The 230,686-nt window shown below is 41.2% G+C and carries 207 protein-coding genes and 2 tRNA genes (2 of these 209 running past the window's edge); 94 read left to right on the top strand and 115 right to left on the bottom strand.

The annotated features are described in order from the left end of the window. The 3 genes in view from BLU33_RS22765 to BLU33_RS22755 are tightly spaced (at most 53 nt apart) and all read right to left on the bottom strand, a layout consistent with a single transcriptional unit that may run on beyond the window. Positions 1–214, bottom strand: the 5' portion of a protein-coding gene (locus tag BLU33_RS22765) for a MarR family winged helix-turn-helix transcriptional regulator (RefSeq protein ID WP_091378857.1). Its footprint begins 290 nt before the window's first position; 214 of the gene's 504 nt are visible here — the first part of the coding sequence; it begins with the start codon at positions 212–214; its stop codon lies beyond the left edge, outside the window. Then, positions 211–720: a GNAT family N-acetyltransferase gene (locus BLU33_RS22760; protein WP_091378853.1), complete on the bottom strand. Its 510-nt coding sequence runs from the start codon at positions 718–720 to the stop codon at positions 211–213. Before BLU33_RS22760 ends, BLU33_RS22765 begins: the two co-directional genes overlap by 4 nt. Before the next feature lie 53 nt (positions 721–773). Continuing rightward, positions 774–1,436 (bottom strand): hypothetical protein, encoded by a 663-nt coding sequence (locus tag BLU33_RS22755; protein ID WP_091378849.1) that lies wholly within the window; start codon positions 1,434–1,436, stop codon positions 774–776. 132 nt (positions 1,437–1,568) lie between these two features. Here BLU33_RS22755 and BLU33_RS22750 point away from each other — a divergent pair, with 132 nt between their 5' ends. The 3 genes from BLU33_RS22750 (at position 1,569) to BLU33_RS22740 (ending at position 4,050) form a co-directional block, all read left to right on the top strand. Further along, positions 1,569–2,783: a serine hydrolase domain-containing protein gene (locus BLU33_RS22750; RefSeq protein ID WP_091378846.1), complete on the top strand. Its 1,215-nt coding sequence runs from the start codon at positions 1,569–1,571 to the stop codon at positions 2,781–2,783. Between the two features lie 133 nt (positions 2,784–2,916). Next, entirely contained in the window at positions 2,917–3,222 is a 306-nt protein-coding gene (locus tag BLU33_RS22745) for a YbaB/EbfC family nucleoid-associated protein (protein WP_091378843.1), read from the top strand. A 150-nt stretch (positions 3,223–3,372) separates the two neighbouring features. Next, positions 3,373–4,050 (top strand): metal-dependent hydrolase, encoded by a 678-nt coding sequence (locus BLU33_RS22740; protein WP_091378839.1) that lies wholly within the window; start codon positions 3,373–3,375, stop codon positions 4,048–4,050. A 41-nt stretch (positions 4,051–4,091) separates the two neighbouring features. Here BLU33_RS22740 and BLU33_RS22735 read toward each other — a convergent pair whose 3' ends face one another. From BLU33_RS22735 to BLU33_RS22705, 7 genes are all read right to left on the bottom strand, one after another. Further along, entirely contained in the window at positions 4,092–4,280 is a 189-nt protein-coding gene (locus BLU33_RS22735) for a hypothetical protein (RefSeq protein ID WP_091378836.1), read from the bottom strand. 77 nt (positions 4,281–4,357) lie between these two features. After that, positions 4,358–5,620 (bottom strand): glucose-1-phosphate adenylyltransferase, encoded by a 1,263-nt coding sequence (locus BLU33_RS22730; RefSeq protein WP_091378833.1) that lies wholly within the window; start codon positions 5,618–5,620, stop codon positions 4,358–4,360. Then, positions 5,617–7,041 (bottom strand): glycogen synthase, encoded by a 1,425-nt coding sequence (locus BLU33_RS22725; protein WP_091378830.1) that lies wholly within the window; start codon positions 7,039–7,041, stop codon positions 5,617–5,619. The genes BLU33_RS22730 and BLU33_RS22725 overlap by 4 nt, the downstream gene beginning before the upstream one ends. Before the next feature lie 474 nt (positions 7,042–7,515). Further along, on the bottom strand, positions 7,516–10,332 hold the full coding sequence (polA, locus tag BLU33_RS22720) for a DNA polymerase I (RefSeq protein WP_091378827.1): 2,817 nt from the start codon (positions 10,330–10,332) through the stop codon (positions 7,516–7,518). A gap of 228 nt (positions 10,333–10,560) precedes the next feature. Then, positions 10,561–11,136, bottom strand: a complete 576-nt coding sequence (locus BLU33_RS22715; protein WP_091378825.1) for a DNA-3-methyladenine glycosylase I — start codon at positions 11,134–11,136, stop codon at positions 10,561–10,563. 1 nt (position 11,137) lies between these two features. Continuing rightward, positions 11,138–11,500 (bottom strand): four helix bundle protein, encoded by a 363-nt coding sequence (locus BLU33_RS22710; RefSeq protein WP_091378822.1) that lies wholly within the window; start codon positions 11,498–11,500, stop codon positions 11,138–11,140. Between the two features lie 21 nt (positions 11,501–11,521). Next, complete coding sequence (locus tag BLU33_RS22705; RefSeq protein ID WP_091378819.1) at positions 11,522–11,875, bottom strand: carboxymuconolactone decarboxylase family protein; 354 nt, start codon at positions 11,873–11,875, stop codon at positions 11,522–11,524. Positions 11,876–11,997: 122 nt separating this feature from the next. On the opposite strand from BLU33_RS22705, the gene BLU33_RS22700 reads away from it, so the two are divergent. After that, on the top strand, positions 11,998–12,375 hold the full coding sequence (locus tag BLU33_RS22700; RefSeq protein WP_091378817.1) for a VOC family protein: 378 nt from the start codon (positions 11,998–12,000) through the stop codon (positions 12,373–12,375). Further along, positions 12,375–12,737 (top strand): VOC family protein, encoded by a 363-nt coding sequence (locus BLU33_RS22695; RefSeq protein ID WP_091378813.1) that lies wholly within the window; start codon positions 12,375–12,377, stop codon positions 12,735–12,737. Before BLU33_RS22700 ends, BLU33_RS22695 begins: the two co-directional genes overlap by 1 nt. Here BLU33_RS22695 and BLU33_RS22690 read toward each other — a convergent pair. The 13 genes from BLU33_RS22690 to BLU33_RS22630 form a co-directional block, all read right to left on the bottom strand. Continuing rightward, positions 12,726–14,249, bottom strand: a complete 1,524-nt coding sequence (locus BLU33_RS22690) for a TlpA family protein disulfide reductase (protein ID WP_091378810.1) — start codon at positions 14,247–14,249, stop codon at positions 12,726–12,728. The genes BLU33_RS22695 and BLU33_RS22690 overlap by 12 nt on opposite strands. 31 nt (positions 14,250–14,280) lie before the next feature. Continuing rightward, positions 14,281–14,613 carry an MGMT family protein gene (locus BLU33_RS22685; RefSeq protein WP_091378806.1) on the bottom strand — a complete coding sequence of 111 codons (333 nt, stop codon included), beginning with the start codon at positions 14,611–14,613 and terminating at the stop codon, positions 14,281–14,283. A 39-nt stretch (positions 14,614–14,652) separates the two neighbouring features. Further along, positions 14,653–15,312, bottom strand: coding sequence for a tRNA (guanosine(46)-N7)-methyltransferase TrmB (trmB, locus tag BLU33_RS22680; protein ID WP_091378803.1), 660 nt, complete (start codon positions 15,310–15,312; stop codon positions 14,653–14,655). A gap of 87 nt (positions 15,313–15,399) precedes the next feature. Beyond that, positions 15,400–15,810: a hypothetical protein gene (locus BLU33_RS22675; protein ID WP_091378800.1), complete on the bottom strand. Its 411-nt coding sequence runs from the start codon at positions 15,808–15,810 to the stop codon at positions 15,400–15,402. A 5-nt stretch (positions 15,811–15,815) separates the two neighbouring features. Next, positions 15,816–16,154 (bottom strand): phage holin family protein, encoded by a 339-nt coding sequence (locus BLU33_RS22670; protein WP_091378796.1) that lies wholly within the window; start codon positions 16,152–16,154, stop codon positions 15,816–15,818. A gap of 55 nt (positions 16,155–16,209) precedes the next feature. Further along, positions 16,210–16,476, bottom strand: coding sequence for a YtxH domain-containing protein (locus BLU33_RS22665; protein ID WP_091378794.1), 267 nt, complete (start codon positions 16,474–16,476; stop codon positions 16,210–16,212). 162 nt (positions 16,477–16,638) lie between these two features. Then, positions 16,639–17,682: an AI-2E family transporter gene (locus BLU33_RS22660; RefSeq protein ID WP_091378791.1), complete on the bottom strand. Its 1,044-nt coding sequence runs from the start codon at positions 17,680–17,682 to the stop codon at positions 16,639–16,641. A 70-nt stretch (positions 17,683–17,752) separates the two neighbouring features. Then, on the bottom strand, positions 17,753–17,977 hold the full coding sequence (locus BLU33_RS22655; protein WP_091378788.1) for a hypothetical protein: 225 nt from the start codon (positions 17,975–17,977) through the stop codon (positions 17,753–17,755). Beyond that, positions 17,978–19,399 (bottom strand): sigma-54-dependent transcriptional regulator, encoded by a 1,422-nt coding sequence (locus tag BLU33_RS22650; protein ID WP_091378785.1) that lies wholly within the window; start codon positions 19,397–19,399, stop codon positions 17,978–17,980. 95 nt (positions 19,400–19,494) lie between these two features. After that, on the bottom strand, positions 19,495–20,070 hold the full coding sequence (locus tag BLU33_RS22645) for a hypothetical protein (RefSeq protein WP_157682323.1): 576 nt from the start codon (positions 20,068–20,070) through the stop codon (positions 19,495–19,497). A gap of 275 nt (positions 20,071–20,345) precedes the next feature. Beyond that, positions 20,346–20,939 carry an outer membrane beta-barrel protein gene (locus BLU33_RS22640; RefSeq protein ID WP_091378778.1) on the bottom strand — a complete coding sequence of 198 codons (594 nt, stop codon included), beginning with the start codon at positions 20,937–20,939 and terminating at the stop codon, positions 20,346–20,348. Between the two features lie 170 nt (positions 20,940–21,109). Continuing rightward, entirely contained in the window at positions 21,110–21,892 is a 783-nt protein-coding gene (locus BLU33_RS22635) for an enoyl-CoA hydratase/isomerase family protein (RefSeq protein WP_091378776.1), read from the bottom strand. Positions 21,893–21,896: 4 nt separating this feature from the next. Continuing rightward, positions 21,897–22,316: a cobalamin B12-binding domain-containing protein gene (locus BLU33_RS22630; protein ID WP_091378773.1), complete on the bottom strand. Its 420-nt coding sequence runs from the start codon at positions 22,314–22,316 to the stop codon at positions 21,897–21,899. Between the two features lie 340 nt (positions 22,317–22,656). Between BLU33_RS22630 and BLU33_RS22625 the strand changes: the two genes are divergently transcribed. Beyond that, positions 22,657–24,315 carry a glutamine--tRNA ligase/YqeY domain fusion protein gene (locus BLU33_RS22625; protein ID WP_091378769.1) on the top strand — a complete coding sequence of 553 codons (1,659 nt, stop codon included), beginning with the start codon at positions 22,657–22,659 and terminating at the stop codon, positions 24,313–24,315. Positions 24,316–24,390: 75 nt separating this feature from the next. On the opposite strand, the gene BLU33_RS22620 is transcribed toward BLU33_RS22625, so the two are convergent. The 3 genes from BLU33_RS22620 to BLU33_RS22610 all read right to left on the bottom strand — a co-directional run bounded on the left by BLU33_RS22620 (position 24,391) and on the right by BLU33_RS22610 (position 28,162). Then, positions 24,391–25,365 carry a glycosyl transferase family 90 gene (locus tag BLU33_RS22620; protein WP_091378767.1) on the bottom strand — a complete coding sequence of 325 codons (975 nt, stop codon included), beginning with the start codon at positions 25,363–25,365 and terminating at the stop codon, positions 24,391–24,393. Between the two features lie 107 nt (positions 25,366–25,472). Beyond that, positions 25,473–26,624 carry a glycosyltransferase family 4 protein gene (locus BLU33_RS22615; protein WP_091378763.1) on the bottom strand — a complete coding sequence of 384 codons (1,152 nt, stop codon included), beginning with the start codon at positions 26,622–26,624 and terminating at the stop codon, positions 25,473–25,475. Positions 26,625–26,854: 230 nt separating this feature from the next. Next, positions 26,855–28,162 carry an amidohydrolase gene (locus BLU33_RS22610; RefSeq protein WP_091378760.1) on the bottom strand — a complete coding sequence of 436 codons (1,308 nt, stop codon included), beginning with the start codon at positions 28,160–28,162 and terminating at the stop codon, positions 26,855–26,857. Positions 28,163–28,301: 139 nt separating this feature from the next. On the opposite strand from BLU33_RS22610, the gene BLU33_RS22605 reads away from it, so the two are divergent. Both BLU33_RS22605 and BLU33_RS22600 read left to right on the top strand, forming a co-directional pair. Then, positions 28,302–28,736 (top strand): VOC family protein, encoded by a 435-nt coding sequence (locus BLU33_RS22605; RefSeq protein ID WP_091380921.1) that lies wholly within the window; start codon positions 28,302–28,304, stop codon positions 28,734–28,736. A gap of 242 nt (positions 28,737–28,978) precedes the next feature. Continuing rightward, the gene (locus tag BLU33_RS22600; protein WP_091378757.1) at positions 28,979–29,836 is read left to right on the top strand and encodes a hypothetical protein; all 858 of its coding nucleotides are present in this window, start codon (positions 28,979–28,981) and stop codon (positions 29,834–29,836) included. A gap of 88 nt (positions 29,837–29,924) precedes the next feature. Here the strand turns inward: BLU33_RS22600 and BLU33_RS22595 are convergent, their stop codons facing one another. From BLU33_RS22595 to ruvX, 12 genes are all read right to left on the bottom strand, one after another. Further along, the gene (locus BLU33_RS22595) at positions 29,925–31,463 is read right to left on the bottom strand and encodes a YifB family Mg chelatase-like AAA ATPase (protein WP_091378754.1); all 1,539 of its coding nucleotides are present in this window, start codon (positions 31,461–31,463) and stop codon (positions 29,925–29,927) included. An 80-nt stretch (positions 31,464–31,543) separates the two neighbouring features. Then, positions 31,544–31,942 carry a protease inhibitor I42 family protein gene (locus BLU33_RS22590; RefSeq protein ID WP_091378751.1) on the bottom strand — a complete coding sequence of 133 codons (399 nt, stop codon included), beginning with the start codon at positions 31,940–31,942 and terminating at the stop codon, positions 31,544–31,546. A 387-nt stretch (positions 31,943–32,329) separates the two neighbouring features. Then, a complete protein-coding gene (locus BLU33_RS22580) occupies positions 32,330–33,907 on the bottom strand; it encodes a M1 family metallopeptidase (RefSeq protein WP_091378746.1) in 1,578 nt (525 codons plus the stop codon). Positions 33,908–34,011: 104 nt separating this feature from the next. After that, positions 34,012–35,340, bottom strand: coding sequence for a signal recognition particle protein (ffh, locus tag BLU33_RS22575; protein ID WP_091378743.1), 1,329 nt, complete (start codon positions 35,338–35,340; stop codon positions 34,012–34,014). Positions 35,341–35,446: 106 nt separating this feature from the next. Next, positions 35,447–36,613 carry a hypothetical protein gene (locus tag BLU33_RS22570; RefSeq protein ID WP_091378740.1) on the bottom strand — a complete coding sequence of 389 codons (1,167 nt, stop codon included), beginning with the start codon at positions 36,611–36,613 and terminating at the stop codon, positions 35,447–35,449. Positions 36,614–36,642: 29 nt separating this feature from the next. Then, positions 36,643–37,653, bottom strand: a complete 1,011-nt coding sequence (locus BLU33_RS22565; RefSeq protein ID WP_091378739.1) for a DUF3078 domain-containing protein — start codon at positions 37,651–37,653, stop codon at positions 36,643–36,645. A 57-nt stretch (positions 37,654–37,710) separates the two neighbouring features. After that, positions 37,711–38,448 (bottom strand): peptidase associated/transthyretin-like domain-containing protein, encoded by a 738-nt coding sequence (locus BLU33_RS22560; protein WP_091378736.1) that lies wholly within the window; start codon positions 38,446–38,448, stop codon positions 37,711–37,713. Between the two features lie 61 nt (positions 38,449–38,509). After that, positions 38,510–39,340, bottom strand: a complete 831-nt coding sequence (locus tag BLU33_RS22555; protein ID WP_091378733.1) for a glucosaminidase domain-containing protein — start codon at positions 39,338–39,340, stop codon at positions 38,510–38,512. 59 nt (positions 39,341–39,399) lie between these two features. Further along, positions 39,400–39,933, bottom strand: coding sequence for a glucosaminidase domain-containing protein (locus BLU33_RS22550; RefSeq protein WP_091378731.1), 534 nt, complete (start codon positions 39,931–39,933; stop codon positions 39,400–39,402). Between the two features lie 3 nt (positions 39,934–39,936). Next, positions 39,937–40,575: an O-methyltransferase gene (locus BLU33_RS22545; RefSeq protein WP_091378728.1), complete on the bottom strand. Its 639-nt coding sequence runs from the start codon at positions 40,573–40,575 to the stop codon at positions 39,937–39,939. Between the two features lie 44 nt (positions 40,576–40,619). Beyond that, the gene (gene dinD / locus BLU33_RS22540; RefSeq protein WP_091378725.1) at positions 40,620–41,420 is read right to left on the bottom strand and encodes a DNA damage-inducible protein D; all 801 of its coding nucleotides are present in this window, start codon (positions 41,418–41,420) and stop codon (positions 40,620–40,622) included. 18 nt (positions 41,421–41,438) lie between these two features. Beyond that, positions 41,439–41,852, bottom strand: coding sequence for a Holliday junction resolvase RuvX (ruvX, locus tag BLU33_RS22535; RefSeq protein ID WP_091378723.1), 414 nt, complete (start codon positions 41,850–41,852; stop codon positions 41,439–41,441). A gap of 413 nt (positions 41,853–42,265) precedes the next feature. Here ruvX and BLU33_RS22530 point away from each other — a divergent pair, with 413 nt between their 5' ends. The 4 genes from BLU33_RS22530 to rmuC all read left to right on the top strand — a co-directional run bounded on the left by BLU33_RS22530 (position 42,266) and on the right by rmuC (position 46,839). Continuing rightward, the gene (locus BLU33_RS22530; protein ID WP_091378720.1) at positions 42,266–43,411 is read left to right on the top strand and encodes a DNA polymerase III subunit; all 1,146 of its coding nucleotides are present in this window, start codon (positions 42,266–42,268) and stop codon (positions 43,409–43,411) included. Positions 43,412–43,413: 2 nt separating this feature from the next. Continuing rightward, positions 43,414–44,814 carry a regulatory iron-sulfur-containing complex subunit RicT gene (gene ricT / locus BLU33_RS22525; RefSeq protein WP_091378717.1) on the top strand — a complete coding sequence of 467 codons (1,401 nt, stop codon included), beginning with the start codon at positions 43,414–43,416 and terminating at the stop codon, positions 44,812–44,814. A gap of 3 nt (positions 44,815–44,817) precedes the next feature. After that, on the top strand, positions 44,818–45,309 hold the full coding sequence (locus tag BLU33_RS22520; protein ID WP_232009344.1) for a gliding motility lipoprotein GldH: 492 nt from the start codon (positions 44,818–44,820) through the stop codon (positions 45,307–45,309). Positions 45,310–45,438: 129 nt separating this feature from the next. Then, positions 45,439–46,839: a DNA recombination protein RmuC gene (gene rmuC, locus BLU33_RS22515; RefSeq protein ID WP_091378711.1), complete on the top strand. Its 1,401-nt coding sequence runs from the start codon at positions 45,439–45,441 to the stop codon at positions 46,837–46,839. A gap of 592 nt (positions 46,840–47,431) precedes the next feature. Here the strand turns inward: rmuC and thiL are convergent. Both thiL and nadA read right to left on the bottom strand, forming a co-directional pair. Next, entirely contained in the window at positions 47,432–48,478 is a 1,047-nt protein-coding gene (gene thiL / locus BLU33_RS22510; RefSeq protein ID WP_091378708.1) for a thiamine-phosphate kinase, read from the bottom strand. A gap of 6 nt (positions 48,479–48,484) precedes the next feature. Beyond that, positions 48,485–49,477 (bottom strand): quinolinate synthase NadA, encoded by a 993-nt coding sequence (nadA, locus tag BLU33_RS22505; RefSeq protein WP_091378705.1) that lies wholly within the window; start codon positions 49,475–49,477, stop codon positions 48,485–48,487. A 408-nt stretch (positions 49,478–49,885) separates the two neighbouring features. On the opposite strand from nadA, the gene nadB reads away from it, so the two are divergent. Both nadB and BLU33_RS22495 read left to right on the top strand, forming a co-directional pair. Continuing rightward, positions 49,886–51,478 (top strand): L-aspartate oxidase, encoded by a 1,593-nt coding sequence (gene nadB, locus BLU33_RS22500; protein ID WP_091378702.1) that lies wholly within the window; start codon positions 49,886–49,888, stop codon positions 51,476–51,478. Positions 51,479–51,489: 11 nt separating this feature from the next. Next, on the top strand, positions 51,490–51,963 hold the full coding sequence (locus tag BLU33_RS22495; RefSeq protein WP_091378699.1) for a hypothetical protein: 474 nt from the start codon (positions 51,490–51,492) through the stop codon (positions 51,961–51,963). 15 nt (positions 51,964–51,978) lie between these two features. Here the strand turns inward: BLU33_RS22495 and BLU33_RS22490 are convergent. Continuing rightward, a tRNA-Gly gene (locus tag BLU33_RS22490) sits at positions 51,979–52,051 on the bottom strand. A 70-nt stretch (positions 52,052–52,121) separates the two neighbouring features. On the opposite strand from BLU33_RS22490, the gene BLU33_RS22485 reads away from it, so the two are divergent. Further along, entirely contained in the window at positions 52,122–52,634 is a 513-nt protein-coding gene (locus BLU33_RS22485; RefSeq protein ID WP_091378696.1) for a gamma carbonic anhydrase family protein, read from the top strand. Positions 52,635–52,755: 121 nt separating this feature from the next. Here the strand turns inward: BLU33_RS22485 and BLU33_RS22480 are convergent, their stop codons facing one another. The 5 genes from BLU33_RS22480 to BLU33_RS22460 all read right to left on the bottom strand — a co-directional run bounded on the left by BLU33_RS22480 (position 52,756) and on the right by BLU33_RS22460 (position 59,285). Beyond that, positions 52,756–54,246 (bottom strand): Ig-like domain-containing protein, encoded by a 1,491-nt coding sequence (locus BLU33_RS22480; protein ID WP_232009343.1) that lies wholly within the window; start codon positions 54,244–54,246, stop codon positions 52,756–52,758. Between the two features lie 267 nt (positions 54,247–54,513). Beyond that, positions 54,514–56,376, bottom strand: coding sequence for a tRNA uridine-5-carboxymethylaminomethyl(34) synthesis enzyme MnmG (mnmG, locus tag BLU33_RS22475; RefSeq protein WP_091378690.1), 1,863 nt, complete (start codon positions 56,374–56,376; stop codon positions 54,514–54,516). A gap of 138 nt (positions 56,377–56,514) precedes the next feature. Then, the gene (locus BLU33_RS22470) at positions 56,515–56,769 is read right to left on the bottom strand and encodes a CBU_0592 family membrane protein (RefSeq protein ID WP_197684534.1); all 255 of its coding nucleotides are present in this window, start codon (positions 56,767–56,769) and stop codon (positions 56,515–56,517) included. Beyond that, complete coding sequence (locus tag BLU33_RS22465) at positions 56,770–58,632, bottom strand: ABC-F family ATP-binding cassette domain-containing protein (RefSeq protein ID WP_091378687.1); 1,863 nt, start codon at positions 58,630–58,632, stop codon at positions 56,770–56,772. Further along, positions 58,629–59,285 (bottom strand): NAD(P)H-binding protein, encoded by a 657-nt coding sequence (locus tag BLU33_RS22460; protein ID WP_091378684.1) that lies wholly within the window; start codon positions 59,283–59,285, stop codon positions 58,629–58,631. Before BLU33_RS22460 ends, BLU33_RS22465 begins: the two co-directional genes overlap by 4 nt. A gap of 84 nt (positions 59,286–59,369) precedes the next feature. Here BLU33_RS22460 and BLU33_RS22455 point away from each other — a divergent pair, with 84 nt between their 5' ends. The 4 genes from BLU33_RS22455 to BLU33_RS22440 all read left to right on the top strand — a co-directional run bounded on the left by BLU33_RS22455 (position 59,370) and on the right by BLU33_RS22440 (position 62,535). After that, the gene (locus tag BLU33_RS22455) at positions 59,370–60,077 is read left to right on the top strand and encodes a pirin family protein (RefSeq protein WP_091380915.1); all 708 of its coding nucleotides are present in this window, start codon (positions 59,370–59,372) and stop codon (positions 60,075–60,077) included. 94 nt (positions 60,078–60,171) lie between these two features. Continuing rightward, positions 60,172–60,957 (top strand): MlaE family ABC transporter permease, encoded by a 786-nt coding sequence (locus BLU33_RS22450; protein WP_091378680.1) that lies wholly within the window; start codon positions 60,172–60,174, stop codon positions 60,955–60,957. A gap of 1 nt (position 60,958) precedes the next feature. Next, positions 60,959–61,741 carry an ABC transporter ATP-binding protein gene (locus BLU33_RS22445; protein WP_091378678.1) on the top strand — a complete coding sequence of 261 codons (783 nt, stop codon included), beginning with the start codon at positions 60,959–60,961 and terminating at the stop codon, positions 61,739–61,741. Beyond that, positions 61,738–62,535, top strand: a complete 798-nt coding sequence (locus BLU33_RS22440; protein ID WP_091378674.1) for an MlaD family protein — start codon at positions 61,738–61,740, stop codon at positions 62,533–62,535. Before BLU33_RS22445 ends, BLU33_RS22440 begins: the two co-directional genes overlap by 4 nt. A 66-nt stretch (positions 62,536–62,601) precedes the next feature. On the opposite strand, the gene BLU33_RS22435 is transcribed toward BLU33_RS22440, so the two are convergent. The 4 genes from BLU33_RS22435 to BLU33_RS22420 are packed head-to-tail and all read right to left on the bottom strand — an operon-like array spanning position 62,602 to position 67,374. Next, positions 62,602–63,114 carry a glutathione peroxidase gene (locus BLU33_RS22435; RefSeq protein ID WP_091378670.1) on the bottom strand — a complete coding sequence of 171 codons (513 nt, stop codon included), beginning with the start codon at positions 63,112–63,114 and terminating at the stop codon, positions 62,602–62,604. Between the two features lie 39 nt (positions 63,115–63,153). Then, positions 63,154–63,585: an rRNA maturation RNase YbeY gene (gene ybeY / locus BLU33_RS22430; protein ID WP_091378666.1), complete on the bottom strand. Its 432-nt coding sequence runs from the start codon at positions 63,583–63,585 to the stop codon at positions 63,154–63,156. Beyond that, complete coding sequence (locus BLU33_RS22425; RefSeq protein WP_091378663.1) at positions 63,585–64,007, bottom strand: ATP-binding protein; 423 nt, start codon at positions 64,005–64,007, stop codon at positions 63,585–63,587. Before BLU33_RS22425 ends, ybeY begins: the two co-directional genes overlap by 1 nt. Position 64,008: 1 nt before the next feature. Then, complete coding sequence (locus tag BLU33_RS22420; RefSeq protein WP_091378660.1) at positions 64,009–67,374, bottom strand: DUF4175 family protein; 3,366 nt, start codon at positions 67,372–67,374, stop codon at positions 64,009–64,011. A 202-nt stretch (positions 67,375–67,576) separates the two neighbouring features. On the opposite strand from BLU33_RS22420, the gene BLU33_RS22415 reads away from it, so the two are divergent. Together BLU33_RS22415 and BLU33_RS22410 are read left to right on the top strand one after the other, a co-directional pair. Continuing rightward, positions 67,577–68,014: a MarR family winged helix-turn-helix transcriptional regulator gene (locus BLU33_RS22415; protein WP_091378657.1), complete on the top strand. Its 438-nt coding sequence runs from the start codon at positions 67,577–67,579 to the stop codon at positions 68,012–68,014. A gap of 41 nt (positions 68,015–68,055) precedes the next feature. Beyond that, positions 68,056–69,312, top strand: a complete 1,257-nt coding sequence (locus tag BLU33_RS22410; RefSeq protein WP_091378654.1) for an MFS transporter — start codon at positions 68,056–68,058, stop codon at positions 69,310–69,312. An 86-nt stretch (positions 69,313–69,398) separates the two neighbouring features. On the opposite strand, the gene BLU33_RS22405 is transcribed toward BLU33_RS22410, so the two are convergent. After that, positions 69,399–69,914, bottom strand: a complete 516-nt coding sequence (locus tag BLU33_RS22405; RefSeq protein WP_091378651.1) for a hypothetical protein — start codon at positions 69,912–69,914, stop codon at positions 69,399–69,401. Between the two features lie 157 nt (positions 69,915–70,071). On the opposite strand from BLU33_RS22405, the gene BLU33_RS22400 reads away from it, so the two are divergent. Both BLU33_RS22400 and BLU33_RS22395 read left to right on the top strand, forming a co-directional pair. After that, on the top strand, positions 70,072–70,992 hold the full coding sequence (locus BLU33_RS22400) for a hypothetical protein (protein WP_091378647.1): 921 nt from the start codon (positions 70,072–70,074) through the stop codon (positions 70,990–70,992). Between the two features lie 86 nt (positions 70,993–71,078). Next, on the top strand, positions 71,079–71,453 hold the full coding sequence (locus BLU33_RS22395) for a response regulator (protein WP_091378644.1): 375 nt from the start codon (positions 71,079–71,081) through the stop codon (positions 71,451–71,453). A gap of 93 nt (positions 71,454–71,546) precedes the next feature. On the opposite strand, the gene BLU33_RS22390 is transcribed toward BLU33_RS22395, so the two are convergent. After that, positions 71,547–74,498, bottom strand: coding sequence for an outer membrane beta-barrel protein (locus BLU33_RS22390; protein WP_172829286.1), 2,952 nt, complete (start codon positions 74,496–74,498; stop codon positions 71,547–71,549). Between the two features lie 274 nt (positions 74,499–74,772). Between BLU33_RS22390 and BLU33_RS22385 the strand changes: the two genes are divergently transcribed. Continuing rightward, complete coding sequence (locus tag BLU33_RS22385; protein WP_091378639.1) at positions 74,773–75,045, top strand: hypothetical protein; 273 nt, start codon at positions 74,773–74,775, stop codon at positions 75,043–75,045. Positions 75,046–75,063: 18 nt separating this feature from the next. On the opposite strand, the gene BLU33_RS22380 is transcribed toward BLU33_RS22385, so the two are convergent. From BLU33_RS22380 to BLU33_RS22350, 7 genes are all read right to left on the bottom strand, one after another. Then, a complete protein-coding gene (locus BLU33_RS22380) occupies positions 75,064–76,284 on the bottom strand; it encodes an aspartyl protease family protein (RefSeq protein WP_091378638.1) in 1,221 nt (406 codons plus the stop codon). Between the two features lie 135 nt (positions 76,285–76,419). After that, a complete protein-coding gene (locus BLU33_RS22375; protein WP_091378636.1) occupies positions 76,420–78,861 on the bottom strand; it encodes an ABC transporter permease in 2,442 nt (813 codons plus the stop codon). 199 nt (positions 78,862–79,060) lie between these two features. Continuing rightward, positions 79,061–80,080 carry an asparaginase gene (locus tag BLU33_RS22370; protein WP_091378634.1) on the bottom strand — a complete coding sequence of 340 codons (1,020 nt, stop codon included), beginning with the start codon at positions 80,078–80,080 and terminating at the stop codon, positions 79,061–79,063. Positions 80,081–80,121: 41 nt separating this feature from the next. Next, complete coding sequence (locus BLU33_RS22365) at positions 80,122–80,889, bottom strand: TatD family hydrolase (RefSeq protein ID WP_091378632.1); 768 nt, start codon at positions 80,887–80,889, stop codon at positions 80,122–80,124. 46 nt (positions 80,890–80,935) lie between these two features. Continuing rightward, on the bottom strand, positions 80,936–81,907 hold the full coding sequence (locus BLU33_RS22360) for an FKBP-type peptidyl-prolyl cis-trans isomerase (RefSeq protein WP_091378630.1): 972 nt from the start codon (positions 81,905–81,907) through the stop codon (positions 80,936–80,938). Positions 81,908–81,955: 48 nt separating this feature from the next. Next, entirely contained in the window at positions 81,956–82,936 is a 981-nt protein-coding gene (locus BLU33_RS22355) for an FKBP-type peptidyl-prolyl cis-trans isomerase (RefSeq protein ID WP_091378628.1), read from the bottom strand. A gap of 7 nt (positions 82,937–82,943) precedes the next feature. Next, entirely contained in the window at positions 82,944–83,954 is a 1,011-nt protein-coding gene (locus tag BLU33_RS22350; protein ID WP_091378625.1) for a DHH family phosphoesterase, read from the bottom strand. A 198-nt stretch (positions 83,955–84,152) separates the two neighbouring features. On the opposite strand from BLU33_RS22350, the gene BLU33_RS22345 reads away from it, so the two are divergent. After that, entirely contained in the window at positions 84,153–84,572 is a 420-nt protein-coding gene (locus tag BLU33_RS22345) for a nucleoside-diphosphate kinase (RefSeq protein ID WP_091378623.1), read from the top strand. A gap of 90 nt (positions 84,573–84,662) precedes the next feature. Here the strand turns inward: BLU33_RS22345 and BLU33_RS22340 are convergent, their stop codons facing one another. Together BLU33_RS22340 and recF are read right to left on the bottom strand one after the other, a co-directional pair. Further along, positions 84,663–84,953, bottom strand: coding sequence for a DUF721 domain-containing protein (locus BLU33_RS22340; protein WP_091378620.1), 291 nt, complete (start codon positions 84,951–84,953; stop codon positions 84,663–84,665). Beyond that, positions 84,946–86,046, bottom strand: a complete 1,101-nt coding sequence (recF, locus tag BLU33_RS22335) for a DNA replication/repair protein RecF (RefSeq protein WP_091378616.1) — start codon at positions 86,044–86,046, stop codon at positions 84,946–84,948. The genes BLU33_RS22340 and recF overlap by 8 nt, the downstream gene beginning before the upstream one ends. 212 nt (positions 86,047–86,258) lie before the next feature. On the opposite strand from recF, the gene BLU33_RS22330 reads away from it, so the two are divergent. The 3 genes from BLU33_RS22330 (at position 86,259) to ytxJ (ending at position 88,082) form a co-directional block, all read left to right on the top strand. Continuing rightward, positions 86,259–86,942, top strand: a complete 684-nt coding sequence (locus tag BLU33_RS22330; RefSeq protein ID WP_091378613.1) for a tetratricopeptide repeat protein — start codon at positions 86,259–86,261, stop codon at positions 86,940–86,942. Positions 86,943–87,025: 83 nt separating this feature from the next. Beyond that, positions 87,026–87,520, top strand: coding sequence for a 6,7-dimethyl-8-ribityllumazine synthase (ribH, locus tag BLU33_RS22325; protein ID WP_091378610.1), 495 nt, complete (start codon positions 87,026–87,028; stop codon positions 87,518–87,520). Between the two features lie 229 nt (positions 87,521–87,749). Next, positions 87,750–88,082, top strand: coding sequence for a bacillithiol system redox-active protein YtxJ (gene ytxJ, locus BLU33_RS22320; protein WP_091378607.1), 333 nt, complete (start codon positions 87,750–87,752; stop codon positions 88,080–88,082). A 92-nt stretch (positions 88,083–88,174) separates the two neighbouring features. Here ytxJ and BLU33_RS22315 read toward each other — a convergent pair whose 3' ends face one another. Beyond that, complete coding sequence (locus tag BLU33_RS22315) at positions 88,175–88,576, bottom strand: OsmC family protein (RefSeq protein ID WP_091378604.1); 402 nt, start codon at positions 88,574–88,576, stop codon at positions 88,175–88,177. A gap of 165 nt (positions 88,577–88,741) precedes the next feature. Here BLU33_RS22315 and lipA point away from each other — a divergent pair, with 165 nt between their 5' ends. The 3 genes from lipA to BLU33_RS22300 are packed head-to-tail and all read left to right on the top strand — an operon-like array spanning position 88,742 to position 91,033. Further along, a complete protein-coding gene (gene lipA / locus BLU33_RS22310) occupies positions 88,742–89,620 on the top strand; it encodes a lipoyl synthase (protein ID WP_091378601.1) in 879 nt (292 codons plus the stop codon). 23 nt (positions 89,621–89,643) lie between these two features. Next, the gene (locus BLU33_RS22305) at positions 89,644–90,195 is read left to right on the top strand and encodes an RNA polymerase sigma factor (RefSeq protein ID WP_091378598.1); all 552 of its coding nucleotides are present in this window, start codon (positions 89,644–89,646) and stop codon (positions 90,193–90,195) included. Positions 90,196–90,205: 10 nt separating this feature from the next. Next, on the top strand, positions 90,206–91,033 hold the full coding sequence (locus tag BLU33_RS22300) for an anti-sigma factor (protein ID WP_091378594.1): 828 nt from the start codon (positions 90,206–90,208) through the stop codon (positions 91,031–91,033). A gap of 218 nt (positions 91,034–91,251) precedes the next feature. Here the strand turns inward: BLU33_RS22300 and BLU33_RS22295 are convergent, their stop codons facing one another. The 5 genes from BLU33_RS22295 to BLU33_RS22275 form a co-directional block, all read right to left on the bottom strand. Continuing rightward, entirely contained in the window at positions 91,252–92,754 is a 1,503-nt protein-coding gene (locus tag BLU33_RS22295; RefSeq protein WP_091378590.1) for an NAD(P)H-hydrate dehydratase, read from the bottom strand. Between the two features lie 41 nt (positions 92,755–92,795). Continuing rightward, a complete protein-coding gene (locus BLU33_RS22290; RefSeq protein ID WP_091378586.1) occupies positions 92,796–93,203 on the bottom strand; it encodes a putative toxin-antitoxin system toxin component, PIN family in 408 nt (135 codons plus the stop codon). Continuing rightward, positions 93,203–93,439: a hypothetical protein gene (locus BLU33_RS22285; protein WP_091378582.1), complete on the bottom strand. Its 237-nt coding sequence runs from the start codon at positions 93,437–93,439 to the stop codon at positions 93,203–93,205. The genes BLU33_RS22290 and BLU33_RS22285 overlap by 1 nt, the downstream gene beginning before the upstream one ends. Positions 93,440–93,493: 54 nt before the next feature. Next, entirely contained in the window at positions 93,494–96,340 is a 2,847-nt protein-coding gene (uvrA, locus tag BLU33_RS22280) for an excinuclease ABC subunit UvrA (protein WP_091378566.1), read from the bottom strand. A gap of 208 nt (positions 96,341–96,548) precedes the next feature. Continuing rightward, a complete protein-coding gene (locus BLU33_RS22275) occupies positions 96,549–97,331 on the bottom strand; it encodes a lytic transglycosylase domain-containing protein (protein WP_232009342.1) in 783 nt (260 codons plus the stop codon). A gap of 221 nt (positions 97,332–97,552) precedes the next feature. Between BLU33_RS22275 and BLU33_RS22270 the strand changes: the two genes are divergently transcribed. Together BLU33_RS22270 and BLU33_RS22265 are read left to right on the top strand one after the other, a co-directional pair. Continuing rightward, positions 97,553–99,007, top strand: a complete 1,455-nt coding sequence (locus BLU33_RS22270) for a pseudouridine synthase (RefSeq protein WP_091378564.1) — start codon at positions 97,553–97,555, stop codon at positions 99,005–99,007. 122 nt (positions 99,008–99,129) lie between these two features. After that, positions 99,130–100,278, top strand: coding sequence for a lactonase family protein (locus tag BLU33_RS22265; protein WP_091380910.1), 1,149 nt, complete (start codon positions 99,130–99,132; stop codon positions 100,276–100,278). A 359-nt stretch (positions 100,279–100,637) separates the two neighbouring features. Here the strand turns inward: BLU33_RS22265 and BLU33_RS25620 are convergent, their stop codons facing one another. Together BLU33_RS25620 and BLU33_RS22255 are read right to left on the bottom strand one after the other, a co-directional pair. After that, positions 100,638–103,175: a TonB-dependent receptor gene (locus BLU33_RS25620; protein ID WP_091378561.1), complete on the bottom strand. Its 2,538-nt coding sequence runs from the start codon at positions 103,173–103,175 to the stop codon at positions 100,638–100,640. Positions 103,176–103,305: 130 nt separating this feature from the next. Continuing rightward, positions 103,306–103,632 carry a hypothetical protein gene (locus tag BLU33_RS22255; RefSeq protein ID WP_091378560.1) on the bottom strand — a complete coding sequence of 109 codons (327 nt, stop codon included), beginning with the start codon at positions 103,630–103,632 and terminating at the stop codon, positions 103,306–103,308. Between the two features lie 222 nt (positions 103,633–103,854). On the opposite strand from BLU33_RS22255, the gene BLU33_RS22250 reads away from it, so the two are divergent. The 3 genes from BLU33_RS22250 to BLU33_RS22240 all read left to right on the top strand — a co-directional run bounded on the left by BLU33_RS22250 (position 103,855) and on the right by BLU33_RS22240 (position 105,748). Then, positions 103,855–104,199, top strand: coding sequence for a hypothetical protein (locus BLU33_RS22250; protein ID WP_091378557.1), 345 nt, complete (start codon positions 103,855–103,857; stop codon positions 104,197–104,199). Positions 104,200–104,211: 12 nt separating this feature from the next. Next, positions 104,212–104,904, top strand: a complete 693-nt coding sequence (locus BLU33_RS22245) for a peptidylprolyl isomerase (RefSeq protein ID WP_091378555.1) — start codon at positions 104,212–104,214, stop codon at positions 104,902–104,904. A 76-nt stretch (positions 104,905–104,980) separates the two neighbouring features. After that, on the top strand, positions 104,981–105,748 hold the full coding sequence (locus BLU33_RS22240; RefSeq protein WP_091378552.1) for an exodeoxyribonuclease III: 768 nt from the start codon (positions 104,981–104,983) through the stop codon (positions 105,746–105,748). Positions 105,749–105,947: 199 nt separating this feature from the next. Here BLU33_RS22240 and efp read toward each other — a convergent pair whose 3' ends face one another. The 8 genes from efp to BLU33_RS22200 form a co-directional block, all read right to left on the bottom strand. Continuing rightward, the gene (efp, locus tag BLU33_RS22235; RefSeq protein WP_091378551.1) at positions 105,948–106,511 is read right to left on the bottom strand and encodes an elongation factor P; all 564 of its coding nucleotides are present in this window, start codon (positions 106,509–106,511) and stop codon (positions 105,948–105,950) included. 134 nt (positions 106,512–106,645) lie between these two features. Further along, positions 106,646–107,689, bottom strand: coding sequence for an NAD(P)-dependent alcohol dehydrogenase (locus BLU33_RS22230; RefSeq protein ID WP_091378548.1), 1,044 nt, complete (start codon positions 107,687–107,689; stop codon positions 106,646–106,648). 213 nt (positions 107,690–107,902) lie between these two features. Continuing rightward, positions 107,903–108,523, bottom strand: coding sequence for an ABC transporter ATP-binding protein (locus BLU33_RS22225; RefSeq protein ID WP_091378546.1), 621 nt, complete (start codon positions 108,521–108,523; stop codon positions 107,903–107,905). Positions 108,524–108,612: 89 nt separating this feature from the next. Beyond that, the gene (gene lpxA, locus BLU33_RS22220) at positions 108,613–109,398 is read right to left on the bottom strand and encodes an acyl-ACP--UDP-N-acetylglucosamine O-acyltransferase (RefSeq protein WP_091378538.1); all 786 of its coding nucleotides are present in this window, start codon (positions 109,396–109,398) and stop codon (positions 108,613–108,615) included. Then, entirely contained in the window at positions 109,395–110,801 is a 1,407-nt protein-coding gene (locus BLU33_RS22215) for a bifunctional UDP-3-O-[3-hydroxymyristoyl] N-acetylglucosamine deacetylase/3-hydroxyacyl-ACP dehydratase (protein WP_091378535.1), read from the bottom strand. Before BLU33_RS22215 ends, lpxA begins: the two co-directional genes overlap by 4 nt. 145 nt (positions 110,802–110,946) lie before the next feature. Further along, on the bottom strand, positions 110,947–111,987 hold the full coding sequence (lpxD, locus tag BLU33_RS22210) for a UDP-3-O-(3-hydroxymyristoyl)glucosamine N-acyltransferase (RefSeq protein WP_091378532.1): 1,041 nt from the start codon (positions 111,985–111,987) through the stop codon (positions 110,947–110,949). An 87-nt stretch (positions 111,988–112,074) separates the two neighbouring features. Next, positions 112,075–112,725 (bottom strand): hypothetical protein, encoded by a 651-nt coding sequence (locus BLU33_RS22205; RefSeq protein WP_091378529.1) that lies wholly within the window; start codon positions 112,723–112,725, stop codon positions 112,075–112,077. Between the two features lie 38 nt (positions 112,726–112,763). Next, on the bottom strand, positions 112,764–113,993 hold the full coding sequence (locus BLU33_RS22200; protein ID WP_091378525.1) for an HD domain-containing protein: 1,230 nt from the start codon (positions 113,991–113,993) through the stop codon (positions 112,764–112,766). Between the two features lie 208 nt (positions 113,994–114,201). Here BLU33_RS22200 and porX point away from each other — a divergent pair, with 208 nt between their 5' ends. The 8 genes from porX (at position 114,202) to BLU33_RS22160 (ending at position 123,952) form a co-directional block, all read left to right on the top strand. Continuing rightward, the gene (gene porX / locus BLU33_RS22195) at positions 114,202–115,755 is read left to right on the top strand and encodes a T9SS response regulator signal transducer PorX (protein ID WP_091378521.1); all 1,554 of its coding nucleotides are present in this window, start codon (positions 114,202–114,204) and stop codon (positions 115,753–115,755) included. Positions 115,756–115,915: 160 nt separating this feature from the next. Next, a complete protein-coding gene (locus BLU33_RS22190) occupies positions 115,916–116,140 on the top strand; it encodes an addiction module protein (protein WP_091378517.1) in 225 nt (74 codons plus the stop codon). 3 nt (positions 116,141–116,143) lie between these two features. After that, on the top strand, positions 116,144–116,455 hold the full coding sequence (locus BLU33_RS22185; protein ID WP_091378515.1) for a type II toxin-antitoxin system RelE/ParE family toxin: 312 nt from the start codon (positions 116,144–116,146) through the stop codon (positions 116,453–116,455). A 120-nt stretch (positions 116,456–116,575) separates the two neighbouring features. Continuing rightward, positions 116,576–116,992 (top strand): tRNA (adenosine(37)-N6)-threonylcarbamoyltransferase complex ATPase subunit type 1 TsaE, encoded by a 417-nt coding sequence (gene tsaE, locus BLU33_RS22180; RefSeq protein WP_091378512.1) that lies wholly within the window; start codon positions 116,576–116,578, stop codon positions 116,990–116,992. A gap of 51 nt (positions 116,993–117,043) precedes the next feature. Next, a complete protein-coding gene (locus BLU33_RS22175) occupies positions 117,044–118,270 on the top strand; it encodes an alanine dehydrogenase (RefSeq protein ID WP_091378509.1) in 1,227 nt (408 codons plus the stop codon). Between the two features lie 16 nt (positions 118,271–118,286). Further along, a complete protein-coding gene (locus BLU33_RS22170) occupies positions 118,287–122,036 on the top strand; it encodes a DUF3857 domain-containing protein (protein WP_091378506.1) in 3,750 nt (1,249 codons plus the stop codon). Then, positions 122,036–122,722, top strand: coding sequence for a M15 family metallopeptidase (locus tag BLU33_RS22165; protein ID WP_091378503.1), 687 nt, complete (start codon positions 122,036–122,038; stop codon positions 122,720–122,722). The genes BLU33_RS22170 and BLU33_RS22165 overlap by 1 nt, the downstream gene beginning before the upstream one ends. Positions 122,723–122,950: 228 nt before the next feature. Next, positions 122,951–123,952: a YihY/virulence factor BrkB family protein gene (locus BLU33_RS22160; RefSeq protein ID WP_091378499.1), complete on the top strand. Its 1,002-nt coding sequence runs from the start codon at positions 122,951–122,953 to the stop codon at positions 123,950–123,952. Positions 123,953–124,287: 335 nt separating this feature from the next. Here the strand turns inward: BLU33_RS22160 and BLU33_RS22155 are convergent, their stop codons facing one another. The 6 genes from BLU33_RS22155 to BLU33_RS22130 all read right to left on the bottom strand — a co-directional run bounded on the left by BLU33_RS22155 (position 124,288) and on the right by BLU33_RS22130 (position 132,847). After that, positions 124,288–127,419, bottom strand: coding sequence for an efflux RND transporter permease subunit (locus BLU33_RS22155; RefSeq protein WP_091378497.1), 3,132 nt, complete (start codon positions 127,417–127,419; stop codon positions 124,288–124,290). 108 nt (positions 127,420–127,527) lie between these two features. Further along, positions 127,528–128,625, bottom strand: a complete 1,098-nt coding sequence (locus BLU33_RS22150; RefSeq protein WP_091378494.1) for an efflux RND transporter periplasmic adaptor subunit — start codon at positions 128,623–128,625, stop codon at positions 127,528–127,530. A 2-nt stretch (positions 128,626–128,627) separates the two neighbouring features. Next, entirely contained in the window at positions 128,628–129,914 is a 1,287-nt protein-coding gene (locus tag BLU33_RS22145) for a TolC family protein (RefSeq protein ID WP_091378491.1), read from the bottom strand. A 74-nt stretch (positions 129,915–129,988) separates the two neighbouring features. After that, positions 129,989–131,347 (bottom strand): HAMP domain-containing sensor histidine kinase, encoded by a 1,359-nt coding sequence (locus tag BLU33_RS22140; RefSeq protein WP_091378488.1) that lies wholly within the window; start codon positions 131,345–131,347, stop codon positions 129,989–129,991. 3 nt (positions 131,348–131,350) lie between these two features. Further along, positions 131,351–132,034: a response regulator transcription factor gene (locus BLU33_RS22135; protein WP_091378485.1), complete on the bottom strand. Its 684-nt coding sequence runs from the start codon at positions 132,032–132,034 to the stop codon at positions 131,351–131,353. 87 nt (positions 132,035–132,121) lie between these two features. Beyond that, positions 132,122–132,847, bottom strand: a complete 726-nt coding sequence (locus BLU33_RS22130) for a glycosyltransferase family 2 protein (RefSeq protein ID WP_091378481.1) — start codon at positions 132,845–132,847, stop codon at positions 132,122–132,124. A gap of 408 nt (positions 132,848–133,255) precedes the next feature. Here BLU33_RS22130 and BLU33_RS22120 point away from each other — a divergent pair, with 408 nt between their 5' ends. The 6 genes from BLU33_RS22120 (at position 133,256) to BLU33_RS22095 (ending at position 144,937) form a co-directional block, all read left to right on the top strand. Then, positions 133,256–134,260 (top strand): LacI family DNA-binding transcriptional regulator, encoded by a 1,005-nt coding sequence (locus tag BLU33_RS22120; protein ID WP_091378476.1) that lies wholly within the window; start codon positions 133,256–133,258, stop codon positions 134,258–134,260. Positions 134,261–134,666: 406 nt separating this feature from the next. Continuing rightward, the gene (locus BLU33_RS22115) at positions 134,667–137,741 is read left to right on the top strand and encodes a SusC/RagA family TonB-linked outer membrane protein (protein ID WP_091378473.1); all 3,075 of its coding nucleotides are present in this window, start codon (positions 134,667–134,669) and stop codon (positions 137,739–137,741) included. A gap of 33 nt (positions 137,742–137,774) precedes the next feature. Next, positions 137,775–139,409, top strand: a complete 1,635-nt coding sequence (locus tag BLU33_RS22110) for a RagB/SusD family nutrient uptake outer membrane protein (RefSeq protein WP_091378470.1) — start codon at positions 137,775–137,777, stop codon at positions 139,407–139,409. Positions 139,410–139,473: 64 nt separating this feature from the next. Continuing rightward, complete coding sequence (locus BLU33_RS22105) at positions 139,474–140,544, top strand: SusE domain-containing protein (protein WP_091378464.1); 1,071 nt, start codon at positions 139,474–139,476, stop codon at positions 140,542–140,544. 92 nt (positions 140,545–140,636) lie between these two features. Further along, a complete protein-coding gene (locus tag BLU33_RS22100; RefSeq protein ID WP_091378461.1) occupies positions 140,637–142,544 on the top strand; it encodes a glycoside hydrolase family 13 protein in 1,908 nt (635 codons plus the stop codon). A 71-nt stretch (positions 142,545–142,615) separates the two neighbouring features. Further along, positions 142,616–144,937 carry a glycoside hydrolase family 65 protein gene (locus BLU33_RS22095; protein ID WP_091378458.1) on the top strand — a complete coding sequence of 774 codons (2,322 nt, stop codon included), beginning with the start codon at positions 142,616–142,618 and terminating at the stop codon, positions 144,935–144,937. Between the two features lie 146 nt (positions 144,938–145,083). On the opposite strand, the gene BLU33_RS22090 is transcribed toward BLU33_RS22095, so the two are convergent. Both BLU33_RS22090 and BLU33_RS22085 read right to left on the bottom strand, forming a co-directional pair. Further along, entirely contained in the window at positions 145,084–146,859 is a 1,776-nt protein-coding gene (locus tag BLU33_RS22090) for an outer membrane beta-barrel protein (protein WP_091378455.1), read from the bottom strand. After that, positions 146,856–147,434, bottom strand: coding sequence for an RNA polymerase sigma factor (locus tag BLU33_RS22085; protein ID WP_091378452.1), 579 nt, complete (start codon positions 147,432–147,434; stop codon positions 146,856–146,858). Before BLU33_RS22085 ends, BLU33_RS22090 begins: the two co-directional genes overlap by 4 nt. A 215-nt stretch (positions 147,435–147,649) precedes the next feature. On the opposite strand from BLU33_RS22085, the gene BLU33_RS22080 reads away from it, so the two are divergent. Next, on the top strand, positions 147,650–148,597 hold the full coding sequence (locus tag BLU33_RS22080) for an NHL repeat-containing protein (RefSeq protein WP_157682319.1): 948 nt from the start codon (positions 147,650–147,652) through the stop codon (positions 148,595–148,597). A 98-nt stretch (positions 148,598–148,695) separates the two neighbouring features. Here the strand turns inward: BLU33_RS22080 and BLU33_RS22075 are convergent, their stop codons facing one another. Beyond that, complete coding sequence (locus BLU33_RS22075; protein ID WP_091378445.1) at positions 148,696–149,121, bottom strand: ankyrin repeat domain-containing protein; 426 nt, start codon at positions 149,119–149,121, stop codon at positions 148,696–148,698. Positions 149,122–149,668: 547 nt separating this feature from the next. Between BLU33_RS22075 and BLU33_RS22065 the strand changes: the two genes are divergently transcribed. Next, complete coding sequence (locus BLU33_RS22065; protein WP_091378436.1) at positions 149,669–150,118, top strand: KTSC domain-containing protein; 450 nt, start codon at positions 149,669–149,671, stop codon at positions 150,116–150,118. A 119-nt stretch (positions 150,119–150,237) separates the two neighbouring features. After that, a complete protein-coding gene (locus tag BLU33_RS22060) occupies positions 150,238–150,966 on the top strand; it encodes a carbonic anhydrase family protein (RefSeq protein ID WP_091378433.1) in 729 nt (242 codons plus the stop codon). A 234-nt stretch (positions 150,967–151,200) separates the two neighbouring features. On the opposite strand, the gene BLU33_RS22055 is transcribed toward BLU33_RS22060, so the two are convergent. The 4 genes from BLU33_RS22055 to BLU33_RS22040 all read right to left on the bottom strand — a co-directional run bounded on the left by BLU33_RS22055 (position 151,201) and on the right by BLU33_RS22040 (position 157,508). Then, on the bottom strand, positions 151,201–151,581 hold the full coding sequence (locus BLU33_RS22055) for a hypothetical protein (protein ID WP_091378430.1): 381 nt from the start codon (positions 151,579–151,581) through the stop codon (positions 151,201–151,203). Between the two features lie 82 nt (positions 151,582–151,663). After that, positions 151,664–152,527: an ankyrin repeat domain-containing protein gene (locus BLU33_RS22050; RefSeq protein ID WP_091378427.1), complete on the bottom strand. Its 864-nt coding sequence runs from the start codon at positions 152,525–152,527 to the stop codon at positions 151,664–151,666. A gap of 342 nt (positions 152,528–152,869) precedes the next feature. Then, positions 152,870–154,195, bottom strand: a complete 1,326-nt coding sequence (locus BLU33_RS22045) for a vanadium-dependent haloperoxidase (protein WP_091378423.1) — start codon at positions 154,193–154,195, stop codon at positions 152,870–152,872. A gap of 10 nt (positions 154,196–154,205) precedes the next feature. Then, positions 154,206–157,508, bottom strand: a complete 3,303-nt coding sequence (locus BLU33_RS22040) for a VCBS repeat-containing protein (RefSeq protein ID WP_172829285.1) — start codon at positions 157,506–157,508, stop codon at positions 154,206–154,208. A 305-nt stretch (positions 157,509–157,813) separates the two neighbouring features. Here BLU33_RS22040 and BLU33_RS22035 point away from each other — a divergent pair, with 305 nt between their 5' ends. Beyond that, positions 157,814–160,045 (top strand): CRTAC1 family protein, encoded by a 2,232-nt coding sequence (locus BLU33_RS22035; protein ID WP_172829284.1) that lies wholly within the window; start codon positions 157,814–157,816, stop codon positions 160,043–160,045. A 143-nt stretch (positions 160,046–160,188) separates the two neighbouring features. Here BLU33_RS22035 and BLU33_RS22030 read toward each other — a convergent pair whose 3' ends face one another. Beyond that, a complete protein-coding gene (locus BLU33_RS22030; RefSeq protein ID WP_091380904.1) occupies positions 160,189–160,635 on the bottom strand; it encodes a DUF1569 domain-containing protein in 447 nt (148 codons plus the stop codon). 521 nt (positions 160,636–161,156) lie between these two features. Between BLU33_RS22030 and BLU33_RS22025 the strand changes: the two genes are divergently transcribed. The 6 genes from BLU33_RS22025 to BLU33_RS22000 all read left to right on the top strand — a co-directional run bounded on the left by BLU33_RS22025 (position 161,157) and on the right by BLU33_RS22000 (position 166,364). Continuing rightward, positions 161,157–161,585, top strand: coding sequence for a PepSY-like domain-containing protein (locus tag BLU33_RS22025; protein ID WP_091378416.1), 429 nt, complete (start codon positions 161,157–161,159; stop codon positions 161,583–161,585). A 353-nt stretch (positions 161,586–161,938) separates the two neighbouring features. Then, positions 161,939–163,162, top strand: coding sequence for a di-heme oxidoredictase family protein (locus tag BLU33_RS22020; protein WP_091380901.1), 1,224 nt, complete (start codon positions 161,939–161,941; stop codon positions 163,160–163,162). Positions 163,163–163,165: 3 nt separating this feature from the next. Further along, the gene (locus BLU33_RS22015; RefSeq protein WP_091378413.1) at positions 163,166–163,597 is read left to right on the top strand and encodes a Rieske (2Fe-2S) protein; all 432 of its coding nucleotides are present in this window, start codon (positions 163,166–163,168) and stop codon (positions 163,595–163,597) included. Next, positions 163,594–164,874: a hypothetical protein gene (locus tag BLU33_RS22010; RefSeq protein WP_197684533.1), complete on the top strand. Its 1,281-nt coding sequence runs from the start codon at positions 163,594–163,596 to the stop codon at positions 164,872–164,874. The genes BLU33_RS22015 and BLU33_RS22010 overlap by 4 nt, the downstream gene beginning before the upstream one ends. 213 nt (positions 164,875–165,087) lie before the next feature. Further along, positions 165,088–165,972 (top strand): pirin family protein, encoded by an 885-nt coding sequence (locus BLU33_RS22005; protein ID WP_091378409.1) that lies wholly within the window; start codon positions 165,088–165,090, stop codon positions 165,970–165,972. Between the two features lie 2 nt (positions 165,973–165,974). Next, on the top strand, positions 165,975–166,364 hold the full coding sequence (locus BLU33_RS22000; protein ID WP_091378406.1) for an OsmC family protein: 390 nt from the start codon (positions 165,975–165,977) through the stop codon (positions 166,362–166,364). 13 nt (positions 166,365–166,377) lie between these two features. On the opposite strand, the gene BLU33_RS21995 is transcribed toward BLU33_RS22000, so the two are convergent. Continuing rightward, a complete protein-coding gene (locus BLU33_RS21995) occupies positions 166,378–168,117 on the bottom strand; it encodes a thiamine pyrophosphate-dependent enzyme (RefSeq protein ID WP_091378403.1) in 1,740 nt (579 codons plus the stop codon). A gap of 87 nt (positions 168,118–168,204) precedes the next feature. Between BLU33_RS21995 and BLU33_RS25615 the strand changes: the two genes are divergently transcribed. Next, positions 168,205–168,333 (top strand): hypothetical protein, encoded by a 129-nt coding sequence (locus tag BLU33_RS25615; RefSeq protein WP_262493822.1) that lies wholly within the window; start codon positions 168,205–168,207, stop codon positions 168,331–168,333. Between the two features lie 123 nt (positions 168,334–168,456). Further along, positions 168,457–170,232 carry an eCIS core domain-containing protein gene (locus BLU33_RS21990; protein WP_091378400.1) on the top strand — a complete coding sequence of 592 codons (1,776 nt, stop codon included), beginning with the start codon at positions 168,457–168,459 and terminating at the stop codon, positions 170,230–170,232. Between the two features lie 177 nt (positions 170,233–170,409). Here the strand turns inward: BLU33_RS21990 and BLU33_RS21985 are convergent, their stop codons facing one another. Both BLU33_RS21985 and BLU33_RS21980 read right to left on the bottom strand, forming a co-directional pair. After that, entirely contained in the window at positions 170,410–171,333 is a 924-nt protein-coding gene (locus tag BLU33_RS21985) for a helix-turn-helix domain-containing protein (protein ID WP_091378397.1), read from the bottom strand. Between the two features lie 71 nt (positions 171,334–171,404). After that, a complete protein-coding gene (locus tag BLU33_RS21980; RefSeq protein WP_091378394.1) occupies positions 171,405–172,259 on the bottom strand; it encodes an SDR family NAD(P)-dependent oxidoreductase in 855 nt (284 codons plus the stop codon). Positions 172,260–172,575: 316 nt separating this feature from the next. Between BLU33_RS21980 and BLU33_RS21975 the strand changes: the two genes are divergently transcribed. The 8 genes from BLU33_RS21975 to BLU33_RS21940 all read left to right on the top strand — a co-directional run bounded on the left by BLU33_RS21975 (position 172,576) and on the right by BLU33_RS21940 (position 186,380). Further along, the gene (locus BLU33_RS21975) at positions 172,576–173,130 is read left to right on the top strand and encodes a hypothetical protein (protein WP_091378391.1); all 555 of its coding nucleotides are present in this window, start codon (positions 172,576–172,578) and stop codon (positions 173,128–173,130) included. 135 nt (positions 173,131–173,265) lie between these two features. Further along, positions 173,266–173,838: an RNA polymerase sigma-70 factor gene (locus BLU33_RS21970; protein ID WP_091378388.1), complete on the top strand. Its 573-nt coding sequence runs from the start codon at positions 173,266–173,268 to the stop codon at positions 173,836–173,838. 346 nt (positions 173,839–174,184) lie between these two features. Then, positions 174,185–176,629 (top strand): ABC transporter permease, encoded by a 2,445-nt coding sequence (locus BLU33_RS21965; RefSeq protein WP_091378384.1) that lies wholly within the window; start codon positions 174,185–174,187, stop codon positions 176,627–176,629. A gap of 172 nt (positions 176,630–176,801) precedes the next feature. After that, entirely contained in the window at positions 176,802–177,950 is a 1,149-nt protein-coding gene (locus tag BLU33_RS21960) for a FecR family protein (RefSeq protein ID WP_091378381.1), read from the top strand. A gap of 264 nt (positions 177,951–178,214) precedes the next feature. Next, positions 178,215–181,598 carry a TonB-dependent receptor gene (locus tag BLU33_RS21955; protein ID WP_172829283.1) on the top strand — a complete coding sequence of 1,128 codons (3,384 nt, stop codon included), beginning with the start codon at positions 178,215–178,217 and terminating at the stop codon, positions 181,596–181,598. A gap of 59 nt (positions 181,599–181,657) precedes the next feature. Continuing rightward, positions 181,658–183,382: a RagB/SusD family nutrient uptake outer membrane protein gene (locus BLU33_RS21950; RefSeq protein ID WP_091378375.1), complete on the top strand. Its 1,725-nt coding sequence runs from the start codon at positions 181,658–181,660 to the stop codon at positions 183,380–183,382. Between the two features lie 181 nt (positions 183,383–183,563). Continuing rightward, positions 183,564–184,424 (top strand): metallophosphoesterase family protein, encoded by an 861-nt coding sequence (locus BLU33_RS21945; protein WP_091378372.1) that lies wholly within the window; start codon positions 183,564–183,566, stop codon positions 184,422–184,424. A 201-nt stretch (positions 184,425–184,625) separates the two neighbouring features. Next, complete coding sequence (locus tag BLU33_RS21940; RefSeq protein ID WP_172829282.1) at positions 184,626–186,380, top strand: glycoside hydrolase family 97 protein; 1,755 nt, start codon at positions 184,626–184,628, stop codon at positions 186,378–186,380. 13 nt (positions 186,381–186,393) lie between these two features. On the opposite strand, the gene BLU33_RS21935 is transcribed toward BLU33_RS21940, so the two are convergent. From BLU33_RS21935 to BLU33_RS21925, 3 genes are all read right to left on the bottom strand, one after another. Continuing rightward, entirely contained in the window at positions 186,394–186,996 is a 603-nt protein-coding gene (locus tag BLU33_RS21935) for a TetR/AcrR family transcriptional regulator (RefSeq protein ID WP_091378363.1), read from the bottom strand. 130 nt (positions 186,997–187,126) lie between these two features. After that, a complete protein-coding gene (locus BLU33_RS21930; protein ID WP_091378358.1) occupies positions 187,127–187,849 on the bottom strand; it encodes a LytR/AlgR family response regulator transcription factor in 723 nt (240 codons plus the stop codon). Next, the gene (locus BLU33_RS21925) at positions 187,846–188,691 is read right to left on the bottom strand and encodes a sensor histidine kinase (RefSeq protein ID WP_197684532.1); all 846 of its coding nucleotides are present in this window, start codon (positions 188,689–188,691) and stop codon (positions 187,846–187,848) included. Before BLU33_RS21925 ends, BLU33_RS21930 begins: the two co-directional genes overlap by 4 nt. Before the next feature lie 478 nt (positions 188,692–189,169). Between BLU33_RS21925 and BLU33_RS21920 the strand changes: the two genes are divergently transcribed. Both BLU33_RS21920 and BLU33_RS21915 read left to right on the top strand, forming a co-directional pair. Further along, complete coding sequence (locus BLU33_RS21920; protein WP_091378348.1) at positions 189,170–191,491, top strand: TonB-dependent receptor; 2,322 nt, start codon at positions 189,170–189,172, stop codon at positions 191,489–191,491. Between the two features lie 6 nt (positions 191,492–191,497). Then, complete coding sequence (locus BLU33_RS21915) at positions 191,498–192,307, top strand: DUF4249 domain-containing protein (protein ID WP_091378343.1); 810 nt, start codon at positions 191,498–191,500, stop codon at positions 192,305–192,307. 66 nt (positions 192,308–192,373) lie between these two features. On the opposite strand, the gene BLU33_RS21910 is transcribed toward BLU33_RS21915, so the two are convergent. Next, positions 192,374–193,789, bottom strand: coding sequence for an aminotransferase-like domain-containing protein (locus BLU33_RS21910; RefSeq protein WP_091378339.1), 1,416 nt, complete (start codon positions 193,787–193,789; stop codon positions 192,374–192,376). Positions 193,790–193,883: 94 nt separating this feature from the next. On the opposite strand from BLU33_RS21910, the gene BLU33_RS21905 reads away from it, so the two are divergent. The 4 genes from BLU33_RS21905 (at position 193,884) to BLU33_RS21885 (ending at position 198,003) form a co-directional block, all read left to right on the top strand. Further along, the gene (locus BLU33_RS21905; RefSeq protein ID WP_091378334.1) at positions 193,884–194,321 is read left to right on the top strand and encodes a GNAT family N-acetyltransferase; all 438 of its coding nucleotides are present in this window, start codon (positions 193,884–193,886) and stop codon (positions 194,319–194,321) included. A 164-nt stretch (positions 194,322–194,485) separates the two neighbouring features. After that, the gene (gene arr, locus BLU33_RS21900; RefSeq protein WP_091378331.1) at positions 194,486–194,932 is read left to right on the top strand and encodes an NAD(+)--rifampin ADP-ribosyltransferase; all 447 of its coding nucleotides are present in this window, start codon (positions 194,486–194,488) and stop codon (positions 194,930–194,932) included. Between the two features lie 450 nt (positions 194,933–195,382). Further along, positions 195,383–196,381: a sterol desaturase family protein gene (locus tag BLU33_RS21890; protein WP_091380898.1), complete on the top strand. Its 999-nt coding sequence runs from the start codon at positions 195,383–195,385 to the stop codon at positions 196,379–196,381. 95 nt (positions 196,382–196,476) lie between these two features. Next, a complete protein-coding gene (locus tag BLU33_RS21885; RefSeq protein ID WP_091378325.1) occupies positions 196,477–198,003 on the top strand; it encodes a hypothetical protein in 1,527 nt (508 codons plus the stop codon). A gap of 161 nt (positions 198,004–198,164) precedes the next feature. Here the strand turns inward: BLU33_RS21885 and BLU33_RS21880 are convergent, their stop codons facing one another. Continuing rightward, positions 198,165–198,374, bottom strand: coding sequence for a hypervirulence associated TUDOR domain-containing protein (locus BLU33_RS21880; protein WP_091378323.1), 210 nt, complete (start codon positions 198,372–198,374; stop codon positions 198,165–198,167). A 118-nt stretch (positions 198,375–198,492) separates the two neighbouring features. On the opposite strand from BLU33_RS21880, the gene BLU33_RS21875 reads away from it, so the two are divergent. Then, positions 198,493–200,163: a molybdopterin-dependent oxidoreductase gene (locus BLU33_RS21875; RefSeq protein WP_197684531.1), complete on the top strand. Its 1,671-nt coding sequence runs from the start codon at positions 198,493–198,495 to the stop codon at positions 200,161–200,163. Positions 200,164–200,267: 104 nt separating this feature from the next. Here the strand turns inward: BLU33_RS21875 and BLU33_RS21870 are convergent. Next, positions 200,268–200,355, bottom strand: a tRNA-Ser gene (locus tag BLU33_RS21870). Between the two features lie 420 nt (positions 200,356–200,775). Between BLU33_RS21870 and BLU33_RS21865 the strand changes: the two genes are divergently transcribed. From BLU33_RS21865 to BLU33_RS25425, 6 genes are all read left to right on the top strand, one after another. Next, positions 200,776–201,747, top strand: coding sequence for a polyprenyl synthetase family protein (locus BLU33_RS21865; RefSeq protein WP_091378320.1), 972 nt, complete (start codon positions 200,776–200,778; stop codon positions 201,745–201,747). A 2-nt stretch (positions 201,748–201,749) separates the two neighbouring features. Next, positions 201,750–202,799 carry a TerC/Alx family metal homeostasis membrane protein gene (locus BLU33_RS21860; RefSeq protein ID WP_091378317.1) on the top strand — a complete coding sequence of 350 codons (1,050 nt, stop codon included), beginning with the start codon at positions 201,750–201,752 and terminating at the stop codon, positions 202,797–202,799. A 70-nt stretch (positions 202,800–202,869) separates the two neighbouring features. Continuing rightward, on the top strand, positions 202,870–203,223 hold the full coding sequence (locus BLU33_RS21855) for a hypothetical protein (RefSeq protein ID WP_157682318.1): 354 nt from the start codon (positions 202,870–202,872) through the stop codon (positions 203,221–203,223). Between the two features lie 90 nt (positions 203,224–203,313). Further along, positions 203,314–205,482, top strand: coding sequence for a TonB-dependent receptor (locus BLU33_RS21850; protein ID WP_091378312.1), 2,169 nt, complete (start codon positions 203,314–203,316; stop codon positions 205,480–205,482). Positions 205,483–205,624: 142 nt separating this feature from the next. Further along, entirely contained in the window at positions 205,625–205,882 is a 258-nt protein-coding gene (locus BLU33_RS25430; protein WP_197684530.1) for a globin domain-containing protein, read from the top strand. 23 nt (positions 205,883–205,905) lie between these two features. Further along, positions 205,906–206,103, top strand: a complete 198-nt coding sequence (locus tag BLU33_RS25425; protein WP_197684529.1) for a globin family protein — start codon at positions 205,906–205,908, stop codon at positions 206,101–206,103. A 415-nt stretch (positions 206,104–206,518) separates the two neighbouring features. Here the strand turns inward: BLU33_RS25425 and BLU33_RS21840 are convergent, their stop codons facing one another. Continuing rightward, positions 206,519–207,070 (bottom strand): hypothetical protein, encoded by a 552-nt coding sequence (locus BLU33_RS21840; RefSeq protein WP_157682316.1) that lies wholly within the window; start codon positions 207,068–207,070, stop codon positions 206,519–206,521. Positions 207,071–207,273: 203 nt separating this feature from the next. Between BLU33_RS21840 and cdaA the strand changes: the two genes are divergently transcribed. Continuing rightward, on the top strand, positions 207,274–208,065 hold the full coding sequence (cdaA, locus tag BLU33_RS21835; protein WP_091378306.1) for a diadenylate cyclase CdaA: 792 nt from the start codon (positions 207,274–207,276) through the stop codon (positions 208,063–208,065). Between the two features lie 10 nt (positions 208,066–208,075). Here cdaA and BLU33_RS21830 read toward each other — a convergent pair whose 3' ends face one another. Further along, positions 208,076–208,441, bottom strand: coding sequence for a hypothetical protein (locus BLU33_RS21830; protein WP_157682314.1), 366 nt, complete (start codon positions 208,439–208,441; stop codon positions 208,076–208,078). Positions 208,442–208,588: 147 nt separating this feature from the next. After that, a complete protein-coding gene (locus BLU33_RS21825) occupies positions 208,589–208,999 on the bottom strand; it encodes a BrxA/BrxB family bacilliredoxin (protein WP_091378301.1) in 411 nt (136 codons plus the stop codon). A 240-nt stretch (positions 209,000–209,239) separates the two neighbouring features. Here BLU33_RS21825 and BLU33_RS21820 point away from each other — a divergent pair, with 240 nt between their 5' ends. Together BLU33_RS21820 and BLU33_RS21815 are read left to right on the top strand one after the other, a co-directional pair. Continuing rightward, the gene (locus BLU33_RS21820; RefSeq protein ID WP_091378298.1) at positions 209,240–210,106 is read left to right on the top strand and encodes a M23 family metallopeptidase; all 867 of its coding nucleotides are present in this window, start codon (positions 209,240–209,242) and stop codon (positions 210,104–210,106) included. A 24-nt stretch (positions 210,107–210,130) separates the two neighbouring features. After that, positions 210,131–210,559: a bactofilin family protein gene (locus BLU33_RS21815; protein WP_091378295.1), complete on the top strand. Its 429-nt coding sequence runs from the start codon at positions 210,131–210,133 to the stop codon at positions 210,557–210,559. Between the two features lie 66 nt (positions 210,560–210,625). Here the strand turns inward: BLU33_RS21815 and BLU33_RS21810 are convergent, their stop codons facing one another. After that, a complete protein-coding gene (locus BLU33_RS21810) occupies positions 210,626–210,922 on the bottom strand; it encodes a hypothetical protein (protein WP_091378292.1) in 297 nt (98 codons plus the stop codon). Between the two features lie 264 nt (positions 210,923–211,186). Between BLU33_RS21810 and BLU33_RS21805 the strand changes: the two genes are divergently transcribed. From BLU33_RS21805 to BLU33_RS21790, 4 genes are all read left to right on the top strand, one after another. Continuing rightward, positions 211,187–211,765 carry a LemA family protein gene (locus BLU33_RS21805; protein ID WP_091378289.1) on the top strand — a complete coding sequence of 193 codons (579 nt, stop codon included), beginning with the start codon at positions 211,187–211,189 and terminating at the stop codon, positions 211,763–211,765. A 115-nt stretch (positions 211,766–211,880) separates the two neighbouring features. Then, positions 211,881–212,315, top strand: coding sequence for a TPM domain-containing protein (locus BLU33_RS21800; protein WP_091378286.1), 435 nt, complete (start codon positions 211,881–211,883; stop codon positions 212,313–212,315). A gap of 40 nt (positions 212,316–212,355) precedes the next feature. Beyond that, complete coding sequence (locus tag BLU33_RS21795; protein WP_091378283.1) at positions 212,356–213,150, top strand: TPM domain-containing protein; 795 nt, start codon at positions 212,356–212,358, stop codon at positions 213,148–213,150. Positions 213,151–213,272: 122 nt separating this feature from the next. Beyond that, positions 213,273–213,818 carry an NUDIX hydrolase gene (locus BLU33_RS21790; protein ID WP_091378280.1) on the top strand — a complete coding sequence of 182 codons (546 nt, stop codon included), beginning with the start codon at positions 213,273–213,275 and terminating at the stop codon, positions 213,816–213,818. A gap of 343 nt (positions 213,819–214,161) precedes the next feature. Here BLU33_RS21790 and dnaA read toward each other — a convergent pair whose 3' ends face one another. The 3 genes from dnaA to BLU33_RS21775 form a co-directional block, all read right to left on the bottom strand. Further along, a complete protein-coding gene (gene dnaA / locus BLU33_RS21785) occupies positions 214,162–215,586 on the bottom strand; it encodes a chromosomal replication initiator protein DnaA (RefSeq protein ID WP_091378278.1) in 1,425 nt (474 codons plus the stop codon). 299 nt (positions 215,587–215,885) lie between these two features. Beyond that, complete coding sequence (locus BLU33_RS21780; protein WP_091378276.1) at positions 215,886–217,433, bottom strand: acyl-CoA mutase large subunit family protein; 1,548 nt, start codon at positions 217,431–217,433, stop codon at positions 215,886–215,888. A gap of 6 nt (positions 217,434–217,439) precedes the next feature. Then, on the bottom strand, positions 217,440–217,970 hold the full coding sequence (locus BLU33_RS21775) for a DUF7935 family protein (protein WP_091378271.1): 531 nt from the start codon (positions 217,968–217,970) through the stop codon (positions 217,440–217,442). A 90-nt stretch (positions 217,971–218,060) separates the two neighbouring features. Here BLU33_RS21775 and BLU33_RS21770 point away from each other — a divergent pair, with 90 nt between their 5' ends. Both BLU33_RS21770 and BLU33_RS21765 read left to right on the top strand, forming a co-directional pair. Continuing rightward, the gene (locus BLU33_RS21770; RefSeq protein WP_091378268.1) at positions 218,061–218,408 is read left to right on the top strand and encodes a HesB/IscA family protein; all 348 of its coding nucleotides are present in this window, start codon (positions 218,061–218,063) and stop codon (positions 218,406–218,408) included. A gap of 368 nt (positions 218,409–218,776) precedes the next feature. Further along, positions 218,777–219,823, top strand: coding sequence for a hypothetical protein (locus BLU33_RS21765; RefSeq protein ID WP_091378266.1), 1,047 nt, complete (start codon positions 218,777–218,779; stop codon positions 219,821–219,823). Positions 219,824–219,832: 9 nt separating this feature from the next. Here BLU33_RS21765 and BLU33_RS21760 read toward each other — a convergent pair whose 3' ends face one another. The 4 genes from BLU33_RS21760 to BLU33_RS21745 form a co-directional block, all read right to left on the bottom strand. Continuing rightward, the gene (locus BLU33_RS21760; RefSeq protein WP_091378263.1) at positions 219,833–223,567 is read right to left on the bottom strand and encodes a sensor histidine kinase; all 3,735 of its coding nucleotides are present in this window, start codon (positions 223,565–223,567) and stop codon (positions 219,833–219,835) included. Between the two features lie 64 nt (positions 223,568–223,631). Then, a complete protein-coding gene (gene fabD, locus BLU33_RS21755) occupies positions 223,632–224,519 on the bottom strand; it encodes an ACP S-malonyltransferase (RefSeq protein ID WP_091378260.1) in 888 nt (295 codons plus the stop codon). A gap of 89 nt (positions 224,520–224,608) precedes the next feature. After that, positions 224,609–225,253: a GTP cyclohydrolase I FolE gene (gene folE, locus BLU33_RS21750; protein WP_091378256.1), complete on the bottom strand. Its 645-nt coding sequence runs from the start codon at positions 225,251–225,253 to the stop codon at positions 224,609–224,611. 9 nt (positions 225,254–225,262) lie between these two features. Continuing rightward, a complete protein-coding gene (locus BLU33_RS21745; RefSeq protein ID WP_091380893.1) occupies positions 225,263–225,679 on the bottom strand; it encodes a 6-pyruvoyl trahydropterin synthase family protein in 417 nt (138 codons plus the stop codon). Positions 225,680–225,758: 79 nt separating this feature from the next. Here BLU33_RS21745 and mqnB point away from each other — a divergent pair, with 79 nt between their 5' ends. Next, complete coding sequence (gene mqnB, locus BLU33_RS21740; RefSeq protein WP_091378253.1) at positions 225,759–226,415, top strand: futalosine hydrolase; 657 nt, start codon at positions 225,759–225,761, stop codon at positions 226,413–226,415. Positions 226,416–226,477: 62 nt separating this feature from the next. Further along, entirely contained in the window at positions 226,478–227,344 is an 867-nt protein-coding gene (locus BLU33_RS21735; RefSeq protein ID WP_091378250.1) for a menaquinone biosynthesis family protein, read from the top strand. Between the two features lie 156 nt (positions 227,345–227,500). Here BLU33_RS21735 and hflX read toward each other — a convergent pair whose 3' ends face one another. The 4 genes from hflX to BLU33_RS21715 form a co-directional block, all read right to left on the bottom strand. Beyond that, the gene (gene hflX, locus BLU33_RS21730) at positions 227,501–228,685 is read right to left on the bottom strand and encodes a GTPase HflX (RefSeq protein WP_091378247.1); all 1,185 of its coding nucleotides are present in this window, start codon (positions 228,683–228,685) and stop codon (positions 227,501–227,503) included. Between the two features lie 266 nt (positions 228,686–228,951). Next, complete coding sequence (trpC, locus tag BLU33_RS21725; protein WP_091378244.1) at positions 228,952–229,779, bottom strand: indole-3-glycerol phosphate synthase TrpC; 828 nt, start codon at positions 229,777–229,779, stop codon at positions 228,952–228,954. Positions 229,780–229,812: 33 nt separating this feature from the next. After that, positions 229,813–230,439: an anthranilate synthase component II gene (locus tag BLU33_RS21720; protein ID WP_091378241.1), complete on the bottom strand. Its 627-nt coding sequence runs from the start codon at positions 230,437–230,439 to the stop codon at positions 229,813–229,815. Positions 230,440–230,511: 72 nt separating this feature from the next. Further along, positions 230,512–230,686, bottom strand: partial view of an anthranilate synthase component I family protein gene (locus BLU33_RS21715; protein WP_091378237.1) — the 3' portion only. Its footprint extends 1,235 nt past the window's final position; only the last 175 of its 1,410 coding nucleotides appear in the window; the start codon falls outside the window, past its right edge; its stop codon occupies positions 230,512–230,514.

The following is a 230,686-nucleotide window of genomic DNA, read 5'->3' as shown; positions in this document are numbered from 1 at the left end:
TGGTGGAAGGATGCGAGTACCCGATCTCGGCAGACAACTCAACCACGCTCAAAATTGGCTTAACATGCAGCGTATAAATTACCGGGAACCACTTAGGTTCGAAATCTACGCCATGAGCTTTATAGATCAGCAGGCCATCCTTGCGCATCTGCTCGGCGAGGCGCTGTAAACGGGTGGCAATGGCCAGTATGCCCAATTCGTTGATAACATTCATAGCGCGGTTTGTTTATCCAAATGTAATTGATAAAACATATTGTCAGTAATCATGAGGGGGAAATAAGGCGGCAGATCGGCAGCGGCTATCGGCGTAAAACTATTGCGCTCATAAAACCGGTGCGCGGCTTTTAGCTGGTGAACCGTACCTAAATATATAGCTGTGATTTCCTTCTCGCTGCAATATTGCAGCAATGTATTGAGCAATTGTTGCGCAGTGCCCAGTTCCTTACCCCGATATTCCTTTTTAACAAACATCTTACGGATACAAGCCGAATTATGCCCACAATTGATCAATGCGATAGTGCCAATCAGCTTGTCGCCCAGAAAAGCGCCCCAGAAATTCCCGCCGCCCTGATGGTAATTGGTCTCCACATCCAGCAGATCAAGTTGCTGGTTAATAGTGATGGTTAGTCCAAATTCTTTTTGCTGGATGGATAAGATCAGGTCTATGATCTTATCGCAATAATCGTTGTAAATGGGTTTGATGGTTAGTGTATTTTCCATACTGAATTATTTATGTCCAAATATATGTAGTTAACTACATATATTTGGACATTTTATTTAATTTTTTTTATCTCATTCAATTCTACTACCTTATAAGTAATATCAAATCTTGTGGCATTCTGCTCAACCGTAAGGTCAAATCCGGCTTTCTTGCGGCGTTCATTTACTGTTGAAGCATCCTTTATTGGCCACACAAACCACTCTGTATGCCCGTTTTTTAGTGTACGGTAGGCGGCCTGTGTTCCATAAACTTGTTCTTTGCCCTCATCCATCAGGTCGCGGTCGAGCATCATGGCATATAAATGGAACGGCAGTTCATTATTATCAGCGGCTTTTTTAATCACATCAATATACTGATGTATTTTGCCGGTGTGCTGTATAACATACCAGGCTGCCTCATTAGCTGGTGAATCAACAAGTGTTTTGCCCGGATAACCGTATTTTTTGATCACTCCTTCAACAAATATCAGGTCGAGCGAATCCAACCTGTTTTGCAGTGCCCAGTAATGCCCGGTGGCTTGTTGCGCGGTAAGCGACAGATTTTTAGCCACTGAATCACTCTTTTTAGGATCCATCAATAACGACAGGGTGTCCCGGTATTTTTGATCGAGTACTATTACACTGTCCAATTGCTTTTTTAAAGCAATGTTAATTTTATGCTGCCCGCATGCAGCCAATGAAATAAAAACCAATATTGCCAAAATAGCTCTTTTCATTTTAACAGTCTTATAATCAACTAAATTTATAAATAGTGCAGAATAATATGGATATGTTTAAAACTTTAGTTTATCACTACTATATAATTTTGGACTTTTGTAGCTTCCTATAAAGTGAAAGTTTTTTTATCTATGACTGTATCCTGTAAAAACATCCTATCCATAACTTTTTCCCTGGTTCTTTTAGCCTCCTGCTCTCAAAGTAAAAATAAGCAAGTTTCTTCCACACCCGATCTGGGCAAGCCTTTTAACCCGGCCCAATATTCAGCATACGACCCTAAAAAGGCCGATAAACAAATTGATGCTTTTATGAAGCACCTGCACCAGGTAGCCGGATTTAACGGTAACGTTTTGGTGGCAAAAAAAGGCAAGATCATTTATGAAAACAGTTTTGGCTGGGCCGATTACCCACGTTTGGACAGTCTGCATATCAATTCAAAATTTCAGCTGGCATCGGTTACAAAAACTATAACATCAACGGCTATATTGCAATTAATGGAGCGCGGCAAACTAAAGCTTAACCAGGATGTGCGCGATTTCTTCCCTAATTTCCCATACGAAGGTGTTACTATCCGCCTGCTGCTTACGCACCGTTCAGGAATGATGAACTATGTATATTTTGTGGATGATGTATACCGCGCCGAGCACCGCGACCAGCGCAAGGGTATCACCAACCAGCAAACTATGGATATGATTGCGCAGTACAAACCCGCGCCATTCAACAAGCCCGATAAACGCTTTTTATATAACAACTCCAACTTTATGGTGCTGGGCTCCATTGTTGAAAAAGTGAGCGGCATGAGCTACGCGCAATATGTAAAGGAAAATATATTCGACCCTGCCGGGATGAAAAACACCGCAGCTTACTCAAAAGCTGTATATGACAAAATACCAACCAATGTGCTCGGCCACGATCGTAACAGCTGGAAATATTCTGTTGCGCCTAACTTTTTAGATGGCCCGCTGGGCGCTTACGGTGTTTATAGTACCGTTGGCGATCTGTTTTTGTTCGACCGCGCGCTCAGGGCCGGTTATTTACTAAAACCTGCAACCCAGGATTCCGCCTATACTGATCGCAACCCGATGATCCGCGGGCATTTTAACTATGGCTACGGCTGGCGCTTATTTGAGGCGCCGGGCCAGAAAGTGGTTTACCACACCGGCTGGTGGCATGGTTTCAGGCATATATTCTTACGTGATATGAAAAATGACGTAACAATTGTATTGCTTGGCAACATGGTAAACGGAAGCTTGCTACATTTGGATGATCTTTTTAAAATGACGGGCATGCCTGTAGTGCGCAAAAGCGCCTATACGGGTAATGGCGCAACAGAAGAAGATCAATAAATTGGGTGAGTGGTTGATTGGGTTGATTGGGTTGATTGAGTGAGTAGTTTTAGCTATTTACTTATCTTATTATTAAAAATAATAAAAACTAAATCAACCAAATCCAACTTAATCAAAAATAAACTATACAGCCATGTTTGATAAAATAATGGAAGCCCAGCAAAAGGCGGGTGAGGTAAAAAAACGTTTGGATGCCATTAGCGTAAGCGGCTCAGCCGAAGGCGGTAAGATCACCGTTGTTGCCAATGCAAACAAGGTGGTACAATCCGTTAATATCAATCCTGATTTCTTTAAGGATGCTGATAAAGAGGAACTGGAAGAATTACTTTTAGTAGCCATAAACAAGGCCCTGGAACAGGCTGATAACGTTAGTCAGAGTGAAATGGCTGCCATGACACAGCAGATGTTTGGCGGTTTGGGTGGCCTTTTCGGTAAATAAACCCCAACCACCCCAATTGTCATCCTGAGCGATAGCGAAGGACCTTTCCGCATTCCATACCAAGCGGTCGGTTTCCAGTCGCTTTAATAATAGATCCTTCGCTATCGCTCAGGATGACAAGGAAAAAAAAGACACTAAAAAACTACACATATGAAATTTACATTTTACGGCCATTCTTCCGGAGATCTGGAAACAGGTGGCAAAACACTATTATTTGATCCTTTCATATCGCCGAACCCATTGGCAAAGAATATTGATGTAAACAGCCTTAAGCCTGATTATATCCTGCTATCACACGGTCATGGCGATCATATTGCCGATGCTGTTCCTATCCAGAAAAACAGCGGCGCTAAAGTTATCTGTATTGCAGATATAGCAGGATGGCTTGCTAAACAAGGTGTTGAAAATGTACACGGTATGAATTTTGGCGGCGGCTTTGATTTTGATTTCGGTCGTGTTAAAATGGTCGCAGCATTACATTCCAGTTCAATGCCTGATGGCAGCTATGGAGGTAACCCTGCAGGCTTTGTGATCTACTCCGAAGGTAAAAAGATCTATTTCGCTGGCGATACTGCACTTACCTATGATATGAAATTATTGGCTGATGAAAACCTGGATTGGGCTATTTTACCAATCGGCGATAATTACACCATGGGTGCCGATGATGCTATTAAATGCTGCTCTTTCATCAACTGTAAAAATGTGATCGGTGTACATTATGATACCTTCCCTCAAATAAAGATCAACAAAGAGGAAGTGATGGAGAAATTCATTAAAGCGGGCCTCAACTTAAAACTGCCTGCAATAGGCGAAACTATTACCCTGTAAATAAAAAAGCCCTCCGTGCTCCGGAGGGCTTTTTTGTGATACTACATTTTCTTCGTTGTATCCTTCTTCATCTTTGTAGTATCCTTCATTTTTACTTTAGTCTTATCCTTCTTCTTTTTCACTTTGGTAGTATCCACTTGCATAGCTTTAACCGGTGCTGGCACTGCCGCCGCATAAACACTTCCAAATGATATTGCTGCTAAGGCAATCATACAACATAACTTTCTCATAGTTTTCAATTTTATAGTGTGTGTATACTATAAAAAGAAATTTAACTCCAGATTGTTTTAAATTATCTTATAATTAATTAAATTATAGTTCCGTGTGGTATAATTGCGCGTTTCTTTATAACCACTATACCATCCTGTACGGTATGTGTGCCATAATCACCGTCTTCCAGCTTTTCGCCACAGTTTATCTGTACATCGTTACCGATGTAAGTATTTTTATCAATAATGGCATTTTTAATGGTACACCTGTCGCCAATACCCATTATAGGCGTATTTGCCACCTTTGATTCTTCTATTTGCTCCAGGGTTTGGTAATTATCGCTACCCATTACATAGCAGTTCTCAATAGTGGTATCAAAACCAATGCGGGTTCGTATGCCAATTATGGAGCGGGTAATATGGCTGGCATTTATAATACAGCCATCAGCTATAATACCCTTATCAACGTGGGTACCACTCATTTTTGATGGCGGCAGCATACGTGCACGGGTAAATATATAGTTCTTATCAAACAGGTTAAACTGCGGAATATCATCTGTTAAGCCTAAGTTGGCATCAAAAAACGATGGTATAGTACCAATATCTGTCCAGTAACCCTCGTACTGATAGCTTAATACTTTATGACTGTCAATAGATTGCGGGATGATCTCCTTACCAAAATCCGTACGCTCATTACCTTGCAGCAACGTGTATAAAACAGAGCGGTTAAAGATGTATATACCCATTGATGCCAGGTAATACCTGCCCTGGCTGGCCATCTCGTCACTTACTTCTGATGCCCAGTTTTCAAAATTCGTTTTAGGCTTTTCAACAAAAGCGGTAACCAGGTTATCTGCATCGGTTTTTAATATACCGAAGCCGGGTACATCATTGGCATGTACAGGTATAGTGGCAATTGATATTTCTGCATCAGCTTTAATGTGATTTTCTATCATCTGCTCAAAATCCATCTGGTATAGCTGGTCGCCCGATAGGATCAGCACATAATCAAATTCATGCACGGCTAAATGGTGCAAGCTCTGGCGCACTGCATCGGCCGTACCCTGGTACCATGAGCCGCTGGTTGGCGTTTGCTCCGCCGCCAGTATATCAACAAAAGCTTCGCTGAAACTGCTGAAATGGTATGTATTTTTAATGTGCTTATTTAACGAAGCTGAGTTAAATTGCGTTAACACATAAATACGCGTTATACCCGAATGCAGGCAGTTTGAGATAGGGATATCAACTAAACGGTATTTACCGGCAATTGGCACTGCCGGTTTTGAACGTGTTGCGGTAAGCGGGGATAGGCGGCTTCCCTGGCCACCGCCAAGTACAATGCAAATTACTTTTGAGGTCATATTACTGGTTTTAAACTTTCATAAAGGGTAATGTATTCTTTGGCCGATCTGTCCCATGAAAAATCAAGGTCCATCATACGTTTGCGCAACAACTGCATGTGCTTTTTATTCTGATATAAAGCTACCGCGCGACTAACCGAATAGCAAATATCACTAACTGTTATATCATTAAAACGGATGCCGTAACCGCCTTCGTCGCCAAAATCAATTACGGTATCTTTTAATCCGCCGGTACTCCTTACTATTGGCACGGTGCCATAGCGTAGTGCGTATAGCTGGTTCAGGCCACAGGGTTCCACACGCGATGGCATCAACAAAAAGTCGGCACCTGCATATATTAAATGTGCCAGCGCTTCATCATAGCCAATAAAGACCCCAACTTTGCCAGGGAACAGTTCCCAGAGCGCCAAAAAGTCCTTTTCCAGATCCGGGTCACCTGCTCCTAACAGCACAAAATTAACACCATCAGGATACTCGGCCAGGCTTCTTTTAACCGAGTCGTAGATCAGATCGGCGCCCTTTTCAAGTACCAGCCTGCCTATAAATGATATGATAGGCTTATCAGGCGATAAACCGAACTTTTCGCAGATCACTTCTTTATTTTTTTCCTTACCCTGCGCCAGCTTTGCCGAAGTAAAATTTATCGGGATCATGGGGTCCGTCTTAGGGTTCCATACTTCTGTATCTATCCCGTTTATAATTCCCGATCCCTTGGCTTTTTCGGTATAGAACAAGTATTCCAACCCGTTTGAGTTGATGGTTAGCTCATGCAAATAGCTTGGGGATACGGTAGTGTATTTCCAGCAGCATTTTACCGCAGCGGCAAGCGGATTAATAGCACCGGCCCAATCCAGCAAACCAATTTGCGTCCTATCAATCTCGGGCAGGTATGAAAGTTTATCCCAACCTAATACGCCATGATATTGACCGTTATGTATGGTAAATACCGTTGGTATATGTGCAAGGCGGGTGTATAATTTAGAGTGATATAATAAAAACGGAACAAGCCCATTATGATGATCGTGACAATGTATAATATCCGGCGATTGCTGTGAATAACTTATCCAATCCAAAAACGCCAGCTGAAAGGCCATAAACTGATCCCTTTCATCCGGGTACATGTAAACTTCTTCGCGGTCGAGCAAGCCGGGGATCCTGATCAGGTAAAGATCGAAGCCCAGCTTATTGGTGCTTTCCTTTAATACCTCAAAATAAAGGCGGCGCGTATCCAATAAGGTTACAGCGCTAAATACCACATCAAATTTGTTTTCGCGGGTAAATTTACGGTCGTAAAAAGGCATTACAACAGCAGCGTCAATACCTAACAATTTCTGATATTTTGGCAACGCGCCAACCACATCAGCAAGGCCTCCAACTTTGGCCACGGGGTAACATTCGGCACTTAGGTGATAAACTCTCATTCAGGATTATATTGGCTCAATTTAAGCAAAGATTACTAAAAGAGAAACCTGTAATGATTAATATAGTTTTTGAAATTTAGCGGAACGATTGTAAAAATGTTAATAAGATTTTCGGTTTCTTTTTGAAAGATTTACACCAAAAAGCTATCGTAACTTTTGATGTCCACTTTTAATTTATATCGACTTTTTAAAAGATTAGATGGGTTATTCTTAAAAAGCAGCTTAAAAACTCCTAATTAATTGCACTTCTAATAATCCCGCTGCTTTTTTATGCAAGGCGCTACTAAAAATTAATGAGGTGTAATGGCAATTTGTGGCTAAAGCCGGATTTTGGTATTTATCTATCCGCCCCATAAATGGGACGGCAATGAATATGGTATCGATTTAATATTTCTTCCCGAATTCATTGCCGTTGGCTTAAGCCAATGGATAAAGAGTCACACAGGTCTGGCTTTAGCCAAACTATCAAACAAATCAATGCGCTTCCAGCCAATTCAATCCAGTGCCGATCTCCACCATAATAGGCACCTCGGTTTTAATGGCGTTTTTCATGTTGTGCATAATGATGGGTTTTACAATTTCCACTTCATCATGCGGCACATCAAAAACCAACTCATCATGCACCTGCATGGTCATGCGGGCATCCAGTTTCTGGGCTAAAAATTCACGGTGAATGTTGATCATCGCTATCTTGATCATATCAGCCGCTGAGCCTTGTATCGGCGCGTTAATGGCATTTCGCTCAGCAAAGCCACGCACGGTAGCATTGGCCGAGTTAATATCACGCAGGTACCTGCGCCTGCCCATCAGCGTGCATACATAACCATTTTCGCGGGCAAAGTTCATGGTATCGGTCATGTATCTTTTAATGCCGGGGTATTGGGCAAAATAGTTTTCAATGATCTCGGCAGCTTCCTTACGTGGGATGCCTAAATTCTGTGACAATCCAAATGCCGACTGCCCATAGATAATACCAAAGTTTACCGCTTTAGCATTGCGGCGCTGTGTACTGGTCACTTCGTCCAAAGCAATACCATACACGTTGGCAGCGGTTGCGGTGTGGATATCAAGATTTTTTACAAAAGCCTCCATCATGTTTTCATCGCGGCTGATCTCAGCAATAATACGCAGCTCTATCTGCGAATAATCCGCAGAAACAATGGTATGCCCGGCATCACGCGGGATGAATGCTTTACGTACCTCACGGCCACGTTCAGTGCGAATAGGGATATTTTGCAGATTAGGGTTAGTTGAGCTTAAACGCCCGGTTGCAGCCACCGCCTGGTTGTAGGAGGTATGCACACGCCCGGTTTTAGGATTAACCATTTGCGGTAAGGCATCAACATAGGTCGATTTTAATTTTTGCAGCTGACGGTAATCCAATATATCACGCACGATATCGCTTTTGGCTGCAAGGTTTAATAAAACATCTTCACCTGTTTGGTATTGGCCTGTTTTGGTTTTCTTAGCTTTAGGGTCGAGCATTAGTTTTTCAAAAAGCACCTCGCCCAATTGCTTTGGCGATGCAATGTTGAAACGAACACCTGCCTTTTCATAAACCGTTTTTTCCAGCTTGCCTATATCCGTTTCCAGGTCTTTTGAAAAATCCTGGAGCGTGAAATGGTCTATCTTAACACCCTCAAATTCAATATCAGCCAATACATATATCAAAGGGTTCTCAATTTCGTGGACCAGCTTTTCTGCTTCCACCTCCTTCAGTTTCGGTTCAAAAACAGTTTTCAGTTGCAGGGTAATATCGGCATCCTCAGCGGCGTATTCCTTGATTTTTTCTATTTCCACATCGCGCATATTACCCTGGTTTTTGCCCTTTGCACCAATAAGCGTGGTGATGGAAACAGGAGAGTAGCCCAAGTAATTTTCCGACAGGATATCCATGCCATGGCGGGTATCCGGATCGATCACATAATGCGCCATCATGGTATCAAAAAGGTCGCCTTTTACCTGTACATCGTACCACTTCAATATCAGTATATCAAATTTTATATTCTGTCCGGTTTTGCCAATGGCGGCATCTTCAAAAACCCCCTTAAATTCTTTTACTATAACTTTTGTTTGCTCCTGGTCGACAGGGACCGGCACGTACCAGGCTTCGCCCGCTTTTACTGCGAATGATAAGCCCACAAGTTCACAATTATTAGCATCAGTACCGGTAGTTTCGGTATCAAAACAAATACTTTTTTGCTGTTTAAGTATGGCGATCAGCTCGCTACGTTTTTCAACGGTATCCGCTAAATGATAGGTATGCGGTACGTTATCAATATTTTTGGATGGCGAAAACAATGATGGTACGGGCTCGGCAATATCTTCCACATCAACCGTCATAGTGGTGCGGCCGCTGGCAACCGGGTTACCAAACAGATCGGTTTGGATGGATACCGATTTCATTTCGGTAATGCTGAAATCATCGCCAAATACACGTTTACCCAAAGTACGGAACTCCAGCTCAGCAAACAACGGCTCCAGCAGATCCTTACTTGGCGCGCACATTTCCAGTCCTGCCTCATCCAGCTCAACCGGTACATTCAGATTGATGGTTGCCAGCCGTTTCGACATTAAGCCCTGCTCAGCAAAGTTCTCTACGTTTTCGCGCAGCTTACCTTTTAACTCATGACTATGATTAATGATCTCCTCAACCGAGCCATATTGTTTGATCAGCAGCTTAGCGGTTTTTTCACCAACACCGGGGATCCCTGGGATACCATCCACAGCATCACCCCATAAACCCAGGATATCTATAACCTGCTCAACGCGCTCAATTTCCCATTTGGCCAGCACTTCCTTTACACCCAGTATTTCCATCTCGTTACCCATACGCGCGGGTTTGTAAATATGGATATTGGGCGATACCAGTTGTGCAAAATCCTTATCGGGGGTCATGCAATAAACCTGGTAGCCCTCTTTCTCTGCTTTTTTGGCAAGGGTGCCGATGATATCATCAGCCTCATAACCATCGGAGGTGATAAGCGGTATATTAAAGCCCAGCACTACTTTAAAAATGTAGGGAAGGGCTTTTGACAGGTCCTCGGGCATAGATTCCCGGTGAGCCTTATATTTTTCGTATTCGGTATGGCGCTCAGTAGGGGCTTCGGTATCAAATACCACGGCCATATGTGTTGGCTTTTCTTTTTTCAGTACCTCAAGCAGGGTATTGGTGAAACCCATAACCGCCGATGTATTTAACCCGGCCGAAGTAAAGCGCGGAGTTTTACTCAATGCAAAATGCGCCCGGTAAATAAGGGCCATGCCATCCAAAAGAAATAGTTTTTTCATGATATATAATTACACCGATTTTAAAAATGATTTCACCGATTTATAGGGTGCTTACATTCAAAAGCTGTGTTTCAAAAATACGATTTATGTTGATTAACAGTAATTATCAATTCACCGATTTGTCATTCTGAGCGATAGCGAAGAACCTTCCCGCATTCCATACCAAGAAGTCTGTTTTCCTGGCGCTTTTATAATAGATCCTTCGCTATCGCTCAGGATGACAATGGGCTATTTAAATGAGCATCCCGGTATATGGTCATTCACCATACCTGTAGCCTGCATATGCGCGTAGCAAATGGTAGTACCGAAAAATTTGAAACCCCGTTTTTTCATGTCCTTGCTGATGGCATCAGAAATAGGTGTGCTTGCCGGAAGCGAACCTGATGTATTATTAATCGGCTTGCCATCGGGCATAAAACTGTACAGGTATTTATCAAATGAACCGAATTCTTTCTGAATATCTATAAATAGCTTGGCGTTGCTGATGGATGATGCGACTTTTAACCGGTTGCGGATAATGCCCTCATCATTTAGCAAACGCGCTACATCTTCATCATTAAAAGCGGCTACTTTTTGCACATCAAAATCAGCATATGCCTTACGGTAGTTTTCGCGGCGGCGCAAAATGGTTATCCAGCTTAACCCTGCCTGTGCTGATTCCAGCGTTAAAAACTCGAATAGTATTTTGTCATCATGGGTTGTTTTACCCCATTCTTCGTCGTGGTACTTGATGTATAATTCATCATTTCCGGGCCAGTGGCAGCGAACCAAGTCGGGAGTCTTTAGTCTAGAGTCTTTAGTCATCTTATTTAAATTTATCAGGATTATTAATCATATAATTGAGTAGACGGGATACTTCTTCGCTTTGCTGATTTAACTCCATATATTTTTCATTTGTAATATAAGCACATGCTAAAGAAGCATCAAGCCATGCCTGGGTTTCTCCATTTTCCATATCTGCATCAGTGAGTTTACTTATAAAATGGTTAGGGTATTTTCTTTTTTTATAAGATTCTGCGACAGATGCAAATACAGATCTCGATGATCTTCTTATCTGATCAACCAAACTATACGTTTCTTCTTTCGGAAAAGCTTTAGTAAGAAAAAATATTTCCATCGACAATGAAAATGCTTTCTTATAAACTATCAGATCTCTAAATGAACTCATTTTTGACTTGAGACTAAGGGCTTAAGACTTTGGACTAAAATTCAATTCATCCCAATACTCCACAGCCCTTCTATAATGCGGTATCACAATTGACCCGCCTACCAGGTTGGCTATCATAAATATCTCGTTCATTTCATCGTGGTTTACGCCTGCATCGTGGCATTTGCCCAGGTGATATTTTATGCAATCATCACAGCGCAAAACCATTGAAGCTACCAGGCCCAGCATTTCTTTGGTTTTTACATCAAGGGCGCCATCAGCATAGCTGGTGGTATCCAAAGCAAAAAAACGTTTGATATTGGTGTTTGATGATTCCATTATCCTATCGTTCATCCGGGTACGATAGGCTTCAAAATCGTCTACTAATTTTCCCATAGGTGGTATAATTATTGAGTTAGTGAATTACTGAAATATTGATTTATTTGATTTTTTAAAATTAGAAATCTTTACTTTTATAATTCTAAATTGCTAAAAATTTTATCAAAAATTACAAAGCTATGGAAAGTTTATCGCCCAACATTTTTGTGAAGGATATTAATGAAACCATTGCGTTTTATAAACAATTAGGTTTCCAACTGGTAATGAGCGTGCCCGAGGATGGTAGTCCGCTGGTTTGGGCAATGGTGATGAGCGGCAATGTAAACTTCATGTTCCAGACTTTTGCCAGTTTGGGCGATGAACTACCCACGGTAAACCGGAAAGACGGCGGCTCACTTTTGTTTTATATCAAACTAAAAAACATCCTTTCATTTTTTGATGCGATAAAAGACAAGGTAACGGTAGTAAAAGAGCTTGAAAAAACATTTTACGGTGCAACCGAGTTCTCCATCCTTGATAATAACAACTACCTGTTAACCTTTGCGGAGGATATTTAATGATAACTTTTAAACGGGTAGACCATATCCACATTACCGTTGCTCCTGAACGGCTGGAGGAAGCAAGGGCATTTTATACCACTATTATAGGGTTAGAATTGATTGACCGGCCAAATCACCTGTTTTCAACAAAGGGTTATTGGTTTAATATTGGGAATGTGCAATTACATATTGGCGTTGAGCCGCAACTGCCCATATCAACCCGCCATACCGCTTTTGAGGTGACCGATGTTGATGCCGCGCTCGATTATTTAAAAGATAAAGTTGAGATATTACCCGAACCGGAGATTCCTGGGCGCATGCGCTTTGCTTTTTTGGATCCTTTTGGTAACAGGATTGAGTTATTGCAATTATTGAGCTAACGCTGCCTCCAATTGTTTGATCAGTACATCACGGTTCATTGGATAACCTGACTTTGATAGTTCGTAAGTCCCATCTTTTTTTATGATGATATAGGTTGGGAAACCACCACTCTTTACTTTAGTCATAATATCATTTGAAAGGGCATCATTTGCTAAAATATGAGTGCCTTTCATATCAAAATAAGCAATCAGCTTTTTCCATTCCACCTCATGTTCCAGATCGCGATTAGCCACGTAAAAATAATCAAGCCCTTTACCTTTAAAATATGCTTTAATGGCTGGCCCATTATCATGGATTTCATTACGGCAAGGCCCGCACCATGTTCCCCACATGTCCAGCAATACAGTTTTGCCTTTTGCTAATGCAAGCAGCTCTTCCATTGTATTCAGTCTTGTGCCATTATTAGCTACAAAAACCATATCTGCACTAAGAACCCGCTTCTCAATTTGCCTGATGGTATCAATTGCCGGCCCAAACCAATTGATGTATTTACTTTGCGGATATTTTTGTTTAAAGCCATCAAATATGGCAACAATGTTTTTAGGATTATGCTCACCCAAGGCCTTATCAAACAATAAAGCATATAAGTATTCTGCTGATCTGTTGGTGAAATAATGGTTGATGACCTTTTCCTGCAACAAATTTTGCTCATCATCATCAAATAGTTTTTTGCCTGTTGTTACATCTGTATTATACCATTGTTTGTAAAAGGTCTCTGGGTTTTCATAACACTCTCTCCAAAGCCTTTCTTTTTCACGCCCCAAAAATGTTCTTAACAGCATAGCATAACTAATGGAGGTTAAGGCATCATCGTTATTTAGTTTTATGGTGTTGAATAAGCTATCCTGTATGGCTTTCCATTTACTTTCATTACGGGCATATGCTGGCTGTATGTCGTATTTATTATTTTCTTTAAAGTCAAAATACCGGTAAACGGCATCATATTTTATATTGATCTTTTCGTTCTTTATAAAATCATCACTTGGTTTATATAGCGCTACATATTTATCCAGGGACGTTTTAAAATTAGCCTCATAACTATTGACAAAAGCTATGATCCTATTGGGCAAAGTATCACCATATAAAGATTGTACATTTCCCTCGTCGAGTGCCGATAGCAATGGCTGGTTATTTTTGCTGCCTTTGCCGGTAACTGTTATGCCATTATCTTTGCCTTTAAAGTCGGCTTTAAAACTGATATTATCGCCAGGCGATAAATACATTATATAATTAATTCTTTTTGCATTATTAGCATCGCTATTGTTGCACATAATATAAGCAAACTGCGGCCCGGTAAGTTTAAAAACATATAATACCGGCTTACTGCCACTTAGTGGTACATCAAAGGTCCCTTTTTTAAGATAATCATAATTGAGTGCTACATCAGGCAACCATATATGATAGCTTGTAGCAGTTGAATTGGTTAACGTAACCTGTAAAGTCGCATTTTGGGCGGATGCTGTTTTGAAGATTAATAGAAGTACGGTAAAAACAAGTGCAAACTTTTTCATGATTTAGGATTGATAAAGCTTAAATATAACATTATAAAGCCAACTCAATAGCCGGGTCCCAAAATACAGTTTTAAAGTCCTGCACCAGGTCGTTCTCAACCTTAACACCTTCGCTTTCTAATAATTGAGCCATCAGGTCGCCACCAAAATGAAACTTTGCGGTAAGTAAACCTTGCCTGTTCACTACCCTGTGTGCAGGCACCGGCGGTTTGGCGCTGCCTGCCGCCTGCATAGCATAACCCACCATGCGCGATGACCCTTTTGTGCCGAGGTAACTGGCAATAGCACCGTAAGAAGTAACCCTGCCTTTTGGTATCAGCCGGGCTACCTGGTAAACCTTATCAAAAAAGTTAATATCTTCCATATTATCTTAGCAAAGTGGGAGACGCAAAGTATTCCGTCTCTACAATGGATTTGTAAATGAGAACTTAAGGTAATTAATATTCTTATTATCCTTTAAATATTTTTTCTCGTAATATGTTTTTATCGATAGCACTTCATCGGCAAATTCGGAGTGATACAGGTCTTCTGTTTTTATGTGCAGCTCCAATTTCAGCTCGTCAATTTTTTCGGCAGTGTAGGCGTGCAGGGGATCATTATCTGTTTTCAGGTTGATGTAGCCGCCCGGCCTTACTATATGCTTATATTTATCTAAAAAGCGGGGAGAGGTAAGCCGTTTCTTTTCACGGCTCAACTGCGGTTGTGGGTCGGGGAACGTGATCCAGATCTCGTCAACCTCTTCAGGGGCAAAGTAATCCAGTATATTTTCTATCTGTATGCGTAAAAAGGCTACGTTATTAACACCTTCCTCCAACGCTGTTTTAGCGCCGCGCCAAATGCGGTTACCTTTATAATCAATTCCAATAAAATTTTTATTGGGAAACAGGCGGGCCAGGTTTACAGTGTATTCGCCTTTACCACAGGCCAGTTCCAGTACTACAGGGTTGTTGTTTTTAAATTGAGTAATGCCCCATTGGCCTTTTAGTTCCTTGCCTGCATCCAGCTGCAAAACATTACTAAACGTATCTATTTCGGCAAATCGCCGTAATTTATCTTTTCCCACTTGCAAAAATTAAGGCACAAAAATAGTTTTATGCCATTTATAAAAGCGAAAATTTATAGAAGAAATAATAATGAAATTAACAGAGGACTATAAACTGTAAGGATAGTGTTCCTTGGCATAGGTACGTTTTTTGGTAAAAAGTGCTTTTACCTTATCAAAAATGCCTACTACCGACTCTTCATTAACATACCCTGATGCCTTTTGAGAAACCAGGCCAACCAGCGCCTTTATTAAGAAACCAGAGTGTTTGAATATCGTTTTGTTTAGCGTGATAGGGATTAAAAAGCGCGATAATATGCTTACAAAATCCTGGTTAAAAATACTGGATTTATTTTCGCCAGTATTGGGTGATTTTGGAAATAATGAAAACAGGGTTGAAAATATAGCCGCCGGACTATTAAAACGCTCTGCAATAGCCTCGCCCTGCACTTTTTCCACTCCCTTAAGCCTGATTATCTCCTGCCTTAAATCCCAGCTGTTTTTAATAGGTTCGTCCATTATAATTATTTAAATATCTTTTGAATAATAGCGTTAATAACCGGCCGTTCAAGGCTTTTTCTGTTATACTTAACAACAAGGGCGATAATCAAATACATTAGTGCAACGCATCCGAAGCCTTCCCAGTCTGAATTAAATAAATAGGCCAAAAAAAAGGCCAAAGTTATACTGGCAAATATGAAAGCCAATAGCATACAAAATATTACCACAACATCAGCTATAATACTGGCTGCTACAGATGTACCTCCCTCAATTGCCCTGTATTTAGCCAGTTTAACATAGGTTTCGGCATATTCCTTCAGCTGATCAATAATAGGTGGCTGAGCTTCTTTTTTGTCTTCCATATAATTTATTTATTATCCCGGGTTAAAATAATATTTAACCCGGGATATGTAAAATTTATGCGTGTTCAAGGTCGTCCTGATACTCTAACTCGGCACCCTTTAACTTTGTTTTTATATTTTCAACAACCTTATCTTTTAACCCAACAAGATTATCAATTTCAGCAGCTGCGGTATCTTTTATGGAATCACCAAGATTTTTTAATGATTCGGTAAGCTTGTCACGGGTTTCACTGCCTTTTTCGGGTGCAAATAACAGCCCCAATGCTGCCCCTGCTGCCAGCCCGGCAAGCAGTGCAATTACTACTTTTGAGTTATCGTTCATAATTATTATAATTTTTATGTTGACTAATTGTTTGTATAACGACTAAATATGTTGCCAAGTATTATTTATAAGACAATTTGTCTTACGCTTGCTACTATATTTTTGTTTCCTTCAATTTACTTTATTTATCGTGTACAAACAAACATTTATTCTTTTTTACAGCTATGTGTCAGTAGTTGTTCTCATACGTTCCAGTCTGTCAGCTGCTAATCTGTTAGTTTCATAAATTTCGAGCAGCAACAAAAAGTACGATAACAATACAGGCCCAAAAACCAGGCCTAAAATTCCAAAAAGGGGTAAACCTATAAAAACACCTATAACAGATATAATGGGGTGGGTATTGCCAACACGCTTGTTAATAATTACCCTCAGCACATTATCAACATTGCCAATAAACAGCAAGCCGTAGGCTAATAACAATATCCCCTTAAATGTATGTCCCTCTGCCATTATAATAATCCCGGCAGGTATACAAAGGGTAGGCGCGCCCACAACAGGTAAAAATGACATGAACGAACCGATAACGCCCCAAAATATTGGGTCGGGTATTTCAAAGGCGTAAAAGCCCAGTGCAAGTAATGACCCTTGTGTAATTGCTATTAAACCTTGCCCCAGCACATTTGAATAGGTTGAATTACGCATAGCAGTAGCAAACTTTAAGGTATGCTGCTCGCGAAATGGCGCGTATTTTAGTAGCCCGGCTTCAAACTCTATTCTTTGAGTAAGCATAAAATACAGCAGAAAGTACAATACCAGCAATGTTAATATAATACCGGCCGCGCTGCCCAATATGGACGGGAACAGATCCGCAGCATAGGTGCCGAGTTTTTGTAAAGATGTTTCGGCAAAATGCGGCTGACTTAAATTTCTTGCTGCAAAATCATCAACCTGGGCAGTCCATTCATGTATAGGGAAAGTGCTCTTATTAATACTGGCTATTTTGCCGATCACCATGAAGCTTAGTGAAAGGAAAGGAATAACGATAACTATTATTGAACTGACGATGATGAGCAATGCAACCATTGTTTTATTCCACTTCTTTTTTTCGGCAAAGTATATATAACCGGGCCTGAAAATGGTGAACAGTACAATAGCGCCAAGTATTGCACTAAAAAGGCTACTCAATGCATAAAGTAGAAAACAGCCCAGCGCTATTATGGTTGCTAATATTATATTATTACGTTGCTTATAATTGAAGATTGACATTTAGGATTTATAGCTATATCGATAAACAAAAAAAAAGTAAAAAGTTTTTAGCAAAACTCAATAAACCCCTTTACTTTTTGCCGTCAAGATCATCTTTTAGCAGCGAGGTCATTTTTTCACAGCTTGTAGCTATCGTATCCATATAAAATTTGCAATCGGCGTTTGCAATATCCTGGATTTCAAAGCGTAATTGTTCAATAGCCAGCTGAATGTTTGATAGCTGATTTCTTATATCGTGCTTTAACGCTTTTATGTTATCGGGCCGGGAATCCGTAACTTTCGGTATCTGTTTCATTTATTTAAGATTGATGGCCTTCATTTTATTGTATAAGGTTTTCCGGTCAATCTTTAATATCTCGGCGGCTTTGGTTTTGTTAAAATTAACTTCCTTTAGTACTCTTAAAATAGTTTCAAACTCAGCCTCAAGCGCTGCATTTTTAAGGTCGTGCCTGTTTTCTTTTATTTCAGGCACTTCGGAAGTATGGGTATTAATATGGTTGTTATAGTCAAAAGACATCATCCTGTTTGATATTTCAAGCGGGAGTGCTTTCATGGTTATTTCATTTCCCTCGGCAAGTAAAGTTGCTCTTCTGATAACATTCTTCAGCTCGCGAATGTTTCCCGGCCAGCGGTAATTCATAAAGCAATCTATAACCTCGGGTGCGAAGGTCGTTACATTGCGGCTTAGCTCCTGGTTGGCTATTATTAAAAAATGATTAGCAAGTAATATAATATCATTCCCACGATCGCGCAGGGGCGGCATGTATATGCTAAACTCATTAAAGCGATGGTAAAGATCTTCCCTGAACCTGCCTTTTTGTATGCTTTCCTGCAGGTTTTCGTTGGTTGCAACAATTATGCGTACATCCAGATCAATCTCTTTGGTGCTGCCTATCCTTTTTACTTTTCTTTCCTGTACGGTACGCAACAAGGCGGCCTGTATATCATAGGATAGATTGCCCACCTCATCCAGAAACAAGGTGCCGCCGTTTGCCATTTCAAAGTGGCCAATTTTGGTATATAAGGCTCCTGTAAATGATCCTTTTTCGTGGCCAAAAAACTCACTCGCGGCAAGCTCCTTGGTAAGCGAGCCACAGTCCATAGCTATAAAAGGGTGGTTATGCCGCGGACTGTTCTGGTGGATGCTTTTTGCAACGGCTTCCTTTCCGGTACCGCTATCGCCAATTATAATTACGCTGTAATTAGTGGGTGCTACCAGGTCAATCTGGCGTATTATTTCTTTTGATGCCCTGCTGGTACCAAATACAAACTCGCCTGTTGAAGTATTTTTTTTATGTTCTTTTGATTTAGATGCGATAATGGGTTCATTATCCTGCTCATCATCAAGCAAGGCATATTGGGTTTCAATAGCCTTGTTTATTGTATTTAATATTTCATCGGGATATAACGGCTTGGTGATATAATCATAGGCGCCCATTTTTATGAGCTCCACAGCCATTTTAATATCAGAATAACCTGTAATAATTATTACCCCTGTTTTTGGGTATTGATTCTTAATGTTTTTAAGCATTTCACGGCCATCCGTATCTTCCAGCCTAAAATCGCATAGCACCAGGGTGAAATCCTCATTTTTGAGGTATTCCATAGCAGTAGTGCCATTTGATGCTGTTTTTACTTCAAACCCATTACGCGTTAAAAACTTTGACAGCAACAGCGCAATGTTTACTTCATCATCAATGATGAGGATCTTCTTCATACCAGCAAACTGTTAACAGGGTAAATGTATTAAACTGTTAAGATACACAAATTTGCTAAATACAATAGATTTTTTACGAAAATCAATAAACTATATTATAGATTAAGCGAGTAGGCTACGCGTACGGCAAACATATTGTTGTATGCACCATCGCCATAAAAACTCTGGGTGCGCTCATATCTTACGCCGCCATCAATATAATTATGATGATGTAACTTAAATACTATACCCATTTGCGGTGCATAAGTAAATGCGTTAGTGTTTAGCGCATAAATAGCCGATTTGTTTATTAAAAGACTTTCACCTGCTTCAGCCTGTATATAAAATCCCCTGATCAAAAAGTATTTAAGACCAATTTTTACAGGTAACAGGTTCATATTGGCCACTTTCACATTTAATATTGCTTCGGGGTTTGAGCCGATATTATTGTTATTAGGGAAAAAAGAAAGATAACCAAGATTACCAGTAAAATACAGCTTTTCCGTTAATGGCACATCAACCTGTAAAGAGGCACCTACACCGAAATTATACGAGTTGCTTAAATTACCATTAGGGAAACCGCCATCAATACCAAGGCTTATGCGGGTAGTATCAGGAATGGCAACGTTTTGGGCTTTTGCACCTAATGTAAAACCTATAAATGCTATTAATAAGTAAATGCTTTTTTTCAAAGTGATCTTCATTTTATGTGTGAATTGACTGTGTTAGAACGTACAATAAATTAACAACGTATATGGGTGTAAAAATTTATTCGTACAGTTTTTGTGCAAAGCTAATATCCGTTTTGATTTTTAATTGCTTTGAAGCCATAAATATTGTAAAATATTTGAGGCATAAAGTGTTAATTAACGTTAATTGTTAAAAATATGGCTTGTAGAACCCTGTAAAACAAAAAAGGACACTGGTAAACCAGTGTCCTTTTTCAAAAATTAAATCAAGTTATGTATTAAAAACCATAGGCTACACGCAGGCCAAAGAAATTAACTTTGCTGTTATCAACATCACTATTGAATTTAGTGCTTGCTTCATAACGTACGCCTGCATCAATGTAATTTTTACCACCTAACTGGAACTGGTAACCAACCTGAGGTGCATAAACAAAAGCTGCTGTTTTATTGAAACCAACATCTGATTTGTTTAAAGCGAATGCTGCACCTGCTTCACCTTGTATGTAGAAATTACTTACAGGGAAGAATTTTAAACCAGCTTTAACCGGTAATAACTGAATGTTAGTTGGTGAAAAAGTTGCACCATCAACGATAACATTGTTTTTACCCTGGATGCTGTTATAACCAGCGTTAACTGTTACAAATAATTGATTTGCAACCGGGATATCGGCTTGTACCGAACCACCAATGTTAAAGTTATAGCTGTCTGATAATTTACCGGTAGGAATACCTGCATCAACACCGATGCTAAAGCGAACACCGTTTGCTGTTGTAGTTGAGGTAGAAGTAGGGGTAGTAGTTTGAGCTTTTGCGCTGAATGTAAATGCTGCGAAAGCTAATGCAATTGCTGAAATTTTTAATGAATTTTTCATGACTATATGTATTATTTAGTATATGTGTTTTGTTAAACACAGAACAAAGTAACGCATGAAATCATATACAATTTTTCATCCGAATGTCACGATTATTCAATCGATTGATTAACAGCAAGATAAAATCTGACTAAACGAGTACTTTAGTCAGTTAACTGGTTTAGCAAGGTCTAATTACCCTTAAATTCGGGCTTTCTTTTTTGCAGGAATGCTGAAACGCCCTCCTGAAGATCATTTGTACCGAAGCATTTCCCAAATTCATCTATCTCAGTATCAAAGCCATTTACTGCCGGATCAGTGGCTGCATTTATTGCTTTTATGGCCGATGCAATGGCCAGTGGAGCGCGTAATAATATCTTGTTTAATATTTCTTCTGCTTTGGTTAACAGACTATCCTGACTTACCGTATGGTTTACCAAACCGAACTCATAGGCTTCTGGAGCGGTTATCATATCGGCAGTCATGATCATTTCAAGTGCTTTGCCTTTACCCACTAAACGAGTTAGCCTTTGCGTACCGCCATAACCAGGGATAAGCCCCAAAGTAACTTCGGGCAAACCCATTTTAGCACTATCTGATGCAATACGGATATGACAGGCCATAGCCAATTCCAAGCCGCCACCTAAAGCAAACCCGTTAACCGCTGCAATAACAGGTTTGTTGCCATGCTCTATCAGGTTAAAAACTTTGGTCTGGCCTTCGCGGGCTAGTTCTGTTCCTTTGTCTACACCCAGTGAGGCAAATTCAGAAATATCGGCTCCTGCTACAAATGCCTTTTGGCCGGCTCCGGTTATAATTATACCGCCAACCTGTATATTGGCAAACGCTTCGGTAATAGCCGTATGCAGTTCGGCAAGGGTTGCCTTATTTAAAGCGTTTAGCTTGCTTTCGCGGTTAATGATTATATATTGAATACGCTCTTTGTATTCAATCAACAGATTTTCAAATGCCATATGCTTAGAAATTGCGGTGCTTATGCACCCATCCGGTAATATATTCAACAATATCGTGTGTGTTGGTGCCCGGCGGGAAAAGCTCGCCTACGCCCAAACCTTTTAAGGTGTCCATATCCTCTGATGGAATGATCCCACCACCGGTAACCAGCACATCATCCATGCCTTTTTCCTTTATCAGGTTGATGATCTTGGGGAAAACGGTCATGTGTGCACCTGAGAGTATAGAAATGCCGATAGCGTCCACATCTTCCTGCAGGGCGGTATTCACCACCATTTCGGGAGTTTGGCGCAGGCCGGTGTAAATCACTTCCATACCTGCATCACGCAGGGAGGTGGCTATAATACGTGCGCCGCGGTCATGCCCATCGAGCCCAACCTTAGCAACCAAAACACGAATAGGGCGATTAAAGGTATTACTCATGTAAAACCGTGGTTTATTTAGGGGTAAAAGTAGGAAGAATTATTGAGGTTAGTACAAGTGACAAAACAGGAGGGTCATGCTGAGGCACTCGAAGCATGCGGGCAAAGGCCTTTACGCTTACCCTTCGAGTGCCTCAGGGTGACCCCACGCACTGAAGTTCCGCGTTAGGGATGGCAGCGCCCTTCGAATACGCTCAGGGTGACACGCACATTTATGCAATATGATCCGCTATCCAGCGGGCCGGGTCCGCTGAACAGCAGGAACGCCCATAATATCCCGGGCGTAAACCTTTCCGCTTTAGCCTTTCGCCTTTAAGCTTATTTCCCTATTTTTGCACCTTATGAGCGAAGAAAGATCATTAAATTTTCTGGAAGAAATAGTTGAAGAAGATATACGTAACGGCAAGAACGGCGGCAGGGTATTAACCCGTTTCCCGCCGGAGCCTAACGGGTACCTGCATATAGGCCACGCCAAATCCATTTGCTTAAATTTTGGCCTTGCGCTAAAATACAATGGCCAAACTAACCTGCGTTTTGATGACACCAACCCCGCTAAAGAAGAAGTGGAATATGTTGACAGCATTAAAACCGATGTTAAATGGCTGGGCTTTGAATGGGCCAATGAACTGTATGCATCTGATTATTTCGACCGGATCTATAACTTCGCTGTAACGCTGATCAAGAAAGGTTTGGCTTATGTTGATGATAGTTCGCCTGAAGAAATATCGGCACAAAAGGGTACGCCAACCGAACCGGGCACGCCTAATGCTTACCGTAGTCGCACTATAGAGGAGAATTTGCTTTTGTTTGAAGAGATGAAAGCCGGCAAATATCCCGATGGGGCTAAAGTATTACGTGCTAAGATTGATCTGGCTTCGCCGAATATGCATTTGCGCGACCCGCTGATGTACCGTATCAAGCATACGCACCACCACCGTACCGGTAACGACTGGTGCATATATCCAATGTATGACTTCGCGCATGGTGAATCAGATGCTATTGAAGAAATAACCCACTCTATCTGTACCCTGGAGTTTATACCGCACAGGCCATTGTACGAGTGGTTTATTGAGCAACTGGAGCTATTCCCATCAAAACAATACGAATTTGCCCGTTTAAACATGACCTATACCGTTATGAGCAAGCGGAAGCTGCTGCAACTGGTTGAGGAAGGCCATGTAGAAGATTGGGATGATCCACGCATGCCTACCATCAGCGGTTTACGCCGCCGTGGGTATACACCGCATTCCATTCGTGAGTTTTGTGAGCGCATTGGCGTGGCCAAGCGCGAGAACATGATAGATGTAAGTTTGCTGGAGTTCTGTATCCGTGAGGATCTGAACAAAACCGCGTGGCGTCGTATGGCAGTTCTTGACCCGATAAAGTTAGTGCTTACCGATTACCCGGCAGATAAAACCGAGATCATGTTCGGTGAAAACAATCCTGAGGTTGAAGGTGGCGATGGGGGCAGAGAGTTCCCGTTCAGCAACGAGCTGTGGATAGAACGCGAGGATTTTATGGAAGAGCCGCCTAAAAAGTTCTTCCGCCTTGGTGTTGGCCTGATGGTACGCCTAAAAAACGCTTACATTGTTAAATGCGAGAGCTTTGTAAAGGATGCCAACGGTAATGTAACCGAAATACATTGCACACATATTGCCAATTCAAAATCAGGTGGCGATACCAGCGGCATTAACGTAAAGGGTACTATTCACTGGGTGAGTGTACCGCATGCTAAAACTGCTGAGGTTCGTTTATACGATCGCTTGTTCCAGGTGGAAGACCCATCAAACGAGGATGGTGATTTTAAGGATTACCTGAACCCTAACAGTCTGCACGTTATAAAAACAGCCTACATTGAACCCGAGCTGGCCAAAGCTGAATTAGGTGTTGGCTACCAGTTTATGCGCAAAGGATATTTTACTTTAGATAAACACTCTACCGCCGATAAGCTGGTATTTAACCGCACTGTTACTTTAAAGGACGGCTGGGTTAAGAAATAAGATTTATTTATAATTTATAAACCAGAAAAGCCATGCACGTTGCATGGCTTTTCTGGTTTTAGGCGTTCAATGTTTCTATATCGAAATCCTGTCTATCTGCCCTGTACTATAAAAGTATTTTTCTAAAACAAGCAACGACACCAGGTCTTCTTTACGCTTATTAATAAACTGTTTTACATAGGCATTTGCATTATCTACGATCTGCTGCGCCTGCTGCGGGTTGTTGATGTAATAATTAAGCTTTTCTTCAAGGTCGGTATAATCATCATTGATCTGTATATAATGATGATCCCCTATAAGCCGCCCCTCCATAAACCAGGTTTCATATTTAGGCTTGGGCATTACAGCTATAGAATTTGACGACATGATCCATTTTAAATTAGTTGCTACATCATTCCCTTCCAGGCTAAGGATAAACTTATAGTCGAGGTGGGCGACAATAGATATTTTTGACTTAAGCCACTGGGGCCGGTCGGTCTTTTTATTTACCTCGCCCAGGTCGCATAGCGGGTTATTAAAATACATATCCATAAACCGTATGCGGTGCGGCTGCCGGATAATACCCCGGCCTATTAGCAGGTCCTTTTTATCGGCGAAAGGTTTCCTATCTTTTATAAAAAGGAAATGTCGCTTTTTATCCAGTTTTAGCAATATCGCGTTAGCGTTATCACCATCTATGGGCCTGCTTTTTTGTATGGATGGCAAATTGGCTGAATAAGTAATGTCGCCGAAAAGGAGATTTACTTTCAGCCTTTCGTTAAAATAACGGGAGTATTCGTACGTATCAAAATTGTATGCCTTTGGATGTTTGAATATTTGTATATTTTGTAACTCAATGGCGCCTTCGCCAATACTTACCGGCTTTCCCAGTTTATTATAATAATTCACCCTGTCGGCTAGTTCAGTTATATCATAATTGTTTATAGCGGCAAGTTTGCTTTTGAGTGCGCTTTTATAGAATCTGCCAGGAATAGCTTGCCGTAAGAAGCTATGGGTATAATAAAGAATTTTATTTTTTCGGATGATTAGCTTTAAATTCTGGAATCCCATTATCAAGGCTTTGTAGGTGTATTACAAACTGCTAAATTAAGACTATAAGCACAATAACCTGTAAATGTAAAGAAATTGTGAGAAAGAATACTTTATGGCGTTTAACCTTACCTGTTTAACAGTATGCAGGTAACGTATTTCTTTGCTATTTTATTCCAGTTGAATGTTTGGGGCGACTGGGTATAGGCATTTTCGGAGAACTCGTTTAACTTTTCTTTATTATTACAAACATCAGCTATAACCGTTGCAATACCTGCTGGCGTTAGTTCATCTATTACCCAGCCAAATTGCTCTTTTTTAACAATTTCAGCAAGGTTCGTTCCTTTTGAAATCAGTACAGGCATACCATAGCTCAAAGCTTCAATTACGCCGGTTGGCATCCCTTCCCACCGGGAGGTATGTACAAATAACTGATGTGCTGTGTATAGCTCTTCTTTTTCTGTTTGTTTATAAACCGGGGCCTTAATGGTCACGCTTGCTGTTAGGTTAAGCTTGGTTATCAGCTGATGCAAATACCTTTGCGCTTCCTCCGTAAATTGGGGGCCAATCAATGTTAATTCTACTTCAGCATCTTTAAGGTATGTCATGCTTTTTATTAACAGATCAAGGCCTTTATGCAAAGGATCCAATCTGCCCATGAACAACAATTTCAACTTTTGATGCGGACCGGCATTTTGATGATCATATATTGAGCTGCTGATCTTTCCTTCCGGAAAGCCGTTTAAGAGTGTATAACATGGTTTTGATGAATACTTTTTAATAAAGTTTTCTTCCTGGCTACCATGAATAAAAAAATAATCTATCTGCTTTAAGTAAGCCTTTTCATAAAGAAAAAGGAATATCTTTTTTTTTAGATAGTTCCGCTTAAATGTGTAATCATGATAACCGCCCTGAGGGGTTACACACAGCTGGATATTTAATGCTTTTACCAATTTGCTGAGGCCAATATTTATCGGCGTAAAAACACTGTGCAGATTAACGCAAATGATGGAATCCCTATCCCAAATTAATTTATTTTTCAAATCCTCCGGAACTGTAAAGTGATGCAGGTTTGCTTTAAAATGAACGTAAAAGGGATAATTGTTCTGATCAAGTTCGGTACTTAATCCCCAGAGCTCACAGCTGTAACCTAGCTTATTGGTGTAAACGGCAATGTTTTCGATGACGTTGTATGCCCCGTTCACCCTGTCAGTAGCGAAATTGGCAATGATTACAATTTTCTTTGTATCACAAGTATTTCTTAAGCTTTCATCCACCATATGTTATGTAGTAGTAATGGCTATGGATTTTATTACCAAATCACCTAATGTAAAAACAAATATGTAGGTATTCAAAAACAGATCACTGTAAGACAACAGTTAAAATGAAAATGATAGGGCATACTTTCAATCTTTTTATGGTTTGGGTTAAATGGTGGTGGACTTGGCCATTGAATGCACAAGTCAGTCTTGCACTGTCTATCGCACAAGACTTGCGCTAAAAGAAGCGCTTATTTGCTATTCATGGTCATATAATCCAGTGTTAAATTGCACATAGCCTTAACACCCAGTGGGAACGCGCTTTCATCTATAAAAAAATCAGGAGAATGGTTTACTGGTACGGTTGCCGCATCGCCACCTTTTGGCATCCCGCCTAAAAATATAAAAAGACCGGGGGCCTTATTGGCAAAAAAGCTAAAATCTTCCGAACCCGTTAAGGCAGGGCCAGCAATTACATTATCTGTACCGGCAACCCCTTGCAGCGTAGGCAACATTTGCGCGGTAAGCTGCGGGTTATTATACGTAACGGGGTAATGCGACTCATATGGAATAGTTGCCTCCGCAGTAGCGCCTTCAGCCTCAGCGGTTTTGGTTACAATTTGTTTTACCCTGCTAATGAGCAACTGTTCGTCCTTAGCGCTAAAGGTGCGCAACGTGCCCAGCATTTCCACTTTTTCGGGGATGATATTAGAGCGGTTGCCGCCCTTTATAGCACCTATGGTTACCACAGCAGGGTTTTGCGTAAGATTTACGTTTCGGCTTACAATGGTTTGCAGGTTGTTAATTATTTGTGCCGAAACTACAATCGGATCAACACCAGCCCAAGGCTGCGAGCCATGAGATGATTTACCTGTCACCACGATCTTCATATCGTTTACACCCGCCATTGCCCCGCCAGAGTGGTAGGTGATAGTACCCACCGGCATAAATGAAAAAATATGCATCCCAAACACCACATCAACCTTGGGGTTTTCCATCACGCCCTCCTTTACCATTTCTTCGGCACCGCCAACTTCACCCGTCGGCACACCTTCTTCGGCTGGTTGAAAAATGAATTTTACCGTTCCATGCAGTTCGCTTTTCATGGATGATAATATTTTGGCCACCCCCATCAGCATAGCCATGTGCGAATCATGTCCGCAGGCGTGCATTACACCAACTTGCTCCCCTTTATACATAGTTGTTACTTTTGACGCAAAAGGCACTGGTGTACGTTCGGTTACCGGCAAGGCATCCATGTCAGATCGCAGTGCTATTACCGGACCGGGTTTGCCGCCCTTTAAAATGCCTACTACGCCTGTGGTTGCTATTCCTGTTTTAACTTCCAATCCCAGCGAGCGCAGGTAATCAGCAACAATGCCCGAGGTGCGTACTTCGCGGTTACCCAATTCAGGATGTTCATGAAAATCCCGCCGCCAGGCAACTACCTGGCTTTGCAGCGAATCGGCTTTTTTGTTAACTATATCCTTAAAGGGATTGGTTTGTGCAAAAACCGGCAGGGTAACGGCACAACAAAGCGTGAGCAACAGGTTTTTCATGTTGAGGGATTTTTTACTAAATATAAAAATAATGGATGGTTTTATATAGTTTCATAACTACATGCTTAGCTGGTCCGTAGACAGGAGTTTATGGACAGCGGGGGGAATAAGAAAAATCAACAATGTAAAAATAGAAATTATGAGAACAATTAATCCCTGGATCAACTTCAACGGCAATGCCGAGGAAGCATTCACTTTTTACAAATCTGTTTTTGGCGGAGAGTTCACAAAGATCATTCGTTTCAAGGACCTATCAAGCGCTGAATTTCCTATAGCAGAAGATGATGCAAACAAAATAATGCACATTGCTTTGCCTATTGGCAAACACAATGTATTAATAGCCAATGATGTTCCCGGATTTATGGGACGAGTAAGTGAAAACGAAAACAGGTCGAAAATATATATTAGTACAGAAAGCCGTGAAGAAGCAGACAAAATATTTAACGGATTATCAGCAGGCGGAGATCTCGAAGGGCCGATTGGCGACAGTCCCTGGGGTACATACGGTGGAATGTTTAGAGATAAATATGGTATTGAATGGATTGTGGAATTTGACCCCAATTATAACGGGTAAATTTATCGAAGAAAAACGAACGCCTCTATGGTCTACTATGCCTGTAACTACGGGCATAGTTTTTTTATCTAACATTTACTGTAGTTGGCTGAATAGAAACTGTTAACTATCTAACCTACAGCAACATTGCGCAGCGGTATGTAGTTACAAACTACATGTTTAGCTAATCCGTGGACAGGCGTCTACGGACAGCGTGAGAATATTAATTTTTATATGTTATTTTTAATATCTTAAATCACAAAATGAATATTTTCGGTGGAATTGTAGTTTATGTCGGTTCTTGGGCTACCTTGATCGCTGGAATATGGACTCTCTTTGACAAAATATCAAATGTTACGTCGCCAGACTTTAATGCAAAAGTTACATTATGGATTCAGAATATAAATTTTAACACTGGAAATATTCATACAAACCAAGTGTTATTTGGTTTTTTTACAAGGTTTTTTGGGGAAAAGCAATTTTCTTTGAAATCTGTTTACAGAAGTGCTTTATATACTATTTTCACGTTTTTACTTTGTGTTTTAAATTATTATTTCCAAAGTATCATTTGGAATCGCCATGAAGAAAAAGTTGATTTTTATTCCGGAAGCATCTATTTTTTTTACATGTTGTTTCAAGATTATTTCGCTTTGTTTAAAACTCGAGCAATTTTAAAACTTTCTAAAAAGAGTAGAAACATTTTTTTTATTATAGCACTTGATCTGTTTTCAACCATTATTATATTGTTGATTTCCATATTTTTCATGTCCTTATTCGTTACATATCTCGACGACAGGCCTTTAACAAATGTTAAGTTTAGTTATATTGAACAGGATTTTTGGCTCAATTACATCATATTTATAAAAGGAGGGATATTGACGTTTGATCGTTCATTCTTATTTTTTTATACAATATTTCTCGGAACATTGTGGGTTATTTTTATTCAATTAACAGGATTATTTACAAAAATATTTTCCCAAATTTTCAAATATTTCAATTTATTTAAGTCAATAATTGACATCCAGCAACAACCTATAAAATCTTTAGGGGCTATATCAATTTTAGGAATAACATTTATGTATGCTTTGGGCTTACCAATATATCTTTTAATCCATAAATAAGCGAGCCGTTTGTTATACATTATAAGGTGCAACCCTACCGCTGTTCGTCGTTTCCAACTACGAACTACTATATTCAGAGAATCAGTCTCTACCCGGCCCAGCCTTCCCGATCCAAACTTCTGAAATGTATAGCCTCGGCCAGATGTTCCAGTTTTATTTCCTCACTACCGGCAAGATCGGCTATGGTACGTGATACTTTCAAAATCCTGTCATATGCCCGGGCAGATAAACCCAATTTTTCCATCGCTTTTTTTAACAGTGTTTGCCCGGCGAGATCTATTTTACAGATATCCCTTACCATTTGCGGGCTCATTTGTGAGTTGGCATGCAGATCGGGTTTATCACCAAAGCGTTCTATCTGTATATTCCGGGCAGCAATTACCCGCTCGCGGATCAGCTCGCTTTTTTCAGCAAGGCGATCTGATGCTAATTCATTAAAGTTAACCGGTGTAACCTCCACATGCAGGTCGATACGATCCAACAGCGGACCGGATATTTTACTCATATATTTCTGCACAGCTCCGGGCGGGCAGGTACATTCCTTTTCAGGGTGATTGTAATAACCGCAAGGGCAGGGGTTCATACTGGTTACCAGCATAAAGCTGCAGGGGTAATCCACCGAGAAACGGGCTCGGGAAATGGTTACCTTCCGTTCTTCCAATGGCTGGCGCATAACCTCCAATACGCTGCGTTTAAATTCAGGCAGTTCATCCAGGAACAATACGCCGTTATGTGCCAATGATATCTCACCCGGTTGCGGATTACTACCTCCGCCCACCAAAGCAACATCTGATATGGTATGATGCGGAGAACGGAATGGGCGAACGGTCACCAATGCATCTGCGGCGGCCAGTTTACCTGCAACAGAATGGATCTTGGTGGTTTCTAATGATTCATACAAACTCAGCGGCGGTAAAATGGATGGCAGCCTTCGCGCCAGCATAGTTTTACCGGCTCCCGGCGGACCGATCAGGATCACATTATGCCCGCCTGCGGCAGCTATTTCCAGCGCGCGTTTTATATTTTCCTGGCCTTTTACTTCGCTAAAGTCGCTGTCGTAATTGCAAAGGCTGTCGTAAAACTCTTCGCGGGTATTTACAATTTCACGGGTAAGCTGCATATCGCCATTAAAAAAGCCTGCTACCTCTTTTATGCTTTCAACACCATACACCTCCAGATCGTTTACAATGGCTGCTTCGCGCGCATTTTGTTTGGGGAGTATAAAACCCTTAAAGCCATCCTTTCGTGCCTGTATGGCTATGGGAAGCGCTCCTTTTATGGGTTGTAGACCGCCATCAAGAGACAGCTCGCCCATTATTAAATACTTGTCGAGGTTTTCTGTTTCTATTTGGCCCGATGCAGCCAGTACGCCGGTTACAATGGTAAGGTCATAGGCTGAGCCTTCCTTGCGGATATCGGCAGGGGCCATGTTTACTACTACCTGCTGCCGGGGCATCCGGAAACCACAGTTACGCAATGCCGATTCAATACGGAAATAGCTTTCCTTAATGGCATTATCGGGCAGGCCCACAATAAAAAATTTTGTGCCGGCAGCAATGTTCACTTCAACTGTAATGGTTATTGCCTCGATGCCAAAAACCGCGCTGCCAAATGTTTTAACTAACACTAATGATAAAGTTTATTCGAAGCGTAAGTTATATATTTTTTTTGAGGGACGAAATAAAACATGAGGCTGCTACATGCCCGCTACTTTACTACAATATTATCGTTGAACATGGTTACCGTGTAGCTTTGCGTGGCGGTAAGCTTTAAAATGCTTGTGCCACTTTGCAGCGAGGTAAATTGCCACGTATCGGTACCAAAATCACCGATAGCCTGTGAGTTAGCAGGAGCCGTGTGCGTATGGCTATCCAAATGCAGAACGGTGGAATTATATTGCCATGCATTATATGTAAACCCTCCATCGCCAGGATTTGATACGGTTATCGCTATAGTTTGTCCTTTTACTACCGACAATGTTTTGCCGGTATCTGCAACTGAAAGCCTTAGGGCAGGCTGTTGAGAATTATTATCTTTTTTGCATGATGCCAGCGAAATTGTGGCTATCGTAAATAAAAATAATGCTGTTTTGTAAAGGTTCTTCATGGTTTAGTGGTTGTTTTAACCATATAACGAACCTGTAGAACTAAACGCTACAAAAAACAAGTCTATTTTGGCTTTCCCTTCAATAGCCACTTATTTTTCATGCATTTATGGCATCTGTACCTTTTAAAAGGAAGGCCTAATAAAAAGGCCTTTACCAAACGCCCTCTCGGTATTCGTTCCAGGTCAGCCATTTCTCCCTTGCCGCAGGGGCACGACGGCTCTTTATATAGTTTTTGGATATTATCGGATATCATATATCACCTGTTCAATGTAAAACAAAGAGGTTAACATCTCACAAAATGATTTATAACTGGTAGTTAAACAAATATAGCTATAAAGCTGAATATCAATATTAAGTTTTTGCTAAATTATACAGGTTAAACACACTTAATTTTGTTCATTTACCTCAAATCCTGCCAATAAATCCACATCCGGGTCCATTTTAATGGTTTTGGGCTTTACATGGGCTGCAATAGTGATCGTTGTATCCTTATTTCTTATATAGATAGTATAAGTTTCTTTCCCGATGACATATGTTAACGGAAACTCAAACAGCTTATCCTGCTTTTGAGTTATCTGAATACTTATAGCTTTTTTATCAGCATCATATTTCCAATTAACGCTCAGTTCCGGGTGACCGGATGTATATAGCCACTGTTTAAAGAATGGCTCCAGGTTTTGCCCGCTAACCTGTTCCATTACCAGCCTCAGATCTGTTGTATTAGCATTAACGCCTTCTTCTTTTGCATAATAAGCACGTATACCTTTCCAAAACAGGGTATCGCCTAATTTTCTGCGCAGCATATGCAGTACCCAACCACCTTTTTCATAGCTGTTGGCATTCAGTAGCTGCACATAATTATCCTTAACCGCGCTATCAATAACAGGCGTGAGCCTTTCGCGCTCAAATTTTATTACTTTTCGGCGGTCGGCCATTTCGCGTTTTTTAAGCGTATCAATTCCGTATTTATGTTCGAGGTAGCAATTGGTCATATAGGTGGCAAAACCTTCACTCAGCCATAAATTTTGCCAGCTTTTTTCGGTAACCGCGTCGCCAAACCATTGGTGGGCAATTTCATGCGCCATTAGCTCCTCATCATATCTTAGTCCTATCAGCTTTTCATCATAAAATATAGCACTGGAGTTTTCCATGCCGCCATATATGGTTTTTGATTGTACGTTAGCCAGCTTTTTAAATTCATACGGACCAATTTTGCCGATGTAATACGCTAATATCTCAGGTGCGTAAGCATAGCTTTTAAAACCCACCTCTTTATTCTCGGGGAAAACATAGCTATAAACGGGGATGCCGTTAACTGTGCCCGATTGCTCAATGGCAAAATCAGCAACGCCTATTACCATAACTTTTGTTGGCAGGGGAACAGTTTCTTTCCAGTGTGTAAGTTTAGTATGATTAGCCAGCTGCTTTTCTTCAATCTTTAAGCCGTTTGATACCACCTGGTAATGATCGGGGGCGGTAACCATAAAATCGAGCGAGGCCTTGTCCGACAGATAATCGGCACATGGTAGCCAGTTATGCGCGCGATTGGGCCAGTTATCCCCAAAAAATGTCCGTTTACCAAATTTATTGGTTGATATGATCAATCCATCAACCGGTACGCCCTGGTAATTGATAGTATAGGTATGCGTAGTATTTATTTTTGCAGATGAGAATATACTTACGATATCACTATCCTGTGCAAAACTTAAATTCTTGCCACTTTCAGTAACCGAGGATACCAGCATGCCTTTGCCCGTATTATTTTTCTTAACCAGGTTTAACTGCACCTGCGACACATTCTTCAAAAATTTAATGGTAACAGCAGCCTGCCCTTTTATAGTATCGTTATCATCATTTAGTTTTATGGAGAAGCTGTAATGCTGTACATCAATGCCGGGGAAGGTTGTTTGTGCAAAAACAGATGTCGCAATAAACACACAGCTAATTATTAAAGTAATTCTCATGAGCTAATATAATAATGTTGGTCAGTACTCTTGTTATACACAGGAGCCCTCAATTCAAGAATCAAGGGCTCCAATTTTATAATTCCCCTTTAGGGGTTAGGGGCTTACATCTTCGGCATACGGCGCATCATGCTGGCCATGGCTGCCGGGTTGCTCATTTGTTTCATTACCTTACGCATATCATCAAACTGCTTTATCAGGCGGTTCACTTCGGCAAGGTCGGTACCTGAACCTTTGGCTATACGGTTACGCCTGCTTTGGTTAATGGTATCAGGATTTTCCTTTTCGTGTGGTGTCATGGATTGTATGATGGCCTCAATTGCTTTAAAGGCATCGTCATCCACCTCCACGTTCTTCATCATTTTGCCTACGCCCGGTATCATGCCCATCAGATCTTTCATGTTACCCATTTTTTTGATCTGCTGTATCTGGCTGTAAAAATCATTGAAGTCGAATTTATTTTTGCGGATCTTTTTCTGTAGTTCCGCGGCTTCTTTTTCATCAAACTGCTGTTGCGCACGTTCAACCAAGGATACCACGTCACCCATGCCCAATATCCTTGATGCCATACGATCAGGGTGGAAAACGTCAAGCGCTTCCATCTTTTCGCCGGTACCAATAAATTTGATCGGCTTGTTAACAACCGATTTTATAGATAAAGCGGCACCACCACGGGTATCACCATCCAATTTGGTTAAAACAACGCCGGTAAAGTCCAAACGGTCATTGAAAACTTTAGCTGTATTAACCGCATCCTGACCGGTCATGGAATCAACCACGAACAAGATCTCATGTGGTTTAACAGCATCCTTTACCTGCTCAATCTCGAGCATCATGGCCTCATCAATTGATAAACGGCCGGCGGTATCAATGATCACCACATTGTGGCCATTTTGTTTGGCTAAAGCAATACCTTCTTTTGCTATCGCGATAGGGTCTTTTGATTCACGGTTTGAGTAAACCGGTACGCCTATCTGCTCACCTAATACTTCCAGCTGATCAATAGCCGCGGGGCGGTAAATATCATCAGCAACCAGTAATGGCTTTTTATTTTTTTGTGTTTTAAGGAAATTGGCCAGCTTACCGGTAAAGGTTGTTTTACCAGCACCGTTCAAACCTGCAATTAATATGATGGTTGGTGTTGAGGGGAAATTAAGCTCGGCGGTGCTGCCACCCATTAACTGGGTAAGCTCATCATTCATGATCTTGGTGAGCAACTGGCCCGGCGAAATGGAGGTTAATACATTTTCGCCCATTGCCTTTTGGCGCACCTCATCAGTAAATGCTTTGGCTGTTTTATAGTTTACGTCGGCATCCAGAAGGGCTTTGCGTATTTCCTTCATGGTTTCAGCCACGTTTATTTCAGTAATTGTACCCTGACCCTTCAGTACTTTAAATGCCCTGTCGAGTTTATCCGAAAGATTTTCAAACATTATTATAACCCTCTTTAATCCTTATTTTGAGGTTACAAAGTTATGATTTTGAAACGAAACGCCCCAACCCATTAAAGATGTGTTTTTGATGGTTAAAAATACCTGTTCATGAGGCCTTTATCAGTGCCCACATAGCAGTATTAAAGTTAACTTCAGTAATACCCGTTAACTTCTCAAGGGCTTTAAAATAATTAGCATCGCCTTTTTCTCGCGAGCCGCAGCTTAGCAGTTCCAAAACAGCAGGGAAGCCCTTTTCGTGTTCAATTTTTTTCACTATCAGGGCATTTAGCACATAGGCTGTTATTAACGGCTTGTCGCCAGGGTCATATGCGGTCGTTTCTGTATATAGCTTATGCCAGTCGGCATTAGGGTTATCCTCGGCATATTTTTTAAACTTGGTTAGTGCCTCATCCCATGTATAACTCCAGCTGCCGCCGTATAAATAAGCGCAGCCTTCATCAACAGAGCGGTTAATAATGGCTCTGTTCATTACCGCATGCAGCCTTTCGTGCCAAAGATCGTGCGCGTTAAAGCGGTGATTATCCTTGGTAGAGCCGTTTACCATCAGGCTCATGTTATCCTCATTTGATGTGAGGTTGTTATCTGTTGCCCCATTATAATCAGCCTTATACTCAATACCGAGTACCTGCTGAACTTCGGTAAAATTATCGCAGTAATAAAAAAGGATGGGCAAAATGGGCTGCTTTAGCTTTTTGTTGTAAAAATCAAGCTTGCTTTGGTAAGACTTAACATCAGCCGAGTTCATCGTATCTTTATAATAGCAGGTAAGGGTGTTGTATTTTTTAATTTTCCAGGCAATGGTATTTTGTTTTAATGGCGAGTAAAAATGAAACTCTTGCCCAACACGTTTTGCCCGTAATTTAAAGCTGGCCCGCAAGCGTGGTGTATTATCATCTATTCCGATATAGGAAAATTGCACTATATAGTTATCGGCATCAACCTTAATAATATTGGTAAGGTAACATTTGTAAAAGTCCTTATCCTGCTTTTTAGCATTTTGCTCCATGCCCTTTATCTCATCCAAAAGGTCGGAGGTTTCAAGCAGGCATTCCTTCAGCACATAAGTGTTATCCTTGTTGGGCTTCTCCTTTTGACCGAGAAAACCATTCAATGAATTGATGAGCTGATTTTTGATTATTGTATCCTGTGGCAGATTTACCCAGTTTGGTACAATGATGGATTGCGCATGCAAGTTGCATGCAATACCTACCAGTACAAATAGTATGGCAAGCCTTATTGATTTAACAGGCATTAGGTTGATTTTGATTAGTTTATGCTAATCTACGGAAACTTATAGAGAATACCCAACCCTAAGGTTTCAGTACCCTGTGCCTGTGGCCCTACCGTTTTATCATACAGGAAAGTTCCGTTTATGGTGACGGCTACCAATGAGTTTACCTTTGCAGTAAGTACGGCATCAACACGGTGGCTTACGAAAGCGAGCGGCTGCGTATATGGGATAAATAGGGTGTATCGCATATTTAAATGCAGGTTTTTCATCACATCCTTATCAAACGTGGCAACCGACTGGAATGCCATTTGATTAACAAAGGTATGACGGGGTAGTACACCATAATAACCAACGGCGGTATGAGCAATAGAGGTATCTAAAACAAAGGTTTGTTTTGCTGTAGCAGCACCCAGGCGCCAATCGAAAAATTTTGAAGGCTTATACTCCAAACCCACCGATTCTGTTAAATAACCCGGGGCCATAAAACGAGATATTAATGTTGGGGGCGATGGATCATTGTACGTATAGCCATCGGAAAACTGCGATGTAAAGTTTAATGAACCGAAAAACAACCATTTCTTTGATAGCTGGGTTGCTATTTTATTATCAAAGTATATATAGTCGTTTGTTTTTCTAAAACCTTGCCCTTTATTTTTTGATGCGCCGTAAATAAAGTTAAGCTCATTAGTATAATCGAGCGGGGCTTTGTTATATTCTGATTTAAAATCAAAGTTGGCTCCCAGTGCTACGGAGTTTACACCACCACCGCTCCAGTTATTGGTAAAGCCGGCCTGGTTAAAATTAAGGTTGAAAAGTATTAATTTATGCCAGTAGCTAAAAGTATAATCGGGCAGGGTTACAGGGATTAACTCGGGGGTGATCAGTACTGGCCTTACCCGTACAGGTAATGCATTTTTACGCGAATCAGCACGGAACTTATTTAACATGCCCGTATCAACTTTAATACTATCTATTTTGGATGTATCTGATACCTGCGCCACAGCGGGCATTGCGCATGAAAAAACTATTCCTAAAAATAAACTCCAGCCTTTATTTATCATTCGGACACAAATAAAGCTAAAATCTGCTTTTCAAATAAATTTAAAGCAAAATAAATGTTATTTAACCAATGGCGGCAGTGTATATAGCTTGGGGCGCCGTAGGTATCTGCGCAAATTTGTCTTTATATAGGTTATAAACTCATAATCGCTGGCTGTTATTACGGTGTAATAGCCGGGGCGGTATTTTTGCATAAAGTCAGCCAACTGGGCATCCTTTAAACCGGTTATGCGCCCAACCAGTGTTTTGTTAAAACGGTAGTCGATCACGTTTTGGTAATAATCCTGTTGAATATTTTCACGTAAATGTGCCGCGTTTCGCCCACTGCGACTAAACATATTATACAGGCCGTCAATACTTAACCCCGCACCGCCGCCATCAGCGCCAATGCTCAACAGGTCGGTATTGGCAATGGAGCCATAAATATTAGGGTAATTTCGTTTGGTAGCCTCAAGCATTTGTTCAGGGGTGGCAAGCGAGTCATGTATGGTAACTTCCTTTAGCTGGATAGATAACGGCTGAATATATACAGCAAGCGCGGTGTAATTTTGCACAGTAACTGTATCCGGGCGATAATTTAGTTTGGTAAATATCAATTTATCGCCAATTCGGGCATCAATGGCAAACTCCGCTTTCAAATTAACATAAACAGACTTTCCGGTAGCGGTATTCAGTACGTTTACCTGTGCAATGCGTTCTTTTGAATTCTTATCGAACACAATACCTGTGAGCGACTTTTCCTGAGCAAAAACATCAACCGATACAAAAAAAAATAAAAATAACAGCCCTAATCTCATAGCAACTCCAAAAGTAAACCATCGCAAAAGCTTCGTTGTATAATTAACAGTATTTAACATGTTACTTACTCACCACCAGCTTTTGCCCGATCTTTATATTATTATCAGCCATGTTATTAAGGGCCTTTAAATCATCAACCGTAAGGCCAAAACGTTTTGATATGTTATATAGTGTATCGCCCTGCTGTACGGTGTACAATTTATCGGTGGGAGTGCTTTGAATAACTGAATCTTTTGCCGCTGTTCCTATATTTTGGTTGATCTGGGTAAGCACCCTGTCTTCGCGTTTAATTTTTTGCACATCGCCTTCGGGGCGGTCATATTGATCGAGGTGATATTTTTGAATAACGTTGATGAGCAATTGCGGATAATTGGGGTTGGTAGCATAACCTGCTTTTTTTAATCCGTAAGCCCAGCCCTGGTAATCGTCCTTATCCAGCTCAAATAATGGCGCGTAATTTTTACGCTGTAAAAATTTAGAGTGGTCGCGGAATGATTCTTCCGGCGTATCATAAACCCGGAAACAATCATTCTTGTTATCGTCATCCTTGTAATAGCCTTTCCCGGTCCAGTCGCTGGTACATTTTATGCCGAAATGGTTGTTGGCAACCCTGGCCAGTTCGCCATTTCCACTGCCCGATTCAAACAAACCCTGGGCCAGTGTAATACTCGCGGGTATGCCATAAAGGTTCATTTCCTGTATGGCTATTCCTTTAAATCGATCGATATATTGTAAGGAGGTATAAGGGGTATAACCGGCGATTGACGCACTATTGGCTTTTTGAACGCTTTGATTGTTTCTGTAAGCCTGGTGATTGCTGATGGTGTTACGGTGAGCCGAGCACGAGCCCAAAAAAGCAACGGATATCAATAAATAAGCTGTTTTACGCATTATAGCTAAACCTTTATAGGGTAAATTTAGTTCAGCCAAAATAAGATATAATAATGTATTTATTTCGCGTTTTGTGGTAATTGCGTTGGATCAGCCGGTTTTTCGTCGAGCGAATTAAGCTGGTATTTCTGGATAATACCCAATACTTGTGCTGCCCATTTGCGGCTGCTGCAATAACCGCTATGCTGTATACCCTTTGCCCAGCCCAAATAATCATAATGCGAAAGTTGCTCGGCCAGGTGACTGAATTGCTTTCTTTCCGTCATGATGCGGGCAAAATCCTGGAACGAATCCATTACCGAATCATATTGTTTATAGGGCGAGCGTACTTTTTTATTGTTTTTGTAATAAACGGATGTTCCGCCGCCTTTTACACCAAACTGGTTATTTAAATTACGGGCAATGTTGCTGTTGCCGCAACCCGACTCATGCATTGCTACACCTAAAATAATGCTGGCAGGCACACCTGTTTCATGCATAATGCGAATGGCATCATCCTTGAACTTATCAATATACGATTCTGAGGTATTTTTTTGTGCTGAAGCAGCAAGTGTAGATATTAACAGTGTTGTAATCAGTAAGAATTTCTTCATAATCTATTTTTTTCTGATGAGCAGGATACCATCTCGCACCGGGAGGATTAGTTTTTCAACTCTCGTGTCTGCGGTTATCATGTCATTAAGTTTGCGGATTCCTTGCGTATCGGCATCATTTTCTTCGCCGTATACCTTTCCTTTCCACAAAACATTGTCAATTATTATTAATCCACCGGACCTGACTTTGTCAAATATTAACTGAAAGTAGGAATAATTATTCTTTTTATCAGCATCAATAAACACAATGTCGAAGTTTTTTTCATCTAAATCGGCGATAACCGCCTCTGCGGCGCCAAAATGCAGCCTGATTTTGTTTTCCACATTTGTTGATTTAAAATGTGAATTGAGCATTTCCTCCATCTCGCGGTTAACTTCAATGGTATGTATAATACCATCTTCGGTTAGGCCCTCGGCCAGGCAAATAGTGGCGTAACCTGTAAAGGTGCCTATCTCTAAAATGCGTTTTGGCTGCATCATTTTGCTCAAAAAGCTCAGCAACCGGCCCTGATAATGGCCCGATAGCATGTGCGGTTTCAGCACCTTGAGATAGGTGTCCCGGTTGATCTTTTGCAACGCTTCCGGTTCCGGATCGCAATGATCATCCAGGTATTCCTGAAGGTCATGGGGGAGAATTTCCATGGGGCAAACTTAAGAAATTTGAAATAAATGGAAATTTTAAGTGATTAATTACCCGTATCCAGCTTTTTTATACTGTTTTCGGCAGGCAATTCTTCCGGCATTGTACCACCTAATTCTTTAATTGTTTGCCTTACTTTCTTCCCAACTTCATAATGCGCTTTGTTCGCATTCGCTTTTCCTTTAATCTTTTCTCTTTTTAATTTCTCTTCTGTTTGTGTGGCACGGAATAGGTTTGCAGCTAACTCAGTACTACCCATATGATCGAGTATATTTTGATTTTTCTTTAGGCTTTTCTTAGCATGAATTTCTTTCGCTCCTAATCCATTATACAAGCCCATGTAACCGTGGTTTTGAAATACGGCATATTCCCAGGGTTGTATTACGCCAGCATCTTTGGCTGCATCTGCCAAATGTTTATTATGCTCAGCCATTTCTTTTCTTAAATACAATCTCTTTTCTTCTTCACTACGCAGTTGTTCAAAGGATTGCTCCATAATCTCCTGCTTTCTTGTTTGTATTGCAAAATATGTTTGTCCCAAAGCAACAACTTCTTTTGAAGGGTCGGCATTTTGAATAATTAGATAGCAAGCATATCTTGAAAGATGCAAATCACCAATATCACGCTTAGCCCCAGAGCCGAGTTCTACCATTTTCTCCACCCGGGGAAAATGGTCGTCCACCTCTTGCGCTGAATTTTTACACGCTTCTTTTGCTTTATCAATTACATTCAGAAACTTTTCCCATTTTATGTAATTTAATACTTTGTACAATTCTCGCCCACTCCAATATTCTTGCCCTATACTATTCAGATGTTTTATTCCTTCAAAAACACTTTTTTCTTCCATAATATAAATATACAAAAACTACGTTATTTTTCTTTCCATCCATGACTGCAAAAGTATCACCGCCGAGATCGTATCCACCAACTCTTTATTCTGCCTGTGTTTTTTGTTCATGCCGCTTTGGGCTATGGTTGCCGACGCCATTTTTGAGGTGAAGCGTTCATCCAGCATTTCAACGGATATTTCAGGGAAGTTTTTTTTGAGGATCGTAACAAACCCCTTCACATGCACCGCTGATTGCGATGGCGTATTATCCATTTGTTTAGGTTCGCCAACAATAAAGCGCTCCACCTGCTCGGTTTGTAAATAGTTTTTCAGGTAGTCAACAATATACTGCGGATGGATGGTATCCAACCCGGTAGCGATGATCTGCAAGGGATCGGTAACCGCTATGCCGATACGCTTTGTACCGAAATCAAAGGCCATTATTCTCATGATATATGTGAGATTTTAGATGTGAGACAGGAGATGATCAGCATAGATCAAAGATAGGGCTTATTTAGTTAGGTTGATATTGATCCAATGAGTTAAACGGATCGCGTAGAATTTTTGCGTTATGGATGGCAGCGTCCTTCGACTACGCTCAGGATGACAAGCTCGTGTAGTATGAGCGAACAGCCCGGCCCGCTGGATAGCGGGAACGCCCATATTTAATGAGTAGAGATTGGTTGATACCATTCCCCAAAATCAAGATTAAAACTTCATGCTTGCATAACACATCCCTAACCCCTCTCAAGAGGGGAACTGATTGGTAATAGTTTGTTTCTCTTATACCATCTTTCCCACGAAAGCATCCTTGTTGCAAATCAAATATTCAAGTTTTCAAATCTAATTCTTATTTTGCACCAATGCAGTTTAAAGAGATAGTAGGGCAGGAAGCCATAAAACAACGATTGATGAACACGGTGGATGAGAACCGGGTGAGTCATGCGCAGTTATTTTTGGGTCCGGAGGGATCGGGCAGTCTGGCGCTCGCGGTTGCTTATGCCCAGTATTTATGTTGCGAGGATAAACAGCCTGACGATTCATGCGGTGTATGTTCATCATGCCGTAAGTATCAGAAACTGATGCACCCCGATCTGCATTTTTCCTATCCATTCTTCGCTAAACATAAAGACGATAACGCGCTGACTTTTATTGAGCAATGGCGAGAAGCATTTATAGCCTATCCGTATTTAAACCTCGATATCTGGCGCGATTACCTGGATGCCGAAAACAAGCAGGCCAATATCAACATTGCCGAGTGCCACCAGATTATCAAAAAATTGAGCTTAAAGCCTTTTGAATCAACCTATAAAATTTTGATCCTTTGGCTGCCCGAGTATTTAGATAAAGAGGGCAATGCCCTGCTCAAGATCATAGAAGAACCACAGCCCAACACGCTGTTTTTACTGGTGGCCCAAAACCAGGATCAGATATTAAACACCATACTTTCGCGTACACAACTGGTAAAAATACCGGCATTAGAGTACGACGAGATAAAGGAACACCTCATCAGCAAATACAACCAAACCGAAGATGCTGCCGCCGAAATAGCTTATTTATGCAATGGCAATTTAACCGAAGCGCTGATAATGCTGCAGCAGGACACCAAAGGCTACCATAAATTATTTATTGATTGGCTGCGCCTGTGTTTCGGTAACAAGGGTTTAGAAATATTAAGCTTTGTCGATCAACTGGCGAAGATGGGGCGTGAAAACCAAAAAAACTTTTTAAGATACGGCATTAGTTTTATACGCGAGATCTGCCTGTTACTTGCAGGTGCCGACAACCTGGTACACCTGCCTGCAAGTGAGCTGGAAACCGCGCAAAAAATGACCACAGTGATGAATATTGCAATGGCGCAAGCTATCAGCGCAGAGCTGGAAAAGGCGCATTATCATGTGGAACGAAATGCAAACCCTAAAATTTTATTTTTAGATGTATCTTTACAGATTATAAAAACAGTAAAGTTTAAAACGATCCCGCAAGGGACACAATATATGCCGAATTAATTATGGGATGTGGAAGTTGCTCAACAGGGGGCGGATGCTCACCTGCAGGCTGCAAAAGTAATGGCTCATGCCTTACTAACGGTTGCAGCAAATTAGATGTTTACGATTGGCTGTCGCACATGGATATGCCGACAAATTATAAACCGTTTCAGGTTATCGAAGTTAAATTTAAGGGTTCAAGAAAAGAGTTTTATCTGAATAATGATAACATTTACCTTGAAGCAGGCGAGCTTGTGGTGGTTGAAACCGCTACCGGCGGCTATGATGTTGGCCACGTATCCATAACCGGAGAGCTGGTGCGGATGCAGATGGTTAAACGCCGCGTAAAGGAAGCTGATGTAACCAAAAAAATATACCGCAAAGCTACTGTAGCCGATGTTGACAAGTGGAAAGCCGCCAAAGATCTGGAATGGGAAACAATGCACAGATCCCGCAAATTGGCGCTTGAACTTAACCTGAGCATGAAGCTGAGCGATGTGGATTACCAGGGCGATAAAACCAAAGCCACCTTTTATTATACGGCCGAAGGCCGCGTCGATTTTCGGGAATTGATCAAGAAAATGGCGGAACAGTTCAGGATACGGATTGAGATGCGCCAGATAGGCATGCGCCAGGAAGCCAGCAGGCTGGGCGGTATCGGTTCATGCGGGCGCGAGCTTTGCTGCTCAACCTGGCTAACCGATTTTAAAACGGTATCTACTTCGGCCGCGAGGTATCAAAACTTATCGTTGAATACCTTGAAACTTGCCGGCCAATGTGGTAAGTTAAAGTGCTGTTTGAACTACGAGCTTGATACTTATATGGATGCGCTTAAGCATATCCCCGATAATGTAAATGTGCTGAAAACCGAAAGGGGAGACGCCCGTTTGCAAAAAACGGATATATTTAAAAAGCTGATGTGGTTCAGCTATCCGCGAGAAGAATCATGGATCCCGCTACCAATAAGCAAGGTTAAAGAAATTCAGCAACAGAACAAGGATGGCATTATTCCTGCCGATCTGGGCGAAATTATTCCGGTTGAAACACTTACAGCCAAGGCACCTGACTATGAAAATGTTGTTGGCCAGGATAGCTTAACCCGTTTGGACGAACGCAGCCGCAACAACAATAAAAAGAAGAACAAGAACCGGAATAAAAATTCAAATCCAAATGGCGGTGGTGCTACCCAAGCCAATCCTCAGCCTAACCAACTAAGGCCACAACCTGCTGTTGCCCGCGAAGCAAACGCAAACAGACCACCAAGACCGGAAAGGCAGCAAAAACCACAGGGCCAACCCAGTGCAGAAGGTGCAAAGCCGGAAGGTGCAAAACCAAGCGGTAATAACAGGCGTCATAAACACCGCCGTCCAAACCAAAATAATCAAAACCGTCCCGATAATAACCCCGGGAAATCAGTAGAATAATTAATGATGACACGGGCATTTAAAACACTATACCTTTTACCGGTTATATTAATAACATTATACTGCAGCGGCTGCACCGACCCAAACGCGGTGATGGATAAGAGCGTGGAAATTGATAACCACAACTGGTCGTACGTTAACCGGGCTAAGTTTGATGTTAAAATTGATGACGCCAACATCCCCTATAACCTGTATTTTAATTTAAGGGTAACTGCAGATTATAAATACGCCAACATCTTTATTTTGATGCACCAAGCCGGGCCGGATAATAAGCCAACCTCAACCCGTATGGAGTTTAAACTGGCAAATACCGATGGCGAATGGTTGGGCACGGGTTCAGGTAATTTGTACAGTTACCAGATGCTGTTTAAATCAACCTACAGGTTCCCGGCTAAAGGCGTTTACCATTTTGAGATTGAGCAGAATATGCGCGATAACCCACTGCGTGAAGTGAGCGATGTTGGCTTGAGGGTTGAAAAAGATAAAGCTCCCTGACCAACCGAAAAGGGAACTGAAAAGGGAACTGAAAAGCAGGCTAAATTAAGTTTAGCCTGCTTTTTTATTTCTCCATATTTTTTCTTTCTTAAAATTTCCTACCTTCGTTTTGCTAATATTTTTATCAAAATGAGTGTTTTTGTTTTAATCGCTGCCGTTGTAATTCTTTTAATTGCTGTGTTTCTTTTTATCAAAAAACCGGTTGCTGCCGATGGTATTTCGGCAGAGGACTTTGCACGGCTAAAAAATGAAAGTGATCAGCTTAAAATTGCTTTAGCCAAAGCAGAGGAACGTGCCTTTGGTTTAGCTGCCGAACGCGACAAAGCCGACAAGCAATTACAGGATGAGCGTATCCGCTATGAAAACTCATTGAACGTTTTAAACCAAGACCTGCTTACCGAAAAAAACCGCATGGCCAAAGCCGAAGAACAGTTCAAGGCCCAGCGCGAAAGGTTAGGCGAACAGGAAAAAAGCATACAGGAAATACAGCAAAAATTTCAACTGGAATTTCAGAATGTGGCCAATAAGCTATTGGATGAAAAGTCGCAAAAGTTTGTGGAAACCAACCGTGCTAATTTAGACGTATTACTGAATCCGCTAAAAGAAAATATCAAGGCTTTTGAGGAAAAGGTTGATAAGGTTTACAATATGGAGGCCGCTGAGCGCAACACCCTTAAAGGTGTGATCACACAGTTGATGGATCTGAATAAACTCATCAGCAGCGAAGCGCAAAATCTAACAAAAGCACTTAAAGGCGATAATAAAAAGCAAGGTAACTGGGGCGAGGTAATATTGGAGCGTGTTTTGGAGCGCTCAGGCTTAGTAAAAGACCAGGAATACCGTATGCAGGTAAGTTTATCGGGCAGCGATGGCAGTCGTTTACAACCCGATGTTATTATCGACCTGCCGGATGAAAAACATTTGATCATCGACTCTAAAGTATCCTTAATAGCTTATGAGCGCCTGGTAAATTGTGAAACCGAGGACGAGCGCAAGCTATATTCAAAAGCACATGTGGAATCTATCCGCAGCCACGTGAACGGCCTTTCTGCAAAAAATTATCATGACCTATACCAGATCAATTCGCCTGATTTTGTTTTGCTGTTTATACCGATAGAATCATCTTTCAGTTTCGCGGTGCAGTTAGATGCGGAGTTATTCAGCGATGCATGGGATAAACGAGTGGTAATTGTAAGTCCGTCTACTTTACTGGCAACCCTACGTACCATCGCCAGCATCTGGAAACAGGAACGCCAAAACCGCAACGTATTGGAAATTGCCCGCCTAAGCGGCGCTATGTATGACAAGTTTGTGGGCTTTGTAGGTGATATGGAAAGCATCGGCAAAAACATAAAACAAAGCCAGGGCGCTTATGATAATGCTATCAACAAATTAACCGAAGGCAACGGCAACCTCACCAAAACTGCCGAAAAAATTAAGAGTTTAGGTGCTAAGGCTAATAAACAACTGGATCAGAAGTATATTGATCAGGATGATGTGGCGGAGCAGGTGAAGGGAGAGTTGAAATAAAAAAATCTCCATACATCATTGCAAGTCCGCGACTAGCAGAATTCTCGTGTCGACTTATCATGTGAAGCCGCTCATTGCCGCGGAGGCTACTACTTTTGTCTTGATACAAAAGGTAGCAAAAAATCAAGTCAGCAGAAATGCTTCTTTGCCGCACTAGGCCTTTGCCCAGCAAATCAGGCAAAACCGGGGCTGCTATATTTTTACCCTGCTGTCGCTACGCGCTTTGGCCTTTACCCTTCTGTAAAAATCTGCTATGCCCTGCCACTACACAAAGCCACCATAGTTTTGCCTGCTTTCACCCGAAGCTGTTCTACTGACGGGGACCGAGTTTCATTTAATTTCTAAAATGGCAAAGTTTTAATTGAACCGTGATCAAAAGTGTGCAAAGGCCCGACAAAAAGCGCGGGCCAGGGTGTTTTGCCTATGGGAGGACGGATCTTTTTGTCTTGACTTTTTGGTTCTTTTGTGTCAAGACAAAAGAACTAGGGCTCCGCGCCTATGAGCGGCTTCACGCGATGTTCACGCGAGCATATTCGTAATGCTGTCGTAGAATTGCTTCGTTCCTCGCAATGACGTTGGTTATAATTATTGCCTATTCCCCGCTCTTAAACGCATTCCACCCCTGCGCCTTTAGCGGATGTACCGCTCCGCCTTTAGTTACCAGATTACAGCCCGCCGCAGGCTCTGTTATGTAACCGATGATGGTAATATCCATTTTAAACTTAATCTTGTCGTAATCGGCTTGTTTAACGGTAAAGAGAAGCTCGTAGTCTTCGCCACCACTCAGGGCGCACACGGTTGGGTCAAGATTAAATTCGCGGGCGGTTTCAAAGGTCATTGGGTCGAGCGGGATCTTTTCCTCGTACAAATTACACCCTTTGTTGCTTTGTTTACATATATGCAGTAATTCCGAAGCCAAACCATCCGATACATCTATCATCGACGTTGGTTTAACATCAATTTCCTTTAACAGATCAATAATATCACCGCGAGCCTCCGGCTTTAGCTGACGCTCAACTATATAATCTTTTCCTTCAAGATCGGGTTGAATTTTTGGGTTTTCCAGATAGATCTGTTTCTCACGTTCCAACAATTGCAGGCCGATATAAGCCCCACCTAAATCACCAGATACACAGATCAGGTCGCCTTCCTCAGCGCCATTACGGTAAACAATATCCTTTTCATCAGCATAACCAATTGAAGTTACACTTATAACCAAACCTTGTTTTGATGAGGTGGTATCGCCACCTACCAAATCAACACTATATTTTTCACAGGCTAAATATATACCTTCATACAATTCCTCTATCGCCTCTAACGGAAATTTGCTCGACATCCCTATCGATACTGTTACCTGCTCGGCTTTACCATTCATGGCGTATATATCGCTCAGGTTTACCTGTATTGCTTTATAGCCTAAATGCTTTAATGGCGTGTAAGCCAAATCGAAATGAATGCCTTCCAGCAACATATCGGTTGATACTAATACTCTTTTTCCTTCAGCATTTAGTACTGCTGCATCATCACCAACACCTTTAACAGTGCTTTTTTGTACCAGTTGTATATTTTTGGTCAGGTAATTTATTAAACCAAATTCACCTAACTCCTCAATATTGGTTTTCTCTTTATTATCGAACATCTCTTTTTATAATCCTAATTGCGCTGATATCTCCAGCATTCTTTCAATAGGTTTTACGGCCCTGGCAATTATATGCTCAGGTACAGTTACTTCCGGCATTTCATTTTTCAGGCACAGGTATAATTTTTCCAGCGTATTGCGCTTCATATGTGGGCAATCATTGCACGCGCAAGTGTTATTCGGCGGAGCCGGAAAAAATTTTTTATTAGGGTTGTCTTTTTGCATTTGGTGCAAAATACCTGCCTCTGTAGCTACAATAAACTCAGTAGCCAGGTTATTGGTAGCATATTTTAATATGCCGGTGGTTGATCCTATATAATCAGCCATTTGCAAAATAACATCCTCACATTCAGGGTGCGCCAATAACTTAGCATTAGGATGGCGCTCCTTTAGTTTGGTTATTTTCTCCCTCGAAAATATTTCATGCACCATACAAGCACCATTCCATAAAACCAGATCCCGGCCTGTTTTTTTGGCTACATAAGCACCCAGATTTTTATCGGGTCCGAATATTATTTTCTGGTCTTTAGGCAAGCTTTCCACAATTTGTATTGCGTTGCTTGATGTACAAACTATATCGGTCATAGCCTTTAGCTCAGCTGTGCAATTCACATAGGTTATTACCAAATGATCAGGGTATGATTCTTTAAATTTCCTGAACAAATGAGGTGGGCAACTATCTGCTAATGAGCATCCTGCCTTTAAGTCGGGTAATAAAACTTTTTTGTTTGGTGATAATATCTTTGCTGTTTCTGCCATGAAGTGTACGCCGGCAAATACGATAATATCGGCATCGGTTTTAGCGGCTTGTTGTGATAATCCCAAGCTATCGCCGATATAATCCGCGATATCCTGGATATCACCTTCCTGGTAATAATGAGCAAGTATAACAGCATTTTTCTCTTTTTTTAATCTTTCAATTTCAACAAAAAGATCAAGCGTCGGGTCGATGTATTCGTCCACGAAACCTTTCAAATTTATTTCCTCTAAGGTATCCATTCCACAAATCAAATAATAATAATTAGTTTTTATATATATAAAGAAACTATTGTTATTAAGGTGTTAGTTATGTTTAAAAGTTGTGAAGCTTTATACATAAAATATTGTTTTTAATAATTTACTAACATTTAATATACATTGTTTTTACTTTATTGCATTGATTAATAAGTCTATTTATAAACCATGAAATATTTTTAAAACAGTTTTGTTAATATTTCACTTGGTTAATAAATGTTAGTTACTAGCGTTTATGATCTTAAAAGTAGCTCAAAGATTGGGAGCTTTTGTCATGAAAGTCACACTTATCAACCTTTTAATATTTTATTAAGTTTTTACTTACACAAAATTAACATCTTTAATGCCTATTACTAACAGAAGCATTAATTTTACACATCTTATATATAATTTATGACCAGGAATGTTGATTTCCTTGTAGTGGGATCAGGGATAGCCGGATTGAGTTTTGCACTTAAAGCAGCAAAGCATGGTAAGGTTCTGATAGTTACAAAGGCTAACGAAGACGAATCAAACACTAAGTATGCCCAGGGTGGCGTAGCTGTAGTTGTGGATAAAAAAGAAGATTCTTTTGAAAAACATATAAATGACACCTTAATATCGGGTGATGGGCTCTGCGACCTTGAAGTTGTGGAAGCCGTAGTAAAAGAGGGTCCGGAGCGGATTCGCGAGATTATTGATTACGGAACCAATTTTGATAAAACAAATGAAGGTTTTTATGACCTGGCAAAAGAGGGTGGGCATTCTGAATTCCGTGTATTACATTATAAGGATATTACCGGGTTTGAAATTGAGCGTTCTTTATTAGAAGAGATCCATAAAAACCCTAACATTGAAATCCTAACCCATTATTTTGCTGTCGACCTGATAACACAACATCACTTAGGTGATTTTGTGAATAAATCAAGTGAAGATATTACCTGTTATGGTATTTACGCTTTAGATACACATAATAATACGGTTGATAAGATATTATCTAAAGTAACAGTAATGGCATCAGGTGGTGCAGGCCATATATATTCAATTACTACAAACCCTACTATAGCTACCGGTGATGGTATTGCTATGGTTTACCGTGCAAAAGGTAAAGTGCGTAATATGGAGTTTATACAATTCCACCCAACAGCTTTATATAATCCGGGTGAATATCCTTCATTCTTAATATCTGAAGCAGTACGTGGTTTTGGTGGTGTATTAAAACGTATTAATGGAGATGAATTTATGCAGGAATATGATCCGCGTAAATCATTAGCACCCAGGGATATTGTTGCGAGGGCAATTGATGCCGAGATCAAAAAATCAGGTGAGGATTATGTTTATTTAGATATCCGCCATCGTAATAAAAAAGATATACTGGCACATTTCCCTAATATATATGCTAAGTGTTTAGAGATTGGTATTGATATGACCAAGGATATGATTCCAGTTGCGCCGGCCTGCCATTATATGTGTGGTGGTATTATGGTTGATCATGTTGGCCGTTCATCTATATTAAGATTATATGCCTGCGGCGAATGCTCATCAACCGGCTTACACGGTGCTAATCGATTGGCATCCAATTCATTATTAGAGGCGTTAGTTTTTGCACACCGTATTTATGAGGATGCGATCAAACAGTTTGAAAATAATATGATCCCGACTGAAATACCTGATTGGGATGAAAAGGGTGTACAATTATCAAATGAAGATATATTGGTAACGCACAACGTTCGTGAAATGCAAAAGCTGATGAATGATTATGTGGGTATTGTACGCTCAGATTTCAGGTTGGAACGTGCTATGCGCCGTTTAGGTTTATTATATGAGGAAACAGAAACCTTTTATAAAAAAACCAAGCTATCGGTAAAACTTTGCGAACTGCGTAATTTAATACAGGTATCGTATTTAGTTGTAAAATCGGCTATGGTAAGAAAGGAAAGCAGGGGTTTACATTATACTACTGATTATCCGGTGCATGAAGAGCAGGTGCATGATACGGTGTGTTAAATAGATTTAATATGGGTAATTTAAAAGAAGATATAAACACAAATTCTGAATGGATTGTAAAAGCATTTAAATCTATCAAATTAGATTTGGATTACACCATTACTAGTTTTATCGAAATAGATAAGTATTTTATAATAAATACTAAAAAAGGAAAAGCGAAGGCTGGAAGTACACTTTCTAAAAATCTTGGTCCGATTTTATTTTCAATAGGATCTTACATTGGAAATACTATAATTAAAAATATCCCTGGTTCTTTTTGGATAACTGACGATGATACGGCGGATGGTGAAATTACAGCTTCAGTTAAATTACCTGATGGAAACATAATTTTTCCTATGCAAAGGGTTATGAAAAGATTCAAAAATGGAAACGAGGATTCAATATATCCATATGGTTATGAAATCAGTAAAAATTTAACCAATGAGATATTTAATGAAAAGTATTGGGATATTATTAAAGAAAAAAAAACTTGGTGGAAGTTTTGAATGTAAATTTTAAAGAGCGGAAAACGAGGTTCGAACTCGCGACCTTCAGTTTGGGAAACTGATGCTCTACCAGCTGAGCTATTTCCGCTTTTTAATTTTTCAAACATAAAAATTTTTAAATCAATAATTCAATAAATCGCTCATTCAATAATTAACAAATGCCACTCATATTACCAGTAAAAGATAAAAGCCCTGTTTGGGGATCGGACTGTTTTATAGCCGAAAATGCTACCATAGTTGGTGATGTGGTTATGGGCGATAATTGCTCCGTTTGGTTCAACGCGGTTATACGTGGTGATGTACATTATATCAAGATAGGTAACAACACTAATATACAGGATGGTGCGGTGATCCACTGTAGCTATCAATATGCACCTACAAACATTGGTAACAACGTGTCAATAGGGCACAACGCGCTTGTACATGGCTGCACGTTGCATGATAATGTATTAGTAGGTATGGGAGCCATTGTGATGGATCATGCTATTGTAGAGCCATTTGTTATTATAGCAGCTGGTTCAGTTGTATTGGAGAAAACTATTTGTGATTCTGGCTTTTTATATGCAGGTGCTCCTGCAAAAAAGATAAAGCCAATTACTGATGCCCAGCGTGAAATGTTAACACGTTTGCCGAATAATTATATAATGTACTCGGGTTGGTTTAAGGAATAAACAATTAATAAACCGTCATCCCGAACTTGTTTCGGGATCACACAGGACAAGCAAGTTGCTTGGTGAAGACTTAGCATGTGGGGTGCTGAAACAAGTTCAGTATGACAATGAGTTACTGTTATTACTGAACTACAACCTCCCTAGGTATATCCAGTTTATCCTCCGCATCCCAGTTAGGCCGTAGTGTTATTTCTGTAGGATCTATCCAGATGTTTTCAGGGTATAGTCTCTTTTTTACATTACCGGTATCCCATTTGCCGTTACGATTGGAGTCGTATATCACTCTTATGTGATATTTGCCAGTCAGGTAATTCTTGTAAACTATATTACCGTTTTTACTTATCGGGTAGCTGTTGAGTATATTTTTATTATCCTGGTAAAACTGAACTATGTATTGTTTTGAGGTATCGGGCACAGTTACATGCAATGTTAGTGTACTGTAATTCTCAGCTTTATCAATAGTGAACGATTTTACAAATCTTATATTCTTTTGGCCATAGATACTAGTGAATGCTCCCGGCTCAAAATCAACAATATACTTTGCATCCTGTTTCCAGTGATATTTCATCGTAAACTTCCTTGTACCTGATGTATCTTTAACTAAGTTAAAAGCTACTGATGTTGAATCTTCGCTTAAGGTAATTTGTGATTCATCTATGTTATCTATTGGCGCTGTTGAGGTTATTAGCAGGTCTGTATAAGGTTTTAATTTATTATTGGCACCACTGCTCAATACAAATGTAAAGTCCTTTTTAAAGGTCTCTTTCCGGCCTTTTTCTTTTGTTACAGTATCAATAGGTTTGCCATTGTCCAATACGGCTACACTTAATGAGTCAAAATCCATATTCTTCATATAAAGCTTGGCCGTGTCATTTGTTTTGCTGAACTCTACTATTTTTAAATTATCGAAAGTTGGCGGATAAATAACTTTTAATGATGGATTAGTAAGCTTTTTATTAAACACCATAAATAGTTTACCGTCCTGATCAAATTTCTTTTCAACCATTCGGAACTTTTGAGGATCCTGCTGAAACAGGGATAATTTTATATCTGAGGTATCTGAATAAAGGTGGATGGGTTTTTTTAGGAATGCTATCAGTTCATCATCTTTGTCATAGATCCTGTCGGGAGCAGATTCTTTTAAAGCGTAGATGGTATAATCACCGTCATGTAAGTTGTTTAATGAGAAATTACCTGCGGTATCAGTAGTGGCATAAATAGTCGGTTTCTTTTTACCAAAATATACAGAGTCTTTATCCATCGGGAAAAGCATAACCGTTACATCTTTTTCTCTTTGCTGCGTTAAGGAGTTGGTAACGTTACCCGATACACTGAGCGAATCGATATGAGGACCTGTAGAAAAAACGTAAGTAAAGTTTTTTAAAGTATTGCCTTCATTAACATCCTGTATAGCCTTACCAAAGTTGATGACATAGGTTGTGTTTTTTTGCAGCGTATCTTTAAAATTTATCACCAGGCTTTTGTCTTTGATTTTAAACTCCGGTTGCTTGTCCTGCACGGGGCTCATTGATATTTCTGTAAATTGATTGTTCAATTTAAAATACTCGTCGAAATCCAGTCGCACAGTTTTTGCCGCAAAGTGACGCGTCATATTTGGAGGGGTAGCCTTCACTAATCGGGGAGGAGTCACATCTTTTGGCCCGCCATGAGGTAATTGCTGACTAGCACACCCAAAAATCATTAAAACTATAGCCACAAACAGTAAATTTTTATAAAAAAACAGATCCCTTTTATTTAACATAGTTTTTATAGGCTATAATCGATTTTTAGTTTTTGACAATGATTGATATTCGAAATTAAAAATAATGGCTCTAATCGCAAATTTTTATATTTAATTGATATACAGTTAATTATAAACTTATCTTGACATGTGAACCATTAAAACAGAAATATCAGACGGTGAAACGCCCGAAATCCGAGATGCCTGGCCCAAAGTGCGTGGTTTTATCTTCATTAGTTTTTCACGTGCTTCTTTTGAAAGTGACTGCAGGGTGTGATAATCAAACGCTGCATTTATTTCACGGTCCTCCATTTTTTTCATACGATCAACAATGTCCATTTCCTTTTCAAAATAACTCTCATATTTGATTTTTATTTCAGCCTGCTCAACAGTTTCTTTGTCATATTTTGATAAGAGCTCATCAAGGGCTGAATCTGCCTTTCTCAAATCTGTAAATGCAACCTGAGGCCTGCTCAGTAAATTAAATAATTTGGCTCCTTGCGAAATAGGGCTTGTCTCTAACGAATCCAATAGGGTATTAACATTTGATGGATCGATGGACCTTGCTTTGGTATAAGCAACAATATCATCAGAGTTCTTAACCTTATTATTCACCTTCTCTAAACGCTGATCATTGATCAATCCCAAATCATGACCTATAGGGCTTAACCTGATATCAGCATTATCCTGACGAAGTAATAAGCGATGCTCTGCTCTTGAGGTAAACATGCGGTAAGGCTCTTCTGTTCCTTTGGTCACCAGGTCATCAATCAATACACCGATGTACGACTCTGATCTTTTCAGTATCAGTTCATGTTTATCGTTGATCTTTTGATGTGCATTGATACCAGCCATAAAACCTTGTGATGCCGCTTCCTCATAACCGGTTGTTCCATTTATTTGTCCGGCGAAATATAGGTTGCTAATCAGCTTGGTTTCTAATGTTAAACTCAGTTGGGTAGGAGGAAAGAAATCATATTCAATAGCATAACCCGGACGGAACATTTTTACTGTTTCAAAGCCTGGTATCTGGGTCAATGCTTTGTACTGAATCTCTTCAGGTAATGAAGTAGAGAAACCATTTACATAGATCTCAACGGTGTTCCATCCTTCAGGCTCAACAAATATCTGGTGGCGCTCGCGCTCAGCGAAACGGTTTATTTTATCTTCAATTGATGGGCAATAACGAGGCCCCAGGCCTTTTATTCTGCCGGTAAACATGGGTGATCTTTCAAAGCCTTCTTTCAATGTTTCATGCACCTTGCTATTGGTATATGTTATCCAGCAGCAACGTTGATCATTGGCAAGTTCTACATCAGTATAAGAGAAGCGGCCACGTTCTTCATCGCCCCATTGTTCTTCCATTAATGAATAGTTCAGGCTTCTTCCATCCACACGGGGTGGGGTACCTGTCTTCATTCTACCCGATTCAAAGCCAAGTTCCACTAATTGCTCGGTTAAACCTGTTGCTGCTTTCTCACCTGTGCGACCACCACCAAAACGTTTCTCGCCTATATGTATTACACCGTTTAAAAAAGTACCATTAGTTAGTACTACCGAATCAGCTTCTATCTCTATACCTATAGATGTTTTAACACCACAAATAGTATTGTTCTTTACTAATAGGGATGTAACGGTATCCTGCCAGAAATCAACATTGGGTGTCCTTTCTAAAGCTAAACGCCATTCCTCAGCGAAGCGTGCACGATCACTTTGCGCACGTGGGCTCCACATAGCAGGGCCTTTAGACTTGTTTAGCATGCGGAACTGCAAAGATGTTTTATCGGTTATAATACCTGAATACCCACCCATTGCATCAATCTCACGTACTATTTGCCCTTTGGCAACACCACCCATAGCAGGGTTACAGCTCATCTGTGCTATAGTACCCATATTCATGGTGATCAATAATACTGATGAACCGAGATTGGCTGCTGCCGCTGCTGCTTCACAACCGGCATGGCCTGCGCCAACTACTATTACATTATACTTCTTAAACATGGCTATTTACCTATAAATCGCTCTATATAGAACGTTATTCTTATTGTTTTATTGATGTTTCACGTGAAACATCAAATATTTATTCTTTACAAAATGTACTTTTTAGTCCGCATGTTCCACGTGAAACATTGAATAATGTTATTTATTGTTGCCCGATGTTTCACGTGGAACCTTAAATAATGAGACCAAAGCTACAAGTGACCATATGCTTTCTAATACCACAAATGGATAGAATTTTATCAGGTATGATGAGAAACAACATATAGCTGCACCTAAGAAATTCATAAAGATATATACCTTACTTGAACTAGGTAGTTTCTTATATAAATTTAAAAGAAACGCTATTAAAAGTATAATAACACCTATTGAAGCTATGATATCAGAAGCTTTCATTTATGACTCTTTTAGTTCAGTTAACTCTATCCAGCGGATGCTTTTTTCGTCAAGCTGGTTGTTTAATGTGTTGATCTTATCCAGTATCTCATTCAGTTTGTTGTTATCAATACCCGCTGTGTCCAGCTGTTTATTGCAATCCAATAGCTGATTTTCAATCTTAACAATCTCTTGTTCGAGGGTTTCAAGCTCCTTTGTTTCTTTAAAACTTAGCTTGCTTTTCTTAGCCTGAACAGGTTGGGATGCTGCAACAGGAGTGGTCTTTTTCTGCTGACGGGCTTCTTCCTGCTCAATACGGTATGATGAATAATTGCCATTATATATCCTTACATGGCCTTTTTCTTCTACTATGAATAGCTGATCGGTTAGCTTATCCAGTAAATACCTATCATGCGATACCATCATTAACACGCCGCCATAGTTGGTAAGGAACTCTTCAAGTACGTTAAGTGTGTCAATATCCAGGTCATTGGTGGGCTCATCCAGTATCAGGAAGTTAGGGTTCTTCATCAGGATGCTCATTAATTGCAGCCTTTTTTTCTCGCCGCCGCTTAAATTGGCAATAAAACCATATTGTTTAGCCGGTGGGAAAAGGAACAAAGTAAGTAGGGCAGAAGCTGAAATGGTCTTCCCATCAGCCATTGTAATAAACTCTGCTACGTTTTTAACTACATCTATTACACGCTCATCATCCTTAAAGGTAATACCAGCCTGGTGAAAATAGCCCATTACGGTAGTTTCACCCGTTTCAATAGTGCCTTTATCAGGTTGTAGCGCACTTGTTATCATGTTTAATAAGGTGGATTTGCCGCTGCCGTTCTTGCCAGCTAAGCCAATACGATCACCTTTTTTGAATACATAGCTAAAGTTATCGGTATAAGTAATGCCGTTAAAAGCCTTGCTGATATGGTGTAGTTCCATGATCTTGTTGCCCTGGCGTGCTGTTTTTACGCTCAGTTCAACCTTTTCCTTAATGCCGGTATTCTTTGTTTTCTCTTCCAGATCATAAAAAGCATCAATACGTGCCTTTGATTTTGTACCGCGGGCCTGTGGTTGCCTGCGCATCCACTCCAATTCTTTCTTCAGTAAATTGCTGTTTTTTTGGAACTGTGCCTCATCAGCGCTTTCGCGTTCTGCTTTTTTCTCTAAATAATAGCCATAGTTGCCTACGTAGGGGATCATTTTACCACGGTCAATCTCCAATATCTCGTTACAAACATTATCCAGGAAATACCTGTCGTGCGTAACCATCAGTATGGTTTTCGATCCTTCGGTCAGTAATTTCTCCAACCATTCAATGGTATCAATGTCCAGGTGGTTGGTAGGCTCATCTAAAATATAGATATCCGGATCTTCAATAAGCAAACGGGCAAGGGCCAAACGCTTCTTTTGGCCGCCCGATAGGGTATCGATATGCTGATTCAGGTGGTGAATATCCAACCTGCCTAATATCGTTTTGATCTTGTATTCATATTCCCAGGCATCCACATCGCCCAGTTCTTCCATAGCTTTATCAATAGCTTTGGCATTATCGGGGTCGTTTTCCAGCAATTCTTCGTATTTTCTGATGGCTTGCTGCTGCACATTATCAGCATGAAAAATATAATCGCTGATGGAAACAGCATTTTTAAAGTGCGGATCCTGCTCCAAATAGCCTAACCTCAAATCACGACTACGTACTACTTTACCCTCGGTTGGTAAAAACTCACCTGCCAAAAGCTTTAACAGGGTTGATTTTCCTGCGCCATTAATGCCCACCAGTGCAACCCTGCGCCCGCGGTTAATGCCAATGGTTACATTTTTAAACAACCACTTATCATGAAAAGAATGACCGAGGTTCTCGGCTGAAATATAAGTACTCACGCTATTTGTTTTATATTATCGGAGGGATGTATAAATATGCCCTCTTCGTTATTAATCGATTCTTTGAACATGGCCATCGCAATAGTTTGTGCCGGTATGCTCCTGTATTTTTTTAAACTGCCAAATAATAAAGGGTCAATGAGCTTCATTATCGGGGTTATTATCTTTTCGGCAAGCCTGTGCTCTTTCCTGTCGCCGGTTATTAATGAGGGCTGATAGATATGCACGGTTTTTAATCCAACTTTAATTATATCCTCTTCTGTTTCGCCTTTTAGTTTGATGTAAAAAGTAGATGATTGGGCGTTGGCACCAATTGATGAAACTAAATGAAACTGCTTAACGCCATTTTTCAATGCTAATTGTGCCAGTTTAACCGGGTAATCATGATCTATTTTACGATAGACATTTTTATCCGATGTTTTGTTATTGGTTGTACCCAGGCAGCTAAATATAGCATGGCCCGATATTTCATCAGCATAATTATCTAACTGGTCATAATCAATTACCAGCTCCTTTAATTTTGCATGCTGAATGCCGGTTGATTTTCTGACTAAAATTACCACTTCGGCATACTCCGGCTGGTTTAGCAGGATAGTTAATAATTTACTGCCAATTAGTCCGCTTGCGCCCGCAATTATAGCTTTATATGCCATGTTTAAACAAATTTCCTTGCAAAAATACATATAATTAATATATGGAATAAAAATTGCATGTTTAAACATATAAATATAAAAGACATGGAAAAAATATATTATGCCGCCGATAAACGCGGACACAACGATATAGGCTGGTTAAAGGCAAATTTCTCTTTCAGCTTTGCTTCTTATTACGATCCTGAAAAAGTACATTTCGGTGCATTAAGGGTTTTAAATGACGATATTATTGCAGGTGGCAAAGGTTTTGGAACGCATCCGCACGATAATATGGAGATCATCACTATCCCAATTTCAGGCGCATTGGAGCATAAGGATAGCATGGGGAACATAGGCGTAATACACGCAGGTGAGGTTCAGGTAATGTCGGCAGGGAGCGGAGTTACCCACTCAGAGTACAATCACTCTAAAACAGAAGCTGCCAATACCTTGCAGATATGGCTTTTCCCCAAGGAAAGGAACATTAAACCACGGTACGACCAAAAGAACTTTACCGATGTTTTAAAGCTGAACGAGTTAACCACATTGATATCTCCGGATAAAAATGCTGATACGCTTTGGATAAACCAGGATGCAACATTCTCAATGGGCGATTTTGAAGCAGGCAAAGAGTTTACTTACGATATTAAACAACCAGGTAATGGTGTTTATGTGTTTGTAATTGATGGTGCTGCCGAAATAGACGGCACAACATTAAACAAAAAGGATGCTTTGGGTGTTTATAATACCAGTTCAATTACAATTATAACCGAAGCGAAATCCCGTTTACTCTTAATAGAAGTGCCTATGTAACAAGCCGCTGCGTTAAGCCAAGGTTAAGTTTATTTTGAACGTTAACAAAACAAATAGCTTATTATTTGTTGTAACAGACACTTAACTAACACCTATGGCAGCAGTACAGGAGCATGAGCTCACTGGCTGGAGAAAATGGTTTGCAGGCATTGGCGATCAATGCGTTTTCTTCACCAGTTTTTTTAAAAATATATTTGCGGGAGGTTTCGAGTGGTCGGAATTTGTGCGCCAGTGTTATGAGATCGGTTACCGGTCAATGATGCTGGTTGGCATAACCTCCTTTATAATGGGGGCGGTACTTATACTGCAGCTAAGGCCCTCATTAGTATCGTTTGGTGAGGAAAGCATGCTGCCCACCACTTTAGCTGTATCACTCATTCGCGAAATAGGGCCGGTGATTACCGCGCTCATCTGTTCGGGCAAAATAGCATCAAGCATAGGTGCCGAGCTGGGCAGCATGAAAGTTACCGAGCAAATTGATGCGATGGAAGTATCGGGCGCCAGTCCGCTGCAATATTTAGTGGTTACACGCATACTGGCGGTAACCTGCATGGTTCCTTTATTGACCATAATTGGCGATGTGATAGGGTTGATAGGGGGCTTTATCGCATTAAATATTACCGATAGCATTAGTTATGTATTATACTTCCATAAGTGTGTAGCCGCAATTGATTTTTCTGATTTTTTACCTGCATTTGTTAAAACCATATTTTTTGGCTTCGCCATTGGTTTTGTGGGATGCTATAAAGGTTACAATTCAAACAAAGGTACCGAGAGTGTTGGTATAGCGGTAAATTCAGCTGTTGTAACGGCCTCGCTATGGGTTTTTGTGATTGATGCCATAGCTGTTCAAATCACCAGTATATTATTTTATAAATAATATGGAAGAGGTAAAGGAACATAAAGCGCATGCAAAAACCCCTAAAAAAGGGGTGGTTATAGCTATTAAGGGCCTCAAGAAATCATTCGGTAAAAAAGAAGTGCTAAAGGATATTAACCTGGAGGTACATAGTGGCGAAAATGTGGTGGTGTTGGGTAAATCGGGCGAGGGCAAATCTGTTACTATACAATGTATAGTGGGCATGCTGGTACCCGATGGGGGTTCGTTAAAAGTTTTTGGTGATGAAGTGGCCGATATGAATGCTGAGGAACTGAAGCAATTGAGAATGAAGATCGGTTTCCTGTTCCAGAGCGGGGCGCTGTATGATTCAATGACGGTGCGTGAAAATCTGGAATTTCCGCTTACAAGGGTTTTAAAGTTGAAAGATGAGCATGAGATACAGGAACGCATAAATGAGGTTTTAGATGGCGTAGGATTGCTCGATTCGGTGGATAAATTACCCTCAGATCTATCGGGAGGCATGCGCAAGCGGATAGGTTTGGCGCGTACCCTGATCATTAAACCCGAAATAATGCTGTATGATGAGCCAACAACCGGCCTCGACCCGATAACATCACGGGAGATAAGTGAACTGATCTTATCCATGCAAAAAAAATATAAAACGACATCAATTATTATAACTCATGATATGGAATGCGCACGCATAACTGCCGACCGTATAGTGATTATGAATGATGGAAAATATATAGCTGAGGGCACATTTGAAGCCCTCCAGAAATCTAAAGACCAAATTGTAAAAGAATTTTTTAAAGATATATCATGAAAACTACCGCATCTCAAAAAATAAAAATAGGATTATTTGCCTTTACCGGCTTAGTGGTGTTGGTACTGGCCGTGTTTCTGTTAGGGAGTAAGAAAAGCCTCTTTAATTCAACATTTAATGTTTATGGCAGGTTTAAAAATGTAAATGGGTTGCGGGTTGGTAACAATGTGCGATTTGCCGGTATTAATGTAGGCGTGGTTGATGCCATAACCATTGTAACAGATAGCTCCGTAAGGGTTGACCTTACCTTGAATAACAATGTTAAGAAATTCGTTAAAACAGATTCGAAAATGAGTATTAGCAGTGATGGTTTGATGGGCGAGAAATTGATGGTTGTTGCCCCCGGGGGTGCTGATGGCGCACAAGAAGTACAAAATGGAGCACAACTGGCCACAGTAAACCCAATGGATGTTGACAAGATCATCAGTAAATTAACCGGTATTGCCGATAATGCGGGCACGCTGATACAAAACTTATCGGATATTACCGGTAAGGTAAACAGTGGCAAAGGCAGCCTGGGCCGTTTGTTGAATAATGATAAAATGGCTAATGACCTTGATGCTACTGTTAAACAGGCAAAAACCACCATGGCAAATGTGCATACAACAACCTCAACCTTAAACGAGGACCTTACAGCAGCACAGCATAACTTTTTGCTGAAAGGGTATTTTAACAAGAAGAAAAAGGCTAAAAAAGCGAAACAGGATTCAATAGCAAAGGCAAAAAACGATCAGAAAGATCAAAAAGCGCAGCAGGATTCTACTAAAAAGGCTAAGAAACAGGGAAAAGATTAAAAGATTGCCGGATAAAAGAAAAGCCACTGAATATTCAGTGGCTTTTCTTTTTAGTATGAGTTTTACTTACAACGCATTTGTAATTGCTGGATCCAATGGTTTTACTGCTGAACGGTAACGGTGGATCAGCTTACCATTTTCATCAAGCAGGAATTTTTCAAAGTTCCATTTTACTTCGCCTGTAAAATCAGGGTTTGGTGCTTCCGTCAAATATTTAAACAGAGGTGCAATATCATCGCCCTTAACACTCACTTTTTCGCTTAAAGGGAAGGTAACGTTGTATTTGCCTGTGCAAAAGCTTTTAATTTCAGCGTTAGTACCTGGTTCCTGGCCGGCAAAGTTGTTTTCAGGGAAACCAACTACTACAACTTTGTCTTTATACAGGTCTGCCAATTTTTGCAGGTCGGCATATTGCGGGGTATAACCGCATTTTGAGGCGGTGTTAACGACCAATATCTTTTTGCCTTTGTATTTGGCTAAAGAAAAGTCCTGCCCGTCAATAGTTTTTAATTTAAACTGATAAACTTCAGCTGCCGGCGTGATCAGCATTAAAGTTAAAAAGATCGCTAATAATTTCATGGCTAATTGTTTTTATAATGATGTGTTTATAACGTAAAATTAGCTATTAAAGCTTCGTCTGTTCAAATAGAAATCTTCTTTTTGTGTCATTTTATTCTTATCAGCCACCGATTTATCCGTGTAGCCCAATAAATGCAAAACACCATGTATAATTACCCGGTGTAATTCGGTTGCTTCGGTAACGCCAAACTTGGCCGCGTTATCCCTGATACGGTCTATCGATATAAAAATATCGCCGATAATTGCGCCCTCAATCTCTGAGTTATCAAAGGTTACAATGTCGGTATAAGTATCATGGTCGAGGTATTGCTGGTTTATCTGCAATAAATAAGCATCCGAGCAAAAGATGTAGGTAAGTTCTTTTAATTTATAGCCTTCGGCAAGTATAGTATCAGTTATCCATTGCCTTACCTGTGTTTTATTCTTTAGCTTATAGGCAATATCTTCTTCAAAAAACTGTATTGCAGGCATTATATCTTAAAATGAAGTTCTATTTCGTTGCCCGTGGTGTTAAATATGCACTGATCGGCAAGATGTTTTATAATAAATATACCACGGCCCGTTAAGTTCTCCAGGTTTTCAGGCGCTGTAGGGTCGGGCAAATGGGTATAATCAAACCCTTCACCTTCGTCGGTAATAGTCCATACGATGCGTTTGGATTCAACCTCAGCATTTATAATTACCTTTTTATTCGGATCCATTTTGTTGCCATGTTTCATGGCATTGATCAAAGCTTCATTAAGGCAAGTCATCATATTAGCAAAGGTATCCTCGCTGATGCCATACCTGTCTGCTATGTTTTCAATTAAATTCTCCAGTTGGGCTATACTTTCCTCTTTGGCTTGCAGCTGTAAGGTGTATAATTTGCCTACCCGAACTTTTTCCTGTTCCATACTACTTGGCATTAATTTGATCAAAGTACAAATTTATTCTTTGTTTATAATATAAGTTAAGTGCCGGAGATACCGTTCTGATCTGTTCTGTCTGTTTTGCTTTTACTTGTTGGTAATCCTGCAATGCTTTAATATACCCGGGAGGCATGTCTTTGCCGGCATGACTTTCGCGCTGCTGATCCTGTTCGCGCTGTTGGTCAGCCTTTTCCGCGTCCAGTAATCTGCTTTGAATCTGCTGTTGCCTTTTTAATGCTTCATCGGTGATTCTCTTGTTTACGAGATCGCGTTCGTTTTGTTCCATTTGCTGCGAAATTTTATCAAGATCGCCCAAACCATTCCTGCCATCTTTATTTTCGTCCTGGTTAATCTGCTGCAACATCTCCCGTATCATTTGCTGTTGCCGTGCCATTTTAGCCAACTGCTCGCTCATATTACCCTCCTGGCCATCTTTGGGAGTACCCTGACCTTGTTTTTGGCCATTTTTCCCCTGATTGCCTTGTTGTTGCATTTGCTCGCGGGCTTTTTGCATATTCTGGTTCAATTGCTGTTGCATTTGTGCCAGTTGCGCAAGGGATTGTTTTTTTCCTTTCCCTTTTCCCTGCCCATTTTTTTGCATATTCTGTAATTGTTCAAGCGCTTCACTCAACATTAGTGCCAAATTGTTCATGGCCGTCATCGCGAATTGCTGATTACCTGATGCTTCGGGTGTTTGCCGGTCGCCCAAATTAACAAGCGCTTTATCAATATGATCATTTATCCCGGTAATTTCTTTATTAACGGTTGATTGTATTTGCGGCACACGCCTGCTCAGCGCATACAAACTATCTTCGGCTGTTTTAAGATTGTCTTTTATATCTTTTTGCTTTTGGGCAAGGGTGATATAATTAGGATCGGTAGGGTTGGTGCCCTTTAGCGTTTGCATCACATTTTCCTGCTGAAAGGAGCTGTTTACCAGATTTTTAAGCAATTCGCGCAGTTCCTGTATATCTATGTTGTTTTCGGCTTCCTGGCTTTCCTCATTTTGTTGTTTCATTTTGCTGGCAAGTTGCTGCATTTGTTTGGCGGCTTGCTGTTGCGATTGCGATGCTTTTGAATTGTTATTTTTTTGCAGGTCATCACTGCTTTCCTGCATTTGCTGGGCTATATTTTTTACATCTTTCGCCGGATCTTCAAAATCCATCTTCTGCTCATTCTGATCGTTCTCCTTTTTCAGATCATCCAGCGTTTTTTTAACCTCCTGAAAATCATTGGCTACTTTTTGCTGCTCCTGCTGTGCTGTTTTTGTGTCAGTATTTGGCTGTTTATTCTGGTCGGCTAATTTTTGTTGCTGCTGCGCCAGTTGGTTAAGCTGATTGGCTGTTTGATCAAGTTTTTGATCAAATGCCAGTTTTTTGTAAAGCTCCAGCATGCGGTCGAGCTCTTTTTTCAGCGATTTATTGTCGGTTTGCATTTTCGCCAACTCATCGCGGGTAGCATCCTTTTGGTCTTTTTGTAAAAGTTGCTGCAGGTTTTGCAGCATTTGCTGGGTTTTTGGGTCGAGCACATTATTAAACAGCTTTTCCATTTCCTTTTGTTTGGCAACCATTTCCTGATCCTGCTGCTGATTTTCCTGACGGTTATATTCGGTCTTTTTGTTCTCGTTCTGTATGTCTTTTACTAAATCATCCAGATCTTTCTTTTTTTGCAGGAGGTCTTCAATCTGCTTTTTTTCATCGAATGATATGGTGTTTTTATTCAGTAAAAGCTCATTCAGTTTTTGCGAATCATGCTCCACTTGCCCCGCAATTTTTATGGCCGACTGCATTTTTTGCTTAACAGACTGTGTACCGGCATTTAATTGCTCATTCAACTGCTTAGCATCCGGTACATTAAGTGTATGCTCGGGTGAGCGCACGCTTTTTGGGCCGTTAACACCATCATTATCGGCAACCTCAAAAAAGTAAGTCACCTGGTCGCCGGGTTTTATGCCCAGGTCCTTTAAATTCCAGTAGTAAAAGAAATCGGCCTGTGTTTGGCTCAGATCGGCCTTAACGGGTAGCGTATACAAACGCGCCTTACCGGTTTCATTCTCGCCGGGCGCTCCAACTTTGTAATGAAAAACCAGGGATGAAAAACCGTGATCGTCCTGTATCTTACCCGTAAAATAAAGCGCCTTCATGCTGATGGAATCAGGCTTTTCCTCAATAGAAATTGTAGGAGGCTCATCCGCTATTACATTAATACGATAGCTGGCCGAATCGCTGTTTTTAACAGAGGTGTTGAGCGGATTTATTTTGTAAACGGTGTTTTTAAGGATTTTTTCATTATGCTCAAACAGATCGTGCCCGCTTAAACCAAGCGCTTCTGTTTTATTATCCATAGAAAAAACCATCCCGGTAGCATTTTGAGTATGGAATTGCCAGTTTACAATAGTTCCTGCCGGGATGGTAAGATCACCTGCATTTGGGAGTGTTTCATTTTTTTTATGCAGATAGGCGGGGTAGGTTAAACGCACATCAAAATGTAACAATGACGGGCGCAGGTTAACTTTGATCTCATAGGATGCTGATGTAAAGCCATTAGCCGTTAACTTAAAAACCGTATTCTGTTGCAAATTGCTGAACAGGTATTGAAAGCGGCTTATATTCTGTTTATCAAGCTTGAACGTATTATTCGCGGTTTCTACATAGACATCGGCTGGGAGTTTATCGCCTTCCAGCTTCAGATCGAGTTTAAAATCCTGACCTTGCACTACGGCTAAGGAGTTGTTTAAAACAACAAATTTAAAGGGTGCAACGGGCGCGAAATATTCATTATGCCTTAACAGCCTTTTAGTGCTCTCGGTCAAAACCGATGGCGCCGCCAATGCTATAACACAAATCAATGCTACCGGGGCTATTATCCATTTAAGGTATTTGCTATTTTCCTTTATGTTTATGGCCGATGGGAAGCTGACCGGTTTTAAGAGTTCTATTTTTTGATCAATACTGGCCTCTATCAGCGCGCGGTGGCGTTCATCAACAATAGCTTGTTTTTTAAGTTGAAGCGTGTTGAGTAGTTTATCATTAACGCCGCTAAAGTGTTTGCCAATAATTTCGGCTGCTTCATCATGGGTTAGAGTTTTGCCCAATTTTAGCCATGCCAGTAATGAAGGGATTACCAGCCAGCCAATCAGGCCCAGGTTTAGTACGATAAAAAAGTAAAAGAGGATGGTGCGTAATATCACGCTGAAATTGCCGAAATATTCGCTCAGGGTGATAACTACATATGCTGAAAATAAGCCCGCTCCTAAAAAGATCAATCCCCGCAAAAGATTATTCAAATAATACTTCCGTATAAAGGTGTTGATCTTGCCAATTAAAAGCTCATAATTTTCAGTAGCATTCATTTGTCAGCACATTTTCGCAGGTTATAACATTAAACGGAAAACCCGCCGTAATGATACATGTAGAGGTTCAAGATAATAAAATTTATGGCCAACATAAAATAACACAAAATTTTTATAACAATAGGATGATAATGGCTGTAAATGGTTATAAAAACAAGCCGTATATTTGTAAGGCAAACTTATTAGTATAACTTACTATAATATGAGTAACGAAAAAGATTTTCAGTATGTATCAGACTTGCGCACCGTTGTAACAAGGCTGATAAAGAAATTGCGCAGAGAATCGATCACTGCGCAGCAGCTTTCGCTTACCGAGCGCTCAACATTGGGCTTACTATTACAGCATGGCGGTTTATTGCCAAGCGAACTAGCCTCAATGGAAAAGATCACCAACCAATCCATGTCGCAAATATTGAGTCATCTTTTGGAGGAGGGGTTGATCCTCCGCACAAACTCAGAAACCGATAAGCGGAAAGTAGTTATATCGTTAACCGTAAAAGGCGAGCAAACCATATTAAAGATGCGTAGCGAAAGGGATGAATGGCTGGAGAAGGCCATTAATGCAACCTGCACAGCCGAAGAACAGGAAATACTAAAACAGGCTATTGCACCACTAACCAAAATAGTTGATTTTGAGTAAGGGCGCTTAGCTTATCGAATAATTATAAATAGAGGGTGATAATGAACATAAGTACATTCAGAGCATTTAAAAGCAGAAATTACAGATTATATTTTGGCGGTCAATCCATTTCATTGATAGGAACATGGATGCAGAAAACCGCGGTAAGCTGGGTTATATATTCGCTTACACATTCCACATTTATGCTGGGGCTTACACTTTTTGCGAGCCAGTTCCCATCATTTTTATTTTCATTGCTGGGCGGTGTGGTGTCAGACAGGTACAACCGCTACCGGGTACTGCTTACCACGCAGGTGGCATCAATGATACAGGCTGTTTTATTAACCATACTCATATTCTCCAAACATTACGTGGTGTGGGAAATATTGGCACTGAGCGTAGTTTTAGGTATAATAAATGCTTTTGATGTACCGGCAAGACAATCATTGGTTTATGAAATGATCGAAGATAAGAATGATCTGCCCAACGCGCTTGCCCTCAACTCATCAATGGTAAATCTTTCCCGCCTTATCGGCCCGGCAATAGCGGGTATAGTATTGGAGAACCTGGGCGATGGTGTTTGTTTTTTAATGAATGCCTTAAGTTTTGTTGCGGTTATCATCTCCTTATTACTGATGAAGCTGCCAAAATATATTAATAAGCCACACCCTAAAAACGTATTTGGCGAACTTAAGGAAGGCTTCAGCTATATTAAACGCACCCCTGAAATATCATTTATACTGATAATGCTTATGCTGGTGAGCTTATTTGTGTTGCCATACAGCACGTTGATCCCGTTTTATGCCAGGGATGTTTTTAAGGGCACGGCATCAACCTTTGGTATTATTGACAGCTTTATTGGGCTGGGCGCATTTGCCGGAGCAATATTTCTAGCGTCACTTAAACCGGGGCATAACCTTAAAAAAATATTGGGAATAAATACACTGGTATTTGGCGCAGGCCTTGTACTGTTCTCGCATGAGCATAATTATATATTGGCGTTGATATTTTCAGCAGTTGCAGGTTTTGGAATGATGTCGCAGATTACGATCAGCAATACGGTTATACAAACTTCATCAGATATCAACATGCGGGGCCGGGTTATCAGCTTTTACGCAATGGCATTTTTCGGGATGCAGCCTTTGGGCGGTTTGCTTATTGGCAGTATATCTAAATGGATAGGCACCACCAATACGGTATTGGGCGAAGGGGTTATCGCATTAATGATAGGCCTGCTGCACCTGCGCTTTTTACATAAGGCTAAAATGAAGAAACGCGATGAACAGTTATTAAACCAGTCGGTAATAAGTGCGGCTTAAAAAAAATAAAGCATAATAAATACGATATAATACAAAAGTCCCGGGTTTAATTACCCGGGGCTTTTTGCTGCTATGTGTTTGTTATATTATGCTTTCGCGCGGCGTATAGGGTGTTTAACACCATCGCGACGTGCTTCGCGGGCATCTTTTTTAAGGTCTTTTTTAGCGGTAGCTACATCTTTCTGATCAGCTTGGGCTGCGGTAATATCACCTGCCTTTACAGCTTTTTGTTCGGCTACTTTATCTGCTTTTATGTCTTTTACATCTGTTTTTACAGCTTTTTCATCACTTTTCTTGATCTGTTTTTCAGCTGTTTTAACAGGATGGGCTATACCTTCGCTTTTTAAGGTTTGCTTATCGGCTTTGATATCGGCCTTGTCGGTTTTAGCGGCGGCAATGTCGGCATCTGCAGCAGTTAAGTTACCTTTTTTAATGGCCTGTTTTGCATCGGCTTTTTTGTTGTCATAAGCACGCACATCCTGGCGAAGATCTTTCATCTGCACTTTTTCGGCCGGGGTTTTTGTTGGGGCTGGGGTAGTTGTTTGAGCAAATGCAGCTGCTGACAATAAAATGCCGGCTGCAATTAATCCTAATGTCTTCATGTTTTTTTATTTAGTTTATAATTGTTTTCATCTATGACATAAGCTGATATATAATAGTTTAACCAAATAATATTTATTTTTCATTAAACTATTGCATATTATGCAGTCAAACTAAATATTATTTATTAATAAATATCTTACCAGTTAAACCCCTATTATGATTAAAGCCCCTTACAAATTATTTTTTATGGCGATAATGTTCTTTTTAGCCGCCAATGGCTACAGTCAAACATTGCCTGATAGTTTAAAAGCCACCCTCAATAAAGCCTTAAATGATACGGTAAAAAAGAAATCATCCATTAAAGTTGGTGCCAATTATACAAGTAATAATGTATTTATGGGGCGAACAGGCCTTACAACAACGCCAATTATCTCACCCGATATTAAGTACACACATAAATCAGGGCTGTATGTTTCCGGTACTTTAGATTATCTGCCGGATAATAAAAAAAATAAAGTAGATGGGGGCGATGTTTCAGCGGGCTATGAGTTTGATATAACTGATAGTTTTTCGGGCGATGTATCATACACTAAATTATTTTACAGTACTAACAGTACACAAATAGGCTCGTCCATGAGCAGTACCTTCAATGCTAATTTTGATTATGATATCAGCGATATTATTACCCCATCCATCAGCTTTGATTATGATATAAATAAGCAGGGTATTAACAATGATGCTTTTTTAGCGTTCGACATATCGCACGATATTGTTTTTGAGAAAATATTTGCGGCGAAGGATTTTATATTTATTTCGCCAACTATAACGGTAAATGCCGGAACACAGAATTTTTATGATGCCTTTTTAACACAAAAGGTTTTCAAAAAGGCAAAAAAGGAAGCGGCACAAACCGCATTGATCAATAAGTTTGAACAGAATGTAGATCAATTTAAACTGCTTGATGATGAACTTTCAATGCCTGTGGAATACAAGATTAATCATTTTATTTTTAGCTTTATACCAACCTATGCAATCGTTGAAAATGAGTTTAAATCGGCAGCAATTGCAAAAGAATTGGGTGTACCTGAAAAACCTTCAGTATTTTATTTTACAGCAGGAGCGGCATTAAAATTCTAAAGTCTGAATAATTATTTATGCAGATAAAACATTTGTTTCTTTTATAAGTTATATATAGTTTCACAGGTATACTACTATACATACTGATGAATAAAACAGGTAAAAAAATTATCATTTTTGATGACGATGAAGACATACTTTCTATCTGTAGTTATATTTTAGAAGAACAAGGCTGGGAGGTATTTACTTTCACCAATTGCAATAATATTGTTGACAGGGTTTCGGGTATTTTACCGGATGTGATACTGATGGATAACTGGATCCCTGATGAAGGCGGTATCATGGCTACCCAATCACTTAAGATGAATGAGGCCTTAAAAGCTATACCGGTTATTTATTTTTCGGCAAACAGCGACATCCAATTGCTTGCCAACCACGCCGGTGCTGAAACCTACCTGGCAAAACCATTCGACCTTGAAGATCTTGAACAGGTTATAAACACTGTATTAATAAAACAATAGCGACAATATTTAAGACGTAAAGTATTATGTCTCTACGAAAAAGCTCACATGATAAAATCATGTGAGCTTTTTTATGTTCCGTTAAAGGGAGTGTTATTCCGGTCCGCCGCCAAAGCCACCACCACCAGGGCCGCCGCCACCGGGACCGCTGCCAGGTCCACCACCGCCGCCTTCTCTTCTGAAACCACGAGGGCTATCTTGCTGAACAGGCGCTTTACCCGCGAATTTTTGCAGCCTTATAGTAAAGGTTGCCAGGTAATAACGTGAAAGACGATTGGTCTGCGTTTCGGTAAATGAACTTACCGTTGAAGTTGTTGAAAAAGCAGTGTTTTCATTAAATAAATCAAATACCGACAAGCGTAAGGTAGCGCGATTGCCTTTTAAGAACCGGCGCTCCAGGTAAACATTTAAAATGTTAGGGTTGGTAATGTTTAAGGTTGAGGCATAGCCATAGTTAAATTGTTTTGAATAATCGTAGCTGAAAGTCCAATCGCCAAAATAGTTTTTGCCATTAGCGCCCAGTGTCCAGGTGCGCACGTTTGAAGTACCTTCGGTTAAAGCGTTCTCAACAGAGTTGTTTGTGTGGTTTACAGCATAGTTTGTTATAGCCTGGGCATCAATAATATTGGTAAGATCAACCCTGAACTTTAAGCCAGGTGTGTACTGTATGTTCTTTGATACGTTCTTTTCAGTTGTCTGCGCGTATGTTGTTGAATCAACACTGGTTAAATAACCGATAGAATTAGTATAGGTTATAGCACCCGTAAGCGATAAGGTATATTTACGGTTATCCCACGGTTTAGCGTATACTACATTAGCCGAGGTGGTGTAATAGCCATCGGCATTTACGTATTTTGTTAATGTGGTGTTTGCAAACCGTGGATCGGGCGTATAAGTACGCGGATAGGTTACCGTATTGGTAGTTATATAATTGCTTATCTGCTGAAAATTCAAGCTTGTGAACAATATATTCCCTGTACTAAAATCAAAGGAATTGTATCTTATCCACACGTTGTTTGTAAACTGTGGTTTCAAATCGGGGTTGCCTGAAACCGGGTATAACGCGTTTGAGAAATCGGTAACAGGCTGTAATTGCGAAAAGCTTGGTGAAGAACTTGAGCCATTATAGTTAAACATGAAGGTGTGGCTCCGCGAAAAGTTGTATATGAAGCGTACTGTAGGTATAATGTTAAAAGTGGTAACATGTGTTGTTGCTCCTGTTTGTGGCGAATTGCCATCCAATACGGCTGGCTGTGCTGCCAAACCTAAGGTATAGTTGTATTTCTTTTCAATAAAGCGATAATTTAAGCCAAAGCGGTTGGTCATAAATGTAAAATTATACCGGTTGCTTAAAGCGCTATCGGGTGTAAAAAAGGCAGACGGGGGCAGCACTGAACTGGTATCGGCTGTTTTATCATTTGTTGTTGACGCGTAATTGAAAGCGTAATTTACTTCCAGATAATCGCGGCGGCCTATTGGTGATAGATATGATAATGTTGTACCCACGCTGTTTGTACGGCTATAGGTAGTGATCATCTGATCAACCGGAGCAGTTGGTATGCCTGCATAAACATAGGTTGGGTTTTGGTATTGATTGCTTGTGGTTGAACCTAAGGTAACATAGGCGCTGAAATTGTGGCGATGCTTAAACTTATGATTATATAAAACATTCAATCCAAAATTTGGTGCCGATGATGTTGCATAGGTGTTTGAAGTGTAGGCAGAGGTGGTGTCTCCCTTTCTTAATAAAGCAACTGTTTCATTTTCATTAGTATTTACACTCGCATATGAAAACGTAGGTGTTATTTTAAAATAGTTACTGGTATCAGGTGTATATTCCATATTCCACGTTAAGCGGTGGTTAATATTCCTGTCGGTTTCATTACTGTTTTGGTTGTTAACACTTGGATTTACCGGCGAAAGATTTTGCTGAATGTTTTCGGTTATGGTATTAACAGTATTATCGGCAAAACTGTAGCTGCCGTATACAGCAAGATGTTTACCCCACTGATCGCGGAAGTTTGCACCTATTGAATGGGCGTCGGTAAGGCCATTTTGGCTGGTTATCAGGCTCCCTGAACTCATAGCGGCACGGGCTGCATTTCCACGGCCGCCACCTCCGCCACCTCCGCCAAAACCACCTCCTCCGCCACCGCCGCTGGTTGAGCCAAAAGAAAAGGTATTAACGTTAGTATTATTGATGCTTCCTAAAACGGCAATTTGCTGATCGCCATTAAAAATAAAACTATTTAGTGTGCCCAAATAACGGTTTGCGTCAGGTACTCCATCAGCTTTAGGCAACATGTCTTCACCATCGCCTCCGGTAGCCTGCAAGGTGTAGCCATAGTTCCTGTCTTTACGGATAGTGATGTTCATGATCTTATCCGGGTCGCCGGTTTTAACCCCGGTTAAATTTGCCTGATCGCCATAATCATCAATCATTTGTATATTTTCAACCACATCGGCCGGTAAATTTTTGGTGATTGATTGTACATCGCCACCCATAAAGTCCTTTCCGTTTATACGTACTTTGGTTACCTGTTTGCCTTGTGTGGTGATATTACCATTTACGTCAACATCAACGCCAGGCAGCTTTTTAATTACATCCTCAACAGGGGCATTATCCCTTACTTTATAAGCGCTGGCCTTGTATTCGGTAGTATCTTCCTTAAAGGTAACCTCGTTAACACCATGTATGGTAACCTGCTGCAAAACATTTGATTCTGTTTTTAATATGATGTTGCCCAGCATCATTGGCGCGGTGCTGTTATCAAGTGTATAATGTTTTTTTATAGCCTGGTAGCCTATGGAGGTTATGCTTAATGTGATCTTAGTGCCATTTACACCTGCAAAAACAAATTTACCGGCATTGTCAGCAGCTGTAACGGTGCTGTCGCCCTTGTCTGATACCAATTTTATTATTGTTCCGGGAATGGATTGTTTTGTTGAATCAATAATAGTTCCATGTACTTCGCGGCCCGTTTGGCTAAAAGTATATGTAGCTGTAAAAAAAATAAGTGATAATATAAGTAAAAACGGTTTCATAAGTTTTTCTTGCTGCGTTTGGGTTATAAATACACGCATAATACGCAAAGGTTGCATTTATAAGTTTTAATTGACTAATAATCATAGCATTGTTACATATCCACTATAAAAGCGAACATATAATGGTCTTTTTTGTCATAATAAAATGACGTTGACTGTAACTGCAAGAAAGACAGGGGTTTTGCACTGTAAGTGTTAACAATTGTGTGTAAATCTTTACTAAAGGTTGAAACAAGTATATTTATTTTTCGTTTAAAAAATAAAACATTAACCTATGAACAACATTCGGCCAAGTCTGCACTCAAAAGTGCATAGATGGATTGATAGCATTGGGTTCAGCCTAAATGCATCACAAACCAACACAAAAGACAATATAACAACCAACCATTATTTTTTTGAAACCTTTAATTTTTTCGAAAAAGCAAAAAATAATGATGTTAAAAATTCACAGTTTTTGTGTTTTGATATGTATGGAGAAAAAATGAATGTAAGATCGTTACTTGATCTTCAAACCGCTTTTTTTGAAAACATCAGTCAGCTTAAATAGCAATATGTTGGCTTGCTGTTAAATTCTCCGCTTTAAGGTAATGATCACCTGGTCGTATTTGTTATCGTGGAAAATTTCAAGTAAGATAGTCCGTTCATCTTTCGATTTAAATAGAGCATCAATTTCCTCAAGGTTCATTTTTGAAACCGCTCTGAAATTTATAGTTACAATCTCGTCACCCTTTTCAAGCCCGATTAAATCACCTGCTGAACCAGGCTCAACCCGGCTGATGATTACGTGCTGGTAATCGGTACCGGTGGCATAATATTCCAGGCCACTCATATCATGTTCATAGGGTTCTTTGTAAAGGAAGCCCGGTTTTAAGTACATCGCATTATTGGTGTAATCAAAAATCACATCAAATTTTTTAAGCAGACCAATACCCAGGTTGCCATCACGCGGTACGCTGGTAACAATTTCCGTTTTTGTATCATCAGGAAATGAGGCCAGCACATTTTTTATCTTGTACCGGCCAATATCAACCTCGTTTATCCGGCTTATGAAACCATCAATTGGCCCGTTTAAGCCTATACCTAAATTGGCGGCAATAAATTTTTGAGGCAGGCCATTGTTCTTTATCATGTGTTCAATGGAAATTGGGTGACCGGCGCCAATATCAATCACCAGTTTACTATCAACCATTTTATCGTTGGGGTAAAGGATGTTGGCCTGCATATAAGGTTTTCTATCTTCAATAGTGATGGGTATCTTGTTGGCATGTCTGTAGGCATGAAGATCTTTAGGCCTGCAAATATTCAGTGTGCTATCGCCGAAATTAAGTTTAACAGCCAGGTTATTAAAAAACTCATATCCTAATAAACCATGTATATGCATACCTGCATAGTTCGACAAGCCGAAATAATCCGTTTTTAGTATGGCCGCGCTAACATTATAGCTATCAAGTCCTTGTATGTCTACATTTAATACTGGTGTAACGTAGGCCTCCGCATCATCACCGGCACCCAGACCGGGGATCTTTATGGTGCGTTTTGAGGTGAGACTAATGGAATCAACCAATGATGGTTGGGTTATTACCATAAGGCCAACCCCGGTATCCAATATAAAGTTATACGGCCCGGTATTGTTTATTTTTAAGGGGATGATGATCATGTTCCGCACTATGCGGAAATGAATAGTAACATGTCTCTTGTTTGGCCGCAGATCGAAATACTGCGCTTTTGCTGATAAAAAGCAATAGCACAGAAACACACACAAGCATATAGCACGCAGCAGTTTCATAAATAATGAACATGGTTGAGGAAACCGGATCTATAATCAGTACTTAAATTTACGTAATTAAACCGGTATTAAACAAGTGTTTACAACGCTGGGGTTGTAAACACTTGTTTAGCCTAAACAGTATGTACTATGAAATTACTCTGCCTTTAAACTTTTTACAGGATTGGCACTGGCGGCTTTAATGGTTTTAAATGCAATGGTACAAAAGGCAATAATAACTCCCGCGGATAATGATGCGGCAAACATCCACCAGCTCATATTTATGCGGTAGGCGAAACCGTTGAGCCACTTGCTCATATAATACCAGGCAAGCGGCAATGCAATTACGTTGGCTATTAGCACCAGCTTAAAATACTGGCTATAAAACAGCATTACAATGTTGGTAACACTGGCGCCTATTACCTTGCGAATGCCAATTTCCCTGGCTTTTTGACTCAGGGTGTAGGTTATGAGTCCCAATATGCCCAGGCACGATATGAGAATGGCTATAACCGCAAACGCGCCCATCATTTGTTGCTGATGCGCATCCTGGTCATAATCATAACTAAAGGCTTTGTTCATAAAGCCATAATTAAAGGGAACATCAGGATATATCTCCTTCCATTTTTGGGCAATGAATTTTATAGATGCAGGGGCATTTTTGCCTTTAATTTTTGCAATAACCGTTGTAAAACGATTGGGATTAGCTGCAATAATACCTATAGGCCCAATAGCCGAGTGCAGCGAAAAGAAATGATAATCCTTAACCACACCCACAATTTTGTAAGTGTATATTTTCCCATCGCGCAAATGAGAGATATAATGGCCGGGTGCGGTATAGGGGTTTAAGCCATATTGCTTTACGGCTTGTTCGTTCAACACTATTTCACGTCCTATATCGCTCACTTCCATATCTTTTGCAGGATCACTCTTGCCAAAGATTGCAGCACTGAAATTGCCGCCCGAAATGAATTTAAGGTTGAGCGTTTTTATATAATTCTCATCAGCAAAGTCAAGGAAAACATCGTGCTTGTCATTTACCGTTTTTTCTGCCGGATAAAAATTCATATCCCCGGATATTAATGGGGCCGTTGCGCCTGTTACACTTTGAAAGTTTGGATTACCGGCAAGCTGACTAATGAAATAAGCATTGCTGTTTGTTGACTGATTGCCGCTAAAATAAATGGTTAACTGCTGATCCTGATCAAAGCCGGGTTTGGAGTTGATCATAAAATGCAGCTGGTTCCAGATAACTATAGTGGCAAAAACAAGGCAGGTTGAAATAATGAATTGTACCGACACCAATACCTTGCGTAAGTTAAACATACCAGCAGAATCGCTTACTTTGCCCTTTAATACTTTCACAGGTTTGAATGCCGATAGATAGAGCGCAGGATATAAGCCCGCTAACAGGCCCGTGAATAAGGATATCAGCAGCAGCCATAAAATAAGGCTTCTGTTCTCTGGTGCAAAAAAGGATAATGATTGCCCGGTAAGGTTGTTAAATGCAGGTAAAAATAGAAAGCCAAGCCCAATAGCAACCATAAGCGCGAGTACGCTTATGGCAATGGTTTCTATCATAAACTGATAGCGTATGGATGATTTACCTGCCCCCATAACCCGGCGCACACCAACTTCGCGGGACCGGTCAACAGCTTGGGCGGTTGAGAGGTTCATGTAATTAATGCAGCCTAAAAGTAATATAGCCAGTGCAATGCTACCCAACAGGTATAAATAGCTTAAGTTGCCCTGCTTAGCCTCCAGATAACTTTGATACGCTGATGAATGCAAGTGAATATCAAGCAACGCCTGGAGTGAGTTGCTTAGTTTTGTAGCGGTGGATTTCAGATCGGGACCGGCATGCCTTTGGGTATAGGCATTCAGTTCGCTTATTACATGCTGCTTATTGCTGCCGGGTTTTAGCTTTATATAGGCGTAATAATTAGGATCGGTAACCCAGTTAATTTTAGCGGCAATACTTTCGTGCACGCCATTGCTATTGTTTGATGCAAAGAAATCGGCTCCAAAATGGTTGGTGAAATCGTTTTTAAAGACCCCGGTAATGGTATAAATATTATCACCGGCTTTTAATGGCTTGCCGATAGGGTATTTATCGCCAAAAAGCTTTTGTGCCAGCGGTGCTGATATCACGATAGTATTAGGTGCCAGCAAAGCTGTTTTGCGTTCGCCCTGTAGAAAATGAAAGGAAAAGATGTTGAAAAACGATGGATCGACCCAATAGCCATTATCAACAGTAAATGGGGTAGATGCTGAACTATCCTTTACCTGTACAATGCAGGTACATTTGGAGGCATCCAATCGGCTTGCCTCATCAATTTCAGGGATTTCGCTTTTCAGATAGGTAACATATGGCATGGATACCGTAGGGGCCTTACCGCCATCATTAAAATTGGTGGTTATGCGGTAGATATCATTGCTATTATCAAAACCCTTATCAAAACTTATATCGTGCTGAAAGAATAGGAATACCAAAGCGCAGCATGCCAAACCTATCGACAGGCCTAAAACATTAATTGCAGTAGTTGTTTTACGTTTCCACAGATTGCGCAACGCCAGTTTCAGGTAGCTTTTGAACATAATGCCTAAGGTTATAGGCAAAAATAGGCGGATTGTGGTAAAGTAGTAGGTGTGAGGGGTTTATTTAACAGAATTTAACGGAGAACTGTTGAAAAAGGTGGGTGTCACACTGAGGCACTCGAAGTGTGAGCGTAAGACCTTTACCAACATGCTTCGAGTGCCTCAGCATGACCTAACGCACTTTGTATTCGGGATTACCTTACGATACCGTAATTTCCCCGCGCAAATCGGTTTCCAGCCATTCTTTTACCAATAGCGGATCATCAGTTTGGGCCAGCAGGTACATCATTTTGGTAACGGCGGCTTCATAGGTCATGTCATAACCATTAGCTACGCCAATATCCTTTAACTGCTTGCTGGTTTCGTATCGGCCCAATTCAACAGTACCTACTTTACATTGCGAAATATCAAGGATCACCTTGCCGCTGTCGATGGCGTTTTTAAGCAGATCGGTAAACCATTGCTCGGTAGTGGTATTACCCGCGCCGAATGTTTCCATAACAATACCGCGTACATCGGCAGTTAGAATGGTTTCAACCACTTTAGGGCTTATGCCGGGGTACAGTTTAAGTACGGCTATATCATTCACTAAATTTCTGTGAACTATCATCGGGCTATCGGCTGGCTCCCTGATGTCATTAGTGCTAAACCTCAAGTGAACGCCAGACTCAGCCAGGATAGGATAGTTAGGAGAACGGAAAGCTTCGAATTTTGATGAATTATATTTGAATGAACGGTTCCCCCTGAATAATTTATAGTCAAAATAGATACAAACCTCCGGTACACGGGCGCGGTCATTCTTTTTGGCATTGGCAATTTCAATGGCCGTCATCAGGTTTTCCTTGGCATCCGTCCGGATTGCGCTGATAGGCAACTGTGATCCGGTAAAAATTACCGGCTTGGCCAAATTCTCCAGCATAAAGCTTAAAACGGAGGCCGTGAATGACATGGTATCCGAGCCATGCAAAATTACAAAGCCATCAACCTTATCATAATTTGATTCGATCAAGCCGGCCAATTCGCTCCATATCTCGGGATTCATGTTTGATGAATCGATGATCTTATCGAAAGAGTGTACCTTAATTTTGCAGTTTAAACGGTCGAGCTCTGGCACATTGTCCATTATTTGCTCAAAATTTATGGGTTTGAGCACCTTTGTAGTAGGGTCGCTCATCATACCTATTGTCCCACCGGTATAGATGATCAGTATTTGGCTCATTAATATATAATAATGCTAAAAATCAAAAATCTGTTAAATAATTACACACCAAAAATCTGTATTGAATTTGCCGTAGTTATCTCAGCAACGGTTTCAATTGGTTTTTGATACAGCTCCGCAACCTTTTGGGCAACGTATATTAAGTACGAACTTTCATTAGGTTTACCCCGGTACGGAACCGGCGTAAGGTACGGAGAATCCGTTTCTAAAACGATATGCTTTAGATCAATTTGAGGTAAAATTTTGTCTAAACCGGCGTTTTTATAGGTAATAATGCCGCCAATACCCAAATAAAAGCCCAATGCTATTACTTTTTCGGCCTGCTCAAGCGTGCCGCCAAAGCAATGGAATATGCCGCGCAGATCATCGTCTTGTTCCTCTACCAACACATTATACACCTCGTCAAAAGCATCACGACAGTGAATAACAATAGGCAGTTTTAATGATTTTGCCCAGGCTATCTGTTTTTTAAACGCGAGTATCTGTTCGCTTAAAAAAGTTTTATCCCAGTAAAGATCTATCCCAATTTCGCCAATGGCATATATTTTATTGTCGCCATGCGCATTCATGATGGTATTGAGCTCTTCCTCCCAATCTGCTTTTACTGAGCAGGGGTGAAGGCCAAGCATGGGGAAGCAGTTAACAGGGTAGGCCGCGGTAAGCTCAAAAACCTTTGCTACTGAATCAGTATCTACATTGGGTAAAAACAGGCGGGTGATGCTGTTATCGTTACAGCGTTGTATAAGTTCTGCACGTTTTGTATCATCAGTTTCATAATACAAATGAGTATGCGTATCGGTAAGTACCATGGTGCAAAAATAAAAAAGTCCCCCGGGTAATCGGGGGACTTTTTTATTAACTTTTCTTTTTGGCCGTTGTTGCCGTTTTCTTTTTGGCTGCAGGCTTTTTAGTCGGTGCAACCGCGGCATGTGGTATTGGCTTAACTGCTACCAGTTCCACATCGAATACTAAGGTGCTGTATGACGGTATTACATCGCCCTGGCCTTGTTCGCCATATGCCAGGCTTGATGGTATAACAAATTTGGCTTTAGCGCCTGTGTTTAATAATAAAAGACCTTCGTCCCAACCTTTTATAACCTGGCCGGAGCCTACCACAAAGCTTATTGGCTCATAAGTGCGGCCTTCCTGCAATAAACCAGCCTTATCGGCAACAGCCGCAATGCTGGTATCGAAAACCTGGCCGTTAAGTAAATGGCCGGTATAGTTTACCAATACGGTATCGCCAGCCCTTGGTTTTGGTTTAATAGATTGCTTAAATACTACGTATTTTAGGCCCGAGGCCGTAGTTTTCATAACCAGTTTATTGCTGGTAATATATTTATTTGCGTCAACCGCTTCAGCTGCTTTTATTTTTTCAAGCTCAGCGTTTCTTTCAGCAATGGCATCATTTAACGACTGTACTTTTACAATTTTCATGTAAAAGTTAAAAAAGCTGCCTGCCGGGAAAAACGGGGGCCTACTATTTTCATGGCCTTTAAATACTGAATCGGCAGGTATTTTTACCAGTAAGCTATCACCTGTTGTTAATAATGGAAAAATCTCCATCATATCGGTAACATTTTGGGTTGGCTGTACTTTTACCTGTACCGGGTGCCCTAAAGCATAGGTGCTGGAAAGTAATGAATCCTTATCCGTTTTTTGGATGATCTGCAAGGTTATTACATCATCATTCTTTATTCTGTCACCCGTATTGTGCGTAAAAAGTGTGTATAATGCGCCCTGCGATGTACGTTGTAAATCATTTTGCGCATTTGCAGTAATTGAAAATGCACAAAAAAGTATAATACTATAAATATATTTTTTCATCTGAAAACAAAAAGCCTTCCCGCTTTAACGGAAAGGCTTATTAAAATGTTATTTTTTAACCGGTGCTTGTGCCTGAGGCATCATAGGCATTTGTGGTTTTGGAGCATTTGGGTTTGGTTTGATGATATCAATGATCTCAACATCAAACGCGATAGGTGTGAATGGGCCAATAATTGATACACCACGCTCGCCATAAGCAAGGCTTGATGGTACAACCAGGGTAGCTTTTGAACCTTTGTTTAACAATAACAATCCTTCATCCCAACCTGCAATAACTCTTTTTTCGCCAACAGGAATATGGATAGGTTTGTATTGACGCATCGGGTCAACCTGCATTTTCTCTTTGGTTGCTGTATCTTTTACTGAAGTATCAAATACTTTACCATTAAGTAAACGGCCGGTGTAATTAACCACTACAGTATCGCCAACAACTGGTTTTGGTCCAGTTCCTTGTTGTGTGATCTGGTAGTATAAAGTATCAGCAGTTTGCGTAACGGTTAGTTTTTGGTGAGCAATGTATGCTTTAATTTTAGCAGGCTCTTGTTGTTTAAGTACTAAGCCTTGTGATTTTATAAAATCAGCAACACGGCCTTGAAACACCTGGTCGGTAAGGTTACCTTTTGCAATTACTTTTTCAATTTTCAAGGTGTAGATAATCCAGTTGCCTTTGAAGCCCGGAGGTTTTTGCTGTCCTTTTTTAAACATTGAATCAGCCGGGATCTTGATAGCAGCGCTATCACCTTCAGCTAATTTTGCAAGGCCGGTAAATATATCGCCTTTTGTTTGTGGCTTTTGAGCAGCCATTTGCATTTGGCGGCCAGCCTCATAGCTACTGAATAAGACAGAGTCGCCATCGGTTTTTACTATCAGGTTAAGGCTTACAAAATCGCCGGGTTGTATAGTTGGGTTTCCTTTAGTTGTATATATATCATACAACAACCCTCCATCAGCCTTTTTAAATCCGCCATTGCAGCTTGCTAATCCTAGTCCCAGTGATGCAAGAGCTAAAAACATTAAGTTTTTTTTCATTTGATTTTTATTGTATTAATAGATTTTTATATTTCGGTAAAATTAATTTGAACTGATTGACGACCTCTTCAAGACTGTCAGTTGATACGCCGCCGGCCGCATTTCGGTGGCCGCCGCCGCTAAAGTACTTTTTACAAATGTCATTTGCTGGAAAATCGCCTTTTGAACGCAAAGAAAGTTTTACTTTATCTTTTCGCTCCACAATAAATACCGCTAAACGTACATTGCTTATTGCCAGGGCATAGTTCACAATCCCCTCAGTATCACCCGTTATTACATCATATTTCTCAAGATCATCATGGGTAACAGCTATAACCGCGGTGTTATACTCGTTATAAACCTGCAGCCTGTTAACCAGGCAATGACCTAGAAAGCGAACGCGATTTTCAGATGCATTATTGTATACCAGCTCATGTATGCGCCAGTTAACCGCTCCTGCATCAATCAGGTCGGCAGCTATACGGTGCACGGCAGAGGTAGTATTTGGCAAACGGAATGAGGCCGAATCTGTCATGATGCCTGTATATAAACAGGTAGCTACATCAGCATTAACAAGCTCTTTATGATGAAGCACATCGGTAATAAAAGTATATACCAGTTGCGCGGTAGCACAGGCATTGATGTTCCAGTAACGGTAGTCGTCAAAATCTGCCGGTTCCAGGTGATGATCAATCATCACTTTCAGTGCAGCGCTTTCTCCAACCTTTTCACCCATTTCATTAATGCGGTTCAGGGCATTAAAGTCCAGACAAAAAATGATATCGGCATCGGCAATAAGCGTGTTGCTTTGTTCGGTATGATCTGTATAGATGATAACTTCTTCGTTGCCGGGCATCCAGCTTAAAAAATGCGGATAATCGGTAGGGGTGATAACCTTTGCATGGTGGCCCAGTTGTATCAAATAATTATACAAACCCAAAGATGATCCCATAGCATCGCCATCAGGTTTATGATGGGTTGTTATGACTATTTTTTTGGGCTGTGCTAAAAGGTTAACAAGCGAAGCAGTATCTAACATCCAATTTAAAAAAGAGTTGCAAAGCTAAATAAATTTCCAACTCATTGATATATATACAAAAACATTTTTTATACAGGCAAAAAGCTTAACACAATTTTAATAATAGAGATATATTATTTGCCAATATTCTCATATTCAATACAGAACTTATTTTTTTAATTAAAAACATTACTTTTGCGGCAGTTTTTAAAACAAATTATGGCAACTAACAGAACATTTACAATGATTAAGCCGGATGCTGTTGCAGCCGGACATATTGGCGGAATTTTAGAGCAGATCATAAAGAGCGGCTTTAAATTGGTAGCAATGAAATATACCACTTTGAGCCCTGAAAAAGCAGGTCAGTTTTATGAAGTACACAAAGAGCGCCCTTTTTATGGTGAGCTTTGCCAATTCATGTCATCGGGCCCGATAGTAGCGGCTATATTGGAGAAAGATAATGCTATTGAAGATTTCCGCAAATTAATTGGTGCTACCGATCCTGCGAAAGCAGAAGTAGGTACTATCCGCCAAAAATTTGCACAATCAATCAGCGCTAACGCTGTACACGGTTCTGATTCTGACGATAACGCTAAGATTGAAGGCGACTTCTTTTTCTCAGCGTTCGAAAGATTCTAAGTTTTCTGATACCTATATATAAGGTAGCGAAATAGTAAAAGGTATATGGTGTTTATTTGAAAAAGTAAGCGTTGTATACCTTTTTTTCGTTTACAGGAAGATGATCTCTTCTACTAAAATCTCTTTAGCTTTATCGTTTATCTTGCCGATGATCTGGCTGCGCATCATCATTAACTCGCTTTTTATTACGGATGATTCAATGCGTAAAAACAGTTTTTTATTACTGATATATAACTCTTTGGTACGATTAGCTACTGATTTGCCCACCAGCTCGGGCCAAACAGCTACAATAGAGGTTTCCTCAAACTTCCGTTTTATTTTGTAAACATTAAGCATTTGCTCAATGGCCTCTTTTAGCGATTTATCATTTGTTTTACGCATCAACTATTCCTCCTGCAACTTTAAATAATTTAAGGGGCACGCCCATATCACTAAAAATATTTTGCACCCTGCTCAGGCTGGTATCGGTAATAAAAACCTGGCCAAAATCATTGTCGGATACCATTTTCATCAATTTGGTTACCCGCTTATCATCCAGCTTGTCAAAAATATCATCCAGCAGCAGCAGTGGTTTAAATCCTTTTTGCCGGGTTAAAAATGTGTACTGGGCCAGCTTAAGTGCTATTAGGAAAGACTTTTGCTGCCCTTGCGAACCGAACTTTTTCATCGGCATACCGTGAATAGCAAATAGCAGGTCATCCTTATGTATACCGGCGGTGGTGCGCTCGAGGGCCCTATCACGCTCAACATTCTTTTTCAGCAGTACTGCAAAATCATCCTGTAATAGCTGCGACTCGTATATAAGCTCAACCCGTTCGGCATCACCGGTTAAAAACAGGTAGTGCTGGTTGAATGTACCGGTAAAGCTTTCCATAAAAGCTTTACGTTTTTTAAAGATGCTGTTACCAGCATCAACCAGTTGTTCATCCATCACCTCCAGTAAATGCGGATCGTACCGGCCGGTATCGGCAATCAGCTTTAAAAAGGCATTGCGGTTATTCAGTATCTTATTATAGGTGATTACCTCATCCAGGTAATGGTTATCGGTTTGTGATAGTACATTATCAATAAACTTGCGCCGCTCATCGCTGCCTTCGGTTATAATACTGGTATCATAAGGCGATATCATTACCAGTGGGAACAAACCGATATGATCGGCCAGGCGTTGGTAATCCTTTTTATTGCGTTTAAACTGCTTTTTATGGTTGCGTTTAACCGCGCAGGCTATTTTTTCATCGTGATCGTTTTTATTAAAAGTGCCGTTTATGATGAAAAAATCGGTGTCCTGCTTTATTTGCTGTGTATCAATAGGGTTAAAATAGCTTTTGCAGAGCGACAGGTAATGTATGGCATCCAGCAAATTAGTTTTACCTGCACCATTGTCACCAGTAAACGCGTTCACGCCCTCGCTGAAGGTAAGTTCAGCTTCGGCATAGTTTTTAAAATTGATGACGGATAATTGTTGCAGATACATATTGAGGGAACAAAGTTAATGAATAGTGAGTAGTGAATGGTGAGTAGTTAGCGGTTAATTTCAAAAACGGAATAAGGTCCTTATTAATAGTTATTTGGCGCGAAAAGAACAACGCACTATTCACTGCTCACCACTCACTAAATAATTAATACAAAAGGTATTGTGAAAAATTTAGAAAACCGTAAGTTTGCAAACTTAATTTTAGAATAGAAATGTCGAAAATGCAGGACAATACAAACATTGTAGTAGAGAGTAACAAACTTGGAAGAAGCGGAAAGTTTGTGCTTGAAAACCAAAAAAGCTTGTTGTTTATTATAGCAGCCGTTATAGTAATGGCTGCAGGCTATTTTATTTATCTTAAAGTATACCTTGCTCCACGCGAGGTAACTGCTGCCAACCAAATGCACGTTGCACAGGATTTTTGGGAGAAAAAAGATTGGGACAAAGCTATAAACGGCGATGCAGGTTATCCTGGATTTGCAAAAATATTGAGCGAGTACAGCAACACCAAAGCTGCTAACCTTGCTTACTTTTATTTAGGGGTTGCTTACTTAAACAAAGGCGAATACAGCAAAGCTATTGATAACTTAACCAGCTACCACGGCGATGACAGCATGGTTGCCGCTGAAGCTTTAGGTGCTACAGGCGATGCTTATGTTGAATTGAAAGATTACGACAAAGCTGAAACTTATTTCAAAAAGGCAGCTGATAAGGCTAAAAACAAATTTTTATCGCCTATGTACCTTAAAAAGCTAGGCTTAGTTTACGAAGCTGAAAAAGATTACAAATCAGCTGATGAAACATACAAAAAAATAAAAACCGACTATTTTGCCAGCACTGAAGCGCAAAATATTGACGCATACATTGCCCGCGCAGAAGCGCAGATAGCTAATTAGTGAATGGTGATTAGAGATTAGTTATTTAAACGACTAATTAATCTCTAATCACAAATCTCTAACCACCCTCACCATCCCCACCCATGTCTACTCAGCATAAAAATTTATCTGATTTTTCAGGCAGCGAGATCCCATCAGCATTGGCATACAGTTTTGGTATTGTAGTAGCCGAATGGAACGCAGAGATCACCAATGCATTATACCAGGGCGCTTACGAAAACCTGATAAAGTATGGTGCAACAGCAGAAAATATATACACCTACCAGGTTCCCGGCAGTTTTGAACTAACCGCTGGTGCCGATTTATTGTTGAAAAACCTTAAATTAGATGCGGTAATATGTTTAGGCTGTGTTATACAGGGCGAAACAAGGCATTTCGATTTTATTTGTAATGCTGTTGCCAATGGTGTGAGCAATGTATCTATTAAATATTCAAAACCGGTTATATTTGGGGTGTTAACTACCGATAATCATCAACAGGCTTTTGACCGTGCTGGGGGCAAACATGGTAATAAAGGAGATGAGGCCGCGTTTACAGCAATAAAAATGGCGCATCTTGCTGAAACCTTAAAGGGATAAAATCCGTAAATAGTGAAAATTGATAAGATGAAAAAAATACTTTACATAGCAGTTATAGCTTTAACACTTGGCAGCCTGGCATCATGCTCAAATAAATTATGCCCTGCTTACGATTCTTACCCTCACCACTCCCGTTAACATTTGAATATCATTTTTTATTCAATCGCTTAAAAGTAATACAGGCTTAGACTGTAATTACGTTATTTTTGCGGCTACAAATAAATTTTTTATGAATTGGACATCGTTGGAATCAGCGAACCAGATTGATGCGATAAAGGCTCAACCGGGATATAGCTTGATTTTTAAACACAGCACACGCTGCTCTATCAGCATGATGGCAAAGAGGCGTTTTGAATTGGATTGGGATAAACTGCCTGCTGATATGCCCTTGTATTTTTTAGATCTGATAAAACACCGCGATATATCAAGTCAAATAGCACAGGACTTTCAGGTGCACCATGAATCGCCGCAAATGCTTTTAATTAAGGATGGTGAATGCATTCTTGATCAGTCGCACGGGGAGATCTCTGTAGAAGAAGCACTGGAAGTTTTAGTAGCTTAGTCCGAAAGTCCGCATAAGTCGGTAAGTCCGAAAGAAAGAATGGTTTTTTGAGCTTTCTGTCTTTCGGACTTCTTGACTTTCCGACTTAATATCTACCACCCAAAGTCCATCGTCTTTTTCAGATCGGGGTGTAGGCTTACGGCTACCGGGCATCCCCAGGCAGCATTTTCCAATATTTTCTTTTCATCGGCAGTATATTCCTTCGGGAATTTAAAATTTAGCACAACTTCGGCTACGCGGCGTGGGTTGGGTGCCATAACTTTAGTTACCTCGCAGGTAGCGCCGTCCATGTTAATATGATGCGGCCTCGCAGCAATGGCCATGGTAGTTAACGCGCAGCCCGCTAATGATTCTGCAAGCAGATCGGTTGGTGAAAATGCTTCACCCTTGCCCTGGTTATCGGTGGGTGCGTCAGTAATAATTTTAGTGCCCGATTGTAAGTGAGTGGCTTCTGTTCTTAAGTCGCTCAGGTAAGTTGTTTCTATAGTTGCCATAAAGCCCCCTAACCCCCTAAAGGAGGAATTTTTAAGTTAATTTATGCAAGCAAATTTAGCTTATCATTTCAAAAAATCACATTAAACATCAACAAACTGTAATATTGATAATGTTCCCCCTTTAGGGGGTTAGGGGGATAAAGGGTTTTTACATACATTTGCATTATGATTGATTTGCCTGTAGTACCGGTTGAGCAAAAGCAACGTAAGCCTGATTGGCTTAGGGTAAAACTCCCGGTAGGGAAAGAATATGCCCATGTGCGCAGTTTGGTTGATACACATAAACTGCATACTATTTGTGAAAGCGGTAATTGCCCTAATATGGGCGAGTGCTGGGGTGCCGGTACAGCCACATTTATGATATTGGGTAACATTTGTACCCGTTCATGCTCGTTTTGCGCGGTGGCCACGGGCAGGCCGCTGGCTGTTGATATGGATGAGCCCAACCGCGTAGCTAACTCGGTTAAACTAATGCAGGTTAAGCACTGCGTTATCACCTCGGTTGATCGTGATGATTTGAAAGATGGCGGATCCATTATATGGGCCGAAACTATAAATGCCATACGCAGGGAAAGCCCTGAAACTACACTGGAAACTTTATTGCCTGATTTCAGGGGCATATGGGATAATTTGGAGCGTGTGCTGGAAACACGCCCCGAAGTAGTATCACATAACCTGGAAACTGTGCGCCGCTTAACTAAAGAAGTGCGTATACAGGCTAAGTACGACCGTAGCCTTGAAGCTTTGAGCCATATATCAAAAGCGGGCCTGCGCACTAAATCAGGCATTATGCTGGGCTTGGGAGAGAGAGAAGAAGATGTTTTGGAAGCGATGGATGATCTGTTAAATGCAGGTGTGCAAATATTAACCCTGGGCCAATATTTACAGCCTACACGTAACCATCACCCGGTAATTGACTGGATCCATCCCGATCAATTTAACTTTTACAAACAAATTGGCTTAGAAAAGGGTTTTAGATATGTTGAAAGCGGACCGTTAGTTCGTTCATCGTATCATGCTGAAAAACACTTGTTTGAAATCTAAATTTTCTTTATAACTTCACCCTGTTGACTAAGAAGGGTAAAATATCACTCACCGAAGAGGAATTAGTGTTTTCACTAAGGAACAGGGAAAAGATTGCCATAGAGGCACTCTATGATATGTACTCCTCCTCGTTGTACGGTGTAATATCACGCATAATTATTGATACGGCAGCCGCCGAAGATGTTTTACAGGAAACCTTTGTAAAGATCTGGCATTCATTCTCAAGCTATAGTACTGAAAAGGGGCGTTTATTTACCTGGATGATGAATATCGCACGCAATTTAGCTATAGACAAACTACGATCTAAGGATTTTAAGAATCAAAACAAAAACCAGGAACTCGAAAATAACGTAACTTTCATAGACGAGCAAAGGAATACAGTTTACAATCCTGAACTATTAGGCGTTAAAGACCTGGTTCAGACACTAAAACCCGAGCAGAAATCTATTCTTGAACTAGTGTATTTTAAAGGTTACACTCATGTGGAAGCAGCAGATGAGCTAGGCATTCCTTTGGGTACGATTAAAACACGTTTAAGGATGGCTATACTAGAACTTAGAAAACATTTTAATTGAAAGTTGAGTAGTGGAAGACATTAAGGCATATATTGAATCAGGCATATTGGAACTTTACGTTCTGGGTGATGTTACCCAGGAAGAAAAGAACCAGGTGGAAGCTATGATTTCAGAATATCCGGCTGTAAAGGCCGAATTGGATGAAATTGAGCGTTCCATGGAAGCCTATGCCTTAGAAAATGCCATTGAGCCTTCAGAAGAACTTCGCGGTAAAATATTGAACAGCCTGCTAACTAATTTTGGTGATGATGATACCTTCCCTACCAAAAAGGAGCCTGTTAAAAAAGATAATTTAATTGCTTTTACAGCATCAAAACCAAATAGCTTTTACAAATATGCCTTTGCAGCCTGCCTGGCATTATTAATATTGAGCGTTGCTGCATTGGTTGATGTGTATGATCAGTTGAAAGAAGCAAACACGCAATTGGTAGCATTGAGCTCATCAAACCAGCATTTTACCAATACGGTTAAATTTATGGATCACCAGTTGAATATTTACCGCGATCCAACATTTAAGGTTATAAAACTACAAGGCACTGCCAAACATACATCCGCCTCAATGTTAGTTGCTTTTAGCCCGATCAAAAAACAAGTGATGATTGATATGGCCGATCTGCAATTGCCACAGAATGATAGCGCACACCAATACCAGCTATGGGCCCTGGTAGGTGGCAAGCCGGTTAGCCTGGGTGTTTTTGATAAAACATCCGACAGTGTGGACATGAAACAAATGCAATCTATTGCCGTGGCCCAGGCCTTTGCGGTAACGCTTGAGCCTAAAGGTGGAAGTGTAAACCCAACCATGGATCAGATGATGGTTATGGGAGCCGTTTTATAGCTATCAAAAGCTAAACCCCTTTCTTTTTTGTTAAATTAAGTTAAAATGCAGGTTTTTTAGTGTGTTTTTAACATCTGACAAAACAATATTATTTTTTTTTACGTTTTGTAACTATTAGTGCCCTATAGGTGTCTTATAGGTAATTTAGTTTAGAGTATTTTGTTCTTTATAAGATCAGTTAATAGTTAGCGGTTGTACGATACTTACAACCGCTTTTTTTATGCGCTTAATTTTGCCATAGTAATTGGCAGTTGATTAGCCAGTTTGCCTGGTAAAACTACATTCATCCGGTTGGGCAGCGCAAGTTCATCACCTGCTTTACCATGTATGTAATTACCAATAATACAGGCTTCGTATGGGGCATACTTTTGTGCGAGCAAGGCTGTTATAATGCCGGTAAGTACATCGCCCATGCCACCACTGGCCATAGCAGCATTGGCTGTTGAATTAAAATACGCCTTACCATCCGGAGTAGCGGTTATGGTATAGTCATTTTTTAGCACGATGCATATTTTAAGCTCTTTCGCTTTCGCTATAGCCGTTTGCAGCCGCAGCCACCAACTGGTATGTTCACCAAAAAGACGGTCAAACTCCTTCATGTGCGGCGTTAAAATGCTGCCTTCGGGTATTAAAGCCCATAACTCCTTGTGGGCCGACAGTACATTTAACGCGTCGGCATCAATAATCACAGGTTTTCTATAGTTAGTGAAGATGTAGGTTAGTAATGCCAGTGTATTTTCATCATCGCCCAAACCCGGGCCTATACCTATCGCGGTAAATTTATCCCAATCAATCTCGGGCAGGTCATCGCCCTGACGTATAATAGCCATTATCTCGGGCATATAACTATTTAGGGCAGTAAGGCCGCTTTCGGGCACACATGCTGTGGTTAAGCCTGCACCTGCCTGGGCGCACCCCGCAGAAGAAAGTAAAGCCGCCCCCATAGTTTTAGCCTGCCCTGCAACAATAAGTGCATGGCCATAGGTGCCTTTATTACTGAATTTATGCCGTGGTTTGATAAGCTTACGGATATCCTTTTCGCCCACAAACTGATAAGGTGAGTTTAATGATTTCACGAAGCCCTCGTCAATGCCGATATTAACCGCCTCCCAGCACCTAATATTCGGGCCCGATTCAGGTAATAGAAAGTTAATTTTTGGCTGTTGAAAGGTGATCACCAAATCTGCCTTTAAAACGGAGGCATCGGGTTTTATTTCGCCATCTGTAAAAAATCCGGTAGGGACATCTACCGCGACTATAGTTTTGTCAAGATCGTTAAGGTAGGTTACTAAATTTTTATAGTCACCGCTTAATGGTTTGTTCAGGCCGCTACCCAGCATAGCATCAATAATTACAGAGCTTTCTTCGGCAGGGAAAGCCTCGCCCGGTTTTATTTCTGTTAAGGGGATAGGCTTTTGCAACCGTTTAAGATTAGCATTAAAATCATCTGAGGCTTTATCAGAAAAGCGGGTGATGATAATATTTAAGGCCTTATAATGATGCTCATACAGCATCCGCGCTATGGCTAACCCATCACCGCCATTATTGCCGGTGCCACAATAAATGGATATCGCCTGTTTTTTATCAGGGAAATGATTGATGAACCAGCCCACAAATGCCTTTGCGGCGCGCTCCATTAAATTAATGGAAGTAATGGGCTCATGAGCGATGGTATAAGCATCAGCTTCGCGAATTTGGGAAGATATCAATAACGGCAGCATATAGCCTAAAGTTAGGATTAATGCTTTTTGTTTGAGACGAATTATGAATTTATAATATTCATAAATTCGTCTGCTGTTATTATTTTGATAGACGGGAAGTCTAAATTTTTAACAGCATTGAAATGAGCATCATTTGTAACTAAGTAATCCGCATTGGCTGCAACTGCAATATCAAAAAACTTATTATCGTCAGGATCGGCTTTAATAGCATTCCAATTATAGTAGACCTGTTGAAATATGATATCCGGAGATTCAATAAATATTTCAAGGATTATTTCAGCAATGCCATTGGCGGAATGTTGTTGTAATATTTCTGTATACTCAAAAACAATGTCATCAGAAATTATTAATTGATATTTACCATCAATAAATGAATTCCAAATAGGTCTGAACCTGCTCTTTTTGCCAAGGGCAACCAAAAGCACATTAGAATCTAATACTACTTTCATTAATGCTTAGGAGTACTACGGAAATGCTTTTTGCTTAGCTGCTCGTAACTATCGCTGGTAATATTGTTTTTAGCTTCCCAATCTTCAATAGCTTCGTCCGCTTGCTTCGACAATAATTTAACCGCAAGCCGCCTTATCTGTATAAAATCACCTTCGGGCATTGGTTTTTTTAACAGGCGCAACATCATTAACTGTTGTTCGTTAAGAGAATCAGAAGTTAATTCTTTGGTTTCCATATTCAAATATAAGAAAATGAGGATAAAGAATATCGGTCTTTTTAATGGAAGGTATTATTTTATCCCCATCTCTTTTTTCAAAAACTGCCCGGTAAAGCTCTCCTTTACCTTACACAAACCTTCAGGCGTGCCGCTGAATAATATTCTGCCGCCGCCTGAGCCGCCTTCTGGTCCAAGATCAATTACGTGATCAACTACCTTAATAACATCTAGGTTATGTTCAATTACTAATACAGTGTTACCCTTATCAACCAGTTGGTTTAAAACGCCAAGCAATACGTTAATATCCTCGAAATGCAAACCGGTGGTTGGCTCATCCAGTATGTAAAAGGTATTGCCGGTATCTTTTTTTGATAGCTCTGTCGCCAGTTTAACACGTTGTGCTTCGCCGCCAGATAAGGTGGTTGATGCCTGGCCAAGCCTGATATAGCCCAATCCAACATCAAGCAAGGTCTTAACCTTGCGGTAGATAGCTGGGATGTGCTCAAAGAATGGTGTAGCATCCTCAATGCTCATATCCAGCACATCGCTGATGGATTTACCACGATAGCGTACTTCCAACGTTTCACGGTTATAGCGCCTGCCGCCGCATTCTTCGCAAGGTACCTGTACATCGGGTAAAAAGTTCATTTCAATCACCTTCATGCCTGCGCCCTGGCAGGTTTCACAACGGCCGCCTTTTACGTTGAATGAGAAACGACCCGGTTTGTAACCTCTGATCCTCGACTCCGGCAATTGTACGTACAGGTTACGGATATCAGAGAAAACACCGGTATAAGTTGCCGGGTTTGAGCGTGGTGTACGGCCAATTGGTGATTGGTCGATCTCAATCACCTTATCAATATTTTCCAACCCTTCAACCTTTTCAAATGGCAGCGGGTGCTTTTTAGCCCTGAAGAAGTGATGGTTCAGGATAGGATACAGGGTTTCCGTTATCAAACTTGATTTACCGCTTCCCGACACGCCCGTAATACCGATCATTTTACCCAAAGGGAAATCAGCACTTACCTTTTTTAAGTTATGGCCGGTTGCTTTTTTCAGGCTTAATGTTTTGCCGTTGCCTTCGCGCCTTGTCTTTGGGATGGCAATTTCGCGCTCGCCGTTAATATAGGATGTGGTGAGTGTGTGCGCCTTCATTAATTCAGCAGGTGTGCCTTGTGCCACAATTTCGCCGCCATGAACGCCTGCAGCCGGGCCCATGTCAATCACATGGTCGGCTTCCAGTATCATATCCTTATCGTGTTCAACTACCAAAACTGTATTACCCAGATCGCGGAGGTTTTTTAGTGCGTTGATGAGCCTTTCATTGTCTCGCTGGTGCAAACCAATGCTTGGTTCATCCAGGATGTACATCACATTCATTAATTGTGAACCGATCTGTGTTGCCAGTCTTATACGTTGTGCCTCACCACCCGAAAGTGTTTTAGCTGTACGATCAAGCGTTAAATAGCTCAGACCAACATCCAGCAAAAACACAATACGGGCGCGGATCTCTTTTAGTATTTCTTTGGCGATAATATTTTGACGCTCATTTAAACGGTCTTCCAGGTTATTGAACCAGTCCTGCAAGTCGTTAATATCCATGGTGGCCAACTCAAAGATGTTTTTATGGTCGACCTTAAAGTGCAACGATTCTTTTTTAAGTCTTGCGCCATCACATACCGGGCAGGTCCTTAATACACGATAGTTTTCCATATCGTCCATGCCTTCATCGCCTCGGCGTTCCTGCTGCTCTTCCAGCATGCGGATGATACCATCAAATGTGATCTGGTAGCTTTGTACGTTCCACTTATTGTATTCAACCGCAACGGTTACCATTTCGTTGGAGCCATTGAGGATGATGTCCAGTTTCTCTTTCTCTAATTTTTCGATAGGTGTGGATAAGCTGAACTCGTATTTTTTAGCAAGCGCCTTTAATACCTGGAAGATCCAAGTTTCGCGGTATTCGCCCAAAGGAGCGAGGCCACCGTTTAATATGCTCAGTTTTGGGTTGGGGATAACCGAAGCTTCATCAACCTCAAAAATATAACCCAGGCCATTACATTTTTCACAAGCACCATACGGTGAATTGAACGAGAATGTGTTTGGTTGTGGTTCATCATATGAAATACCCGAAACCGGGTCCATCAGATATTTACTGAAATAGGATACATTATTATCCTTATCGCCGATCCGGATAATGCCTTTGGCGATCTTTAACGCAGCTTGTATAGAGGTATATAAACGCTTGCTATCAGCCTGACTAACAATCAAACGGTCAACCACCACATCAATGTCATGGATCTTATAACGATCAACCTGCATTTTGGGCTCAACATCGGCCATTGCGCCATCAATCCAAACCTTTAGGTAGCCCTGCTTGCGGATCGATTCAAATAATTCGCGGTAGTGGCCTTTGCGGGCTTTTACAACCGGGGCTAATATGTTAACCGGTTGTCCGTCAAATCTTTCAAAAATGGTTTTCAGGATCTGATCTTCAGACATGCGCTCCATTTTTTCGCCTGTTTCATAGGAGTATGCTTCGCCTACACGGGCAAAAAGCAAGCGCATAAAATCGTAGATCTCGGTAATGGTACCAACGGTTGAGCGCGGGTTTTTACTGGTAGTTTTTTGCTCTATGGCGATAACCGGGCTCAGGCCCGAAACCTTATCCACATCAGGCCGCTCCATACCGCCCATAAACTGGCGTGAATAAGCGGAGAATGTCTCCATATAACGGCGCTGCCCTTCGGCATAAATAGTATCGAAGGCCAGCGATGATTTTCCACTGCCACTCAGCCCGGTAATTACTACCAGCTTGTTGCGCGGAAATGAAACATCGATATTTTTTAAATTATGTACCCGGGCCCCGTAAACTTCAACTTCACTTTGCTCGCCCAGATCGAGAGGTTTGTTAATCATATTTTATAGTTGATGAGGAGATGTAATTAGTGATTGAATGTATTAGTGATTGAGTGAATATTAAAATCTAACTCACTCAATCATAAAACAATTCACTCATCCACTCATTTGCCAACTCACTCATTAGTTCCCCACAAATATACGCAAAAAAAGGCCGATCTGCCATTTGGCGGACCGGCCTGATAAGTGCTCCGTAATTTTTTACAAATTAATTATATGCCAGCAGATGCGGTGCAGGCATGCCGGTGTAAGGTTCTTTATAACCGTACTTGGCAGGCCTGTTGATGATCTCTTTCATGGCAATAAGATTGTATACATATACACCGGTTTCGCGGTTTAAATGCATACGGAAATAATTGTCCTCGTTTTGCTTGCGGATCTGTTTTTGCAGTTTGATCTCGCCGTTGTTGTAAGCCGCTGCAGCTAAAGTCCAGCTGTTGAACTCGCCATACAGCTCTTTAATGTACTTACAAGCAGCAACGGTTGATCTTTTAATGTTTAACCGCTCATCAACGCCATGGCCTACCTTTAAACCATAGGTGCGTGCTGTGCCGGGCATAAATTGCCATAAACCTGCCGCACCTTTAGGCGAAATGCCATTACACAGGCCCGATTCAACCAAAGGAATGTACTTGAAATCTTCGGGGATACCATAGGCCTTTAAAATAGGCACAATGATGGGGAATAATTTTTCCGCTTTGCGCTGCAATACGTTTGATTGTATACAGCTGAAACCATGTTTTTGTAATGTTGTCTTCATTTTCCTGTCAACCCTTTTATCGTTAACAGGTATTGCCTCGTCGGCAAAATTTAAATCATTTTCGGCAGTATTTTTTGTGAAAATATACCGGGAATTTACGTGATTAGTTACAGTAGCCGGGGCCGGTTTTGATACCGCCGCATTGCTAAATGTAAATCTGGAAATGACAACCAGCACGAATATTACGGAGCACGTAATTAAGTGTTTTTTAATCATTTCGTTTTTATTCATATGTACAATTATAGGTAGAACCTGCGGCAAAGGTATGGTATATGAATCACATTATCAAATACTTGCCAATACCTTAGTGTTTTGAGCCCCTCAAAAGCACCCTTAAAATCTTGGTTTAAACTGCTTTAAACAGCGATTTTTACACGAACAAAAAAGTTTAAAAATTGTTTAAAAATGTGTAACTTTGACCCCTCACGCTGAGAAGTGTTAATCAAAAACATATGGTATTTAAGAGACCAGGAAATAGTCGCGACGACAAATCAAATCAATCATCAGGCCGCAGATCAGGCGGTACTGAAGGTTCGAAAAAATCATTTTCCGCATCCCGTGGAAGATCAACCGGAAGCCCCGATCGGGCGGATAGTAAAAGAGCCCCAAAAAGCTTTAGCAACGAAAAACAAGGCGAGAAGAGATCATATTCTTCATCGGGTAGCAGCAAACCATACGCAGGCAAGGGCGATGGTGAAAACAGAAGCAGCTTTACCGGTGGCGAAAAGAAAACTTTTGTACCCCGCAACAAACCATACACAGGCAGACCTGCAGATAGCGACGATCGTGCTAAAAAAAGTTTCGGCAGCGATTCAGGCGAGAAAAGGCAAGCGCGCAGCAAACCTTACTCAGGCAGGGTAAGTTCGGCAGATGATAAGCCATCATTTGCATCACGCAATAAATCATATTCAGGCAGAGCTGGTTCCAGCGATGACAGGCCAAAAAGAAGCTTTGGTGGTGATGAAGGCGGCGAAAGAAAATCAAGGCCAACAAGTTCTGGTCCGAGAGAAAGATCGGGCGACAGGAAATTTGCAGGCAAGCCAGCAGAAGGCGGATTTAAAAAACGTGCTGATGCAGGCGATAAACCTTACCGCAAAACAGATAAACCTGTTTATGATAAAATAACCCGTGATAAAGATGCGCCGGTAAAAACTTTACGTGGCCGCAAGGAGAAAGAAAACAAAGATTCGGGATTAATAAGACTTAACCGTTATATAGCTAACGCAGGTATCTGCTCACGCCGTAAGGCTGATGAGCTGATCGAAGCAGGTGTGGTTTCGGTAAACGGCGAAGTTGTTTCTGAACTGGGCCATAAAATCGACCCGATAAAAGACGAAATCCGTTACAACGGCGAATTGCTTAAGCGCGAAAAAATGGTTTATGTGTTACTGAATAAACCAAAGGATTATATAACTACTACTGAAGACCCTCAGGAACGCCGTACCGTTATGCACCTGGTTGAAAAAGCAAGCAGGGAACGCATTTACCCGATAGGCCGTTTAGACAGAAATACCACAGGTTTATTGCTGATGACCAATGATGGTGATCTGGCTGATAAACTTTCGCACCCACGCAGTAACGTTACCAAGCTGTACCAGGTTGAATTAAGCAAAGCTTTGGCACAAGGCGATATGAACAAGATCCAATATGGATTGGAGCTGGAGGATGGTTTAATTAAGCCGGATTCTATTTCATATGTAACAGGTGGTACTAAAAGAGAAATAGGTATACAGATACACAGCGGTAAAAACCGCATAGTTCGCCGTATATTTGAGCATTTGGGTTATGAGGTTGTAAAACTGGATAGGGTGATCTACGCAGGCCTTACCAAAAAAGACCTTACCCGTGGCCGCTGGCGTTATTTGGATGAGAAGGAAATTATCCAGCTAAAACATTTGATTCAATAAGCACTAAAAGCTATAAGTGGAAAGTTCAAAGTAAAAGATGTTGTTACAAAACATATCTTTCGCTTTGGACTTTTTGCATTTAACACCTAATTACTAACTTGCACGCTATAACAATGTTTACCATGAAAAAACTACTGCTTATTGTTTCGTTTTTGTTTCCGGTGCTAAGCTATGCACAAAGTAAAAAACCGGTTCCCTCAACTTATGATGTGTTGATAGGTACTTATACCAATGGAACCAGCAAGGGGATTTATGTTTACCGTTTATATGAAGAAACGGGAAAGCTATCCTACTTAAATGAGTTTACCAATGTTGATGATACTGCGTTCACCAACCCATCATACCTGTGCGTTAGCGATAACAATAAGTTTGTTTACGCGGTAAATGAAAACAAAAAAGGTGGCGTAACTGCGCTAACTTTTAATGCAAATACAGGCAAGATGAAATTTATCAACAGCCAGCTATCGCAAGGTGCCGACCCATGTTTTGTTGCGGTTGATAAGGATCAGAAAAATATATTTATTGCCAATTACAGCAGCGGTAGTTTAGCCGTATTGCCAGTAAATAAAGATGGCTCTATTCGTCCGGCATCGCAGGTGATACAGGATGCAGGAACCGGCCCGGTTAAAGACAGGCAGGAAGGCCCGCATGTGCATATGGCAGCGCTATCGCCCAATGAAAAGTATTTATTGTATACCGACCTGGGAACAGATAAGATAAATGTTCAGCGCTATAAGGCATCAAAACCCCAACCATTGAGCCCTGCTGAGCCTGCATTTGTAAGCGTAGCACCGGGTAATGGCCCGAGGCATATGGTTTTTTCGGCTGATGGCAAATATGTATACCTGTTGCAGGAAATAGGCGGCTTTGTAAATGCCTATACCTATGATAATGGAAAGCTTACCCAAATACAATCCGTAGATATGAAGCGGCCTGAATTTGGTGGCAATATTGGTTCAGCTGCTATAAAGATATCTCCGGATGGCAGGTTTTTATATGCATCAAACCGTGGTAATGCTAATGAGATTGTGCAGTATGCTATAAACGCTGAAAACGGTCAATTGTCATTTGTTGCCCGTGTACCATCACTTGGTAAAGGTCCGCGCGATTTTTCAATTGATCCGCAAGGCAAGTTTTTAATAGTATCTAACCAAAACAGCGATACTATTTATGTATACAGGATCGATCAAAAATCGGGTTGGATAGGCAGCGTGGTTTCAACACTTAAAATTGGTAACCCGGTTTGCCTGAAGATAGTTTCAGCCGAGTAATATCATATAAAAATACCTCGAGGGTTACCTTATAATGATTTTAGTGGGATGTATTATACATCCCATTTTTTGTTTGAGGTGAATTGGGGGATATCTAAAACAAAAAATGACAAGGGGTAAAGAGACCTACGAAGTTTTTAAAACTTCGTAGGTCTGGAAAAACTGGGGTCATGTTGAGGTACTCGAAACATGCGGGCAAAGGCCTCTACGCTTAATAGTTAAAAAAAAATGACATTTCGAACGATAGAGAAATCTTTTTCGCCTTGCATATTCGCCAGGCATGTTTTAGAAGATTTCTCTCTATCGCTCGAAACGACAAAGAGGGTTTTTAGCCTATTGTCGGTGTCCTCACCGGCAATTTACATATCCTTAGCGTGTGGCGAAAGATCAAACGGCACAACTACCTTAAAGCTGATATTGCGGCCCATGTTGAAGATGCCGGGCTGTACGCCTGCCGGTACAACAGCATTATCAAAATATTTAAGCCTGCTCATGTTTGATTGATAATTTACATTGGCAAGATTGGTGCCCTCAATAAACAGCTTTACAACAGTTTTACCTGCAGCGTTATTTAAATTACCACCGATACCTGCGCTTAATAAATTATAACCTGCAGTATACGTTTCTGTACCGTAAGCAGCGAAGAAACGGTTCTGCGCATCATAATGATCAAAGCCTACAAAGGCATACAGCTGTTTAAAACTACCAAAGCCTTTGTTAAGTGTTCCGCGCAGTTCAGAGTGCGTATGCAGCGGCGGTATAAACGGCAGGTATTTTAAGCTATCAGGCACTTTACTGCCTGTACCTAAATTTTGTCCATAAGTTAAGGTAAGCTCGTTTTCAAAATGCAGCCATGATACCGGGTGAATATCTAAACTAACCTCACCACCGTTAATGCGGGCCTTACTTTGCACATAAGTAAATTTAGCGTATTGCTGCCCGTTTGGATTTACTTGTCCGGAGGAGTTCACATATTCAGGGTTGCCATTGGCATCCAATATTTGCTCCTGGAATATGTAGTTCTGAATATCATTATTAAACACCTCCACACTGGCTGAAATATTTGGTAGGGTAAGGAACGCACCTAAATCTTCCTGAACGCTAAATTCAGGCTTAAAGTCGCTGTTACCTACATGGTAGATCTGTGACCCCGGATCGGGGCCATTAGCAGATAGCTCGGCAATGCTTGGCGCCCTGAAACCACGCGCTATGTTTCCTTTTAACAGGAATTTATCAGAGAAATTATAAGTAGCTCCAAAACTGCCCGATGCGCCCGAGAAAGTTTTACTAAGCGCGCTGAACTGTTGCGTTACATTTGGCGTAGTAGTTGGGTTAGCGCCGGTATAAAGCGTTGGGAAATATTGGTTTGAATTATCAATATAAGCTGCCTTACCGGTGAATGAACGGGTATCATATCTTGCACCGCCTGACAGATCCAGCTTACCAAAACTCTTTTTAACGACAAAGAACGGCCCGATATCAAACTGGTGATACGCGGGAATAGGGAAATCGGTACTGTAACCTAAAGTATTGTTTTGGTACATGCCATTAACGCCGATGGTTGTCTCATATGTTTTGGCGATGTTGAAATTGTACTTTACATCATAGGTATAGGTGGTCAACTGTAGGTTAAGGCCGGGAATGTCGGCATCCTCAGGGTGGGTAAACTCCCTGCGGTGACTGTATTGATAGCCCAGGTTAACGATCAGGTTGCCGTTGCCTATGATGAAGTTACTGTTATCATAAATACGGTAAAGCTGTACGTGCTGGTGCAGAACAGGCAGATCATAAGAGTTCAGCTCAGATGCAGGCACTACAGGCCTGTAAGTATCAGCATCAGTAATTTGTTTGGTGAACTGGCGGGTGAGGGAATCGCGGCTGCCATCAGGTATAGCCTGCTCATCATCAAAAATAGAAGCATTTAAATAAGAATACCCCCATGATTTATTTAGCCCGATCATCGCCCTGGCATCCTTTTCCTTAAAATTGGTGGCATAAACCCGGCCATCGTGCTGATTTTGGTAATCTTTAGCTTCTTTGTCGGATATTACCGTTCCCCACACCAAACCATTGTTATTACCCTGTAAACGGAACGAGCCATTAATTAAGCCATTATTAGTGCCGTATACACCCTGTACATCGCCCAATATTTTACCATCGGGAACAGGGGGAGGCGTAAGCAGGTTGACCACACCGCCAATCGCATCAGAGCCATAGCTTAAACTAGCCGGGCCCTTGATCACTTCCACGCGGTCGATAGAGTTTTGATCAACCTCAATACCGTGCTCATCGCCCCATTGCTGTCCTTCCTGGCGGATGCCATCTTCAAGCGTAACCACACGGTTGTAGCCCAGGCCATGTATAAATGGCTTGGAGATGTTTGGCCCGGTAGTTACCGCGCTTACACCAGGTAAGTTGGCTATCTCATCAATAACGTTGCCGGATGCCGAATGCTGGTCAATAAATGTTTTGTTGATAGCCGCCATTGGCACCGGATCTCTTTTTATTTCAGTAGCACGGCTCACACCGGTTACAACTACCTCGCTGGTTTCAATTGATGAAGCGTTAAGCTGTACATCAAGCTCGCTGGTTTTGGAGAAATCGACTTTCTCGGTATAGGTAGTATAGCCCACAAACGTGAAGGTAACCAGGTAAACCCCTTTTGATACGTGGTTTAAAATGTATTGGCCCTTGCTGTTGGTGGCTGTTCCAATACGCAAGTCGGGGATGGAAACTGTAACACCCGGCATGGTAATGCCACCGGCTTTATCAGTAACTGTACCTTTTAATGTTCCGTTACCCGTATCCTCGGGTGGTGCTTTTGCAATAGCCTTTGTGGCTACCGTAATAAATAGTAATGTATATATGGCTATGGATAGTCGTTTTATAATTTTCATAAATTCATTTAAACAAAAAGAAACTGGAAAGGGGTTTGCGCACTAATAACCTGTAAATGGGTTATTTATTACGTGACTCTTTAAATCGTTTAGTGTTACACCAAACAATCAATTTTAATTAGCTTGAAATTTATACAGTTGGGGGTGAACGCCCGGCAGAGCGGATAATCGAGATGCTTATAAAAGCATACTTATCTGTTTTGTAAGTATAGTGACTAACTACAACAGGAGCAAAATAGGTGGTATTTGCCAATGCCATTGTGCTGTGGTGCATGGCATCACACAGGCGGCAATTTTCTGTTAGTGTTTCTTTTGGCTGATTGTTGGTGTTGTGCCAGGCTACTTTGTTCGTGTGCGAAACAGCCACATGCTGGTGAGCATATACCATATATTGCCCTGCTATAAAGCAGGCAATCAACATCCATGCGTGGATAATATGGTATTTGTTCTTTTTCAAGTCAGCACAGCTTATTTATCAGCTTAACGCAAAAGTAAATAAAAAATGTATAAAAAATAAGTTATTGCAACTTAATTGCAATTAATGGGGTTTTGTTACACAATAAGAAAGAATCAAGAGTTAAGAATCGGGAATCAAGATAGCAGACCAAACGGAAAGTTTTAGAAAATCCTGACTCTTGGATCTTAACTCTTGATTCTACAAAACCGTATCTTTACCGGCATGAAACCTGCTGAAATAAATTTGAAATGGAGCGCGCTGCAGCAACGTATAGCAGAAGATTTTGATAATGAGAAGCCCGATCTTAAGGTAATGCTATTTTTAATTGGCGTTCAGGAGCTTGGGCAAGGCCCCAGAAAATTTAGTAAGCGCCAAAAAGAGGAACTGATGCATATTGCCAATTGCCGGTTATTCAGCATGATGGGATTTTATGAATTGGAGGGCCTTGACCAGGATGGCTGGCCACATTGGAAACGGGTAGGTGTTATCCCCAATTATACCTTACTTGAGCAGGAAATGGTGCTGAAATCATTAATAATTGATTATTTTGAGTCGATGGAAGAATAAGTAATACTATTTATGAAGAAACTTTTTACACTGGCCCTTTTACTGGTTACTATAACAAGCGCTTTTGCCAAAGCACCCAAGAACCAATATGTACGCATCAAAACAAGTTACGGCGAATGTATCATCCGCTTGTATAACGAAACTCCGCAGCATCGCGATAATTTTATAAAACTGGCTAAAAAAGGCTTTTATAACGGAACGCTTTTTCACCGGGTGATACAGGATTTTATGATCCAGGGCGGCGATCCGGATTCAAAAAATGCCAAATCTGGCGTTGAACTGGGTAATGGCGATGTGGGTTACACTATTCCGGCAGAGTTTAGGGATAGCCTTTTCCATAAAAGAGGGGTACTTGCCGCCGCGCGTGATGATAACCCGCAAAAAGCATCAAGCGGATGCCAGTTTTACATTGTGGAAGGCAAACGCCTTACAGATGCCGAACTGGACAAGCAACAACTAAAACTTGACCGCAAGATATCAGGCGCACAACGCAATTATTACAAAACAGTAGGTGGTGTACCGCACCTCGATGGTAAATACACCGTTTATGGCGAGGTGGTAAGTGGTATTGATATGGTTGACTTAGTGGCTGCGGTTAAAAAGGATGAGAATGACCGCCCGTTAACTGATGTACCAATGACGGTTGAGGTGTTGAGTAAAAAAGAGTGTAAGCAATTGGATAAAATAATCCCCCCGACCCCCTGAAGGGGGAGGAATAAAGGATAGAGTGTAAATTAAATATAAACAATAACAATTCCCCCTTTAGGGGGTTAGGGGGCATATGAAGATAATAACCTATAACGTAAACGGCATACGATCAGCAATAAACAAAAACTGGCTGGCATGGCTGCAGGCTACTGACGCCGATGTGGTTTGTTTGCAGGAGATAAAAGCAACAAAAGAAGATGTAGTCGACCTACAGTTGGTGGAACAATTAGGCTACGAGCATTACTGGTTCCCGGCTGAGAAGAAGGGTTACAGCGGTACCGCCATTTTCACCAAACGCACCCCAAACCGTATTGAATATGGTTGTGGTATCCCTGATTTTGACCGTGAGGGCCGTTGTATAAGGGTTGATTTTGATGAGGTATCAGTGATGAGTGTGTACTTTCCTTCGGGCTCAAGCGGCGATGAGCGGCAGGTGTTTAAATACCGGTTTCTGGATGAGTTTGGTAAATACCTGACCTTGCTTAAAGCCACCTATCCAAAACTGGTGATCTGCGGTGATTATAACATTTGCCACAGGCCTATTGATATTCACAATCCAAAATCAAACGCCAACTCATCAGGCTTTTTGCCCGAGGAGCGCGAGTGGATGGAGAACTTTGTTGAATCGGGCTTTGTGGATACCTTCCGCCATATGAACAAGGAACCACATAACTATACGTGGTGGAGTTTCCGCGCCAATGCCCGCGCCAAGAACCTGGGCTGGCGCATTGATTATGCCATGGCCAGCAAGGAGCTTACCGATAACATTAAACGCGTAGCGATACTACCTGAAGCTAAGCACTCGGATCATTGCCCGGTGTTGTTGGAACTGGAGTTTTGAGATAAGTCAGTTGCAAACTGACTTTATCCGGGGTTTCAGTCGCAGACTGAAACCAGTATTCTTTTTTTATTTGATACTAGCTTCAGTTTTAAACTGAAGCTAGTAGATATTGTCAGTTTGTAACTGACACAAAAAAGAGCTTCCGGTTTGGGAAACTCTTTTCAAATATGCGCTATTGTTCCCGCTTTAGGGGGCTGTGTTAGCTTTTCACTCTTTCCACATAGCTTCCTGTTGCGGTATCAACCTTAACTTTATCGCCAATGTTGATGAACAACGGAACTTTTATTTCAGCACCGGTTTCAACGGTTGCATTTTTTAATGCGCCGGTTGAGGTATCGCCTTTTACCGCAGGTTCAGTATAAGTAATTTCCAATTCGGCTGAGCCGGGGATCTGGCCCATAATAGGCTCGTCGCTTTCAAATGCTACAATTACGTTCATTCCCTCTTTCAGGAACTTCACTGCGTTGCCAAACAAACGTTTTGGTACATTATGCTGATCGTAGGTTGAGTTATCCATTACTACTAATGCATCACCATCCTCATATAAATATTGGTAATCGCTGGTTTCAACGCGGGCTATATCAACCTCTTCATCGGTACGGAAACGGTATTCAACCAATTTGCCTGATTTTACGTTACGCATACGTGCCTGGTAAAATGCACGTAAATTGCCTGGAGTGCGGTGTAAAAACTCTTCCACCTGTACTAACTCGCCGTTGAAGCGAAGTATGTTACCATTCTTTACATCTGATGCCTTAGCCATAATTCAATTATTGAGGCGCAAACTTAGGCACTTAAGGGCAAAGAAACAAGAGTTTGTTATTTAGTTGATTAAGTTGGATTAGGTGAGTAGTTAAGGATTAACCTAATCAACCACTCACCCAATCAACCATTAACTTAAAGGGTAGCTATATCAATCACAAAACGATAACGGACATCACCTTTTTGCATGCGCTCATATGACGCGGTGATATCTTTTATGTCGATCATTTCAATTTCTGAAACAATGTTATTTTCGGCACAAAAATCAAGCATTTCCTGAGTTTCGGCTAAACCGCCAATACCAGATCCCGCAACACTCTTTCTGCCACCCAATAAGCTGAACGGATGGATGCTTGCTGGTTCAGGAGGTACGCCAACACAGATATGTACGCCGTTAGTCCTCAACAAGCTTAAGTACATGTTAAAATCATGCGGAGCTGATACAGTATCCAATATAAAATCAAATGAGTTTTTAGCTGCTTTAATTTGCTCGGGATCGCTGGTTACCACAAAGTGGTGTGCACCCAGTGCTTCAGCATCAGCTTTTTTACTTGGTGATGTACTTAAAACGGTAACCTCTGCACCAAAAGCAACACCAAATTTAACAGCCATATGGCCTAAACCACCCAAACCTAAAACCGCCAGCTTATGACCTTTGCCAACTTTCCAGTGCCTTAAAGGTGAGTATGTAGTGATACCGGCGCAAAGCAATGGCGCAGTAGCAGCAAGGTCAAGTTTTTCTGAAATATGCAGTACAAAGTGCTCTTTAACGACAATGCTGTTTGAATAGCCACCATAAGTAGGTGATGAGCCATCGCGCTCCATACCATTATAGGTTTGGGTGTTGCCTTCAAGGCAGTATTGCTCTAAATCCTGCTTGCAGTTTTCGCAATGCAGGCATGAGTCAACCAAACATCCGGTACCGGCAAGGTCGCCAACTTTAAATTTGGTTACATGGCTGCCCACTTTTACAACCCGGCCAACAATTTCATGCCCTGGTACCATCGGGAATATACCCGGGAACCAGTCGTTTTTTATCTGGTGCAGATCGGAGTGACAAACGCCACAAAATAAAATATCAAATTGCACATCGTGCGGACCAACATCCCGTCTTTCAAAATTCCAGGGAGCAAGGTCAGTTTCCGGCGTTTGCGCCGCATAGCCTTTAACAGGTATCATAGGTAAGTTTTTTTAGTTTTTTACGAAGATAAGGGATTTATGATGGTAGTGTAAATTGCAAATTGTTGGTGTAATGCAATTTTTACTTCCCCGTCATCCCGAACTTGTTTCGGGATCTCACAGGACATGCCGCTAAGTAAGCGTACCTTATAAGTTCATCACTAAGCAAGTGAGGTGCTGAAACAAGTTCAGCATGACATTATCTTTTTGATATTAACTCTTATAATCCGAAATATTCAACTCATGCCCACAAAAGCTATACTCATGCGGTTGGTTGGAGCAAATGATGGTGAGACGATTCAAAGCGAATTTTTCAACCAGGCTCAGGTACCATTCCACACCCTGGGCATCAAGGTTGCTGGTAGGTTCGTCAAGCATTAATATAGGGGTATCGGAGCAAAATGCCAGGGCCAGTTTTAGCCGCTGTTTCATGCCCGATGAAAAGTAACGGATAAGTTTATTGGCGTTGTTGCGCATGTTCAGCACGTCAACAACCGCATCCTTATCCATCCCGGCCTTGTAGGCCTTAAACTTAAAGTGAAAATCGATCATCTCACTCAAGGTAAACTCCTCAATCAGTTCAAGGTATGGTGCAGCCAGACTAAGCTTTTGAAATATATTTTCAGCCTCAATATTCGCCCCGTCAAAATTATAACTGATGACACCAACAGACGGCGACAAGCTCCCATTCACTACCTGGAACAAGGTTGATTTACCCGAACCATTTGGCCCGAGTATAGCATAGCTTTCGCCAATGTTAAAGGTATAGTCAATCCCCCGGAAGATCCAGTCGCGGTTAAAGCGTCGGCCTATGTTTTGGAGGGTGATAGTCATTTGATGAGTTGTTCATAGTTCATGGTTGATAGTTCATAGTAAAAAAAGCGGATTTGGCTATGATCCATGAACTATCAACCATGAACAGCTTACGAATTCCCAAAGCCCTTCATAATACCACGTTGCGAGTTCTGTACAAAGTTGATGATCTCATCACGTTCAACGGTTGGGTTAAATTCAGCTTCGATGATATCCAGCGCTTTGGTGATATTATATTTTTTAAGGAAGATGATACGGTAAATTTCCTGTATCTCGTTGATGGTTTCAGCCGAGAAGCCTCTGCGCCTTAAACCAACAGAGTTGATACCGATGTAAGATAATGGCTCCCTGCCAGCCTTGGTAAACGGAGGAACATCCTTACGTACCAACGAGCCGCCGGATACCATACAATGCGCGCCAATCTCAACAAACTGGTGTACTGCCGATGTGCCGCCAATAAAAGCGTGGTCATATATATTAATGTGGCCGGCAAGCTGTACCGCGTTGGCAATAATTACATTATCGCCGATGATACAATCGTGCGCTACGTGTACATAGGCCATTAAAAGGCAATTGCTGCCAATGGTAGTGGTGTTTTTATCAAGCGCGGTACCGCGGTTAAGGGTTACGCATTCGCGGATAACAGTATTATCGCCTATAGTAACTGTACTTGGCTCGCCGCGGTATTTCAGATCCTGAGGTGGAGCAGACACAACCGCTCCGGGGAATATACGGCAGTTTTTGCCGATGCGGGCTCCATCCATTATTACGGAATTTGAACCTATCCATGTGCCTTCACCAATTTCAACATCCTTGTGGATGGTAACAAATGGTTCAATTACTACGTTATCGGCTATTTTAGCCTGCGGGTGGATATATGCAAGTGGTTGGATCATGCTTCGTTACCTTTTACTTTTACTATTTGAGCCATTAATTCAGCTTCAACAACAACACGGTCGCCAACCATGCCAATACCTTTCATTTGTGCAATACCCCGGCGAATTGGTGAGGTAAGGTCGCAATAATACACAATTGTATCACCCGGAACCACCTTGCTCTTAAACCTGGCGTTCTCTATCTTTAAAAACAGGGTCAGGTAGTTTTCAGGATCGGGTACGGTTTTCAGCACCAATATGCCACCTGTTTGTACCATGCCCTCTATCTGCAATACACCCGGAAATATCGGCGCCTCGGGAAAATGGCCCCTGAACAATTCCTCGTTCATGGTTACATTTTTTATGCCGATAACATGCGTTTTTGATAGTTCCATTATCTTATCGATCATCAAAAACGGTTGCCTGTGGGGCAATATCGCCATTATATCAACGGTATCTAACACCGGTGTGGCATTCGGGTCGTATTTCTTTAAACGCCTTTTGCCTTTATCTTTCTTAATAAGTGCCTTTATTTTTTTGGCGAAAGCAACATTGGCGGCATGGCCGGGTCTTGCTGCCATAATATGGCCTTTTAACGGTGTGCCAACTAATGCAAGGTCGCCAATCATATCCAGCAGTTTGTGGCGTGCCGGTTCATTCTGGTAACGCAGATCAATATTATTTAATATGCCCTGTGGTGCAACTTTTATATCCTTGCGGTTAAATATCTTAGCTAAGTGAGCAAGCTCTTCTTCGTCAACGTCTTTATCAACCACAACAATAGCGTTGTTCAAATCACCACCTTTTATAAGGTCATGTTGCAACAGCATCTCTAATTCATGCAAAAAGCAAAAAGTACGGCATGATGCTATCTCCTTAACAAATTCTGATATGGTAGATATACTGGCATGCTGGCTGCCCAATACATGCGAGTTATAATCAACCATACAAGTAAAGCGGTAATCATCAAGCGGCATGGCTACCATTTCAACCTTGCGATCGGGCTCGGTGTAATGAATGTTATATGGAATATGGAAATATTCTTTGTCAGCTTCCTGGTCTTCAAAACCGGTATTGGTTATGGCATCAATAAATTTTATAGAGCTGCCATCCATAATAGGTGTTTCCGGTCCGTCCAGATCTATCAGCACATTATCAACTTCTAAACCTACCAGCGCGGCCAATACGTGTTCAATAGTACTTACGCTGGCACCATTTTGGGTGATGGTGGTTCCGCGTGAAGTATCGGTAACATTATCAACATCAGCATCAATAATTGGCTGTCCCGGCAAATCAACCCTCCTGAATTTATACCCGTGATCTTCTTCAGCGGGATGAAAGGTCATAGTAACGCTTTCGCCGGTATGCAAGCCGGTGCCCGATACCGATACAGGCGCTTTAATAGTTCTCTGTTTTACGTTCATCTTTTAATTAGTTCATTGGTTCAATGGTTCATTAGTTCATTGGTGCTTGTTGGGTAAACAATCCATTAACCTAATAAACGTTATTCACTCGCTCATGTCCAGTGTATCCGCTATGCTAAGACCAATGAACTAATGAACCAGTGAACTATTGAACTCCCTTTAGTCCTGCAATTATTTTTTCTAATTCTATAACCTTTTTCTCCAGTTCGGGCAAACGGGCCAGTACTACCTGTGAGCGCATATGTTCACTATATGGTGATGCCGGTGAACCTGCCCATTTTTGGCCTTCCTCTTTTATGGAACGGCTTAAACCGGTTTTGGCCTGCAATTGTGTGCCGTTAGGTATGTTGATATGACCAACAATGCCTGCCTGACCGCCAATAATCACGTTTTTACCCACCTTTGTACTTCCGGATATACCTGTCTGAGCAGCTACAACTGTATTCTCATCAATCTCTACATTGTGTGCTATCTGTATCAAATTATCCAGCTTAACACCTTTGCGTATTATGGTTGATCCCATGGTAGCACGGTCGACTGTAGTATTAGCGCCAATTTCTACGTTATCCTCTATAACTACATTACCTATCTGGCTTATTTTCTGATAGCTGCCATCGCCTGTTGGGGCAAAGCCAAAGCCATCGCCGCCAATTACCGCGCCAGAGTGTATAATAATATCGTTGCCAAGTTTGCAGTCGAAATAAATTTTAACTCCCGAAAAAAAGGTAACATTGTTGCCAATGCTCACATTATCTGCAATATAGCAGTTAGGGTAAATTCTGCTGTTATTGCCAATAGTAACATTTGGGCCTACGTAGGCAAACGCGCCTATGTAAACATTTTCACCAATTTTTGCTGAGGGATGTATAAAGCTGGGCTGTTCAATACCGGTTTTGTTTAGTTTTATCTTGTTATAAAGATCAAGCAAAACAGTAATGGCTGAATAGGCATTGGGCACACGAATAAGTGTTGCCTTTACCGGCTCGGCAAGCTGATAATCATCGTTAACAATAACTATCGACGCATCGGTAGTATACAGGTACTGCTCATACTTTGGATTAGCCAAAAATGAGAGCGAACCCGCAGTGGCTTCTTCTATTTTAGCCAGTTGACTAACCGATACTGTTGCATCGCCTTCAACCTTTCCGTTAAGCAATGAGCCTATTTCTTGTGCAGTAAATTGCATCCGACAAATTTAAATGTTAAAACTAAAGCAGCAAATTTATAATTGGGTTAATAAGTGTTGAATAGTGCTTGTGTATAAATATCTATATTACAAATTCTTAGTCTCCGGTAAGTATGGTTTTAGTGAATGAAAATATGAATGTTTATCCCATATAAATTCCTGATTTAGGGCTTTCATATGGGATAAAAACGATTCTAATTGTACAGGTCCCTGATTAAAGTCATAATTATCGTTAAAATCAGAAATCTCATTTAAACTACCGTCAGCATTATAATCAAATTTCAAAAGCAGATCATCATATTGATTTGGAAATTGATTGCCATAGTAGTATTTACGTCCACATTTTAAAAGATCGCCACTGTACAAATCAATTTCACAATTCATAACGTCCCAGTGTTTTTCATTATATACCGTATAACCTTTAAATTTCAGAGTGCCATCTTTTCCGTATTGTTCAAAATTCCATAATGTAAATCCATTAGAACTTTCGCTGTTAAAATATATTGTTATTGCTATTTTATCATCTTGATAATACTTAATTACTTCCGTTTTACTTTCTGAAGAGTCTAAATAATATTCAACCGCTTTCAAGTCGCCTTCGCGTCTTTTTACTAGCCACTCCTTTTTTTTAACAGCACCATTTTTCAATGTTATAACTGTATACTCCGTCAAAAATGCTGCTTGTTCTTCGGTTATTACCCTGCTATTTTCGTCTTTATATATAATGGTTAAATCCATGTTAAAATTACTGCTATTTATCCAATCAATTTAAACCACTACTGCATCAGCCGTTTATCATAGCACAGTATGTATTTTTTAACAGTTTTTTTCAGCGCTTCCAAATTTGAATTATCGCTGGCTGCTGTAATATCCTTCACAGTTCCGTTCTTCATAAGTATAAGTATGCTGCCATCCCCTGTTTTATAGGCATTATTCCGCACCTCATCGGTAAACACAAAGTACGATGCCTCGTACTCATTTATCCCATACTTCTTAACGGCTTTTTGGGTTAATTCGTTTACGAATGCCTCATCAGGCATTTCGTTGGTAATATCGGCATGGTACAGGTTTCGGTGTACCAGGTCGCGGCATAATTGCGCCAGTACAAAATCCTTGCTGCCTGCCCATATTTTTACCGCCGCCATAATATCCGTATCATCAAGCCCGGCAAAAGTCTCCAAATTATCACCCTCCGTCATAAACAGCTGGTTATTGATGGTATTTACCAGGAAATGGTTTAACGCAGGTGTACAAAAAAGTTCTTCCCTGGTTAATGCCAGTTCCTTTGCGCGTTTTAAAATTTTGCTCAATAATTGCTCACCCGCTATTACTGTTTTATGCAGGTACACCTGCCAGTACATCAGCCTGCGGGCAATCAAAAACTTCTCTATCGAGTATATGCCTTTTTCCTCCACCACAATATGGTCATCAACTACGTTCAGCATCTTAATAATACGGTCGGAGCTGATCACACCCTCTGATACCCCGGTAAAAAAGCTGTCCCTGTTCAAATAATCCAGTCTATCCATATCAAGCTGACTGGATACTAACTGATGCAGGAAGTTTTTATGATACGTACCGTTAAATATTTCTATAGCCATAGCTAAGCGGCCATCAAACTGCTTGTTGAGTTCGTTCATCAACATTACAGAAATGTCCTCATGCCAAACCCCCTCAATTATAGCCTGCTCCAGCGCGTGCGAGAATGGCCCGTGCCCAATATCATGTAATAATATGGCAACGGTAACGGCTTCTTCTTCGGCCTGGGTTATTTGCTGGCCCTTATAACGCAGGGTTTCAATAGCCAGGCTCATTAGGTGCATGGCCCCCAACGCATGATGAAAGCGGGTATGCAGGGCGCCGGGATAAACAAGGTGGGTCATGCCCAATTGTTTGATATACCTTAAGCGCTGAAAGTAAGGATGCTCTATAAGATCGAAAGCCAGGTCATTAGGAATACTGATGAAACCATATACCGGGTCGTTTATTATTTTCTTTTTATTCAATGTATTATAATATACTGGTACAAAAATGTGAAGTAAAGGTACAACCCGTGTCGTATATTTGTTAAAATTTTGTTAATACCTTTAAAAACAACAACAATTATCTCCCTTTAAGGTTATAGTTGTCTGAATCCGGCATATCGGGATAAATTAACATACCTTAGTTAATTATAAATCCGCATTGGTCCTGGTTCATTATTAAATATATATCATGCAAGATACCACCATATTATGGGCTGATGATGAAATCGATCTGCTAAAACCCCATATTTTATTTTTAAGCGAGAAAGGCTATAAAGTAACCACTGTTACCAATGGCAATGATGCTGTTGAGTCGTTCAAAAACAACTATTTCGACCTTGTTTTTTTAGATGAGAATATGCCCGGCTTAACCGGACTGGAAACTTTATCGCAAATAAAGAACATTAATAACGATGTACCCATTGTACTCATCACCAAAAACGAGGAAGAGTACCTGATGGAGGATGCCATAGGCTCAAAAATTGATGATTACCTGATTAAGCCGGTACACCCCAAGCAAATATTGCTGACCATAAAAAAATTGACTGATAACAAACGCCTGGTTACCGAAAAAACAACTATGGCCTATCAGCAGGATTTCCGCAACCTGGGTATGACGCTTAATGACAACCTGAGCCACCAGGAATGGGTTGATGTTTACAAAAAACTGATTTATTGGGAGCTTGAACTGCAGCAGTTAGAAGATAGCGGTATGCACGAGATCCTGACCCTGCAAAAAGCCGAGGCGAATACTCAGTTCTGCAAGTTTGTGGAGCGTAATTATATCGATTGGATCCAAAACCCTGATGGCGCGCCAACCAGTTCGCCGCAGTTGTTTAAAAAGAAAGTTTTCCCTAAGCTGGATGGCAAAGGGCCGGTGTTTTTCATATTGATTGATAACCTAAGGTACGATCAGTTTAAAATCATTAACCCGATCATATCAGAATACTTCAGGCTGGAAGAAGAGGATACTTATTTCAGTATCCTGCCTACAGCTACGCAATATGCACGTAACTCTATATTTTCGGGGCTGATGCCTTTGGAAATGGAAAGGCGCTACCCGCAAATGTGGCAGAATGACGAGGATGAGGGTGGCAAGAATTTATTCGAAGCCGATTTCGTTGCCGATCAGATAAAACGTGTTTTACGCAAGGATATTAAACACTCTTACAACAAGATCCTGAATATTGACGAGGGCCGTGCGCTGAATGAATCAGTAAACAACCTGATGAATAATGAGCTTAACGTGGTGGTATACAACTTTGTGGATATGCTTTCACATGCCCGTACCGATATGCAAATGATCCGTGAGCTGGCCAGTGATGACTCGGCTTACCGTTCATTAACGCTGTCATGGTTTGAGCACTCGCCTTTGTTTGACCTGCTTAAGTTCTTAGCATCAAAACAAGTGCGCGTAGTAATCACTACCGACCACGGTACCATCCGCGTAAAAAAACCAAGCAAGATCATAGGTGATAGGAACACTAATACCAACCTGCGCTACAAACAAGGCCGTAACTTAAACTTTAATGCCAAAGAGGTATTCCACATCCGCAACCCGCATGATGCTATGCTGCCCAAGCTGCATGTAAGCTCAAGCTTTGTGTTTGCCAAAGAGGATAGCTATTTCGTTTACCCGAATAACTATAACCACTTTGTTAATTTCTATAATGAAACTTTCCAGCATGGCGGCATTTCATTAGAAGAGATGATCATACCTATTGCTACTTACGGGCCTAAATAGGTAATAATTTCCCCTCTGTCATTTCGAGCGATAGCGAGAAATCTTCTGCACCTTGCATTACCGCTATGCATAGCGAAGAAGATTTCTCGCTATCGCTCGAATTTATAATAGGAATTATTTTTAGTATTTTTGAAAGAGGTTCCTGACAAAAATTACAAAGATGGATGCAGCAAAAATAAATATACAGGTCAACTTTCAGCAAATTGTTGAGGCAATAAAACAGCTTACACCCAAAGAGAAGTTAAAACTAAATGAGCTACTTTGGAATGAGGATACTCCAATTCCAATCGAGCACCAACAGCTTGTAATGGATAGGGTGAAAAATGCAAATGAAAATCCCGAAAGTATGCTCGATTGGGATGAAGTCTCCGGTAAGCTGGCTTAGTTAATGAAATCGTATAAGATAAAAATTAAGGATGAAGCTTTAGTCGACATTCTGAATATTACTGATTGGTACAATGAACGTGTTCCAAATCTAGGCCTTAAGTTTCAAAAAAATACAAGATTACAAATCAACACACTTAAACATAATGCCTATAGCTTTGCTATCCGGTACAAAGATGTTCGTTGTACGCTTGTTAAAAAATTCCCGTTTTTAATTCATTATATTATTGATGAGGATAATAAGGTTGTAAATGTTTATGCCATTATACACACGAGCAGAAACCCCAAGATCTGGGAGCGAAAAACTAAAAAATAGTTAAAGAGATAGTATTAGAATTACCTTTTCAAAACTAAGTCTTTTACAAGCGACGAAGTTCTTCAACGCTTGGTTTTATACACACGGTGCAATGTAAATCACATTCCTTATTTTTGGCAAATGAACTTGCTGATAAATAGCCTTAACGAACTGGATAACGCCGCATCCGAAATTCTTTCATTCGATGCAAATAACCATATCTTCCTTTTTTATGGCGAAATGGGCGCGGGCAAAACCACACTTATAAAATCTCTGTGCAAACAACTGGGTACCGGGGATAATGTAACCAGCCCCACATTTGCTATAGTTAACGAATATACCGGCGCAAAAGACAATATCTATCACTTTGATTTTTATCGCCTCAAAAACCAAAGCGAGGCGATGGACATTGGCTTTGAAGAATACCTGTATTCGGGCAACTATTGCTTTATCGAATGGCCTGAAAAGATCCCCGACTTGTTGCCATTACACTATGTAACTGTAAAAATACAGGCGCTGGATGCTAAATCGCGCAGTATAACCGTTGAGAAGATTTAATTTAGCTAAATACTTTTTTTTATTTAACTTCATCATCCAGAAAATATATCAATGAGTTCAGGGAAATACAGTGGGTTTTCTGATATCGCCAAGCAAGCGATGATGCAGCCACAGGAGTCGATGCTGGAAGTAAAGAGCAAGAAGAACAAACTCTATATAGGCATTCCAAAAGAAGTTTCTTTCCAGGAGAACAGGATACCGCTAACACCTTTGTCGGTGGCGCTGCTGGTTAACAACGGGCATCAGGTAATGCTGGAAAGCAATGCCGGCCAGGCTGCTAATTTCTCAGATAAGGATTACAGCGAACAAGGCGCGCTTATCGTATTTGATAGTAAAACCGTTTATGAGGCCGATATTATCATAAAGATAGCTCCCCCAACGTTAAGCGAAATAGAGCTGATGAAACCTGGGCAGATATTGATTTCTGCCTTACAGATCTCTACTCTTAAAGCCGAGTGCCTGCAGGCATTATTACATAAAAAAATCACCGCCCTTTGCTTTGAACATTTGCAGGATGAAGGAGGTTCGCTAACCGTGGTACGCGCCATGAGCGAAATTGTAGGTGCCACATCCATACTCATAGCAGCTGAATACCTGAGTAATGTTTTTGATGGTAAAGGCTTAATGCTGGGCGGCATAACCGGCGTGCCACCAACCGAAATTGTGATACTGGGTGCAGGTACCGTAGGCGAATATGCCGCCCGTACCGCTATATCATTAGGTGCCGAAGTAAAGGTTTTTGATCCATCAATATACAAACTGCGCCGTTTGCAGAACAATATAGGTACCCGTGTATTTACATCGGTAGTACAGCCAATAGTTCTGGAAAAAGCAGTTACTACCTGCGATGTTGCCATCGGCGCCATGCGTGCCGAAGATGGCCGCAGCCCCTGCATAATATCTGAAGCTACGGTAAGTAAAATGAAGCGCGACTCCGTGATTATTGATGTGAGCATTGACCAGGGTGGCTGTTTTGAAACATCCGAGATAACTAACCACACCCACCCGGTGTTCCGTAAATACGATGTGATACATTATTGTGTGCCTAACATTGCCTCGCGTGTGGCACGTACTGCTACTTATGCTTTAACAAATATATTCGCGCCCATATTATTGGATATTGGCGAGCATGGCGGATTAAAAAACGTGATCTGGCAGAATGCCGGGGTACGTAATGCCGTGTATATTTACCAGGGACATTTAACCAGTAAATATATTGGCGAAAGGTTTTCCATACCCTGCAAAGATCTGGACCTGCTCATTGTTTCACACCGATAAACCGATAACCTGATATATGTTCAAAAATTTCATTCCCAAAAAAACTATAGTTTTATTGTTTATACTGGCGGGCAGTAATGTGTTTGCCCAAAGTAACCTGCAAAGTGCATGGCAGGCATTTTTTGAAAATAAAACTGATACCGCCAAAATATTATTCAATCAGGCCATACAGAAAAATGATAATACAGGTGATGCATTGCTAGGCCTTAGCCTGATGGCGCAAGCCGACCAGGCACCCGCCGCCGCGTTTGATTATTTTCAGAAATTTTTTGCCCAGAGCAAAGATGCAGCGCCTTATGTATATGCCTTGTGGACAACATCCTCTGTTAATTCATCATTCGGTAAACATACAGCTCCGCAGCTTGCCCTTTTAAACCAGGTGACTGATAATAGCAGCTATGATGGCATGATGGCCGCCATGGCAAATTCCATGATCGGTATGCATTATGAAACCAGTAACCAGCTGGAGCGGGCCGATGAGTATTTTAAAAAGATAAGCGCTATTGAAAACTGGCAGATAACCGGCGAGTTTGAAAATATCTCCACCAGTGGTTTCGACAGGACATACCCTGTTGTTGATCACCCGGAAGCGGATGCGCTTTTCACTGGTAAGCATGGTGCAAGAACCGGCTGGCATACCGTTACTGATATGAGGCACGATAAATGGCTGGATTATACCTACTATTCAAATGCGGATAACGCGATCATTTTTTCGCAAACCTTTGTTAATGCGCCCGAAGCTACCGAGGCTCAGCTGCGTATTGGCGTATCAGGCTCGGTTAAGGTTTGGGTGAATGATGCTTTGATATTGTCGGTTCCCGAGGAGCGTAATAATGACCTTGACTCCTACATACAAACCATCAAACTAAATAAAGGGTATAACCGTGTGTTGGTACAGGTTGGTGAAAGCTATGCCGGAAGGATGAACTTTTTGGTAAGGATAACTGACAGCAAAGGCATCCCATTACCGGGTTTAACCAGCCAGGCAAGCGCGCAGCCTTATACCAAAGAAACAGCTTATGTATCAAAAGTAGTAGAGCCATTTGCCATTACTTATTTCGAGGATGAAATAAAGGCGCATCCGCAGGCTTATCTGCCTAAAATATTACTGGCGCATTCTTATTTACGTAACGATAAAACATATGAGGCCCGCCGCATAATTGAAGACTTGCGGTTAAAATATCCGAACAGTACTTTCCTTAACTTAATGCTGCTGGAGGTATTTAACCGGGAGAGTAACCGTACCGGCTATGAAACCACTACGGAAACCATTAAGAACAGTGATCCACAATCAACCGAGGGGCTGGTATTAAAATACAATGAATACTACAGTCAAAAGGATTATGATAAAGCTGCGGATATCATCAAACAACTGGAAGACCGCAAAACCGAACAGCAGATTTTTGTTTATCAAAGCAAAATAAGTTTGGCTGCGGCTAATAAAAACCAGGATCAGCTGGTAAAGCTGGGGGAGGAAGCCTATCAGAAATTCCCGGATAATACAGATTTTACAGAGCTGAAATATGCTATTGAAAAGGAAATGCGTAAAAACCCGCATGCTATTGATATCCTTAAAAAGTATGTGGCCGAAAATGATAATTATGCGATGGCCAGAAAATTATCAGAGGCCTATTTTATTGCCGATGATGCTGCATCGGGCATAAAGGTGTTGCAGGATGAATTAAAGAAAAAGCCATACGCAACGGGTATATATGCCAACCTGGGCGGTCAGTATTATAAAACGCAGCAATATCAGAAAGCGCAGGAGTGTTATTTAAACTGTATTCGCATAGCGCCAACCATAAGCGGCTATTATTCATCATTGGGTAAAATAAATGAGTTGATGAATAATAAGGATCAGGCTATAAAATACTATCAAAAAGGCCTGGAGTTTGATCCTAATGATTATGAATCCATTGCATCGCTGCGCAAGCTGCAGACTAAGAAGGAGGTGTTCAGCTACTTTAAGGATCCTGATGTTGATGAAGAAATAAGGACAGCGCCAAAAGCTTCCGATTATCCTGATGATAACGTAGTGATACTGGATGAGGAAGTGCAGAAAGTCGTTTACGCGCAGGGCGGATCAGAAGAAAGAAAGTTTATTACCACCAAAATCCTCACGCAAAAAGGTATTGACGATTGGAAGGAATACCGGATTGATTATGATAACTGGCAGGACCTAACTATCGAGGTCGCCGAAGTTATTAAGGCAAATGGTACCAAAGTGCCGGCCGAGCGTAATGAGAATAACCTGGTATTTACCAATTTGGAAATTGGTGATGTGATCAACATCCGTTACAAAACAAAAAATTACTCGCAGGCAAAACTGGCGGGCTATTTCTGGGATTCGTTTTACTTCAGCAATGGCAATCCGCATATCGTATCAAAATATTCATTGCTGATTGATAAGGGGCAGAAATTCAATTCAACATTTACAGGCAAGGCAATAGCGCCTGTAAAGGGATCAATGGATGAGTTTGATATGTACACCTGGGAAAATAAAAAGCAGGAGTCGTTACAGTATGAAGATAAAATGCCGCCGCTTGATGATGTGGCAAACGTACTGTATTTAACATCCATCCCCGATTGGAAATTTGTATCCGACTGGTATAACGACCTGGCATCGGCAAAAGCCCGTACCAATTATGAAGTTAAACAGGTGATCAGCGATATTTTTAAAGGCAGCGATAACCTTACTGATTTTCAAAAGATAGAAAAGATATACAGGTATATAACTGGTAATATCAGCTATAGCGAAGTGTCATTCAGGCAAAGCGGTTTGATCCCTCAAAACCCATCGGCTGTTATCAATACCCGTATTGGTGATTGTAAGGACGTATCAACCCTGTTTGTTGCCATGTGTAAGGAAGCCGGTATAAAGGCACATTTGGTATTGGTAAGAACACATGATATGGGCGTGCTTGGTATGCCATTGCCAAGTATTGATTTTAACCATTGTATAGCAAAGGTTACCTTGAACGGTAAGGAATATTACATGGAACTTACCTCGCAATACCTGCCTTTCATGTGCTTATATAACAGCGAGATCAACTCCAATATTTTAGATATTGATGCGACTACCGGCATCGCGCTTAAACTGCTTGACCCATCAACCCGTAAGGAAAATAATATAAAGCGCGCCACAAGCATCAGCTTTAAGGATAAAAACATGCTGGTTGATGAGAAGAGCTACAAAACCGCGGCCCTTGCCGGAACGTTGCGCGAAACAGTAGGCGATCAATCACAAAAAGATCGTTTGAAAAAGATGAAGGAGGGTTTATCAACTGAATATCCGGATAATGATATCTCACTATTGGAATACCGCAACGTAGACCGTAAGAACCCTGTGGATACTGTTTACCTGCATGCGATTTACCAGTTAAACAATAGTGTAAAATCTATCGGCAGCATATCTATTTTTACTATACCATGGTCTGATAATATTACCGCCAGTGATCTGCAGGTAAATTTACCGAGATCCTCGGGCATTGATCTGAGCCAGATGTTTTACCTGGATAATGAAACCGAAGTAGTAACCCTTACTCTGCAACCTGGTAAAACTTTGGTTGAAGCGGTAACCCCGGTATCTATAAAGAACGATATTATTGAATACGGCATTACGCCAAAACAGGTGGGCAACAAAGTGATCATCACCCGTACCTTTAAACTGAAAAAGAATTTTGTACCGGTTGATAAAGTACCAGAGTTTACCACATTCTTCAAAAAGATGGTAGAAGCAGATGGTAAGGAGCTGGCCATGAAATAATGAAGCGTTTTGTCACCATCATATTTTCAGTATTGATCCTGTGCGCCTTTAACAAAGCGGGTGCACAGGATTACAGCGCTGTATTGCATGTTGAAAAAGAAGCGCAATATTTAAAAGAAGCGAAGGCAGACAGCAATAAAAAACTGGTGGGGATCAAAAAATATATCCCCGGGATAGTGCTGGATATCCGCTATGCCACTACCAATAATTTCACTCATCATATTATGTACAGCCAGGCCATAGCCTTCGCGCGCCTGCCAGTCGTGCGGGCTTTGCAGCAAGTAGAGGCCGAGCTTAAAACAAAGGGCCTCGGACTGAAAATTTATGATGCTTACCGCCCTTATTCAGTCACCGTGACATTTTACCAGGTAACACCCGATACCAATTTTGTAGCCGACCCCAAAAAAGGCTCAAAACATAACCGTGGCTGCGCTGTCGATCTTAGCCTTATCGACCTGAAAACAGGAAAAGAACTGGATATGCCTACCGGGTTCGATAGTTTCAGCAAAAAAGCTGGCGCCGCCTATGCCAACCTGCCCAAAGAGGAATTAGCTAACCGCGATTTGCTAAAAGCAGTAATGGAAGCACATGGTTTTAAAGTGATATCAACCGAATGGTGGCATTATGATTTTAATGGCTGGCAAAGCTACCCACTGCTTGATGTGCCTTTCGTGGCTATAAAATAATAACTGTTTTACTACTCTTATTATGATTCCCTGAGGCTGAGGCATTAAAATTGCTAAGGAATAACAGCACATCGGTAACAAGCAGAAAATACCGGATAACAAGAGTTTTTTCTTAATGCAGTTGAATATCTTGTTTGATCAGGTGGCGGTATACTATACGTATTGGATCAATTATAAAATGGATATAATTACATATAGCAGCTTATTAAAAATATATTTGATCAGACTATGAAGATATTTAGCAAAACCTATATAAAGCGCTTATGGAAAGTTTTGGTAGCCACCTTTATGGGGTTCGTGAATGATAATGGATTAAAATTAAGTGCTTCACTTGCTTATTATACCATTTTTTCACTGGCGCCATTGCTGGTTTTGATACTGGCGCTTATAGGTATTTTTCTGCGGGATGAACATAACAGGGAGTTGCTATATGTGCAGATACAGCACTATGTTGGCCTGCAGGCATCTGATCAAATAAAAAGCGTTATAAAAAATTATGCCTTTAATGGAAAAGGAGGCGTGGCGCTTATATCAGGTATCGGCATATTACTATTGGGTGCAAGCAGTATGTTTGTTGAGATACAGGATTCACTCAATATCATCTGGCGGGTAAAGGCCAAGCCTAAAAAAGGCTGGCTAAAATTATTACAGAACAGGTTTTTATCCTTTTCGCTTATTGCCAGCCTTGGTTTTCTATTATTGGTGTCGTTATTGGTAAATATTGTAATTACAGCGTTGAATAATAAAATAGATCATTTTTTTCCGGGTGTTGAGATCATTATATCTGTTGTGAACCTGGCTATAACATTAATTGTTATTATGGTGTTATTCGGTATCATCTTCAAGGTTTTGCCTGATGTTAAGATCTCGTGGAAAGATGTGCGAACAGGCGCGTTTTTTACCGCCTTGTTGTTTATGCTAGGGCAGTATTTGATCGGTCTGTATATTAAAAACTTTGCCAATAGCTCGGCCTATGGGGCAGCCGGCTCGCTTATCGTTATATTAATATGGATCTATTATACTTCGGCTATACTATACATCGGGGCTGAGTTTACCCAGGTTTACGCCGAGGCCATCGGCAGCCGCATTGAACCTGCCGAGTATGCGGTAGCTGTTAAACAAACCGAGATTGAACTGGAAGTAAATAAGCTGCCGGCTCAAAACCCTGACATAAAAGGTAATTTGGCAAAGCCTGTTGCTATAAGCAGTACGGATACTCCTAAGTCTTGATAAATATATCAAATAATGTCATGCTGAACTTGTTTCAGCACCTCACATGCACAATATACATCTGGCAATTAAACACCTGGCAGTTTGATCATCCTGTGGGATCCTGAAACAAGTTCAGGATGACGGTCTGGGTGGTAGATTGAATAAACGTCACCCCGCTGTTTGTGTCCGCACAAACAGCTACCAGCAGGATATTAACAGATTGTTTGTGAGGACACAAACAATGGAAGGGAACAGTTTTTGTTGGAAACCAAACTTTGTTTCAGGACGGTGCAACTTACGTTGCACCGCCTTTAACAAACAAATATAGATTAGGGGTATTAGCTTAAAAGGGATTAAATTCTGCCAACTTCGCCGCTTTCCACACGTTTACGGTAGGTCCAGTAAAAGGCGATGGGGAAGATGAACAGGTTAAATACAGTATTGGTGATCAAGCCGCCAATAACCACAATAGCCAGTGGTTTTGAGGCTTCGGAACCAATACCGTGCGACATAGCCGCAGGCAGCAAGCCTATGGCTGCCATCATGGCTGTCATTACTATAGGGCGCAAGCGGTCTTCAACGCCTGCCCTTAACGCATCAGGGAATGAGGTCCATGATTCATGGTGCTTCATGTCCTTAATATTGCTTTTGAATTTTGATATCAGGATCACACCATTCTGCACGCATATACCAAACAGCGCTATAAAACCTATACCCGCCGATATATTAAAGTTTACACCCGTTATTAACAGTGCCAGGATACCGCCCATTATAGCGAACGGCACGTTGTTAAGTACTAACAGTGAATCCCTGAATGTGCCGAACAGGATGAATAATATAAAGAAGATGATGAGCAAGCTGATAGGCACCACCTGCGATAGCCTTTTGGTGGCACGCTGCTGGTTCTCAAAATCACCGGCCCACTCCAAATGGTAATCTTTTGGCAGTTTGATGGCAGCATTAACCTTATCCTGCGCTTCCTTAATGGTGCTGCCCATATCACGGCCACGGATAGAGAATTTAATAGCACCGTAGCGCGAGTTATCATCGCGGTAAATGATACTTACACCGGTTATTTTTTTAATGCTGGCAATTTCGCGCAGAGGCACATTATTGCCATTAAGGGTTGGCACGCGTAAATCGCCGATGGATGCTTCGTTTTTCCTGAAATCTTCAGGGTAACGGATCCTCAGGTCAAATTTGCGTTCGCCCTCGTATATCTGTGTAGCCGCCTTACCACCAATGGCCATCTCAATAACCGCGTTGGCATCGGCTGCAACAACACCATATTGGGCCATTTTAGCCTGGTCTAAATCTATTTGTAACTCAGGCTGCCCCATATTACGGAGTATGCCCAGATCGGTAATGCCGTTAACACCTTTTAATATAGAATCAACACGTTGTTCCTGGCTTTCGATATATTTATAATCATCGCCAAACATTTTTACAACGATGGAGCCTTTTACGCCAGATACGGCTTCCTCCACGTTATCAGATATCGGCTGCGAAAAGTTAAGGTCGATACCCGGGAAGTACTTTAATTTCTCCTGCATCCGCTGGATGAGTTCTTCCTTGGTTTCCTTACGTTTCCATTTGTCCTGCGGATAGATATCCACATGGAACTCGATATTATAAAAGCCCGTAGCATCGGTACCATCATTCGGACGGCCGGTTTGCGACATTACCTGTTTAACCTCATCAAAACTCAGGAATATGCTGCGCATCTGATCAGCCAGCTTAACTGATTCGCCTAATGATGTGCTCAATGGCCCCGTAGCACGTACATAGATGGCGCCCTCGTTAAGCTCCGGTAAAAACTCCGTACCTAACAGGCTGAAACAGCCCAGGCTTATTACTAATGCAACAATAGCTATCGGGAAAACGATCTTTCGCCCTTTAAAACAAACGTTATAGAACTTAATGGCATTGCGGGTTACAAATTCAACAAACACATTGTGTTTTTCCTTTACATTTTTGTTGAGTAAAACACTGGCCATTACAGGTACCAGGGTAAAGGTGAATATCAAAGCGCCGAGCAAGGCAAAACCCAGCGTCCAGGCCAGTGGTGAGAACATTTTACCTTCAACCTTTTGAAAGCTGAAAATGGGCAGTAAGCCGGTGATAATAATCAGTTTGGCAAAGAAAATACCTTTACCGTTAACCAAACAGGCTTGTTTTATCATGCCCAGCTTGCTCAGCTTGTTATAGTTCTCCATGCCTACCTCTTTTGCACGGTGGTCGAGCACTACAAATATGCCCTCAATCATTACCACGGCACCGTCAATGATGATACCGAAATCTATCGCCCCCATCGACAATAAATTGGCAGACATGCCCTTCAGCTTCAAACAAACAAAGGCGAACAGGAGTGCCAGCGGAATAATGAGCGATACGATAAGCGTTGTGCGCCAATCAGCCATGAACAGGAATACGATGATGGTTACGAAAACGATGCCTTCGCACATGTTATGCAGCACTGTACCGGTAGCAAAGCTCACCAAATCGTCACGGTCATAAAACATTTTAAGCTTTACATCACCGGGTAATATTTTAGTGTTAAGGTCGCTGATCTTTTGCTTGAGGGCAGCAATAACCACGCTTGGGTTTTCGCCCTTACGCATTACCACAATACCCTCTACCACATCCGGGTCCTTGTCGCGCCCAACCTGCCCTAGCCGTGGCAGGGCAGATTCGGTCACTTCGGAGATAGTTTTTACATAAATAGGGGTACCTTTTATATTGTTAATTACGATGTTCTTTATCTCGTCAATATTGTTCAGCAAGCCAATGCCACGTACTACGTAGGCCTGACCGCTTTGCTCAATAATATCGCCGCCAACGTTAACGTTGCTTTTTGATACGGCATCGTAAATTTGTAATGGAGTAACATTGTATTGTACCGCTTTCTTTGGATCAACGGTTATCTGGTAGGTCTTTACCTCGCCGCCAAAGCTGTTGATATCGGCCACGCCTGGTACAGCACGTATTTCGCGCTCAACAACCCAGTTTTCAATAGTGGTTAATTCACGTACCGATTTTTTGTTACTGGTTAAGGTAAAGCGGTAAATTTCACCGGTTGGGCCGTATGGTGGTTCAATTTCCTGGTTGGTGCCATCGGGCAGGTCGGCATCTGCAATGTGGTTGTTTACCTGTAAACGGGCAAAGGCATAATCCACATCATCATCAAAACTAATTTTTACTACGGATAGGCCAAACAGGGATGAAGAACGAACACTCGTTTTCCTTTCCACCGGGTTCATGGCTATCTCTATAGGGCGGGTAACAAACTTTTCAACCTCCTCTGCGCTTCGTCCCGGCCATTGGGTTATAATGGTAACATCGGTGTTGGTAACATCCGGAAATGCATCAATACTCAGGTTTTTAAAACTGATATACCCAGCTACCGCCAATAATGCCGTAACAAAGAATATAAAAAACCTGTTCTTTAATGCAAACGAAAGGACATTATTTATAAATCGATTCATATTATATTTCGGATTTCGAATGTTCGAATTCGGATTTATTAATTTTTTTAATTGTTATTATGTGATCATCAAATTCCGAAATCGTAATTCCGAAATCCGAAATCAACTCTAGTCTTTCAGCGATTCATACAAATACACCTGCCTTGATGCTATGATGCGGTCGCCGGGCTTGATACCAGTACTGATATAGGCACGGTCCTCCACCTTTTTGGCTATGGTAACCGGCTGTATGCGTACATGCGCCTTGCCGTCAACCACCAAAACATAGTCTTTATCATTATCAAAAATCAGGGTGCTGGTATTTACAAATGGCAGGTCCTCGCCCGATTTGGCTTTGATATTTACATTGGCAAACATAGCCGGCTTAAGCATATTACCCGGATTGGTTATTTTAACCCTTGCGTGTATTACTTTGCTGTCAGGATCGAGTATGTTATCTATCTTGTCTATCTTACCATCAAATACTTTATCAGGATAGGATAGGGTGGTGATCTTTACCGGATCGCCGGTTTTAACATTGGCAATGTCCGATTCATAAACATTGATGAGCACGTACACATCCGACAGGTCGGCGATGGTAAACAGGTTCTGACTGTTATCCGCTCTTACCTGTGTGTTGTCAGTCAGGTTCTTCTCTACCACAAAGCCTGATATCGGCGATTTTATCACATATCCTTGGCCATTGCTTTTGTTTATATCAGTAACAGCGCCTGCTCGGGTATTTTCAGCTTGTGCTTTTTGATAATCGGATTGCGCTTCCTCCAGATCTTTTTGAGATGCCAGGCCTCCTTTGTATAGGTCCTGAGTGGTTTCGTAGGTGCGTTTTGTACTTCTCAGGTCGGCTTGTGCCGATATGTAGTCCTTAGTAAAGCCAGCCATTTCAGCGCTGCGCATAATAGCCAGCGTTTGGCCTTTCTGTACTACATCGCCAAGCTGTACGTGTACATCCTGTGCAACACCGCTCACCATCGGGAAAACCTTTACCATTTTATTTTCGTCGGGAGCTATGCTGCCGGTAAGCGTCAGTTCTGACAGTGCATTTGCTTCCTTAACTGTATCAATCAACAGACTGTTCAGCAAGGTGTCGGTCACCTGGAATTTAGTATCCTTCTGGTCCGAGTCATCGGCATGATGGCAGCTTTGCAGCGTAAGGCCCAGTGTGCAAAAAGCAAATGCTATGGTTAATATTTTATAGGTATTGCGCATTATTATTGTTGATTGAAAAAGGGTGTGCCGGTAACGTAATTAAGTTGCTCAAGCGAAGTAATCCGGTTAAGCTGCAGGTTATTAAGCTGTATAGTGTTGGTTTTGTAGGAGTCGTAAAAATCGAGGAATTCCAGTAAACTGATATTCCGTTTTTGATAATTGATGAATACCTGCTGTATAAGGTGCGTAAAGTTTTGTTTAAAGGATGGGTCGAAACTGTTGTACAGCTTTTCGAGCCTCAGCGCATTCTTATAATTGCTGTTTACATCACTCTCCACCTGGTCCTGATGGCTTTGCAACTGTACCTTGCTTTCATCAATGGCAATGCGTGCCTGTTTAATACCGCCCTGGTTACGGTTAAAAAATGGCAATGAAAAACCAATGCCGCCGCCCAGGAAGTTGTTACCATAAGCGCCCAGTTTATCATAGTTTAATGATAATGATATATCAGGAACAGCAGTTGCTTTTTGTACCAGCAGGTTAACATTATTATAATCAACAGTAGCCTTAGCTAAGCGCAGGTCGTAACGGTTTACATAGGCCGAATCAAGTAGTTTTTGATAAGGCACATTGGCTACTATCTCTTTACCATCCAAATCGTAATTAACCACAGGTTTTACATAAACGCCCGGCGCGGCTTTTATCAATAGCTTAAACTCACTTTGGGTAGTATCAATACTGGTTTGCAGGTCATTATATTCAGCCTGTAGTGAGTATAGTTGCGATTGTATACGCAGTACCTCTTTTTCGGCAATATTGCCTTTAGCGTATTGCTCCTTAAACAGTTTAAGGGTGGTAGCCAGAGAGCTGATCTCCTCGTTATACACCTTAGCCGATTCCTCCTGGAAGTAAATACTGTAAAAATCGCTCCGCAGCGTATATTTTAATGTGCGCAGCAGATCAAAAAACTGATATTGCGACTGCTGAACGCCCAGCTTAGCCAGCTGAATGTTCTTGTTACGCTTGCCTGCTGTGGTGAACAGTTGCGATATGCCATAGGATTGCTCCTTATAAGCGGGGCCCTCGCTAACATTCGTAGCATATATACCGTTAGTAAAACTAAAATCGGGATTATTAAACAGTTTGGCTGTAATTATCTGCGCGTTAGCATTATCAATCTCATAGCGCTGGGCTATTAGGCTAAGGTTATTTTTGAGAAACTGGTCTTCGGCTTGCTGAATAGTAATATTAAGCGTATCGCTCGTGGCTCCCTGCGCATGTGCGGAAAACGTAAAGGCTATACACCATATGCTTATACCTAAAAAAGCGCCAACAAATTTTGAGTACATATATTATTTGTTTGCACAAAGGTATTAGAGGCGTATTAGAGTCGTATTAAAGAGACATTAGAATGGGATTAGAATTAACGTACAAATGTAACTTTAATGTTAGTTCCCTGCCCCGGAATAGAATTAACGCTGATACTACCATTAAAAAGCGTGATGATCTTGTTGGTAACATACAAACCAATGCCATTACCCAGGTAGCCTTTAACATTTGCTCCGCGATAGAAAGATTCAAAAACTTTCTCCAGTTCATCAGCCGGGATACCTATGCCCATGTCGGCAATGGTTACGATGATGTAGTTTTCATCGGCATAGAGATCGCACCGCACTTTTTTATTTTCAGAAAACTTAAAAGCATTGCCAATAATATTATTTAAAGCGATAGTTAATAACTGCCTGTTTGCGGGTATCAGCAATTTATCGGGGTCCTCGGGGAGTTTCAGCACATTTACAACAAACATGCTCTTGCCAATGCGAGCGGTCCAATAATCGTTGAGTTCCCATATCAGGTCATCAATGGCAACTGGTTTAAATGCGGGATGGGTATAGTTCATGTCCACATGCGCCAGCTCAAGCAAACTGGTTATGGTTTCTTTAAGGCGCTCCGCATCTGTTAATATCGATAACAGTACCTGCTCATATTCGGTAGTGGTGCGCTGTTTGTTAAGAGAGATCTCTATCTCACCAATTATGCTGGTAATGGGTGTCCTTAACTCATGCGACGCATTTATAACGAACGTTTCCTGCAGTTCAAAAGCATTCTCCAAATGCTCCAACAACTGGTTAAAATTATAGGCGAGCGCGCTTATTTCATCCTTGCCGTTCCCCTCGTCAACCCGCAGACTAAGATTACCCACTCTCACCTGTCGCATCTGGCTAATTACCTTATCAATAGGTTCCAATGTTTTTTGAGCAAACCAGCGGCTTGCAGTAAATAGCGCAATGGTAACAATCAGGAGTAAAAATGAGAGTGCTTTAACGAGGTCGTTCAGCCGCTTGTTGCCGGCATGGTCAATAGCCGAAGCAAGTATTACAAAATTGCCCTGGTTATCATTATAATAAATGCCTACGGTTTGCCTGGCGCCCTCTGAGAACTCCATTGACCTGAACTTGCGCACCTGGTTAATGACAGAGCTGGGCCAGTACTGGTTTTTATCAGTTATAAATGAAGCCGCGTTCTTATCATCATAAAAACGCACCACCTCGTCGGGTAAACGCTGCAGGTAACGCCCCCTAACATGGTTAAGTGAATCTGCGGAGATCTCATCAGCCTCCAGGTATAATTGTGCCGCTACGGAGGCCCTGTCAGATAGTTTGCTATAAAAATCGGATTTGATAATGGAGTTAATGGTTATGCAAATGGCAATCTCAACTATCAGCAGTACAACGGTACTGATGGCGGTAAAATAAAGGGAAAGCCTATTCTTTATTTTCATGCTTTACCTGTCATTTCTTAGTGTATAGCCCATGCCTATAACGGTATGTATCAGTTTTTTAGCGAAGCCTTTTTCAATTTTTTTACGCAGATAGTTTACGTATACATCGATAAAATTGGTACCCGTGTCAAAATCTATCCCCCAAACCTGTTCGGCAATAAACTCCCTCGATAGTATTTTATTGGGGTTGCGCATGAACAATTCCAGCAGGGTAAACTCTTTTGCGGTAAGGGTGATCTGGTTGCCGGCCCTTTCGGCCACATTACTCCATGTATCCAGTTTCAGATCATCAAACACTAAAGTATGATCTTCTTTTACTACTATCTTTTGCCGCCTTAATAAAGCCTCTATCCGTGCAAGCAATTCGCTGAAATGAAAAGGCTTTATGAGGTAGTCATCGGCACCGGCTTTTAAACCGGCTACTTTATTTTGCACCTGTTCAAGGGCGCTTAACATTAAAATTGGGGTTTGGGCATTAGTTAATCTTATCTGCCGGCAAAGTTCAATGCCATTTATATCCGGCAGCATAATATCCAGTATCAGCAGGTCAAAATCCTCTGTAGCTATTAAGTATTTGGCCTCTTCGCCATTTTTGGCGGTTTTAACCGTGTAGCCATGTTCCTCAAGGCCCTTGCAAATAAATGCAGCTACTTTTTGTTCATCCTCAATCAAACAAACCTGGCTCATGCTTAAAAAATATGATTAAATATATATCAATTATACTTACAATAGTACAGTAACGTAAGTGATAGCTAATATTATAGTGGGATAATATTATTTAGCTTTAAACAGCCCGTATTTTAATATGCAATAAATAGCACGGAAACCATCTTTCCAGCCTATCTTTTTACCCTCGGCATAGGTACGGCCGTAGTAGGAGATACCTACCTCATAAATACGTACGTTGGGTATGCGCGATATCTTCGCGGTAACCTCGGGCTCAAAGCCAAAGCGCTTTTCCTGTAATGATAGCGACTGTATCATTTGGGTATTAAACATTTTGTAGCAGGTTTCCATATCCGTTAGGTTAAGGTTGCTGTACATGTTTGATAACGTGGTCAGGAATTTATTACCGATGGTATGCCAAAAGAACAACACCCTGTGCGGGTTGCCGCCCATAAACCTTGAGCCAAAAACAACATCGGCAAAGCCTCTTATTATAGGTTTCAGCAAGTCGTTATATTCTTCCGGGTCGTATTCAAGGTCGGCATCCTGTACTACAAGGTATTCACCTGTAGCTTTTTGTATGCCGGTGTGTATGGCAGCTCCCTTGCCTTTATTAATATCGTGCTTAAAGTATTGGATGTTTAATTCCGGGTTTGATGAAATATAACTTTCAATAGCCTGTTCGGTATTATCTGTTGAACAATCATTTACAATGATCACTTCTTTGGTAATATCATTTAGCAGTGATACCGCTTTTACCTTATCGAGTATGAGATGGATGGTGCGCCCTTCGTTATAGGCAGGTATTATTATTGATAGTTTTTTTAGAGCCATATATTTCTGTTTTCCCGGTAGAATGAGATGAGTGGATTTGGTATCATGTCATTTCGGGAAACTAAATTAACCAAAAATAGCCTATTAAAAATAAAAATGCTATCCGGTTTTATCATGCTTGTTTTTAGCCGGGTTAATTTTTCATAAAATTGAGCATTAATATACAAAATCATCGAACCAAATAACGTGATAGTATTTTAACGATCAAATGATTGTTTACTGTCAATTTCACACATAAATAATTAAATATATTTTAATAAAGTTTAACTGGTTTTTTTGGTAATTAAGTTTACATTAGCACTTATAAATGGCTAAACGATTTATAAAATAGTATATTTGCAAGCGTTTTGGTTTAATTATTGCAATTAAAAGCAGATAATTTTATTGGTATGTTAATTTAAAGCACTAATGGGTAGTATTAACATTAAAGAACTTGCGTTAAAACTTAATCTATCTAAGTCAACTGTTTCACGGGCATTCAGGGGGCATAGTGATATTAATTTGGAGACCAAGGAAAGGATACTAAAAGTTGCTAAGGAGCTCAACTATCAGCCAAATCACCACGCCAGCAATTTACGTGCACAAAAAAGCAAGAACATTGCAATTATAGTTCCACAAATAGCCAATAACTTTTTCTCGCAGGCAATTGACGGTATTGAAACCGTAGCGCGTGAAAAAGGCTACCACCTGCTCATTTATTTAACCGCCGATAATTTTGAAAGCGAAGTGGCTTATGTAAATGATTTGTACAACGGCCGGGCCGATGGTATCATCATGTCGGTATCAGGCGAGGCCAATGATCACAGTTATATGAATAAACTACAGGAAAAACACATCCCCCTTGTGTTTTTTGACAGGGTTTATGATGATATTCATACCGCCAAGGTTACTACTAATGATTATGGCAGCAGTTTTGAAGCTACCATGCATTTGGTTGAAGCTGGTTGTAAGAACATTGCCTTTTTAGTAACCAACAAACAGCTTTCAATTGGTAAAATGCGTATGCAGGGCTACCTCGATGCGCTAAAACATGCGGGGCTGCCATTTAAGGATGAGCTGATAATTGATTGCAGTAATGACGATCACAGGAATTTAACCGTGCTTACTAACGCTTTTCAAACCATGACAATTGATGGCATATTTGCTTCGGTTGAGCGTTTGGCCTTTGCTACCTATTATGTATGCTATGATCTGGGAATTTCTATACCAAACCAGGTAAAGGTTATCAGTTTTTCAAGTTTAGAGATCGCGCCTCTTTTAAATCCTTCGCTTACCACCATTACGCAGCCCGCTTATGAAATGGGCCTGCAGGCAGCTACCTTGCTTTTTAAGATGTTGGAGCATGCCGATGACCAGGTGAACGATCAGGTAGTTTTATCCTCAAGGATCATTTCCCGTAATTCAACATTATAGGCTTTTTACTATCATTTTTTGCGTAGCCACAAATCTGTGGTTTTGTTAAATTTTGTTAAAATATTTGTGTGTTTTGGCGTTTTTACGCCGAAAAAACCTGTTCGAAATCAAAAGTTATTAACAAAGTTATCAACAATCGGGAACATTCCCGAAACTCGCCAAATAAACAAGAATTTTTAGTGAACTCGATTTAGCATTTTTTTAAAAAAAATATTTGCATGATAATCAACGCTTTGTAAGATGCCTGTTTTTACTGTTGTTTTGACACTTTTGTTTTTTAAAAAACGATAAAAATGTTAATAACTTGTCTGTTTGAAAATTTGCAGATAATGCGCTTAGAACTACTTTTACCAAGTACAAACATGTACAATCTATTAACCAGTTTATAAACTAAAACCAAAAATTAATGAAAAAGACTTACTTAATCAAGTATGTATTCCTTCTGTTTTTTGTACTTTCTACGGCTACTGTGTTTGCGCAAACAAGCATTATAACCGGTAAGGTAGTTGATGAGACCAACCAACCATTACCAGGGGCGGCCGTAACTTTGAAAGGCACGCAGAAAAGTACAGGAACTGATGCAAACGGAAATTTCCGTCTTCTGGCAGTTCCGAATGGTACTGTTACCCTCGAGGTTACATTTATCGGATACCAAACTATAGATAAAGTTTTGACCGTTTCCGGGAACGTTACCGTAGATTTCGATTTAGTACCATCAGCAAGAAGTTTGAATGAGGTGGTAGTAATTGGTTACGGTACCGAAAAGAAAAAGGACTTAACCGGATCAATTGCAACAGTAACTGCAAAAGATTTTAACCAGGGTGCTATTACAACACCCGAGCAATTAATCCAGGGTAAAGTTGCCGGTGTGTCTATCACATCAAACAGTGGTGCTCCGGGCGCTGGTAGTACAATTACTATCCGTGGCGGTGCATCTATTAATGGTGGTAACGATCCCCTTATCGTATTAGATGGTATGCCTTTAAGTCCCGACGCGATTAATGGCGCGGCCAATCCGCTGGATCTGATCAACCCCAATGATATTGCTTCGTTCACTATATTAAAAGATGCTTCTGCAGCTGCAATTTATGGTAACAGGGCATCAAATGGTGTAATCATCATTACTACTAAAAAAGGTCAATCGGGTAAACCTGTTATTAATTTCAGCACGCAGTTTTCAGTAGCTACATTACCTAAAGAGGCTCCGGTACTTTCGGCCAGCCAATTCCGTAATTATGTTAAGGCAAATGGCGATAGCGCACAAATAGCACTAATGGGTACCGCGAATACAGATTGGCAAAAACAAATTTACCAAACAGCTTTAGGTACTGATAATAACTTGAGTGTTTCGGGTACTGCAGGTATATTGCCATACCGTGTTTCTGTTGGTTATTCCGATCAGAACGGTATATTAAAAACTACCAGCATGGAGCGTTACACAACCAATGTAAACCTAAGCCCAAGTTTCTTTACTAATCACTTAAAGGTTAATTTTAATTTCATCGGTTCACAAACCAACAACAGGTTTGCCAATAACCAAAACGGAATTATCAGCGATGCAGCAACTTTTGATCCTACACAACCGGTTAAATCAAGCAACGCGTTATACGCACCGTATGGTGGCTACTGGCTGTGGACCGATGCAAGTTCACAAAATGGTATTAAACAAAATACACCAGGAAACCCAGTTGCCTTGTTAGAGCAAACTAACGACCGCAGTACAGCTTACAGGGGTATTGCAAGTTTAAATCTGGATTATAAATTCCATTTCTTCCCTGATTTGCATGCCAATGTGAATTTAGGTTACGATGAATCAAAAAGTAACGGCAGCACTACTATCCCTGCTGACGCGGCATCAAATTATTTAACAGCAGCAGATGCGTCGGGCAAATTACAGAGCGGTGCTTACACACCGTATAATGCTGAGCTACAGAATAAACTTTTCGAAGGTTATTTTAGCTATAGTAAGGATATAAAAAGCATCAAGAGCCATTTTGATGCCGTTGCAGGTTATTCTATACAGGATTTTAAGAATACAGCATCAAACGGATTGTTCCCTTTTGTTAGCAACGGTTCTACCTTATACTCTACTACAAAATTTGCTAATGGCGAGGTTAACCAAACAGCCACCAATAGTTATAATAACTACGAATATTTGATCAACGAGTTTATCATGACCTCGTTTTACGGCAGGTTAAATTATAACTATGATGAAAAATATTATCTAACCGCTTCTGTTCGTAGTGACGAATCAACAAAATTTGCACCAGGTACACGTACCGGTACATTCCCTTCAGTGGCCTTAGCATGGAAAATTAATAACGAAGATTTCATGAAAGGGAATAATTTATTCTCAACGCTTAAACTACGATTAGAATATGGTGTTACAGGTAACCAGGAAGGAATTCAGGATTACGATTATCTGGCGCAATACGGTTTAAGCACCAGTACTGCGCAATATAACTTTGGCGGCACAAACTACCAACTGTACCGTCCTGGTGCTTACTATCCGGGCAGAACCTGGGAAACTACCGATGCCAGCAATATTGGTTTGGACTATGGTTTTCTTAATGACCGTATTACCGGTTCGGTTGATTACTACTATAACAAAACTAAAAACATGCTGGCAACTATAGGACAGCCGGCTTTAACAAATTTCAGTAACCAGATTGTTGGTAACGTAGGGAATATGGAAAACAGGGGTCTGGAGTTTAGCATCAATGCAAATATAATTGATACTAAAACAATAGGCTGGACCGCTAATTTCAACGTTTCGTTCAACAGTAACAAAATCACTAACTTAACTTCTGTAGCACAGCTTGCAGGTATTTCAGGTGGTACCGGTAACTATGTGAATGTGGATGAAGTTGGTTATGCAAGAAATTCATTCAGCGTTTACCAACAAGTTTATGGTGCCAACGGCAAACCGCTTGATGGCGTGTTTGTAGACAGGAATGGCGATGGCTCAATAACCTCTGCCGACCGTTATAATGACCATAGCCCTGATCCAAAACAAATCTTTGGTTTTAGCTCAGATTTCAGGTATGAAAAATGGAACATTGGTTTTGTAACACGCGCTAATTTAGGCAACTATGTATACAACAACGTAGCTTCATCTACAGGTACATCACGTAATATCCTTAACCCAATAGGTAACCTTAATAACGGATCGACAGATGTGTTAACAAGCGGGCTTACAGGTGCTGGAGCTAATGACCTGTTATCAGACTATTATATCCAGAACGGCTCATTCTTTAGAATGGATAACGCGCATATTGCTTATAATTTTGGCAAGGTATTTAAAGGCACCGGCGATTTGAAAATAAGCGCCAACGTACAAAACGTATTTATAATTACTGACTATAAGGGTGTGGATCCTGAAATTTCTTACACTGGTACCAGCGGTGTTGCGGGTGTGGATAATAACTTTTATCCTAGGCCAAGAACATATGTTTTAGGGTTAAATTTAAGCTTACGGTAGTTAGTAAATTGATTAATATAAAAGCATTTAATAATGAAAAAAAATTCGATAAAAATGTTATTGGTTACTGGTTTAATACTAACCGGCAGCTTAATATCATGTGATAAGAATAAGATTCTTTCGCCCAACTACAAAGTTACATCGCAGCAGGTGTACAGTACTTTCACAGGCTATACACAGGTGATGGCCAAAATTTATGGAGCCTTTGCGCTTACAGGTAACCAGGGGCCATCCGGCTTGCCTGATATACAGGGTATTGACGAAGGTACATCTGACTTCTTCCGCTTAAACTTCTACGCGCAGGAATTACCTACCGATGAGGCTGTATTGGCATGGGGTGACCCGGGCGTGCCTGATTTTCATAACATGAACTGGTCATCATCAAATCTTATTTTGTTAGGTTTGTATGATCGTTGCTTATACCAGATCACGTTATGTAATGATTTTATCCGTAACTCTACTCCAGCCATGGTGGCAAGCCACGGCATTACAGGTACAAACGCCACAACCGTTGCGGAATATGTAGCTGAAGCCCGTTTTTTAAGAGCTTATCAGTACGCAAATTTAATGGACCTTTTTGCAAGGCCACCGTTTGCAACAGAAGCAAATGCGGTAGGCTCAATAATCCCAAATCAAATTACACGTGCCGCACTTTTTACTTATGTTGAAAGCGAATTAAAAGCAATTGACCCATTAATGGCTGCGCCAATGAAAAACCAGTATGGCCGCGCCGACCAGGGAGCTGTTTGGGCGTTATTGGCACGTATATATTTAAATGCAGGTGTTTACACCGGTACAACAAGATATGCCGATGCGATCACCTATTCATCAAAAGTTATTGCGGCAGGTTACTCATTGATTGATAATTATGATAACCTTTTCCTTGCTGATAACGACAAGAACACCACTGAAAACATTTTCTCAATTGAGTATGATGGTAACACTATACAAGGTTACGGAGGTACAACATTTATGACACATGCGCCTGTTGGTGGCACAATGCCGGCATCATTATATGGTGTTACGGGTGGTTGGGATGGTTTACGTGTAACCAGTAACCTGGTTAACCTGTTTCCTGCTGATACAGTAACTTCATTGCAAGGTAACTTAAAGCACTTTCCTAATTTAGGTAATCCCGATACGCGCGCAGAATTTTGGAGTAATAAGCAATCATTAGCTATAACCGATGTTACCAATTTTGCTCAAGGTTATGCTGTTAACAAATGGAGAAACGTAACCAGCGCGGGAGTTCAGGGTACAAATGTTAATTATTCTGATGTTGATGAGCCTTTATTCCGTTTACCTGAGCAATACTTCATCTACGCAGAAGCTGTATTACGCGGCGGAACAGGCGGCGATGCAGGTACTGCATTGGGCTATATTAATAAAATACGCGAGCGTGCTTATGGCCCTGGTAAAGGTGATATCGGTCAAACCGATCTTAATCTTCAATTTATATTGGATGAAAGAGCACGTGAATTGTATTGGGAAGGTTTCCGCCGTACAGATTTGATCCGTTACGGGCAGTTTACAACAGGTACCTATTTGTGGCCGCTTAAAGGTGGTGTAGCAGGTGGTACAAGCGTAGAGGATTTCCGTAATATCTACCCTATCCCAGATCAGGACAGAGCGGTTAATAAAAACCTGACACAAAACCCGGGCTATTAATAGTCGGAATAAGATATAAATATGACTCCTTGTATATAAGTGTGTTAATTTAAAAAGACAAAAAATGAAAAGATTTTTAGCAAATATTTTAGCCATGAGCAGTGTTGCACTGCTTATGCTAACATCGTGCAAAAAGAACGATACCCTGGTTGTAACCAGCGGAGGAAAGGCTGGTGCGTTCTCAGCAAGCAGTACAAATATTGTATTGGAGAAAAGCATGTTCGCAGATACAAGCACTGTGGTTACTTTTAATTTTACTACCCCCAAATATGGTTACCAGGCTGCGGTAACCAATACTATGCAGTTTGACTCGGTTGGTGATAACTGGAAAAAACCAACTTCAGTTGCACTAACTGTAAAATCAACATCGCTAAGCTATAACACAGCTGATTTTAATGCTATGCTATTGAAAATGAATTTTAAAGCAGGAGTAGTATCACAGGTAAATGTTAGGGTTGTTAGTTCTATTTCAAGTAGTGTAACATCCACATACTCAAGTGTGTTAACACTAAATGTTACGCCATTCAGCCTGGTATCATACATTTATGTTCCGGGTTCATACCAGAGTACAATCACTACATCACAATGGATACCAGCTACAGCCGATAGTTTGGTTTCGCCAACGGCAAATGGTGTTTATACAGGTTATGTATATTTCCAATCGGGAAGTCAGTTTAAGATTACACCACAAAAAAATTGGAACGCTTCATACGGTGATGCCGGAGGAGGGGCGATCAGCCTTACTGCCAGTGGTAATCTTACTGCTCCTGCTGCCGGATTGTATTTGCTAACGGTAGACTTAAATCAAAATAAAATCACTTATACCACTTACAATCATACATGGAGTTTAATAGGTGATGCCGCAATAGATTGGAATACTGATATAGCTATGCCGTTTGTTCAAAATTCAAATGTTTATCAGGTAACCACTGCATTGAAAAATTCGGGCGGCTATAAATTCCGCGCTGATGATGCCTGGACAATCAGTTATGGTGATGTTACTCCCGTTACCGGTCAGTTAACATCAAACAATGGTGCAAATTTAACTCCACCGGCAGTAGCTGGTACGTATACAGTATCCCTGAGTTTTGGAAATCCATTGCTTGGCCCAACTTATACGGTGGTAAAAAACTAATAGAACTATTTTAACTGATCTTATACTACAAACCCGCCCTAGCGGCGGGTTTGTTATGAAAAAGAAGTTTACAAATAATAACATCTAAATAAATGAAAACAGGGTTGCGTTGCGGTTATATCTTATCGCTATTGTTAACAGGCTACTCATCATTCGGGCAAACAGGTACGGATAAAAATGCCGGTAATAACACTGTTATCGCGCAGCAAATACCCCCGCTTGAGCGCATTGAACCAATGAACTGGTGGGTTGGGATGCATAACCCAAAGCTGCAGCTGATAGTACACGGCTATAAAATAGCCGATCGTGCAGTAAAGATGAGCTACCCTGGGGTTACATTGGCGCAAGTGCATAAGGTGGAGAACCCTAACTATTTGTTTTTAGACCTGGTAATTTCTTCATCAGCAAAACCGGGATCATTCGTGATAAGCTTTACTAAGGCAGGCTCTCCAAATTTAACCTATAAATATGAGCTTAAACAACGCGATCATTCAGCAAACCGTGCGCAGGGCGTAACCAATAAGGACCTGGTATATCTCATCATGCCTGATCGCTTTTCCAACGGCGATCCAGCCAATGATTCGATACCGGGAATGGAGGAAATGAAGGTTGACCGCAGCCAGATGTATGCCCGCCATGGCGGCGATATACAGGGTGTTATGAACCACCTTGATTATTTGAAAGATCTTGGTGTAACCACCATTTGGTTAACCCCCGAAATAACCAATGATGAGCCGCATGCATCTTATCATGGCTATGCTGTAACAGATCATTATCATGTTGATCCGCGCTTTGGCAGCAATGAATTATACAAGGCTTTTGTTGATAAATGCCATGCCATGGGCCTGAAAGTAATTAAGGACCTGGTGCATAATCATTCTGGTACCGAGCATTATTTTATTAAGGATATGCCCATGAAGAGCTGGGTACATCAATGGCCGGAATACACGCGGTCGAACTTTAGGGATGCCGCCGTTATGGATCCGCATGCTTCAGCTATAGACCGTAAAATAATGCTGGATGGGTGGTTTGACCATAGCATGGCCGATATGAACGAGAATAACCCATATGTTCAGAATTACCTCACCCAAAACCACATCTGGTGGGTGGAATATGCCGGTGTTGACGGTTTTCGCTTAGATACCTATCCTTATAATGATGCTGTTTATATGGCTGATTGGGCAAGGAAAGTAAAGGCTGAGTTTCCGCATTTATCAATCTATGGCGAAACGCTGGTATGGTCGGTAGCTAACCAGGCATTCTTTACGCAGGGAAATACCGTAAACCGTGGTTTTGATACGCAGTTACCCGGTGTTGTTGATTCACAGGTAAAAGATGCATTAAACGAAGCTCTTAACGGGCCTAACGCTTGGGCATCTGGCGTAAATAAGTTATACCTCGTGCTCTCGCAGGACTTTTTATACCAGGACCCTACACGCAACGTGGTATTCCTGGATAACCACGACATGAGTCGTTTTTACTCTGTAGTAAATGAGAATTTTGATAAATACAAAGCAGGTATGGCGCTATTGCTAACCACGCGCGGTATCCCGCAAATGTATTATGGCGATGAGATACTGATGAAGGGTGAAGACAATCCCGACGGCCTGGTACGCAGCGATTTTCCGGGTGGATGGGCTGGTGATAAGGAAAATAAATTTACCGAAAATGGTCGTACTGATAGTGAGAAGATGGCATTCAATTATGTGCGCACATTGGCTAACTATCGCAAAAATACAACCGCGTTGCAAACGGGCAAACTGATGCAGTACATACCTGAAAATGATATATATGTTTATTTCAGGTATGATGCTACTAAAACAGTGATGATTATTTACAACAGTGGTGATAAAACGATGCCGCTTACAACCGAGAGGTTTAGTGAGCGTATGGCTGGTTTTAAAGGTGCTGTAGATGTGGTTACTAATACGGTATTAAAATCAATTCAGTATATTGATGTCCCGGCTAAAACAACGCTAGTGCTTGAGCTGAAGAAATAATTTATAAAGGACCTAATACAACATATCATAATAACCGCTTTCAAAAGAGGGTGAAGGCAATATATTGACTTATGAAAAATTACATTAAGGCAGACGAATGGAATATTATAGAGGAAGGATTTGACCCCGACCTTAATAAAATATCTGAAAGTATATTCAGCATTGGAAACGGGCACATGGGCCAGCGGGCCAATTTTGAGGAAGCTTACTCCGGCGAAACATTACAAGGAAACTATGTAGCAGGTGTTTATTACCCCGATAAAACACGTGTAGGCTGGTGGAAAAACGGCTATCCCGAATATTTTGCCAAAGTATTAAATGCAGCCAACTGGATAGGTATTGATATCAGCATCGGAGATGAAAAACTTGATCTTCATAGCTGTAAAGTAACCGATTTTAAACGTGTGCTCAACATGCGCGAAGGTTACCTGCAACGCTCGTTTATTGCCGAATTGCCAAGTGGCAAAAAACTGGCCATTAACGCTAAGCGCTTTTGTAGTATAGTTGATGAAGAAGCAGGTGCCATACAATACGCCATAACCCCACTTAATTTTGATGGAGCACTATCCGTTAACGCTTATATTGATGGTGATATAGCCAACCAGGATTCAAACTACGATGAGAAATTTTGGGAGCAAGTTAATAATGACAGCGAGGGTGCGGATGCTTATTTAACACTGATCACCAAAAAAACAGCATTTGTGGTTTGCACAGGCAGCAGGGTAGCAATTTTTCAGGATGGAAAGCCGGTTGATGCCAGTTATATCCCGGTTTCAAAAACCAAATACATTGCTACAGGATTCACCGTAAAAGCAAAACAAGGGCAGGAAACAATTATCTATAAATATGCAGTAAACGTTACTTCACAAAATTATAATGCTGATGAACTTACCCAGGTTTGCAAAACGGTAATTGACCGTGTTGCCGCCAAAGGTTTTGAACAAATGCTGGCTGAGCAAGCCGAAGCCTGGAAAGCGAAATGGAATGAAAGCGATATTTTAATTGAGGGCGATGTTGCCGCGCAGCAGGGGATCCGTTTCAATATATTCCAGCTTTGTCAAACTTATTCAGGTAAGGACGACAGGTTGAACATCGGCCCAAAAGGCTTTACCGGCGAAAAATATGGCGGTTCAACCTATTGGGATACCGAGGCTTATTGTGTACCTTTTTACCTGGCTACAGCACCGCAACAGGTTGCTAAAAATTTATTGATCTATCGTTACCGCCAATTAGATAAGGCTATTGAAAATGCTACCAAATTGGGCTTTAATAATGGTGCAGCCCTATACCCCATGGTTACCATGAATGGTGAGGAATGCCATAACGAATGGGAAATAACTTTCGAAGAGATCCACCGTAATGGAGCCATAGCTTACGCGATATTTAACTACGTGCGCTATACAGGCGATAAGGATTACCTGAACGAGTACGGTTTGGAAGTATTGGTAGGTATAGCCCGTTTCTGGAGCCAACGGGTTAACTGGAGCGGTGCCCGCAATAAATTTGTAATGCTGGGTATAACCGGGCCGAATGAATATGAGAATAACATCAACAACAATTGGTATACCAGTACCCTTGCCTGCTGGTGTATGGATTATGCTGCCGAAGTGGTTAAACAAGTAAAAAGCAGCGACCCTGAAAAGTACCATCAACTGGTTGAGAAATTAGATTTTAATGAGCTGGAGGAAACATCATTCTGGAACCACATCAGTGAAAATATGTATTTCCCGAAGGATGAAAAGCTCGATATATTTTTGCAGCAGGATGGCTTTTTAGATAAGGAAATTATTCCGGTAAAAGACCTCGATCCGAAGGATCGCCCGCTAAACCAAAAATGGAGCTGGGACAGGATATTGCGTTCATGCTATATTAAACAGGCGGATGTATTGCAGGGGATCTATTTCTTTATGGATAAGTATGATACCGCAACTATACAGCGCAACTACAACTTTTATGAGCCCATCACTGTTCATGAAAGCTCGCTATCTCCGTGTGTACATGCCATTATAGCAGCTAAAATAGGTTTGGAAGAGGATGCTTATAAATTCTATCTCCGCACTTCAAGGCTTGATTTGGATGATTATAATAACGATACCGAAGACGGCCTACATATTACCTCGATGGCCGGTACCTGGATGAGCGTGGTTGAAGGCTTTGCCGGGATGCATGTAAAAGACGATCGTTTAAAATTTAGTCCGTTTTTACCGGCACAATGGAAAGGGTATTCTTTTAATATTACTTTCCGCGGTATACTCATTAACATTAAGGTTGATGTTGAAGGTATCCACTTAAGTAACAACTCAGCAAGCGATATTACTATTGATGTATTTGATGAACCGCATACCATAAAAGCGGGAACAAATGTTTTTGTAGCGCATAGGGTGAGGGTGTAATTTAGTTTTACCACAAAGGTCACAAAGAGAAAAGCACAGAGTTCGCAAAGAGCGAGTATAACTCACCGTTATAACTCGTTCCTTAGTGAACTTTGTGAAAATCTTAGTGCCCCCTGTGGTTAATCCTCATCACAAGAACTATCTCTTTATTTGCTTTTTGATTTAAACAATTGATAACCGATACCTATTTGTATGGTATGGTAGTATATCTTCCCAGATCCCAGGCTTGAACTTACTGTATACGGACTAACCCCCTGTAAATACCCTGCATCAAAATAAAATCGTTTAACATTATACCGCGCACCGGCCGAAAAGCTAAAATTCACCTTGCTATTTATGGTGGTACTGGTTACATAAGGAGTAACCTCTTTTAACGTGGTAGTATCAGCCGAACTGCTTAGCGCACCCAATGTATTTTTACAGGCATTGGCTTTTATTGGGATACTGATAACCGGGCCCGCGGTAATAGTGAGCTTATCGGAAACTTTATAAGTAGCCAGCATAGGTATATCAACATATTGTATTTTCCTGGAACTGCTTATCGTAAGCTTGCCGCTGTTATGGGTGATCTGCTTATTGCTGTCACCAACGGTAACATAGGTAAGGTTGCTCTTACTATAACTGCCTGTGATGATCCTGGTATATGGTGCGTTTACTCCAATACTAACACCCCATTTTTTGTGAAAGTTATAATTAGCTGAAACACCTAAGAATGGGTTAATACTTGACCCTGTATTGGTGTTTGCCCCAAGCTTCACATCCAACTCAAATTTTGAATTGCCCGGTTTTTTGGCACTTGTTGTTTTATTTTTTGTAGTTGATTTATCAGGTTGGTTCTTAGCATTAGTATCTGCAGTTGGTTTAGTCGCCGTGTTTTTTGTAGCAGTACTACTATCTGTTTTATTGCCTGTGCCAGGTGTTGTTTTGAGGTTTTGCGCTACATCTTTTATAGTAGCTCCATTAGTAATAATGCCATTACCCCTTGGTGTTAGGTTCGTTTGTGCCGATGCAGTTTGATCTGCTAAAAGTTGCTGGTTATTTTGAGATGTTATGACGTTTTTGCTCGTTTGGTTTAAATGAGGAGAATGGGTGGTATGATCTTTAATTCCTTGTTTTTGTGAAACAGATAAACCGGAACGTGAATTTGTTAATACGCTGCGCCCTCCTCCGGCAGTTAAATGACCCGTTGTTTTATTGCTGTGTATATTGGTGCCATATGCCATTACATTATCTATCCCTGAAGAATTATTATTACCCGATGATACTTTGTTTGTGGCTGAAGTATTATTGCTGTTATGTTTAATATCGGCCCTTCTGTAGATATTAGTACCATTTGTTGCCGGATGATTTGCAGCGGGAATATTATTACCCGATGATATTTTGCTGGCAACTGAAGAATTATTATTGCCGTTGGGTTTGATATTGATCTTATTAACAGTGCCTGCAGCTAACTTGCCATTAATTGTAGCTGAAGGCGTGCTTGTTATTCCGGATGAATTAACATAGCCCCTTTTCTCATCATTGTTAGTAGCAGCAGCACTATTTTTTGCTCCATTACCAGCATTTGAAGTTGGTTTATCATCGGTTGAACCCTCTTTTGCCGAATAGCTGTTGTTTGCAGCACTATCAGCATTTATCAGCGCGTGTTTGCCAACTGCTTTGTTTGTCTTTTCATGGTGATCAGCAAGCATATAGCTGGCGGCATAATAAATTATCGCAGCAGTAATAATTGCCACTAAAACGTATAGCAGCTTCACCCATAATTTTGTTGCCGGCTTTGGTACAACAACCGGGCTGCTCACAGGCATATGCTGATCTAATAAACCCTGCATTTTTTGCCACGCAGCATGCTCATCCCCCTCTAAAGGGAGTTCCTGCATTTTGGTTTGCCAGAGTTTATTATACCACGCTGAATCTTTCATATTGCCGTATTATCAGTTGGTTGTAAACTATTATCAGGGCTTGCCAGCCATGCCCTTAATTTCTTTTTGCCGTCAGCCAGATGCCAGCGCGATGTGCCCTCGGTAATATTTAATTGTGTGCTTATTTCCTTATGTGAATAGCCATCTATTACCGACAGGTTAAAAATAACCCGGGTGGCATCGGGCAATTGCTGGATTGTTTTTAACAGGTCTGCAGCATAAAGCTTGCTTAGTATATCGGGATCAATAAAATACTCGTCGGTATCCTGATCATTATAATCCTCTGTAAAAAACTTTAGCTCCTTGCGGTTATAGTCAATAGCGGTACGGATAATTATAGTGCATACCCACGCGCCCAGATCGCCTTTTTGTGCATCATATGTTTTAATGTGCTGAAAAATCTTTAAAAAACCTTCATTTACTGCTTCCTGTGCCAGATCCTTAGTTTTTAAATAACGGTAGCAGATACGCAGCATTTGGGCATAGAAATGCCTGTACAGGGTTTCCTGAGCTGTGCGCTCATTGCCTATACAACCTTCTACCAGCTTTGTAACCTGCTTCTTAGAAAGATCCATCCAGTATTATAAACACGCTAAAATCCCAACATACTTAACTGCCTTACGTAGCCCGGCAGTAAAACGCGGGGCGGAATGTAAAATAAATTTTTAATGTTCATTGCTGATTAATTTATAAAAATATCCTTCAGCTAACCCCGCGTTTTGAATTTTAGCTGCGTAATGTTAATGTATGCATGCTAAACCAACAATCATTAACTTTTAAAATATTAATCATGAAACAGCTATTATTATTTGCAGTAGTTCTGCTGATGCTATCATTATTCTTCTTCACGGGTTGTAAAAAGGATGGCTTTGTGGCCCCCAAGAAACAAGATTCAACAGTAACCACGCTTACATCGGGTAAATATTATTACCTAACAACAGACAATAACGGCGACCTGTATACTCTTGGCTATGGTGCTGATACTATTTATAAGTTTGACGCGGTAAGCGGGAAAACCCGCTTTTACTCATTACCGGTTACAACAGATCATGATACGGTAGTTGTTAATAAACTGGAATGCTTAACCAGCGATTCATCCGGTAATATTTATGCCGTAAGCGTAAATAATGCAGGCTATGCCAATGTGTTAAAGATCCCGCAATCGGGTTCAGCAAGTACTATTTTCAATAATATCGATGCTAAATACGGTTCCCGGATAACCAATATAGCCAGCAGTAAAGGGAATTTTTATTTTAGCGATGGTACGGGCATTTATGAGATCACACCCGGCGGGAGTCCTGTGTTGCTGGCAACCAGTTTTTCATCCGACTTTGCAGTTGATGCGGATGGCAATGTTATTTATAATACCTATACCTATGCAAACAATATTGGTGAAATTAATCTTAACCAGGTGAGTCCACAGGGGGTGAAATCAGTTCTTGTTGCAGGTTTGTATAATACCGGTACCAGTTCGGCTTTTAGTGATGATATAGCGACCGATAAATTTGGAAACATATATGCGGGTATTTTAAATAATTCATTTACCCTGCTTAAAGTAAGCTCGACTAAAAAAGTAACAACAATTATGACAAGCGCCTTCGGCAATGTTGACGGGCCGTTAAGAACTGCAACGATCGGGGCGACATTTAGCATGGTGGCCGATCCATCAGGCAATATCTATTTTTCACAGGGTAATGCCAGCCTGTCTGTTTTCTCGCTCAGAAAAATTACTTTTTAGCCTACATCCCTACCTAAATCATGAAAACCGGCGACTCAACAGGAGTGCCGGTTTTTTAATAAGTAGTTCTTTTGGGTAAATGCAGGCCGAAAAGATTTTTACAACGATGCGCTAAGCATGCTTAAGATGGTTGGGTCGTTAAGTCTTTTGGCATAATCAGCTGCGGATTTGTGCTTTTTGTCCTCAATTTTAGCGTCAGCACCGTGTTGTATGAGTGTTTTAATTAAAGGCGCATTGCCTGCGCTTACGGCAGCAATTAAAGCCGTATTACCTTCATTGTCCTGCAAATTAAGATCAGCATCTTTTTCTATCAAAAAATCAGCTGCCCGTTGCTGGTTTTCTTTTACGGCTATAATCAAAGGTGTATTGCCTTTAACATCGCGGGCATTAATGTTTACGCCATAGTTCAGTAAAAACTTAATGCCGGTTATATCATTTGATTGTGCCGCTTTAAAAATGTTTTGTGCAAAAATGGGTAATGATAAAAATAGGGATAAGCCTAATAGAATAACTTTTTTTTTCATTTACATAAATTGTTTTGGGGCCTGCGCCAGTTAAAAATTATGGTAACCTACGGATAATCAATGGATTTGACTTTTGTTGGGCTCGAAATTTCCGGAAATGACTTTTGTAGGGACAGGCGCTGATTGCTTATTGCGAAATGACGATGATGATGAGCATAGTTTATTAAGTGTACTGATAAAAAGAGATATATAAGTTGTAAGGAAAATTTGCAAAACTCATATTTAAATATGAGTTTACCTGCTGATTAATCTATACGATAAGCGGTTGTTTTATTTATGACACTTAAATGACAAATTTAACTGTTTGATAAGGCTTTGTTTTTTTAAATATTCTGCATGTATCTGGCTATTAATTGATATGCCGGCCAATTTACATTTAGGCCCGCTCTATAATATAAAGCCTGCATTTGCTTTTTATTAAGTTTACTCGCCATGCATAAAAACAAGAGAAAGAAAACGTACCTTTGCAAAATTATTTTCTTGAATAGAGCCGTATAATTTTTAAAGGCTTTCCTCTTCAACGACAATAAGTTACAAAAATAAGGTCATGAAAAAAATTGTTGATTACAGGAAACTTTTAGAAGTAAATAAAGACTCGGAACTAGCGGAACTAAAAACCGTTTACAGAAGCTTGATGAAAACCTGGCACCCGGACAAATTCCAGGAAAGTGCTGAGGCTAAACTGGCTGCCGAAGAAAAAAGTAAGCACATTATTGAAGCTTATCACTTCCTGGTAAGTATCGCCCCGGAAACACTGAGCCAATCTATTGAGGAATATAATACGACTACAGGAACCTGCGGAATTTTAGATTTTGAATACAAATCACAGGTGCTTAAGATCTATTTTACCGACGATAGTGTATACGAGTATTTTGATGTACCCAAAGAGGTTTATCGTAAACTGATTAATGCCGATTCGCCGGGCCGTTTTGCCAGAAGGCATATTTTCAACAGCTACGTTTACAGGAGCGTTAATAAGCTTGTTGCTAACGGGTAATTAAAAGATATTTTCGCCGGCTAAATAATTAGCAGCTGATGGGCGGGATAGGCATTAACAACTTGTTAATGCCTATCCCGCCTTTATTTTTTATATTTAGGTTATAAATATAACAGCATATGAAAACCTTATTTATATCTGCCGTTTTAGTTGTTTGCCTTTATTCATGTAAAGAGAAGGTACAGAACCAGCCACCTGCTTTTGGAGGTGCCCATTTAATTGACACCACCATAATTACAGCGGATCAGCAAGCAAAGCTTACGCCCGAAAAGATACTTGAAGGCCTGAAAGAGGGCAATAAAGAATATACTGAAGATCAGCTTGTGGTTAGAAATACTTCCGCCCGTATCCGCCAGGCATCAACAGGCCAATACCCGGGCACTGTTGTATTGGCCTGTATGGATTCGCGCGTACCAGTTGAGGATATCTTTCACGCGGGTATAGGTGATATGTTTGTAACACGTGTAGCTGGTAATATAGTTAATGAGGATATACTGGGCAGCTTAGAATATGGCTGCAAGGTGTCGGGCGCCAAAGTGATCATTGTGCTGGGGCATGAACATTGCGGCGCAATTACATCTGCCATTAAAGATGTAAAAGTAGGTAATATTACCGCCCTGCTCGCAAAAATTACCCCGGCTATAAAAGACCTTGACAATACTTACAAGGGCGATAAAAAATATACTAATGATGATTACGTGGAAAAAGTATGTGAGGAGAATGTTCGCCTGTCCATAAAAAATATCAGGGACAAAAGCCCGATAATCAAAGATATGGAAACCAAGCACGAGCTTATTATAGTCGGTGCAGTATATGATATGCAAACCGGGGTAGTAAGCTTTTTATAAAAGCAACAAATTAAAGAATTCCCGAATTGTGTTCTCAATAAATAAAAAAAACCACAAGAAATTTTCAAGCTGTTTTGTATAAATAGATATTTTGAATGCTGTTGTGTATGAATTATAGATTTTATCTATGGATTTTAATGTTATAGATGTTACCTATAAATGTGAGTCTGATCAAGCAGTTTCAGGCCTGAAATAGGGTGGCTTGTTGCTATATATGGAAGTAAATAAACCGGCTTAGTGGGTTGTCGGCGATTCGCTCATTACGCTATCTACCACAAAGTGGGTTATACCGCGCCATGGCAGGGCATGCAGGTATTCTTTGTAGTGCAATTGCAGAAATCCGCCTGCATCATGATTAAGCTTATCTGCTACTTTTTCATCAGTTACGGAAAACATAAACTCGTTTGAAACGATATGGCCGGGTTGCTGTGATTGTAGACCTGCCTGTATCAGCCTACCCTCATAGGTTTTGAATATATAGCCCTTTTTTACAAAATAATTAAGCTGCCCGGCTTTCACTCCTTCGCCAAACACAAAGTAATAACGATAGTAAATAATAGATGCCAGCGCGATGATAACTACAATGGTGATGATGGTTATGATCTTTCTTTTCATAATGATGATGTTATAGGGTATCCTCTAAAAATATACCGACCTTTGAAAGTATCAAAAATGATAATTTTCTATTAAAGTAAAGTTAATGTGCATCTTCTGATGTATGCAAGAATGTTTTAATCAACCCGAAATTTCTTTTTCTCAATTCGTCATTAGAATCATCGGACTGCATATGAGCAGCCCATCCCTGTGGTGTTCCATTATAAATTTTATCTGTAGCATAAAGACTTGCGCCCGCCTCAACTAGCAGTTTTACAGAATCTAATGAACCCGAACTTACGGCCTGGTGCAATGGCGTAGCATGGCTATGGAATCCACCGTTTTTCGGAAATCCATTAGGATTGATACCAAGTTCCAACAAGCGCTTAACCATATTTGCTTTTCCATAAAACGCAGCGGCTGCAAGTGCGGTGAGTTTTTCATTCTCACTTGTCAATGCAGCTAAATGATTAATATCATCTATACTTTCCAGGCAAACAGCTATCGCTAAGGTGAGCTTATCGCCGCGGTCAACTAAATACTGTGCAACGTCTATATTGCCATTTGTTAAAGCAGTCATCGCAGCATTAGGGGAAGCTCCCGCATCTATCAGTGAATCGATCATTGCAATCTGTACGCCACATTCGCGCGGAACACTACCAGATGCTACTAAAACAAGTGCGTAATCAAGCTGGTATTGGTATGTGTCCGGCGCTTTCCTTTTTACGGTTTGTATCAATAATCTGGTTACATCCAGAACATTGTGTGGTAGTTTGGCAATCCGTATAGGGTTATCCGCCACAAACCACAGCAAGTAAGGATTTTTGAAATAACCGTCACCGTTGTTCTGTAATCTATCAACTACCAAATCCGGATTGAATTCAATCAATTCCATCAGTTCGGCCGTCTTACCATTATCTATTGCTGTTATTGCTTGTTGAACTGTTATATCCGCCATATCTTTCATAGTGCGTATTAATTAAGTTAATGCATGTTATTAAATTATCGAGTTCGATACCTAGCTATAAATATATCAATTGTAATGCGATAGAATAAAATTTACCGATTGAAATGCCGCTGCTTTTAAAAAATAAGTTTCCTCAGCGTTCTCTTGGAACAAGCCTGGGTGCGATCTTCAGATTTGATTATCTATGAACTACATTTTTATAAGCCCGGGTGTTTATCAAATCATAATACTAGGTAAATTGATTTGATAAACAGCCCTTTATTAAATTTAAAGAAAAAGTTTTGATACTGATAACAAGGGTCTATTTAATGTTTATACCTATGTCGCAAACTTAACTATTGCTTATTTCTTCATTTTAAGCTGATCTACAACAAGCTGCCCTACCTGTTTGCCATACCCAGTTGAAACCATACAGGAATTATGAAAATGTATACCACCATAAAACCGGGAGATTGCCGTCTCAGCCGCCGCCTGGCGGAAAGAGGTAAACTGCCGGCTCTTTATGCCAAATTCAAGCTCGGAAGTATCAGTATAAACTACATTATCACCTAAGGTACTGCTTAAAGCTTCAGCTGCCGCTGCAGATATGGTGCAATGCCCGCAACTATATTCAGGGAATGGTGGTGTTTGCAGGTGCGGGCGCCAGCGGTCATTAAAATTAGCATCAATTACTGTTTCTGGTCTGGCGGTGTTGTAAAAATATTTAACCGTCCAGCATTGTATAAAGGCATCAAACAAGGCGATGGCTGTTTTTGCATAGGCGCATACTGTTGTGTTAAAATCAGCATTTACCTTTTTTGCCGCGATGCCCGTAATACTCATCCAATGGCCGCCCGGCGAGAACTTTTTGGAGACATACATCATATGCCCGTTAAGATTTAATTTGCCGGGATTATCATCCCAAAAGTCGGCTATAGCAGTTTGTTCGGGGCTAAGGTGATCACCGGTATTTTCTATCAACTTCACCTCATGATAATATTTGGAGGAAGTATCCTTTACATTATAGGCAGGCGGCGGCTCAAACTTAACTTGTGTAGTGCTTTTCAGTACCATGCGGCGTATTTCTTTCCAGTGTGGTTCAACGGCATCGGTATAGGCCGGGGGAGTAGGTACCCATCTGCCGGCTGAATCTTTTATGGTATACTTTTCGCCGGTGCGTGTTTGCAGGTAATTATCGCCTATGCTCCATTTGATGATGCTTTTTGCTACTGCGTTAGCATAATCTTCTGAATTTTTCATCACCTCATCAGGCATCCCGTTTTCAAGTGCCAGGTCGCGTAGGCTATCAACATAATCCTTCATGCTACCTGCCGGAAAGGTTACCAGTTCGCCTACATTACAGAAAGCCAGTATCGCCGCGTACTCGTAACAAATGTTTTTGCCTTTTGGCGGATGAGCAACTGCTTTGAAGCCATTTACCTGCCCAACTAACGATTGATAATGTTTGGGGTCGCCACCAGCTATAACTTCATAGGCGGCAATATTGGCATAGGCATAATTGCGTGAGGCTACTACAGGTGAGAAATTGTTACCCATTACCACAGCATTAAGCGCATGTACGGTATTGCTGTACAATTGCGGATCGCGGAATGTTTTTTTATAATCAGCACGCCTGCATGAGGAAAGCACGAACAATGCGGAAAATAGGTATAGAAGAAGCCGTTTCATTTAGCGCTAATTATTTGTTTAAAGTATAAGCTTTTAAAGGCGCATCATTCGCGCCGAAAATGATCTGCTGGCCTGAAGCTGTGTTGATAGTTTCAGCGCTGCGGATATCATCGCGCAGGTTAAACCCGCTTTTGTATTGTGGCACATAGGTAAAATTGCCTTTACCATCATTGAGCAGCAATATGCCATGATTAGCCTTATACCTGCCGAATTTTATACGTGTCCAGGCATTATTGCCGGCCAGTACCAAGTCGGGCTTGCCATCATGATTGGCATCAATACTTACAATGGTGTACACCGGTGAATATTGCGCCTCGATAGGTAGTTTTTTTAGTTTGAAACCGTTGCTGCCGTCATTTTCCAGATAAATGGTTTCCGCAGTTTCCGCTTTTAGGGTAATCGCACCCTTCATTTGCTCAGGGGTAAAAACATCAGCCATGGTGGCATCAGCATAGGGCGCATAGTCCAGAAACTTCTTTTTTAACATAGGGATCTGGTCCATCAGGTCGTCGCGTGATATAGCGGGATAGTTAACCCCATCAATATAATAGCAGAGCACAGGGTCGATGGTTCCGTTCTTATCGAAATCCTTATAGCAAATGGATAGCGGTTGCTGCGGGCTGATTTTAAATTGTGTATTCAGGCCGATATTGCCTACTACCAAATCAAGCCGCCCGTCACCGTTCAGGTCAGCAGCATAGATCTTGTTCCACAACCCGGTTGATGGGAATTTAATATATTTTGCTGATTCATCAATCAGCTTACCATTTTGGTTGATAAACACCTTTATCGGCATCCATTCGCCCACAACCACCAGGTCGAGTTTTTTATCACCATTAAGATCAAGCCATACCCCATCGGTGACCATACCGATATTTGCCAGTGCCGGGCAGATCTTTCGTGTAGCATCAGTAAAATGACCTTTGCCATCATTCAGCAGCAGCATACTTTGCGGGGCAACCGGGTATTTGCCGGGTATAACCCTGCCACCTACAAAAATATCCATGGCGCCATCGCCATTTATATCGGCTGCTTTTACACAGCCCTTGCTGAATAGCATGGCAGGTAAAGCGCCCTTGCTGAGTTTAAAGTTGCCCTTGCCATCATTAATATAAATATGATCCTGGAATACGGTGTCATGTTCGGCAAATTCATAGCCGCCACTGGCCACGTACAGATCGGGCTTGCCATCATTGTTGACATCAATAAACTGGGCTTTTACAGTTTCACGTGCCGAATCCTTTTCAATAGCCGGTTCAGGCTTGTAAACAAATGAACCATCTGCTTGCTGCACATATATGCGACTTGGCTGATCTTTTGCCCCGCCGATAAATATATCCTCGCGGCCATCACCATTAATATCAGCCTTAGCTAAACAAGGCCCTTGGCGCGACAGATAATTAGGCATGAGCGCCTGCCTGTTAAAATCATTAAAATCATTTTCCTTATGGACAAAGCCCGGTGCTTTTGTGTTTTTAAAGTACTGGTTGTGTTTAACGGTATCTGCATGCCATTTAAGCGGAGCGTCGGCCCATTTAACGGTTAGCGTTTGTTTAGCTTTTACGCTAAGTAGCTTTTGCATTTTATCATCGGGCCATATCACTACCACCGAATCGGCGATAGCATGGGTGCCGATACCAAAGTTCAACACTTGGTCAACCGATGATTGAAAGCCTCTGACCGGGAACTGCTCTTGGTAATATAGATTGCCCTTGCAGTAAACTTTTACCTTGGCGCCAATGCCAAAGGTGTTTTTAGGGCTGCCCTGGAATTTTACCTTTAGCCAGTTGTTTTGCTTATCTAGCAAGGTTGCGTTGTTTTTATAGATGAAGGCTTTTTGGTTGATGTTATTGACCACCAGGTCCATGCCACCGTCGTTATTCAGGTCGACATAGGCTGCGCCTGATGATATGGAATTTTGATCGAGGCCCCAATCCTTGATCTTATTGGTAAAAAGGCAATTGCCGACATTTTGATAAATATAATTGGGGATAACTACCGAAGGCATTTTTTCGATCATGGATTTTTTTGACCGGTCGCCCCCGCCAATGCTTTGGCCCATGGCTACATCGGCCTGGTATTTCACAAAGTCCATGTCGTTAAAATCGCGCACATAGCCATTGGTTACAAAAAGATCCTTATTACCATCGTTATCAAAATCCGAGAATAAGGCCGACCAGCTCCAGTCGGTATTGGATACCCCGCTCATTTGCCCTATCTCGCTGAATGTACCATCGCCATTGTTTTTTTGCAGCATATTGCGGCTAAACTGATAATAAAACCCGCTTTTAAACAGGAACTGGAATTTATTGAAGCTTTCGCTGCCGCTGTGCATTTTTTGCGCATGATTGCTTTCGGGCAGCATATCCAGCGTCATCAGGTCGGGGTAGCCATCGTTATTAATATCCGCAAAATCCGATCCCATGGAGTTGAGCGGCACTTCATCCATTGACTGGCTGAGCTTTTCGGTAAATGTGCCGTTGCCATTGTTCATAAACAGGTAATCTGGCTCATTAAAGTCGTTACTCACATATATATCGGGCCAGCCATCATTGTTTACATCAGATACGGCAACGCCAAGCCCGAAGGTGAGCACATTTGAGGTAATACCGGCCTGTTTGCTTACATCGGTAAAATGGCCGTTATCATTCCGGTACAGTTTGCAGGAAAATTGTGGCTGCTGGTCTCGCCGTAGATAAATACTTAAATAAATACCGGTTGAATATTCCTGTAGTGAGTGGTTGATGAGGAACATATCCAGGTCGCCATCTTTATCATAATCAAAAAATACTGCCTGGGTGGAGTAGCCATCATCATCCAGGCCATATTTTGCGCCCTCTTCGGTAAAGGTGGAATTTCCGTTATTGATGAACAGCAGGTTCTTGCGGTTCTTAGGGTCCTTATCCGCCGAACGGCAAATATATATATCCAGCTTACCATCGCCATTTACATCGGCCATAGTAGCGCCGGTACACCATCCCTTTATTTTTGAAAGACCGCTTTTTTCGGTAATATCCTCAAATTTAAAGTTGCCTTTATTGAGGTATAGGCGGGTTGGTACCATATTGCCGGTAAGCAAAATATCAGGCAAGCCATCGCCATTAATATCGCCTATGGCTACGCCGCCGCCGTTATAAAAATATACGTAGTTTAATAGGTTCTGCTTGTCGGTTTCGGTTAGTGTGTTTGCAAAATCAACCCCGGTGCGGCTGCTGCTTAATAGCGTGAACAGGTGCGAAGTATCATCCTTGCAACCATAAAAAAACAGACAAACAGCAGCAAAAAAACTATATATGGCTGCCCTGGATAGCATAGTTAAAAATCTCAAAGGAGCTTATGGGTTATAAGTGGATCAATGGTTTATCAATTCAAACATAATTATATTACTGCATATTATTATACTATTTTGATATATAATTGGCGATAATTATAAATAAGAATATTTGTTGAATTGACGGTTATGTGAGTATTTATATGCGCTTGTTATCAGTTTGTTATATTCTTGTGCAATGGGGTAAAATAGTATAACCGATTGAAAATATTTATATATTTAGCTTCCTTTTATAAACCAAAGATTAACCAGGCATGTGCAGCAGCATTGTCAAACTATATTTAACTATGTTAACCCGTTTTAGAAACTCAACATACCTGCTTATTGCCTGTACAGGATTATTGATTACATCGTGCCACAGATCGTCGCATGAGCAAATGGTTGAGCTGCTGCAACAGCTTAATCAAAGAAATACAAATCCTAAAAATCCCTTTGATGCCGAAACTGAATTGGCTTCGGTTGATTCAATGATTAAACAAACTTTGCCAACCGTTGATGAGGAGCAGCAAAACATAAAAGCCGAATTTGAGCTTCAGGTAGGGCACGAGCAGGATGCCGTAAATATGTATGAGCAAATGTTGAAGCAGCCCGATCATATGATGGTGCGTAACTTTATGTCAGACATGGGGATTGCCTATATGCGTTTGGGCGAACGGAGCAATTGCATGCTGAATCACAACGGTTCATCATGCATATTCCCGATAAAGGATGGTGGGGTGCATAAAATTAAAACAGGATCAACAAAGGCTATTGCGGTTTATGAAGAGATATTGAAAAGGACACCTGACGATCTGCAATCGCGCTGGTTGCTGAATATTGCCTATATGACGCTGGGGGAATATCCTGATAAAGTACCGGCAGCTTTCTTGATCCCTGGGTTAAATGTCGATACTTCGGGCCACCCGGTAAAGCCTTTTACAGATGTGGCCGCAGGCGCGGGCATTAACCTTAACAGCAAAGCAGGAGGGGTAATTGTTGACGATTTTGATGGTGACGGTTACCTGGATGTAATTACATCGGGCCTTGAACTTACCGACCGTATGCACTATTTCAGAAATAATGGCGATGGTACATTTACTGATCGTACCGCCGGTAGTGGACTTGAAGATATGCGCGGCGGCTTAAATATTCAGCAAACGGATTATAATAATGACGGTAAGCCCGACATTTTTGTATTGCGCGGCGGCTGGCAGCGGAATGGTTTTGGCGATCAGCCGAGTTCATTGCTGCGCAATAATGGCGACGGTACTTTTACCGATGTTACCATCCCCAGCGGCTTAGCGTTTATGCATCCTACCCAAACAGCTGTATGGGCTGATTTTAATAACGATGGCTGGCTTGATGTATATATAGGCATGGAAAGCCTGAGCAAAACCGGCAATATGAATAACCATACCAGCGCATTATATATTAATAACCACGATGGTACCTTTACCAATGTAGCAGCCCAGGCGCATTGCGATGTCAATGATTTTATAAAAGGGGTAAGCGCAGCCGATTTTAATAATGATGGCTGGCAGGATATTTTTATATCGACCATGAGCGGTAGAAAATACCTGCTGCAAAATAAATGCAAGTCGGGCAGAATCCCGGATTTTGAAGATGTAGCAGCCAAGGCGGGTATTAAAAATACCGAAAGCACTTTTACCACCTGGTTTTACGATTATAACAATGATGGCTGGCCAGATATTTTGGTAAGCGGTTATAACTTTGGAACAGCATTAGGATATTATTCCGCGGCTGAGGCTTTAGGAAAACCTGTGCCAAATGCCGGGAATGTATTTTTATACCGGAATAACCACGATGGCACCTTTACCGACGTAACCCACGAAACCGGGCTCGATAAAGTGGTATTCAGCATGGGAGGTAATTTTGGCGATATTGATAATGATGGCTACCCCGATATGTACTTTGGTACGGGTAATCCCGATTTCCGCTCACTGGTACCGAATAAGCTGTTCAGAAATATTGATGGTAAAAAGTTTGCCGATGTAACTACATCATCGCGCACGGGTAATTTGCAAAAGGGGCATGGTGTGGCCTTTGCTGATTTCAGGAACAATGGCATACAGGATATTTTTATTGAAATGGGCGGCGCTTATACCGGCGATGCTTATACGAGCTCCTTATACCTTAATCCGGGCCAATCAAACAATAACTGGATAGGCCTGAAACTTACCGGGACAAAGGCAAACCGCATGGGCATTGGCTCACGTATTAAGGTAACCTTTACCGAAAACGGCGTACAGCGCAGCGTTTATAAGGATGTAAACTCGGGCGGCAGTTTTGGGTCATCGCCATTACGGCAGGAGATTGGCATTGGGCAGGCTAAAATGATTGATGACCTGGAGATCCGCTGGGCGGGCAGTGGCACGGTGCAACATTTTAAGAATGTTATGTCCAACCAGTTTCTGGGTATAACCGAGAATAGTAATAAATTGAATATAATTCATTTAAAAAAATATAATTTTAAAATGAATATGCCCGATATGCCGATGCCAATGGCGGCGATGAGGTAGGGATTATTGTTAATCTGGATATTTCGAACATTCGAGAGGGTGTCATGTTGAGGCCCTCGAAACATGTGGGTAAAGGCCTCTGCACTCACCCTTCGAGTGCCTCAGGGTGACTCCCATGTTTGGTATGCTGCAGTAAACAAATTCTAACTATTAAACTGCCTCAAATGATGATCAGTATGCTTATAAACAAACTGGCCTATCTGCTCTTTAGTCATTTTGCCGAAGAACCAGTGCTCAAACCCAGGGTTTGAGTAATTGGCATATTCTTGAGTAAGGGCAATCCATTTATCCCTTTCGGCAGTAACATCGCCGCTGGTTTCGCGTACTATAAATGCGGGGCTTGTTGGGGCGTTGCGGCTCATAGGTTTCTCATCCTTCAATAAATTTTTCAAAGCTATTTTGCCAAAAATGCGGCCCAGGAATACACGGTCATATTTTTTCTGGCCCAGGTACATTTCTTCAGCCAGGTTACAGTGTTTCAGCATCTGGTAAATATTCATTTTGCCCCATTGGGCTGTGCTGCCTTCGTTAAGTGTGCCTATCCTGTTGATGAGCTCATCACGGGTTGCTTTGTCAAATACTGTTTTCATATCCATTATTAGGTTATTATATATACGAACCTACATTATGCGAATCAATAATGATGGGTACAGTCGAGACAATATAAGGGGCCAAATGCGACAAGGGATATGGCGCATTTTCACATCAGGTAAACAGGAGCAAGCTTAAAGCCCGAACCTGTGAAATTTTCTGAGGCAATTATAGCATAGGTATTTCCTGATAGGGATCCAAAAAAATATACTTTGTGTAATTGCACCTTTAGGTAGTGGTTCTACAATTATTGAATTGCATTTCCGGCATTTGTGTGTCATGGCAGTAGGTAAATTTGTTATCGATAGGCAAACGGTTAATTACATTTTTAAGATTGAATCTACTCAAAAAGCAGTACAAATCATTATACGTTGCTAAAAACCAAATAGTTTCTTTTGGAGAAATATTTATTCAATGGTTAATCATTCGTTTGGGGCTAATAAATAATAAAAAGAAGTAGGTATTAAATTCCAAAGAAAACACAGATTGCATATTTAATATTGATATAAATCAAATAAATATGAAAAAGACCATTTTAAGTACATTAATGGCTATTGGTATTACAGCAATGGCCATTGCCCAAACAGTGAAAAGTGCCGATGTTCCGGCTGCTGTAAAATCTGCTTTAATGAAAAAATATCCGCAGGCGGCCAAGGTTACCTGGGAAAAAGAGAAAGGTAACTTTGAAGCTAATTGGGGCGGTAAATCGGGTGAGGATATGTCGGTTCAGTTTACACCTGGTGGCGAATTTGTTGAACAGGTTGTTGCTATTTCTCCGGCTGAATTACCGGCTGGCGTTGCGGCTTATGTAAAGCAGCATTATAAAAGTGCTAAAATAACAGAAGCAGGTAAGGTAACGGATGCCAAAGGCACGCTAATGTATGAAGCGGAAGTGAAAGGAAAAGACCTTTTGTTTGATGAAAAGGGGGATTTTTTGAAGCAGGATTAATCTCCAATTTTAAACGGTAAAAAGATGCTTTAGGCCGAAAATCTTATTTACAGGTGTTTTACAACCAATGACACTAGGATTTCTCCTTCAACATTAATTTATATAGCAATTATGATAGTAAACCCCTCGACATCGGATCGAGTAAAATAGATTATGGCCTTGTTATGAGTATAGCTTATAAGTTTTGATGTTACCTTAATCAACGGTTAATATAAACCGTGACATTTAAATACTTGATATAGGGCGTCATAGAATTTTCATATTTTTATTTGGATTTAGTCTAAATAATGTATTTTTGTCGCGTTGATACAAAAGCTAATAGGTTAAGCATTAAGTATCACCCTATAAATAGTATGAAAAAACTCTACATTATTATAAGTATTTCCATAATTGTTGCCTCGGTTACCGTTGTTACTTCCTGTTCCAAGATCATCCCCGGCATGATTAACCCGCTACAAGGTTTATGCGGGCCAACAGATTTAACCAGTGCACAAACACTGTTATTTTCGAAAGGGAATGACCAGTTTTTTGGAAATCGCACCACTGCCACCGGCTTAGGCCCGTACTTTGTTGCAACAAGTTGTGGCAGCTGCCATTCCAGCGATAATAGGGGGCATCCGTTCACTATACTAACCAGGTTCGGGCAAACCGATAGTACAGGTAATAAATTCCTCGCGCGGGGAGCGCCACAACTGGGTACTTTTTGTTTGCCAGGTTATACGCCTGAACAAATACCAGCAGGAGCGACCAGCACTAAGCTGATAGCGCCAATTACGGGAGGTGTTGGATACATTGAGGCCGTTCCGGATTCTGCTATTTTAGCTATGGCTGCCGCAAACGTTAATAATCCCGATGGGGTTAGGGGGCATCCTAATTATAACACTATCCCATCATATGTGAACCCTTTACCTGGGGCAATTGCAAGAGCTGATGGGAAATATATCTGCCGTTTCGGCCGTAAAGCAGCGGTTTATGATTTGTTTCAACAAACCGCGCTTGCTTATAACCATGATATGGGTATTACCTCCAGCTATATGCCGTTCAATCCTTATAATTATCTGGATCAGACAGCGTCAACAGTTCCATCAATTCCGGAGGTAGACAATGATACTTTTAACTCGGTTGTATTTTATGTGCAATGCCTGCAAACACCGCTTCAACGCAATGCAGGCGATGCCACCGTACAAGCGGGGCTGGCCTTATTTATAAAAACAGGCTGCGAAAACTGCCATAAACAAACCCTTACTACGGGCTATTCACCAGTTGATGGCCTGGCTTACCAAACTATTCATCCTTTTACCGATCTGTTGGTACATGATATGGGGCCTGGTTTGGATGATCATTATACAGAAGGTAATGCAAAAACTTCGGAATGGCGTACAACTCCATTGTGGGGTTTGGGCCTGGCACCGGGAGTGCAGGGTGGAAGCTATTATTTATTGCATGATGGTCGTGCGCATAGCATAGCACAGGCAATACAAATGCATGGTGGCGAAGCAGCGGTTAGCGCAGCCAGGTTCAGCAAGCTAAGCAGCCAGGATCAGAACACGATCATCACTTTCCTTAAATCGCTCTGATCCATGCAAAGAAAAACGTTTTTAAAAACCTGTGGTTTCGCCTGTGTGAGCGGTACAGTGTTTGCCTCCATATTGGAAGGTTGTGCAGGCAGTAAGATGTTTACAGCGGCCATTAACAATACTGATATGCTTGTGCCGGTAACGGCCTTTCAAAACGGTCAGACTGCGTTCAAGAAGTATGTAGTAGCGCAAAATTCACAGCTAAAGTACCCGGTATGCATTTACCGTTTTTCGGATACGGAATATACCGCATTATCAATGCGCTGCACACACCAGGGAGCCGAGTTACAGGTTTTTGGTGACAGGTTGGAATGCCCCGCGCATGGCAGCCAATTCAGCAATAGAGGGCAGGTAAAAAATGGCCCTGCCGATACCAACCTACGTACATTTCCTGTAAAAGTTCACAACGATCAACTCCTTATTTCCTTAGTATGAAGTCATCCTTACTTATAGCATTTACTGCAATATTAATTTTTTCATGCCGACCGGCTTTTTCACAAATTGACAGCAGTTTACTGAAGTCTGCTGCAACTGCGGACACTGCCAAAAAGAAACTGAACATGGATGCTATTTATGAGCGGCCATTCCTTAAGCTGGGCAAGTTGCCGGTCTCTATTGGCGGCTATATGGAAGCCAACTATCAATATGTGGGTACTTCCGGCATTACAGCGGGCAATCAGTTCCAGTTCAGGAGATTTAGTTTGTTTGTGGCATCTACCATTTCGCCGCATATCAAATTCCTGTCCGAAATAGAATATGAAAATGATCCTACCGGAGACCCGGGCGAGGCCACATCCGGACCAGAGTTTGGAATAGAATATGCCGCCGTTGATGTTGAGTTTAATCCATTGTTGACCTTACGCGGAGGCTTGATATTGAACCCGATAGGAGCCTTTAACCAGAACCATGACGGGCCAAAATATGAATTTACGGACAGGCCTATAGCCATGACCCAAATGTTGCCCGATACCTGGAGCAACCCTGGATTTGGGATTTATGGCAAACAATACGATAATCATTGGATGTTCGGTTATGAGTTTTATTTAACAGGTGGTTTTGATGATGCCATAATTGATAATACACAAGGAAAAACCTTTTTACCCGCGGCTAAAAGCAGTTTAACACGCTTTAGTACAAGTGCAAGCGGCGAACCACTTTATACCGGGAAACTCTCTTTAGGCAATGACCAGATTGGTGAACTGGGATTGTCATATATGGGCGGCGTATACAATACATGGGAAGTGGAAGGCGCCCAGGTGGATAATAAAAGAAGCGTGAACATTTATGATGTAGATTTTAATACCAAGCTTTCACAATGGCACACCAGCATTACTGCTGAATGGGCATGGGTTTTTGTTGATCTGCCTGCAGACTATACACCGGAATATGCGCATAAACAGTATGGCGGTTATATAGATATTGTACAGCCTATAATACATGGAAAAATACTGGATTGGGATAATGCTACCATAAACCTGGCTGTAAGGGGAGAATATGTGGAATGGAACGGGGATAAATTTGCGGCAACGGGCCTAAGGGAGTATAACGACCTCAAAAGTATTATGCCGGCTATTAGTTTCAGGCCCACCCCTCAAACCGTATTACGTTTGAATTACCGTTTCCAAACCGCGAGAGATATAACAGGCAATACGATTGGTGCGGCGCTAGGCGCAACCAGGGGTGTTAGCTTTGGTCTTGCCACTTATTTTTAATAGACGCATAATCCTAAAAACAAATCCTGCCAATCGAGGGATGGCAGGATTTGTTTTTTTATATTGAATTCAGCACAGACGCAGTCGTTTTATATTTGGAAAAAACGCTTAAATTGTCTTCATCTTTATTGTTGTCTGTAATTGTGATCTGACATCAATAAAATGGTAAAACAGGCGGTTTAGTTAAAGTTTAAGCGATAAACAATTACGGTTATGTCAAATATCAATCTCATTATTGAAGAAAGAGCAGCCAGTATTGGTAACTTTATGGTTGGCCGGCTGCTGCCATTCCGGGAAAAAAGAATGGTTGGGCCCTTTATTTTTATTGACCACATGGGGCCGGTAAAACTAGTAGAGCGCCAAAGCTTTGATGTGCTGCCGCATCCGCACATTGGCCTTTCAACACTTACCTTTTTATTTGAGGGCAACATAATGCACAGGGATACCCTGGGAAATGTTGTAGAAATAAAGCCGGGCGCTGTAAACTGGATGACCGCCGGTAAAGGAATAGTTCATTCTGAACGGATACCAGAATATATACACCATGCCGATCAGATGATGCATGGCTTGCAGATCTGGGTTGCACTGCCAAAGGAACTGGAACAAATGGAGCCTGAGTTTTTTCATATTGATGGGGCGCAGCTACCGGCATGGACAGCCGGTGATCTGCAATTTAAGCTGGTTGCAGGCGAAGCATTTGGCCATAAATCTCCCGTTCCGGTTTATAGCAAGCTGTTTATGATCGAGATTAAAAGCAAAACAAAACAAACGGTTAATATTGGGCATGAGCTTTATGGAGAAGTAGGATTGTACATTCTCAATGGAAATATTGAAAGTGAAGGGAATATTTATCATCCCAAACAATTGTTGGTAGCCAAAGAAAGCGCGCTGTGTACTTTTACTATAGAAGCCGACAGCACCATTTACCTGTTCGGCGGGGAGCCTTTTGCCGAAGAGCGCTTTATAGATTGGAATTTTGTTGCTACCGACAAGGAGCTGATCAACACGGCTAAACAAAAATGGATAGCGCAAACATTTGACAAGATAAAAGGGGATGAAACAGAATTTGTACCCTATCCAACATTTAATAAAAGATAATTATGGCAGCAATTAAAGCAAGTATCGGCACAGAGCTTTACAGGATAGAGATTAAATCGCCAACAGGCAATGTAGTTATGGCCGATGAGCCTATTGCGAAAGGCGGACAAGACAAAGGTTTTTCACCTAAAGAATTATTAGCATCGTCCCTGGGGGCGTGTACCTGCGCTACAGTGCGCATGTATGCTGATCGCAAAGCCTGGGACCTTGAAAAAGTTGATGCAGATATTGAACTTATTGAAGAAGACGGGCAAACCAAATTTATCCGGAAGCTACAGCTTACAGGTAAACTTAATGAGGAACAACAGGCCAGGCTATTAACTGTTGCCAATGCCTGCCCTATTCATAAAATATTAACCCATTCAATCGTTATTGAAACGGTACTGGTATAATTAAAAGCAGCTATCAAATTACATCCAAAAGATGTTTATAGTTTGATCTGATGATATCCATCACCTCATCCATCCTGCCACCTAACATTAATTTACCCATGGTTATGGCATAGCCCTTTGCCTGCTCCCATTCTATCTTAGGCGGCATTGCCAGTGCATTTGGATTGGTTAATATATTTAACAATACTGGTCCGGTTTCTTTTATAGCTTGTTCCATCGCACCCTTCACATCTCCCTGGTGGTGAACCGTAATGCCTTTAAATCCCATTGCCTGTGCAACAAGGGCAAAGTCGGGGTTAACCATGTCTGTTTCATTATCAGGTAATCCATCAACTTCCATTTCCAGTTTTACCATCCCCAGGGCGCGGTTATTAAATACGATTAGCTTTATTGGCAAGTTGTATTGTTTGATGGTAGCCAGGTCCCCAAGTAACATAGACAGGCCACCATCGCCACACAAAGCAAACACCTGTCTGCCCGGATAACATAGAGCAGCGCCAATGGCCATAGGCATAGCATTAGCCATGGAGCCATGATTAAACGAACCGAGGAATTTCCGCTGACCTGTGGCTTGTATGTACCGGGCACCCCACACGCAGCTCATCCCCGTATCAAGGGTGAAGATGGCGTCTTTTGCTGCCAATTCATTTATTACGGAGGCAACATACTCCGGTTGTATCAGGTCTTCCGCGCCAACATTATCCACGTAGGTTTGCAGGTGATGTTTTACCTTATCATACAGGTTCAGCTGCGCTTTCAAAAAGCTGTCGTCTTCCTTTTTTGTGATCAAGGGCAATAATGCCTCAACAGTGTCTTTGATATTCCCGCATAGGCCCAGCTCCAGCTTTGCCCGCCTGCCCAGTTTTTCGGGTTTTTCATCAATTTGTATAATCTTGTTATTAACCGGCATAAAAGGCACATAAGGGAAATCGGTGCCAAGCAGTAACACAACATCTGATTCGTGCATGCTATGATACGCGGAGGGCAGCCCCAACAAGCCGGTCATACCTACTTCATAGGGGTTATCATATTGCATCCCCATTTTACCGCGGAAAGAGTAGCCTATAGGGGCCTGTAGCGCAGCAGCAAGCTGTACTACTTCATCGTGCGCCTCACGGGCACCAAATCCACAGAATATAGTGATCTTCGGATGTTTATTAAGTATATCGGCAAGGGATTGCAATTCATGATCCGCAGGCCTTAAAATCGTATCACATCTAAAATTTTGCCTTGATGCAGTGCTTTCTTCTGCGGGCATGGCCGATACATCGCCCGGCAAGCCGAACACGGCTACTCCCTTATGATTAATGGCATGTTGAATAGCCGACTGGAACATACGCGGGGCCTGCGCCGCAGTAGTTGCCACTTGGTTGTAGCAGCTGCAATCATCAAACAATTTTATAGTATTGGTGCTCTGAAAATAATCCTGGCCAAATTCAGGTGTGTTTATAGTTGAGGCAATAGCAATTACCGGTACCCCTGTACGGTGTGCATCATAAAGCCCGTTGATGAGATGTATATGCCCCGGGCCGCAGCTCCCTGCACAACAGGCAAGCCCCCCTTCCAGTTCCGCTTCTGCAGCGGCTGCGTAGGCGCCAACTTCTTCATGCCTTACGTGTATCCATTTTATTTTGCCACTTCGTCTTACTGCATCATTCAGGTGATTTAAGCTATCTCCGGTAACGGCGTAAATTCTTTTTACACCGTTTTCTACCAGCATTTCTACCAGTTGATCTGCTACTTGTTTGCTCATGGGGTATATTTTAGGTTAAGAAAATGAAGTTCGATTTGATTACTAAATTAGGGTTATTCCCGTGCAATATATATCTGTAACAATATTATGAATAGGTTGTTGGGAAAAAATAGCGGCACTATGCGGATGGCTGAAAAACCAATTGTATCTTATGAGTTAGGTGGGATTGATTTTGTAAACTTTGGTACAGTTGATGGGTTTGCAGCCAAAGTATAAACAGCAAAATACCCTGTTAAGTTGACATAAAATAAAGAGGCTTTATCATAAAATTAACTGTAACCACAACTAAATATAATTAATATTTAACTTACATTGTTGTTCTTTAATTATCATTCCACAATGAGCATATACGGCGATAAAACCCAACAAAATAAATCGTATGCATTTGCTAACGCACCTGTTCAAAAACAAATCAGCAATAGCTCAGCTTCTGAATTTATTGATAACAGGCCCGAAACCATTGTGCAAAGAAAATTGCAGGAAGCCATAAATAACAGTCCCCGCGTACAGCAATTGAAGACCTATCAGGCATCGGCGGATAATTATATAGCTAACAAAACGGCACAACGGAAGGAAAATACAGAAGAAGAACCTATTCAGGGGAAATTTGAGCCGGTACAAAGGAAAGCCAGCAATACGGGCCTGCCCGACAATTTAAAATCTGGTGTGGAGCAGCTTTCGGGTTATGCAATGGATGGTGTAAAGGTACATTATAACTCATCGCAACCAGCCCGGCTAAACGCCCTGGCATACGCCCAGGGCACCGATATACATATAGCGCCCGGGCAGGAGAAACATTTACCACACGAAGCCTGGCATGTGGTGCAGCAAATGCAGGGCCGGGTGCGGCCAACCTTGCAAATGAAAAGCGGGGTGGCGGTAAATGATGACAAGGAGTTGGAGAATGAGGCTGATGTAATGGGTAATAACTCAAGCAGCTTTAATGAAAAAAACACTAAACTGTCCACTAGTACTGGGTTTATGCTTCAAGGAGGGGGGCGTGATGATGCTAAAACAGGATATACAGGTTCACAAAAGCAGATACAAGTTAATAATGTACATCAAGCTCATTTAAGCGGCGCCACAATTCAGTTGCGGAAGCTTACGATAGGGGAAATGATGGGATATAAAGACTACGCAGGGAAGAAGAAATCTAAGATAGAAGCGGCATTAGAAAAAGACGGTAAGGGGTATGATAAGGATGATTTAAAGAATATACAAGGATTTGAAATTTTTTTAGAATGTCGTGAGAATTATATCAAATACAAAGGACGTATCCAAAGAATTATAGAGAATGCCTTGACCTCCACAGATACAATCACGAAGAACACTGCACGGTTTATAGATGGATTATTAACCAGAGTATATCCCCTTGCTGAATACAACGATGGAAAGTATTTTCCTAAAACGGACGGTGCTTACCATTATAAAGCCACTAAAACACCTGATGAAATATTGGATGAATTATTTAACAACATGTGGGAGGAGGAAATACCAGATGGGGCCCATGGATATACAAATCCAGACAATAAGAATATAGGAATTATCATGGCTGATGATACCAAGGATGAAGGTGTTTTAATAACTTTAATACATGAAGTACAGCATCTAGTAGATGGAAGTCTTTATAAAACAGAAAAAATAAATGCTGAGTTCAAAGACGACGAACGCAAAAGTTATTATTTAGAAAGTTTAGAAACTTTCAAATCGGAAATAAGGGCCCACATCTTATCCGCTGAATATACCTTGAAAGGAGGTAAGTACGTTAACGCTGCCGGTAAGGAATTGTTGGATGAACTGAAGAGAAATTATGTCTTGGTAAGAAACGGGATTGCTGAGGATCGTAAACGTAGACGTATATATGATAAACTACCAACTCCATTTCTTGATATTATCGAAAAGCCGGAGGTTCTAATACCTCAAATTCTCGCCGGGAGTCATAATATTGACAATGATCCGGACTTGTATATAAGACAGAATCCAGACATAGCTATCAGGCGGAATTTGGAAAAAAGGAAGGAAGAGGAAGAGAGGAAGGGAATCGAAGAGAAAAAGGAAGAGAAGCCGCTGGATAAAGGCAAAACGCCACCGCCACCCGACGGGCCGCCTGCCTGATGATGACGATCCTCCTCCGCCATTTCCTGATGACGCAATTTAGCTGCCACCCACCAATTGATGATATACCACCGGCGGTCAAAAGGTTTGCGGGCTTTTAATATCAGCTCGACGTGATTTCGGATCGGTTAATCTAGTATATAGTTGAACAACTTTAAACTTGCCGGGTTATGGCTGCTAGTTAAACGATCGTCTGAATTCTAATGGCGAAAGGTTAGTTTTTGTTTTGAATAGCTTACTAAACGATTGCGGATGTTCAAAGCCCAACTCGTAGGCAACTTCACTTACAGATAGGCTGGTGGTGGATAATTTTTCCTTCGCCTTTTCTATGAGTTTATGGTGTATGTGCTGCTGTGCATTTTGCCCGGTAAGGGAACGCAGCATATCGCTTAAATAGCTTGGGGATATATTTAAGTGATCTGAAAGATATTGAACTGTCGGTATTCCCTGGCTTAAAGATTTTTCGCCCACGAAATATCCATCTAAAACATCTTCCAGCTTTTGCAACAGATCATTACTTACGGCTTTGCGGGTGATGAATTGACGCTTGTAAAAACGATTGGCATAATTCAGCAATAACTCAATTTGTGAAATGATCACATCCTGGCTAAAATCATCTATTCTGCTGTTCAATTCATCATCAATGATCTCAAAAATTGAAATGATGGTTTCCTTTTCCTTGTCTGAAAGATGCAGTGCTTCATTAGCTGAATAAGAAAAAAAACCATATTGCTTGATCTTTTTTGCTAAAGGATAGTTCAAAAAAAAGTCGGGATGTATCAATAAAGTGTATCGAGAACATACTTCTGCATTATTGTTCCCAGGGTTGCCAATAATCTGTTTAGGTGCAGCAAATAACAAGCCCCCTTCATCAAAATCATAATAATCCTGGCCATATTTTAACTTGCCACCCAGGCGCGGCTTATAGGATATTTTATAAAAATTTAGTACATGAGCGTGGGGCGAATTGCTTAATATGACCCGGCTCGTTGCGCCGTCTACCATGCTGATTAACGGATGCGCTGGTGCCGGTAAACCGAAGGCCCGATGCATATCTGATAACGATTCCATTTTAACATGGACTATCTCTTCCTTTTTCATTTCTAAATTTAACGCAATTATAACCGGCAATGCTGTTCAAAGCCGGTTATAGTCAATTATTTACCGAAAAATTACTTTGAAGTGCCCTGGGCTGCTGTGGCAACAGCATTCCATTCTTCCCAGGTTGCCAGGCGCTCAGCATAGGCTGCACGCACCCAGGGCAAATTGTGGCTGCCAAGGTTAAACCTCAGCGGCGGGTTTTCCGCATCAACAATTTTAAAGATGGCCTCTGGCGTCGCATTTGGGTCGCCTCTTTCCATGCCTCTTAACCTGCCGAAAAAGTTCGTTTTAAAATCTTCGTAGATGTCGAGGCCTGCCGCGAATTTCAAAGACTCCTGGCTCCCGAACTCGGTGGCATAGGCGCCAGGCTCTATGATCGTTACTTTTATCCCAAAATCTTTAACCTCTAAGGCTAAACTTTCGTGAATTGCTTCGAACGCCCATTTTGAGGAACAGTAATAGCCGATCACCGGCAATGTAACATGACCAAGGCCGCTCGATGTGCCGAGGATATGCCCACTACCTTGCTTTCGCAGCAATGGCAAGGCTGCTTGAATCACGGCAAGTGTGCCGAAAATATTCGTCTCATAGAGCGCTCGTACATCGTCCGCGCTGGCTTCCTCAATCGTACCGACTAATGAATAACCGGCATTATTGAGAACGATATCGAGCCTCCCGAAGTGATCATAAGCTTGCTCCACAGCTGCCTTCACCTGATCGGGTCTGGTTACGTCGAGTTCCAAAGTCAGCACGTTTGCGCCATACTTTTCTTTTAGATCGGCAATGCTTTCTAATTTGCGCGCTGTAGCTGCAACCTTATCGCCGCGCTTAAGCGCCGCATCGGCCCAAACGCGTCCAAAGCCCCGCGAAGCACCTGTAATGAACCAAACTTTATTTGCACTTGAATTATCATTTTGTTGTGTCATGATTTTATGTTTTAAATAACACATCAAAGGTCAACAGATGGTATTGAGCACCTGTAGCCTAACTGAGGATTTTTGTAGCCAAAATGAGAATCCAGTTTAATACTGTACCACCTATTTCAGCACCATTAATTGTTCTGGTTGATGCATTTTGGAATGTGTATTATTCTCACTAAATACTTTGAATGGCTTAATCCATATAACTTTAAAATATATAAATGTCATCAGCATCTATCTCCTATTCACAAGTGGTGTTAAATCGAACTTAATGAATTTAATTCAGAGAATTTTTAATGTATTAGGATGTGTTATACCAGTTATGATCACGCTTATTGCATTTGCAGGTAGCTGTTATGCACAGGAACAAAAGCCAAGCCAGGATACCATACATCCAAGTCCAGGGATTGATATTTTTGATGTGTTGCGGAAGCTGACAAAGAAACCTGCAAAACCCATTGATACACCCCGAATGGACAAAAGTAACCTCTCTTTTTTACCTGTGCTCGGGTATAGCCCCGCAAATGGTGTTGTACTAGGTGCAGCGGTAAGCGTAACCAAATATATGGGCGATCCAAATACAACCAAGCTTACTACTGCATTATTGAATGCTTCTGTAACAACAAAAAACCAGGTTATTACATCCCTGAGGTATGATCTTTATACGTCGCAAAATAAATGGTATATATCAGGCGATAACCGCTTGTTGTTTTTTACACAGCCTACCTATGGCCTTAACAATCAGCCGTTAACACACCGCTTCGGAATCCGGCAAAAAAGGAGACTCAATATTGAAACCAGCCCGTTGCTTGCGAAATTTTGGTGCCTGCTCTTTTTTCGTGTCAAAAGTCTTTCAATCAATTGTTTGCAATTGTAAGGTATATTAATTAATATAGAGATCGATTAATTTCTATATTATGAGCAAGCAAATTGCTATAAAAGCGGCAATTTTCGAACCAATTTTAGTCACTTAACAGTAAGGTAATATTTCACTCGTTTCTTTGCATCAACAATGGCGGCATTACAAATCTCTACAGATCAGAAACTGGTAGCTTTATTGAAGCAGGGTCAGGAAACTGCTTTTACAGAAATTTACTCAAGATACTGGAAGTCATTATATAGTAATGCCAATAATGTGCTTGGGGATGATGAGTTGGCCAAAGACATTGTACAAAATGTTTTTATAAGTATCTGGCAGCGCAGATTAGAATTGGATATACAGTCTTTAAAGGCTTATCTGCATCAGGCTGTACGTTTTGCTGTGTTTAAAGTAATCAGAGAGCAAAAAGTTAATGACGCTTTTTACGAGCGCCTTGCTTATGTTACTGTTGAGATCATCAATGACAATCCTTTAGTATATAAAGAGCAACAGGAATTGATAAATAAACTGATCAACTCATTGCCGCCCGATTGCCTGGAAGCATACCAGTTGAGCCGGGAAGAAAATTTAACCTACAAACAGATCGCTTTTCAATTAAGCATTTCTGAAAAAACCGTCGAAAAACGACTTTCCAAATCGTTGCGCCATATACGCAACGGCCTTAGCGTTGGCGCTTGCGTAGCCGTAATAATGCTCGTATCCTGATTCTTGTAATTAAGATCTTTTGATGTAAAAGCGAACATTGCTTGTATCAAAACCGGACATTTTTATTTCATGATGCTTTGTATGTTATTGAAATTCAAATAATTAATTAATTGGCATCCGCTTTGGGTTCTGTTTTAAGATTATCAAAGCCAATGCATTCCAGAAAAGGAACGGGCGTAGATCAATGATTCTGGATATTATTGGAAAAAAAATGTGTGGCAAAGCCGACCTTGATGAGCTGGCCAAATTAGACAATATCAAAAACAATATGCTTTAATACCCGCAAATCGGCCCAAGTATAGGGCAGCTATTCCACCTAAAATTAACCTGGTTTAAGAATAATGTTATGATAAAGAGTTATTTCAAAATCACGCTTCGTAACCTGCAAAAGCAGAAGACCTTAGCATTTATCAATGTTTTTGGGCTATCTATCGGTATTGCATGTTTTACTTTGTTGTCGTTATTCGTGATCAATGAATTCAGCTTTGATAAGTTTCATAAAAATGCTGCCAATATTTACCGCCCTTATGTACTTGATAATACACTTAATGGACAACCTGGTGAAGGGTTCACTGATTTCTCAATAGGAAAAATGACTATGGGCGAAGCAATGAAACGGGATTTACCCGATATTCAAAATTTTGTCCGATTACAATTACCCTGGGGTGAAAACGTGGTGAGAACTGATAGAAATGTGGAACGGGCCAGTCTAACTTTTGCCGATAAGTCACTCTTTTCGGTTTTTACATTCCCTTTAAAATACGGCAATGCTGCTACGGCCCTGCACGGTATTAATGATATTGTATTGACAGAGACAAGGGCAAAGGAATTATTTGGGACCGACGATGTAGTCGGCAAAATAATTGAAATACAAATCGGCACAACATTTCAGCCATTTATGGTCTCTGCAGTGGCCAAAGATATGCCTGCTAATTCGACCATACGCTTTGACATACTTGGGAATTTCCTTTTTGCTCAAAAAAATAGTCTTATAATTGGGAACAACTGGCACCCAACAGTTTGGCAAACATATGTTCAGCTACGGCCCGGAAGTGCGCTGCCTGGTGATCAACTACAGTTAGCCCGTTTCTACATGAACCTTAATCCCAATTATGCCGCAGATCTGAAAAGCTCCGGTTTAACATGGAAGAAAAACGAACAGCCTTTTATTTTCAAACTTCAGCCTTTACTTTCTATTCATACAGACAGCTGGTTTCATGGCTGGTCTTTTACTGATTATGAGGTTATTGATCCTAAAACTATCTGGATATTGTTAACAATTGCAGGAGGCATTTTGCTGATCGCCTGCATTAATTTTACTACCCTCGCTATTGGCCGCTCCGCAGGAAGAAGCAAAGAAGTAGGGGTACGAAAGGTGATTGGTGCCGGAAAACGACAAATCATTTTCCAATTTCTTACCGAGACATTATTACTTACCATTATTTCAGCTGTATTGGGCCTGTTATTGGCAAAAATACTTTTGCCCGGTTTCAATCAGCTATCTGGAAGGGAGCTACAGCTTTCCATAGCCCTTTATCCGCAAATAGTTTTGTTATTGGCAGGGTTAGTGCTCGTAGTTGGCTTATTGGCCGGCAGCTATCCTGCGGTGGTATTATCCAACTTTAAACCGGTTGAGGTTTTAAAAAATAAGATACGCATTGGTGGTTCAAATTTATTTACCAAATCATTGGTCACTTTCCAGTTTGTTTTATCTATTATTTTAATTGTTGCTACAACTGTTATACTTCAACAAACCAAATATTTGATTAATAAGAACCCTGGTTTCAATAAGGACAATGTTATTGCTATTGATGCTTCTCAGGTTGACCCGAATAAAATTTTCCCATCGTTTAAACAAGCGGTGCTTGACTATCCTGGAATAATGGGGGTAACCAGCGCAATGGCAGGTTTGGGAGCCGGTAACGATCTGTTGGGATATAGTGATCCCGGTGGTTCAGGCATTTCGGCGGCTATAAATGGTGTTGATCCGGATTATATCAAAGTACTTGGTATGCAGCTACTCGCCGGGAGAAATTTTGAACCTATTGGTGCCAATGATACCGTAAAGCGGATCATCATCAATGAAACCATGATGCGGGCATTTAAATGGACCGCACAGAACGCAGTTGGGCAGACAATAAAAAATTTCCAGGGAAGAACTGCTCACGTAATCGGCGTTGTGAAAAACTTCAATTATCGCCCTTTGAGCGAAGGCGTAAAAAACCAGGTGTTTGAAACGTCAGCCGATAAAGGATATACTCATTTTTATGTCCGCATAAACCCGGGTAACCCGTCCCCGGCGCTGCGTGTTATACAAAAAGCGTGGAATAGTGTGGCACCGGGGATACCAATGAAATATACTTTTCTTGATGATGACGTCAATAATTATTACAATAGCGAGCAAAGATGGAGCAATATGGTAGGTTGGGCTAGCGGCATTTCTATTTTCTTGGCCTGCCTTGGTTTACTTGGTTTGACAGCTCTTGCAGCTATTAATCGGATCAAAGAAATTGGGATAAGAAAAGTGCTGGGTGCATCCGTTATCAATATTACAAATCTTCTTTTAAGCGATTTCTTAAAATTGATTTTGGTCGCATTTGCTATTGCCTCGCCGTTAGCGTGGTACTTTATGCATAAATGGCTGCAGGATTATGCGAACAGGATAAATATTAGCTGGACAATATTTTTACTGGCGGGTGGGTTTACAATTGCTATAGCTGTGATCACCATCAGCTTCCAGGCTATCAAAGCGGCGATAGCAAATCCGGTTGAGAGTTTGAGGGCGGAATAAATTTCATATTAATAGTTTTTTGCGCCCCGTTAACTCCGCAACAAAGCTCCGTGAGAGCCAATAAATGATGTAAAAAAGGGGCCATCAAAAGATATTATTTACAGTTCTTTTAATAAAAAAACTTTTTACCGTAGGGTATGCCACTGTTTTTGGTACTTAATATCAAAGCAGCATGGAACAACATCTTTTTTTTGAACTTATAGATAAATGCCTTTCCGGAAAAGCGACGCGGGAAGAACAAGCCCTTTTAGACGAATACTATAGACGACTGGATAAAAATAATCAGTCGCACTTAACTCCAGAGCAGGAACAGTTATTAGAAGAACTGATGTTGCAAAACATCCGGACGAAAATAAAGGATGTTCCGCCTATTGTTTCATTTAAAAGCACCGGTTATTTTACGCGATATGCGGCTGCAGCTGCTATCATAATTGGTTTCAGCATCAGTGCCTATTTGCATTTTAAGCATGCAAAGCGGGTTGTCCCGATAGCATTGTCAATTAAAAATGATATCCGCCCGGGTAGTAATAAGGCTGTACTTACGCTAGGCAACGGACGGCAAATTGTTTTGAATGATGCTAAAAATGGGAACCTTGCACAACAGGGAACCACTTCTGTTCAAAAAACAGGCGGTGGTGTTGTTGCCTATCAGGTTAGTGTACATGATGACAATAATGCCAAAGCAAGTAATGCAATTGATTCCAACACGATCACTACACCGCGTGGCGGCCAATATGAAGCGATACTTCCTGATGGAACCCATGTGTGGCTTAATTCAGTTTCATCCATACGTTTTCCGGTGGCCTTTGCCGGTAAAGAACGAAAAGTAGCAATTACAGGCGAGGTTTATTTTGAAGTAGCTAAAGACAAGCATAAACCATTTGCTGTCATTTCGGCCAGGCAAACCATAACGGTTTTAGGTACACATTTTAATGTAATGGCCTATCCCGAAGAAAACAGTGTTATTACAACATTACTGGAAGGTTCTGTAAAAATCACAAAAGGAAATACAAGCAAAATGTTAAGACCTGGTGAACAGGCGCTTGTTAATGATGATATAAAGATTAGCCCTGCTAATACAGAAGATGCTATAGCCTGGAAAAATGGTATAACCTCTTTTACAGAAGCTGATGTTAAAACCATTATGAGAAAAGTTTCCAGGTGGTATGATGTAGATGTGGAATACCAGGGCCAGATCTCAGACCGCACATTTACCGGGGCTATTTCCAGAAAATCAAATCTTTCCAGTCTGTTAAAAATCTTAGCCCTGAATCATATTCAGTTTTTCAAGGAAGACAACAAACTAATTGTAAAACAATAAACCCTAATGCTAACTAACTACTTAATTACTCTTACGATGAAAAGATAGACACCTTTCAGGTGGTTCATAAAAAAGCCGGAAGTGCTGCAAACACTGCCGGCGAATGTTGGGCCAACCTTTCGCCAAAGCGAAAAAAAAATCTTGCGACAGACATTATTGAATTAACCCAAACATAACAAAAGTATGAATTTTTATACGCTTCCGGGTCTTCTGCGTATTAATCGAAGACAATTAATTAAAACTTTCCTGATTATGAAAATCACGATGCTTTTAATAATAATTATTTGCCTCAGAGCATCTGCCAGTACTTACGCGCAAAATATCAGTCTATCTGAAAAAAATGTAACCATTGAAAAAGTAATAGGCAAAATAAAGCAACAAAGTGCTTATGTATTTTGGTATGAAAGCAAACTATTAAAAGATGCACACCCCGTAACCATAACTGTCCAGAATGGAACGATCAGGCAAACATTAGACTTGTTATTAAAAGATCAGCCGCTGGTTTATGAAATAGTTGATAATACAATCGTTATCAGCGAAAAACCAGCACCGTCGCCCCAATCACAACTACCGCAAAATATTACCGGTAAAGTAATTGATGATAAGGGGCTTCCGCTTCCTGGTGTAAATGTTGTTATTAAAGGCACGCAAAAAGGTACGGTTACCGATAATAATGGTAATTATAAGCTGGCGGCAGAGCGTGATCAGGTTATCGTTTTTAAGTTTATAGGCTTTATAAAACAAGAGGTTGTTGTTGGCGAACTAAAAGAAGTCAATATCACCCTTAAACCAGATCAATCCAATTTAGATGAAATAACGATAGTAGGCTATGGCAGTCAAAAAAAGGTAAATCTTACCGGGGCCGTAAGCTCAATTGGGGGCGAGATACTGGAAGACAAGCCCATCCCCAATATTGGAAGAGGATTAATGGGGCAGCTACCCGGCCTAACCATTACTTCTGCTGATGGCCAGCCCGGCAGAGCCGCTACCTTTAATATATGGGGCTTTACTTCTATTAATGGCGGGAGCCCACTTATATTGGTTGATGGTATTGAAACCAATATCAACGACATTAACCCAGACGATGTAGCCAGTGCAACTGTGCTAAAAGATGCAGCTTCCTCCGCAGTTTACGGTTCCCGCGCAGCATTTGGGGTGGTACTGATCACTACAAAAGAAGGAAGAAAGGGAGATCCAAAGATCACCTATAGTTTCAATTATGCGCTACACAAGATAACCGATCTGCCCGATGTAGTAACCGACCCATCTACCGTAGTTAGCTATAAGAACCAGGCATATGCCGCATACTATGGGGTAAATATGTATAATAGTACACAGGTTGCTTATGCCAATGCACGGTCAAAAAATTCCAGCCTGCCGGCAACAATTGTTGATCCTAATAATCCTACTCAGTATGATTACCTCGGGAATACCAACTGGTTCAATGTATTATATAAGCCCATTAATACCAGTTCGATCCAGAACGTTAGTGTAAGTGGGGGGACTGACAAGATCACTTATTATGTTTCAGCAGACTACAATAACCAGGGTGGAGTATTTCGTTATGACCCTGACTATTATAACCGGTTCAACATGCGTGCGAAGCTAGATTTTAAGTTGACAAGCTGGCTGCATGTTTATACTAATTCGGCTTATAACCGCACTATTTATAATGCCCCTTCTTTATGGACCTCCGACTATACGACAGGCGACTTGTACCATGAAATAGGCAGGCAAAATTCATTAAATGTATTATATAACCCGGACGGATCCTATACCCAGTCGGGAGCACTTATAGGATTCCTGAAAGATGGCGCCCGTAGCAACACGGTAACAAATGAACCACAAAACACGATTGGTTTTGCTACTTCATTTTTTAAAGATACATGGAGGATTAAAGGTGATTACACTTTTAGGTCTACCAGTGATTACAATCAGACATCCCAGGTAGCGGTCCCTTATGAAACCGGACCTACCCAACAAGTATACTATGCCGGCCATAGTAACGCTTCTGCATGGGCTGATGATAATTCATACACTGCGATCAATATTTACACGGAGTATGAAAAGACCTTTGGTAAGCATTATTTCAAAGGAATGATCGGCTTTAACCAGGAGGAAAATAATTATAATACTTTTTCCGCGGAGAATGATAACCTGATCAGCAGCGACATAGGTTACCTGAGCCAGACAACAGGCACTACGCCTGCGGTTACGGGCAGTGGTTATCAATGGGCTGTAAGGGGAGCCTTCTCCCGTCTGAATTACATGTATGACAATAAATACCTGTTGGAATTGGATGGGCGCTATGATGGGTCTTCCCGTTTTCCTATCAATAACCAATATACGTTTAACCCTTCGGCTTCCGTGGGTTGGAGAATATCAGAGGAACCATTTTTTAAAAGCCTGACCAATGTTGTGAATAACCTAAAGCTTCGCGCCTCTTATGGTTCTTTGGGGAATGACCAGAGTTTGGGTAACTATTCTTTTATTCCCACGCTTAGTTCAGGTAATGTAAGCAACGTATTAGGCGGCATACAACCTTTAGCGGTTTATCCCCCTAATTTAGTATCATCGTCACTTACCTGGGAAAAAATTTACAATTCTGTTCTCGGGGTTGATTTCAGTTTGTTTCATAAATTGGATGTTACTTTTAATGTGTATCAGCGTGATACAAAAAACATGATTACACAGGGGTATCAACTCCCGGCTGTATTAGGGGCAACCCAGCCATTGGAAAATGCCGCTGATCTCAGAACAAGTGGATGGGACATAAACCTTACCTACAATGATAAATTTGATTTAGCAGGAAAACCTTTCAATTATAGTTTGCGGGCAAACGTTTGGGATTCTCAGACAGTAATTACCCGGTATAATAACCCTACCAGAAACTGGTATAATGGTGATTATTATGTAGGAGAACACGTGGGCGATGTATGGGGGTTAACAGATGTAGGAATATTTCAAACAAATGCTGCTGCGAAAGCGGCTCCTGACCAGTCTCTGCTTGCGGGATATTATCCTAATATGAACCAGGCAGGGGAAATGCAGTATGCCGACCTGAACCACGATGGCAAAATTACTTTTGGTAATGGTACGGTATCTAATCCTGGTGATGCCAAAGTGATCGGGAATACCTCACCACGCTACAATTTTGGTGCCGGCGGGAATTTTTCCTGGAATGATTTTGATTTCAGTATTTTCTTCCAGGGGGTAGGAAAAGAGACTTTCGTGCCTAGTGAAGGATATTACTGGAGCCTGTTTTTTGCACCATATGAAAATTTGAATACAACTATATTAAACAATACCTGGACGCCACAGAACCCAAACGCTTTCTTCCCGAGTTTGAAGGGCTGGCGTGATGACGCTGGTAATTATCAGGATTTGGCCATTCCACAAACCAGGTACATTTATAGTGCAGCCTATATACGTCTTAAAAACTTAACTGTTGGGTATTCCATCCCAACCCCGCTGTTAAAAAAGATAGGCGTTGATAAAATACGGGTTTATTTTAGCGGAGAGGATCTTTGGGAATCTGATAAACTACCACAGGGTTTTGATCCGGAAGGATTGAATGGTTCCTGGGGTTCAGGGAAAGTATATCCCTTCCAACGCGAATATTCATTCGGTTTAAGTGCAAAATTTTAATGTTTAGTTCAAAGCCTATTACGATGAAAAAGATTTATATAATTACTCTAAGTTGTATAATGATAAGTATCCTGTCATTATACTCGTGCAAGAAAGATAGTTTTCTGACCCGGTACCCAGTATCAAGCCTAACACAAGAAAGTTTTTTTAACAATGCTACCGACTTAAATACCTACGCTAACGGATTTTATTCCTATGTTCCTGGTATTACTTCAGTGGCATTGAATGATCAGCAGAGCGATAATTACGACAGTAACCCTTTCAATAAAGTTGTAGCCGGCCAGTTAATTTTACCTATCACCGCCAGCTCGGCAGGCTGGACATGGACCTATTTAACGGACGTGAACTATTTTTTGCAAAACTATCAAAAAGCGAATGCATCGCAGGCCATAAAAAACCATTATGTTGGTGTAGCAAGATTTTTTAGGGCATGGTTTTATTTTGATAAGGTAAAACAGTTTGGCGCCGTACCGTGGTATGGATCAACCATAAACCCAGCTGATAATGCCGATTTATACAAAGCGAGAGACTCCAGGCAATTAGTAATGGACTCGGTGATGGCCGACCTAAAATTTGCAGTAAATAATATTAATCCTACCGGGCCTTCCGGTACCATCACCAAATGGGTGGCATTGGCTTTGATGGCAAGAGTAGGGCTGCACGAAGGTACATTTAGACAATATCAGGGAATAACAGGCGGCCAGCCCTTTTTAAAAACTGCCGATAGCGCTGCGCTGGCTATAATGCAAAGTGGTAATTTTAAGCTATACACTACCAACCATCCAACTCAGGATTATCAGAACCTGTTTTTGTTTTATAATCCCACAGATGCACAGGCTACTTCAGAAGTAATATTAGGCTCTTATTACAGTAGTACCCTGCATAACTTTACAGCGCTTGATGGATATATGACTGGTTATGGACTGGGGCTGACAAAAGGGTTGATGAACTCATACCTGATGACTGATGGTACTCCATTTACCGCTGTACCGGGTCATGATACGATGATGATCAAAGGAGAGTTTAATAATCGCGATCCGAGGATGATGCAAACCGTTTTACAAGCCACTGCAACTGATGGCAATTTGAAGGGTACAAAAACTTTAGGTAATGCCCCCACCGGTTATCTGCAGATAAAATATTACGATCCTGCTACCCCTGGATGGAATAGCAATTATAATGCAGGGATCAATTTCCGTTATGGAGAAATGTTACTTATTTATGCGGAGACAAAAGCCGAATTAGCAAATGCCGGAGTTGGTACATTTACACAGGCCGACCTGGATATGACTATTAATTTGCTTCGCGACAGGGTAGGCATGCCGCACCTGATGATGAATGTACCGATAGACCCGGTATTAGCAGCAAGTTATCCTAATGTATCCGGCTCATTGCAAAATGTGCTTCTTGAAATTCGCCGCGAGCGACGGGTGGAATTAGCCTGCGAAGGCTTCCGTTATGACGACCTGATGCGTTGGAAAAGCGGGCCGTTGTTAGCACAGCAATTTACAGGCATGTATTTCCCGGCATTAGGAACGTATGATCTGAATGGGGACGGGGTGGCCGATATTGCCCTGGTAACCAGTGCGCCAGCCAATCCGGTAGCAACTGTTTCTTATTTTGTAGTAGGCACAGATATTTATTTAAGTCATGGCACCTACGGAAACGTAGTGGTGAACCCTACCCTGGTAAAAACATTTACAGATCCGAAAAACTATTTATTTCCCTTACCAACTCAGGAGCTGCAGCTTAATCCAAAGCTAACGCAAAACCCTGGCTGGTAAACGCAAAGCATATTAAATAAGAATTTTTTTTTGAATGGTGTGAATAGTTGATCAAGGGCCGCAGTAGCTGCGGTCCTTTTTTCAAAATAGCACTAATAAAGCTTTAATAATATAAAAATTAAATGACACGGAGAGAAGAGATGTTTTAAAAAAGGTTGGTATACTGGCTGCAGCAGGCCTTATGGCAGGCAATAGCAATATTGCTGCTGCAGAGGTAACTGCTAAAGCTAAAAAAAGTAAGCTTGTATTAAAAGTGGCACATATAACCGATGTGCATATTGCTGAAGGGAGTAATGCACCTGAAAGGTTTAAAAGTTGTTTAAAGCAAATTATAGCCAAGGAAAAACCCGATTTCTTTTTAAACGGAGGAGACTCCATTATGGATGCATCCTATGATAACGTAAAACAGGATCAGGTTATCAAGCTATGGAGCATCTGGGATGATTGTATCAAAGAGCTAAAGGACTACGAAGTGCATAGTTGCATCGGCAATCACGATTCGTGGTGGGCAGCCCCCAATAAATCAGACGAGATGTATGGAAAAGACTATGTGGTAAAGCGTTTAGGCATTCCTAACCGTTACTACAGCTTCACCAAAAAGAATTGGCATTTTATTATACTTGATGGCAACAATAGCAATATTTCTCTGGATGAGGAGCAGTTTAAGTGGCTTGAGGATGAGCTGGAAAAAATACCTGCAGCTGAACCTACATTGCTTATGTCCCATTTTCCAATTTTAGGTACTACAGAGGTGCTGGTAGGCGGTGGCCATTCCGATTGCAAGAAATTGAAAAACCTATTCTACAAACATCGCGATAAAGTAAAAATTTGTTTAAGCGGACATAACCACTTGTCTGATCATACCCAATATAACGATGTTTTATATTGCTGCAACGGGGCTATGAGCGGTTTCTGGTGGGGAAAAGGCGATGCTGAATCAGCCGGACCTGGCTATTATCTGGAAACGCCGCCGGGCTATGCTATGCTTGAATTATATGAAGACGGTACTGTTGAAAATAAGTATATACCGCATACATTTTAGTTGGTAACGCCTGTTTCAGGATGATAGTTGAATGCTTTCCGAATATTGCCATTTTCCCGGATGCGAGGAACCCAACCTCTCGTAGCTTGTAAAATGGCAATTAAGGTTTAAGAAAGATATTAACGACAAGTAAAACCAGGACATGATATGGAGTATGTATCATGCCGAAAATTAATATCATTGTTTAATTATAATGCAGCGATGAACTATATAAAAATATTATTATTTATTGTGATGATCTGTCCTTCTGTTAGCAAGTCGCAAACGGACCCCGGCCTGCTTTCACCCGATGGAAAGGTACGATTTCAGTTTTCTCTGCATAATGTTGGTGGTCCGGGTTACCAGATTTTTTATCATGATCAGCCGGTGATACTGGCAAGTGTTGATAGTGGCAATAATGCCGGGAATATGGAATTGGTCAAAGTGCAGCGCTCCCGCCATCACGGATCCTGGCGGCCGGTAGCCGGTGAGCAATCTATTATTCACGACAACTATAACGAGCTTATCCTTACCCTGCGCAAACCAGATAAACAAACAGATTTTCAATTTATCATACGCGCCTATAATGAAGGGATTGGCTTGCGCTATTCTTTTCCGGATCATGTAAACAGCTCAGATACTGCGCAGTTAAATGCTCCTTTAATAGATTATAAAGCGTCTTTTCCGGCTCTCCAATTCACGGAAGGCACCCAGGGTTATTGCACCGATCATGCACAGGGTATATATAAATTGCAGCCCTTAAAGCGCTTGCAGCCGGGCATTACGCTGCCACTTACCATTACCTTACCCGGCGGGATCTGGGCCTGTATTGCCAATGGTGGCCGATCCGAATTTTCGACCCAATGGCAGGCTATACTAATTGCAGATGAACCCAACAAGCTATTGGAAAATAATTTTCTCATCTCCAATCTGAATGAGGGCGGCCAGCTGAAGGATATCAGCTGGATAAAACCAGGCAAAGTAATCAGGGAAATGACACTGTCAACAAAAGGGGCAATGGATTTAATAGATTTTGCGGTTAAGCAAGATATTCAGTTTATTGAATTTGATGCGGGATGGTATGGCCCTGAAAACAAGGATAGTTCTGATGCCACACGCGTAAACGTAGATCCCGAGCGAAACCCTATAAATGATCTGGATATGCAGGCAGTTATTCGCTATGCCGGGTCAAAAAATAAGGGTGTTATTCTGTATGTTAATCACCGTGCCCTGGAAAAGCAACAGGATACGCTTTTTTCATTATATGAAAAATGGGGTATTGCCGGTGTTAAATTCGGTTTTGTAAATACAGGCACCCTTTACTGGGACAACTGGCTGTATGGAGCTATAAAAAAAACGGCTGCACATCATTTGATGGTTGATGTACATGATGAATATTCGCCAACGGGCTATAAACGTACATACCCTAATTTAATTACACAGGAAGGCGTAAGAGGAAACGAAGAATTTCCGGATGCTACTCATAATACCATTCTTCCGTTTACACGTTTTATTGCAGGCCCGGCTGATTACACTTTTTGTTTTCAGGACAAACGGCTTAAGAATACCAAATGCCATCAATTAGCTTTGTCTGTTGTTTATTTCAGCCCATGGCAGTTTCTTTACTGGTATGATCGTCCTCAACAATATACCGATTTGTCAGAAGTAGAATTCTGGAAAAAACTGCCTACCGTATGGGATCAAACGAAAGTGCCGCAAGGGGCACCTGAGCAATATATTGTAGTGGCCCGGAAAAATAAGAAAGAATGGTATGTTGGGGCCATTACAAACGATGACCCTCGTTCAATCACCATTGCTACAGATTTTTTACAACGGGGGAAATGGTACGAGGCCGAAATTTATGAGGATGGCCCGGGTAACAGTGTTTTGAAGCGTACTGAAAAGATAAACATCGAATCCCTGCTAACATTTAATCTTCAGAAACGCGGAGGAGTGGCTTTGAGGATATATGAATGATATTTTAAAATGTTTATGAAAGCTCAATCGTGCTGATAATCCCGCCGATGGCTTTCTTCAATACCATATTGTTCATGGCCGGTTCTATGTCTTTGTAATAGCGATTTATACTAACCAGGCCATGCACAAAAGACATGCATATCAGGTAATTACACCGGAAAGTTTCTTCTGTAAGGGTATTTTCTTTTACCAATTGCTGCATTTCTTCGCGGAACAGATTAATAAATGTTGCAAGCGCAGGGAATGCTTTTCCCACATCTGCAACAGCGGTACCCACTGTATACATTAACTGGTAAAGCTCGTTTTCTTTTGTGGCAAAATGGAGAAAGGCCATCAGCATTGCCTCCATCCTTTCTTTTGGATCGGTTACTAATATCAACTGCTGTTGTATGCAATCAATCAGCATGGTAAAACCCTGTTTCGACAATTCGATCAGAACCGCTTCCTTATTTAAGAAATGCGAATATACAATAGGTGGGCTATATTCGATGGTCTCGGCAATTTTCCTGATACTTAGAGCCCCGCATCCTTCATTTTTGACGATACTCATTGCGGCATCAAGAATATGTTTATGGACCTCTGCTTTTAAACGCTCCATCCGCTCTCTGCTACCCATAAATGATTTATTAATAGATGAGGGTAAAGGTAGCGCTTTTTTGAAACAAACATTACCCCCTCAAATAGCGCTCTCGTCAGGAATAGTATCTGTTAAATCTATTCAGCTTAGGGTTCTCCCAACTGTCGAATTACCTGCCAATAACTTTCTTTGTTATGAAATTATCAAAAAAATAATTCCTGTACGTATTGCCTATCGGAATTTCGTATTTTCTGATCATTACAGTGTTATTGTCAAAAGAGGCAATCTCTTTTATGTTGATCACATATGACTTGCCGATCCTCACAAAAATATGCTGAGGCAACTGGTCGTGGATCGTTTTAATATTCATTGCCGTCATAATCCGCTGGTTATCTGTCTGCATCACCACATAGTCTTTCAATCCTTCGATAAAAAGAATATCCTTAAAATATATTTTAATAAATTTTCTTTCCGATTTAACGAAGAAATAGTCATCTCCCTGATTTTGTATTTCACTGGTGGAAACCTCACCCTCCAATAGTTTGTGGTAGGTAATGGCTTTGTTGACCGCTTTTTGAAACCGCTCCTCCTTAACCGGTTTTATCAGGTAGTCAATAGCATCCAGTTCAAATCCGTCCAAAGCATATTCCGGATAGGCAGTGGTAAATATCACGAGGGTCTTCTCCGGAATGGTTTTGGCAAATTCAATCCCGTTCATTCCGGGCATTTCTATATCAAGAAAGATGAGGTCAACGGATGTTTCATTGATGTGTTTTGAAGCGGCCAGGGCGCTGCTGAATGTTGCTGTGATCTCCAAATTCGGCACCTTGGCAGTTAACAGCTGTATAGCCTCCCTTGCCAGCGGTTCATCATCAACAATAATTCCTTTCATAATTTTATAATTAAATGCACATTAAAGGTTTCCTCATTATCAGTTATCCTTAAATCATGCCTGCCCGGATAAATAAGTTCCAATCTGCGCTTTACATTTGCTAAACCCAAGCCACCGCTTCCGTCACGCTTAACTGTTATTCTGGGTTTAGAGTTAATGCAATGGAAATTAAGGTCCTCTTCTACGACAGCAAAAAATACATATACGAAAGAACGTTCTTCAGCGTCAATATTGTGTTTCACCGCATTTTCTACAAATGTTATAAATAATAACGGGGGGATTTCCAGTCCGCGCAGAGCTCCGTCTTGTGTAATGGTGAACTCGAAATTATCACGCCTGATCTTTTCCAGGTTTAAGAAATCCTCTAAAAAGTGAATGTCAGCGGTCAGGAATATCTTTGTCCGCACGCTATCATATAACTGGTAACGCAAAAGATCACTTAATTTCATTAATACCTGCGAGGCTTTTTCCGGGTCTTTTTTGGTCAGGACATTTGCATTATTTAAGGTGTTGAAAAGAAAATGAGGATTGATCTGCTTTTTCAAATTTTCAAGCTCTGACTGTATGGTAGCCGTTTCCAATTCATTGATCCGTTGAGAATCCACGATCCAGCGCTGGAAAAGCTTTACTGCTGCGGAAGCACCAATCAGCACAATAAATACAAAATAAAATGCAACCCAATTCGGCTCGTCCTTTGGGTGAATGTTTTGTTTGAAGTAAGTGATAACAAAATACCTTGCATAAAATCCTATTGACTGAACCAGGATAAACAAAACGATATTCCACAGAAAATAGCCCAGGTAATTATCCTTAAAAAGTAATCTCGGAACTAAGCAATACATGTTGATATAAAACAACGCGAGCAAAATGAAAAATGTGCCAATTTTGACATATGTGCTTACCGGGTCAGAAAAGCCCATTCTGCTGTTATAAAACCCCGCTCCCAAAAGAATAATTAAACTTAAATGCCGTACGATCCTGTACTTGCGGTCTGTGATTAATCTCAGAATGATATCATTGTTGAAAGGCTTTTCATTACTCACCGGATTCATGCAACTTACTTTAAAACATTTTAAAGGTAAATAATCATGTTTGTTTACCTTGTTCAATTATACGAACTCCACTATTTATTATACCAAATAGCGATCTGATATCCTATTCTATTCATGGATCTAACAGAGAATGCCGCTGGAATCAAATAGAATGTAACTTTTCAGTTATATATGCTACAACCTGTTTGGTATAATAAGTAACTACTTTGGTATAATATGAAACGTTGATATCAGTACCGCCCATAGTTTAGCAGCAAAATGAACAACTATGGCCAGATTATTTTTATTTTTTTGTCTATCATTAACTGTAATATCCGCTTTCGGACAGAAAAATGGAACTATCAGCGGTACTATTAAAGATGCCTCAACAGGTGAAACCCTGATTGGTGCAACCGTGCGTATCAAAGAGCTTTCGCAAAGCGGAACCTCCACTAACAGCTATGGATTCTATTCCATTTCGGCGCCGGAGGGTGACTATACACTTATCTATACTTACGTTGGGTATCAAACAATCTCTAAACAGGTATCGGTGCACAAAACGCAGGTAATTGATGTTAAACTAGCCGCAAGTAACGCACTTACTGAGGTGGTGATTAGTTCCAACAGGCCAAATAATGATCAGATCGTTTCTCCTCAAATGGGGGTAGAAAAACTGAACATGTCGCAGATCAATAGCGTACCGGTTGTTTTGGGTGAAAAAGATGTGCTGAAGACCATTACCTTAATGCCGGGTGTAAAAGCTGCGGGAGAGGGGAATACCGGTTTCTACGTACGCGGCGGTTCTTCGGATCAAAACCTGATCCTGCTGGATGAGGCCCCGGTATATAACGCTTCGCACTTGTTTGGTTTCTTCTCCACATTCAATTCTGATGCCATCAAAGATGTGAGTATATATAAAGGTGGCATGCCTGCAGAATACGGCGGGCGCCTTTCATCGGTACTGGATATAAAAATGTACGATGGTAATACCAAGGATTTTACCGTGCAGGGCGGAATTGGTCTGATCGCCTCACGCATTAAGGTGGAAGGCCCGATCGACAGTGGAAAAGGGTCATTTATGGTTAGCGCGAGAAGAACGTATATCGACGTGTTTACCAAACTTTCAAAAGATTCAACAGTGAAGGGGAGTTCGCTTTATTTCTATGATCTGAATGCGAAAGCCAATTATCATTTCGATAGTAACAATGCTATTTTCCTATCGGGATATTTCGGCAAGGATGTGCTGGGCTTAAAAAACATTTTCGGCACCAATTGGGGTAATACAACCGGTACCATCAGGTTTAACCATATATTCAGTTCAAAGCTTTTTTCGAATACTTCACTTATTTACAGTAACTATAATTATGTGATCCAAAGCTTTCAGACGAACGACAGTTTCGAGGCTACATCTAAAATAACCGATCTCAACTTTAAAGAAGATTTTCAATACGCCGCCAGCAACAGTCACCGGATCAAATTTGGAATAGACGTCATCCACCATACCATTGACCCGGGCAATATATCATCAACTTCAAACACGGTTAACGACATAAATGTAGAGCACCGCTATGGATTTGAAAATGCCGCTTATGTTAGTGACGAGTGGAAAGTAAGTGATAGGTTAAGCATACTTTATGGTGTTAGGTTAAGCGATTTCTCGCTGCTGGGGCCGGGTTCATTTAATACTTATGATGCGGCAGGAAATGTGATTACGACCAAGTCTTACGGTTCAGGCCAGGTTGTAAAGAATTACTTTAGCCCGGAACCGCGATTGTCTGCAAGCTATCAGCTGGATAGCGTGAGTTCGGTCAAATTCTCTTACAATCGCAATACCCAGAATATTCACGTGCTCACCAACTCTACCAGCAGTTCGCCTACCGACCTGTATGTAATGAGTAGCAATAATATCAAACCGGAAATCGCGGACCAGGTTTCAACAGGTTGGTTCAGAAACTTTGATGATAACCTATTTGAATTCTCGGCGGAAGTTTATTACAAATGGCTGCAGAACCAGATTGACTATAAAGACGGCGCCCAATTGATTGCAAATCAGGATGTGGAATCACAATTGGTTTATGGCTCAGGCAGGGCTTATGGACTGGAGTTGTTCCTGAAGAAAAAATACGGAAGGTTTAACGGGTGGGTCGGTTATACGCTGTCAAAAACTGAAGACAAGTTTGCTGCCATCAACAATGGCAGCTATTTCGCGGCACCACAGGATCGCACACACGATCTTTCGGTAGTTGGTATTTACCAGCTTACCAAGCGCTGGTCACTTTCGGGCACATTTGTTTACAGTACCGGGCAAGCCGTCACTTATCCCACGGGTAAATATGAGGTTGGGGGGCTAACCACATTCTCTTATTCGGGCCGCGATGGGTACCGCGAGCCGGCTACCAACAGGCTGGATATTGGCGCCACGTTTGAAGGTAAGAAACATAAGAAATTCCATTCCAGCTGGACTTTCAGCATCTACAATTTGTACGGAAGCCGCGAACCATATTCGATCACGTTCAGGGATAGCAAGACCGTTCCTAACACCACAGAGGCCGTGGAAACCAGTATTTTCGCGACACCTATACCATCAGTAACCTGGAACTTTAAATTTTAGACTCAAATGAAACACATTAAACTTTATACATTGATAGTCGGCCTTCTGCTGTTTGCGTCATCCTGCACAAAGGTGATCGACCTGAAACTTGGAAATGATAGCGGAAAACTCGTTATTGAAGGTAATATAACTAATGGCAGCGGGCCGCAGATAGTCAAGTTAAGCACTAACGTGCCGTTCACGAATACCAATACCTATCCGGCTGTGTCCGGAGCAACGGTGACCGTTAGCGACCAATCCGGCAATAGCTACCAGTTTACAGAAGGGCCATCCGGTACCTATACCAATAGCCAGCTTACAGGTGTTCCTGGTAATACCTATACCATGACTGTGCTTACAAAGGGTGTTACTTACACGGCTGTTTCTACCATGCCCCAGGTTGTCAACTTAGATTCACTCGTTTCTAAAAATCAAGCTGTTACTAGCGGCAGCAAGCCTAAAAAGGAAATTTCTGTTTATTATCATGACCCTGCCGATGTGGTTAATCAATACCGCTTTGTTGAATATGTAAACGGGGTACAAGTGAAAGATGTGTTTGTAACTAACGACCAATTTAACAACGGACTTGCCACTAACATGGTTCTTCGGGAGAATAACGATAATGACATCGATATATACGCGGGAGATAATGTGACCGTAGAAATGCAATGCATCGATCATCCTGTTTATCTTTACTGGCTTACGTTAGCACAGCAGGAAAGCAACGGACCGGGTGGCAGTGTAACGCCGTCGGACCCGCCGACAAATATTACGCCTGTTTCCCTTGGATATTTCAGCGCCCATACCACTCAAACTAAAACTATTGTTGCCAAATAATTAAGTAGTAAGGGAGCGACAACTTAGATTGGGTTAGAATGGGAATCTATTAGAACACTTAGGAGGTTATAGCATGGACGAAGCTAACAGGCCAAGTAGTTTTAATTTCTGCCGTATTTCTTCAGACCAGGGTACGCCGATAGAAAGCCTCATGCAGTTTTCAAATTGATTCTGTAGGGTAAACATCCTTCCCGGCGCAATACTTATTTGCTGTTTCATGGCGCTGTCAAATAGCTCCGAGGTATTGATTTTTTTATCGAACTCCACCCATAAGGCAAGCCCGCCTTGTGGTCGGGTTGTTTTAGTACCTTCCGGAAAATATTCGGCTATAGCTTGTATATAATGCTGATAATTGCTTTGCAAAGTTTGGCGCAGCCTGCGAAGATGATTTTCATAGCGGCCGCTTTTCAGGAAGCTGGCTACGGCTTCCTGCGTAATAGTTGAAGATGATATGGCATGAACCAGTTTTAGTTTCAGGATTTGGTCCTTGTACTTGCCAGGTGCTACCCAACCCACACGATAGCCCGGCGCCAGGGTTTTGGAAACGGAGCTGCACCATAATACTGTTCCATCTTTATCAAATGACTTGCAACATTTTGGGCGTTGAGTTCCAAAATAGAGATCGCCATATATATCGTCCTCTATCAGCGGGATATTATGCCTTGACAAAAGTTCCACAACTTCTTTTTTATGTTCATCGGGCATACAACTGCCCAAAGGTGTATTGAAGTTTGGAACCAGCAGGCAAAGGTTGATTTTTGGGATTGCTTTCCTTAAGGCTTCCATTTCAATACCGGTGGTTGGATGCGTAGGCAACTCCAATACTTTTAGCCCCAAACTTGCTGCCAGTTGTAAGATGCCCGGATAACACGGGCTTTCCATGGCAATGGTATCACCGGGCTTTCCCAAAGCCATCATGCAAAAGGATAAAGCATTCATTCCACCGGCGGTAGTTACCAGGTCATTTTCGTGAAGGCTTCCTCCCCAGGATAAAGAGCGGGCAGCAATCATTCTCCGCAATTTTTCATTGCCCTGCAACTGTTCATATCCTGTGCCGCTGTCCCTTAGTTCACGGGTTGCATGCATCATTTCCTTATTCAGTTTTGCCAAAGGCAATAATTCATTGGATGGCACCCCAATGGAAAAAAGCGTAAGGTCATTTTTGCCCATGTTAGCGTAAACTTTCCTGATCAATTCATCAGGTTCTTTATTGTTGCTGACCGCTGAAGGATTGCTTACTTCCGGAAGTGGGAGTCTTTGATAAGATAACCGGCTTACAAAGTAGCCTGACTGTGGTTTTGATTCGATAAGTGACTGCCCCTCCAGTTCCAGGAACACCCTTTTGGCAGTGTTCATGCTAATGCTGTGTTCCTGGCACAACTTTCGGACTGAAGGCAGGCGGTCGCCTGGTTTTAAAACTTCATTTCTGATCAGTTTGGCAATTTTGTTTGATATCTCGCTGTACAAAAAATCGTTCCTCATGGTGTAAATATAACTGTGTTCATTAAAAACAACAAAACTGTATCTGTATCCATTAGGTGTCCTTGTCTACTTTTGTAAAAAAACCACAATAAATATGTCAGAAGTAATCATTAAAACAGGAAAAAAGCATATGGATGTCAAGGAAATACACCGTTTTCTGAGCGAAGACTCCTATTGGGCAAAAGGCATCCCGTATGAACTGGTAGACCATTCATTGACGCACTCATTTTGTATAGGTGCATTTGTAAATGGCGAACAGGTTGGCTTTGGAAGAGTCATCACCGATTATTACACCTTTGGCTGGTTCGCTGATATCTATGTATTACCGGAGTACAGAGGACAGGGTATTTCAAAAAAAATGTTGGCTCATATATTGGAGCAGCCATGGTCAAAACGTTTGAGAAGGAAAATGCTGAATACGAAAGATGCCCATGGTTTGTATCGTCAATTTCAGTTTACTGATCTTGCAAATCCTTCCTATTTATTGGAAGTATATAACCCTAATGCTCATTTACAATATAAAGAAGAATAGGGTTGCCATGTTTGGCGATACATAAGCCCTGTCCAAATCATCGTTAATGGTAAACTTAAGGCAGCTCTTAAATGTTAATAAAATAGAAAAGGTTATCTTTAAATCTAATTTTAATATACATAGGCAATGAAAAGAGTGTCATTGACGAAAACAATATAACGACAATGGAAACAAACAAAAGTGAGAACAAATGGAATGAAACAGTTCATCGCCCTTTTGCTCAAACGTTCTTCCATGGAACAAAGGCTGACCTGAAGATAGGCGACTTTATCAAAATTGGCATCAACTCAAACTATGGGCAAAAAAATAAGGCGAAATATATTTATCTCACTGCTACGCTTGATGCTGCTATCTGGGGTGCTGAACTTGCTTTAGGCGAAGGGCGTGAAAGAATATATTTAGTAGAGCCAAGTGGTACAATTGAGGATGACCCCAATTTAACAGACAAAAAATTCCCGGGTAATCCAACAAAGTCTTACCGCTCAAAAGATCCGTTTAAGGTTGTTGGCGAGATTACTATTTGGCAAGGACACTCACCAGAACAAGTTAAAGCAATGAAAGGCGGATTAACAAAACTTAAAGAACAAGGTATTGAGGCAATAGAGGACTAAAAAAGGGGCATTTCTATGAATGGATTCTCCGTGCACGGATTCATAGGTGTTCGGAAGATTAAAAGAGGGAGCATTGGCCTTGTGCGATTCCCGCCTTGGAGCGGGGAAGGGTGGGGGCTAACAGCTTATTTGGTGTATAAACCCCTCCCTGCCATTTCACATCCAACCGCACCCCTCTCCCGTGGGGAGGGAATTAAAAACAGAAAATGCAATCTTCCGGACATTTATGGTGTACGGATAGCTGGGCGAGGTGAGTAGGAATCTATCATAAACATATACCTTACTTCTCTTTCAAATTAATTTCAGGCGTCGTATCGGCAACACATAAGTTTTTCGGGATATTACCAAAAGGCCTGCGAAGTTTTTAAATATTGCAGGTCTTTTTATTTTATAACCTATGTGTTATCAGAAAAATTCTTTATAAATTTAAAATCGATCAATTATAAAAAAATGGAATTCCTAAAAATTATTTACAATGAAATTACAGGCTTTTTTGGCTTTGGTAGCCTGATAGATATTTTAAAATCAGGCAACTATAATGAACTGTTAACCTATCATGGCATTACTTCCGTTTTAGGTCCGCTCATTCCATTTTTGCTGGTCATTGAAATTATAAGGGCGGCTTTTTACAAGCGTTTTAAAGTAATTGACTATAAAATTTCTTTTTTTACTTATGTGTTAAACGCGTTTGTGGGCCGGTTGATCTCTATTGCCATGATAGCAGTTTGCATTGGTCTTTTTGAAAAGCATGCCATCTTAAAAACTACATTTACCTGGTATTGGTTCATCTATGGTTATATTGTTTGGGAGTTTGCACATTTTATTTACCATTTTTTAGCGCATAAAGTGCGGATCTTTTGGTGCCTGCATTCCACGCATCATGCACCCGCCAGCATGAATTTATCAGTTACCTATGCGCATTTCTTTTTAGAAGCTCCTTATGCCGATATTGTACGGACCTCTATTTGTATTTTGCTGGGTGTAAACCCTGCCATGCTGTTTGTAATTATGTTTATTGATGGCACCTGGGGGGCATTTATACATGTTGGTGAAAACCTGATAAACGATGCCCGTTTTGGGTTTATAAATAATATCATCCTAACGCCATCGCACCACCGGGTACATCATGCTAAAAATCCCAATTATATGGATACCAATTTTTGTAATCTGTTAAATATATGGGACAGGGTTTTCGGTACTTATCAACCCGAAGACCGTAATGTGCCTATTGAATATGGCATTACAAGGCCAATGAAGAAGGATAGTTTTTTAGATGCCTATTTTGGCGAGATAGTGGCTTTGGCAAAAGATGTGGCAAAAGCTCCCGGCATTAAAAACAAGGTGCTTTATATTTTTATGCCGCCTGGCTGGAGCCATACAGGTGATCACAAAATGTCGTCTATAGTACGGAAAGAGTTTTTAGCAGCAAAGGAAAAAGAACTGGCTTGAAAATTTCAGACTTAGTTTTTAACTCTACAAGGTTTAGTCATTTTTCCGACCATTGCCTAAAACCTTACCTGTATTTTAGGATGGATTAATGCAACATGTGCAAAACTTATTGGACACGTGAGGTTACCATCCGTGAACTCCGGCAATTTATACGGGATTATCCTGAATTTCGCGTAAATACCTCGGTAGCCACCATCAGGGTCTTGCATGGTCATGCCCTTGTACATGCCATCTATAAATTTGGCGGACTAAGAAAACTCAATCAAGAACTCATCCTCGGTCTCACCATAAAATACCACACATGGTCAAAAGAAGAAGTCTTTGAAGAATTCCGCCGGCTCCGGCAGCAAGATATACCCATCACCAGTAAAAGTTTGGATCAGTTGGGCCGGCAGGATCTGCTGGGTGCTGTCGCTAAATTCGGTAATCTTGACCAGTTTAAAACAGCTATAGGACTTTCGGTAACCCGTCAAAATTATTGGTCAGAGGAGCGGATCATCAGCGAATTGAAACCTATAGTTGCTGAATTTGGCCGAATTCCTAGTGAGGCTGTTTTAAAATCTCTGGGCCGGAATGACCTTGGTCGGGCTATTCACAAAAAAGGCGGCGTCAGAAAATTTTCCGAGTTGACAGGTGCCAGTTCCATCGGATATTACAGAGCTAATGATGGTCATTACTTGCAAAGCGGCTACGAATGTCTTTTTGACAATCTCCTGTTTAAATACCGTATCCCCCACCGGGTACACGTTAAATTATCCACCCTGTATACTTATCGCAGTGATTTTCTTATCAATGGAACCCATATTGAGATCTGTGGCTATGACCCCCGGGAGCATCCTGCCTACTTCAGCAGGCTGGAGAGAAAGATTGCCCTTTATCAACAATTAGGGCTACCTTATTTATTGATTACCAAAAAAACATTCAATACAGGGATCCAAAACACAGCTAAAAGCTTGCTCGCTCTACTAACTGCTTCAAATCTGTTGTCATCTAATTTGATTGAGAATACAGAAGATAACTACTCGATCATGCCGCTCGCTTACTGGTCGAACCTGGATCATATTAAAAAAGAACTTTTACCGCTTTGTGAAAAATATGGAAGAATGCCCACCGACCGGGAATTCCGAAAGGAAAAAAAGCTTGCGCTTATCAATGGCATTTACAGATATTACGGTTCCTATTATCGTCTCGCCGGGCTGCTAGGGATAAAGATATTGTATAAACCTAAAGGTTATTATACGGAAGAAAATGCCGTGACAGAATACCGGCAGCTATGCACTGAACATCAAAAGCATCTGTCGCTGGCTGAGCTGCAAAAACTAAAGGCTTACGGGCTTGCAGGGTATATTTCCAAAAACGGCGGCTTCCTTCCCATACGCAATTTGGGCGGACTAAACTATCCGCAAAGAAAAATACCCACTGGTTTTTATACCCTGGAAAAAGCCTTTCAGGAATATAGCGGGCTATGTTCGGTGGCTGGAAAGTACCTAACAGCCAAAGAAACAAGAGCAGTTGCCGGCGCATTAGCCACTTATATCGAAACGAATGGTGGTTATCTTGAAATTCGGGAAAGGATTGCTGAAGATAAGACAATGAAGATATCAATTATTCATTCTAAATAAAGCTTAAGGAGATATTCAAGTTGAATATCTCCTTAAGCGGGGTGAATGGGAATCTATTAGAACACTTAGAAGGAATTTTGGAGGTTATTAAGGAAATTATCAATAGTAACAAGCATTAGTCGATGGTTACACTGCCGATGGTTATAGAATGTAGCAACAAATTAAATTCTCTTTAGCGCTGAACCTTTATGAGCGGCAATATGATCGCTTTTGTCACTTTTAATTTCATATTGCGGATCTTCTGGAGTGGAATGGTGGGTATAGCCTTTATAATTAAAATCAGCGGTATGAATTTTGATAATTTTGCCGGTCACATAGCCCGCTTCTGAATTCCACCTTACGTGGTCACCTATTTTATACCTATCTTCCATGTTATTAGGATTTCTGCTTTTAAAGTCAACCGGCTTACCTACACAAAATAAGGCATTACAAGAACAATTGGCTTACGTTATGGTTTAAGATAAGTACATTATTAAATACACCCACCAATTGTTTACAAATTTTGATGAAGCCGAGCGGGCAATACGCTTTCCCCAGGACAGGCGAATGTTCATTGGCATAAATCCGTATGCACTTATCATTGTTTTTACTTTTGTTTTTTTAACGGCAGGCATGGCATGGCTGCAATACCTCTTATTTGGTTTGCCTGCTGATCCTTCAATAATTATGCCTGCAAGTACCCTGGCCAATCCGAAAAGCTTTCCGTTGTGGCTGTGTCTTAGCCACTGGATTAATTTTTTCTTTTTAGTGCTTATTATCAGGAGCGGACTTTCCATACTTGCCGATCACCCACGCCTATATTGGAACCGCGGCTGTTCACCACGCTCTGAGTGGATACGCTTTACCCCTATAGATGTACCTGACGATCGGGTGTATACAGCCAAAGAAGATGGCAGATATTTAAACCCTGTAGCCGGCCTGCCTGGTTATCGTCATTCTGTAGGAATTGCCAGGGCATGGCATTTTATAACAGTGCCATTTTTCCTGTTAAATGGCGCGGTATGCATCGCGTTGTTGTTTTTTACGAATCAATGGAAACGATTAATCCCCACCTCATGGCAGGAGCTGCCCGATGCCTGGAATGTCTTTGTACATTATGCAACTTTTCACATGCCCCTCGAACCCAATGGTTTTTATCAGTTTAACGCCTTGCAGCAAATCTCTTACTTTGGCGTGGTTTTTATTTTGGCACCCGTTGCAATGCTTAGCGGAATGTCGATGTCCCCGGCCATCGAAAATCGTTTCCACTGGCTACCCAAACTATTCGGCAACCGGCAGGGCGCACGTTCGGTTCATTTTTTGATGATGCTGGCCTTTGTGGCTTTTATCATTATTCATGTAGCTATGGTTGCTGCAACAGGGCTTACCCGCAATATGAACCATATAACTGTGAACACTGATGATCCTGCCAGCCATACGGGATTATACATCGGGCTTGGCATCGTTTTGTTCACTGTTGGTTTTGGTTTCCTGGCACATTGGATATCCTGGCAAAGACCTCGTTCGCTACAAAAAACGGAAGCGGCTATCAATGGTACTTTATGGCTTAAAACGATCAATAAACTACGGCCTAAAGTTTATTACAAGCAAAAAGATATCTCACCCTACTTTTGGGTAAACGGCAAGATGCCGGAGTCTGATGAATGGCGCAAGCTGGCAATGAATGATTTTAAAGATTTTAAGCTGAAGATAGGAGGCCTGGTAGAAAATCCCGTTGAACTGTCACTCGAAGAACTTAAAAAGATGGGTATGGAGCAAAATATCACTATGCACCATTGCATACAGGGCTGGTCAGGAATTGCTGAGTGGGGAGGTATATCCGTTAAAATGCTCATAGATCTGGTCAAACCTTTTCCTGCTGTAACAATAGCCGTATTTTATTCTTTCGGTGAAGGCCTTTATGGAGGGACCTATTATGATACGCATAGCCTGGATAATTGTCTTAAACCGGAATCTATTCTTGCCTGGGAAATGAATTACCATGCGCTTCCTGAAAAATACGGTGCGCCTTTAAGGCTCAGAATAGAAAATCAATTGGGTTATAAAATGGTAAAATGGATCAATAAAATAGAATTTTTGGAGACTGCCGAGTATATAGGTAAGGGCTATGGTGGTAAGAATGAGGATGACGAATATTTTGACTTGCTTGCAGACACCTAAATTTATTCAATACCTGTTCATCTTAAGTAAGATGAAACAGATCCTCAAGTAGATTTATAAATTGAAAAAGTTGAGTAGTTTGAAGTACTACTCAACTTTTTCAGCGGAGAGGGAGGGATTCGAACCCTCGATACACTTTTGGCGTATACACACTTTCCAGGCGTGCTCTTTCGACCACTCAGACACCTCTCCGGGATTTTGGATTGCAAATGTAAGATAAATAAGGATAGAGTCAAGATACAAGAGTCAGGAATCAAGATAGAAGAACTAGTAATGTCCAACACCGAAGCTTTAACTTCGTCATTTAACATTTGGTGTTCGATATTCAATTAATACAAAAAAGCGCCCCGGCTCACAATCCGGGACGCTCCATGAAAACACTGACATCAAAAATCAATCACTATTTCAAATCATTCACACGCTTATATATTTTAACTTTCATATTATTTTAGTATTAATTGTTATATGGTATATAGATGATAAATAACCATAATGGTTTAATATTTACTAAAATATTTATGCTGCTAATGCAGATAGCTAATTTTTAGCTTATGTTTGTTTCTGATTGCCAAAACAGGCAATCTACATTTACTAAAGCCTGTTTAGTTTTCAATGCTGAGCATCAACGAGATCAAAAAACCCATCGCAGCAGATATTGATGCTTTTGAGGAGCGATTCAAATCCTCAATGCAAAGCTCAGTGCCGCTGCTCGATAGGATCACCCATTATATAGTTAAACGCAAGGGCAAACAGATCCGCCCCATGTTCGTGTTTTTTTCGGCAAGCATTTGCGGTGGTATCAATGAATCAACCCATCGTGGTGCAGCACTGGTGGAGCTGCTGCATACAGCCACTTTGGTACATGATGATGTGGTTGATAATTCCTACCAACGCCGTGGCTTTTTCTCTATCAACGCCTTATGGAAAAACAAGATAGCCGTTTTAGTGGGCGATTACCTGCTTTCAAAAGGGTTGTTGTTATCCATCGATAATAACGACTTTGAATTGCTGCGCATAGTAAGTGAGGCGGTAAAGCAGATGAGCGAAGGTGAGCTATTGCAAATAGAAAAAGTACGCCGTATGGATATTGGCGAAACCGTATATTATGAAGTTATCCGCCAGAAAACAGCTTCGTTAATAGCATCGTGCTGTGCCTGCGGGGCCGCATCAGCCGGGGCGGATAAGGAAACCATTGAGAAAATGCGCCTGTTTGGCGAGAAGATTGGGATAGCGTTCCAGATCAAGGATGATATGTTTGATTTTGGCACTGATGACGTAGGTAAACCGTTAGGAATCGACATTAAGGAGAAAAAGGTTACCCTGCCACTTATTTATTCGCTGAACAACTGCGATGCCGCCACCAAAAAACGGATGATAAACCTGGTGAAAAATCATAACGACGAGGCCGAAAAGATAAAGCAGATCATCAGCTTTGTGAAAAGCAGCGGCGGACTGGAATATGCCGAAACCCAAATGAAAAAATACCAGGATGAAGCATTTGAGATATTAAATACCTTCCCCGAAGGAGATTCACGCCTGGGGCTGGAGCAGCTGGTCCGTTTTACAACTGAACGTAATAAATAACCATGAGCAGCGAGCTTATATTCATATTAGGCTTTGTAGTTTTCATTGTCCTCATGCTGGCTATCGACCTGGGCTTATTCAGCAAATCTGATAAACCCGTAAGTTTAAAGCAGGCAGGTATCATGAGCGCGGTGTGGATAGCGCTTGCCCTTGTGTTTTACGCCCTGCTATTAAGATACGGCCACCTGTTGCACCATGTAAACAGCTTTGCTGCCCTGCAACAAATAAATGCCGATAATTTCCACGATCTTAAGCTTGATTCCCATGATTTTGCCGGGAGCCTGCAGCGTTATCGTAAAAACCTGGGCCTGGAGTTTATCTCAGGATATGTGGTGGAATACGCCTTATCGGTGGATAATATATTTGTGATGGTGCTTATTTTCACCGCCTTTGCAGTGGAGCCTAAATATTATCACAAAGTATTATTATGGGGGATAATTGGCGCGGTGGTGATGCGTTTTGTATTTATTTTTGTGGGTTCGGCGCTCATTATTAAGTTCCATTGGATCTTATACCTTTTCGGTGCTTTCCTTATTTATACCGGGGCGATGATGTTCATCAACCGGAATAAAGAGGAAAAGATAGACCCGGAGAACCACCCGGTAGTAAAGTTCGCTTCCAGATATTTTGCTGTTTTCCCTAAATTTCAAGGCGGAAAATTCTTCGTTAAAATAGACAGCAAGCGACTGATTACGCCGCTATTTTTAGTGCTGCTGATCATTGAAGTAACCGATCTTGTTTTCGCGGTTGATTCCATTCCTGCCATATTTTCGGTGACCAAAGATCCTTATATCGTTTTCTTCTCCAACATATTTGCCATACTGGGCCTGCGCTCCATGTTCTTTTTACTGGTGAATGTTATTGATAAGTTCCACTACCTTAAAACCGGACTGGCGCTGCTGCTAACCTTCATCGGCCTTAAAATGCTGGTCGGGGAGTATGGCGAGAAGATCGGCCTAACCACGTTTACTTCATTACTCATTATCTTATTGATTTTAGCGACCAGTATTGTGGCATCGCTGGTATTTCCGAAAAAGGAAGTGGCAGGCTAACTTTATATTCTCTATTTTTGTTTCGATGTTGAAAAAATGCACTGTCTGCTTGTTATCATGCCTATTTTTAATGGGCAGCATTTTTTTACCGCTTTCTGATTTTTCATTAGCGGGCGATATCCCCAATATGTATCATTCTTATGAAAAAATAGCCAGCAGGGGAGATGCCGACATAATTGATTTTATCGGCGATTACCTATTAGCCGGAAAAGCCTTACTTGGGCACAATAAAAAAGACAAACCTGAAAGTGCCGGTATGTCGATCCAATTTCAGCATTCACCCGCCAGTATTAGTTTTTTATATAACCGCGTTGAGTCGCTGTGTATTACCATAAAGGATTTTAAAATTGATCATACCCAACTAAAAAATCCTGTTGCCACTACAGATTTTCATCCTGAATTATTTCGTCCGCCGTTAGCTTAGTCTCCATTTCTTTATTTAATGTGGAAGTTTCCTTTTAAGGATGCTGCTATCTGCTTATGGCTGTTTTAACAGCTTTTATCAATAATTTTCATGAAAAAACTTTTAACCATACTGGCTATACTGGCAAGTAATGCCATATATGCCCAAAATATATTTAAAGCCGTTATTAAAGACGACGATACTAAGAAACCATTAACAGGTGCAAGCGCTGTAATCACATCCCTGAAAATTGGTGCGACTGCCGATACCGCCGGGAATATAACAATCAACAATATCCCCAATGGCAAGCTTGAGATCACCTTTAGTTTTGTCGGTTATATTTCAAAAGATATGACTATTGATTTCCCTGAAAAAAATGGCGGTGAACCAATTGAAATTTCACTTGAGCCATTGGCTGGTGAACTGGCAGAGGTAAGGGTGCAAACTACCAGAACCAACCAAAACCTGAGCGACATACCTACGCGTATTGAAGCCCTGCCGCAGGAGGAGCTGGGCGAAAAAGGCACCATGCGCCCCGGCGATATTAAAATGCTGCTCGGTGAAACAACTGGTATTCAGGTACAGCAAACATCGGCTGTTAGCAGTACGGCAAATTTTAGAATACAAGGGCTCGACAGCCGATACACCCAGCTATTAAAGGATGGTATGCCGCTATACCAGGGCTTTTCAGGCGGGCTGAGCCTGTTGCAGGTATCGCCATTGGATTTAAAACAGGTAGAGTTTATCAAGGGATCGGCATCAACCTTATATGGTGGCGGCGCCATCGCCGGCTTGGTGAACCTCATCAGCAAAACACCTGAAGATAAACCGGAGCTAACGTTCTTATTAAATGGAAATTCGGCTAAAGGTGCTGATGCCGATGGTTATTATTCACAAAAATGGCAGCATATAGGCACAACTATTTTTGGCTCATACAATTATAACGGCGCATATGCCCCGGCGGGTACCGATTTTACTGCCATACCTAAAACAAACCGTTTTACCATAAACCCCAAAGTGTTTTTTTATATAAATGATAAAGATTCGGGTTGGGTAGGCTTGAACGGTACGTATGAAAACAGGTTAGGGGGCGATGTGCAGGTAGTTGATGGAAAGCCGGATGACTTGCACCAATATTTCGAACAAAACAAAACCTACCGCTTTTCCACACAGTTATCTTTCACCCATAAAATTGATACATCAAGTCAGATCAACTTTAAGAATACCATTGGTTATTTTGACCGGAGTTTATCGGAACCAGACTATGAGTTTAAGGGCAAACAAACATCGTCATACAGTGAAGTAAACTATGTAGAGCATAGTAAGAAATTCAACTGGGTTTTGGGTGCCGATCTGTTAACAGATAATCTTTCTGTACCGCCGCCAATGAGCTATTTGAGTTATAGTATTAATACTTTAGGAGGCTTTGTTCAAAATACTTATAAAGCCAGCAGTTTGTTTTCGCTTGAAACTGGTTTAAGGCTGGATTATAATACTCCGGCCCCTGTTAATAAATCCAGCGGCGTTTTTCTGCTGCCGCGTATAAATGGTTTGTTTAAATGGGATAAGCATTTAACAAGCAGGATAGGCGGCGGACTGGGATATAAAATGCCAACCATATTTAGCGACCAGACCGAGGAACAGGGTTTTAAAGGTATTCAGCCGGTAAATATAGCCAACTTAAAGGCGGAGCAATCATACGGCCTTAATGCTGATGTTAACTATCGTAATACAATCGGCGATGCGGTGGTGAATATTAATCAGCTGTTTTTTTATACCCTAGTTAATGATCCGCTTTTGCTCGAAAATAATATTTATGCTAATGCCCCGGGCCATTTAACAACCAGTGGGGCGGAAACCAACCTTAAACTCTTCATAGATAACTTGGGCATTTACCTTGGTTATACTTATACCGATACCAAGCGGGATATAAATGATGTAACTACCATGCAACCGCTTACACCCAAAAATAGGGTAAGCGCAGATGTAACTTACGAAGTTGAAAACAGTTTCAGGGCAGGGATTGAAGGCTTTTATAACAGTGAACAATTGCTGAACGATGGAACCACCGGCCGGGGTTTTTGGACTTTTGGGATGCTGGTCCAAAAAATGTGGACACACTTTGATGTTTTCATTAACGCCGAAAACCTAACCGACCAAAGACAAACACGCTGGGGAAGCATTTATACAGGAACAATAACAGATCCTGTTTTTAAGGATATATATGCTCCTTTGGATGGGGTTGTTGTTAATGTTGGGATCAGGCTTAAACTTGAATAATTTCCTCACCCTCTTTGCGGCCTGCCGCAGAGAGGGTCGATAAGCGTAGCGATGTCGGGAGAGTCTCATCAGCATGGTGACAGTGACAGCGTAAATTTCACAGGATTTTCTGCATACCTTTGTGGCAATAAAACAGAATGCCATGGAAAACACCACACCTGCTATACCCTCACTGTACGAATGGGCCGGTGGTATGCCTGCCTTTGTAACCCTTTTCGATAAATTTTATGATAAGGTTTTGGCTGATGATATATTGGAACCTGTATTTAAACACATGTCGCCCGAACACCGGTTGCATGTGGCTCATTTTGTTGCAGAGGTATTAGGTGGGCCGAAAGTGTACAGTGAATCGGAAGGCAGTCATTTTAAAATGATACAAAAACACCTGTCGAAATATTAACGCAGGAACACCGTAAACGCTGGATGGAACTCCTAGTGCAAACAGCCGATGAATTAAGCCTGCCCGATGATCCTGAATTTCGTTCAGCGTTTATGGCTTATTTAGAATGGGGAACCCGAATTGCTGTCATAAACTCCAATACGGATAGTGTAAGCGAAGACCCTAATGTACCTATGCCTGTTTGGGGATGGGGAGTGCCGGGCGGACCATATCAGGGTTAGGAATGGTTATTAGGGCGTTGCCTTCGGCCCGTGCTATCCGCTCATACTGCACAGGCCTTAGTCACAGCCTGCACTAAGGCCCTCGATTGGGCCGGTATCCGCTGCTATCACTAACGCAGGGTGGCTGGCTATCATTCACAGCGTAGCCCGAAAGGGTGGGTGCAGAGGCCTTTGCCCACATGTTTCGAGTGCCTCAACATGACCCTGAGGGCACAGGAAGGAGTGAACCATACCTATGCTCACCCTCTTTGCGGCTTGCCGCAGAGAGGGTCGACACGCGTAGCGTAGTCGGGGTGAGTCAAACGGAGCGCGTAAAAGATCATCCTGTGTTACTGCTTGCATATTTTAACTCACGCGGTCTTGGCTTCGCCCGACCACCCTCTCTGTCGCAAGCGACAAAGAGGGATGAAGCTTTCTATTCCGCCACCCTAAACTCACCCACAACCGCATCCAGACTTCCCCATGCTGGTTGGCTGTATGCCTGCGGCGAGATCTCAAATAACACTGCTGTGTGTTTTATCTTATCAAAATTGCGGATATGCACGCGGGCAAAAAAGCTAATGGGTTGCCCGGTTAAAAAATCAAGCGTGGCGATGGTGCCTTCGTAGGTTTGCTGATCGTTGGGGAGAGTATTCACCTTTTTAACTTCGGCTTTGGTGAAATTAGCTGGCAAAGGCGCTGTTTTGTTTTTGAGGTTGGAAATATATAGCCCGTTAAAGTATTGGGTTAAATAGCTTGTCAGCGTATCGCTGTTCAGGTTGGGTTTGCCATCAACAAACCACATAAATATGTACGACCAGTATTCGCCGCTTTTACTATCGCCCCAACCGGGTGTAAAGCGGAGTTCTTCAACACCCTTCAGCGCAATTTTCGGGGCGAAATCAATAGGGAGCTTTATAGTTTCCGTGCCCCAGTTTTGCGGGAGTGGTAAAGTGTATGGGGCTTGCTGACCGTATCCTGCTTTCATCAAAAAAAGCAGTGCTAATAAAAGTAAAGGTCTTTTCATCATCGTAATAAAGATTGATGGGTGAAGCTACAAAATATTACTGAGCGATATTATTGCTGCGTTGTTAATTTGTGTTAAAGCGGTATTTGGTCTTATTTTCGTCAAAAACGGGCATGTATATTTTAGAATATTACCGTTTAGCGGGAAAATCATAACTTAGTAAAATGCAATACTTCGATTTTAGCTTCCTAAAAGTCACGCCCTTAAACATATTGGATATAGTGCTGGTAGCCCTTATTATTTACCAGTTATATAATCTGATAAGGGGCACTATTGCAGCCAATATATTTATAGGCCTGGCGCTCATATTTGGGTTGTTTTTTGTGGTGAGGGCATTGCATATGCAGTTGCTTACTGCCATACTGGGCAAGTTTGTTGATGTGGGGATCATTGCCGTTATCATCGTATTTCAGCAGGAGATAAGGCGGTTTCTGTTGCTGGTGGGTAAAAATGCCTCGTTGCAGCGCAACAAGGCCTGGTGGCAGTATTTTTTTGGCAAAGCCGAAGCAGAAAAGAACAACTATGCACGTATAAAACCCATTATTGATGCCTGCAAAAATTTAAAGCAGAACCGTATTGGCGCGCTGATTGTATTTGCAAAGTATTATGATGAGCAGTTTTACCAGAACAGCTGCGAGATAATTGATAGTAAAATATCCAAACGGTTACTGGAAAGTATATTTCAAAAAACCAGTCCGCTGCATGATGGGGCCGTTGTGATATCAGAGAACAAAATAAAATCGGCCAGTTGTATTTTGCCGCTTACTGAAAAGACCGACTTGCCGGCGCAATTTGGGTTGAGGCACCGCGCGGGCATTGGCGTTACCGAAGCTAATGAGGCTACAGCCATTATTGTGTCAGAAGAAACTGGCGAGATCTCCTACGCCAAGCAGGGCCGTGTAAAAATGAACATCAGCTTTGCTGAACTGGAAAAATTGCTGAACAAGGATTTTTAACAGCATCGTATCACGGTGCTACAACCGGCTTATTATCTGCATCAGTAATAAGCCTCACCTTTTCAACAAGCATAGTATATTTTACGCCAGGTTCACCGGGCACAACTATCGGCATGCGGTCAACATTAGATGTATTGGTTGTTGGCATGCGGTCATAAACAATCACCGCATTATTATCCAAACCCATAAACTGTGTTTTGCTGGCAGAATCAAGCTTAGGCTGATGCAGGGGACTTAGCAAAGGTGCATTATCAGGTTTTAAATAATTATTCAAGCCGCCCGATAATGGAACAAGCGGTTTAACCTGTAATAACTGCTGCGCTTTTGCCTGATTCAGGCCAGCAGCCAGCAGCACAATCATGATGATTTTTTTCATAACCATTTAATTATAACCACTAAATTAAACAATGGCGGCAAATAAAAGCGTTAAATCAGGTTAATTTTTACAAAGAGAAAAGCCAGCATTATACATGCTGGCTTTGGATATTTTAACGGATCTGGATTTTAAACCGCTGATCGCTAATTAACAATATTGTTCGAAAGCACCAATCAGGTTATCGGCAATCATTTGTGCCGGGCGACCTTCAATCTGGTGGCGTTCAATAATGTGAACCAGTTTACCGTCCTTAAATAAGGCCATAGCAGGTGATGACGGAGGATAAGGCAACATATAAGCACGTGCAGTATTAACGGCATCAGCTTCCATGCCTGCAAATACGGTTACCAGTTTATCAGGATGTTTAGCGCTTTGTGCAGCCATTTTTGCAGCAGGGCGTGCGTTAGCAGCAGCGCAACCACATACAGAATTTACCATTACAAACACAGTGCCTTCGCTTTCAATAGCCTTTTTTACAGCATCGGCGTCTTTCAGCTCTTCAAAACCAACATTGGTTAATTCAGCCCGCATGGGGGCAACTAAATATTCTGGGTACATAAATTTCTTATTAAAATTTGTTTGCAAAAATAACAAATGATTAGCAGTTAACGTTCAATTTTCAGAATAATAACAATTTGCTGACGCAAGCATATCCTTAGGTTAAACCATTTAGTTTAAATTATTAACGGGGAGGGCAAACTTTAAGTTCGTTTTAGGCGTACAAGGGTGCTGCTGAGGCAGATTCGGTGTTTTTTTAACTATTAAATGTTTATATTGCAGTCCCTAATTTTTATTTAAATGAAATTTAAGCCATCTGAGATTAGCACAGTAATCATTGTTGACAAGAAACGGGGCGGCACGAAAACATTACAGGTAAAAACAAAGCACATTAGTCGCCTTAAACATTATGGGGCAGGCATACTTGCTGTCATCATAGCTCTGACAGGAACTATTTTTTACCTTAGATCAGAGAATAAACAGCAGGAACAGGAAAAGCAGCAGCTTATGGCACAGGTAACTAAGCTTAAAGGCCAGATACCACCACCGGTTGCTCCTGTAAAACAAACAAATACTGCACAAACCTATATACAGGCTATTGAAGTCAAGCTCCAGACTATAAATTCATACCTTAAAAAACGCGGCCTGAAAGGCTTTTCGACCAAAGATATTGGCGGTAATGGCAACGCCGAAGAAAGCAAGCTTACTGACAATGAAAAATATTCATTGTACGATGAGTACTTAGATCGCTTATTGCATGCCGTGGCTTTTACCCCTATGGGTTACCCACGCATCAGCTCTTTAACATCTATTTTCGGCTACAGAAGCGATCCTTTTGATTCAGATCATGCGGAGTTTCATCCAGGCATTGATTTTAAGGGAGAAAAAGGCGATGAGGCCAAATGTACCGCTAATGGCAGGGTTGAATCAGCCGGCTGGTATGGTGGTTATGGTAACTGTGTGCGCATAATGCATGCTAATAATATTGAAACTTTATATGGTCACCTGTCGCGTATTACTGTAAAGGTAGGGCAGGAAGTAACCGCAGGGCAGAAAATTGGAGAGGTAGGCTCAACAGGCCGCTCAACCGGTACTCACCTGCATTACGAAATACGCAAAAACGGTAAACCGGTTAACCCGGTTAGTTATTTGTCCCTCAATAATTAAGAACCCTTAAAACCCCAATATCATATGTCAATCTTTTCAAAAAAAGATAAAGTTTCTCTTGATATGCAATCCATATCAACGCTGATTAGCGAAGGCTGTATTTTTGATGGCAACCTTAAAGCCCCAGCCTATGCCCGTATTGACGGACAAATAACTGGAGATGTAATGGTTGATGAAGGATTAATAATAGGTGAAAAAGGATCAATACAAGGGAATGTTATTACCAAGGAGATGGTTGTTTATGGTACTGTTAATGGCAACCTGCAGGTAAACTCGCTCGAGATAAAAGCTTCAGGCAAAATTAGCGGCGAAATACGGACCCAAACCCTTGAGGTTGAAAATGGCGCCGTTTACAACGGAAGCCTGTCAATGACACAAAACAACAAACTTGCCCAAAGCAACCAAACCGCTGCCAGCACAAAGGTTAAACCCAAGCTGATAGAAGTAGGATAGTTGGCAGTGGGGCAGTTTTCAGTTTGCATGTCTGTTAATTGGCAACTGCCCACTGAAAACTGCTAACTATTCCCCCGGTTTAAAAATACCGTCTTTAATATCTATTAAGAGCACTGAAATTACGCTTATGCCGGCCGCGGTGCCAATGGTGAGCAGCCAATCGGTAAAGGATAGCCTGAAAAACAGCAGATAAATAATACTGCCGTAATAGGGTGTCATACATATAGGACAGCCATAAATAGGTTTATACAAATGCCCCTCGGGTTTAAGTATCTTTTTAAAACTTTCAAATATCATCCCCTTCCAGGTGCAGGCATGAATAAATAAAACGATCATGGCTATTATAAACGCGTGGGTGATCATGAAGGTGTTTGTTATATAGTTTGCAATCTGTTAAAGCTCAATAGGGAGAATGGTTTTACGGAAAAAAGGTTTTGATTTTTGTTTGATATGGCCTGTTTAATGCTGTGGTATATACTGCAATTGCTTATCAATCCTTTTAATTATATTTACAAAAACCAATAGCAGCAATTTGTCATTATGTCATTACCCCGCGCGTTTTGTAACAACGGTATGTGATTTGTACTCTAATTTTTAAATCAACAATAAAAATCAATTTTAAAAAAGATGAAAAAGCTATTCACAGCAATATTAGTATTAGTGGCTGTTATGAATTTAAGTTCATGCAGTTATAATAGCATGGTGCAAATGGACGAAGACGTTAAAGCCAAATGGGGCGCAGTTGAGAGCCAGTACCAACGCCGTGCTGATTTGATACCCAACCTGGTTGCTACTGTAAAAGGTGTGGCCAATTTTGAAAAAAGCACGTTGGTTGATGTAACCGAGGCCCGCGCCAAAGCAACATCAATACAGGTTGATCCTACCAAACTTACACCCGAAACTATTCAGAAATTCCAGGCTGCGCAAGGCCAGTTAAGCACAGCTTTAGGCAGGCTGCTGGTAGCATCAGAAAACTATCCGGAATTAAAGGCTAATCAAAACTTCACCGCTTTACAGGCACAGCTTGAGGGTACAGAAAATCGTATTAATGTAGCCCGTTTAGATTTTAACTCATCTGTACAGGCTTATAACAGCAAGATCAGGTCGTTCCCGGCAAACATAACCGCTAAAATGTTCGGCTTTACCGAAAAAGGCTACTTCCAGGCAGAAGCAGGCGCTAATAAGGTGCCTACTGTGCAGTTCTAATAATTACTGAATGAGTGATTTGCTGAATGAGTGAATGTTTTCTTTATGCTCATTCAGTAAATCAATCGTTTAAAATCAATAATACAGTAAATCACTCATTCACTAATTACCAGCCATGGCAATATTTAACGAAGAAGAGCAACAGCGCATACGTACAGCCATTGAGGATGCTGAGAAGCATACATCGGGGCAGATACGTGTTTGCATTGAGAAAACCTGCAGCGAGAACGTGCTTGACCGTGCGGCAAAATACTTTCATAAGCTGGAGATGCACCAAACCAAGCACCGCAACGGTGTGCTGGTTTACCTGGCTACAGTCGATCGTAAATTTGCCATTATTGGCGATGCTGGGATTGATAAAGTAGTGCCGGCTGATTTTTGGGATAGCACTAAAGAGGATATGCTGCAGCACTTTAAACTGGGTAACCTGGTTGAAGGTATTGTGACCGGTTTGGCCATAGCGGGCGAGCAGTTGCAAAAATACTTTCCGCATAATGCTGATGATAATAACGAATTACCCGATGATATTGCCTTTATGGATGGCGAATAACCCAATTTTTTCTAACAGTAGGGTTTAAATTATTACGATTATGTTTAAGAAACTTACATTATTATTCGTTTTCCTGGTAGGTACGTTCGTGGCGTTTGCGCAAACTTATCCGCCAAAATCAAATACGCTGGTAACGGATTATACCAATACACTGTCAGAAGGCGATAAACAGCAGCTGGAAAGCAAATTGGTAGCTTTTGATGATTCTTCATCAACCCAGATAGCGGTTGTACTTATAAAATCAGTTGGTGATTATGATATTTCCGAATATGCCGTTGGCCTGGGCCGTAACTGGGGTATCGGTCAAAAAGGCAAGAACAATGGCCTGTTGATATTAGTTGCTGTAGATGACCATAAAGTAACCATACAAACGGGCTATGGCCTTGAGGGTGCCGTTCCTGACGCTATTACAAGCCAGATAATTGAAAATGACATAAAGCCCCACTTCAGGCACAATGATTACTATGGCGGGCTTGATGCGGCTACCAGCGACATTATTAAATACTCCAAAGGAGAATATAAGGCCGATAAAAAAGCACAGCACAAGGATAATGGCGGAGGTGGCGGCATCATTATCTTTATCATCATTATAGTTGTTATCCTCATCGTTGTATTCCGCGGTCGCGGTGGCGGCGGTGGTGGCGGGCAGATCATTGGTGGTCGTGGAGGCGCAAGCCCTTTCTGGTGGTTCCTGGCTGGTGATATACTGGGCAGCAGCGGTCGTGGTGGAGGCGGCTGGGGCGGCGGTGGCGGAGACTCCGGCGGCGGCGGTGGTGGTTTCGGCGGTTTTGGCGGCGGCAGCTTCGGCGGCGGCGGATCAAGCGGAAGCTGGTAGTTAGTGATTAGAGGTTGGTGATTAGTGATTAGTTGGTCTTTCGCATAATTAAAACACCAAATAGTTCATTAATTATTAAAAAAATCGCTAATTCGCTCATTCACTAAATCACTCATTTGCGCATGGATCTACGCTGGAAAATTCTTGATTCTCATTATGTACATAAAGGCCCATGGGCTACCTTACGAACTGATAAATGCGAAATGCCCGACGGGCGCATTGTTGACAGTTACTTTGTATTAGAATATCCCAACTGGGTAAATGGGGTAGCTATTACTGAAGATAATAAAGTGCTGATGGTGCGCCAGTACCGCCATGCGGCCGACATCGTATCACTTGAAATACCGGGTGGTGTTATTGATGGCGATGAGGCCCCTGAACATGCCATGCAGCGGGAGCTCTTGGAGGAAACAGGCTATCTGTTTGAAGATATTGAACTGCTAAGCATTGTTTACGCCAATCCGTCTACTGCTAATAATCATACTTATTGCTACCTGGCTAAAGGCGGTAAAAAGACGCAGGACCAAAATCTGGATGAACACGAAGAGCTGATTGTTGAAGAATACACCATACCCGAAGTAAAACAACTGCTTGTAGATAATAAAATACCACAGGCACTGCACTGCACAGGTTTGTTTTACGCGTTTATGAAGTTGGGGGTGTTGTAAGTATATGTCTCCGCTGCCTGTGCCCTCACAGGCAGTTATTTCCACGCGTCATTACGAGGTACGAAGCAATCCACGGCCGTGTAAAGTGTGTTGGCTGTCATGCTGAGCGCTAGTCGAAGCATGTGGGCAAAGGCCTCTACGCACATACTTCGACTAGCGCTCAGCATGACACCCTTCCATCATGTAATTGGAATCCGCTGGTTAGTGGAGCAACCTCGTCGCTTGCTGATTGAACGCGACGAGGTTGCTTCGTCGTTCCTCCTCGCAATGACATCAAAAGTATGGCGCAACAAAAAAAGCCCTGCAAATGCAAGGCTTTCCATATCTAAATCAAAATATCAGTTTACGACATCTTTAATTTCTTCTGTATATCAGCTACGTAGCCTTTGAACTTTTTGTCGGTATCAATTAAATCCTCAACGGTTTGGCAGGCGTATATCACGGTAGAGTGGTCGCGGCCGCCGAAGAAATGGCCTATTGATTTTAATGAACTTTTGGTATGCGCTTTAGCCAGGTACATAGATATTTGCCTTGCCTGAACAATTTCGCGTTTACGGGTTTGTGATTTCACCATCTCAATAGGTACTTCAAAGTACTCACAAACAAGGCTCTGGATGTATTCCATCGAGATCTCCTTGGATGAATTCTTTACAAAATTCTTCAGCATTTGCTTAGCCAGGTTCAGGTCAATCTCCTTACGGTTAAGGGTTGATTGTGCCAGTAATGATACCATGGCGCCTTCCAGCTCACGTACATTGTTATCAATGTTATGGGCCACATACTCAACTACATCGTTTGATAACTCAATACCATCCTGATAGATCTTGTTCTTAAGGATAGCCATACGGGTTTCCAGGTCGGGGATCTGCAGATCGGCAGAAAGGCCCCATTTAAACCTTGATAGTAAACGTTCCTCTAAACCAGCCAGATCCTTAGGTGCTTTATCTGATGTAATGATCAGCTGCCTGCCTGATTGGTGCAGGTGGTTAAATATGTGGAAGAAGAAATCCTGTGTTTTTTCTTTGCCGGCAAAGTTGTGCACATCATCCATAATGAGCACGTCAATAGCCTGATAAAAATTCACAAAATCATTAATGTTATTATGCTTAAGCGCGTCAACAAATTGTTGAGTGAACTTTTCGCATGATACATAGAGTACCAGTTTATCGGGCAGGGTTTGTTTTATCTGGTTGCCTATTGCTTGTGCAAGGTGTGTTTTACCTAAGCCAACACCACCGTATATCATTAAAGGGTTAAATGAAGTGCCACCCGGTTTGGCTGCTACCGCGTAGCCTGCCGAACGGGCTAAACGGTTACAATCACCTTCGATAAAGTTTTCGAAAGTGTAGTTACGGTTAAGCTGTGGGTCAACATTCAATTTTTTTAGTCCCGGTATAACAAAAGGGTTCTTAATATCCTTATTTATAGAAATAGGGATCGGCATCGATTGATTCTTAGATTCCGCGCCGTTTCCGTTTGAGGGCATATTTGTTGTATATGGTTTGCTTGTAGATTGTTCAACTACAATGTTATACTCTAAACGCCCTTCATCCCCTAATTGTTTTTTAATAGTTTTACGCAACAGGCCAACGTAGTGTTCTTCCAGCCATTCGTAAAAAAACAAACTTGGTACTTGTATAGTCAGAACACTGCCTTCCATCCTCAAAGCTTTTATCGGCTCAAACCAGGTTTTGAAGCTTTGTGCCGGTATGTTATCTTTTATTATCTGGAGACAGCTATTCCAAACGTTAGTACAAGTTTTTTCCATATAGATATATTATAAAAAGTTGATTTCCAACCCCCAATGAAACATCCTTAGAGGCCGCTACGGAACATCGAATATTCTAAAAAAAAGCGGATAAAAAAATTAAATTTTCACTTTTTTAACAATTAAATTTATGATATTTTAACGTAGACTTTACTAAAAGTTCAATATTAAAATGTACATTTCGTAACAAAAATCCCATTTGATTCGCTAAAAGAAATATTTCTTTTCATTCAACAGCTTTGCCGAAACCTCTGTAGCATTTACATCAATATATTACAATATTTAGGAATAAAGGTTTTTTAATATTCTCCAAAAATAGCGCGTAGGGTATTGGCTATTTCTCCCAGAGTAGCATAGTTTTCAACGGCAGTTAAAATATAAGGCATCAAATTCTCTTTGCCTTTAGCTGCGTTGCCAAGTTGTGAGAGTGCTTCGCTTACGGCCTGATTATTTCGTTCACTTTTTAGTTTGATTATTTTTTCGATCTGGTGTTTGCGTATGGAGTCATCAACCCGGAAAACATTGGTTGCTGTTTCTTCGGTTTGGGTAAAGCGGTTTACGCCAACCAGTATTTTTTCACCGCTTTCAATTTCATTCTGGTACTGGTAGGCAGCGCTTGCAATTTCTTGCTGCATATAATCCTGCTCAATGGCTTTTACCGATCCGCCCATGGCATCAATCTTATCTATATATATATAGGCGGCTTTTTCAAGCTCATCGGTTAAGGCCTCAATAAAGTACGAGCCCGCCAAAGGGTCAACCGTATCGGTAACGCCACTTTCAAAGGCGATGATCTGCTGGGTACGCAGGGCAATTTTGGCAGCGGCCTCAGTAGGTAACGATAATGCCTCGTCATAGCCATTGGTATGTAATGATTGTGTACCTCCCAACACAGCTGCCAATGCCTGGTTGCTTACCCGTACTATATTGTTCATGGGTTGCTGCGCCGTTAGGGTTGAACCACCTGTTTGCGTATGGAAACGTAGCTTTTGTGCGCCTAAATCAGTGGCGCCAAGCTCTTTGGTGATATGTGCCCACATACGCCTGGCGGCCCTGAACTTGGCTATCTCCTCAAAAAAATTATTATGGCAGTTAAAAAAGAACGATAACCGTTTAGCAAATACATTTATATCCAATCCCTTATCCAAAGCCGCCTTTAAATAGGTTTTGCCATTGGCCAGGGTAAAGGCTAGTTCCTGCACGGCGGTTGAGCCCGCCTCGCGAATGTGATAGCCTGAGATAGATATGGTGTTCCATTTAGGCACCTCCTTGCTGCAATACTCAAATACATCGGTTATAAGCCGCATGGATGGTGTAGGCGGATATATATAAGTACCGCGCGCGGCGTACTCCTTTAATATATCGTTTTGTATAGTGCCTGATAGTTGCTTAAGATCGGCCCCTTGTTTTTTTGCTAACGCGATGTACATAGCTAATAAGGTAGCCGCAGTAGCATTAATGGTCATGGAGGTGGTGATGTTTTTTAGCTCAATGCCATCAAACAATATCTCTATATCTTTTAATGAGTCGATAGCTACCCCAACCTTGCCTACTTCGCCTTCGGATAGTTCATGGTCTGAGTCGTAGCCTATCTGCGTAGGCAGATCAAAGGCAACGGATAAACCCATGGTGCCCTGACTGAGCAGGTAATGGTAGCGTTTGTTTGATTCCTCGGCGGTGGAGAACCCAGCATACTGGCGCATGGTCCAGGGTTTGCCGCGGTACATATCCTTTTGAATGCCACGTGTAAATGGAAACTCGCCCGGCAGTTCATTCATTTCAACTGGCCCGGTATATACTTCCTTTATTTCGATACCGGATGTGGTGGTTATCTTTTTATCGGACATGACTGGTTAAAATAATTGTTCCAGGTCCTGCCTGATCAGTTCGCTGCCAATTTCGTATGGGTTGTTCTCCATCTGGCTTAACTGTATTAAAATTGTGCGCCCCAGATCGAGGCCAGTAGCGTTTTCGGGCAGGTCCTTCATAGCAGCGCCTACTATATTCAAAGTGTCATCCTTAATGCGCTTGGCCACTCCCCAGGCCCTGCTGCTTACATATATTTGCTGGGTGATGTTATGCTGATACTCGTTGCGCACCTCGCTAACAACTACACTATGCAGATCGGCAGCGGTATAACCTGGTGAATTAAGGCGCACCAGCATATTTTCGGGGTTTATACGTTCTATAAATAATATAACACGCTCATAAGCCTGTAACCTTAATGGCAAGGTTTGGTTGGCGACAGATTTTTTAAATTCGAGCAGTTGTATGCGTTCTGATTTATCGAGGTAGGGTTTAATCAGGTAAAAGGCTATCCATACCACACCTAGGCCGGAAACAGTATATTTAAGAATATCTAATAAAAAGGGGTAATAAGCCATAAAATGAATGTTAGGCCGGGGTCATAAATAATCGGCTTGCAACAAAAATCTGCATTTTACATTATATTTGTGTAGTTAATTAAAAATAAGATGAGTACTGCTGTTGAAAACGCACCGGTTAGCTTTACTGAAGGCGCCGTAAAAGAACTTTATAAATTAAAAGATCAGCAAGAGATAGGTGAGGATTTTGGCTTGCGTGTTGGTGTTGAAGGCGGAGGCTGCTCAGGTATGAGTTATATTTTAGGCTTCGATCAGAAAAAGGACGGCGACCAGGAATATATTATTGATGGCATTAAAGTGTTTATGAACAAAGCTCATGGCCTGTACCTTGTTGGCATGCAGATCAATTATCAGGATGGTTTAAATGCCCGCGGCTTTACCTTTGAAAATCCTAACGCTGCCAGCACTTGCGGTTGCGGTACTTCGTTTTCGGTATAAGTAGTTGATATATTATTTGTTTTTTTTGTATAAAAAGTGTATATTTACTTTATAAGTTCAAATATTAACTGAACAAGTAATTTGGTATCGTTATTGTTCTTATCCCCTCTTTAATAAATCATCTTTTTCTTTAAAAAATTTATAATGGAAGTAATTAAGCTAGTAACCCGGGCAATGGGAAACATTTTAGGTTCTTACTTCAGTTCCGATATGGAAGTAATGAGTGAGGAAGCCCAAAAAATTTTTCAAATGACGAGGACAGGAAAAAATATATTGAAGCTGTCGAAAAATTAAAAAACTCTGATAGCACCGAAGAGACTATCATTCTTTCAACCCAAGAAAAAATAACTTTAGTATCTTAATATTTAGTGGAAAGTCAGTTCACGATAAGCAGTATAATAATTATTGTTTGGCTTATTTTCCCGGGTGTTGTTTTTAAACGATTTTACTATCAAGGCCAGTTCACAAAGCAATTTGGGGCTGGTCTTTTTGCTGATAGGTTAATTACAAGCATATTTTGGGGGATAATTGTTCAAATTGTTACTTTCCTAATTTTTAGCCGATCTTTTGGCTTCACGTTTACGGGCATAAAAGCTAAAGTCGGGTCAGTTTATGTAAATATTGTCAAAAACGAGATGCCCAATATTGCCTATGAACACTTAAAGTATATTCTTGGATATCTATTTTTTTTAGTGCTAATTGCGGCTATTTCGGGATACGTTTCCCATAAAGTTATAAGAATTTTTAAAATAGATGTCAAATTTGAAGTATTTAGATTTGCCAATCATTGGAATTATTATTTCAGGGGAGAAATTCTTTCAACCAGAGAATTTAAATCTTTAAAAAAGGGTAAATGGTTATCAACTATGGTAGACGTACTAATTGATGATTCTACTGAAAAAAGCAAAATGGTTTCGGGATTCTTAACACAATACACGATATCGGAGAAAACAGGCGAATTAGAAACTATATATTTAACTGGCGCTAAAAGATATTCCCAAACGTCAAATCAATTTAAAGTAATACCAGGAGACTGTATGATTATTCCATTTGATAAAATAATCGACATGAATTTGCGGTATACATTTCAAGCATTCAACAAAAATTTTCGAAAATATATAATTTTTAAAAATGCCATTTGGTTTTCATTAACTATTGGGCTGCTATTTTTTCTGATTATTCCATGGTATTTGGACGTTAATATTTTTTGTAAGCTTTTGGGAATTATCTCTGGATTCTTTAGCTGGGTGATATTTGTAATGATTGTTTCAAATCCATTCCAGCCTAACATAAGCATCAAATTCACTACGGAGAAGCTTTGGCCTTTATTGGTGACTATGGTGATTTTTTTGGTTATTACGCTTTTGTTGTTAGGGATTACACCATCTTTTGAGCAGATAAAACACATCTTTTAAGAGTTATTTCTATCCCGCCGCAGGCAAGCTCAGGTAAAACGTAGTGCCAATACCCAGTGCAGTTTCAAACCAAACCTTGCCGCCCGCGTTTTCAATGGAGTTTTTAACGAATGCAAGACCCAGGCCTGTACCCGAGCTTTTGGTGGTGAAGTTGGGCTCGAAGATCTTCTCGCGCATGTTTTCAGGGATGCCATTGCCGTTATCCTTTATACTGAGCAAAATGTTTTTGCTGGTGATCAGGTAGCTGATATCAATTTCACCAGATTTACCCTGTGGGGTGGCTTCAATAGCATTTTTTAACAGGTTATTAAAACAACGTAAAAGCTGATCCCGGTCGGCATTGATGTAGAACGGATCTTCAGGCGGCTGATATTGGATCTTGATATTATCAGCATGCACAAAAATGGTAACAGCCTGCCCAAGCATATCAAAAATGTTTATCCGCTCAATATGAGTATCCGGCATTTTAGCAAACGACGAAAATTCCGATGCGATTGACGATAAGCTCTCGATCTGCTCTACAAATGATTTGCTGAAACGCTCAAACTTTTGATCAAACTTAGGGTCCTTATCGCGCCATGATTTTTCGAGCAGTTGCAAGCCCAGTTTTAACGGGGTAAGCGGATTTTTAATTTCATGGGCAACCTGCTTGGCCATTTCGCGCCAGGCGCTTTCACGTTCGGATTGCGCTAGCTTTTGTGCACTGTTCTCCAGCGCCGCTATCATTTTATTATACTCGTTTACCAGCGAACCAATTTCATCATCGCGTTCCCACTTAATGGGCTCGTTTCTTTTGCCGTATATTATCTTGCTGAGATTAAGCTGCATAAAACTTAGTGGCGCGGTTATCTGCCGGGCAATAATTACTGCAAATAAACCTACTACTATAAAAATTAAGGCATATACGTTTATCATCACGTTCAGCAATGCAACAATACGGGCATTATAATCAGCCTCGTTCGAGAAATAGGGTAGTTGCAAATAGGCTACCGTTATCCTTTTTGAGTTGATGAGCGGGGCATAAACTGATTTATAGGCCAGGTCACCAACCATCTCATCGTTCACAAATTGTGATTTCTGGAGCTTATTCAGGTTGATATAAGCCTTGGCATTCATCCGTTTTGGCTGCAGTCCGAATTCGTAAATTTTGGGTTGCGTGGTAATTAACGGATAGCCGCTGCGGTTATACAGGATCAGATCGGTAGAGTAGGTGCTGGCCAGGTTATCAAACTCAACCTGACTTTCATCATTTATATCATTAATATACTTGTCAAAAAGCCCGTTCTCAAATGCAGTAGTTATACGGCTGATCTTGGTGCTGATCATGTTTTGCTGCTGCTCGTTATATTGGGTACTGATAGAGAAAAAGGTAATAAAGCCTACAAATACCAGTGTTATTACCACTGCCGCAATAATGGAGAACTGTATGCGCGTTTTATAAAGTATCCGTTCAAAATTTATGCGGAGTATCCACTTTAAACCATCACCGTTCACATTTAATATTCGTATACGGTTCCATAACCAGCGCGAGAAAATAACCACTATACTAAAAAACAGCAACAGTATAAAAAAGAAGGTAAGGGATGTTATACCGTAAAAAATAGGGTTATCCTCCTTGCTTACCACTATAAGTGTGCGATCGCCGGGCTTATATATTAAATGATTAAAGGAGATAAGGTTTTTATACCATTCCGAATAATCGCCTTTGGTAGTAACGGTGGTGTATTGTTTAAGTTTACCTTTAAAAGTGGTATTTACCAGGTCGTAATCAAAAACACCACTTTTACTTTGCAGCTTGTCGTCAATATAAAAAGCGTAGGAGTAATCTTTAAATTCATCATCCTGCTTTATGGAGCCATCTTTTAGCAAAGCAGGGAAAGAGCCCGCCGGTTGTAATGGTTTTGATCTTAATTCAACTACTATGGTACCTAATAGTTTTTTATCCTCTATTACCGGGAGTATGGCAAAATAGGTTTCAAAACCAAAGGAGTCGTTCTCGCGGTAAAAATAATCGGAAACCTTATAGGAGCTATAAAGTACAAGATCGCTAAATACACTCAGGGAATAATTTTTATCGGCTGTTATGGGTTGCCCATCGGTATTAAACTCATGAATGGCATAGGAATATTTGGATAAATATTCATCAAAATAAAGCTTTTGAAAACGGTTACGCAGGTTGCCATAGTACATTGTATCCTTAAAATACTTAACGATTTTCTGATCGCCGACTATTTGCTTCTCAATGTTTTTAAAAATATGATCGGCAGTAACATCATCCGGCTGTTCCAGCTTAAGCATAAGGGCTTTGCGGGTGTTGTCCTGCTTTATTGATTGAACATGCCTGTACCTTAAAAAGGCGATCAGTGAAAAAACAAAAACTATGGTAATAAAGGATGTGGCCGTAATGGCACCATTATTATATCGGTAGGCATAGCCCCGCATTAAAACAACTACAGCTGCAAAGACGTAAAATAAATTGAAATGCTGATGGTAGGTCATTTCGGCTGTAGCTAAAATAACACCGATGATGAGTATGGTTATTTTGTGTGAATCGGGTATGAGCAGCCTGGAGCAGATGGATAAAAAGGTTTCATTCAGCAGGTAAAATATCATGAACCCAAAGCACATTATGCCCAGGCCAAGCATACTGAACCTTGACAGACTGAATACATTGTATACGTCGAAATTTATTTTTGAATTGATAACCAACCCATAAAATAAGTTTAATAACAGGGATGAAACAACTAAAAGTACTGCAACGCAAATAATTAATATGACATAACCGGCAGTTTTGCCCGGTATGCCCTTTAATAACTTATTGCGCTGTTTATATAAAAACGTAGCAAACCACGATGCAAATAATATGTTGAGGCAAAAATCGCCCAGGGAAGCAAACCCATGCCCGGCTGTATATAGCACGGGTTTAAAAATATAAAGCTGGTAAACAAAATCGGGGAGGTGGTAGCGCAGGTTCAGGTAGCGGACAGCCACAATAAACAGCGCCATCGTAATCAATGATAATATAATGTAGCCCTGCGATGCAATGTATTTACAGATGGCCTGTATAAGTACACATAAGATGAAGAAGGTTAACAGCCATGATATCAGCTCGAAATAAAAGAAGCGGTGATTGATCATACCCGGCTTTAATTTTACCGAAAACAGGTATGAGTTATCAATACTGCTGTGTACGCCATAAACATTAGTATCAGTAAAATCGGCGAGTTCAATGTTATTATCTTCCGTCAGGTCTTTCTGAAACTTGTTTTGCAGGTATTCGTTCTGAAATGAATAGTTAACCTTTATCAGGATGAAGCAGATGGCCGAAAAATCACCATCGCTTTTTTTGATGGCCTCGTAATACCCGTTGGGTTCCCTGATAAATGAAACACCTTCTTTTATGTCCGAAGCTTTGCTTGGTACAACCTTTATCCCACTCCAATAAGTTAGGGTATCTTTATGGTAAGTGGTAAGCCATATACTTTTTTCCTTAGTGAAGTATTGCGCAGTATATAGCGCTTTATAAGGATAGCTTTGAATAGTTTTCAGGCTATTAAGACTATCCTTATTAAAAAGTATGGCGGTAACATAGGCCTCCTTATCATGAAGATTATCTTCAAGGGTTCTGGCTGTTTGATCGAGGTTTTTTACCGGCGTGTAGGTGCTTTGAACCACAATTGCAGTAAATAATAAACTGGCAAACAGCAGCGCTAACAGTAAACGTATTTTCCCGGATGTGCTCAAGTGTTTAGTTTCAACAAAGGATAAAATTTACATTCAAACACACATACGCAAAGTATGTTTTATTTTATTGTGGCAAAGCCGCGCTTTCTGTAGGTATTTGCCTGTCCACCTTTTTTACAAGGCCCTGCAATACACTACCCGGGCCAACTTCAGTAAATGAGGTGGCACCATCTTCCAGCATATGCTTTACGGTTTGTGTCCACCTTACGGGGCCGGTAAGTTGCGCTATTAAGTTATGTTTTATTTGTTGCGGATCGGTATAGGGTTTGGCATCAATATTTTGGTAGATAGGGCAAATAGGAGCCTTGATCTCGGTATGAACAATGGCATGCTCTAACTCAACACGGGCCGATTCCATCAAAGGTGAGTGGAACGCGCCGCCAACATTTAGCTTAAGCGCTCTTTTTGCGCCGGCAGCAGTCATTTTTTCGCAAGCCTCATCAATCCCGGCAATAGTACCCGAAATTACCAGCTGGCCCGGACAATTATAATTTGCTGGCACAACCACATTGCTTATGCGGTGACAGATATCTTCAACCGTAAAATCATCCAAACCTAAAATAGCCGCCATGGTTGATGGCTGTATCTCGCAGGCTTTTTGCATGGCATTGGCGCGTGCCGCAACCAAACGCAAACCATCCTCAAATGATAGAGCACCGGCTGAAACCAATGCTGAAAATTCGCCTAATGAGTGACCTGCAACCATCTCGGGTTTAAAATCATCACCTAAAACAGTGGCTAAAATAACCGAGTGCAGGAATATGGCCGGTTGGGTAACGTTGGTTTGTTTAAGGCCCTCGTCGGTGCCTTCAAACATAATTTCAGTAATACGGAAGCCTAAAATTTCATTGGCTTTCTCAAATAATTCACGGGCTTTGTCCGACTTTTCGTAAAGGTCTTTACCCATTCCAACAAACTGGGCACCCTGCCCCGGGAAAATATATGCTTTCATTGTTTTTTTTGGTGAGTGGTTGATTAGGTTTATTGAGTGAGTAGTTGATCTGGTGGTAAAAACTACTCACCCAATCAACCACTCACCACTTAACTTAACTTCGCTGCTATCAAATTTAAGAATTCTGTTCGGGTTCTGTCTTCTAAAAATTCGCCGGTAAAGGCTGAGGTGGTGGTTACCGAGTTTTGCTTTTGTACGCCGCGCATGCTCATGCACAAGTGGCGGCATTCAATTACCACGCCTACGCCAAGGGGCTGCAAGGTATCCTGTATGCAATCCCTTATTTCGTTGGTTAAACGCTCCTGTACCTGTAGGCGGCGGGCAAAGGCATCCACCACACGGGGTATTTTGCTTAGGCCAACCACATGCCCGTTGGGTATGTATGCGATGTGCGCCTTGCCAAAAAACGGCAGCATATGGTGCTCGCACATCGAGTATACTTCAATATCCTTTACTACAACCATCTGGCTGTAGTCTTCCTTAAACTTAGCCGAGTTTAGTATCGCCTGCGCATCCAGGTCGTAGCCATGGGTTAAAAAAAGCATCGCCTTGGCTATACGTTCCGGTGATTTTAACAGCCCTTCACGCTCAGGATTTTCGCCTATCTGCTTTAAAACATCATGATAATGTGTTGATAGGTTGGTGATCAGTTCGGGGTTATACCGGTCAATTTTTACATATCCTTCAATATCGTCATCGTCGTCACGATCAGGGATAGAGTGGTTATCAGTCATCTTTATAGGTTAGTCGCCGAAGTATTCAGCGGAGTTATTTTCAGTTTCGTATAACTTCACTGAATGCAGGAACACGCCGTCATAAGTCTCGATAGGGGCTTTCAGCTGGTTAAATATCTCGATACAAAGTAGCTCGGTTGATGCCATTTTGCCGGCCATAAATTCAACATCCTTATTGATATTCTTGTGGTCGAGCTTTTCGATAACGTAATCATTAATGATAATTTTCAGCTCTTTAAGATCGATCAAATAGCCCGTTGCGTGGGTAACCTGTCCCTTTACTGTTACAAAAAGGTTATAGTTATGGCCATGCCAGTTAGGGTTGGCACATTTGCCAAACACCTCATTGTTTTTCTCTGCGCTCCATTCCTCACGATACATTCTATGAGCGGCATTAAAATGCTCTTTGCGCGTAATATATATCATCATAATATTTGTGGGTGCAAATATACAAAACAAAAACAAGGCATATGTTTTATCTTAGCAACCAAAAAATAAATTGACAATGCGCGTATTAGTTGTAGCTGCTACTTTGTTTGAAGTCGAGAGTCTTAAGTCTGGAGTCTTAAGCCCTCAGTCTTCGGTCGAAAGTCAGACTCAAGACTCAGGATTCCAGACTATAGACTTTCTCATAACCGGCGCCGGTATGGTGGCTACCGCGTTTGCGATGGGGAAGCATTTGGCTGCAAATAAATATGACCTGGCTATAAACTTAGGTATCTGCGGCAGTTTTGATAAGGATATTGCTTTGGGCGATGTTTTAGAAATTGTTGAGGATGATCTGGCAGAGCTAGGCGCTGAGGATGATGAAGATTTTATCACTATCGATAAATTGGGTTTTGGAGAAAGCAGCTTTAGGGCCACGTATCAGCTGCCTGAAAAATTCAACCTGAAAAAAGTAAATGCAGTTACCGTAAATACAGTGCATGGCAATGATACATCAATAAAAAAATTAAGCGACCGTATGAATGCCCAGCTGGAAAGCATGGAAGGCGCGGCATTCTTTTATGCCTGCAGAGAGGCGGGTATACCAAGTTTGCAGATCAGGGCAGTGTCAAATTACGTAGAAAAACGCAATCGCGATGCCTGGCAGATAGGGCTGGCAATTAAAAATCTGAATACATTTGCTCTCGAGTTGGTTGATTGGTTGATTAGTGAATAGTTAAGTGGTTTTGCCAACTATTCACCACTCACTGCTCACCACTCACTAATAACAATTACGCTATGAAACTATCCCTCGGCTTTTCGCCTTGCCCTAATGATACCTTTATTTTTGACGCTTTAATTCACCATAAAATTGACACGGAAGGTTTGGAATTTGAAGTGTTTTATGATGATGTGGAAACGCTTAACCAAAAAGCTTTCCGCGGCGAGCTGGATATTACCAAACTGAGCTACCACGCATTTGCCTATATAGCCGATAAATATGTATTGCTGGATGCAGGCAGTGCTTTAGGTTTTGGCGTAGGACCGATGTTGATTTCGGATTTAGAAATTTCGATTTCGGATTTACAAAACAATCAAATCCAAGATCGTACATCAGAAATCCGAAATCCTTTGATCGGTATTCCCGGCAAATACACTACCGCTAACTTCTTATTAGGATTGGCGTTTCCGGAGGCTACCAATAAGCAGGAACTAGTTTTCTCGGATATTGAAGATGCCGTACTGGAAGGCCACGTTGATGTGGGGCTAATCATTCATGAAAACCGCTTTACTTACCAGGATAAAGGACTGAAAAAGATCATCGACCTGGGTGATTACTGGGAAAAACAAACCGGCTGCGCCATCCCGCTTGGGGGTATTGTGGCTAACCGTAATTTACCTGAAGCTGTTCAGCATAAAATAAACCGGGTGCTACGTAAATCGGTAGAGTTCGCGTTTGCCAACCCAAAATCCGGACTAGAGTTTATCCGCTCCCACGCGCAGGAAATGAGCGAGGAGGTGATGTATAAGCATATAGACCTTTATGTAAACAAATACTCCCTTGATCTGGGCGAAGAAGGTAAAAAAGCGATAAAATTGTTGTTTGATACCGCCCTGGAAAAGGGAATTATACCGGAAATAAAGGAAAATATATTTTTAACGTAGCCCATCTTCTCCAAACTTCATTGCGCTCGTCTGTGACGAGTGCTTAAAATGGGTTAGCGATTGTATCGCCCGGGCATTACAAATCCCCAAAAGAGTTAAGCACTCGTCACACAGACGAGTGCAATTATAAATCTCCCCCTTTAGGGGGCAGGGGGCTCAATACAACAACTGATCATAAGGATACCTAGCCGCATGTATCTCTACCACCTTATCATATAACATCTTCCTGAATTCGTCGATATTCTCCTTTTTAGTGGCAGATATGAAGATAGCCGGGCTGTTGTTCTTGGCCATCCAGCTGTGTTTAAAGTCGTCGAGGGTTAATGGCTCAACTTCTTCGCCTGTATGGTTCTGCACCGGTTGGTAAGCATCTATTTTGTTAAATACGGTGATGGTTGGCTTATCTATCACACCCAGATCTTTCAGCGTTTCGTTAACGGTTCTAATCTGGTCTTCAAAATTGGGATGCGATACATCTACTACGTGTACCAAAATATCTGCTTCGCGTACTTCATCCAATGTCGATTTAAAACACTCTACCAAATGGTGAGGCAATTTGCGGATGAAACCTACAGTATCTGATAGTAAGAATGGCACATTCTCTATCACCACCTTTCTAACCGTAGTATCCAGCGTAGCAAACAATTTGTTCTCGGCAAATACTTCTGATTTGGAGATCATGTTCATGATGGTTGATTTACCCACGTTGGTATAACCCACCAATGCCACACGTACCATAGCCACACGGTTTTTACGCTGCGTTTCGTTCTGGCGATCTATCTGCCTAAGTTTTTCTTTTAACAGCGAAATCTTGTTCAATATCAAACGGCGGTCAGTCTCAATTTGCGACTCACCCGGTCCGCGCATACCTATACCACCTTTTTGACGCTCTAAGTGGGTCCATAAACGGGTAAGGCGTGGTAGTAAATATTGCAGCTGTGCCAGTTCAACCTGGCTTTTAGCCTGCGCTGTTTGTGCACGCCCGGCGAATATATCCAGTATCAGGTTATTGCGGTCGAGGATCTTAACCTGTAATTCGTTCTCTATATTACGCAGTTGCGATGGGGTAAGCTCATCATCAAAAACTACTATATCAATTTCTTCTTCGGTAACAAAGGCCTTAATATCCTCCAAACGTCCCGAGCCAACAAATGTGGCACGATCAGGGCGCTGTAGTTTTTGGGTAAAAGTTTTGACAGTCTCCGCCCCGGCGGTTTCTACCAGAAACTGCAATTCTTCTAAATACTCCTTGGTCTGCTCATCGGTTTGATGCGGTGTAATTACACCAACCAGTACAGCCCTTTCCTGCTTCTCAGCAGTATCATAAAATTTTTGCTTCATTAAGTATTGTATATCAAATCAATTGCCAAGTTAATAAAATCTGCCCATGTGTCGGTTTCGGTAGATTATGGATGACAAAATCGGCAAATAGCCTTATAGTTCATAGTGATGGGTTTCAAACCCATCGCTATTTGTAATAACTATCAAAGCGTCATTGCGAGGTACGAAGCAATCTCTACGTAGGCAGGTCCAGCATTTCTGTTCGCTCTGTATAGCATAGAGATTGCTTCGTAGCTCGCAATGACGGTGGCAGAAAAGGGTAGTCTTTACAACTCCTTCACAAACTCCATCATCGCCAACCCCGGATCAGCCTGTTTCATAAAATTCTCACCGATCAGGAAACCATTAAAACCAGCTTTCTTCAGCTCCTTAATAGTTTGCGGGTTGCTGATAGCACTTTCCGAGATCTTTAAAAACTCAGCCGGGATATGCTCCGCCAGTTTGTATGATGTTTCTACCGAAACGGTAAAATCAGCCAGGTTACGGTTGTTTACGCCAATGGCATCCAGGTTTGGGTTGATACTGCGTTCCAGTTCCTCTAAGTTATGTATCTCAAGCAACACATTTAAGCCTATGCTTTTGGCCAGTGATGCCAATTGATCTATCTCGGCAGGAGTAAGGATCGCGGCTATCAGTAATATAATATCCGCGCCTAAAGCTTTGGCCTCGATTATCTGGTAAGGATCTATCATAAAATCCTTACGTAATACAGGAATGGTATTTACCTGGCGCGCTTTGATCAGGTCGGCTTTTTTGCCCATAAAGAACTGCCTGTCGGTTAGTACCGATAATGCCGATGCACCGGCAGCATCATAACCATTGGTTACTTGTTTTACTGTTACCTTATCATTAATGATCCCTTTTGACGGCGATTTGCGTTTAAACTCCGCGATAATGCCGGTACGATCAGGATGCAACAAAAACTCCCTGAACGAATAGGTATCCCGCTGAAAAAGGTCAGACTCTTCCAATTTGGTGTATGAAACCCGCTTTTTAGCGGATTCAACTTCCCTGCGTTTGTTAAGTACTATTTTATCTAAGATAGTCCCCCCAGCCCCCTGAAGGGGGAGCTTTTGATTGTTATTTTGTGTCATATCCAATAAATTTGCCCTATTCCGGCTCCACCTTTAGGGGGTCGGGGGGTTAATCCAGTTTTTCATAATTTCTTTACCATACTCAGTTAATATCGATTCCGGGTGAAATTGTACACCGCGGACATCGTATTCCTTATGCCTTAATGCCATAACCGAGTTATCTTCTTCATCAATGGCAGTTACGGTTAATACATCAGGCACAGCCTTTTCATCCACCACCCATGAGTGGTACCTGCCTACTTTAAAGCTTTGTGGCAAGCCAATGAAAAGCTGTTCCTTTTCATCGGTTACCTTAATAGGCGTTGCAATCCCATGCATGGGTTGGTTTAAGTTATACAGTTTACCGCCAAACACCTCCGCAATGGCCTGCTGACCAAGGCATACGCCAAAAATACTTTTAGTTGGCGAGTATTTCTCGATCACATCCAGCAATAAACCCGCCTCAGACGGGATACCCGGCCCTGGCGACAGGATGATCTTATCATAAGCATCCACATCGGCAATATTAAACTGGTCGTTCCTCCAAACGGTGCATTGCAGGCCAATTTCATTAACCAAATGCACCAGGTTGTAGGTGAAGGAATCGTAGTTATCTATTATTAATATGCCCCCCGACCCCCTGAAGGGGGAGGAAGTATTTATATTTTTATCAGTTGTCATATCTCTTTTTACAAACTATATCTTATTTAAATTGCCACGTTCGTTCCCCCCTCAGGGGGTTAGGGGGCTGTACTATAATTCCTCAGCTAATTCTATGGCTTTTCTCAAAGCCGCTATTTTGTTGTCTACTTCTTTCAGTTCCATTTCAGGTATTGAGCCTGCTACTATACCTGCGCCGGCCTGGTAATGCAGGGTGTTGTTCTTGCTTAAAAATGAGCGTATCATAATGGCATGGTTAAAGTCGCCG

Origin of the sequence: Mucilaginibacter mallensis, from assembly GCF_900105165.1 — a bacterium.
Classification (GTDB): domain Bacteria; phylum Bacteroidota; class Bacteroidia; order Sphingobacteriales; family Sphingobacteriaceae; genus Mucilaginibacter; species Mucilaginibacter mallensis.
This window is presented reverse-complemented; position numbering and strand designations above follow the sequence as displayed.

Bases quoted from the DNA above. Each gene is read 5' to 3' on its own strand.
- BLU33_RS22330 (WP_091378613.1), top strand. From the start codon at position 86,259: ATGTCGAAAATGCAGGACAATACAAACATTGTAGTAGAGAGTAACAAA.
- BLU33_RS21795 (WP_091378283.1), top strand. From the start codon at position 212,356: ATGTTTAAGAAACTTACATTATTATTCGTTTTCCTGGTAGGTACGTTC.
- thiL (WP_091378708.1), bottom strand. From the start codon at position 48,478: ATGTTCGATAATAAAGAGAAAACCAATATTGAGGAGTTAGGTGAATTT.
- BLU33_RS22075 (WP_091378445.1), bottom strand. From the start codon at position 149,121: ATGAAAAAAAAAGTTATTCTATTAGGCTTATCCCTATTTTTATCATTA.
- hflX (WP_091378247.1), bottom strand. From the start codon at position 228,685: ATGAAGCAAAAATTTTATGATACTGCTGAGAAGCAGGAAAGGGCTGTA.
- BLU33_RS22230 (WP_091378548.1), bottom strand. From the start codon at position 107,689: ATGATACCTGTTAAAGGCTATGCGGCGCAAACGCCGGAAACTGACCTT.
- BLU33_RS22205 (WP_091378529.1), bottom strand. From the start codon at position 112,725: ATGGATTTAACCATTATATATAAAGACGAAAATAGCAGGGTAATAACC.
- BLU33_RS22590 (WP_091378751.1), bottom strand. From the start codon at position 31,942: ATGAAGAACCTTTACAAAACAGCATTATTTTTATTTACGATAGCCACA.
- BLU33_RS21960 (WP_091378381.1), top strand. From the start codon at position 176,802: ATGGAACAACATCTTTTTTTTGAACTTATAGATAAATGCCTTTCCGGA.
- BLU33_RS25425 (WP_197684529.1), top strand. From the start codon at position 205,906: ATGGAACTCCTAGTGCAAACAGCCGATGAATTAAGCCTGCCCGATGAT.
- BLU33_RS22055 (WP_091378430.1), bottom strand. From the start codon at position 151,581: ATGAAAAGAAAGATCATAACCATCATCACCATTGTAGTTATCATCGCG.
- BLU33_RS22390 (WP_172829286.1), bottom strand. From the start codon at position 74,498: ATGAAACCGTTTTTACTTATATTATCACTTATTTTTTTTACAGCTACA.
- BLU33_RS21995 (WP_091378403.1), bottom strand. From the start codon at position 168,117: ATGAGCAAACAAGTAGCAGATCAACTGGTAGAAATGCTGGTAGAAAAC.
- BLU33_RS22520 (WP_232009344.1), top strand. From the start codon at position 44,818: ATGATGACACGGGCATTTAAAACACTATACCTTTTACCGGTTATATTA.
- BLU33_RS22150 (WP_091378494.1), bottom strand. From the start codon at position 128,625: ATGCGCAATACCTATAAAATATTAACCATAGCATTTGCTTTTTGCACA.
- BLU33_RS22580 (WP_091378746.1), bottom strand. From the start codon at position 33,907: ATGAGAATTACTTTAATAATTAGCTGTGTGTTTATTGCGACATCTGTT.
- BLU33_RS21990 (WP_091378400.1), top strand. From the start codon at position 168,457: ATGAGCATATACGGCGATAAAACCCAACAAAATAAATCGTATGCATTT.
- BLU33_RS22380 (WP_091378638.1), bottom strand. From the start codon at position 76,284: ATGAAACTGCTGCGTGCTATATGCTTGTGTGTGTTTCTGTGCTATTGC.
- BLU33_RS22115 (WP_091378473.1), top strand. From the start codon at position 134,667: ATGAAAAAGACTTACTTAATCAAGTATGTATTCCTTCTGTTTTTTGTA.
- recF (WP_091378616.1), bottom strand. From the start codon at position 86,046: ATGTATCTGCAACAATTATCCGTCATCAATTTTAAAAACTATGCCGAA.
- BLU33_RS21820 (WP_091378298.1), top strand. From the start codon at position 209,240: ATGAAATTTAAGCCATCTGAGATTAGCACAGTAATCATTGTTGACAAG.
- BLU33_RS22030 (WP_091380904.1), bottom strand. From the start codon at position 160,635: ATGAAAACAGTATTTGACAAAGCAACCCGTGATGAGCTCATCAACAGG.
- BLU33_RS22760 (WP_091378853.1), bottom strand. From the start codon at position 720: ATGGAAAATACACTAACCATCAAACCCATTTACAACGATTATTGCGAT.
- BLU33_RS21720 (WP_091378241.1), bottom strand. From the start codon at position 230,439: ATGACAACTGATAAAAATATAAATACTTCCTCCCCCTTCAGGGGGTCG.
- BLU33_RS22570 (WP_091378740.1), bottom strand. From the start codon at position 36,613: ATGCCTGTTAAATCAATAAGGCTTGCCATACTATTTGTACTGGTAGGT.
- BLU33_RS22040 (WP_172829285.1), bottom strand. From the start codon at position 157,508: ATGCTATCCAGGGCAGCCATATATAGTTTTTTTGCTGCTGTTTGTCTG.
- BLU33_RS22565 (WP_091378739.1), bottom strand. From the start codon at position 37,653: ATGATAAATAAAGGCTGGAGTTTATTTTTAGGAATAGTTTTTTCATGC.
- BLU33_RS21955 (WP_172829283.1), top strand. From the start codon at position 178,215: ATGCTTTTAATAATAATTATTTGCCTCAGAGCATCTGCCAGTACTTAC.
- BLU33_RS22285 (WP_091378582.1), bottom strand. From the start codon at position 93,439: ATGGAAACCAAAGAATTAACTTCTGATTCTCTTAACGAACAACAGTTA.
- trpC (WP_091378244.1), bottom strand. From the start codon at position 229,779: ATGACACAAAATAACAATCAAAAGCTCCCCCTTCAGGGGGCTGGGGGG.
- BLU33_RS22415 (WP_091378657.1), top strand. From the start codon at position 67,577: ATGAGTAACGAAAAAGATTTTCAGTATGTATCAGACTTGCGCACCGTT.
- BLU33_RS22455 (WP_091380915.1), top strand. From the start codon at position 59,370: ATGGAAAAAATATATTATGCCGCCGATAAACGCGGACACAACGATATA.
- BLU33_RS21830 (WP_157682314.1), bottom strand. From the start codon at position 208,441: ATGAAAAAAATCATCATGATTGTGCTGCTGGCTGCTGGCCTGAATCAG.
- BLU33_RS22700 (WP_091378817.1), top strand. From the start codon at position 11,998: ATGGAAAGTTTATCGCCCAACATTTTTGTGAAGGATATTAATGAAACC.
- BLU33_RS22010 (WP_197684533.1), top strand. From the start codon at position 163,594: ATGAAGTCATCCTTACTTATAGCATTTACTGCAATATTAATTTTTTCA.
- BLU33_RS22400 (WP_091378647.1), top strand. From the start codon at position 70,072: ATGATTAAAGCCCCTTACAAATTATTTTTTATGGCGATAATGTTCTTT.
- ytxJ (WP_091378607.1), top strand. From the start codon at position 87,750: ATGAATTGGACATCGTTGGAATCAGCGAACCAGATTGATGCGATAAAG.
- BLU33_RS22290 (WP_091378586.1), bottom strand. From the start codon at position 93,203: ATGAAAGTAGTATTAGATTCTAATGTGCTTTTGGTTGCCCTTGGCAAA.
- BLU33_RS22715 (WP_091378825.1), bottom strand. From the start codon at position 11,136: ATGACTAAAGACTCTAGACTAAAGACTCCCGACTTGGTTCGCTGCCAC.
- BLU33_RS21935 (WP_091378363.1), bottom strand. From the start codon at position 186,996: ATGGGTAGCAGAGAGCGGATGGAGCGTTTAAAAGCAGAGGTCCATAAA.
- BLU33_RS22095 (WP_091378458.1), top strand. From the start codon at position 142,616: ATGAAAAATTACATTAAGGCAGACGAATGGAATATTATAGAGGAAGGA.
- BLU33_RS22695 (WP_091378813.1), top strand. From the start codon at position 12,375: ATGATAACTTTTAAACGGGTAGACCATATCCACATTACCGTTGCTCCT.
- BLU33_RS22445 (WP_091378678.1), top strand. From the start codon at position 60,959: ATGGAAGAGGTAAAGGAACATAAAGCGCATGCAAAAACCCCTAAAAAA.
- BLU33_RS21970 (WP_091378388.1), top strand. From the start codon at position 173,266: ATGGCGGCATTACAAATCTCTACAGATCAGAAACTGGTAGCTTTATTG.
- BLU33_RS22045 (WP_091378423.1), bottom strand. From the start codon at position 154,195: ATGAAACGGCTTCTTCTATACCTATTTTCCGCATTGTTCGTGCTTTCC.
- ffh (WP_091378743.1), bottom strand. From the start codon at position 35,340: ATGTTTGAAAATCTTTCGGATAAACTCGACAGGGCATTTAAAGTACTG.
- BLU33_RS22175 (WP_091378509.1), top strand. From the start codon at position 117,044: ATGAGTTCAGGGAAATACAGTGGGTTTTCTGATATCGCCAAGCAAGCG.
- BLU33_RS21905 (WP_091378334.1), top strand. From the start codon at position 193,884: ATGTCAGAAGTAATCATTAAAACAGGAAAAAAGCATATGGATGTCAAG.
- BLU33_RS22100 (WP_091378461.1), top strand. From the start codon at position 140,637: ATGAAAACAGGGTTGCGTTGCGGTTATATCTTATCGCTATTGTTAACA.
- BLU33_RS21815 (WP_091378295.1), top strand. From the start codon at position 210,131: ATGTCAATCTTTTCAAAAAAAGATAAAGTTTCTCTTGATATGCAATCC.
- BLU33_RS22560 (WP_091378736.1), bottom strand. From the start codon at position 38,448: ATGAGATTAGGGCTGTTATTTTTATTTTTTTTTGTATCGGTTGATGTT.
- BLU33_RS22225 (WP_091378546.1), bottom strand. From the start codon at position 108,523: ATGACTATCACCCTCCAAAACATAGGCCGACGCTTTAACCGCGACTGG.
- BLU33_RS22065 (WP_091378436.1), top strand. From the start codon at position 149,669: ATGAAAAAAATTGTTGATTACAGGAAACTTTTAGAAGTAAATAAAGAC.
- BLU33_RS22740 (WP_091378839.1), top strand. From the start codon at position 3,373: ATGAAATTTACATTTTACGGCCATTCTTCCGGAGATCTGGAAACAGGT.
- BLU33_RS22345 (WP_091378623.1), top strand. From the start codon at position 84,153: ATGGCAACTAACAGAACATTTACAATGATTAAGCCGGATGCTGTTGCA.
- BLU33_RS22470 (WP_197684534.1), bottom strand. From the start codon at position 56,769: ATGAAAGCTTCTGATATCATAGCTTCAATAGGTGTTATTATACTTTTA.
- lpxA (WP_091378538.1), bottom strand. From the start codon at position 109,398: ATGATCCAACCACTTGCATATATCCACCCGCAGGCTAAAATAGCCGAT.
- BLU33_RS22615 (WP_091378763.1), bottom strand. From the start codon at position 26,624: ATGGTGGATGAAAGCTTAAGAAATACTTGTGATACAAAGAAAATTGTA.
- BLU33_RS22735 (WP_091378836.1), bottom strand. From the start codon at position 4,280: ATGAGAAAGTTATGTTGTATGATTGCCTTAGCAGCAATATCATTTGGA.
- BLU33_RS21775 (WP_091378271.1), bottom strand. From the start codon at position 217,970: ATGGCTTATTACCCCTTTTTATTAGATATTCTTAAATATACTGTTTCC.
- BLU33_RS25430 (WP_197684530.1), top strand. From the start codon at position 205,625: ATGGAAAACACCACACCTGCTATACCCTCACTGTACGAATGGGCCGGT.
- BLU33_RS22355 (WP_091378628.1), bottom strand. From the start codon at position 82,936: ATGAAAAAAAACTTAATGTTTTTAGCTCTTGCATCACTGGGACTAGGA.
- BLU33_RS22185 (WP_091378515.1), top strand. From the start codon at position 116,144: ATGAAATCGTATAAGATAAAAATTAAGGATGAAGCTTTAGTCGACATT.
- BLU33_RS21810 (WP_091378292.1), bottom strand. From the start codon at position 210,922: ATGATCACCCACGCGTTTATAATAGCCATGATCGTTTTATTTATTCAT.
- BLU33_RS22035 (WP_172829284.1), top strand. From the start codon at position 157,814: ATGTTAACCCGTTTTAGAAACTCAACATACCTGCTTATTGCCTGTACA.
- BLU33_RS21860 (WP_091378317.1), top strand. From the start codon at position 201,750: ATGAGCAGCGAGCTTATATTCATATTAGGCTTTGTAGTTTTCATTGTC.
- BLU33_RS21825 (WP_091378301.1), bottom strand. From the start codon at position 208,999: ATGTACCCAGAATATTTAGTTGCCCCCATGCGGGCTGAATTAACCAAT.
- BLU33_RS21800 (WP_091378286.1), top strand. From the start codon at position 211,881: ATGGCAATATTTAACGAAGAAGAGCAACAGCGCATACGTACAGCCATT.
- BLU33_RS22060 (WP_091378433.1), top strand. From the start codon at position 150,238: ATGAAAACCTTATTTATATCTGCCGTTTTAGTTGTTTGCCTTTATTCA.
- BLU33_RS22360 (WP_091378630.1), bottom strand. From the start codon at position 81,907: ATGAAAAAATATATTTATAGTATTATACTTTTTTGTGCATTTTCAATT.
- BLU33_RS22450 (WP_091378680.1), top strand. From the start codon at position 60,172: ATGGCAGCAGTACAGGAGCATGAGCTCACTGGCTGGAGAAAATGGTTT.
- BLU33_RS22385 (WP_091378639.1), top strand. From the start codon at position 74,773: ATGAACAACATTCGGCCAAGTCTGCACTCAAAAGTGCATAGATGGATT.
- BLU33_RS22630 (WP_091378773.1), bottom strand. From the start codon at position 22,316: ATGAGTAATACCTTTAATCGCCCTATTCGTGTTTTGGTTGCTAAGGTT.
- BLU33_RS22090 (WP_091378455.1), bottom strand. From the start codon at position 146,859: ATGAAAGATTCAGCGTGGTATAATAAACTCTGGCAAACCAAAATGCAG.
- BLU33_RS22170 (WP_091378506.1), top strand. From the start codon at position 118,287: ATGTTCAAAAATTTCATTCCCAAAAAAACTATAGTTTTATTGTTTATA.
- BLU33_RS22190 (WP_091378517.1), top strand. From the start codon at position 115,916: ATGGATGCAGCAAAAATAAATATACAGGTCAACTTTCAGCAAATTGTT.
- BLU33_RS22145 (WP_091378491.1), bottom strand. From the start codon at position 129,914: ATGTACTCAAAATTTGTTGGCGCTTTTTTAGGTATAAGCATATGGTGT.
- BLU33_RS22545 (WP_091378728.1), bottom strand. From the start codon at position 40,575: ATGGAAATTCTCCCCCATGACCTTCAGGAATACCTGGATGATCATTGC.
- BLU33_RS22480 (WP_232009343.1), bottom strand. From the start codon at position 54,246: ATGACGCGTCACTTTGCGGCAAAAACTGTGCGACTGGATTTCGACGAG.
- BLU33_RS21975 (WP_091378391.1), top strand. From the start codon at position 172,576: ATGATCACGCTTATTGCATTTGCAGGTAGCTGTTATGCACAGGAACAA.
- BLU33_RS22600 (WP_091378757.1), top strand. From the start codon at position 28,979: ATGAATATTTTCGGTGGAATTGTAGTTTATGTCGGTTCTTGGGCTACC.
- BLU33_RS22240 (WP_091378552.1), top strand. From the start codon at position 104,981: ATGAAGATAATAACCTATAACGTAAACGGCATACGATCAGCAATAAAC.
- BLU33_RS22165 (WP_091378503.1), top strand. From the start codon at position 122,036: ATGAAGCGTTTTGTCACCATCATATTTTCAGTATTGATCCTGTGCGCC.
- BLU33_RS22440 (WP_091378674.1), top strand. From the start codon at position 61,738: ATGAAAACTACCGCATCTCAAAAAATAAAAATAGGATTATTTGCCTTT.
- BLU33_RS22495 (WP_091378699.1), top strand. From the start codon at position 51,490: ATGGGTAATTTAAAAGAAGATATAAACACAAATTCTGAATGGATTGTA.
- BLU33_RS21940 (WP_172829282.1), top strand. From the start codon at position 184,626: ATGAACTATATAAAAATATTATTATTTATTGTGATGATCTGTCCTTCT.
- dnaA (WP_091378278.1), bottom strand. From the start codon at position 215,586: ATGGAAAAAACTTGTACTAACGTTTGGAATAGCTGTCTCCAGATAATA.
- BLU33_RS21980 (WP_091378394.1), bottom strand. From the start codon at position 172,259: ATGACACAACAAAATGATAATTCAAGTGCAAATAAAGTTTGGTTCATT.
- ybeY (WP_091378666.1), bottom strand. From the start codon at position 63,585: ATGCCTGCAATACAGTTTTTTGAAGAAGATATTGCCTATAAGCTAAAG.
- BLU33_RS21910 (WP_091378339.1), bottom strand. From the start codon at position 193,789: ATGAGGAACGATTTTTTGTACAGCGAGATATCAAACAAAATTGCCAAA.
- BLU33_RS22080 (WP_157682319.1), top strand. From the start codon at position 147,650: ATGAAACAGCTATTATTATTTGCAGTAGTTCTGCTGATGCTATCATTA.
- BLU33_RS22025 (WP_091378416.1), top strand. From the start codon at position 161,157: ATGAAAAAGACCATTTTAAGTACATTAATGGCTATTGGTATTACAGCA.
- dinD (WP_091378725.1), bottom strand. From the start codon at position 41,420: ATGGAAGAAAAAAGTGTTTTTGAAGGAATAAAACATCTGAATAGTATA.
- BLU33_RS22665 (WP_091378794.1), bottom strand. From the start codon at position 16,476: ATGAACGATAACTCAAAAGTAGTAATTGCACTGCTTGCCGGGCTGGCA.
- BLU33_RS22395 (WP_091378644.1), top strand. From the start codon at position 71,079: ATGAATAAAACAGGTAAAAAAATTATCATTTTTGATGACGATGAAGAC.
- BLU33_RS22270 (WP_091378564.1), top strand. From the start codon at position 97,553: ATGGTATTTAAGAGACCAGGAAATAGTCGCGACGACAAATCAAATCAA.
- folE (WP_091378256.1), bottom strand. From the start codon at position 225,253: ATGACTGATAACCACTCTATCCCTGATCGTGACGACGATGACGATATT.
- BLU33_RS22245 (WP_091378555.1), top strand. From the start codon at position 104,212: ATGAAGAAACTTTTTACACTGGCCCTTTTACTGGTTACTATAACAAGC.
- mnmG (WP_091378690.1), bottom strand. From the start codon at position 56,376: ATGTTTAAGAAGTATAATGTAATAGTAGTTGGCGCAGGCCATGCCGGT.
- BLU33_RS22275 (WP_232009342.1), bottom strand. From the start codon at position 97,331: ATGAATAAAAACGAAATGATTAAAAAACACTTAATTACGTGCTCCGTA.
- BLU33_RS21850 (WP_091378312.1), top strand. From the start codon at position 203,314: ATGAAAAAACTTTTAACCATACTGGCTATACTGGCAAGTAATGCCATA.
- nadA (WP_091378705.1), bottom strand. From the start codon at position 49,477: ATGGATACCTTAGAGGAAATAAATTTGAAAGGTTTCGTGGACGAATAC.
- BLU33_RS22000 (WP_091378406.1), top strand. From the start codon at position 165,975: ATGGCAGCAATTAAAGCAAGTATCGGCACAGAGCTTTACAGGATAGAG.
- BLU33_RS22160 (WP_091378499.1), top strand. From the start codon at position 122,951: ATGAAGATATTTAGCAAAACCTATATAAAGCGCTTATGGAAAGTTTTG.
- BLU33_RS22745 (WP_091378843.1), top strand. From the start codon at position 2,917: ATGTTTGATAAAATAATGGAAGCCCAGCAAAAGGCGGGTGAGGTAAAA.
- BLU33_RS22340 (WP_091378620.1), bottom strand. From the start codon at position 84,953: ATGCGTAAAACAAATGATAAATCGCTAAAAGAGGCCATTGAGCAAATG.
- BLU33_RS22640 (WP_091378778.1), bottom strand. From the start codon at position 20,939: ATGAAAAATTCATTAAAAATTTCAGCAATTGCATTAGCTTTCGCAGCA.
- BLU33_RS22370 (WP_091378634.1), bottom strand. From the start codon at position 80,080: ATGAGCCAAATACTGATCATCTATACCGGTGGGACAATAGGTATGATG.
- ricT (WP_091378717.1), top strand. From the start codon at position 43,414: ATGGGATGTGGAAGTTGCTCAACAGGGGGCGGATGCTCACCTGCAGGC.
- BLU33_RS22555 (WP_091378733.1), bottom strand. From the start codon at position 39,340: ATGCGTAAAACAGCTTATTTATTGATATCCGTTGCTTTTTTGGGCTCG.
- BLU33_RS22085 (WP_091378452.1), bottom strand. From the start codon at position 147,434: ATGGATCTTTCTAAGAAGCAGGTTACAAAGCTGGTAGAAGGTTGTATA.
- BLU33_RS22625 (WP_091378769.1), top strand. From the start codon at position 22,657: ATGAGCGAAGAAAGATCATTAAATTTTCTGGAAGAAATAGTTGAAGAA.
- BLU33_RS22295 (WP_091378590.1), bottom strand. From the start codon at position 92,754: ATGCTGCCGTTATTGATATCTTCCCAAATTCGCGAAGCTGATGCTTAT.
- efp (WP_091378551.1), bottom strand. From the start codon at position 106,511: ATGGCTAAGGCATCAGATGTAAAGAATGGTAACATACTTCGCTTCAAC.
- BLU33_RS22650 (WP_091378785.1), bottom strand. From the start codon at position 19,399: ATGAAGAAGATCCTCATCATTGATGATGAAGTAAACATTGCGCTGTTG.
- BLU33_RS22620 (WP_091378767.1), bottom strand. From the start codon at position 25,365: ATGGGATTCCAGAATTTAAAGCTAATCATCCGAAAAAATAAAATTCTT.
- BLU33_RS21735 (WP_091378250.1), top strand. From the start codon at position 226,478: ATGAAACTATCCCTCGGCTTTTCGCCTTGCCCTAATGATACCTTTATT.
- BLU33_RS22730 (WP_091378833.1), bottom strand. From the start codon at position 5,620: ATGACCTCAAAAGTAATTTGCATTGTACTTGGCGGTGGCCAGGGAAGC.
- BLU33_RS22110 (WP_091378470.1), top strand. From the start codon at position 137,775: ATGAAAAAAAATTCGATAAAAATGTTATTGGTTACTGGTTTAATACTA.
- porX (WP_091378521.1), top strand. From the start codon at position 114,202: ATGCAAGATACCACCATATTATGGGCTGATGATGAAATCGATCTGCTA.
- BLU33_RS22005 (WP_091378409.1), top strand. From the start codon at position 165,088: ATGTCAAATATCAATCTCATTATTGAAGAAAGAGCAGCCAGTATTGGT.
- BLU33_RS21950 (WP_091378375.1), top strand. From the start codon at position 181,658: ATGATAAGTATCCTGTCATTATACTCGTGCAAGAAAGATAGTTTTCTG.
- BLU33_RS22635 (WP_091378776.1), bottom strand. From the start codon at position 21,892: ATGGCATTTGAAAATCTGTTGATTGAATACAAAGAGCGTATTCAATAT.
- BLU33_RS21770 (WP_091378268.1), top strand. From the start codon at position 218,061: ATGAGTACTGCTGTTGAAAACGCACCGGTTAGCTTTACTGAAGGCGCC.
- BLU33_RS22140 (WP_091378488.1), bottom strand. From the start codon at position 131,347: ATGAAAATAAAGAATAGGCTTTCCCTTTATTTTACCGCCATCAGTACC.
- BLU33_RS22020 (WP_091380901.1), top strand. From the start codon at position 161,939: ATGAAAAAACTCTACATTATTATAAGTATTTCCATAATTGTTGCCTCG.
- BLU33_RS21945 (WP_091378372.1), top strand. From the start codon at position 183,564: ATGGCAGGCAATAGCAATATTGCTGCTGCAGAGGTAACTGCTAAAGCT.
- BLU33_RS22250 (WP_091378557.1), top strand. From the start codon at position 103,855: ATGAAACCTGCTGAAATAAATTTGAAATGGAGCGCGCTGCAGCAACGT.
- BLU33_RS21790 (WP_091378280.1), top strand. From the start codon at position 213,273: ATGGATCTACGCTGGAAAATTCTTGATTCTCATTATGTACATAAAGGC.
- BLU33_RS22265 (WP_091380910.1), top strand. From the start codon at position 99,130: ATGAAAAAACTACTGCTTATTGTTTCGTTTTTGTTTCCGGTGCTAAGC.
- BLU33_RS21985 (WP_091378397.1), bottom strand. From the start codon at position 171,333: ATGAAAAAGGAAGAGATAGTCCATGTTAAAATGGAATCGTTATCAGAT.
- BLU33_RS25615 (WP_262493822.1), top strand. From the start codon at position 168,205: ATGAATAGGTTGTTGGGAAAAAATAGCGGCACTATGCGGATGGCTGAA.
- BLU33_RS22710 (WP_091378822.1), bottom strand. From the start codon at position 11,500: ATGAGTTCATTTAGAGATCTGATAGTTTATAAGAAAGCATTTTCATTG.
- BLU33_RS21840 (WP_157682316.1), bottom strand. From the start codon at position 207,070: ATGAAAGCAGGATACGGTCAGCAAGCCCCATACACTTTACCACTCCCG.
- BLU33_RS21885 (WP_091378325.1), top strand. From the start codon at position 196,477: ATGTGCAAAACTTATTGGACACGTGAGGTTACCATCCGTGAACTCCGG.
- BLU33_RS21920 (WP_091378348.1), top strand. From the start codon at position 189,170: ATGGCCAGATTATTTTTATTTTTTTGTCTATCATTAACTGTAATATCC.
- BLU33_RS21780 (WP_091378276.1), bottom strand. From the start codon at position 217,433: ATGTCCGATAAAAAGATAACCACCACATCCGGTATCGAAATAAAGGAA.
- arr (WP_091378331.1), top strand. From the start codon at position 194,486: ATGGAAACAAACAAAAGTGAGAACAAATGGAATGAAACAGTTCATCGC.
- BLU33_RS22675 (WP_091378800.1), bottom strand. From the start codon at position 15,810: ATGGACGAACCTATTAAAAACAGCTGGGATTTAAGGCAGGAGATAATC.
- cdaA (WP_091378306.1), top strand. From the start codon at position 207,274: ATGCAATACTTCGATTTTAGCTTCCTAAAAGTCACGCCCTTAAACATA.
- fabD (WP_091378260.1), bottom strand. From the start codon at position 224,519: ATGAAAGCATATATTTTCCCGGGGCAGGGTGCCCAGTTTGTTGGAATG.
- BLU33_RS22015 (WP_091378413.1), top strand. From the start codon at position 163,166: ATGCAAAGAAAAACGTTTTTAAAAACCTGTGGTTTCGCCTGTGTGAGC.
- BLU33_RS22705 (WP_091378819.1), bottom strand. From the start codon at position 11,875: ATGGGAAAATTAGTAGACGATTTTGAAGCCTATCGTACCCGGATGAAC.
- BLU33_RS22660 (WP_091378791.1), bottom strand. From the start codon at position 17,682: ATGTCAATCTTCAATTATAAGCAACGTAATAATATAATATTAGCAACC.
- rmuC (WP_091378711.1), top strand. From the start codon at position 45,439: ATGAGTGTTTTTGTTTTAATCGCTGCCGTTGTAATTCTTTTAATTGCT.
- BLU33_RS22135 (WP_091378485.1), bottom strand. From the start codon at position 132,034: ATGAGCCAGGTTTGTTTGATTGAGGATGAACAAAAAGTAGCTGCATTT.
- BLU33_RS22425 (WP_091378663.1), bottom strand. From the start codon at position 64,007: ATGGAACAGGAAAAAGTTCGGGTAGGCAAATTATACACCTTACAGCTG.
- nadB (WP_091378702.1), top strand. From the start codon at position 49,886: ATGACCAGGAATGTTGATTTCCTTGTAGTGGGATCAGGGATAGCCGGA.
- BLU33_RS21890 (WP_091380898.1), top strand. From the start codon at position 195,383: ATGGAATTCCTAAAAATTATTTACAATGAAATTACAGGCTTTTTTGGC.
- polA (WP_091378827.1), bottom strand. From the start codon at position 10,332: ATGAAAAAACTATTTCTTTTGGATGGCATGGCCCTTATTTACCGGGCG.
- BLU33_RS22155 (WP_091378497.1), bottom strand. From the start codon at position 127,419: ATGAATCGATTTATAAATAATGTCCTTTCGTTTGCATTAAAGAACAGG.
- BLU33_RS22215 (WP_091378535.1), bottom strand. From the start codon at position 110,801: ATGAACGTAAAACAGAGAACTATTAAAGCGCCTGTATCGGTATCGGGC.
- lpxD (WP_091378532.1), bottom strand. From the start codon at position 111,987: ATGCAATTTACTGCACAAGAAATAGGCTCATTGCTTAACGGAAAGGTT.
- BLU33_RS22435 (WP_091378670.1), bottom strand. From the start codon at position 63,114: ATGAAATTATTAGCGATCTTTTTAACTTTAATGCTGATCACGCCGGCA.
- BLU33_RS21805 (WP_091378289.1), top strand. From the start codon at position 211,187: ATGAAAAAGCTATTCACAGCAATATTAGTATTAGTGGCTGTTATGAAT.
- uvrA (WP_091378566.1), bottom strand. From the start codon at position 96,340: ATGATTAACAAACCTCTCGATCTGGGCGAGCAAAGTGAAGTTGAAGTT.
- BLU33_RS22130 (WP_091378481.1), bottom strand. From the start codon at position 132,847: ATGGCTCTAAAAAAACTATCAATAATAATACCTGCCTATAACGAAGGG.
- BLU33_RS22050 (WP_091378427.1), bottom strand. From the start codon at position 152,527: ATGAAAGATATGGCGGATATAACAGTTCAACAAGCAATAACAGCAATA.
- BLU33_RS21865 (WP_091378320.1), top strand. From the start codon at position 200,776: ATGCTGAGCATCAACGAGATCAAAAAACCCATCGCAGCAGATATTGAT.
- BLU33_RS21915 (WP_091378343.1), top strand. From the start codon at position 191,498: ATGAAACACATTAAACTTTATACATTGATAGTCGGCCTTCTGCTGTTT.
- ruvX (WP_091378723.1), bottom strand. From the start codon at position 41,852: ATGAGAATAATGGCCTTTGATTTCGGTACAAAGCGTATCGGCATAGCG.
- BLU33_RS22755 (WP_091378849.1), bottom strand. From the start codon at position 1,436: ATGAAAAGAGCTATTTTGGCAATATTGGTTTTTATTTCATTGGCTGCA.
- BLU33_RS25620 (WP_091378561.1), bottom strand. From the start codon at position 103,175: ATGAAAATTATAAAACGACTATCCATAGCCATATATACATTACTATTT.
- BLU33_RS22725 (WP_091378830.1), bottom strand. From the start codon at position 7,041: ATGAGAGTTTATCACCTAAGTGCCGAATGTTACCCCGTGGCCAAAGTT.
- BLU33_RS22365 (WP_091378632.1), bottom strand. From the start codon at position 80,889: ATGGTACTTACCGATACGCATACTCATTTGTATTATGAAACTGATGAT.
- BLU33_RS22550 (WP_091378731.1), bottom strand. From the start codon at position 39,933: ATGAAGAAATTCTTACTGATTACAACACTGTTAATATCTACACTTGCT.
- BLU33_RS22420 (WP_091378660.1), bottom strand. From the start codon at position 67,374: ATGAATGCTACTGAAAATTATGAGCTTTTAATTGGCAAGATCAACACC.
- BLU33_RS21925 (WP_197684532.1), bottom strand. From the start codon at position 188,691: ATGTATTGCTTAGTTCCGAGATTACTTTTTAAGGATAATTACCTGGGC.
- BLU33_RS22655 (WP_091378788.1), bottom strand. From the start codon at position 17,977: ATGAAACAGATACCGAAAGTTACGGATTCCCGGCCCGATAACATAAAA.
- BLU33_RS21930 (WP_091378358.1), bottom strand. From the start codon at position 187,849: ATGAAAGGAATTATTGTTGATGATGAACCGCTGGCAAGGGAGGCTATA.
- BLU33_RS22685 (WP_091378806.1), bottom strand. From the start codon at position 14,613: ATGGAAGATATTAACTTTTTTGATAAGGTTTACCAGGTAGCCCGGCTG.
- BLU33_RS22530 (WP_091378720.1), top strand. From the start codon at position 42,266: ATGCAGTTTAAAGAGATAGTAGGGCAGGAAGCCATAAAACAACGATTG.
- BLU33_RS22485 (WP_091378696.1), top strand. From the start codon at position 52,122: ATGCCACTCATATTACCAGTAAAAGATAAAAGCCCTGTTTGGGGATCG.
- BLU33_RS22690 (WP_091378810.1), bottom strand. From the start codon at position 14,249: ATGAAAAAGTTTGCACTTGTTTTTACCGTACTTCTATTAATCTTCAAA.
- BLU33_RS21965 (WP_091378384.1), top strand. From the start codon at position 174,185: ATGATAAAGAGTTATTTCAAAATCACGCTTCGTAACCTGCAAAAGCAG.
- BLU33_RS21880 (WP_091378323.1), bottom strand. From the start codon at position 198,374: ATGGAAGATAGGTATAAAATAGGTGACCACGTAAGGTGGAATTCAGAA.
- BLU33_RS22460 (WP_091378684.1), bottom strand. From the start codon at position 59,285: ATGGCATATAAAGCTATAATTGCGGGCGCAAGCGGACTAATTGGCAGT.
- tsaE (WP_091378512.1), top strand. From the start codon at position 116,576: ATGAACTTGCTGATAAATAGCCTTAACGAACTGGATAACGCCGCATCC.
- BLU33_RS22120 (WP_091378476.1), top strand. From the start codon at position 133,256: ATGGGTAGTATTAACATTAAAGAACTTGCGTTAAAACTTAATCTATCT.
- BLU33_RS21855 (WP_157682318.1), top strand. From the start codon at position 202,870: ATGGGCAGCATTTTTTTACCGCTTTCTGATTTTTCATTAGCGGGCGAT.
- BLU33_RS22405 (WP_091378651.1), bottom strand. From the start codon at position 69,914: ATGAAGACATTAGGATTAATTGCAGCCGGCATTTTATTGTCAGCAGCT.
- BLU33_RS22375 (WP_091378636.1), bottom strand. From the start codon at position 78,861: ATGTTCAAAAGCTACCTGAAACTGGCGTTGCGCAATCTGTGGAAACGT.
- BLU33_RS22610 (WP_091378760.1), bottom strand. From the start codon at position 28,162: ATGAAAAACCTGTTGCTCACGCTTTGTTGTGCCGTTACCCTGCCGGTT.
- BLU33_RS22315 (WP_091378604.1), bottom strand. From the start codon at position 88,576: ATGGCAACTATAGAAACAACTTACCTGAGCGACTTAAGAACAGAAGCC.
- lipA (WP_091378601.1), top strand. From the start codon at position 88,742: ATGATTGATTTGCCTGTAGTACCGGTTGAGCAAAAGCAACGTAAGCCT.
- BLU33_RS22605 (WP_091380921.1), top strand. From the start codon at position 28,302: ATGAGAACAATTAATCCCTGGATCAACTTCAACGGCAATGCCGAGGAA.
- BLU33_RS22750 (WP_091378846.1), top strand. From the start codon at position 1,569: ATGACTGTATCCTGTAAAAACATCCTATCCATAACTTTTTCCCTGGTT.
- BLU33_RS21745 (WP_091380893.1), bottom strand. From the start codon at position 225,679: ATGATATATATTACGCGCAAAGAGCATTTTAATGCCGCTCATAGAATG.
- BLU33_RS22410 (WP_091378654.1), top strand. From the start codon at position 68,056: ATGAACATAAGTACATTCAGAGCATTTAAAAGCAGAAATTACAGATTA.
- BLU33_RS22670 (WP_091378796.1), bottom strand. From the start codon at position 16,154: ATGGAAGACAAAAAAGAAGCTCAGCCACCTATTATTGATCAGCTGAAG.
- mqnB (WP_091378253.1), top strand. From the start codon at position 225,759: ATGCGCGTATTAGTTGTAGCTGCTACTTTGTTTGAAGTCGAGAGTCTT.
- BLU33_RS22105 (WP_091378464.1), top strand. From the start codon at position 139,474: ATGAAAAGATTTTTAGCAAATATTTTAGCCATGAGCAGTGTTGCACTG.
- BLU33_RS22350 (WP_091378625.1), bottom strand. From the start codon at position 83,954: ATGTTAGATACTGCTTCGCTTGTTAACCTTTTAGCACAGCCCAAAAAA.
- ribH (WP_091378610.1), top strand. From the start codon at position 87,026: ATGTCTACTCAGCATAAAAATTTATCTGATTTTTCAGGCAGCGAGATC.